Source organism: Niallia sp. FSL W8-0177 (assembly GCF_038006285.1).
Lineage (GTDB): Bacteria > Bacillota > Bacilli > Bacillales > Cytobacillaceae > Niallia > Niallia circulans_A.
The window spans coordinates 2,076,171-2,306,856 of record NZ_JBBOUX010000001.1; the positions used below are offsets into that span (position 1 = coordinate 2,076,171).

General features: G+C 34.7%; 242 protein-coding genes, 1 other RNA gene, 2 pseudogenes, 1 riboswitch and 2 other annotated features (2 of these 248 only partly in view). Of the genes and pseudogenes, 53 read left to right on the forward strand and 192 right to left on the reverse strand.

The window, feature by feature from the left end:
* The 7 genes from NST77_RS10225 to NST77_RS10255 form a co-directional block, all read right to left on the reverse strand.
* Nucleotides 1–674 carry the 5' portion of a class I SAM-dependent methyltransferase gene (locus NST77_RS10225; protein ID WP_123257817.1) on the reverse strand. It extends 103 nt beyond the left edge of the window, so only the first 674 of its 777 coding nucleotides appear in the window; its start codon is at nt 672–674; its stop codon lies beyond the left edge, outside the window.
* Between the two features lie 169 nt (nt 675–843).
* Complete coding sequence (locus tag NST77_RS10230; RefSeq protein ID WP_047940439.1) at nt 844–1,278, reverse strand: BrxA/BrxB family bacilliredoxin; 435 nt, start codon at nt 1,276–1,278, stop codon at nt 844–846.
* 97 nt (nt 1,279–1,375) lie between these two features.
* Nucleotides 1,376–2,497 carry a conserved virulence factor C family protein gene (locus NST77_RS10235; protein WP_123257818.1) on the reverse strand — a complete coding sequence of 374 codons (1,122 nt, stop codon included), beginning with the start codon at nt 2,495–2,497 and terminating at the stop codon, nt 1,376–1,378.
* A gap of 67 nt (nt 2,498–2,564) precedes the next feature.
* Nucleotides 2,565–4,451, reverse strand: coding sequence for an ABC-F family ATP-binding cassette domain-containing protein (locus tag NST77_RS10240; protein WP_341122946.1), 1,887 nt, complete (start codon nt 4,449–4,451; stop codon nt 2,565–2,567).
* Nucleotides 4,432–5,079, reverse strand: a complete 648-nt coding sequence (locus NST77_RS10245; RefSeq protein WP_445668916.1) for an HD domain-containing protein — start codon at nt 5,077–5,079, stop codon at nt 4,432–4,434. Before NST77_RS10245 ends, NST77_RS10240 begins: the two co-directional genes overlap by 20 nt.
* 155 nt (nt 5,080–5,234) lie before the next feature.
* The gene (locus NST77_RS10250; RefSeq protein ID WP_095331986.1) at nt 5,235–6,095 is read right to left on the reverse strand and encodes an amidohydrolase family protein; all 861 of its coding nucleotides are present in this window, start codon (nt 6,093–6,095) and stop codon (nt 5,235–5,237) included.
* Nucleotides 6,082–9,183 (reverse strand): GNAT family N-acetyltransferase, encoded by a 3,102-nt coding sequence (locus NST77_RS10255; protein WP_163186217.1) that lies wholly within the window; start codon nt 9,181–9,183, stop codon nt 6,082–6,084. The genes NST77_RS10250 and NST77_RS10255 overlap by 14 nt, the downstream gene beginning before the upstream one ends.
* Nucleotides 9,184–9,496: 313 nt before the next feature.
* Between NST77_RS10255 and NST77_RS10260 the strand changes: the two genes are divergently transcribed.
* Entirely contained in the window at nt 9,497–10,093 is a 597-nt protein-coding gene (locus NST77_RS10260; RefSeq protein WP_095331982.1) for a MerR family transcriptional regulator, read from the forward strand.
* An 88-nt stretch (nt 10,094–10,181) separates the two neighbouring features.
* Here the strand turns inward: NST77_RS10260 and NST77_RS10265 are convergent, their stop codons facing one another.
* The 3 genes from NST77_RS10265 to NST77_RS10275 are packed head-to-tail and all read right to left on the reverse strand — an operon-like array spanning nt 10,182 to nt 12,916.
* Nucleotides 10,182–10,661 carry a glutathione peroxidase gene (locus tag NST77_RS10265; protein WP_163186214.1) on the reverse strand — a complete coding sequence of 160 codons (480 nt, stop codon included), beginning with the start codon at nt 10,659–10,661 and terminating at the stop codon, nt 10,182–10,184.
* 12 nt (nt 10,662–10,673) lie between these two features.
* Nucleotides 10,674–11,210 carry a hypothetical protein gene (locus tag NST77_RS10270; RefSeq protein ID WP_095331978.1) on the reverse strand — a complete coding sequence of 179 codons (537 nt, stop codon included), beginning with the start codon at nt 11,208–11,210 and terminating at the stop codon, nt 10,674–10,676.
* A 35-nt stretch (nt 11,211–11,245) separates the two neighbouring features.
* Entirely contained in the window at nt 11,246–12,916 is a 1,671-nt protein-coding gene (locus NST77_RS10275; RefSeq protein ID WP_163186211.1) for a formate--tetrahydrofolate ligase, read from the reverse strand.
* 359 nt (nt 12,917–13,275) lie between these two features.
* Between NST77_RS10275 and metA the strand changes: the two genes are divergently transcribed.
* The gene (gene metA / locus NST77_RS10280) at nt 13,276–14,184 is read left to right on the forward strand and encodes a homoserine O-acetyltransferase MetA (protein WP_163186208.1); all 909 of its coding nucleotides are present in this window, start codon (nt 13,276–13,278) and stop codon (nt 14,182–14,184) included.
* A 377-nt stretch (nt 14,185–14,561) separates the two neighbouring features.
* Here the strand turns inward: metA and NST77_RS10285 are convergent, their stop codons facing one another.
* Complete coding sequence (locus NST77_RS10285; RefSeq protein WP_095331971.1) at nt 14,562–15,266, reverse strand: AIM24 family protein; 705 nt, start codon at nt 15,264–15,266, stop codon at nt 14,562–14,564.
* Between the two features lie 213 nt (nt 15,267–15,479).
* Here NST77_RS10285 and NST77_RS10290 point away from each other — a divergent pair, with 213 nt between their 5' ends.
* Complete coding sequence (locus tag NST77_RS10290) at nt 15,480–15,692, forward strand: DUF3892 domain-containing protein (protein ID WP_095331969.1); 213 nt, start codon at nt 15,480–15,482, stop codon at nt 15,690–15,692.
* Between the two features lie 88 nt (nt 15,693–15,780).
* On the opposite strand, the gene mntR is transcribed toward NST77_RS10290, so the two are convergent.
* Entirely contained in the window at nt 15,781–16,206 is a 426-nt protein-coding gene (gene mntR, locus NST77_RS10295) for a transcriptional regulator MntR (protein WP_095331968.1), read from the reverse strand.
* A 305-nt stretch (nt 16,207–16,511) separates the two neighbouring features.
* Nucleotides 16,512–18,662: a type IA DNA topoisomerase gene (locus NST77_RS10300; protein WP_095331967.1), complete on the reverse strand. Its 2,151-nt coding sequence runs from the start codon at nt 18,660–18,662 to the stop codon at nt 16,512–16,514.
* A 278-nt stretch (nt 18,663–18,940) separates the two neighbouring features.
* On the opposite strand from NST77_RS10300, the gene NST77_RS10305 reads away from it, so the two are divergent.
* From NST77_RS10305 to NST77_RS10325, 5 genes are all read left to right on the forward strand, one after another.
* Nucleotides 18,941–19,129: a transposase gene (locus tag NST77_RS10305; protein WP_095331965.1), complete on the forward strand. Its 189-nt coding sequence runs from the start codon at nt 18,941–18,943 to the stop codon at nt 19,127–19,129.
* A gap of 208 nt (nt 19,130–19,337) precedes the next feature.
* Entirely contained in the window at nt 19,338–19,517 is a 180-nt protein-coding gene (locus NST77_RS10310) for a hypothetical protein (protein WP_341122948.1), read from the forward strand.
* Complete coding sequence (locus NST77_RS10315; RefSeq protein ID WP_341122949.1) at nt 19,471–19,806, forward strand: hypothetical protein; 336 nt, start codon at nt 19,471–19,473, stop codon at nt 19,804–19,806. Before NST77_RS10310 ends, NST77_RS10315 begins: the two co-directional genes overlap by 47 nt.
* 14 nt (nt 19,807–19,820) lie before the next feature.
* Nucleotides 19,821–20,174 (forward strand): hypothetical protein, encoded by a 354-nt coding sequence (locus NST77_RS10320; RefSeq protein ID WP_341122950.1) that lies wholly within the window; start codon nt 19,821–19,823, stop codon nt 20,172–20,174.
* Between the two features lie 151 nt (nt 20,175–20,325).
* A complete protein-coding gene (locus NST77_RS10325) occupies nt 20,326–21,648 on the forward strand; it encodes an IS1380 family transposase (protein WP_095331960.1) in 1,323 nt (440 codons plus the stop codon).
* A gap of 356 nt (nt 21,649–22,004) precedes the next feature.
* On the opposite strand, the gene NST77_RS10330 is transcribed toward NST77_RS10325, so the two are convergent.
* From NST77_RS10330 to NST77_RS10340, 3 genes are all read right to left on the reverse strand, one after another.
* Complete coding sequence (locus NST77_RS10330; protein ID WP_341122951.1) at nt 22,005–22,991, reverse strand: aromatic acid exporter family protein; 987 nt, start codon at nt 22,989–22,991, stop codon at nt 22,005–22,007.
* Nucleotides 22,992–22,993: 2 nt separating this feature from the next.
* Nucleotides 22,994–23,293: a hypothetical protein gene (locus NST77_RS10335; protein WP_095331959.1), complete on the reverse strand. Its 300-nt coding sequence runs from the start codon at nt 23,291–23,293 to the stop codon at nt 22,994–22,996.
* A gap of 296 nt (nt 23,294–23,589) precedes the next feature.
* Nucleotides 23,590–23,877 carry a hypothetical protein gene (locus NST77_RS10340; RefSeq protein WP_163186205.1) on the reverse strand — a complete coding sequence of 96 codons (288 nt, stop codon included), beginning with the start codon at nt 23,875–23,877 and terminating at the stop codon, nt 23,590–23,592.
* Between the two features lie 415 nt (nt 23,878–24,292).
* Between NST77_RS10340 and cspD the strand changes: the two genes are divergently transcribed.
* Complete coding sequence (cspD, locus tag NST77_RS10345) at nt 24,293–24,493, forward strand: cold-shock protein CspD (RefSeq protein WP_009332654.1); 201 nt, start codon at nt 24,293–24,295, stop codon at nt 24,491–24,493.
* An 85-nt stretch (nt 24,494–24,578) separates the two neighbouring features.
* Here the strand turns inward: cspD and NST77_RS10350 are convergent, their stop codons facing one another.
* Both NST77_RS10350 and NST77_RS10355 read right to left on the reverse strand, forming a co-directional pair.
* On the reverse strand, nt 24,579–24,764 hold the full coding sequence (locus NST77_RS10350; RefSeq protein WP_095331941.1) for a zinc-finger domain-containing protein: 186 nt from the start codon (nt 24,762–24,764) through the stop codon (nt 24,579–24,581).
* 31 nt (nt 24,765–24,795) lie between these two features.
* Nucleotides 24,796–25,455 (reverse strand): reverse transcriptase-like protein, encoded by a 660-nt coding sequence (locus NST77_RS10355; RefSeq protein ID WP_095331940.1) that lies wholly within the window; start codon nt 25,453–25,455, stop codon nt 24,796–24,798.
* Between the two features lie 475 nt (nt 25,456–25,930).
* Here NST77_RS10355 and NST77_RS10360 point away from each other — a divergent pair, with 475 nt between their 5' ends.
* Nucleotides 25,931–26,320, forward strand: coding sequence for a reverse transcriptase-like protein (locus tag NST77_RS10360; RefSeq protein ID WP_095331938.1), 390 nt, complete (start codon nt 25,931–25,933; stop codon nt 26,318–26,320).
* Between the two features lie 434 nt (nt 26,321–26,754).
* Here the strand turns inward: NST77_RS10360 and NST77_RS10365 are convergent, their stop codons facing one another.
* Nucleotides 26,755–27,024: a DUF6123 family protein gene (locus NST77_RS10365; RefSeq protein WP_047940419.1), complete on the reverse strand. Its 270-nt coding sequence runs from the start codon at nt 27,022–27,024 to the stop codon at nt 26,755–26,757.
* A gap of 182 nt (nt 27,025–27,206) precedes the next feature.
* Nucleotides 27,207–27,683: a divergent PAP2 family protein gene (locus NST77_RS10370; protein ID WP_095331937.1), complete on the reverse strand. Its 477-nt coding sequence runs from the start codon at nt 27,681–27,683 to the stop codon at nt 27,207–27,209.
* A 108-nt stretch (nt 27,684–27,791) separates the two neighbouring features.
* On the opposite strand from NST77_RS10370, the gene sspL reads away from it, so the two are divergent.
* Complete coding sequence (gene sspL, locus NST77_RS10375; protein ID WP_047940691.1) at nt 27,792–27,926, forward strand: small, acid-soluble spore protein L; 135 nt, start codon at nt 27,792–27,794, stop codon at nt 27,924–27,926.
* Between the two features lie 226 nt (nt 27,927–28,152).
* On the opposite strand, the gene NST77_RS10380 is transcribed toward sspL, so the two are convergent.
* The gene (locus NST77_RS10380) at nt 28,153–29,025 is read right to left on the reverse strand and encodes a 5'-3' exonuclease (RefSeq protein ID WP_095331956.1); all 873 of its coding nucleotides are present in this window, start codon (nt 29,023–29,025) and stop codon (nt 28,153–28,155) included.
* A gap of 221 nt (nt 29,026–29,246) precedes the next feature.
* Between NST77_RS10380 and NST77_RS10385 the strand changes: the two genes are divergently transcribed.
* Genes NST77_RS10385 through NST77_RS10395 form a run of 3 tightly spaced genes read left to right on the forward strand, consistent with a single transcriptional unit; the run spans nt 29,247 to nt 31,202 of the window.
* Nucleotides 29,247–29,618 (forward strand): GntR family transcriptional regulator, encoded by a 372-nt coding sequence (locus NST77_RS10385; protein WP_047940416.1) that lies wholly within the window; start codon nt 29,247–29,249, stop codon nt 29,616–29,618.
* A complete protein-coding gene (locus NST77_RS10390) occupies nt 29,611–30,486 on the forward strand; it encodes an ATP-binding cassette domain-containing protein (protein WP_095331935.1) in 876 nt (291 codons plus the stop codon). The genes NST77_RS10385 and NST77_RS10390 overlap by 8 nt, the downstream gene beginning before the upstream one ends.
* Nucleotides 30,483–31,202, forward strand: coding sequence for a hypothetical protein (locus NST77_RS10395; protein WP_095331934.1), 720 nt, complete (start codon nt 30,483–30,485; stop codon nt 31,200–31,202). Before NST77_RS10390 ends, NST77_RS10395 begins: the two co-directional genes overlap by 4 nt.
* Nucleotides 31,203–31,378: 176 nt before the next feature.
* Here NST77_RS10395 and NST77_RS10400 read toward each other — a convergent pair whose 3' ends face one another.
* Both NST77_RS10400 and NST77_RS10405 read right to left on the reverse strand, forming a co-directional pair.
* On the reverse strand, nt 31,379–32,248 hold the full coding sequence (locus NST77_RS10400; protein ID WP_123259134.1) for a sulfurtransferase: 870 nt from the start codon (nt 32,246–32,248) through the stop codon (nt 31,379–31,381).
* A 34-nt stretch (nt 32,249–32,282) separates the two neighbouring features.
* A complete protein-coding gene (locus tag NST77_RS10405) occupies nt 32,283–35,870 on the reverse strand; it encodes a dynamin family protein (RefSeq protein WP_171509689.1) in 3,588 nt (1,195 codons plus the stop codon).
* Nucleotides 35,871–36,504: 634 nt separating this feature from the next.
* Here NST77_RS10405 and NST77_RS10410 point away from each other — a divergent pair.
* On the forward strand, nt 36,505–36,957 hold the full coding sequence (locus NST77_RS10410) for a chemotaxis protein CheX (protein WP_095331928.1): 453 nt from the start codon (nt 36,505–36,507) through the stop codon (nt 36,955–36,957).
* Between the two features lie 440 nt (nt 36,958–37,397).
* Here the strand turns inward: NST77_RS10410 and NST77_RS10415 are convergent, their stop codons facing one another.
* From NST77_RS10415 to NST77_RS10465, 11 genes are all read right to left on the reverse strand, one after another.
* A complete protein-coding gene (locus tag NST77_RS10415) occupies nt 37,398–38,900 on the reverse strand; it encodes a carboxypeptidase M32 (protein WP_341160801.1) in 1,503 nt (500 codons plus the stop codon).
* Between the two features lie 288 nt (nt 38,901–39,188).
* Nucleotides 39,189–41,102, reverse strand: a complete 1,914-nt coding sequence (locus NST77_RS10420; RefSeq protein ID WP_095331924.1) for an ATP-dependent DNA helicase — start codon at nt 41,100–41,102, stop codon at nt 39,189–39,191.
* Between the two features lie 219 nt (nt 41,103–41,321).
* Nucleotides 41,322–41,492: a hypothetical protein gene (locus NST77_RS10425; RefSeq protein ID WP_163186195.1), complete on the reverse strand. Its 171-nt coding sequence runs from the start codon at nt 41,490–41,492 to the stop codon at nt 41,322–41,324.
* Nucleotides 41,493–41,595: 103 nt separating this feature from the next.
* Nucleotides 41,596–42,729 carry a THUMP domain-containing class I SAM-dependent RNA methyltransferase gene (locus tag NST77_RS10430; RefSeq protein WP_123257832.1) on the reverse strand — a complete coding sequence of 378 codons (1,134 nt, stop codon included), beginning with the start codon at nt 42,727–42,729 and terminating at the stop codon, nt 41,596–41,598.
* A 209-nt stretch (nt 42,730–42,938) separates the two neighbouring features.
* Nucleotides 42,939–43,318, reverse strand: an RNA gene (gene rnpB / locus NST77_RS10435) — RNase P RNA component class B.
* A gap of 108 nt (nt 43,319–43,426) precedes the next feature.
* A complete protein-coding gene (gene gpsB, locus NST77_RS10440; protein WP_047940407.1) occupies nt 43,427–43,729 on the reverse strand; it encodes a cell division regulator GpsB in 303 nt (100 codons plus the stop codon).
* A gap of 75 nt (nt 43,730–43,804) precedes the next feature.
* Nucleotides 43,805–44,362 (reverse strand): DUF1273 domain-containing protein, encoded by a 558-nt coding sequence (locus NST77_RS10445; protein WP_204259857.1) that lies wholly within the window; start codon nt 44,360–44,362, stop codon nt 43,805–43,807.
* A gap of 411 nt (nt 44,363–44,773) precedes the next feature.
* Entirely contained in the window at nt 44,774–45,127 is a 354-nt protein-coding gene (locus tag NST77_RS10450) for a CotD family spore coat protein (RefSeq protein ID WP_095331918.1), read from the reverse strand.
* 387 nt (nt 45,128–45,514) lie between these two features.
* The gene (locus NST77_RS10455) at nt 45,515–46,768 is read right to left on the reverse strand and encodes a ribonuclease H-like domain-containing protein (protein WP_445668908.1); all 1,254 of its coding nucleotides are present in this window, start codon (nt 46,766–46,768) and stop codon (nt 45,515–45,517) included.
* Nucleotides 46,769–46,778: 10 nt separating this feature from the next.
* Complete coding sequence (locus tag NST77_RS10460; protein WP_095331914.1) at nt 46,779–49,061, reverse strand: DEAD/DEAH box helicase; 2,283 nt, start codon at nt 49,059–49,061, stop codon at nt 46,779–46,781.
* A 79-nt stretch (nt 49,062–49,140) separates the two neighbouring features.
* Nucleotides 49,141–49,929 (reverse strand): alpha/beta fold hydrolase, encoded by a 789-nt coding sequence (locus NST77_RS10465; protein WP_095331912.1) that lies wholly within the window; start codon nt 49,927–49,929, stop codon nt 49,141–49,143.
* A gap of 234 nt (nt 49,930–50,163) precedes the next feature.
* Between NST77_RS10465 and NST77_RS10470 the strand changes: the two genes are divergently transcribed.
* The gene (locus NST77_RS10470) at nt 50,164–50,646 is read left to right on the forward strand and encodes an Hsp20/alpha crystallin family protein (RefSeq protein WP_123257836.1); all 483 of its coding nucleotides are present in this window, start codon (nt 50,164–50,166) and stop codon (nt 50,644–50,646) included.
* A gap of 142 nt (nt 50,647–50,788) precedes the next feature.
* Nucleotides 50,789–50,941: a YpzG family protein gene (locus tag NST77_RS10475; protein ID WP_082138221.1), complete on the forward strand. Its 153-nt coding sequence runs from the start codon at nt 50,789–50,791 to the stop codon at nt 50,939–50,941.
* 68 nt (nt 50,942–51,009) lie between these two features.
* On the opposite strand, the gene NST77_RS10480 is transcribed toward NST77_RS10475, so the two are convergent.
* The 4 genes from NST77_RS10480 to NST77_RS10495 form a co-directional block, all read right to left on the reverse strand.
* Nucleotides 51,010–51,522, reverse strand: coding sequence for a YppG family protein (locus NST77_RS10480; protein ID WP_235850305.1), 513 nt, complete (start codon nt 51,520–51,522; stop codon nt 51,010–51,012).
* Nucleotides 51,523–51,697: 175 nt separating this feature from the next.
* Nucleotides 51,698–52,069 (reverse strand): YppE family protein, encoded by a 372-nt coding sequence (locus NST77_RS10485; protein WP_095331908.1) that lies wholly within the window; start codon nt 52,067–52,069, stop codon nt 51,698–51,700.
* 52 nt (nt 52,070–52,121) lie between these two features.
* Entirely contained in the window at nt 52,122–52,376 is a 255-nt protein-coding gene (locus tag NST77_RS10490; RefSeq protein WP_341122953.1) for a hypothetical protein, read from the reverse strand.
* Nucleotides 52,377–52,521: 145 nt separating this feature from the next.
* Entirely contained in the window at nt 52,522–53,496 is a 975-nt protein-coding gene (locus NST77_RS10495) for a DUF2515 family protein (protein ID WP_235850304.1), read from the reverse strand.
* Nucleotides 53,497–53,585: 89 nt separating this feature from the next.
* On the opposite strand from NST77_RS10495, the gene recU reads away from it, so the two are divergent.
* Both recU and NST77_RS10505 read left to right on the forward strand, forming a co-directional pair.
* On the forward strand, nt 53,586–54,191 hold the full coding sequence (recU, locus tag NST77_RS10500; RefSeq protein WP_123257837.1) for a Holliday junction resolvase RecU: 606 nt from the start codon (nt 53,586–53,588) through the stop codon (nt 54,189–54,191).
* A 36-nt stretch (nt 54,192–54,227) separates the two neighbouring features.
* Nucleotides 54,228–56,921, forward strand: coding sequence for a PBP1A family penicillin-binding protein (locus NST77_RS10505; protein ID WP_163186189.1), 2,694 nt, complete (start codon nt 54,228–54,230; stop codon nt 56,919–56,921).
* 174 nt (nt 56,922–57,095) lie between these two features.
* Here the strand turns inward: NST77_RS10505 and NST77_RS10510 are convergent, their stop codons facing one another.
* The 18 genes from NST77_RS10510 to NST77_RS10595 all read right to left on the reverse strand — a co-directional run bounded on the left by NST77_RS10510 (nt 57,096) and on the right by NST77_RS10595 (nt 73,994).
* Nucleotides 57,096–57,611, reverse strand: a complete 516-nt coding sequence (locus tag NST77_RS10510) for a YpoC family protein (RefSeq protein WP_341122954.1) — start codon at nt 57,609–57,611, stop codon at nt 57,096–57,098.
* Entirely contained in the window at nt 57,611–58,267 is a 657-nt protein-coding gene (gene nth / locus NST77_RS10515; protein ID WP_095331898.1) for an endonuclease III, read from the reverse strand. The genes NST77_RS10510 and nth overlap by 1 nt, the downstream gene beginning before the upstream one ends.
* Before the next feature lie 287 nt (nt 58,268–58,554).
* Nucleotides 58,555–59,265: a DnaD domain-containing protein gene (locus NST77_RS10520; protein ID WP_341122955.1), complete on the reverse strand. Its 711-nt coding sequence runs from the start codon at nt 59,263–59,265 to the stop codon at nt 58,555–58,557.
* Between the two features lie 195 nt (nt 59,266–59,460).
* On the reverse strand, nt 59,461–60,753 hold the full coding sequence (asnS, locus tag NST77_RS10525; protein WP_163186249.1) for an asparagine--tRNA ligase: 1,293 nt from the start codon (nt 60,751–60,753) through the stop codon (nt 59,461–59,463).
* Nucleotides 60,754–61,096: 343 nt separating this feature from the next.
* The gene (locus NST77_RS10530; RefSeq protein ID WP_341122956.1) at nt 61,097–62,296 is read right to left on the reverse strand and encodes a pyridoxal phosphate-dependent aminotransferase; all 1,200 of its coding nucleotides are present in this window, start codon (nt 62,294–62,296) and stop codon (nt 61,097–61,099) included.
* A 22-nt stretch (nt 62,297–62,318) separates the two neighbouring features.
* A complete protein-coding gene (locus NST77_RS10535; RefSeq protein ID WP_095331890.1) occupies nt 62,319–62,792 on the reverse strand; it encodes a cell wall elongation regulator TseB-like domain-containing protein in 474 nt (157 codons plus the stop codon).
* A gap of 21 nt (nt 62,793–62,813) precedes the next feature.
* Nucleotides 62,814–62,960, reverse strand: coding sequence for a hypothetical protein (locus tag NST77_RS10540; RefSeq protein WP_204259856.1), 147 nt, complete (start codon nt 62,958–62,960; stop codon nt 62,814–62,816).
* Nucleotides 62,961–62,989: 29 nt separating this feature from the next.
* Nucleotides 62,990–65,770 (reverse strand): ATP-dependent DNA helicase DinG, encoded by a 2,781-nt coding sequence (gene dinG / locus NST77_RS10545; RefSeq protein ID WP_341122957.1) that lies wholly within the window; start codon nt 65,768–65,770, stop codon nt 62,990–62,992.
* 242 nt (nt 65,771–66,012) lie between these two features.
* Nucleotides 66,013–66,396, reverse strand: coding sequence for an aspartate 1-decarboxylase (gene panD / locus NST77_RS10550; protein WP_123257841.1), 384 nt, complete (start codon nt 66,394–66,396; stop codon nt 66,013–66,015).
* A 28-nt stretch (nt 66,397–66,424) separates the two neighbouring features.
* Nucleotides 66,425–67,285 carry a pantoate--beta-alanine ligase gene (gene panC / locus NST77_RS10555; protein ID WP_341122958.1) on the reverse strand — a complete coding sequence of 287 codons (861 nt, stop codon included), beginning with the start codon at nt 67,283–67,285 and terminating at the stop codon, nt 66,425–66,427.
* Entirely contained in the window at nt 67,282–68,121 is an 840-nt protein-coding gene (gene panB / locus NST77_RS10560; protein ID WP_341122959.1) for a 3-methyl-2-oxobutanoate hydroxymethyltransferase, read from the reverse strand. Before panB ends, panC begins: the two co-directional genes overlap by 4 nt.
* Before the next feature lie 238 nt (nt 68,122–68,359).
* The gene (locus NST77_RS10565) at nt 68,360–69,343 is read right to left on the reverse strand and encodes a biotin--[acetyl-CoA-carboxylase] ligase (protein WP_095331880.1); all 984 of its coding nucleotides are present in this window, start codon (nt 69,341–69,343) and stop codon (nt 68,360–68,362) included.
* Nucleotides 69,328–70,533, reverse strand: a complete 1,206-nt coding sequence (locus tag NST77_RS10570; protein WP_123259284.1) for a CCA tRNA nucleotidyltransferase — start codon at nt 70,531–70,533, stop codon at nt 69,328–69,330. The genes NST77_RS10565 and NST77_RS10570 overlap by 16 nt, the downstream gene beginning before the upstream one ends.
* Nucleotides 70,517–71,671, reverse strand: a complete 1,155-nt coding sequence (gene bshA / locus NST77_RS10575; RefSeq protein WP_095331876.1) for an N-acetyl-alpha-D-glucosaminyl L-malate synthase BshA — start codon at nt 71,669–71,671, stop codon at nt 70,517–70,519. Before bshA ends, NST77_RS10570 begins: the two co-directional genes overlap by 17 nt.
* Nucleotides 71,668–72,381 (reverse strand): bacillithiol biosynthesis deacetylase BshB1, encoded by a 714-nt coding sequence (gene bshB1, locus NST77_RS10580; RefSeq protein ID WP_095331950.1) that lies wholly within the window; start codon nt 72,379–72,381, stop codon nt 71,668–71,670. Before bshB1 ends, bshA begins: the two co-directional genes overlap by 4 nt.
* Nucleotides 72,371–72,817 (reverse strand): methylglyoxal synthase, encoded by a 447-nt coding sequence (mgsA, locus tag NST77_RS10585; RefSeq protein ID WP_095331874.1) that lies wholly within the window; start codon nt 72,815–72,817, stop codon nt 72,371–72,373. Before mgsA ends, bshB1 begins: the two co-directional genes overlap by 11 nt.
* Before the next feature lie 13 nt (nt 72,818–72,830).
* Nucleotides 72,831–73,631 carry a 4-hydroxy-tetrahydrodipicolinate reductase gene (gene dapB, locus NST77_RS10590; RefSeq protein WP_123257843.1) on the reverse strand — a complete coding sequence of 267 codons (801 nt, stop codon included), beginning with the start codon at nt 73,629–73,631 and terminating at the stop codon, nt 72,831–72,833.
* Nucleotides 73,632–73,661: 30 nt separating this feature from the next.
* Nucleotides 73,662–73,994 (reverse strand): nucleotide pyrophosphohydrolase, encoded by a 333-nt coding sequence (locus NST77_RS10595; RefSeq protein WP_095331870.1) that lies wholly within the window; start codon nt 73,992–73,994, stop codon nt 73,662–73,664.
* A gap of 232 nt (nt 73,995–74,226) precedes the next feature.
* On the opposite strand from NST77_RS10595, the gene NST77_RS10600 reads away from it, so the two are divergent.
* On the forward strand, nt 74,227–75,105 hold the full coding sequence (locus NST77_RS10600) for a YitT family protein (RefSeq protein ID WP_095331868.1): 879 nt from the start codon (nt 74,227–74,229) through the stop codon (nt 75,103–75,105).
* An 81-nt stretch (nt 75,106–75,186) separates the two neighbouring features.
* Here the strand turns inward: NST77_RS10600 and NST77_RS10605 are convergent, their stop codons facing one another.
* The 27 genes from NST77_RS10605 to NST77_RS10735 form a co-directional block, all read right to left on the reverse strand.
* Nucleotides 75,187–76,221 carry a serine hydrolase domain-containing protein gene (locus tag NST77_RS10605; protein WP_341122960.1) on the reverse strand — a complete coding sequence of 345 codons (1,035 nt, stop codon included), beginning with the start codon at nt 76,219–76,221 and terminating at the stop codon, nt 75,187–75,189.
* A gap of 128 nt (nt 76,222–76,349) precedes the next feature.
* Nucleotides 76,350–77,534, reverse strand: a complete 1,185-nt coding sequence (locus NST77_RS10610) for an MFS transporter (protein ID WP_341123744.1) — start codon at nt 77,532–77,534, stop codon at nt 76,350–76,352.
* A 311-nt stretch (nt 77,535–77,845) separates the two neighbouring features.
* Nucleotides 77,846–78,520 (reverse strand): zinc metallopeptidase, encoded by a 675-nt coding sequence (locus NST77_RS10615; protein ID WP_095259094.1) that lies wholly within the window; start codon nt 78,518–78,520, stop codon nt 77,846–77,848.
* A 60-nt stretch (nt 78,521–78,580) separates the two neighbouring features.
* A complete protein-coding gene (gene ypjB / locus NST77_RS10620) occupies nt 78,581–79,393 on the reverse strand; it encodes a sporulation protein YpjB (RefSeq protein ID WP_095331862.1) in 813 nt (270 codons plus the stop codon).
* Nucleotides 79,394–79,466: 73 nt separating this feature from the next.
* A complete protein-coding gene (locus tag NST77_RS10625; protein ID WP_163186179.1) occupies nt 79,467–80,060 on the reverse strand; it encodes a DUF1405 domain-containing protein in 594 nt (197 codons plus the stop codon).
* 125 nt (nt 80,061–80,185) lie between these two features.
* Nucleotides 80,186–80,731 (reverse strand): ReoY family proteolytic degradation factor, encoded by a 546-nt coding sequence (locus NST77_RS10630; RefSeq protein WP_047940375.1) that lies wholly within the window; start codon nt 80,729–80,731, stop codon nt 80,186–80,188.
* A complete protein-coding gene (locus tag NST77_RS10635) occupies nt 80,728–80,862 on the reverse strand; it encodes a hypothetical protein (protein ID WP_341122961.1) in 135 nt (44 codons plus the stop codon). The genes NST77_RS10630 and NST77_RS10635 overlap by 4 nt, the downstream gene beginning before the upstream one ends.
* 5 nt (nt 80,863–80,867) lie before the next feature.
* Nucleotides 80,868–82,130 carry a tetratricopeptide repeat protein gene (locus tag NST77_RS10640; RefSeq protein WP_095331858.1) on the reverse strand — a complete coding sequence of 421 codons (1,263 nt, stop codon included), beginning with the start codon at nt 82,128–82,130 and terminating at the stop codon, nt 80,868–80,870.
* A gap of 24 nt (nt 82,131–82,154) precedes the next feature.
* A complete protein-coding gene (locus NST77_RS10645) occupies nt 82,155–82,964 on the reverse strand; it encodes a hypothetical protein (RefSeq protein WP_341122962.1) in 810 nt (269 codons plus the stop codon).
* A gap of 225 nt (nt 82,965–83,189) precedes the next feature.
* The gene (aroA, locus tag NST77_RS10650; protein WP_095331854.1) at nt 83,190–84,485 is read right to left on the reverse strand and encodes a 3-phosphoshikimate 1-carboxyvinyltransferase; all 1,296 of its coding nucleotides are present in this window, start codon (nt 84,483–84,485) and stop codon (nt 83,190–83,192) included.
* 15 nt (nt 84,486–84,500) lie between these two features.
* Nucleotides 84,501–85,604 (reverse strand): prephenate dehydrogenase, encoded by a 1,104-nt coding sequence (locus tag NST77_RS10655; protein ID WP_095331852.1) that lies wholly within the window; start codon nt 85,602–85,604, stop codon nt 84,501–84,503.
* Between the two features lie 27 nt (nt 85,605–85,631).
* A complete protein-coding gene (gene hisC, locus NST77_RS10660) occupies nt 85,632–86,735 on the reverse strand; it encodes a histidinol-phosphate transaminase (protein WP_095331850.1) in 1,104 nt (367 codons plus the stop codon).
* 16 nt (nt 86,736–86,751) lie between these two features.
* Nucleotides 86,752–87,117, reverse strand: a complete 366-nt coding sequence (gene aroH, locus NST77_RS10665; protein ID WP_095331848.1) for a chorismate mutase — start codon at nt 87,115–87,117, stop codon at nt 86,752–86,754.
* On the reverse strand, nt 87,118–88,200 hold the full coding sequence (aroB, locus tag NST77_RS10670) for a 3-dehydroquinate synthase (protein WP_341122963.1): 1,083 nt from the start codon (nt 88,198–88,200) through the stop codon (nt 87,118–87,120).
* The gene (gene aroC, locus NST77_RS10675) at nt 88,200–89,372 is read right to left on the reverse strand and encodes a chorismate synthase (RefSeq protein ID WP_095331844.1); all 1,173 of its coding nucleotides are present in this window, start codon (nt 89,370–89,372) and stop codon (nt 88,200–88,202) included. Before aroC ends, aroB begins: the two co-directional genes overlap by 1 nt.
* 194 nt (nt 89,373–89,566) lie before the next feature.
* On the reverse strand, nt 89,567–90,340 hold the full coding sequence (locus NST77_RS10680) for a CheR family methyltransferase (protein WP_095331842.1): 774 nt from the start codon (nt 90,338–90,340) through the stop codon (nt 89,567–89,569).
* Between the two features lie 509 nt (nt 90,341–90,849).
* On the reverse strand, nt 90,850–91,296 hold the full coding sequence (gene ndk, locus NST77_RS10685; RefSeq protein ID WP_095331840.1) for a nucleoside-diphosphate kinase: 447 nt from the start codon (nt 91,294–91,296) through the stop codon (nt 90,850–90,852).
* Between the two features lie 135 nt (nt 91,297–91,431).
* The gene (gene hepT, locus NST77_RS10690) at nt 91,432–92,394 is read right to left on the reverse strand and encodes a heptaprenyl diphosphate synthase component II (RefSeq protein ID WP_123257847.1); all 963 of its coding nucleotides are present in this window, start codon (nt 92,392–92,394) and stop codon (nt 91,432–91,434) included.
* A gap of 200 nt (nt 92,395–92,594) precedes the next feature.
* Nucleotides 92,595–93,296: a demethylmenaquinone methyltransferase gene (locus NST77_RS10695; RefSeq protein WP_095331837.1), complete on the reverse strand. Its 702-nt coding sequence runs from the start codon at nt 93,294–93,296 to the stop codon at nt 92,595–92,597.
* A 6-nt stretch (nt 93,297–93,302) separates the two neighbouring features.
* On the reverse strand, nt 93,303–94,115 hold the full coding sequence (locus NST77_RS10700; protein ID WP_341122964.1) for a heptaprenyl diphosphate synthase component 1: 813 nt from the start codon (nt 94,113–94,115) through the stop codon (nt 93,303–93,305).
* 334 nt (nt 94,116–94,449) lie between these two features.
* Nucleotides 94,450–94,722, reverse strand: coding sequence for an HU family DNA-binding protein (locus NST77_RS10705; RefSeq protein WP_016203034.1), 273 nt, complete (start codon nt 94,720–94,722; stop codon nt 94,450–94,452).
* Between the two features lie 445 nt (nt 94,723–95,167).
* Nucleotides 95,168–96,646: a stage IV sporulation protein A gene (spoIVA, locus tag NST77_RS10710; protein ID WP_095331833.1), complete on the reverse strand. Its 1,479-nt coding sequence runs from the start codon at nt 96,644–96,646 to the stop codon at nt 95,168–95,170.
* Between the two features lie 656 nt (nt 96,647–97,302).
* Complete coding sequence (locus NST77_RS10715; protein ID WP_095331831.1) at nt 97,303–98,352, reverse strand: NAD(P)H-dependent glycerol-3-phosphate dehydrogenase; 1,050 nt, start codon at nt 98,350–98,352, stop codon at nt 97,303–97,305.
* A 14-nt stretch (nt 98,353–98,366) separates the two neighbouring features.
* Nucleotides 98,367–99,677 carry a ribosome biogenesis GTPase Der gene (gene der, locus NST77_RS10720; RefSeq protein WP_341122965.1) on the reverse strand — a complete coding sequence of 437 codons (1,311 nt, stop codon included), beginning with the start codon at nt 99,675–99,677 and terminating at the stop codon, nt 98,367–98,369.
* A 395-nt stretch (nt 99,678–100,072) separates the two neighbouring features.
* Entirely contained in the window at nt 100,073–100,258 is a 186-nt protein-coding gene (locus tag NST77_RS10725; RefSeq protein ID WP_095331827.1) for a capping complex subunit for YIEGIA, read from the reverse strand.
* On the reverse strand, nt 100,255–101,145 hold the full coding sequence (locus tag NST77_RS10730) for a YIEGIA family protein (RefSeq protein WP_095331825.1): 891 nt from the start codon (nt 101,143–101,145) through the stop codon (nt 100,255–100,257). Before NST77_RS10730 ends, NST77_RS10725 begins: the two co-directional genes overlap by 4 nt.
* Nucleotides 101,142–101,750 carry a YphA family membrane protein gene (locus tag NST77_RS10735; protein ID WP_095331823.1) on the reverse strand — a complete coding sequence of 203 codons (609 nt, stop codon included), beginning with the start codon at nt 101,748–101,750 and terminating at the stop codon, nt 101,142–101,144. The genes NST77_RS10730 and NST77_RS10735 overlap by 4 nt, the downstream gene beginning before the upstream one ends.
* 214 nt (nt 101,751–101,964) lie before the next feature.
* Here NST77_RS10735 and NST77_RS10740 point away from each other — a divergent pair, with 214 nt between their 5' ends.
* Nucleotides 101,965–102,102: a YpzI family protein gene (locus NST77_RS10740; protein WP_095331821.1), complete on the forward strand. Its 138-nt coding sequence runs from the start codon at nt 101,965–101,967 to the stop codon at nt 102,100–102,102.
* Nucleotides 102,103–102,148: 46 nt separating this feature from the next.
* On the opposite strand, the gene rpsA is transcribed toward NST77_RS10740, so the two are convergent.
* The 11 genes from rpsA to NST77_RS10795 form a co-directional block, all read right to left on the reverse strand.
* Complete coding sequence (gene rpsA / locus NST77_RS10745; protein WP_095331819.1) at nt 102,149–103,288, reverse strand: 30S ribosomal protein S1; 1,140 nt, start codon at nt 103,286–103,288, stop codon at nt 102,149–102,151.
* 190 nt (nt 103,289–103,478) lie between these two features.
* Nucleotides 103,479–104,156 (reverse strand): (d)CMP kinase, encoded by a 678-nt coding sequence (gene cmk, locus NST77_RS10750; protein ID WP_095331817.1) that lies wholly within the window; start codon nt 104,154–104,156, stop codon nt 103,479–103,481.
* Nucleotides 104,157–104,413: 257 nt separating this feature from the next.
* Nucleotides 104,414–104,587 carry a DUF5359 family protein gene (locus tag NST77_RS10755; RefSeq protein WP_163186170.1) on the reverse strand — a complete coding sequence of 58 codons (174 nt, stop codon included), beginning with the start codon at nt 104,585–104,587 and terminating at the stop codon, nt 104,414–104,416.
* A 98-nt stretch (nt 104,588–104,685) separates the two neighbouring features.
* Nucleotides 104,686–105,357, reverse strand: coding sequence for a flagellar brake protein (locus NST77_RS10760; protein WP_095331815.1), 672 nt, complete (start codon nt 105,355–105,357; stop codon nt 104,686–104,688).
* Between the two features lie 298 nt (nt 105,358–105,655).
* A complete protein-coding gene (gene ypeB, locus NST77_RS10765; protein WP_123257850.1) occupies nt 105,656–107,002 on the reverse strand; it encodes a germination protein YpeB in 1,347 nt (448 codons plus the stop codon).
* Nucleotides 107,003–107,014: 12 nt separating this feature from the next.
* Nucleotides 107,015–107,956: a spore cortex-lytic enzyme gene (gene sleB / locus NST77_RS10770; RefSeq protein WP_235850306.1), complete on the reverse strand. Its 942-nt coding sequence runs from the start codon at nt 107,954–107,956 to the stop codon at nt 107,015–107,017.
* Between the two features lie 246 nt (nt 107,957–108,202).
* Nucleotides 108,203–108,871 carry a glutamic-type intramembrane protease PrsW gene (gene prsW, locus NST77_RS10775; RefSeq protein WP_095331809.1) on the reverse strand — a complete coding sequence of 223 codons (669 nt, stop codon included), beginning with the start codon at nt 108,869–108,871 and terminating at the stop codon, nt 108,203–108,205.
* A 39-nt stretch (nt 108,872–108,910) separates the two neighbouring features.
* Entirely contained in the window at nt 108,911–109,888 is a 978-nt protein-coding gene (locus tag NST77_RS10780) for a YpdA family putative bacillithiol disulfide reductase (RefSeq protein WP_341122966.1), read from the reverse strand.
* A gap of 195 nt (nt 109,889–110,083) precedes the next feature.
* Entirely contained in the window at nt 110,084–111,361 is a 1,278-nt protein-coding gene (locus NST77_RS10785) for a Glu/Leu/Phe/Val family dehydrogenase (protein WP_095331805.1), read from the reverse strand.
* 589 nt (nt 111,362–111,950) lie between these two features.
* Nucleotides 111,951–112,532 (reverse strand): adaptor protein MecA, encoded by a 582-nt coding sequence (locus NST77_RS10790; RefSeq protein WP_095331803.1) that lies wholly within the window; start codon nt 112,530–112,532, stop codon nt 111,951–111,953.
* Between the two features lie 154 nt (nt 112,533–112,686).
* Nucleotides 112,687–113,475: a metallophosphoesterase gene (locus tag NST77_RS10795; RefSeq protein WP_341122967.1), complete on the reverse strand. Its 789-nt coding sequence runs from the start codon at nt 113,473–113,475 to the stop codon at nt 112,687–112,689.
* A gap of 282 nt (nt 113,476–113,757) precedes the next feature.
* Between NST77_RS10795 and NST77_RS10800 the strand changes: the two genes are divergently transcribed.
* Genes NST77_RS10800 through NST77_RS10810 form a run of 3 tightly spaced genes read left to right on the forward strand, consistent with a single transcriptional unit; the run spans nt 113,758 to nt 114,863 of the window.
* A complete protein-coding gene (locus NST77_RS10800) occupies nt 113,758–113,979 on the forward strand; it encodes a spore coat associated protein CotJA (RefSeq protein ID WP_095331799.1) in 222 nt (73 codons plus the stop codon).
* A gap of 7 nt (nt 113,980–113,986) precedes the next feature.
* Complete coding sequence (locus tag NST77_RS10805) at nt 113,987–114,247, forward strand: spore coat protein CotJB (RefSeq protein ID WP_047940343.1); 261 nt, start codon at nt 113,987–113,989, stop codon at nt 114,245–114,247.
* 46 nt (nt 114,248–114,293) lie between these two features.
* Nucleotides 114,294–114,863, forward strand: coding sequence for a manganese catalase family protein (locus NST77_RS10810; protein ID WP_095331797.1), 570 nt, complete (start codon nt 114,294–114,296; stop codon nt 114,861–114,863).
* Nucleotides 114,864–115,249: 386 nt separating this feature from the next.
* On the opposite strand, the gene NST77_RS10815 is transcribed toward NST77_RS10810, so the two are convergent.
* From NST77_RS10815 to NST77_RS10835, 5 genes are all read right to left on the reverse strand, one after another.
* Nucleotides 115,250–115,708, reverse strand: a complete 459-nt coding sequence (locus NST77_RS10815) for a DUF2663 family protein (RefSeq protein WP_123257853.1) — start codon at nt 115,706–115,708, stop codon at nt 115,250–115,252.
* Between the two features lie 120 nt (nt 115,709–115,828).
* On the reverse strand, nt 115,829–116,587 hold the full coding sequence (locus tag NST77_RS10820) for a LysM peptidoglycan-binding domain-containing protein (RefSeq protein WP_164463643.1): 759 nt from the start codon (nt 116,585–116,587) through the stop codon (nt 115,829–115,831).
* A gap of 80 nt (nt 116,588–116,667) precedes the next feature.
* Complete coding sequence (locus NST77_RS10825; protein ID WP_163186162.1) at nt 116,668–117,252, reverse strand: CPBP family intramembrane glutamic endopeptidase; 585 nt, start codon at nt 117,250–117,252, stop codon at nt 116,668–116,670.
* 9 nt (nt 117,253–117,261) lie between these two features.
* Nucleotides 117,262–118,755, reverse strand: a complete 1,494-nt coding sequence (locus NST77_RS10830; RefSeq protein WP_341122968.1) for a RecQ family ATP-dependent DNA helicase — start codon at nt 118,753–118,755, stop codon at nt 117,262–117,264.
* A complete protein-coding gene (locus tag NST77_RS10835) occupies nt 118,752–119,789 on the reverse strand; it encodes a helix-turn-helix domain-containing protein (RefSeq protein ID WP_204259855.1) in 1,038 nt (345 codons plus the stop codon). Before NST77_RS10835 ends, NST77_RS10830 begins: the two co-directional genes overlap by 4 nt.
* 329 nt (nt 119,790–120,118) lie before the next feature.
* On the opposite strand from NST77_RS10835, the gene NST77_RS10840 reads away from it, so the two are divergent.
* Nucleotides 120,119–120,367: a ferredoxin gene (locus NST77_RS10840; RefSeq protein WP_047940337.1), complete on the forward strand. Its 249-nt coding sequence runs from the start codon at nt 120,119–120,121 to the stop codon at nt 120,365–120,367.
* Between the two features lie 117 nt (nt 120,368–120,484).
* Here the strand turns inward: NST77_RS10840 and NST77_RS10845 are convergent, their stop codons facing one another.
* Both NST77_RS10845 and NST77_RS10850 read right to left on the reverse strand, forming a co-directional pair.
* Nucleotides 120,485–121,066: an ECF transporter S component gene (locus NST77_RS10845; protein ID WP_047940335.1), complete on the reverse strand. Its 582-nt coding sequence runs from the start codon at nt 121,064–121,066 to the stop codon at nt 120,485–120,487.
* A 169-nt stretch (nt 121,067–121,235) separates the two neighbouring features.
* Nucleotides 121,236–121,370, reverse strand: a riboswitch (FMN riboswitch).
* 264 nt (nt 121,371–121,634) lie between these two features.
* Complete coding sequence (locus NST77_RS10850; protein WP_163186156.1) at nt 121,635–122,390, reverse strand: peptidoglycan DD-metalloendopeptidase family protein; 756 nt, start codon at nt 122,388–122,390, stop codon at nt 121,635–121,637.
* 753 nt (nt 122,391–123,143) lie between these two features.
* On the opposite strand from NST77_RS10850, the gene NST77_RS10855 reads away from it, so the two are divergent.
* Nucleotides 123,144–123,302, forward strand: coding sequence for a hypothetical protein (locus NST77_RS10855; RefSeq protein ID WP_249878322.1), 159 nt, complete (start codon nt 123,144–123,146; stop codon nt 123,300–123,302).
* A 351-nt stretch (nt 123,303–123,653) separates the two neighbouring features.
* On the opposite strand, the gene NST77_RS10860 is transcribed toward NST77_RS10855, so the two are convergent.
* The 11 genes from NST77_RS10860 to NST77_RS10910 all read right to left on the reverse strand — a co-directional run bounded on the left by NST77_RS10860 (nt 123,654) and on the right by NST77_RS10910 (nt 134,414).
* Complete coding sequence (locus NST77_RS10860; protein WP_095331783.1) at nt 123,654–124,838, reverse strand: GerMN domain-containing protein; 1,185 nt, start codon at nt 124,836–124,838, stop codon at nt 123,654–123,656.
* Nucleotides 124,816–125,361 (reverse strand): RNA polymerase sigma factor SigX, encoded by a 546-nt coding sequence (gene sigX / locus NST77_RS10865; protein WP_095331781.1) that lies wholly within the window; start codon nt 125,359–125,361, stop codon nt 124,816–124,818. The genes NST77_RS10860 and sigX overlap by 23 nt, the downstream gene beginning before the upstream one ends.
* Before the next feature lie 275 nt (nt 125,362–125,636).
* Complete coding sequence (locus NST77_RS10870) at nt 125,637–127,409, reverse strand: ATP-binding protein (RefSeq protein WP_095331779.1); 1,773 nt, start codon at nt 127,407–127,409, stop codon at nt 125,637–125,639.
* Entirely contained in the window at nt 127,406–128,122 is a 717-nt protein-coding gene (locus NST77_RS10875; RefSeq protein WP_095331777.1) for a response regulator transcription factor, read from the reverse strand. Before NST77_RS10875 ends, NST77_RS10870 begins: the two co-directional genes overlap by 4 nt.
* 338 nt (nt 128,123–128,460) lie before the next feature.
* The gene (gene rluB, locus NST77_RS10880) at nt 128,461–129,189 is read right to left on the reverse strand and encodes a 23S rRNA pseudouridine(2605) synthase RluB (protein ID WP_095259115.1); all 729 of its coding nucleotides are present in this window, start codon (nt 129,187–129,189) and stop codon (nt 128,461–128,463) included.
* A gap of 336 nt (nt 129,190–129,525) precedes the next feature.
* Entirely contained in the window at nt 129,526–130,059 is a 534-nt protein-coding gene (locus NST77_RS10885) for a spore maturation protein (RefSeq protein WP_095259116.1), read from the reverse strand.
* A 6-nt stretch (nt 130,060–130,065) separates the two neighbouring features.
* A complete protein-coding gene (locus NST77_RS10890) occupies nt 130,066–130,653 on the reverse strand; it encodes a nucleoside recognition domain-containing protein (RefSeq protein ID WP_095331775.1) in 588 nt (195 codons plus the stop codon).
* The gene (locus tag NST77_RS10895; RefSeq protein ID WP_341122969.1) at nt 130,646–131,797 is read right to left on the reverse strand and encodes a D-alanyl-D-alanine carboxypeptidase family protein; all 1,152 of its coding nucleotides are present in this window, start codon (nt 131,795–131,797) and stop codon (nt 130,646–130,648) included. The genes NST77_RS10890 and NST77_RS10895 overlap by 8 nt, the downstream gene beginning before the upstream one ends.
* 170 nt (nt 131,798–131,967) lie before the next feature.
* A complete protein-coding gene (locus NST77_RS10900; protein ID WP_095331771.1) occupies nt 131,968–132,861 on the reverse strand; it encodes a superoxide dismutase in 894 nt (297 codons plus the stop codon).
* Nucleotides 132,862–133,075: 214 nt separating this feature from the next.
* Entirely contained in the window at nt 133,076–133,657 is a 582-nt protein-coding gene (scpB, locus tag NST77_RS10905) for an SMC-Scp complex subunit ScpB (RefSeq protein WP_095331769.1), read from the reverse strand.
* Nucleotides 133,658–133,661: 4 nt separating this feature from the next.
* Entirely contained in the window at nt 133,662–134,414 is a 753-nt protein-coding gene (locus NST77_RS10910; RefSeq protein WP_123259272.1) for a segregation/condensation protein A, read from the reverse strand.
* 210 nt (nt 134,415–134,624) lie between these two features.
* Between NST77_RS10910 and NST77_RS10915 the strand changes: the two genes are divergently transcribed.
* Entirely contained in the window at nt 134,625–135,152 is a 528-nt protein-coding gene (locus tag NST77_RS10915; protein WP_095331765.1) for a DUF309 domain-containing protein, read from the forward strand.
* Nucleotides 135,153–135,230: 78 nt separating this feature from the next.
* Here NST77_RS10915 and NST77_RS10920 read toward each other — a convergent pair whose 3' ends face one another.
* The gene (locus NST77_RS10920) at nt 135,231–135,596 is read right to left on the reverse strand and encodes a GNAT family N-acetyltransferase (protein ID WP_095331763.1); all 366 of its coding nucleotides are present in this window, start codon (nt 135,594–135,596) and stop codon (nt 135,231–135,233) included.
* Between the two features lie 846 nt (nt 135,597–136,442).
* Between NST77_RS10920 and NST77_RS10925 the strand changes: the two genes are divergently transcribed.
* Nucleotides 136,443–137,309 (forward strand): DUF1002 domain-containing protein, encoded by an 867-nt coding sequence (locus NST77_RS10925; protein ID WP_095331761.1) that lies wholly within the window; start codon nt 136,443–136,445, stop codon nt 137,307–137,309.
* A 164-nt stretch (nt 137,310–137,473) separates the two neighbouring features.
* Here the strand turns inward: NST77_RS10925 and NST77_RS10930 are convergent, their stop codons facing one another.
* From NST77_RS10930 to NST77_RS10975, 10 genes are all read right to left on the reverse strand, one after another.
* Nucleotides 137,474–138,832, reverse strand: a complete 1,359-nt coding sequence (locus tag NST77_RS10930) for an IS1182 family transposase (protein WP_341122970.1) — start codon at nt 138,830–138,832, stop codon at nt 137,474–137,476.
* A 51-nt stretch (nt 138,833–138,883) separates the two neighbouring features.
* Nucleotides 138,884–140,209, reverse strand: coding sequence for a diaminopimelate decarboxylase (gene lysA, locus NST77_RS10935; RefSeq protein ID WP_341122971.1), 1,326 nt, complete (start codon nt 140,207–140,209; stop codon nt 138,884–138,886).
* Nucleotides 140,210–140,513: 304 nt separating this feature from the next.
* Nucleotides 140,514–141,989: a spore germination protein gene (locus NST77_RS10940; RefSeq protein WP_163186148.1), complete on the reverse strand. Its 1,476-nt coding sequence runs from the start codon at nt 141,987–141,989 to the stop codon at nt 140,514–140,516.
* Entirely contained in the window at nt 141,940–142,551 is a 612-nt protein-coding gene (locus NST77_RS10945; RefSeq protein ID WP_341122972.1) for a stage V sporulation protein AE, read from the reverse strand. Before NST77_RS10945 ends, NST77_RS10940 begins: the two co-directional genes overlap by 50 nt.
* A gap of 37 nt (nt 142,552–142,588) precedes the next feature.
* Nucleotides 142,589–143,008: a stage V sporulation protein AB gene (locus tag NST77_RS10950; RefSeq protein WP_163186142.1), complete on the reverse strand. Its 420-nt coding sequence runs from the start codon at nt 143,006–143,008 to the stop codon at nt 142,589–142,591.
* Nucleotides 142,998–143,618: a stage V sporulation protein AA gene (locus NST77_RS10955; protein ID WP_095331945.1), complete on the reverse strand. Its 621-nt coding sequence runs from the start codon at nt 143,616–143,618 to the stop codon at nt 142,998–143,000. Before NST77_RS10955 ends, NST77_RS10950 begins: the two co-directional genes overlap by 11 nt.
* Before the next feature lie 152 nt (nt 143,619–143,770).
* Complete coding sequence (sigF, locus tag NST77_RS10960) at nt 143,771–144,529, reverse strand: RNA polymerase sporulation sigma factor SigF (protein ID WP_095331755.1); 759 nt, start codon at nt 144,527–144,529, stop codon at nt 143,771–143,773.
* Between the two features lie 12 nt (nt 144,530–144,541).
* The gene (gene spoIIAB / locus NST77_RS10965) at nt 144,542–144,982 is read right to left on the reverse strand and encodes an anti-sigma F factor (protein WP_047940317.1); all 441 of its coding nucleotides are present in this window, start codon (nt 144,980–144,982) and stop codon (nt 144,542–144,544) included.
* A gap of 1 nt (nt 144,983) precedes the next feature.
* Nucleotides 144,984–145,334, reverse strand: coding sequence for an anti-sigma F factor antagonist (gene spoIIAA / locus NST77_RS10970; RefSeq protein ID WP_047940316.1), 351 nt, complete (start codon nt 145,332–145,334; stop codon nt 144,984–144,986).
* A gap of 132 nt (nt 145,335–145,466) precedes the next feature.
* Nucleotides 145,467–146,630 carry a D-alanyl-D-alanine carboxypeptidase family protein gene (locus NST77_RS10975; protein ID WP_095331753.1) on the reverse strand — a complete coding sequence of 388 codons (1,164 nt, stop codon included), beginning with the start codon at nt 146,628–146,630 and terminating at the stop codon, nt 145,467–145,469.
* A 193-nt stretch (nt 146,631–146,823) separates the two neighbouring features.
* Here NST77_RS10975 and map point away from each other — a divergent pair, with 193 nt between their 5' ends.
* The 3 genes from map (at nt 146,824) to NST77_RS10990 (ending at nt 149,520) form a co-directional block, all read left to right on the forward strand.
* A complete protein-coding gene (gene map, locus NST77_RS10980) occupies nt 146,824–147,570 on the forward strand; it encodes a type I methionyl aminopeptidase (RefSeq protein WP_095331751.1) in 747 nt (248 codons plus the stop codon).
* Between the two features lie 130 nt (nt 147,571–147,700).
* Complete coding sequence (locus NST77_RS10985) at nt 147,701–148,228, forward strand: RNA polymerase sigma factor (RefSeq protein WP_095331749.1); 528 nt, start codon at nt 147,701–147,703, stop codon at nt 148,226–148,228.
* Nucleotides 148,225–149,520 carry a DUF4179 domain-containing protein gene (locus NST77_RS10990; protein ID WP_123259269.1) on the forward strand — a complete coding sequence of 432 codons (1,296 nt, stop codon included), beginning with the start codon at nt 148,225–148,227 and terminating at the stop codon, nt 149,518–149,520. The genes NST77_RS10985 and NST77_RS10990 overlap by 4 nt, the downstream gene beginning before the upstream one ends.
* A 63-nt stretch (nt 149,521–149,583) precedes the next feature.
* Here the strand turns inward: NST77_RS10990 and NST77_RS10995 are convergent, their stop codons facing one another.
* From NST77_RS10995 to spoIIM, 13 genes and pseudogenes are all read right to left on the reverse strand, one after another.
* Nucleotides 149,584–150,894 carry a pyrimidine-nucleoside phosphorylase gene (locus tag NST77_RS10995; RefSeq protein ID WP_095331745.1) on the reverse strand — a complete coding sequence of 437 codons (1,311 nt, stop codon included), beginning with the start codon at nt 150,892–150,894 and terminating at the stop codon, nt 149,584–149,586.
* Between the two features lie 165 nt (nt 150,895–151,059).
* Complete coding sequence (locus tag NST77_RS11000; RefSeq protein WP_095331743.1) at nt 151,060–151,881, reverse strand: purine-nucleoside phosphorylase; 822 nt, start codon at nt 151,879–151,881, stop codon at nt 151,060–151,062.
* 12 nt (nt 151,882–151,893) lie between these two features.
* Nucleotides 151,894–153,078, reverse strand: coding sequence for a phosphopentomutase (gene deoB / locus NST77_RS11005; RefSeq protein ID WP_095331741.1), 1,185 nt, complete (start codon nt 153,076–153,078; stop codon nt 151,894–151,896).
* A 1,207-nt stretch (nt 153,079–154,285) separates the two neighbouring features.
* Nucleotides 154,286–154,583 (reverse strand): annotated as a pseudogene (locus NST77_RS11010) (recombinase family protein); the annotation flags it as partial.
* Between the two features lie 611 nt (nt 154,584–155,194).
* Nucleotides 155,195–155,632, reverse strand: coding sequence for an SMI1/KNR4 family protein (locus NST77_RS11015; RefSeq protein WP_163186139.1), 438 nt, complete (start codon nt 155,630–155,632; stop codon nt 155,195–155,197).
* A gap of 5 nt (nt 155,633–155,637) precedes the next feature.
* On the reverse strand, nt 155,638–157,383 hold the full coding sequence (locus NST77_RS11020; RefSeq protein WP_286167719.1) for a hypothetical protein: 1,746 nt from the start codon (nt 157,381–157,383) through the stop codon (nt 155,638–155,640).
* On the reverse strand, nt 157,380–157,688 hold the full coding sequence (locus NST77_RS11025; protein WP_123257768.1) for a hypothetical protein: 309 nt from the start codon (nt 157,686–157,688) through the stop codon (nt 157,380–157,382). The genes NST77_RS11020 and NST77_RS11025 overlap by 4 nt, the downstream gene beginning before the upstream one ends.
* Nucleotides 157,689–157,713: 25 nt before the next feature.
* The gene (locus tag NST77_RS11030; protein ID WP_095334370.1) at nt 157,714–157,923 is read right to left on the reverse strand and encodes a hypothetical protein; all 210 of its coding nucleotides are present in this window, start codon (nt 157,921–157,923) and stop codon (nt 157,714–157,716) included.
* On the reverse strand, nt 157,923–158,618 hold the full coding sequence (locus NST77_RS11035; protein ID WP_095334371.1) for a DUF4176 domain-containing protein: 696 nt from the start codon (nt 158,616–158,618) through the stop codon (nt 157,923–157,925). Before NST77_RS11035 ends, NST77_RS11030 begins: the two co-directional genes overlap by 1 nt.
* A gap of 634 nt (nt 158,619–159,252) precedes the next feature.
* The gene (gene xerD, locus NST77_RS11040; RefSeq protein WP_095334178.1) at nt 159,253–160,146 is read right to left on the reverse strand and encodes a site-specific tyrosine recombinase XerD; all 894 of its coding nucleotides are present in this window, start codon (nt 160,144–160,146) and stop codon (nt 159,253–159,255) included.
* A 4-nt stretch (nt 160,147–160,150) separates the two neighbouring features.
* Nucleotides 160,151–160,381 (reverse strand): YqzK family protein, encoded by a 231-nt coding sequence (locus tag NST77_RS11045; protein ID WP_047940308.1) that lies wholly within the window; start codon nt 160,379–160,381, stop codon nt 160,151–160,153.
* A gap of 233 nt (nt 160,382–160,614) precedes the next feature.
* The gene (fur, locus tag NST77_RS11050; RefSeq protein WP_095334167.1) at nt 160,615–161,079 is read right to left on the reverse strand and encodes a ferric iron uptake transcriptional regulator; all 465 of its coding nucleotides are present in this window, start codon (nt 161,077–161,079) and stop codon (nt 160,615–160,617) included.
* A 144-nt stretch (nt 161,080–161,223) separates the two neighbouring features.
* Entirely contained in the window at nt 161,224–161,892 is a 669-nt protein-coding gene (gene spoIIM / locus NST77_RS11055) for a stage II sporulation protein M (protein WP_095334169.1), read from the reverse strand.
* 153 nt (nt 161,893–162,045) lie between these two features.
* Between spoIIM and NST77_RS11060 the strand changes: the two genes are divergently transcribed.
* Complete coding sequence (locus NST77_RS11060; protein ID WP_163187756.1) at nt 162,046–162,603, forward strand: GNAT family N-acetyltransferase; 558 nt, start codon at nt 162,046–162,048, stop codon at nt 162,601–162,603.
* Nucleotides 162,604–162,639: 36 nt separating this feature from the next.
* On the opposite strand, the gene NST77_RS11065 is transcribed toward NST77_RS11060, so the two are convergent.
* Both NST77_RS11065 and NST77_RS11070 read right to left on the reverse strand, forming a co-directional pair.
* Nucleotides 162,640–163,809: an endonuclease Q family protein gene (locus tag NST77_RS11065; protein WP_123257867.1), complete on the reverse strand. Its 1,170-nt coding sequence runs from the start codon at nt 163,807–163,809 to the stop codon at nt 162,640–162,642.
* Nucleotides 163,810–163,811: 2 nt separating this feature from the next.
* The gene (locus tag NST77_RS11070) at nt 163,812–164,360 is read right to left on the reverse strand and encodes an NUDIX domain-containing protein (protein WP_123257868.1); all 549 of its coding nucleotides are present in this window, start codon (nt 164,358–164,360) and stop codon (nt 163,812–163,814) included.
* A gap of 90 nt (nt 164,361–164,450) precedes the next feature.
* Between NST77_RS11070 and mciZ the strand changes: the two genes are divergently transcribed.
* Nucleotides 164,451–164,591 carry a Z-ring formation inhibitor MciZ gene (mciZ, locus tag NST77_RS11075; RefSeq protein WP_047940302.1) on the forward strand — a complete coding sequence of 47 codons (141 nt, stop codon included), beginning with the start codon at nt 164,451–164,453 and terminating at the stop codon, nt 164,589–164,591.
* A 71-nt stretch (nt 164,592–164,662) separates the two neighbouring features.
* Entirely contained in the window at nt 164,663–165,574 is a 912-nt protein-coding gene (locus tag NST77_RS11080) for an aldo/keto reductase (RefSeq protein WP_123257869.1), read from the forward strand.
* Between the two features lie 432 nt (nt 165,575–166,006).
* On the opposite strand, the gene NST77_RS11085 is transcribed toward NST77_RS11080, so the two are convergent.
* A complete protein-coding gene (locus NST77_RS11085; RefSeq protein ID WP_204259912.1) occupies nt 166,007–166,165 on the reverse strand; it encodes a hypothetical protein in 159 nt (52 codons plus the stop codon).
* 138 nt (nt 166,166–166,303) lie between these two features.
* Between NST77_RS11085 and NST77_RS11090 the strand changes: the two genes are divergently transcribed.
* Together NST77_RS11090 and NST77_RS11095 are read left to right on the forward strand one after the other, a co-directional pair.
* Complete coding sequence (locus NST77_RS11090; RefSeq protein WP_095334180.1) at nt 166,304–166,540, forward strand: DUF3977 family protein; 237 nt, start codon at nt 166,304–166,306, stop codon at nt 166,538–166,540.
* Between the two features lie 139 nt (nt 166,541–166,679).
* Entirely contained in the window at nt 166,680–167,198 is a 519-nt protein-coding gene (locus tag NST77_RS11095; RefSeq protein ID WP_341123745.1) for an isochorismatase family protein, read from the forward strand.
* A gap of 82 nt (nt 167,199–167,280) precedes the next feature.
* Here NST77_RS11095 and pdxR read toward each other — a convergent pair whose 3' ends face one another.
* Entirely contained in the window at nt 167,281–168,684 is a 1,404-nt protein-coding gene (pdxR, locus tag NST77_RS11100) for a MocR-like pyridoxine biosynthesis transcription factor PdxR (protein ID WP_123259259.1), read from the reverse strand.
* A 107-nt stretch (nt 168,685–168,791) separates the two neighbouring features.
* Here pdxR and NST77_RS11105 point away from each other — a divergent pair, with 107 nt between their 5' ends.
* Nucleotides 168,792–169,232, forward strand: coding sequence for a GNAT family N-acetyltransferase (locus NST77_RS11105; protein WP_123259258.1), 441 nt, complete (start codon nt 168,792–168,794; stop codon nt 169,230–169,232).
* Nucleotides 169,233–169,373: 141 nt separating this feature from the next.
* A complete protein-coding gene (gene fosM / locus NST77_RS11110; protein WP_095334186.1) occupies nt 169,374–169,799 on the forward strand; it encodes a FosM family fosfomycin resistance protein in 426 nt (141 codons plus the stop codon).
* Between the two features lie 139 nt (nt 169,800–169,938).
* On the opposite strand, the gene NST77_RS11115 is transcribed toward fosM, so the two are convergent.
* Nucleotides 169,939–170,916, reverse strand: a complete 978-nt coding sequence (locus tag NST77_RS11115; protein ID WP_163187760.1) for an HD domain-containing protein — start codon at nt 170,914–170,916, stop codon at nt 169,939–169,941.
* Nucleotides 170,917–171,072: 156 nt separating this feature from the next.
* On the opposite strand from NST77_RS11115, the gene NST77_RS11120 reads away from it, so the two are divergent.
* The gene (locus NST77_RS11120; RefSeq protein WP_235850363.1) at nt 171,073–171,381 is read left to right on the forward strand and encodes a hypothetical protein; all 309 of its coding nucleotides are present in this window, start codon (nt 171,073–171,075) and stop codon (nt 171,379–171,381) included.
* A 209-nt stretch (nt 171,382–171,590) separates the two neighbouring features.
* Here the strand turns inward: NST77_RS11120 and NST77_RS11125 are convergent, their stop codons facing one another.
* The 3 genes from NST77_RS11125 to NST77_RS11135 all read right to left on the reverse strand — a co-directional run bounded on the left by NST77_RS11125 (nt 171,591) and on the right by NST77_RS11135 (nt 175,678).
* Entirely contained in the window at nt 171,591–172,136 is a 546-nt protein-coding gene (locus tag NST77_RS11125) for a DUF402 domain-containing protein (protein ID WP_095334191.1), read from the reverse strand.
* 1,100 nt (nt 172,137–173,236) lie between these two features.
* Nucleotides 173,237–174,499: a group II intron reverse transcriptase/maturase gene (gene ltrA / locus NST77_RS11130; RefSeq protein WP_341122973.1), complete on the reverse strand. Its 1,263-nt coding sequence runs from the start codon at nt 174,497–174,499 to the stop codon at nt 173,237–173,239.
* Nucleotides 174,500–175,120: 621 nt separating this feature from the next.
* Nucleotides 175,121–175,678, reverse strand: a complete 558-nt coding sequence (locus tag NST77_RS11135; RefSeq protein WP_095334194.1) for a CPBP family intramembrane glutamic endopeptidase — start codon at nt 175,676–175,678, stop codon at nt 175,121–175,123.
* Between the two features lie 508 nt (nt 175,679–176,186).
* Between NST77_RS11135 and NST77_RS11140 the strand changes: the two genes are divergently transcribed.
* Nucleotides 176,187–176,759 (forward strand): hypothetical protein, encoded by a 573-nt coding sequence (locus NST77_RS11140; RefSeq protein WP_095334196.1) that lies wholly within the window; start codon nt 176,187–176,189, stop codon nt 176,757–176,759.
* A gap of 51 nt (nt 176,760–176,810) precedes the next feature.
* Nucleotides 176,811–177,074 (forward strand): hypothetical protein, encoded by a 264-nt coding sequence (locus NST77_RS11145; protein ID WP_123259138.1) that lies wholly within the window; start codon nt 176,811–176,813, stop codon nt 177,072–177,074.
* A 527-nt stretch (nt 177,075–177,601) separates the two neighbouring features.
* Here the strand turns inward: NST77_RS11145 and NST77_RS11150 are convergent.
* The 18 genes from NST77_RS11150 to NST77_RS11235 all read right to left on the reverse strand — a co-directional run bounded on the left by NST77_RS11150 (nt 177,602) and on the right by NST77_RS11235 (nt 194,101).
* A complete protein-coding gene (locus tag NST77_RS11150) occupies nt 177,602–177,835 on the reverse strand; it encodes a hypothetical protein (protein WP_249878285.1) in 234 nt (77 codons plus the stop codon).
* 550 nt (nt 177,836–178,385) lie between these two features.
* Nucleotides 178,386–179,750 carry an MFS transporter gene (locus NST77_RS11155; RefSeq protein WP_275068786.1) on the reverse strand — a complete coding sequence of 455 codons (1,365 nt, stop codon included), beginning with the start codon at nt 179,748–179,750 and terminating at the stop codon, nt 178,386–178,388.
* Between the two features lie 110 nt (nt 179,751–179,860).
* On the reverse strand, nt 179,861–180,616 hold the full coding sequence (gene kduD / locus NST77_RS11160; RefSeq protein ID WP_123257876.1) for a 2-dehydro-3-deoxy-D-gluconate 5-dehydrogenase KduD: 756 nt from the start codon (nt 180,614–180,616) through the stop codon (nt 179,861–179,863).
* 13 nt (nt 180,617–180,629) lie between these two features.
* Nucleotides 180,630–181,640, reverse strand: a complete 1,011-nt coding sequence (locus NST77_RS11165; protein ID WP_123257877.1) for a zinc-dependent alcohol dehydrogenase — start codon at nt 181,638–181,640, stop codon at nt 180,630–180,632.
* 228 nt (nt 181,641–181,868) lie between these two features.
* Nucleotides 181,869–183,122: an enolase C-terminal domain-like protein gene (locus NST77_RS11170; protein WP_095334200.1), complete on the reverse strand. Its 1,254-nt coding sequence runs from the start codon at nt 183,120–183,122 to the stop codon at nt 181,869–181,871.
* A 101-nt stretch (nt 183,123–183,223) separates the two neighbouring features.
* Entirely contained in the window at nt 183,224–183,928 is a 705-nt protein-coding gene (locus tag NST77_RS11175; RefSeq protein WP_095334201.1) for a FadR/GntR family transcriptional regulator, read from the reverse strand.
* A gap of 380 nt (nt 183,929–184,308) precedes the next feature.
* A complete protein-coding gene (locus NST77_RS11180) occupies nt 184,309–184,782 on the reverse strand; it encodes a hypothetical protein (RefSeq protein WP_123257878.1) in 474 nt (157 codons plus the stop codon).
* 144 nt (nt 184,783–184,926) lie between these two features.
* On the reverse strand, nt 184,927–185,634 hold the full coding sequence (locus NST77_RS11185) for an alpha/beta hydrolase family protein (RefSeq protein ID WP_249928296.1): 708 nt from the start codon (nt 185,632–185,634) through the stop codon (nt 184,927–184,929).
* A gap of 28 nt (nt 185,635–185,662) precedes the next feature.
* Nucleotides 185,663–186,205 (reverse strand): DUF4269 domain-containing protein, encoded by a 543-nt coding sequence (locus NST77_RS11190; RefSeq protein WP_123257879.1) that lies wholly within the window; start codon nt 186,203–186,205, stop codon nt 185,663–185,665.
* Nucleotides 186,206–186,207: 2 nt separating this feature from the next.
* Nucleotides 186,208–187,062: a DUF2785 domain-containing protein gene (locus NST77_RS11195; protein ID WP_123257880.1), complete on the reverse strand. Its 855-nt coding sequence runs from the start codon at nt 187,060–187,062 to the stop codon at nt 186,208–186,210.
* Nucleotides 187,063–187,104: 42 nt separating this feature from the next.
* Entirely contained in the window at nt 187,105–187,506 is a 402-nt protein-coding gene (locus NST77_RS11200; protein WP_123257881.1) for a GNAT family N-acetyltransferase, read from the reverse strand.
* A 229-nt stretch (nt 187,507–187,735) separates the two neighbouring features.
* The gene (locus NST77_RS11205; protein ID WP_095258907.1) at nt 187,736–188,146 is read right to left on the reverse strand and encodes an NUDIX hydrolase; all 411 of its coding nucleotides are present in this window, start codon (nt 188,144–188,146) and stop codon (nt 187,736–187,738) included.
* Nucleotides 188,147–188,236: 90 nt separating this feature from the next.
* Nucleotides 188,237–188,950, reverse strand: a complete 714-nt coding sequence (locus tag NST77_RS11210) for a DUF4367 domain-containing protein (RefSeq protein WP_341122974.1) — start codon at nt 188,948–188,950, stop codon at nt 188,237–188,239.
* The gene (locus tag NST77_RS11215; protein ID WP_095334227.1) at nt 188,934–189,461 is read right to left on the reverse strand and encodes an RNA polymerase sigma factor; all 528 of its coding nucleotides are present in this window, start codon (nt 189,459–189,461) and stop codon (nt 188,934–188,936) included. Before NST77_RS11215 ends, NST77_RS11210 begins: the two co-directional genes overlap by 17 nt.
* 130 nt (nt 189,462–189,591) lie before the next feature.
* On the reverse strand, nt 189,592–190,353 hold the full coding sequence (locus NST77_RS11220; RefSeq protein ID WP_095334204.1) for a GNAT family N-acetyltransferase: 762 nt from the start codon (nt 190,351–190,353) through the stop codon (nt 189,592–189,594).
* 127 nt (nt 190,354–190,480) lie between these two features.
* Complete coding sequence (locus NST77_RS11225) at nt 190,481–192,880, reverse strand: Ig-like domain-containing protein (RefSeq protein WP_341122975.1); 2,400 nt, start codon at nt 192,878–192,880, stop codon at nt 190,481–190,483.
* 308 nt (nt 192,881–193,188) lie between these two features.
* Nucleotides 193,189–193,518: an HIT domain-containing protein gene (locus NST77_RS11230; protein WP_095334228.1), complete on the reverse strand. Its 330-nt coding sequence runs from the start codon at nt 193,516–193,518 to the stop codon at nt 193,189–193,191.
* 85 nt (nt 193,519–193,603) lie between these two features.
* Nucleotides 193,604–194,101 carry a short-chain dehydrogenase gene (locus NST77_RS11235; RefSeq protein ID WP_341122976.1) on the reverse strand — a complete coding sequence of 166 codons (498 nt, stop codon included), beginning with the start codon at nt 194,099–194,101 and terminating at the stop codon, nt 193,604–193,606.
* A gap of 185 nt (nt 194,102–194,286) precedes the next feature.
* Between NST77_RS11235 and NST77_RS11240 the strand changes: the two genes are divergently transcribed.
* The 3 genes from NST77_RS11240 to NST77_RS11250 all read left to right on the forward strand — a co-directional run bounded on the left by NST77_RS11240 (nt 194,287) and on the right by NST77_RS11250 (nt 195,959).
* Entirely contained in the window at nt 194,287–195,174 is an 888-nt protein-coding gene (locus NST77_RS11240) for a ribokinase (protein WP_095334209.1), read from the forward strand.
* A gap of 141 nt (nt 195,175–195,315) precedes the next feature.
* Nucleotides 195,316–195,522: a helix-turn-helix transcriptional regulator gene (locus tag NST77_RS11245; RefSeq protein ID WP_047941067.1), complete on the forward strand. Its 207-nt coding sequence runs from the start codon at nt 195,316–195,318 to the stop codon at nt 195,520–195,522.
* Entirely contained in the window at nt 195,519–195,959 is a 441-nt protein-coding gene (locus NST77_RS11250; RefSeq protein WP_095334210.1) for a hypothetical protein, read from the forward strand. The genes NST77_RS11245 and NST77_RS11250 overlap by 4 nt, the downstream gene beginning before the upstream one ends.
* Nucleotides 195,960–196,495: 536 nt before the next feature.
* Here the strand turns inward: NST77_RS11250 and NST77_RS11255 are convergent.
* Together NST77_RS11255 and NST77_RS11260 are read right to left on the reverse strand one after the other, a co-directional pair.
* Nucleotides 196,496–196,882 (reverse strand): short-chain dehydrogenase, encoded by a 387-nt coding sequence (locus tag NST77_RS11255; protein WP_413230972.1) that lies wholly within the window; start codon nt 196,880–196,882, stop codon nt 196,496–196,498.
* A 9-nt stretch (nt 196,883–196,891) separates the two neighbouring features.
* On the reverse strand, nt 196,892–197,404 hold the full coding sequence (locus tag NST77_RS11260) for a DUF402 domain-containing protein (protein ID WP_235850364.1): 513 nt from the start codon (nt 197,402–197,404) through the stop codon (nt 196,892–196,894).
* A 193-nt stretch (nt 197,405–197,597) separates the two neighbouring features.
* Between NST77_RS11260 and NST77_RS11265 the strand changes: the two genes are divergently transcribed.
* Nucleotides 197,598–197,912 carry a hypothetical protein gene (locus NST77_RS11265; RefSeq protein ID WP_095334215.1) on the forward strand — a complete coding sequence of 105 codons (315 nt, stop codon included), beginning with the start codon at nt 197,598–197,600 and terminating at the stop codon, nt 197,910–197,912.
* 40 nt (nt 197,913–197,952) lie between these two features.
* Here the strand turns inward: NST77_RS11265 and NST77_RS11270 are convergent, their stop codons facing one another.
* Nucleotides 197,953–198,201, reverse strand: a complete 249-nt coding sequence (locus NST77_RS11270) for a YqkE family protein (protein ID WP_095334217.1) — start codon at nt 198,199–198,201, stop codon at nt 197,953–197,955.
* Between the two features lie 25 nt (nt 198,202–198,226).
* Nucleotides 198,227–198,676 (reverse strand): OsmC family protein, encoded by a 450-nt coding sequence (locus NST77_RS11275; RefSeq protein ID WP_095334218.1) that lies wholly within the window; start codon nt 198,674–198,676, stop codon nt 198,227–198,229.
* A 124-nt stretch (nt 198,677–198,800) separates the two neighbouring features.
* On the opposite strand from NST77_RS11275, the gene NST77_RS11280 reads away from it, so the two are divergent.
* On the forward strand, nt 198,801–198,932 hold the full coding sequence (locus NST77_RS11280; RefSeq protein ID WP_268877143.1) for a hypothetical protein: 132 nt from the start codon (nt 198,801–198,803) through the stop codon (nt 198,930–198,932).
* Between the two features lie 224 nt (nt 198,933–199,156).
* Complete coding sequence (locus NST77_RS11285) at nt 199,157–200,065, forward strand: alpha/beta hydrolase (protein ID WP_095334219.1); 909 nt, start codon at nt 199,157–199,159, stop codon at nt 200,063–200,065.
* A 96-nt stretch (nt 200,066–200,161) separates the two neighbouring features.
* Here NST77_RS11285 and NST77_RS11290 read toward each other — a convergent pair whose 3' ends face one another.
* Together NST77_RS11290 and NST77_RS11295 are read right to left on the reverse strand one after the other, a co-directional pair.
* Nucleotides 200,162–201,310: an MFS transporter gene (locus tag NST77_RS11290; RefSeq protein WP_341123746.1), complete on the reverse strand. Its 1,149-nt coding sequence runs from the start codon at nt 201,308–201,310 to the stop codon at nt 200,162–200,164.
* A gap of 101 nt (nt 201,311–201,411) precedes the next feature.
* Nucleotides 201,412–201,717, reverse strand: coding sequence for an ArsR/SmtB family transcription factor (locus NST77_RS11295; protein ID WP_095334221.1), 306 nt, complete (start codon nt 201,715–201,717; stop codon nt 201,412–201,414).
* Between the two features lie 304 nt (nt 201,718–202,021).
* Nucleotides 202,022–202,277 (forward strand) — a binding site (T-box leader).
* Between the two features lie 66 nt (nt 202,278–202,343).
* Here NST77_RS11295 and NST77_RS11300 point away from each other — a divergent pair.
* Complete coding sequence (locus NST77_RS11300; RefSeq protein ID WP_171510329.1) at nt 202,344–203,564, forward strand: MFS transporter; 1,221 nt, start codon at nt 202,344–202,346, stop codon at nt 203,562–203,564.
* A 366-nt stretch (nt 203,565–203,930) separates the two neighbouring features.
* On the opposite strand, the gene NST77_RS11305 is transcribed toward NST77_RS11300, so the two are convergent.
* The 9 genes and pseudogenes from NST77_RS11305 to NST77_RS11345 form a co-directional block, all read right to left on the reverse strand.
* Nucleotides 203,931–204,428, reverse strand: a complete 498-nt coding sequence (locus NST77_RS11305; protein ID WP_095334224.1) for a DUF3278 domain-containing protein — start codon at nt 204,426–204,428, stop codon at nt 203,931–203,933.
* Nucleotides 204,418–204,621: a helix-turn-helix transcriptional regulator gene (locus NST77_RS11310; protein ID WP_163188100.1), complete on the reverse strand. Its 204-nt coding sequence runs from the start codon at nt 204,619–204,621 to the stop codon at nt 204,418–204,420. The genes NST77_RS11305 and NST77_RS11310 overlap by 11 nt, the downstream gene beginning before the upstream one ends.
* 763 nt (nt 204,622–205,384) lie before the next feature.
* The gene (locus NST77_RS11315; RefSeq protein WP_341122977.1) at nt 205,385–206,068 is read right to left on the reverse strand and encodes an ABC transporter permease; all 684 of its coding nucleotides are present in this window, start codon (nt 206,066–206,068) and stop codon (nt 205,385–205,387) included.
* Between the two features lie 21 nt (nt 206,069–206,089).
* Nucleotides 206,090–206,767, reverse strand: a complete 678-nt coding sequence (locus NST77_RS11320; protein ID WP_095332920.1) for a VOC family protein — start codon at nt 206,765–206,767, stop codon at nt 206,090–206,092.
* A 99-nt stretch (nt 206,768–206,866) separates the two neighbouring features.
* A pseudogene (locus NST77_RS11325) lies at nt 206,867–207,328 on the reverse strand (Type 1 glutamine amidotransferase-like domain-containing protein); the annotation flags it as partial.
* Between the two features lie 286 nt (nt 207,329–207,614).
* The gene (locus NST77_RS11330; RefSeq protein WP_341122978.1) at nt 207,615–209,327 is read right to left on the reverse strand and encodes a methyl-accepting chemotaxis protein; all 1,713 of its coding nucleotides are present in this window, start codon (nt 209,325–209,327) and stop codon (nt 207,615–207,617) included.
* 205 nt (nt 209,328–209,532) lie between these two features.
* Nucleotides 209,533–210,045, reverse strand: coding sequence for a peptide-methionine (S)-S-oxide reductase MsrA (gene msrA / locus NST77_RS11335; protein WP_163188098.1), 513 nt, complete (start codon nt 210,043–210,045; stop codon nt 209,533–209,535).
* Nucleotides 210,046–210,301: 256 nt separating this feature from the next.
* Entirely contained in the window at nt 210,302–211,480 is a 1,179-nt protein-coding gene (locus NST77_RS11340) for an MFS transporter (protein WP_341122979.1), read from the reverse strand.
* A gap of 32 nt (nt 211,481–211,512) precedes the next feature.
* The gene (locus NST77_RS11345) at nt 211,513–211,974 is read right to left on the reverse strand and encodes a MarR family transcriptional regulator (RefSeq protein ID WP_123257890.1); all 462 of its coding nucleotides are present in this window, start codon (nt 211,972–211,974) and stop codon (nt 211,513–211,515) included.
* A 777-nt stretch (nt 211,975–212,751) separates the two neighbouring features.
* On the opposite strand from NST77_RS11345, the gene NST77_RS11350 reads away from it, so the two are divergent.
* The gene (locus tag NST77_RS11350) at nt 212,752–212,946 is read left to right on the forward strand and encodes a YqzH family protein (RefSeq protein ID WP_095332911.1); all 195 of its coding nucleotides are present in this window, start codon (nt 212,752–212,754) and stop codon (nt 212,944–212,946) included.
* Nucleotides 212,947–212,952: 6 nt separating this feature from the next.
* Here NST77_RS11350 and NST77_RS11355 read toward each other — a convergent pair whose 3' ends face one another.
* Nucleotides 212,953–213,747 carry an SDR family NAD(P)-dependent oxidoreductase gene (locus NST77_RS11355; protein WP_371000274.1) on the reverse strand — a complete coding sequence of 265 codons (795 nt, stop codon included), beginning with the start codon at nt 213,745–213,747 and terminating at the stop codon, nt 212,953–212,955.
* 267 nt (nt 213,748–214,014) lie between these two features.
* The gene (locus NST77_RS11360) at nt 214,015–214,179 is read right to left on the reverse strand and encodes a hypothetical protein (protein ID WP_341122980.1); all 165 of its coding nucleotides are present in this window, start codon (nt 214,177–214,179) and stop codon (nt 214,015–214,017) included.
* A gap of 403 nt (nt 214,180–214,582) precedes the next feature.
* Nucleotides 214,583–214,806, forward strand: a binding site (T-box leader).
* A gap of 54 nt (nt 214,807–214,860) precedes the next feature.
* Here NST77_RS11360 and proC point away from each other — a divergent pair.
* Nucleotides 214,861–215,697, forward strand: a complete 837-nt coding sequence (gene proC / locus NST77_RS11365; protein WP_163188613.1) for a pyrroline-5-carboxylate reductase — start codon at nt 214,861–214,863, stop codon at nt 215,695–215,697.
* A 53-nt stretch (nt 215,698–215,750) separates the two neighbouring features.
* On the opposite strand, the gene rnz is transcribed toward proC, so the two are convergent.
* Nucleotides 215,751–216,665, reverse strand: coding sequence for a ribonuclease Z (gene rnz, locus NST77_RS11370; protein WP_123257893.1), 915 nt, complete (start codon nt 216,663–216,665; stop codon nt 215,751–215,753).
* Between the two features lie 417 nt (nt 216,666–217,082).
* Between rnz and zwf the strand changes: the two genes are divergently transcribed.
* Together zwf and NST77_RS11380 are read left to right on the forward strand one after the other, a co-directional pair.
* The gene (gene zwf / locus NST77_RS11375; RefSeq protein WP_047941354.1) at nt 217,083–218,555 is read left to right on the forward strand and encodes a glucose-6-phosphate dehydrogenase; all 1,473 of its coding nucleotides are present in this window, start codon (nt 217,083–217,085) and stop codon (nt 218,553–218,555) included.
* Between the two features lie 95 nt (nt 218,556–218,650).
* Entirely contained in the window at nt 218,651–219,763 is a 1,113-nt protein-coding gene (locus NST77_RS11380) for a metallophosphoesterase (protein WP_095332900.1), read from the forward strand.
* Here the strand turns inward: NST77_RS11380 and NST77_RS11385 are convergent.
* The 5 genes from NST77_RS11385 to NST77_RS11405 all read right to left on the reverse strand — a co-directional run bounded on the left by NST77_RS11385 (nt 219,736) and on the right by NST77_RS11405 (nt 225,044).
* Nucleotides 219,736–220,062 carry a hypothetical protein gene (locus tag NST77_RS11385; protein ID WP_341122981.1) on the reverse strand — a complete coding sequence of 109 codons (327 nt, stop codon included), beginning with the start codon at nt 220,060–220,062 and terminating at the stop codon, nt 219,736–219,738. The two genes, NST77_RS11380 and NST77_RS11385, sit on opposite strands and share 28 nt — an antisense overlap.
* Nucleotides 220,063–220,401: 339 nt before the next feature.
* On the reverse strand, nt 220,402–221,814 hold the full coding sequence (gene gndA, locus NST77_RS11390) for an NADP-dependent phosphogluconate dehydrogenase (RefSeq protein ID WP_047941097.1): 1,413 nt from the start codon (nt 221,812–221,814) through the stop codon (nt 220,402–220,404).
* Between the two features lie 141 nt (nt 221,815–221,955).
* A complete protein-coding gene (locus NST77_RS11395) occupies nt 221,956–223,221 on the reverse strand; it encodes a DNA polymerase IV (protein WP_163186085.1) in 1,266 nt (421 codons plus the stop codon).
* 73 nt (nt 223,222–223,294) lie between these two features.
* Nucleotides 223,295–223,762 (reverse strand): chemotaxis protein CheW, encoded by a 468-nt coding sequence (locus tag NST77_RS11400; RefSeq protein ID WP_047941099.1) that lies wholly within the window; start codon nt 223,760–223,762, stop codon nt 223,295–223,297.
* 160 nt (nt 223,763–223,922) lie between these two features.
* Nucleotides 223,923–225,044 carry a tripeptidase T gene (locus tag NST77_RS11405; protein WP_123257895.1) on the reverse strand — a complete coding sequence of 374 codons (1,122 nt, stop codon included), beginning with the start codon at nt 225,042–225,044 and terminating at the stop codon, nt 223,923–223,925.
* Between the two features lie 194 nt (nt 225,045–225,238).
* Between NST77_RS11405 and prli42 the strand changes: the two genes are divergently transcribed.
* On the forward strand, nt 225,239–225,352 hold the full coding sequence (gene prli42, locus NST77_RS11410) for a stressosome-associated protein Prli42 (protein ID WP_235973367.1): 114 nt from the start codon (nt 225,239–225,241) through the stop codon (nt 225,350–225,352).
* A 42-nt stretch (nt 225,353–225,394) separates the two neighbouring features.
* Here prli42 and NST77_RS11415 read toward each other — a convergent pair whose 3' ends face one another.
* The 7 genes from NST77_RS11415 to NST77_RS11445 form a co-directional block, all read right to left on the reverse strand.
* On the reverse strand, nt 225,395–225,901 hold the full coding sequence (locus NST77_RS11415) for a L,D-transpeptidase (RefSeq protein WP_095332889.1): 507 nt from the start codon (nt 225,899–225,901) through the stop codon (nt 225,395–225,397).
* A 127-nt stretch (nt 225,902–226,028) separates the two neighbouring features.
* Nucleotides 226,029–226,751, reverse strand: coding sequence for an amino acid ABC transporter ATP-binding protein (locus NST77_RS11420; RefSeq protein WP_163186073.1), 723 nt, complete (start codon nt 226,749–226,751; stop codon nt 226,029–226,031).
* The gene (locus NST77_RS11425; RefSeq protein WP_095332885.1) at nt 226,744–227,403 is read right to left on the reverse strand and encodes an amino acid ABC transporter permease; all 660 of its coding nucleotides are present in this window, start codon (nt 227,401–227,403) and stop codon (nt 226,744–226,746) included. Before NST77_RS11425 ends, NST77_RS11420 begins: the two co-directional genes overlap by 8 nt.
* Nucleotides 227,404–227,522: 119 nt before the next feature.
* A complete protein-coding gene (locus tag NST77_RS11430; protein ID WP_163186070.1) occupies nt 227,523–228,308 on the reverse strand; it encodes a transporter substrate-binding domain-containing protein in 786 nt (261 codons plus the stop codon).
* A gap of 362 nt (nt 228,309–228,670) precedes the next feature.
* Nucleotides 228,671–229,111, reverse strand: a complete 441-nt coding sequence (locus tag NST77_RS11435; protein ID WP_095332881.1) for a BrxA/BrxB family bacilliredoxin — start codon at nt 229,109–229,111, stop codon at nt 228,671–228,673.
* A gap of 102 nt (nt 229,112–229,213) precedes the next feature.
* A complete protein-coding gene (locus tag NST77_RS11440; RefSeq protein ID WP_163186067.1) occupies nt 229,214–230,467 on the reverse strand; it encodes a dihydrolipoamide acetyltransferase family protein in 1,254 nt (417 codons plus the stop codon).
* A gap of 25 nt (nt 230,468–230,492) precedes the next feature.
* On the reverse strand, nt 230,493–230,686 hold the final stretch of the coding sequence (locus NST77_RS11445; protein WP_047941108.1) for an alpha-ketoacid dehydrogenase subunit beta. It continues 790 nt past the right edge of the window; the window shows 194 of its 984 coding nt (coding positions 791–984); the start codon falls outside the window, past its right edge; it ends in the stop codon at nt 230,493–230,495.

The window sequence follows — 230,686 nt, forward strand, 5'->3', positions numbered from 1 at the left end:
CAAACGACTCTTTCTTTCGCCACTCGCTTTGCTTGATTGATTAATTCTACAGACACTTCTTCATAATGTGCTAGTTGTTTTAACGGGTTGATTCCAGCAGATGAAATAGTTTCCTCAAACATAGGATCAAAATATACGCAATCAATACTATTGTCTTCTTTTCGAGCAAGTGCTTCTAATGCGTTAATATGCTTGACTGTAACTCTTCGCATTGCTTCATCGATAGCAGGATTACTTGTCTCCCATTCTTTCAAACCTGTCTTAACAAGAAATGCTATCACTTGATTCGCTTCTAATCCTTCTACGTTTCCACTACTGCCCACCACATAACTTGCAACAATGCTATCAGAAGCAAGACCTAAAGTACAATCTAAAAAACTTTTTCCCTTTGCTAAATTTGTCGCAACAATAAAAGGATCATTTTCCTTATTCATCAGCCTTTTTATTCGAAAGACTGCTGAATTCGGATGAAAAAAGAAAGGCTCCTCTGTATTTAATGAACAGAATTCAAATCTATTTTTTCCAATTATCAGAATATCTGATTGATATTGCTCTTTTAAGTGTTGAATAGATACTTTTTCTCTCCTGACATATCTGCAGTTGAAGTCTTTGGCAATTCTATCTGCGAGAATTTGCATATCCTTATTTGTCCTACCGGCAGTTGTTACAATCATATTTTTTCTCCTACTTCTATGTAATACTATATTCAATGCGAATCATGTTAAAATTAGGTCTTCATTATAAAATAGATAATTTTAAATTATCTATCGACGAATATAAATCCTATACAAAAAGAAAGTCCATGAGAAAAAGGTAACCCTTTATTCTCATGAACCAAATTTTTTAGCAATATTGTTCAAAAGCTGATACAAGATTTTCCATAATTGCTTCCATTGAATTTCCTTCAATATCGTAGCGATGAATAAAATGAACAACTTTATTATCTTTAATTAATGCCATGGACGGAGAAGAAGGCTCAATATCCCCGAAGAATTCGCGCATTTTTGCTGTTGCCTCTTTATCTTGGCCAGCGAATACTGTTACTAGTTGATCTGGCTTTTTTTCAGATGCAAGCACTGCCTGCGTTGCCGCTGGTCTTGCTAAACCTGCAGCACATCCACAAACAGAATTAACAACTACTAACGATGTACCTTTGTTTGTTTCAATAAATTGCTCCACTGCGTCTTCTGTCAGTAATTCTTCAAAGCCTGCTTGGGTTAATTCTGCTCTCATCGGTTTTACTACTTGTTTCATATACTCATCATATGCCATTGACATAAGTAATCCCTCCATTATATACGTATATTCTATTCCTAAATATACATTAGAAATGTTTTTCGTACAATCTTTAGCATTAGGAAAATATAGTTACAGCTTATTTTCGCGCTTCGGTCATTTGTTTCCAAACAGAACCTTTTGCTTCTTCCCCTAGTTCAATTCGTTCAATAGCTAGTTTTATTTGTAAGCTCACTTCAAATTCTGGATCGTCCTCATGAGCCTTAAGCGCAGCCAATGCTCGCTCATCTCCAACTTCATACAAGAACATAGCGGCTCTCCATCGAACAATCTTGCTTTTATCATCTAATGCATGGATCATTTCTTCCATTGCTTCGGGAAACCCTAAATCGGATAAGCAATCTCCTGCAGTGCGCCGCACCGTTACCGTTTTATCCTTTAGTGCCTTATATAAGGAAGGAAGAACAGCTGTATCTTCAATCATTCCAAGATAGACAGTCGCAAGTCTGCGAATAGATGGTTTTTCATCATCTAGTGCTTTCGTTAGCACAGGGATATCATCTACTGTAGGATCTTCGCTTTGTTCTAGCTTTTGATATCTAACTTTCCAATCTTGATTCTCTAAATCTGCAAATGACAGCTTTGTTCGCACTCGTACCTGTTTATCATTTGCTTCTGTTTGCGGATTTTTTGCATGCTCAATAATCGCATTAATTCGCTCTTGTGGGTATGCAGCAACAAGTTCTTCCACCATTACATGCCCAATTTCCTCAAATTCACCGTAGCGCACACCGAAATCTTTCCATTTACGTGTCATTACTACATTATCTTCAGGTGTACGAACTTCCGATACAGCTTGAATAAAGGTGTCAGGTAAACCGAATCTTCTTTCTTCATTGCCATCCGATAATTTAATTTGCATAGGAATACCTTTATACATTTGAACTTGAACATTTATCTCCCCATAATGCTCATTTATCTCTTTTGACACCTCTGTAGCCTCGTCCTCCCCAAAGACATTCCGCACTTTTGAAAGTAATTCTTTCCAATCATAGCGGGCATTTCTTTCAACCGCTAGGAAATCAGCTACATGGTAAACCCCTTTAATCCCTTCAATGGAAAGGATATTTTGAATTAATTCAGGTGCTTCCGCTGAATTATCAAGCTTATAATTATTACTTTTTCCCATTGGCAGCTCTTGATCTAAATTAATTTTCATCGTATTAGGACTTGGTGTTGGTTCTATAGAAATAATTCTCATATTCCATCCCCCTCTTTTTCAACATTTATCTTATCATGCTTGATGCTATATCGAAAATAAACAGCTTTTATGACTTATCAGCGATTTCAGATAAATAGCTCCAGCGTTCAATTAGGTGTTCTAATTGGTTATTTAATTGTTCTTGCTCGCTCATTAAGTCAGCTGCTTTTTCGAAGTCACTGCCTGTCTCGGCTAATTCTGTTTCTATAGTAGCTAATCTTACTTCGACTTTTTCGATATCCTCATCAATGGTTGCCCATTCCCTTTGTTCATTATAGCTTAGTCTTACTTTTTTCTCCTTTGGTTCCTTTTTAGGAAGTGGTATTTCTGTTTTCTCTTTTATTTGTTGTTCTTCTTTTCTCTCCACCTCTAAATATTCACTGTAATTGCCATAATAGGTGTCGATAATACCATTTCCTTTTAAAATCAACAGCTGTTCAGCAACCTTATCAAGAAAATAGCGATCATGGGATACGGTAATAACCACGCCGTTAAAATCTTCTAAATAATCTTCCAGAACCATTAATGTTTGTGTATCTAAATCATTTGTCGGCTCATCTAATAAGAGTACATTTGGTTCTCCCATTAGTATTTTCAACAAATAAAGTCTTCTTCTTTCCCCACCAGATAGCTTTCCAATAATCGTTCCATGGGTATGAAGAGGGAATAAGAATCTTTCCAGCATTTGGGCAGCTGTAATGACTTTTCCATCAGAGGCTTCTATTACTTCAGCCGTTTCTTTTAGATATTCAATCATTCTTTTAGATGTATCCATATCTTCATTTTCTTGCGTATAGTAAGCCACTTTTACTGTTTGCCCAATGATTCTTTCGCCAGAATCGAGGGATGCCTTGCCTGCTAAAATATTTAAGAAGGTCGATTTACCAGTCCCATTTTTTCCTATTATTCCAATTCTATCCCCTGGTTTTACAAGCAAATTATAATTATTTAAGATTATTTTATCATGGAAACACTTGTTTGCCTCCACCAATTCAAAGACTTGCTTGCCTAATCGACTTCCTTTCAAGGAGATATCTAATTTATCTTTAGCTTTAACATTAGCTAATTTATCGTCTAATGCGTCAAAGCGCTGAATTCTGGCTTTTTGTTTAGTAGAACGCGCTTTTGCCCCTCTTCTAATCCATTCTAATTCTCTTCTAAATAAATTCTTTTGCTTATCAAGAGTAGCTGCTTCATTTTCTTCCCTGATAGCTTTCGCCTGTAAAAAGTCACCGTAATTGCCTTTATAGCTATACAAATTGCCCCCATCTAATTCAAACATTCTGTTTGTGACACGGTCTAAGAAATAGCGGTCATGTGTTACTAATAAAAGTGCTCCTGTGTATCTGCTTAAATAATCTTCCAGCCATTTAACTGCCTCAAAATCAAGATGATTTGTCGGTTCATCTAAAATAAGCAAATCTGGTTCTTGAATCAGAACTTGTGCTAAAGCAACCCGTTTTTTTTGCCCACCTGACAATTCGCCAATCTTCTTATTAAAATTAGTAATTCCTAACTTCATTAACACCGTCTTTGCATTTGTATGAACTTCCCAGCCATTTAAAGCATCCATTCTTTTTTGTAAATCAAATAATTTTTCATGAAGCTTATTGTCCTCTGGATCATGGTTGATTTCCATTAACATTGCTTCATAATCTTTAACTAATGCTAATACCGGTGCATCACCAGCATATACTTGGTTTAATACGGTAAGATTTGGATTTAATTCTGGGCTTTGGGCAGAATAGGCGATACGAAAATCCTTCGGTGCTATGATATCTCCTTCGTCTGGAATATCTATTCCAGCAACTATTTTTAATAAGGATGATTTCCCAGTTCCATTGATGCCGATTAAACCTACCCGTTCTTTTTCACTTATTGAAAAAGAGATGTTTTCAAATAACTTTTTCTCTCCATATGTCTTTGTTACATTTTCAATTGAAATACTCTTCATTTTGTACATTCCATTCTTTATAAAATTCTTTTAGAAAGCTTTCCATAAATTGATGCCTTTCCACTGCCATTTTTTTAGCACTTTCTGTATGTAAAAGGTCTTTAATTTTCAATAGTTTTTCATAGAAATGGTGAATAGAAGAGGAGTTGTTTTTTCGATATTCTTCTTCTGTCATCTTTTCCCTTACTGCAATATGTGGATCATAAATAGGACTTCCTATACTTCCTCCATAAGCAAATGTACGAGCAATGCCAAGTGCTCCAATCGCATCTAATCGATCAGCATCTTGGACTATTTTTGCCTCCAGACTTTTGGGAGTTATCCCATTTCCTCCTTTAAAGCCAACTGTTTCGATGATAGCTTTAATCTGTTCCTTCTCTTGATTCTCAATTGGAATCTGCATTAGTATATTTGCTAATCTTCGTTGCCCTTCGCTTTTGGATTTATTTAATTTTTCATCTGAAATGTCATGCAATAACGCAGACAGTTCTATGTTATGAGAATACTCAATTCCTTCTTTTTCTGATAGTAATAAGGCTATTTTACGTACTCTATCTACATGATACCAATCGTGACCACTAGCATCATTCTCCATCTCTTGCTTTATTATATTTTCTACTTTCGTAATAAGCTTCATTTATTCTCACATCCAGCAATCTATTATGTCCATATTGTATCATGAAAAGTAGTTTTTCGAATATGAAAGAACAATCAATATAAATATGAAAGCCGGAGTAGAAAATAAAACTATTCTACACCGGCTTTCGTTTCATTATTCATTTCCTATTTCTTACTTAAAAAGGGCTTTATTTTTGGAAATACCTTCAATGCTGTTCGATAAAATACGTCTTCATGGTAAGTTTCTGGAATGAGCTTTTTTATAAACTCTATATATGGTTCAAATGGGGCTAGCGGCCAATCTGTCCCAAAAAGCAATTTATCATATGATTGGGCAAAAACTAATGCATGGCGTAAATGATCGAGAAAAATCCCTTCATGTGCTTCTTCCAGTTCTTTTTTTGTTCCAACGATTAAACCAGATAAATCGGCATATACATTCGAATTTTTATAAATAATTTCCGCACCAGTCAATGTCCAAGGATCACCGAAATGTGCCATCATAAAATTCACATTACGATGTTTCACAGCCACTTCATCAATTGCTAGAGGATGACTATATTTTAAGTATCCTCTTTCAGAGTATGTATCTCCAGTATGGAACACAACTGGTAATTGATACTTTTCTGCTAGTCGATAAACAGGTTCATATACCTCATCATAGGCATAAAAAGGGTAGTAGCCTAAATAAATTTTTATTCCCACAACATGTGGCTTTTGAATCTCCTGCTCTAATCGTTCTTGTGCCGATAAATCCATATCATATGGATTTATCCCAGCACAGCAGACGACATTGTCTGGAACCAATAAGTCCAAATCTAATCCCATTGGGGTCTGGGCCTTATAATCAGGAAAGCCCATCTCTGGCGTTTCTGTAACCCCCATCCCAATCGCAAGGACAATATCAGCCTTCCTCATCTCTTCTTTCAAACCTTTATAACTATAATCTACAAAGGAAAGATCTCGAGCTGTCTCTTTAAACGATCCAATATTTGAGTAGTGTATATGGGCATCAATTATTTTCATCTACGTATTCCCTTTCTGAAAATGCTATTTGCCTTACCTTATTAACTAAAGAAGACTGTAATTCCCCCTCGGTAAACAGAAGATAGGTTGGTTCTGTAAATAAGCGGTTCTCTGTTCTTCTGCACTTAGCATAGGAAATCAACTGTATCACATCTTTATTACTATAGAAATCTATACCTTTTGATTTACCACTTGCAATATAATAACACTTTTCTTGCTCTAGCGATAAATAGGAATGACCCTTTATATTAACTTCTTGCTCTTCTGAAGCAACCATATATTGTTTTGTACTAACCTTGTTATCCTGAATATGGAGTACAGCTTTTTCCTCCTCATTGCAAGTGATAAATAGGTTTGTATGCCATTCTTCTTCTGCCATACGTCTGCCTGCATCATCAATTATTTCTACAAATGTAATGAGCAAAGGAATGCCTGGCATTGTAAGGAAATATTGTTCATACTTTAACCCATTCCATTTCTCATGATGCCTTATCGTTGTTACCAGCTTCACACCAGTCCATTCGTTATGATGGATATCTTTTAAACTAGTAAATGCACAAGCTGTCTCTTCCTTTAAGACAGAAAATACATTTAAATCTGGCGGACCATTTTTAATGCCCCCACACCACGGATTCCACCAACTTTTTGCGATAGGTTTAGGAAATGCATGATCCAACCATTCTTTCCCATTTACTACTAAAGAATAGACGCCTGGATAGTAATCAGGAGAAGCTTTAAAAGATATTATTCCATTCGAAACATGGTATATGGTAACTCCTTCTTCTATTATCACTTCTGTTGTCATGTTCTTACTACTTGGTACAAAAAGTAAATCTTCGGTATCTATTATTTTTGTCGGCAAAGAAATGGTTGTTTTCACTGTGTTTAGCCCTAATTGAAGATCCCTTTGAGGCTGAATTTGGTAGATTTCTGATGCTTCCGTATCAATTCTCTGTGAATCTCCTTGTCTTTCATTCATTGTTATGGTCATTTCACCTTGTATTGCTTGATTACTATAATTCTTTATTCGTACTTTTAAGTCATTATCTCTATCTATAATAAGATTTTCCTCATTAAATTCAACTTTAAATCCTGAGATAACAGTACTTGCGTGCTCTTTCTGTAGCCCTTCTGCTGCTAACTCCCATTGCTGCCAATTACGATAGGCACCGATATTCACTCTAATAGGCGAAAAAGCAACGGATTCATTTTTTCCGAGCATGCGTGTGGATTCTATATGCACCTTCCAATTATCCATTTTAACGCGGGCTTCTTTAGCCCATGCAACACCGAATGGGCTAGAATTTGGAGAAGAAAAATACCAATTCCCCGTTATATCCTTAGAATTTAATTCAAAAGGTTGTACGAGGTTCCATTCATTAAAGGAAACAACTTCCCCATTTAAAGGGAAATAGAGATTCTGCCATATGTCAAAAAAAGTTTCCTGTACACTTATTTCTTTTTCTTCCAAACTATTATTAGCAATGGTTATCCAACGTTTAATCAACCCTTCGGCAAAGAGCTGATTTGTTAACATAATATCTAGATATGGAAAAGCATTAGACTTAAAGAATAGTTCCAGTTTAATACTGTTTCCAGTTTTTTCTATACGAACTTCATATGGCTTTTGTTTAGACAGCTCATTAGAATAAGGCTTTCCAATAGACGGTGCAAACAGAGCAAAGTCTGTATGAGCAATTTCTGTCGTAAGATCCATTTTGCTTACGGTAAGTTGATGTGGACCGTTATAAACCTGCCAACTCTTTTCTTGTTCTACTACAAACTGTTCGCCAATCCCTTTTAAGGCAAGCGCAATTTCCTTTTCAAACGTTAAAATCCCCTGCTCATTCTCCACAATTTCTCCGATGATTTTTTCTTTAAAACTACCACAACTCTTCACTTGAACCGGAATGCGAATCCACTTTTTCGCTTTTTTAGCCAGATCGAAAGAATACTTATCCCCTTCAAAATGTAAGCGGTCATTTTTAGGAATGGTGAAATATCCATAAATATCTTTTTCTAAATTATTTCTAATCTCTAAATCTAAGTATGTGTTCATTCCTTTCGCTAAAATGTCCTCTATTTCCTTTCCCTCAATCGAAATAGGTGCTTGTGGGAAAACCCCCAGTTGTAAGCCTGTTTCTAGTCCATTGATTCTAACTGCAACCTTTAATGCCGGAAAGGTTTTTCCATTTACAGGTTCTTCTCCTTTTTCAATCACAAAAGAAGAAGAAATCGTTATTTCTTGATTACCCTTTATCTCTTGTGATCTTTGAAAACTGCATTGAATTCTGTCCTGATTATCTGCCAATACTTCTAAAGAAATTGGGCTTGCTGTTTTATTTTTTATCTTTAAATAGACCTTATGCTCTATTTCTTCTATGCATTTATGATTATCCATTGTTAATTCAATCTGAAAATCCTTAGTTTCCAAAGAGCAGATTCCTCTACTTGTTTTTTCAAATTTTACAACAATCGTCTCTGTTTCTTTTTGCCACACATATTCATAATGTGTAAAGCCTCTTTCAAACACCCCATCTGGCTTTATTTCAAGATTTCTTTTTAAATCTGCATACCAATCCATGTTTTTTAAATAACTATTTATTACTGCGTCATTTCGAACTGTTGGGATAAAATTCATTAGATGTGTATATTGGTCGTTATCCTCCCAAAAGAAACCGCAGCGTTTATATAATGGAACTGCCTTAAGATTACCTGCCCAAGTATATAAATCCAGTCTTGGCCATTTTAATTCTGTCGCTGCATTGAGTGCATGGAGCAAAAGCAGCTTACCAATTTTCTTGCCATGATAATCTGGACGAACATTTAATAAAGGAACATACAAGGCTCCTGTATCTTCTTTATAAACAGAAAAACCACAGTACCCTACTACTTCTTCTCCTATAACAGCTAAGAAGGTATCGATATTATCTGAGCTTTGCTGTTGATCGCGTACTTGTTCTTCTGTTTTTCCTGTTCCTCCCCATGAATCTCTACTTTTTGTCCACATGTCGGCCACTTTACCAGCAAGATCATCATGATAGCTTACTATTTTAATTTCCTCTAAACCCTTGATTGTCTTTTCCACTAAGAACCCTCTTTCCTCTTATTTTTCATTTTTGTTTGTATTGATATATTTTTATTTGTATTCATCCTAGCTCCTCCTTTCTTCATTGCAGGAATGTTTTTCCAGCATTCCTATTCTATCGTATTATTATTAAGAATTTTTGTAAAGATACCATAATAATAATTTTTCTAATAATTATGTATATCCAACAAAACTAGACAAAGCTCGTCAAAGGATTTTTTTTTCTTTTCACGAAAATTATAAAGACAAGGGTTTTAAACGTCCTTCTTGCCATTGGTCTGTTTCGATTATTTTATAATGAGGGGTGTATAGAATGTTAAGCGTACAAAAAAAAGAACTTACGATTAAGGAAGAAAACAGCAAATTATTAAGTGTGAAGGAAGCTGCGGAATATATTAATGAAGGTCCTGGTGTTGTTCGAAATTGGTTAAGAGAATTGAAAACACTCATACCAGTCATTATTGGCGAAAATGGCTACCGATATTTCGATCAAAAAAGCTTAGATATTTTAGTAAAAGTTAAACAAATGCGTAATGAAAAACAAATGTCTTTAAGACAAATTGAAGATGAGCTGACAAGGCCTTTACCTGCCTCTATCCCCATTGCCACTGAAGCTACGGAAAAAATTCTTCAGGATTTACAAACAATCAAAGAAGAATTAGAACTCCAAAAAAATTTCAATCAAGTATTAGTACAGCAACTAAAAAAGCAGCAAGAGCATATCGAATTTCAGCAAGAACATATTGCCAGTCAAGAAAGAAAAATAACTTTATTAGAAAATCCAATTGTTCTAAAAGAAAAAGAGGAACAATACTATGCTAAATCTAGAAAGAAGAAGCTGGCCGATCTAAATGAGCGGGAAACGAAGGAGAAAAAAAGTGGATTTATCCGCCTCTTTTCTTATCGTTAATCGTTCCTTATCATAAAAAATAAGGATCTTCAGCCTTTAGTGACAGGGTGTTCGTTCACTAAAAGCAGAAGATCCCTATTTTTTTCTGTTATCGGATAAGCTTTTCAATATCTGCTTTTATCTCGCTAGGACTTGTACTTGGTGCATAGCGGTCCACGACATTTCCATTGCGATCAATAAGAAACTTCGTAAAATTCCACTTGATTGCTTTCACACCTAATGCACCTGGTGCTTCTTTTGTTAAATATTGATAAAGAGGATCTGCTTCTTTACCATTCACATCAATTTTAGCAAACATCGGAAAAGTCACACCGTAATTCACTTCACAAAATGATTTTATTTCTTCATTTGTTCCCGGGTCTTGACTCATAAATTGATTACTTGGAAAACCCAGAACCACAAACCCCTCCTCTTTATACATTTGATACAATTCTTGCAGCTCTTTAAATTGAGGAGTAAAACCACATTTACTTGCAGTATTCACAATTAATAGGATATTCCCTTTAAAAGTGCTTAATGCCTGCATTTTTCCATCCATCGTTTTTACTTTAAAATCGTAAATGCTCATTTTACACTCTCCTTATACAGTTAATAATGAATCAATCGATTGAAGTGCAGTTAAAGTTTTTTCCATAAATTCCATCATCGTAATCATATCATCTATCTGTTCTTCTGTGATTAAACGATTAAAATCAATCGTAATATGATTCAGAATCGTTTGCTCCGCCTCAAGTGGCTGATAGCTGATTTCTTGCCTAATCTTCAAATCTTTTCCCCATATCTCTTCCACTAATTGCTGTATCAAGGGATAAAGAGTTTTGTCTTGTTTATGTCGTAAAAAAAGATGAATATATACGGTTGCACCAATCCACTTTTCTTTTTTTACACTCGCTAAAAGTTCAGCCGATAAATTTTGTAAATCAGCGGATAATTCAAACATTAGCTTAGCATTTTGTTGATTTTTCAATCGAAAAGTAATGGTATAATTTCTTGATAGCTTACTACTATTAAATACATCATTTCGATCTAAGACAATAATATCCCCATCTAAATCTTTATCATATATCAAGCCTTCCATTACTGTTCTCATATTTTCAAACGCTGTGGGATCAAACATCCTTTGTTCTCCTTTTTCCTTAATACATCCGGATATTAAAACAATCCAACTGCTTTACCGTCTTCATCAACATCCATGTTTAAAGCAGCAGGAGTTTTCGGTAAACCTGGCATTGTCATGACTTCACCAGTGAGTGCTACAAGGAAGCCCGCCCCAATAGATGGCTTAAATTCACGGATTGTAATTGAAAATCCTTCTGGTCTGCCAATCAATGATGGATCATCGGATAAAGAATATTGTGTCTTCGCCATACAAATAGGAAGATGCCCCCAACCAAATTTTTCAAAGTCGGCAATCTGTTTCTTTGCTTTTGAAGAATATTCTACCCTATTCGCTCCATAAATTTTTGTGGCAATCGCAAGCACTTTCTCTTCTATTGTAGTATTAAGCGAATATAAATGTCGAAAACTTTGTTCTTTCTTTTCGAGAATCGCTAAAATCTTTTGAGCAAGTTCTATACCGCCATCTCCACCTTTTTCCCAAACCTCTGTTAAAGCAACAGGAATTTGTGCTTGTTCACAAAGCTCTTTCAACAAACTAATTTCTAATTCAGTATCTGTTACGAATTTATTAATAGCAACAACAAATGGTAAACCGAATTCTTTAATACTTTCTACATGCTTTTGTAAATTAGCAAAACCCGCTCGCAGCGCTTCTATATTTTCAACACCTAGCTCTTTCTTCTCGACTCCTCCATGCATTTTTAAGGCACGAATTGTCGCAACTATCACGACGATTTCAGGATCTATCTCTTTATTCCTAGCCTTAATATTTAAAAATTTCTCTGCTCCTAAATCCGCACCAAACCCAGCTTCAGTGACAACATAGTCTCCTAATTTGACAGCAGCAGTAGTTGCAATGACACTATTGCAGCCATGGGCAATATTGGCAAACGGACCGCCATGAATAATCGCTGGAGAATGCTCGATTGTTTGAACCAAGTTTGGTTTAATTGCGTCTTTTAAAAGTAATGTAAGCGCACCTTCTACCTTCAAATCTCCCACAGTTACAGGTTCTCTGTCTAAATTATACGCAACGACCATTCGAGCCAGTCGAACTTTTAAATCATTAATATCTGCGGCCAGACATAAAACAGCCATAATTTCAGAAGCAACCGTAATGTCAAAGCCATCTTCTCTCGGAACTCCTTGTAATGGCCCTCCTAAACCAATCACTACTTTTCTCAGCGCACGATCGTTTAGATCAACTGCTCTTTTCCAAACTATACGGCGCTGATCAATACGACATTCATTGCCTTGATGTATATGATTATCTACTAAAGCTGCCAACGCATTATTGGCTGTTGTAATAGCATGAAGATCTCCAGTAAAATGCAGATTAATATCCTCCATAGGCAATACTTGCGCTTTTCCTCCGCCTGCAGCCCCTCCTTTGATCCCCATTGTAGGACCTAAAGAAGGTTCTCTCATTGCTATGACGGTTTTTCTCTGTAATTTATTCAACGCATCTCCTAATCCGACTGTAACAGTTGATTTGCCTTCTCCAGCAGGAGTTGGATTAATAGCCGTCACAAGGATAAGTTTACCTGATTTATTATTTTTCAACTTATTTAAGGTTGATGCTGTTATTTTCGCTTTATATTTTCCATATAATTCAAGATCATCATCTGATAAACCTAGCTTTTCGGCAATATGTATTATTGGTTTCATTACAGCTTGTTGAGCAATTTCGATGTCAGATTTCATTTTCGTCTATACCTCCATGATTATCCTCTGGTAATTTCAGTCTTCCTTTAACATTGTACATTAAAAGAGACGTGATACATACACGTTTCGACAAAATCATTATCTTACAAACATACTTAAAAATAATCCATAAATCCCTTTTAACATTCCTTCCTTTCACAAGATTATATAATATCTTTCAAAAATTCAAAACATTATGATTGCGACATATTCCAATCAAATTTATAATAAGCTATGATATTGATGGGAGAAAGTAATAACTAATTTATCGTTTAAATGCGATTGATATGAAAAAACGGCAGTGACACCACAGACAATACAGAAAAGACGATTATAACTATAGGAGGAGACATACCTTTATGCCTATAAGAATTCCTCAGCTCTTGCCAGCACGAGAAATACTTGAAGATGAAAATATATTTGTAATGGAAGAAGGGCGTGCAAGAACCCAGGATATTCGACCATTAAACATATTAATATTAAACTTAATGCCTCAAAAAGAAAAAACGGAGGTACAAATATTGCGTTTGCTTGGGAATACTCCTTTGCAGGTCAATATCTCCTTTTTGAGAACAGCATCGTATGAGTCAAAGAATACAAGTTCCTATCATTTAGAACAGTTTTATCGCGATTTTGAAGCAATAAAAACAAATAAATACGATGGAATGATTATTACAGGAGCGCCTGTGGAATTAATGAGTTTTGAAGAAGTTGATTATTGGGATGAATTAACCAAGATAATGGAATGGTCGAAAACAAATGTAACGTCTACTCTGCATATTTGCTGGGGAGCTCAGGCAGCTTTATTTCACCATTTTGGCATTAATAAGTATGAGTTGGAACAAAAGTGTTATGGAATTTACTCCCACCATGTCTTAAATCCGTCAGATAAATTAATGCGTGGTTTTGATGACAGCTATTTAGCTCCCCATTCAAGACATACTAATGTATCAATTGAAGAAATCAAAGCACATCCAAAACTTGAGCTGTTGTCTGCTTCTGATGAAGCTGGCGCCTTTATTATTAGTGGAAATAAAGGCAAACAAATCATGGTTACTGGTCACTTAGAGTATGATTCTAGCACACTTGCTGAAGAATATAAACGAGACAAAGAAAAAGGTTTAAATATTCACCTACCCCTCGGTTATTTTCCCGAGAATGATCCTAGTAAAAAGCCATTAAATAGTTGGCGGTCCCACGCTCATTTACTATTTTCCAACTGGCTGAATTATTATGTGTATCAAGAAACACCTTATGAGTGGAAATGACACACACCAAGTAAAAATAGCTGGCACATAAGATTCCAACTTAAAATAAGAGGTTGGGATAAAAGTATTTCAATTTAATATAACCCGAACAATTATACATTCATACTAAAAAGGATTCGTATAATTGTTTGGGATTTTTATTTATTGAAGAAAAAAGGTTTGTGGTAATCACCCGCAGCCTGAATACACTTCGCTTTCCATGGGGCGAGCGCCAAGCCTCCTCGTTCAGGCTTGCCGAGGAGGCTTAGGTTGCTCCCCGCGGAAAGGGAGTGTCTGTAACGCAATGGAACGAATTGGATTCACCACTAAATTAGAGATTGTTCGTCTTTATCCATTATTTATTTTGCTTTGTCCCACCCTTTTTAATGAGAGTTTATTTAACTGTTATTGCTTCCACTATTCGAAAAATATACTTCTTCGTATGGCTGAATAACGACGAAGCCCTCTCCCGAAAATTTCATTTGAATGGATTCTCCGCTGCCTCTTCCAAAAAATGATTTAAGAGTAATGTCTGTTACAAATTCTGGTTGTAGACTTCCCGACCAAGCAACTGTCGCATTAGGATCTGTGAATACAGGGTTATTTGGAGTAACTCTTAATGTTAATGGTTCGTAATGTGACGTAATCGCAACGATGCCACTTCCTGACAGGTTGATATTAAATAAGCCGCCAGAAAGCATCCCGGCAATTCTTTTCATTAACTTAATATCCCATTTGATAGACGGCTCAAATGCTAGTAAATCATTGCCATTTACAAAGATAGAATCACCATTTAAACGGAGAATGGAAATTTTCTTTCCTTGGTCAGCTAAGTAAAGTTTACCCGTTCCTTCTGCTTTCATTAAAGAAGCACCTTCACCAGTTAACGCTTTTTTAAACATTTTACCTATTCCGTGTTCCAAAATACCTTCGCGAGTAAACCGAATATTTCCTCGATAAGAAACCATACTTCCTGCTTTCGCCCAAATTTTATTTGTTAAATTAATTTCAAGCATCCTTTCTGTTTCTAGTTCGAAAATTCCTTCATTTTTATCTTGCTGCTCTGTCTTAGCTAAAAACTCCTCTAAGTCATATCTCCCCATTTTCTCACCTCTTCTAAAATTGTTAATTTAAGGATATCATTTAGCTAGTTGCATGAAAATAAAAATATAGGGTAATGTTAAATATATTTTCTTCTATAATCTATCACTGCATCCGGCAATTCATGATAATTTCAAATGGGTTTGTATATACTATTTTATATACATTAATTGGCAAGAAAAAATCGTATGTGATTACAAAGAAAGGAGCTAATTATGGAAAAAATTGTTGCAGTAGAACGAAATTATATGGGAGACATTATTAGTTTTAAAACATCTAATGGTAGAGTAATTTCCTATCGAAAAGCTTTGCTTGATATCGAAACTGGGATAATTGACGGAGTAGAAATTATGGAAAATGAAAGAGAGCAAGAAGATTTACCCTACTCGATAATAGATAACTTTGACAATTATCCACCTATTTTTTAACCGTTTTCCAATAGACAATAAGGGCAATTCTCTGTAGGCGTTTATTCTGCTTTATTAAAGCACACACCTAGAGAAAATTGCCCTTTCTTTATTCGATTGAATCGTTTTTTTGCTGAATTATTTTTAACTCTTCTACATGTTTTGGATTCTCTTCAAAAAATTGCACTAAATCACCAATACGATCAATAGAGTCCCAGCTTAGATGATGTTCTATTCCTTCTACATCATCATATATATTTTCTTCTTTCACCCCAATAATTCTTAATAATTGCTCTAAAAGTTCATGTCTATACACTAATCGCTTGCCGATTTTCTTTCCTTTTGGGGTCAAAACCAAGCCTCTATATTTTTCATAAACCAGATACTCATCCTTATCCAATTTCTGAACCATTTTTGTTACAGAGGAGGGATGGACAGATAGGCCTTCGGCAATATCTGATACTCGTGCATATCCTTTATCTTCTATTAGGTTGTAAATGCGCTCAATGTAGTCTTCCATACTAGGTGTCGGCAATTCAACCCCTCCTTTACCAGGATTACTCCTTTTTTCTATTCTATTCCATCATGCTTGTCTACGTTATATGTATGTAAATACTTGTTTAAACAAAAAATTCACCTCTTTACAGAGGGAATAAACGTTTTAGAATAAGCTAGTTAAAATAGTGTGGCATAAAAGTATTTCTTAAGCATTTTACTATAAAAAAAATAAGGAAACAAGATTCTTTCTAACATAAGCTTCTTAAAAAACTCGTTCCCTCAAGTAAATTCCATGTGCTTTTATCTTTCTATTTTAGCACTGATACAAATTTGTAGCAAAATCTATTCGGGAAATTCCATTTTCCAACTAAAATACTCGTTATCCTGATTCTTCTCATATTTCATGATAGCATCAAATTTATTTCCTTTTTTGCTAATTAATCCTTTAACTGGCGCTTTCCCATTCTTGAGTAGTGCTTTAACCATCGTTTTCGTCGGCTTCTTCTTCATGGTCCCAAGAAATTTATCATTTTTCCAAATGACATATTTACAGCCATTTTTCCAGTTACTGCAGCCAAACCCCTTTTTTCCTTCTATAACAGCATGACCACAAAGGGGGCATTTCCCCAATACTTCTGTTTTGCCCTTGGTATATGTAACTTCTTGGATAATGATATCTTCTTCCTTCTTTATTGTTTCCACCGCGTTTGTTGTGAAGCTGCTAATTATTTGCAAAAATTGTTGTTTACTAAATTGTCCTTTTTCAATATCATAAAGTGTTTTTTCAAGTCTTCCTGTGAAATCTAAGTTAAACAAATCTTTAATTGGAAAGATTTCGACCATTCTTCTTCCTAACTCCGTACAAACTAAGCTTTTATTTTTTGCTTCTATATAACCAATATCTTTTAGTTTTTTTATTGTTTCAGCACGAGTAGCTGGCGTCCCAATGCTAAATCCGCTTAAAATGGATAATACATCTTCCTCTGTATCCGCATCAAAATTTTTCCCGCAAGTTTCCATCAGCCGAAGCAGTGTCTTTTCCGTATGTTCCTTTGGCGGCTGTGTAGTATGGATGCTAGTGGATGCTTTTTGTGTTAAAACCTCTTCTTGCAAATTTACTAACGGAAGCATAACATCTTTCGATTGTATATTTTCAATTTTTTTCCAGCCCTCTACTAATTGAACTTTTCCTTTTGTTACGAATCTTCCTTTTAATTCCACTTGATTCACGCTTGTGATGATTCTCGTCTCTTCTACCTCAGCAACAGGCATAAATTGCATTAATAACCGATTTTTTATTGCTACATATACTTGTTCTTCCTCTTGGCTTAATTTTTTGGGGAGAACATAAGTAGGAATAATTGCGCTATGACTTTCCACCTTTTTATTATCAAAAATTCGTTTGGATGGCACAAATTTCACTTCATTTTTAAACGGTAAATCTGCGGCGAGGAGATTTACCACTTTTTCTGTTTTCGCAATAAGACTTTCTTCTAGGGCAATACTCGCAGTTCTTGGGTACGTGATATATTTCTTTTCATAGAGACTTTGCGCAACTTTTAATACTTTATCAGCTGTCCATCCCTTATATTTGCTAGTTATATAGCCTTGAAGATTAGAAAGATTAAACAAAAAAGGCGGATATTCCTTTTTCTTTTGTACCTTCTTATCTATTACAACTGCTGTTTTGCCTTTAATCTGTTCTTCTATTTCTTTCAAATATAGTTCTTCTTTAAACTTTTCTTCTTTGTTTTCTAGATAAGTACCTGTATAACTACTTCCATTTTCCGTTAAAAACGTTGCTTGCAGTTTATAATAATTTTCTGGAACGAAATTTTCGATTTCTTTATCACGATCATAAATGATTTTAAGCGTTGGCAATAAAACTCTTCCAATATTCAATGCCTTCCCTTTGCCTTTTTGATATTTCAAGGTTGCCACAGAGGTTAAATTAATACCAATTAACCAATCGGCCCATTGTCTGCTAACTCCGGCAGCTTGAAGAGGTCTCAGCTCTTTATTAGAACGAAGATTATTTAATCCATTCAATACTTCATTCGGTGTCCATTCATTCAGCAATAGTCGGTAAACTTCTTTTTCCGTTTTTAAATTATAAATAATACTATCTCCAATTAGCTGTCCTTCTCGATCATAGTCACAGGCAGATATGATTGAATCTACATCTTGTCTTTTCATTAACCTATGAATAATTTTCAGTTGTTTTTCTGCTCCACGGTCGGGCTTGTCTCTATCTTTCGGATCAGACTTTACTTTATATTGAAATTTCGGAGGAATAAATGGAAAATTTTCTAACTTCCATGTAGACATTTTTTCATCATAGTCTTTCGCATCATTTAACTGCAATAAATGGCCAAAAGCCCATGTAACAATATAGCCATTTCCTTCAAAATAGCCATCTTGTCTGTTTTTTATTTTTAAAGCATCTGCAATGTTTTTCGATACAGATGGTTTTTCTGCCAATATTAATTTCATCTATATCACCTTTTTTCATAACTTACGTTCCTTGTTATTTTATACAAAATAATATTATAATCGCAAAAAAGATAATTGTATAGAAAGGGGAAAAGCAGTAGAAATGCAACTAGAGGATAATAGAACCTACATTATTCATACGAAAGAACAAAAAAGCGAGAAACTCTTATCACTCTAAGAAACTCTCCCTTTTTTATTTTCACTTTTCAAGTGAAATGAACCCTCATTTTTGATATGCTTTAATCACGATAAAAAAGCAAAAAATGGAGGGGTTCTATATGAAAAGTGTACTAGAAACGAACTTAAGTTTCAATAAAAGAGTAAAGGTTAATTTTGAAGGCGGTGACCTTACGTCCGATTCAGGGTTACTTTTATACAAAGAGTTTGATGAAAAGCTCGGTATTACGGAAATGATTAACATTAGGGAATATCCAAAACCTGCGGGTCAAAATAGAGTAGTTTCATGAAGATGTAGTCAAATTTGAAAAAGACGTAATCATCCAAGGGAGAAGTCAGTCGATTTCCCGGGCACGAAGACAATTGATATGAACTTTTACTGAATTTCCTGAAGAAACAAAAATAAAAAAATTTCTTAATATGGTAGTATTTCCCTATATACAACTTGCATCTAATGTCGATATTAAATTTATACAAAAAAAATTTAGGAGGAATAGTATGAAAAAGATTCTCGGAATTATTGCAGTTGCAGTATTATCATTTTCGTTTGTATTTTCAGTAACTCCTACTAAAACCTTAGCAGGACCGGCAACTCCCCTAACAAACTTGCAAATAATTGGTATTACATCAGATGGCAATGACTTCCTGTGGGAAGATATTGAATTTAATCAAACTTAGTGCAAGTATTCCTTTAAAAGGAGAATATGTTTATCTAGCAATTTATGTTGAGGGTACTGAACGTCAAGGTTGGTTGAGAATTAACAGTGGTGGAACAGATATTACTGCTCAGACAATTAAAGCCTTGCCAGATGAACCACTAGTAGGATCAGATAATATTGTGTATGGATGGATTAAGTATTATGAAATACCAAAGAACTTGTTAAGCTCAGGTGCAATAAATATTTCTGCCCTAAATTACTATGATAACACTACATTCTATGATAATATCAGCTTTTTAATCGAATAAGGTAAGGTGATTATATGAAAATTAATGACAAAGCATCCTTTCATGCATATACACAGTTATCTTTAGTTTCAAGGTTCAAAAAACACATGGAAACAGTAAACAAGTATGGTAATAATACTGTAGAAGAAATGAAGAATAGAATGGGTTTTTCTACTTTTAATGAAGCTATTAAAGATAATAAAATAATAAATAAAGATTTAGCTCGTGACACTTCAAGCTTTCATAAGGGTATTCTTGAAGATAGGCTCAAACATTCTGGAAATACATTTTATTCAGGACAGGTGTCAGAAATAGTAAATAAAGCATTTAAACTTGGATTAGTCGGAAACAATGAATATTTAATTTCTAAATATAAAGAGAGTATATAAATACAACCTACATTATTCATACAAAAAAGCGAGAAACTCTTATCACTCTAAGAGACTCTCGCTTTTTTATTTTCACTTTTTTAGTGAAAAGAACCCTCAATTTTGATATGTTTTAATCACCACAAAAAAAACGAAAAATGAGGGGTTCCATATGAAAAGTGTACAAGAAACGAGCTTACATTTCAATAAAAGAGTAAAGATTAATTTTGATGGCGGCGATCTCTCGTCCGATTCAGGATTGCTTTTATACAAAGAATTTGATGAGAAACTGGACATTACGAAAATGATTAAAGAAAAAATCAACATTTCAGATTCTTCCTCTCATCACACTCATTCTAATCATGATGTCATCATGCAAAAAGTGTATCAACATCTCGCAGGCTATCATACAGACAATGCAGCCGATGACCTTCAAGTCGAACCAACGATGCTTCGCGTTTTTTCTAAAGAACGATTGGCCTCCCAACCTACCATCTCACGATTAAACTCAAAAGTAGACGAAGAAACCGTTAATCAATTTCAACAGACTATCCAATGCTTATTTGATCGTGTACAGCTGGTGAAGCCAAGTGACGGCTATATCTTCGATATAGATTCTGCTAATTTCGAGACAACAGGAAATCAAGAAAATACCGCTTATAATGCACATTATCGGACGATGGGCTTTCATCCTTTGTTCTTATTTGATGGGCTTACGGGTGACTGTATCAAGGCTGTCCTCCGAAGTGGAAATGTGTATACGTCAAATGGCGTGGTTGAATTTTTGGAACCTGTTCTGATTCACTTTAAGGAACTGTATCCCCACTGTCCCATCATCATTCGCGGAGATAGTGGGTTTGCATCTCCAGGGTTATATGAATTGTGTGAAAAATATGACGTGCATTTTGTGATTCGCCTAAAAGCGAATGCCAAATTAAATGGGTTTGCCCAAGAACTAGAAGCACAGATTACAAAAAACCTTGAAATCACATCGAAACCTTGTGTCTTTTATCAAGAAATGAACTATAAAGCTGCATCATGGCATACTGAACGAAGAGTCATCATTAAGCTAGAAAAGCCAACTGATGAACTCTTATTTACCTATACATTTATTGTGACAAGTCTTTCTGCCAACGCCAAAAACATAGTAAAGACCTATCAAAATCGAGGAACGATGGAGAACTTTATCAAGGAAGGTAAAAATGGTTTTGCGTTTGATTGGTTGAGTAGCCATTCTCAAAAAACAAATGCCATGCGTCTCCAAATGTCCGTGTTAGCTTATAATTTCCATAATTGGTTCCGAAGAATTTGTTTGCCAAACAAAGTGCGAAATCAAACGATGGAAACGTTACGCAGTCAACTCATTAAAATCGCGGGTAAAGTTATACGATCTTCTCGTTATATCACGTTCAAATTATGTAGTAGTTGCTTATACAAAGATGCATTCTGGCAAACGTTACGAAATATCCAACGATTACAAGTCAAAATAGAATAAGTCCTGCAGATATAAACAATTTTTGTGAAACGCGTTCTAACAAGGGAGAAGTCTGTCCAATTCCAGCTCATGAGGTTTCTGATTTTATGAATTTATCCATTTCCGAAGGAAATTGTGGTAAAAACAAAAAGCGAAACCACAAAGTGAACTTGGTTTTCAGGATCCTAGTCAGTTTGTGGTTTATTATTAGCAGCCAATCTATTCCATGAATAATTTGGGATAGAAGTGTTTCAATAATTTATAGAGATTACTATATTTATGCTATTAATTTACCAATACAAAAGGGAAGTTTGCCTATCCATAATAAATAGACGGAGAACATAGCAAATGAAATTCTCCGTCTTTCCTTAAGATAACTAATATGCCACCTTCAAGGATTTTTTAATTTGTAAATACTGTTCTAATTCTTTTAAAACAAAAAAAACATGCGCCTGTTCTTCAAATGAATCCCAGTCAGCAGGCAGTTTATCATGCTTGATCAGCTCTTCTACTCTTTGGAGTTTACTTAAAAATAATACGGCCGTATTTCCTGAATGGACACATAAACTAAGTTCTTCCAGAAAGTCTGCCACCAGCTCTCGTTGATTATCTAATGTCTCTACAGATAAAATTCGATCAAAAAGCCTTGATATAATCTCTAATTGCTTTTCTCGGATTGTGAAGTAATGATAATAATAATTCTCTTTTCGAGTAAAATGATTTTCTACATCACGATAGGCGACTGATTTTGCACATTGTACAATATCTGATGCACGCTTTAATTTTGAAGCATACTCTTCTGTGATTTCATTTGTCCGCAAGTAAACAACCATATCCATCAATAATGCTTTAAAATAGGACTCAATATCCTTTTGATGTACTTTCATTTCCTTATCTAGACTAGGCATATAGCTATTAACAAGTAATGCTGCTCCAATTCCAATTACGATCAATGCCCATTCATTAAGAACAACGTCCCAAGTCATATGGTTGGTGGAATATATATGGAGGATAATAACAGTACTTGTTACAACCCCTTCATTTACCTTAAGTAAGACAGTGGTTGGGATAAATAATAGCAATAATAAACCAATGATATACGGTTCATACGCCATCCCCTCAAAGAAAATATAGGAAAATGGAATGGCAAGCATACATGCGATAAAACGTGAAAATGCACTATGCAAAGACTTTTTCTTCGAGTTTTGAACACAAAGTATGGTTATAATCGCTGAAGATACATAGAAATCTAAGTAAAAAAACTGGGCGATAGTTATTCCTATACTTACCGCAACTGCTGTTTTAAAGGTTCGATAACCAATTTTATATTTTTTCAGATTTCGCAAAGCTCTATGCATTTGCATCATCAATCACAACCAGTAACTAATAAATCATCCTGTAAAGAAGCTAACCTCGTATTTATTGCAATTTTATCACCAGGTTTTACTAAAAGTTCCACCACAGATCCACTAAAAGGAACACTGACATCTTTTATTTCTCCTGCTAATGTTCTAATAGTCAAAATTGGTTCCCACTCATAGAAATAAGCTTTTTCCTTCATTAGAATCTCACTAACAGTGCCTTCAAACGGACTAAGGATCATCTGGTCTTCTCTGGAAATTTCATAATACGGACTTTGACTGCTCTTTACAATCGTTTCAATCATTTTAATAAATCTTCCCTTTTATTTATTTTTTTACTTTACTTGTTTTGGGTTTATTTCATTGATAAATAAACTTAGTAATATAATAGTAATCATGTTAATAAAAACACATTTCCCCCTATAATTCAATGATTTCATGGATAATTTCTGCTTTTTTTCATAGGAAATTTTTGCATAAAAAACTTCTTTCAAATGTCTGTCAGGATTGAATCCCGCAGATATAACAATGAAAGCGCGAACAGGTTGTTTTTAAAATTATTTCTATTTGTTTTATGAAAAAAAACTAGCTGTTAGCTAGTTTACATAAAATACTTCTTTATTTTGCTGTCTGTTTGGATATACCAATTTTCTTTTTCAATAATGTTTGATACCGTTAAAATAAGAGATGGGATTTTTTCTACATTGAATACGATTAAGCCAATTTTTTTTACCATAATGACAAAGGACTCGCCATGTGAAAAACTAGGCAGCACACTCCCTAATTGAAGAATACTTTTTACTATCGCTTCCTTACTGTCTTCCTCTAGAACAATATTTGGGGTAAATCGCAAAATCCAATTTTCCTTTTCCATTGAAAATCGATACATTAAGCCACCCTCTTATTCTATTTCCTAAAAAAAACAAAACTGCTATTTCATCATATGTGGAAAATCATTATTTATGTAACCTAATAGTATGGGTAAAAACCTCTTTCAGATCCCTCCTTTTTTCCCATCCAAGTATTTATATTTTCATCCATTTATTTTGAATCACACCAAATTTAATCATCCTATGTATTCGTTTTCTTTTTATTCAGCTAATAAGAAAACCCTTCCAAAAATTTAATTAAGTTTTCCGAAAAAACGCTTAGAAACCTTGACTACATATGGGTAATCGTGTATATTATAGACATCATTTAACAAAATTCAGAATAATTATTTTCTATTATTATTTTGTTCTATGAAAATATTTATTTTATAGGCACAATTCATGTGTCTTGAAAGGCTTAGGAGGAAATTTATTATGCAAAACGGTAAAGTAAAATGGTTCAATAACGAAAAAGGTTTTGGCTTCATCGAAGTTGAAGGCGGAGATGACGTATTCGTACATTTCACTGCTATTCAAGGCGAAGGTTTTAAATCATTAGAAGAAGGACAAGAAGTTTCTTTCGAAATCGTTGAAGGAAACCGTGGACCTCAAGCTGCTAATGTTGTTAAACTATAATTAATAATAGTATTCAGGGGATTTTGCAAGGAATTTTCTTCTTGCAAAATTCCCTTTTATTTTTCGCTTATGGAAAATGATCCCATCATTTTGAACTCGATAGTTTTTCCCCATATTCCTTTAGCTTATTTCCCACCGTACATTGCGAAATACAAAAGCGGTGAGCTCCCCTTTTACCATACTCTACTTTGTTTTGTCGGTATAGAAAACAATCTTTACAATAATCTTGCATTAATTCATCTGCTTCTTTCATCCATTTTTTTCTTTGCAAGCTTCACCCCTCCTTTCTTCTTACTGGCCGATTAGAGCAATTGCATTTTACTATAGATACGTTTCCCTTCTAACGCTTGAGTTGCCAGTTTATCTGCTTCCTTATTGTCGTTTCTGCTAATTGAAGTATAAACCATGCTCAAACGTAAAGTTTTGATTTTCGCCTCTATCCGATCGAGCCAATTATTTAAATCTTCTTCATAGCATGGCCACTCGCCTTCTAATTGTTTCAATACTACTTGGGAATCCCCTTTCACTTCACAAGTAACACCCTTGACTTCCAATTCTTCTAAGAGATTTAATGCATGACAAAGAGCAGCATATTCAGCTTCATTATTGGAGAGGATATCATGAAATAATTCATTTGCCCTAACTCTAAATTTCTTCTTTCCTTGATGAAAGAAAAGTACGACACCGATTCCCGCCGTTTTTGTTTCCTTATGGTAACCTCCATCAAAATATATCGTAAAGTCATGAGGCTCTTCTTCTATTTCTTCATTTAGTTTCCGTAATTCTTTTAATGTCCAGCTTGTGCCTTTTTCATCATAAAAAAGAATATCTGCTACATCATTACGTTTTTCCAACTCATCCCCTGCTTCGAGAGCCAGACTTGATTGGATCCAATCTGATGTAAAATAGATAAAATCTTTCTTTTTCTTCATTTGAAATTTATATTCTAATTTGTATTTCACAACGGAACAACCTTTCTACATATAGAATGACGTCAATAAGAGCGGGATTATTCTTACTGTCCGTTAAGGAAAAAACTAATTCTCTCCACTAAAAGATATAAAAATCCACTAATCCTTATGTTTTATAAAGATTGAAGATGGAGCCCAAAATCCTTTGGGCTCCTTCCTTCAGCTGTAGGATCTCTCACTTTCTCCCATCTACCGTAATTAATCGGACTTCTCAGTATTTCACTTTTTACTGTAACTATTGCAAAAGCAACGGACTTTTAGAAACCAATCTTTTCATTTATAATATTATACATCTTATTTCTTATTTTGTTTTTCTTTTCCACCTTGATGGAAACTTCCCACTCATCATAAGTCGATAGAAGTTTAATGATATATATACAATTTATACAATTAGTATGAAAATAAAATAGTCACAGATCGTACATAATCATTGCTTAATCATATCAAAATTTTTGGAGGTAGCAAAATGATTGAAGTTTATATAGATGGTGCTAGCGCTGGAAATCCTGGTCCAAGTGGTGCTGGTATCTTCATAAAAGGTCATGGTTCTGCAGAAAAATATTCATTTCCTCTTGGTTCAATGAGTAATCATGAAGCGGAATATCATGCATTGATAAAAGCCTTAGAAATCTGTATCCATAATAAATATCTTTCCGTAAGTTTTCGTACTGACTCAGACCTCGTAAGTCGCGCAGTGGAAAAGGAATTTGCGAAAAACAAAAAATTCGCTCCGCTGTTGGAGCAAGCATTAAAGCTTATCAGTCAATTAGAGTTATTCTTTATTAAATGGATTCCAAGTAATGAGAATAAAACAGCAGACGAATTAGCAAGAATTGCCATTAGAAAAAATAAATGAGGAAGTTTTCACCCATTCTGTTTAAGCCTTCCCATCAAAAGTAATAAAATATACATAGCATTCAAACTGGATTTTTTTAGAAAATAGTGATTTCAATCAATGGGAAAGTGGCTGGAGCAAGTCGCAGCTTGGTAAAAACCATTAATAATACTAGTAAGTAGTGCTGCTATCATACAACTGGTTATTTATGATTTCCCTGAAGTTAGTCAAGTAATAATCTAGATGACTGCAAATGATTAATGAAACAGCATTTAGACTATTAAGGTGCAAAATAACAGCTGTATAGCACGAAGGATACTTCTAAAATACTTAAAAAGAGCAAAAACCCTTGCGATTATAGGGATTTTCTAATAGCGTACCCATATAATCGCCCGGGTTTATCTGATGACGTCAAATATCAACTCTTCTGGATGAGAAAATAATATCCCCTTTTTCTAGAGGGGAAATAAGTGATTTCTTTTTATAAAGCCGATTACTTCTTTTTTTGTTTTCAATTCGTTGTCGTTAAACATCTCGAGTAAGGAAACGAAAAAACTGCCATCAAATTTTTTTTGTATTTTTAAAGTACATTCAATTGCAGTTATGACAAGTTCATCTGTAGCATTTGTATATGCTTTACCAAAATAAATAAAACCTATCACATCTTCACCAAAGGAAAAGCCTTTACTTTCTAAAAAGAGCAAAAATTCCTCTACCGTTTTCAAACTTAACGTACATTCCCCTCTATCCTTTTACCTATATGTTACTTTATATCACGACAATTTTCTAGCTTTTTCAACATTTTTCCGTCTCTTACCAAGCTTTTGTCACCTATTTTTCATATTCAATTTATACAATGAAAAAGGCTAGAGATCATAAGAACTTTATTTCTCTAGCCTTTTGTTTATCACCGCAGTAATGAACGTTTCTTTTTTGTAAATACATGGCCAAGAAAACCAACTAGTACACCTAATAAAGCTCCTCCTAACACCTCTTGAGGCTGGTGGCCAAGCATTTCTTTCAGTTTTTTTGGTGACTGCTCCTTAAAGGCGATATTTTTGTCTTTATTAATTTTACCGACTAACTCTCCTAAATCATTCACTTTTAAGGTTAATTCACCAGTCTGTCTTCTAATCCCTTGTGCATCATACATAACAATTAAACCAAAAATTAAAGACATAGCAAAGTCAATGGTTGGTAAACCACGCTTTAATGCTATAAATGTTGTAAGGGAAGATACGCCTGCCGAATGAGAGCTTGGCATTCCGCCTGTTTGAAAAAACAAGCCTTTATCCCACTTCTTTGTTTTAAAAAATTGTATAGGTATCTTTAAAAACTGTGCCAATCCAATACTAATTAAAGCAACATAAATGCCCTTGTTCATCTTCATCACCTCTTTCAAATAGTCTCTTTCTTTATGGATGATATTATTCTTGGTTGTTCATACTATGAATGATTTTTATTTCCACAACTAGTTGATGAGGTGAATACAATGAGTAAAAACCATGGAAACAGAGGAAAAACAGCTGGAGGAGTAAATCCACAAGGGTACGGTCAAGACGCCGATATAACTCCATCTCCAAAAAGTAAATTGGAAAATGCAGCGAAAAAGAAAAATACAAAATAATGATAGTCCAGTAATTCTCTATGAGGATGAGGCTGTATTAAAGCCTCATCCAGCTTCTCTTATTCTTTTCCCCCTTCTTACAAATAGACATAGAATAAAGGAACAGAAAAAGAGAATCTGTAAAAATGTAAATGTCTAGTTTCCCTTTAAAAAACCAAACGAATAAAAAAAGATTATACGAAACATTCCATTAACATTCCGCCTAATCTTTTGGGTTAATCTCTTATTAAAATAAAGTAAGTGCTTCTTTCTTTTCTACATAATGATGAAATCTTTTAAACTCTAGCTCTTCGAATTTTTTTACTGCAGTTACTGGATTGATATTTAAGTAACTTTCTTCTAGCAAACAGCTTACTGGTACGTCACATTTAATTTCTGCTAATTGCCTGCTTAAATGAAGCATTTCAAGATCCGCTTCAATCTTTGTTCGTTGTCCCTTTGTAAGAAGTGATAAATTAGCTAGAATTCCTTCGATATTTTCATGAACTTGCAGCAGCTTCAATGCTGTTTTTTCGCCAATTCCTTTAACTCCGGGGTAATTGTCGCTTGTATCGCCCATTAAGCCTTTTAAATCAATCATTTGTTTTGGTGTTATTCCTTTTTCTTCTTGAAAACTAGAAGGTGTATAAAGCATATAATTACCATAGCCTTTCTTTAATAGAGCTACGGAGATATGGTCATCTAATAATTGCAGGATATCCTGATCACCTGTAAGAATGGTGACATTAGCTTCCCCTTTCATTTGCTTTGCGATCGTTCCTATACAATCATCTGCTTCAAATCCTGCTACGCCTATATTCGGTACATTAAAACTTTCGACAACTTCCTTAACTAAATCAAATTGTGGAATTAGTTCAACTGGGGCTTCTGAACGATTCGCTTTATACGACGGATACATTTCTGTGCGAAATGTTGTACTTCCCATATCCCAGCAAACCGCCACATGAGAGGGATTAAAATGTTCAATCGCTGTGAAAAAGTGTTTTACAAAACCATGAACCGCATTGGTTGGAATTCCTTTTGTATTGACCATAAATTGACCTGTCACTGCTGTGGCAAAAAAGGCACGAAATAATAGCGCCATTCCATCTACTAACATTAGGTTTGCCTGTTTCTCCTTGTTCAAAATGCATCTCTCCTTTATCCATTAGTTCATTATAACAGAATCTCCAAAACTTGTGGCTGGTAGCTTTTTCTTTTTCTATTACTCACTAAAAAAAAATAAATATCCGCATATGTATATTGACAATGTTTATTTATTGTTTTATAGTTGATTACACAACTAACCAACCAATCAACAATACAAGGAAGGGGCCGATCGTGAAAGCTGTTTTTGATGACTCAAAACCTATTTTTCAGCAAATTTCAGATATGATTGCAAATGAAATCGTCGAAGGTGAGTTGTTAGAAGGTGACCAAATTCCTTCCACCACCGAAATTTCCAAATTTTATCAAGTAAATCGTGCAACGGTGCAAAAAGGACTCGCTGCATTAGTGGAAGCTGGATATGTATATAAGCAACGTGGAGTTGGAATGTTTGTTTCTAAAGATGCTAAGCAAAAGTTGCTTGAAAAGCGCAAAGAAGAATTCTACAACGATTATTTAAAACCAATGTTTGAGGAAGCAAAGCGTCTTGAATTAAAAAAAGAAGAATTACTAAAAATAATTAAGGAGGATTATAAGCATGATTAAACTCGAAAATGTCTCTTTTTCATATGGAAATACGCCTGCTCTGCGGAATGTAAGTATTGAGGAAATAGAACCAATCATTATGGGGCTCTGGGGTCGAAATGGTTCTGGTAAAACAACGTTTATGAAACTTTTAGCAGGTATGGAGAATATTGATGCTGGTACAATCAATGTAAGTGGGATTATACCATATAATAATACAGAAACAATGAACAATATCACTTATATACAAGAAAATCATCCATTCTCGATTCTTTGGAATGTCGAAGATGCCTTACATTACGGTGCATTATTTAACAAAAACTGGGATGCTGATTTAGCCGAACATCTGGTTTCCCTATTTGAACTACCACGAAAAAAGAAAATCAAGAATTTTTCTAAAGGAATGCAAACGATGTTACAAATCATCCTTGGTTTAGCTAGTAAATCACCTGTAACGATTATGGACGAACCAACAAATGGACTGGATGCTCATATGAGAAAACAGTTCTATAACGCACTTTTAAGCACGTATGAAGAAGATCCACGTTTAATCATTTTATCGACACATCATATTGATGAAATAGAAGCATTGTGTGAAAAAATTGCTATTATTAACGAGCAGACAATCGTACGATATGAGGAAACAGAAGAATTAAAAAGTCGCGGGGTTCATTTATCTGGATTAGCTTCAGCAATTGAGCCTTTAATAGAAGGATATCCCATTTTAGAGAAAAGAAAACTCGGAAAACAAATGACTGTGATGATGGACGACATCTATTCGGATAACTGGATATCTAAAGCAAAAGATGCAGGTGTTACTGCAGAAAAAGCTAAATTACAGGATTATCTTGTTAACTATACAACCAGAAAAGAGGGACAAAAAATATGAATACTTTTAGAGGACCATTCCGATTAATAATGCGAGAAATGAGCATGACATTCTATATCAACGTTTGTATTACTTTTGTTCTGTTTGTTTTTTATAATATTTTAGGATATATAGGTGTAGCAGAATCTGGTTCCTTTATTTTGTTCGGTCCCTTATTTGTCGTTTTCCTTTTATACCCATTTATTAATTTTACTAGTTATCAATATATCCTTTCATTAGGCGGGACAAGAAAACAGTTTGTATTAGCTTTCTATCTTTCCGCAGCCATTTATAGTGTTTTGAGTGGAGTAATCCTTAATTTATTCTATCTTTTCACTACACTATTAACAAGCGGCAATTATCTTTTTCACTTTGCAAAATTCATCCACACCACAAACTGGCTTATTTATTTTTGGATAGATTTTTCTTGGATTTTCTTTCTATTTAGTTTGGGAATGCTAGCAAAAACGGTTTGGTTTAATTATGGAACGGCGTTTTTACTCGCTGCATCCACGTTACTGCTAATACTCGGAACGATTGCTGTTATATTTGGTGATATGAGCATCTTCATAACCACATTTTTTGAACATCATTTAAAATTTGTTGCCATTTTATTTGGATTATCAATTGTTTTTCTTTTATTGTCTTATTCCTTAATGAAAAATGCGCCTTTAGAAAAAGGAGGACGGTTGAATTTCAAACAATATAAACGAAATAATGTAGTCATTCATAGGTAAACAAACACTAGATAAATAATAGAATATGAATATTGAGGGCAGCATCTATGAGTCTAACGAGGCATTCGGATCCGCCACAAGGAAATAAAGCCAAACAATCACTTAAAAGTTTGATTGTTTGGCCCTATTTTTGTTCATTTCCCATAATAAAAGTTAGTCTCATTCTTTATATTTTTTCAAAGAGAATTCTCCTCTTTTTCATCTTTCAAGTCAATTGGCAAACAGGTTTCAACTTCATTTTCTTCATAAGAAATCCAATCACTAAAACTGCCTGGATAAAGCTTGACCTTATCAAGTCCAGCCATTTTTAAGGAAATAAAATTAGGAGTAGCAGTTATGCCAGAACCACAATAGACAATATATTCTTTATTTGCATCTAGAGAAGAGAATCTACTCTTTTGCTCCCTTTCTGCTAAAAAGAAGCCGTTTTCTATCCCTTCTGTCCATACAAAGTTTATTGCTCCTGGAATATGTCCCTTTTTCTTATCAATTGGCTCTATTTCTCCTGTATACCTTTTATGCTCCCTAGAATCAATCAATATCTTATCTTGGTCTTTTGTTTTTACTAATTCTGAAACCTCCTCATAAGTGGCAATCATATGCGACTGAATCAGAGGAGAGAAATTACTCTTTGAAAAAGCAGGGACTTCTTGTGAAGTAGGATAATCCTTCTTTAGCCATTCCTTATAGCCGCCATCTAAAATGTATGTTTTCGAATGACCTATATAGTTCATTAACCACCATAGTCTCCCGGAAGATGCCCCATCCCCATTATCATAGGCAATGACTATTGTATCCTTTGCAACACCTATGTTTTCTAACTTATGAACAAATTCTTCTATATTTGGCAATGGATGCCGTCCCCCATGGTTGCTTATTGGAGCGGAAAGATCTTTTTCCAGGTGAAAATAAACACTATTTGGGATATGACCTTTTTTATACCACTCGATACCGGCATCAGGATTCTTTAAATCACAGCGACAATCAATTACCCTAATCGTATCTTGATCTATGTTTTTATTTAACCAATCAACACTTTTTACAATTTCCATCGTTATCCCTCCACGACTGTTCTCTTTTCTAATTCGTTTGTTGCGCAAACTCTGTTTGTACTGATTCTTTAATAATCCACTCTAGTTTTTCAATATTTTCATGTTCAGTTAATAATGCCGTTTTGCCATCATAATATTCGGCTACTTGTTCTTTCAGATTAACAAGAAGTATATCGATATGTTGTGCAAACAATTCTTTATAAAAAGCAAAAAAGGAGTTAGTTTGTTCCTTTATATATTTGTTACCATGCTCATCCACCAATTGTTCCATTTCTACTCCCATATTCTTTCGTTCATTCTTTTCAAAAAAACTCTTCGGATTTTTGTAATATTTGATGCCAATTTTATTAAGAATAGTATCTAATTCTTTAAAAGGGGCATGAAATATTATATTAGAATCTAACTCTCTTTCTATTTCTTCTTGTAAACGAATTTCTTTATTGATAGACTGAATCAAATGCCGAACTTCCTCATAACCCTCTATTTTTTGTTTATAAAAGAGTTGATCTAGTCTCACGTTTACTGCTCGTAACTCTTGTTCAAATTCAAAATTCAACTGAATGAGAAACGAAGTAGTCGCAAGTGATATTTCCCTTTTCTTATTGTCTCCTCGTAAGATTGATGGATGATAAGCTTCCTTCATTATCTCATGCAGTCGAAACATCACTCTTTGCTTTATATAAAACAATTGCTCCTCTACTTCCATTTTGAATTTTTCCAGAGCATGCTGGAAATCTTTACTTTCTATTTGAGATAGAATGGTCCATTTTTCCTCCTTCAATCTCGATAACTCTTGTTCTGCTACTTCTTTTTTTGCAAAAGTTGATTCCACCAATTTCTTTAATAAATCTATTGTTTCCACGTAATCTTTTTGAGCAGATTGAAGCATCATAGACAGCCACTCATGTTCGATAAAGTCATACATTTGTTCTTCTGCTTTTTGCATCCACTTCCCGTAAACATCATGCTTATAATAAAGACTAGAAACAGGAAGAATTCTTGGCGAACGTATCCCATATAACTGCAATTGCTCTTGCAGATATTCCTCTACTGCTGCTTGCTCTTCTTGATCCTTTGCTAAATCAATTGCATTAATGACAAAGAATATTTTATCCTTTTCAAAGGCATCCTTTAATCGTCCAAGCTGCATTAAAAACGCACGGTCTGCTTTGGAAAATGCGTGATTATAGTAGCTGACATAAAAAATACAATCTGCCTTTTTCATAAATTCAAAGCTTAATTCCGTATGTCTGCTGTTAATGGAGTCTCCTCCTGGAGTATCAACAAGTGTTATTCCTTTTCTCGTAATCTGACAATCAAAATAAACATCAATGGATGCCACGAAACAAGAGGTCTCTTCTATTGCCACATAATTTGAAAGCTCTTCTAATTCAATATTGGTCTCACTGCCTAAATAATGGCGATGGTCAGAATACCCTTTCAGGAAAGCTTGAAGATAGCGAAATTCATTAGCATATCTCTCCATTGGATTTGCCGCGAGCGTGTTTATTATCTTTTGTGCAGCTTCTAAAGAATTGGCCTCTTCCTTCACTAGCTGTAAATAGTCATTTATTTCTCTAAGCATTTCTGACTCTGACTTCCATTTTACAATAACTGTTTTATGTGGATGCTCTTCATCAATTGGTAATATTCTGTTTATGGTAGCAGTTGTTGGGTTTGGTGATACCGGCAAAATGGGATAATCAAGTAATGCATTGGCAAATGAAGATTTTCCAGCACTAAAAGCTCCAAATAAGCATATAGTATATGTTCGATTTTCAATAATGGCAGCTTTATGGAATAAATTCTTCGCTATATGCGCAAATCCCTTTACTTGTTGAAGCCTGCTGCTTAAAAAGCGCAACTGTTTTAATAATAAATCTGTATCCATTTCCTTCCTTTCGTTTTGTTTTTGAACTTCAGCAGGTTTTAGATTCTTTTGTACGTTTTTTGTTTTGGAAGAGGATAGTGACCGATAAGTTATCTCTTCCTCGCTTGTATCAAGTAAACTTCGCAAAATGCTCTCGTCTACGTTTTGTGCTTCACAAAGATGTTCCAGCTCTTCTTTCCACACTTGCCATTTAGTCTCTACTTCTTCTTTTTTCACCTTACAGTTTACAAATGCTTGCCATTTCTTTTGTTCTTTTAGAAGGTTTTCTTTTTCAATCTGTAATTGTTGCTTTCGTTCTTCTTTCCACCTATTAAATAGTTGGGTGATTTCCTTCCTGAAAGACTGCTTCAAATCATTTTCAACTGTTTCACAATAGACTAGAACATAATTTTCGGAAAGCTGTGCGTTTTTATTTACTAACGCTTTTAATGTCTGGATACTTAAAATAGATGTCAGTCCTTTAATTAGCGAAAAAAACTCTGCCTTCCCCTGTTTCTCAAAAAACTGAGATAATGGTGTTATTAATTGAATTTGAACAAGCTTTTCCAATTCTGTGTAAAAAGTTAAAAGTCTATCTTCTCTTTCCTTTTGCGTTTTGCTTTTACTACCAAATAGGCCAATTTTAAAATTTTTCTGTTCTGATTCTAGATATGATTTAGCCAGTTCCCGAAGATTATATGGCATGATATAGGCATTCTTAATAATTGAATGCCACTCATTTTCTAATGACATTACTGTTTTATTTTCAGTTTCATCCATTGTTTGAATGGCTTTTTTGGTTGACTCTAAGCTTGCTTCTAAAGAATGATACTCTTCTTCTGTTAATTCTGATAACTGATCTTCGAAAGGAGCGATTATTTCAGCATTCTTTGTTTCTATAAAGGAAATATGATCTTTATATAGCTTTTGAAAAGATTCTTCCAAGGAGTAGGGCAGTATTAACTCTTGTTCTTCCATTTTTCTTATAATATAGGTCTTTAATTCTGCCAATCCTTGATAGAAATAATTGGTTTCGATTAAGGTTGTAAAGAATATTTTCTCTGGCTTTATCCCATAGGATAAAAAAGAATCATATACACTTTGCTTAAAATCTGCAAACGAAATTTCTACTTCTCGATGTTTATCCATCTGATTAACAATTAACACAAATTTCTTACCTGAATCCACAAGCTCTTTTGTAAAGTCAAAGTTGATTTCCGACTGAACATGATTATAATCAACTACATAAAAAATAATATCTGCAAGATGGATACTAGATTCTGTTGCTAATTGATGAGCTTGATCTGTACTATCTATTCCTGGGGTATCCATTAAAATAGCATTCTTTATTAGCAGCTCCGTATCTAATCGAACCTCTAATTCCTTTATATCCTCCACTCTTTCTGTTGCCTGTAGAACTGTTTTGATATCAAGCACTTCTTTATAGACATCTGCTTGATTAGAATGATATAAAACTTTCAGCTGGTTGCCACCCTTTTTTACTCGGATAATATTAGCTGTTGTTGGAATAGGACTTGTTGGTAAAACTGTTGTACCAACTAGGTTGTTAATCATGCTTGATTTCCCGGCAGAATAATGACCACAAAAAGTTGCAATAAATTCTTGTCTTGTCGCTTTTTTAATAAGCTCTTGCAATCTTTGCGCAGTTTGTTGATCATCATATGCCAAAAAATATTGGTAATATGCTGCCCATTTATGTAATGTGTCTATATTCGTTGAAAGCATGATATACTCCTTTTCATCTATGTATTTCTTTTATTTTAACTATTTTCCACATAACAATAAAGTAAAATAAACTGAAAATTGAAAGCGAAGACAAAATAACTTGGTTCATTTTCCTTGTAATTTAAGTACTGACTAATGTGTGTGACGGTAAGATAAGAAATACCCTTATAACTTTTTCCCTCACTATAATTTACATAATAAAATAAAAAACTGTTTTTCCTTTACAGCACTATGTACCTACCTGTAGGAGTGCTGTAAAGGAAAAACAGTATAATCCTTTTTATATGTTATTTCCTTTATTTCGTTGCATTTGTAGTATTATGTAAAACATATTTCATAATAAATAAATAACTGATAATCGTTACACCAATAGGAAAAGCTATCATTCGTTACACCCCTATCATTTTACCTGAGAATAATTCTCTATCTCAATTAAATAATATCATTATTGAAAATCATTTTCAATAAGAAAAAAGTTATCCAATTTTTAGTATTTTTTCTTATAAAGTCTGTTAAACCAACAAAAATAGGAAATATGTACCACGAAAAATAACCTATTTTCATAAAAAAATATAAACAAAATAGGTCTAATTTATGATAAGATATTTTTATCAGACGGATGGGGGAATAGTTAGTGACATTAACAAAAAGTACTACTGAAATTTTAAACGCAACTATAGAAGCTGTAAAAGGTGTTATTCCCTGCGAACTACAAATTGAGAAGCCAAGTTTAACTGTATCACCATTTATTTTACAATCTTTAGGGGTTTTAATAGGATTAACAGGTGATTTCCGTGGTCGAATTATTATTGACGGAAACGAACAGGTTTTTGGTAAGATTGGCGAATCCATGTATGGGATGTTCTTGGAAGGGCCAATGCTAGAATCATTCTCTGGGGAATTAGGTAATATGCTTGCTGGAAATTTATCTACCTTTGTATCTCAAAGTGGAATTGAAATAGATATTACACCACCTACTGTTTTAGCAGGTCAAACGAAGCTTTCTGGGTTTGATAAGGCTCTAACCCTGCCGATTTCGCTTCAAAATATTGGGCAATTAAACATTGTGCTAATTTTAGAGATTTAAAGTATTGTTTTGACAATCTTTTAGCTTGCCACATTTTTTTGTCTCATAACTTGTTTGTTATTTTCCACATGATGATAGATAACTCTTATTGCATATTATCATAGAACAAACACGAAAAAAGCAGAAGTAAATATTTCTTCTGCTTTTTTCACAATTTACTTACTATCTGTATGGCTTTGTACTTCTATTTTTATTAGATTCTCCGCTTTATGCCCACAGCATTTGCATATTGTCTTTTCTTTATAGATGGTCAGGCAGTAGCTACAATAATAATTCACCATATATATCACACTCACTTCTTCATAAACATATATTAGTATATTTATCAATTGTGGAATATGTGCCGAAACGAGAGAAGTTTACCCGCTTAGCTTATATTCTGGTTTATTGAGAGCTACCTTATAAAAATCCCTCCATATCGCGATCGGAGGATAGATCTATTAAAGTTCAAGCTGATAAACATCACTATATTTTTTGTATAAATAATCAATTAAATATTGGGCGTTTAATCCTTCCCCTGTTACATCCTTTAATATTTCGAGCGGTTTTTTCATTTTCCCAAAACGATGAATTTTTTCATTCAGCCACTCTTTAATAGGAAGCAAGTTACCCTGCTCTAATAACGCATCGAAATCAGGTATATCTTTCACCATTACCTGCTTTAGTTGGGCAGCATACATATAGCCTAGAGCATAGGATGGGAAATATCCAAAGCTTCCCCCTGCCCAATGTACATCTTGGAGAACACCCTCTCCATCATTTTCAGGAACTACCCCCAAATAAGTTTTGTACTTTTCATTCCATATAGCCGGCAAATCCTTCACTTCGAAATCACCATCAAATAAGCCCTTCTCCATTTCATAACGGATCATAATATGTAGTGGATATGTTAGTTCATCTGCTTCGATTCTAATCAATGAAGGCTTTGATTCATTAATTGCTCGATAAAAGTCTTCCACAGTCACTTCATCAAATTGACCATTAGCAAATGATTTCAAAGCTTCATAATTATGCTTCCAGAAAGCAAGATTTCTTCCCACAAAATTTTCATAAAATAGTGATTGGGATTCATGAATACCCATTGAGGTACCAGTGCATAATGGTGTTCCGATTAGCTCTTTCGAAATATTTTGTTCATACAGTGCATGACCTGCTTCATGGATCGTTCCAAAAACTGCCACTCTAAAGTCAGATTCATCGTATTTAGTTGTAATTCGAACATCTCCAGGATTGATTCCAGTCGCAAATGGATGCACCGTTTTATCTAGACGTCCAGCATCAAAATCGTAACCTACTTGTTTTAATATATCAAGACTAAACGCCTCTTGATTTTCTGCTGGAAATGGCTGATATAAAAAGTCAGTAGTCGGGCTATTCTTTGAAGCAGCAATTTTATGTACTAACGGGATAATTTTATCTTTTACATTTGAAAATACTTCATCTAAAATCGCAACCGTCATGCCTGGCTCATACATATCTAATAAAACATCATATTTATTTTCTTTATGTCCCCAATATTCAATGAATCGTTTATTCATCTCTACTAATTTTTCAAGATAAGGCTGAAACAAGGAAAAATCCGCTTTTTCTTTCGCTTCTTCCCATACACTTTCCGCTTTTGATTGGAGCATCACATATTCTTTATGTTCGTCTGCAGGAATTTTTTTATTGCGATCAAATTCCTTTTTCATTTGTTCCACTGTCTTTCTTGTAATTGGTGATAATTGATCTTGGATACTTTCCTCAGACAGGACAGTAAGATAGGCCTCTAGCTCTTCAGAAGTTGATAATTCAAATAATTCAGAAGATAGGACACCAATTACTTCTGTTCGTTGGTCTACTCCCTTTTTTGGAGCACCTGTACGTAAATCCCAGTAAATTAGAGCAAGTGCTTCATTGTATGCCCCTATCTTTTTCACATAATTTAAAAATTGTTCTTCCATTTCTTTTTGATTAATAGACAATATACTCTCCTCTTTTCTTATCTATATAATTTTATCTTAACATATTGTTTTGCGTTGAGATATAGGTATTCCAAGCAAATATACAACCAAACAATTAGAGGAATGTACTTAGAAACTTTGTATAACCTAAAAAAGGGTTGTGGGTATCACGCACAGAATCGGACAACCCTATAAGAGAATAACCATACAAAAAAACTCATAAGATAATTCATGCATTGTTCGATAACAACTTAGAATTTCTTATGAGTCATTTTATTATTTAACCAATTACATTGCTGTTACTGGTAATGCTTCGATTACAGCATTCTTTACTAGGTCTGCTACATTGGTATCCATACATAAATGAATGGTACCTTTATCTTCATGTGTACGGATTAAACGACCAACACCTTGACGCAGTCTTAATACCATATATGGTAAATCGACTTCTAGAAAAGGATTTTCCACATTTTCCCGTTTGCTTTTATAAACCGGATCATTTGGAGGGAATGGCAAAGAATAGATAAATACGTTTTCTAATGATCGCCCTGGTACATCTAGTCCTTCCCATAGGTTTACTGCACAAAGGATTGATTGTTCCTCATTTTGAAATTTTGAAACAAGGGTACTAATTTCTCTTTCCCCTTCAAAATATATCGGCAAAGAAAATTCCTGTGGCAGATTGTCCTTAAATCTAGCTAAATCTTCTTTACTATTGAAAAGAACAAGCGATCGACCATCTGCTTTTATTAACTCTTCATAACAATATGCTTGTTTTTCTTTGTCTTCATTCTGATTGAATGACTTAATATATACAGCCATATTCTCTTCATAATCAAACGGAGAATCAACAGAAAACGATAAATAATCAGCTGCGCCAATACTTTTGGCCATATATTCAAAGGATTTATTCTCAGATAATGTTGCCGAAGAGAAGACAATCGGTTTTTGTTGACTAAATACTTCTTCTTGCATAATATCTTGTACAAGTCTTGGCATAATAACAAGTGTTCTTTCCCCGTTATTTTCCTCAAACCAGGTTATTCCGTTCATTTCCTTTAAAAATAACCCTAACGAATGAGAAATCTGCTCTAAATATTCTTCTACAACTTTTAAATCGTACTCATTGATAACATACATTTCACTTTCAAAGACAAGCTCTTCCTCTAGCTCAGAAATATAGCCTGCTAATTTTTTACCGGCTTGGATTACTCGATCCGTTTTTTTGATTTCCTGTTTATCTGAACCCTCTGTTTTATAGGAAGCATCTGTTAGTTCTCTAAAAAACTGTTCATTTTGATAAATAGTTTCTTCAATAATATTTAAGGTTTTCTCACGTACATCGTTTGCCATTAAACGCGTTAAGAGATTTTCTAAGTTTTGCTCTGTCAATCGGTATGTTAATGCACTTTGGGCAGCATATTCTAATAAATGTCCTTCATCAAAAACAACACAAGCACTATCAGGTAATAAAGGAAGCTGTCCTTCCCTTTTTCTAGCTTCTTTTGTCCAAATATGCTCCATATAAAAGTCATGAGAACAAATGATTAAATCCTTAGCATTACGATAGTAATCTCGATGTAATGTCTGCCCACAGCGATGTCTTTTATCACAAGTAAAACAATCTTGCATGGAATCCCATGCTACCCCTTCCCATTCCTTATCATTCAAATCTGGATAGTCTTTTCTGTCTCCATAGGGTGAAAAAGATTGTAATGAACCTGTTCCGTGCACAAAATCTGGAAGGCTGTCATAAATCGTATTATACGTATCTTCGAATGTAATTTTTTGATCCAGTTTAGTTAAGCATAAATATTGATTTCGTGATTTAGCTAAACGAACATCAATATTTAATCCAAGCGCCTCCTCTAACTTTGCAATATCGCCTTCTTTTTTAACTAGCTGTTCAATTAACGTCTCATCTGAACAAGCAATAATGGCAGGCTTGTTTACATAACGGGCATAACAAATGCTATATAATAAATAGACAAAGGTCTTTCCAGTTCCTACTCCAGCCTCTGCAAAAATTGTTTTCCTTTCCTTAAACGCTTTTTCTAATTGATAAGCCATATATACTTGCTCATCACGTAGTTCATAACCTGCTTCTGGAAGAATGTCATAAAAGACATCGCCAATCCATTCTCCCAGCTTCTCGTAAAATGATTCAGTTTTTGATACTTCAAATGGCATGCTATTTTGCATGTAAACCCCTCCGACCTACGAATTATGCTGCTTGTCTTTAATCTTTATCTATTTAATAAGCAAAGAATAATTTGCTTAATTTTTTCATGACGAACCTTAATCATAGTCAATTTGACTGCAATATTCAAGTGAAAAGAGGGTTGCCTTCAAAAGAATCAGGCACCCTCTCTTACATCATTTCATTATTATTTGTTTTGGATTATAACAGTTTGCTTTCTCTTACCCTCTATCCCTTGATAAGGAATAAGTCATGGCCTGCTGAACCATTTGTTGTGCTGTAGATAATTGCTGTAAAACAGCTTGATCGGCAATACCTTCTTCTTCTATTAAATTCACTGATGAATTTAAAGCACCGATTATTTTTGTATAATCTATATTACTATCTTTCATAAAACTTCCCTCCAGAAAATTACGTATAGAATAAATATATACTGTTACTCAAAAAATATACTTATTTATCAGATGTAACTTCCTAAAAAGCAGACTTTATGTATTAGTCTCTTTTTCGCTTGCCCCAGTATTGATAATAATCTGTTCGAATGAATCCATTGAATAGTTTGCGTTTTTTCGTCGCTTTCCTGCCATAATGTGTTTCAAACTCTTCATCACTTGTAAGCATATAAATAGACCATGTTTCAAGTGGTGCAAATGCTTGGCCCATTTCCTGATACATTTTTTGAACAGACGGTTTATCGCCTAACCGTTCTCCATATGGCGGATTACCCACAATAACACCATTCTCTTTCATTGTGGTAAAATCTCTTACTTGCATTTGCTTAAATGTAATAAGGTCTCCCAATCCTGCTTCAAAAGCATTTTCTTGCGCTATTTGAATCATCCGATGATCGATATCTGTGCCAATGATTTCCAGTGGTTGATCATAGTTTGCAATTTCTTCTGCTTCTTGACGTACCTCTTCCCAGACTTCACTTGGCATCCAATCCCATGTTTCCGAGATAAAATCACGATTAAAGCCAGGTGCAATATTTTGCCCAATTAAAGCTGCTTCAATTGGAATGGTACCAGATCCACAAAAAGGATCTACAAAAGGTCGATCCGCAGTCCAATTGGTTAATAAAATTAAGGCAGCAGCAAGTGTCTCTTTTAAAGGTGCTTCCCCTTGCCCTGCACGATATCCCCTTTTATGGAGTCCTTGTCCTGAAGTATCAATCGTTAATGTAACGATATCCTTTAAAATAGCAACTTCAATCTTAAATAACGCGCCGTTTTCCTCTAGCCAACCTGTTTTCTTATAATGAGTGCTTATCCGATTAACAATCGCCTTTTTAACAATTGCTTGACAGTCCGATACACTAAAAAGCTTTGATTTCACAGATTTACCTGAAACAGGGAATTGTGCATTTACCGGAAGATATTCTTCCCATCTTATTGCTTTCGTTTTTTCAAAAAGCTCATCAAAGGTTGTGGCTTTAAATTCAGCAACTTTAATCTTTACACGATCAGCAGTACGAAGCCACATATTACTTTTTGCAATTGCCTTTTCGTCGCCTTTAAATAAAACTTTACCATTATCAACCGTACATTCATAGCCTAGCTCTCTTACCTCTTTTGCAACTATTGCTTCAAGTCCCATTGCTGCAGTAGCAATTAAGTCAAAATTTCTCATAACGACTCCTTTATCATCCTTTTAGCTGTATTTTCTTATGTATCATTATTACTCTTTCTATAGCTTCAAATTAGTATGTATATTCCATATAAAAAGGATGACCAGATTATATGAATGACATACTGATTAGAAAAAATTCTCCCAGCATATCAGACACAAATCTACGTGTCACCCTTTGTCATGTTATTATCATCATAATCAATATCACGCTCTATAAGCCATGTTCTGTTCCTTTGTACTCATGCGACTTTTTATCTCGTACTAAGGCGGTAATCATCTATCTACAGAAATTAATTTCTGTCCTTCTCTTCCGTTCATTTCCTCAGAGAAAGTTCCCCTACCATAATTTGGGTTTCTCGCTCGTGGGGTTTACCTCGTTCCACCCTTGTCATTTCTGACAAAGCTACGTCACTGTGGCACTTTAAAAGTATTCATACCATATCCGAAGACTTAGGTATTTTCCCTGCCGTCAGCATTAATATGCTGCCCTAGCTTATTTTTTGACTAGGCACGAACACTACAAGCATCTCAGCTTGTGCGAGCATGGACTTTCCTCTACAAACAATGTTTGCAGCGATTACCAAAGCGTTTTATTGATACAATAGCTATTATAGTTGTTTTACCTATTTAATGCAATGGTTATTATAGGAATTTATAATCTTTCCAACTACAATAATGCACAGTCTATTAAATAACATTAATCATATAGCTTACTTCCAAATACATGCTTTTCTAAATTAGATAATCTTTTTAAGATATCGAAGTTTGTAGTTCCAGCTGTCGTTGGAGCAGGCTGTCTACGACTAGCTTCCTCTGCTAGCTTCTTCAAACGTAAATTCTCTTGTTGCAGTTCTTCAATTTCTTGGTGAAGGGTTTCATAATCTTTAATAATTAAATCCAAAAACTTATCAACTTCTTCTGGTTTATAGCCTCTTACACCTGTTTTAAATTCTTTTTCTAAAATATCTTTTGCTGTTAGTTTCATTTTATCTGATAGCATTTATCGCTCACCTCAGTCGATTACCATTTATCTCAATTATTTTTTCAAAGAAACGCCATTTTGTCAATAAATCTATTAATACTCGTCCTGAAACCTTATTTCTTCAACAATATCTTGGAGATCTGAAAATTGAATTTTACGAATTTCATACGTGTTTTGCTCTTGATACTTTAGTGCTAGCTCATATAAGTACTTAGGACTGCCAGGTTTCTCTTCATCATAAAAAAGCAGTAATGCATCACTTTTTTTTAGTAAAAAAATATTCTTATCTTTTAATTGCTGGGGACTCTCATAGGGCTTCTTCGAAACAGAATCAACAAAATCAGCTTGCATGATTATTTCTTCATACCATTCTTGATTAGCCTCTTTCCAATTCTGTTCCTGTTCAAGGAAAGGCGTAATCACCCCTAGTTTTAAGTCTGGGTATTCTTCCATCTGCAAATCATATACTACTTCTGCAGCCCATAGCTCTGTTCCAAGCTGGCCACTAATTAATACCCACTCAAGTCCTTCTTCCAGCATTGCTAGCAAGTTCTTTCTAATTGCTATCTTTATGTATTCGGCTGCTAATTCGTCTCGCTTAAATATTCCAATTTCGAAAGGCTTATAGCCAGAAATGACGGCTATTTTCATAATAATATAAGGAACTCCTTCACAATTACCGTAGTTACTTTAAAATATATCATAAATATATTAACCCATAAAGAATTTATACTTTTTTAGCCAAAGATTGCTTTTCCCAGCCAGTCTAACATTACAGATTCATTATATGATAAGTATTTGATAAAATGAATGAAAATAATCCACCTAATATATTTCCACTCATTTCCAGATGAAAAAAAGAAATGCTACACTACTTCTTCCTCGTATTCTCATTAATCTATAGCTTAAGGCTAATTTGTTCTGTTTTATAGCAAAAAACTCCGTATAATAATGAAAAAAACAGACCCGAAATGACAAAAGAGGACCAGAATGAAAACATTCCGATCCCTTTTTGTCTACAATCATCTACAAGGAACTGAAAAAGCCTCTTGCGTTTTTTCCTTATCGTTTTCTGAATGGAAATCCACCAGGCATTCCAGACATACCAGCTTGACCTGGGAAGAATTGACCAGTAGCTGTAAATGGAGTTCCTCCCATTTGAGGAAAAGCAGGTGCTGTAGGCGCAGTTGGGAATGGAGCTGGAGCAGGACCCATATTAGCTTGAGTATTAGTTACTACTGTCTCACTAGATTGAGTGTGCGGGAAGAAATGTTGGTGCTCGTAGTTCACATGATTTACAGTAGTAGTATGGGTTGGGTGAATATGTGGCACAATATTATTTGTAAAAGTGTTATTCACACAACACTTTGTCGGATGAACTACTGCAGGTAAAATATTATTAGGTTTACAATGCATAAGAAAATCTCCTCTCAAATAAATTAGTTATCTTACAGTAACAACTTATGTTGAAAGGGATAATCTTGTACTAATACAAACACCTATTTTGTTATGTTTTTTAAAGCTTTGTTTATCAATGCAAAAAATTGTATAAAAGGAAGGTATAAAAGCTGTCTTTTAGAGTTGAAAATAAAATCATGGTTAAACAAACTAGCACAAAAAATAAACACATAACTACTTTATACAATTCGTTCACTCCATTGTGTTTCAATTAGACTATTTATCATTCTATGAAATTACTTCTTTTTCCCTATCTTCATTCAGGAAAATAGTATTTTCCAATACTAATTTTAATAGGGAAAGAGAGTACATCCAACTAGGTTATTAATGGAATTATTGAATTCATTAAATCGTATGCAGTTTTCTAATTAGACGTTCGTACCTTTTTTGGAGTTCCTGCTCCATCTTCGGTAAAGTTTCTTGTTCATAAAGTAGATTTTGCGCTTTTTTTGTGAGTTGCAATGCTTTTTGCGGATTTTTCTCTTTATGTTCAGCGAATTTTGCTAGTTCGATAAGTGATTGAATTACAATAATTTGATTCGTCTCCCATGTATATGTTTCCGTAATTTTTTGCCACAAGCTAAGAGCATCTTCAAACTTCTTCTCTCTTTTATATTCCTTAGCCAATAAAAAAGCTGCTTCTAAAAGCACTTCTTTATCCTGGTCCTTGATACTCTCTAGGTTTTGCTTGGCAACGTCCGTTTGCCCGATAATTGCGTACCATTTCCCTACCTCTAAAGTCTCTCTTGCACTGATTTCTTGATCTTTTCTTAGCAATTGACTGCTTAGATGGGTGTACAAGGTGATTAAAGAAAGAATATCTATTTCATTATGCTTTAAGATGCCAAGCATGCCTTCAGGATTTTTTCGTTCTACAAAATCAAAATAAATCATCGGAGCAAAAAACCCAGGAATGTCATCCTTCCGTTTTACTCCAAGAATTTCTTCTTCCACGATAGATAATTTTGTTCTTTCTAAACGATGCTTCCACATACGGCGGGAAGCGTGGTACAAATCAAAGTGACCAAATTCAGGAAGCTTTGGTACATGCTCCTTAATTAGCGTATGCCTTGTTTTTACTTGCGGCCAATCAAAGGCCTTGCCATTATAGGTTACGAGCGTTGTATAGTCTACATTTTCTAAAAAACTATTAAATAAAGGCACTTCTGCTCCAGGATGTGGCAATACATGCTGTTTTAAAACGATCTCCTCTTGTTGTAGCTGAGCGTAACCAAGGATAAAAATAGTATTGCCTGCACCGCCTCCAAGTCCTGTTGTTTCTGTATCAAAAAAGAATAAATCCTTAGGCTGATGTCCTTTTGCAGAAAGGGGATGATCATAGCTTGCCTTATTCCATTCATCGACCACCCCACAAAAATCTCGAAACGTATAATTCCCGTGTTTATAATCAAGAGGATAGCGCACTTCCCGAATTAAGCAATATTCACTATCTAACCAATAAGGCGAGACATTTTCCTGTTCCCACACCTTCATGAATGGGATTGTCCCTTTTTTTGCTTCGGGATTTTTCACAGGAAGGGTTTGCTCTTCTTTTTTTAGATGCGTCTTCATTCTGTTCAATTTATTTTTAATAGACATTTTAATCCCCTTATATGGAAATCTCACTATTCTCTAAAAGCGAGAGAATTTTCATTACATCTCTTTTACTGTTATGTGCATGGCTCTCTGTCCCTATGCAGGAAGGACAGCCGTATTCACAGGAACAATTTCCCACCATTTTTTTTGCTTCTTTTAATACTGCAGGCATTTCTTCATATATCTTCTTACTTAAACCAATCCCGCCAGGATATTGGTCATAGAAGAATATTGTTGCTTTTTCATTATGTTCTGCTTTAACTTGTGGGACTACATGCAAATCTTGTGGATCTGCCATGACAAGTAATGGGGCAATATGCTTTAACGCATGAGCAGCCCCTAATAGCCCCTGTTCTGTTTGCTCTTGTTCCCATTCTAGATCACTTGGTTGGAAAGAGATCCATGCTGCATTTGTATGGAGCTCCTCTTCTGGCAGAGTAATCGGGCCAGATCCAATATTTTCGTGGGTTTCAAATTTTATTTTTTTAAAAATGGTGCTCATTGCAACAATGCTGACATCACCAAATCCAGTTTCTGCTTTTTGATAGTTACTTTTATTGTCTTCTTCTAACACTTTTAAAGATACCGCTAAATTTGCATCTGTATAATAATCGACACTTACCTCGCGGACATAGGCTTTCTTTTCTTCCCAATCAAGCTTTTCTACTTGATATTGAATTCCTTGATGCATATAAATTGCTTCTTCATGCAATAACGTCATCGCTGAAAAGCGATCGCTTTCTCCAATTACTCTGCTTTTACTTACATCCGAGATATCAATAATAACAATATTTTCTTGAGAAGCGGAACGGAGACTAATATTATGAGCTGGAAAAGAATCATTCATCCAATACCATTTATCCCCATTTTGAAAGAGAATGCGCTCATCTGTTAAAAATTCAAGAATTTCGGTAATTTCACAATTACCAAAGGTATCCCCTTCTTTAAAGGGTAGTTCATATGCTGCACATTTCATATGATCTATGAGAATAATAAGATTATCAGGATTTATTCTCGCCGTTTCTGGATTTCTGCTAAAAAAATAATCTGGATTTGCCACCATATACTGATCAAGAGGACTTGAGCTAGCGACCATAATGACAAGAGATTCGTCATGTCTGCGACCTGCTCTTCCTGCTTGCTGCCACGAACTTGCAATTGTACCCGGGTATCCAGTCATGACACAAGCTTGAAGTTGTCCAATGTCTACTCCTAGCTCTAACGCATTTGTACTGACCACTCCATAAATATTGCCTTGACGTAATCCCTGTTCAATTTCTCTTCTTTCTGTTGGCAAATAGCCACCTCGATAGCCGCGAATAGACTTAGGTCCAAGTTGAAATTTGACAAGTTCCTGTAAATACGTAAGTAATATCTCTACTCGTACACGGCTTTTGGCAAAAATAATTGTTTGAATTTTATTTTTTAGCAACTCACCTGCTAATTGGCGTACTTCTAAAGTAGCACTTCTCCTTATATTCAAAGGGATATTCACAATAGGAGGATTATAAAAAACAAAATGTTTCTTTCCACTTGGAGCACCATTATTATTTATTAATTGAACCCGCTGTTCTGTTAAATTTTCCGCTAATTCTTTTGGATTTGCAATCGTAGCAGATGTACATATAAAGATAGGATTGCTGCCATAAAATGCACAAATCCGTTTTAACCTACGGATAACATTGGCTACATGACTCCCAAATACACCTCTGTATATATGCAGCTCATCGATAATGACGTACTTAAGATTTTCAAATAGAGATACCCATTTTGTATGATGGGGCAAAATGGCAGAATGAAGCATATCTGGATTGGTAATAACAATATGGCCAGCTTTTCGAACTTTTTGCCGAATAGAAGCTGGTGTATCTCCATCATATGTATAACTGTTTATTTGTAGTTCTGCACTTTCAATTAATTCATTCAATTCACTTTTCTGATCCTGTGCAAGTGCCTTTGTAGGAAACATATATAATGCTCGGGCGTTTTTGTCCTCTGCAATCGACTGGATGACCGGCAGATTGTAGCAAAGCGTTTTACCTGATGCTGTTGGGGTAACAGCAACGATACTTTTTCCTTCCCGAATTGCTTGATACGATGAATGTTGATGTGTATATAACCGGGTGACCCCGCGCTTTTGCAAAGCATCTTTTAAATTAGGAATTAAATCATCTGGAAGAGGAACGGTAACCGCCTCTTTCGCTTCTATTGTATGCCAAAAAGAAATTCTCTCTTTATATTCATCTTTTGTTTTTAAATCCCTTATAATTTCTTGAAGATTTTTACGTACTTTCATTTTGTTTCACCTCTACTATATCTATTTTACCGAATAGACGTTCGATTTAAAAGAGATTTTAACAAGAAAAAAGCAACCATTATTTACTATTTGACGAAATAAAGGAATAAATGGCGTTTGCCAACTTCTGTGGGGCTTCCTGCATACTCATATGCCCTGTTTCTAATTGAACTTCTGACACTTTCGGATTTGAAGCAGAAGTAACGCGATCTAAGGAAACCACTTTATCTTTCGTCCCCTTTATAAGTAAAACAGGAACATTTGCCTGTTCAATTACACCATTTCTATCTGGTCTTTTTCTCATTGCTGCTTGTGTCTCCATCGCCGCAATTCCATCGGTTTGATAGCCAATTTTTTTCGCTTTTTCTATTTCATTAGGTAAATCCCTTAGTGATTCATCTGCGAATAAATTAGGAATTAGCCCATTGACAAACTCTTTTATTCCAAGATCTTGGATTTTACGAATAGCCTTTAATCGTCCTTCTTTCCCTTCTTCTGTATCAGGATAAGCAGTGGAGTGTACTAAGCCAAATCCTTTTAAATGCTCGGCAAAAAGTTCAGCAAATGCCAATGTTACATAGCCGCCGAGCGAATGGCCAAACATATATACTTTGTCTATCTCTAATTTTTCCAATAGTTTATTTATATCCTTGGCTAAATCTTCTATCTCAAATGATTCGCCCCTATAGGTAGAGCTGCCATGTCCTCTTAGATCTACTGCTATCACATGGAAATTTTCTGAAAGGAGTGGAATAATATACTCCCAATAATCAACACTGCCGCAAAAACCATGAATTAATATAACGGTTTCTCCTTTTCCTTCTTCTATATAGGATAGTTGTTCATTGTCAACTACAATATGATTCATCTATAAAAACTTCCTTTCTTTCTTTTTCCTTTAATATATCACTTTTTTCAATATGGATGAACGAAAAACCCACCTGAGCATATTGTATTTCAAAATATGAGAATCCAAACACCAATTTAAGCTATTGGGCATAGGATAGGAAAAAAAGGTATATCCCTTTCAGTTATCTTAAAAGTAATTAAAAAATGTTTGAATCTTTCATTCATGTTTTAAGTGTAAGGAGTGAATTTAATTATGTCATCCAATTTCCCAATCGACCCAAACAAAAAAGAAAAAACACCGCAACCATTTAATGGATTCATGCGTTCCATGAATCAGTTTTTTCAGGAAAAGCCAGTGAAAAACTTCCTGCAGCAAATGGATGAATTTTTTAGTAACCCATTTCCAAATATGGCTTTTCCATTAAGTGTAAATGAAACAGAAGGTGCCACGATTATTAAAGCAGAACTGCCCGGAGTTAATAAAGAGCAAATTCAATTGGACATCTATGATCATTATTTAACTATCAGCATTAATCATCAGGAAATTCTAACAGAGGAAAATTCGCAGACTAAAACATTTCATACAAGTAAAACGTATAAACGAAACAGCAGAAGCATTGCGTTTCCTCATCCAATTGATGAAAGAAAAGTAACAGCATCGTATCAAAATGGATTGCTTACAATTAAAGTCCCTAAACAAAAAGGGAAAAAAATTATGATTGAGGATAGAAACTAATTCAGAAAGAGTAAATTCTCCTTTCTCTGCACATATTAATAGTGGGTGTTAAAAGAAAATCCTCTCCTTCTATACGCTAGAAGGAGAGATATCTTTTCTATCCCTTCTACTTCTTTCTAATCTTACTTCCTGAGGTGATATGATGAGTTATAGAGATCAGTTAGATTCTCATTCTGCGCTTTTTCATCACAATTGGACGAGACCTAAACGTTCTAAATCCCAAGTAAATGGGCATACGCAAATGTCTCAGAATAATATCATTCTAAGAAGTAATGCAAAAGCACACCGCTGGTAAGTAGAGAAAAAGAAATGGAGGCTGTCACATGACAGCCTCCGCTTATTACTTCGTATTAGTATGGTATGTTACACCTTAAAGATTCCACCGACTCCTTTTACCAAGCCTGTTACTTGGTTCATTGCATTCATCATCATTCCTGCAGTATCCATCATTTTATTAAAATCTAAAGAACCATCTTGTGATTTAAAAGAATTCATGATGCTTTTCATATTTCCTTGTTTTTTTGGAATAAAGGACTGCTTTGGATATGGATTCATAAAGCCTTGATTTTGATTCATATAATTGGTTGTATATTGATTCTGTTCGCTGTTCTCCATATAATGAAGTGGATTTTGGAATATATCTTGTGTATTGTTTTTATAAGCATTTTGCGGGTGGTAATAACTTGATTGGTTATTTTGATAATTCGGCTGCATCGGTGGTATGTTATAGAAATTTTGCCCGTTCATGCCTGCTCCATTCCATTGACCTTGATTTAAATATGGATGATACTGTCTGTTATCAAAAGACACAGGATGCGTATAAGCGGTATGATAAGATGGTATGTTCCAGCTTTGTTGATTAGATGCTTTATGCATGAAATTCTATCCTCCCACGTTAAAGATATCCTTATCTACTATATGATAATACCGCCTATACTGTGCATTGATGTACAACTAATTTGACCTCTTTTGTTATCCCAAAAGGAACTGAACTTTATATTTATCAAAAAAGCAAAAAAAAAGAGAAATTTCATCTCCCTTTTACTAATCCTTATTTCGATTCACTTTTTAACGCATCCAGTAATGTTTGCAATATATATTTTACCGATTTAGCTGAATCAAGAAAGCGTTTTTTACTTGTTTGCGTAAAAAATGCTTGGATGGAAATAATTTCGATATGATCAGCCGCTGTATTTATTTGTATTGTATTCAAATAATCAGGCTTGGATTTCCGCACCCACTCTGTCGCCATTTCTTTCCATTTATCATTAAGCACTTTAATCTGATTGGCAAATGGTCGGACAACCTCATAAAAATCCTCATTTACCCCTGATTCCTTCACTTTGTAAAACGTATCTACTGCATACTCTACTGCTTCTAGAAGCTTAGCTGTATGTTCCATCAACTGATGATTTTCCGTCAATTTTGCCACTCCATTTTTTTGCTATTATCGTTAATGGTTTTATTTTAACGATTTACTTTGCTAAGTTCAAGTAAAGAGGCATTCGTTGTCGTTGGCTATCTGTTCGAATATTTAATTTACTGCCTGCTATTTTTTTCTCCATTGCAGCGATTCCTCTTTCTATATCAGTTAAAGAAGTAATATGCTCTTTCACAAGTTGCATGTTTTGCTTACCGGAATTTAAAAGCACTTCATCCAATGTATCTAGCTCCTCTTGAATTTCCTCTAACATATTCAATAACTTTTCTTTTGTATAAGCATTTTCCACGCAAATCCCCCCAAGCTATTTTGATATATACTCATTTCTTTTTTTTTAGCAACTATCCTGCATCGTTGACAAAACTAGAAGAGATTCGGCAAAGAAAGTACATATTCTTATTACTCGTTTATATTTCGACAAGATTAAGCAAAAATTAGTTAAACCATTTGTTTTCCTGACGAATAAGTGCATGTAACTGCCGCTGTTTTCTCAGATACCAATCTGTTATATGAAAAGGTTCTTTCTGTTCACTAAGGTTTCGCCACTTTTTCTTAATATGCTTTTTGAACCAATCCCCCCTTAGTATATGTTGATGCCTTACCACTGGATAAGCAGCTCGCAAAATGGGTGTTGTATTGGCTAAATTAGGATATATATATTTTTCATAATCTCTCCTCGAACCTGTATGTTCATTTTTCCTTGCAAAATCATAGAACTCTTGATATAAATTAGGTTTAAATAAAAGACTTGCTAATGTATTGCCAAGCTTAATCCGTGCGCTTAGTGATGTGAAGTTAGAAACGCTTGCCCCATAAAGTGTTCCTTGTGTAGTTGGAAAGAGGACTGCATTAAAATGAAACAAATCTTGAAAAAGATATGGAAGATAATGAAAAACATGATGTTTTATTCTTTTGTTTTCCATGACAGGCTGATGAATAACATTTTGTTCATTGATGATTAAGCTATTCATTAATCTTTTCTTGTCTTTTTTCTTCCAATAATGATTCCATTCTTCTACCATAAAAGAGGACACTTGAAAAAATTTTAATAAATGAAACATTGGCAAGTTATTTTTCGTCGAATATTCATAGAGTAATAATTGGGGGTATGCATCTTGAAAAATCAGCCAATTTGCTTTCTCGTAAGTTAAGTATATTTGCTGTCTTTTTTCTTGACTAACTACTTGTGGGAGCCAAGTTCCATTCAAATCGCACATATTCCAGCCTGCATTTCGGGAAACCTGACTCGCGAGAAACGCCCATTGTATTTCTTTATGTTTGTTATAATAGTGGAGATATGCTTTCGTTCTTGAAATATTGTCAAAGTTGCGCATATCGGTAATTAGTCTTATTCTATTAATAAGTTTTTCTTCTTCCAAGGAAGAAAAATATGATTTTTTACCTATCAAATTGTTCACCTCTTATGAACGCTTTATGGTATTATTGTTTGTTGATTGCACTAAGTTATACTTTGAAAGAATCTTTGTGAGGTGGAAATATGAAGATTCATTATCCAAATGGGAAAAGGTACACTCCCTTGAAAAATGTACATACCAAGTCGCAAAAAAAGGTAAGTTATAGTAATCGGGGAATGACACTAGAGGATGATTTGAACGAAACCAACAAATACTATTTAGAATTTGGTAAGGCTGTCATACATAAAAAGCCAACGCCTGTTCAAATTGTTCAAGTCGATTACCCTAAAAGAAGTGCTGCAGTAATAAAAGAAGCCTATTTTAAACAAGCTTCCACTACAGACTATAACGGTGTTTATCGAGGTAAATATATTGACTTTGAAGCGAAAGAAACGAAGCATACCACTTCCTTCCCGCTGAATAACTTCCATGAACACCAAATCAGGCATATGCGCTTGGTATGTGAGCAACAAGGAATTTGCTTTGTCATTATCTCTTTTTCTGAAACGAATGAAATATTCTATTTAGATGCAGAAAAACTATTTATATTTTGGGAAAGAATGATAAATGGCGGAAGAAAATCGATTACAAAACAAGAATTAGCAAGCAATGGTCATTCCATCAGCCTAGGTTATCGACCTCGAATTGACTATATAAAAGTAATCGATACTATTTATGGATTCAACTAATTCCTTTTGTTTTTAGAAAGAAAGGTAGGAATAATTATGACAGATAAATATCAAACGCGAGAGGAGCGCCGTAAACAACTTGAAGCCTCTAAGAAAAAAGCTCCTAAAAAAGGAAAGAAAAAAAGCGGTATGAATTTGTTTAAGCGCGTTCTGCTTATTTTATTAACAATCGGTATTATCGGCATTATTGCCGGTGGAGTGGCCTTTGCTATTATGGTAAAAGACGCACCTGAATTAAATCCAGAGACATTAAAAGATCCTATTTCTTCTACTATCTATGATAAAAATAATGAAGAAATAGCCAAAGTAGGTGCCGTTAACCGGGACTATGTAAACTATGAAGATATACCTGATTTAGTAAAAGATGCGTTTATCGCAACCGAAGATTCGCGATTTTTTAAGCATCATGGAATTGACCCTATTCGCTTAGGCGGAGCAGTTATTGCGAACTTCCGAGACGGGTTTGGTTCTGAAGGTGCAAGTACGATCACACAGCAAGTAGTGAAAAACTTCTTCTTTAACCAGCCACAAAAAACATTGAGCCGAAAAGCGCAAGAAGCATGGCTAGCTCTTGAATTAGAGCGCAAGTACTCCAAAGAAGAAATATTTGAGATGTATGTCAATAAAATCTTTATGTCTGAAAATATGAGCGGGGTGAAAACCGCAGCAAAGGTATATTTTGACAAACCTTTAGACGAATTAACGTTGCCTGAAGCAGCTCTTCTCGCAGGAATGCCACAGGCGCCAAATGCGTATAATCCGTTTAATAATCCCGAAAGAGCAGAGAAAAGACGGAATATCGTCTTATCTTTAATGCACCAGCATGGTTATATTTCTAAAGCAGAAATGGAAAAAGCACAAAAGACTTCTGTTGAAGATACATTAGTGAAAAAAGAAAAACGTAAATCAAATGACCTGCCATTTGATCCATTTATAAAACAAGTTATTGCCGAAATTGAGAAAAAATATCCAGATGTTAATGTATTTACAGATGGGTTAGAAATTTATACAACAATGGATAAGAAAGCTCAGGAATATGTAGATAAATTAATGTATGAGGGAGAAATCGTTCCTTTCCCTGACAAAGATTTCCAAGCTGGAATTACATTGTTAGATACAAAAACAGGCGGTATTTTAGCACTTGGCGGAGATCGTGATCCTGAAGTAAAGCTAGGCACAAACTATGCAACAGATATGAAGCGCCAGCCAGGATCAACAGCTAAGCCAATCCTAGATTATGGTCCAGCAATTGAACATTTAAAATGGGGTACTTATCAAACAATCGTAGATGAACGCAGTACCTATTCAGACGGAACACCGATTAACAACTGGGATAATAAGTATAAAGGCTCTATGACTATGCGAAAAGCGTTAGAAATGTCAAGAAACATCCCTGCTCTTAAAGCATTCCAAGCTGTTGGTGCTGAAAATGCTAAAGAATTTGCCGTGAATCTTGGTATCCCGCTTGAGGAAGCATATGAATCATATGCAATTGGATCATTTGAAGCTAGCACATTAGAAATTGCTGGAGCTTATAGCGCCTTTGGAAATGAAGGAGTATATAATGCCCCTCATGCTGTACGATCCTTTAAATTAAAAGATGGTACAAAAATAAATATGGAACCTAAATCAAAAGTAGTAATGCAGGATTATACTGCCTTCTTAATATCTGATATGTTAAAAGGGGTCCTTACAAGCAGCGATGGAACGGGAACACTTGCAAATATCCCTGGATTGCCTGTTGCTGGTAAAACCGGAACAACTAACTATACAGAAGAAGAACGAAATAAATGGGGAATAACGAATCAAAACAGTGTACCAGACGCCTGGTTCGCTGGTTATACAACGAATTTCACCATGGCTGTATGGACCGGATACACTGAGCGAAAAAATCCACTCACGCCTGGTGCTAATCAGAAAGTTGCCCAACAAATTTTCAAAGCTGTCATGGGGCATATTTCCGAAGATGTAGAAACACCAGATTTCAAGAAACCAGATAGTGTGGAAACCGTTAAAATTGAGAAAGGCACCTATCCAGCCCGGTTAGCAAGTTCCTATACGCCAAGTAGTCAAATACAGACCGAGTATGCGGTAAAAGGAAATATTCTTAATGAAGTTTCACAGAAATATAATAAGCCAGACGCACCAAATGGAGTAAAAGCTAGTTATAATGAAAACAGTGATGAAATTGACTTATCTTGGAATTACGGCAAGAAAGATGGCATCAAATTTGATGTCAGCGTCAGTGTAGATGGTGGAGCTAGTGAGCAATTGACTGTTACTTCTGACACAAGTTTAAAAATTGCTAAACCTACTCCTGGCAGCACCTATAATTTCGCCGTAAAAGTAATTAAAGGTGATCAAGAAAGTGATCCTGCGTCTGCAAGTATTACTGTCCCGGAAAAGATTGAGGAACAGCCGCCACAGGACCCAAATGAAACGATAGATGACGAAGAAAAGCCAGACGATTCAAATGGCGAAGATTCTGATGACAATCAAGATGATGGCGACAATGGCGATTCAGACAATGGAGATGAAAATCAAAACAATCAAGATAATAACAATGGGAACAACGGTGGGAATGGAAATAATGGTGAAAACAACAATGGCAACAACAATAATGGGAACAATAATGGACCAAATAATCATCCTAACCCTAATGATACTAACCCAAACCCAAACCAGAACCAAAACCGTAATAGAGAACAAAATCAAAATGATTCTCAATAAAACGAACTTCCAACAGTGGGGGCTTTCCTCCCCCTGTTGAATGGTTAGTTAAATTAACCTAACCTCTTTATTAATGAATAAATAAACCCAAGCAATTATACGAAGTTATCATCTCTGTATAATTGGTTGGGTTTATTTTTGTTGGAACATTTATGTTCTGGCTTCTTTTATTATTTAATTGCTTCTTTTTAATTTAACTAATTTAATCGCAAACTGTTTTTCTAATTCTTTATATAACTCATCCAGTTGTTTAAAGGAATGATAGCCATTTAATCTTTTTAAAATAAACTGAAGTCGATCTTCTAAATTGAAAGGTTTTACTTCTAAACTAGGATCTACCAAACCATTTTTAAATGTGACTGGCTTTTCATTAACCCAATATAAACATTCTAAGAAGTATTCTGCTCCAATCGTTAGTCCTTGTTGAAGTCTATTAGAATCTCTTTCTTTCACAAATAATTGTATTTCCTGTTTAAGCTGTCTCCACTTATCAAACACCAATTTTACACACTCAGGAAAGTTTTCTTTATTCCAAGGCTGATAAACTACCTTATTATGATAGTAATTAGCCTCATGTAAAAAAGCTGGCATTAGTTCAAAACTATCCGAAGCAATAAAAGGAAATTGTTTTATAACGGGGAACGGTCCATATATAAGCTCAAGTGGTGCATCTAATTGATTGTTAGCCATCAGACAACACCCTTTGTCTTCATTCTCTTTTTCCCTTCTCTACACAATGCTAGTAGTGGACAAACCTCGCATTGCGGGTTTTGAGCTTTACAATGATATCTTCCAAAAAAGATCATACGATGATGCGTTACAGACCATTCCTCTTTGGGAACTTTTTTCATAAGTGTTTTCTCTACTTCTAAAACGGAGTCTTTCCAACGACAGATACCTAATCGCTTACTAACTCTTTCCACGTGGGTATCAACAGCTATAGCGGGAATATTATAAGCGACAGAAACAACAACATTAGCCGTTTTCCTTCCCACACCTGGTAAGTTAATCAGTTCATCCCGGTCCATTGGTATCTCACCATTATATTTTTCTAAAACCATTTGGCATAGCTTTTGAATATTTTTGGCTTTATTTCGATATAAACCGATTGAACGAATATCATTCTGTAATTCTTCCAAGGGAACACTCAAATAGTCTTCTGGTGTTTTATATTTTTGAAATAAATTTTTTGTTACCTTATTAACAAGGGCATCGGTACACTGGGCAGATAATGATACGGCAATCACTAATTCAAACGGATTAGAATGAACTAATTCACAATGCGCTTCAGGAAACATTTCTCCCATCGTATCAAGACAATATCTAATTTCATCTTTTTTTAACATGTGATCCTCCGAAATGAATATACTATACTTACTCGCAATAAAAAAAAGTCATTCTACGAATAGCTAGACTAACATCTACATAAGAAGTCTTTCTTTCTATTTGTAGATGTTTTTATGAAAGTCTAAACGTTATTCTCTTGACAATCCTAGCTTTCTATGTCACCTTTTACTGCGAGGTTTGCTGCTTTTTATCCTATATTAGGAAGAACCATTAGTTCTCAGAAGGAAAGTTAAAAGGATCGGTCCCATTTACTTTCTCCTATACATTCTTCCTCTCCATCAAAAGATTATTGATCCAACCAATTATAAAAAGGCACTGTCTTTTTGTTAGAAGATTCTTCCGATTGTTCTGCTTTATAGCCAACAGATTGATGCTGTCTAAACTTTTTCCCATGGCTCTTTGCTTGCTCGATTGTCTTAATTCCATTCTTTTTCCATTCAAACAAGATTCGGTCAATATAACGAAAATTTAATTTACCTGAAATCACAGCTTCCCTAAGCGCTGCTTTTATAATTACTATTTCATGCTGATCGTCGTCTACCCACATATTTAATGTTTCAATTTCAAAAGGAGACAATGGTCTTCCAAATTCTCTTTCAAAACAAGTATATAAATCTGATTCTTCTTTTTCTATTAAAGCTTCTTCTTCTTTTTTATTATTAAGGAGAAATTGCTCAATTAATTTATTCCAAAGAGGCTCCAAGGAATATCTCTCAAATCGGATTCCGGTATCACTATTTCCATCTAATATGTCGATAAAGCCTTTGCGGATAAGTTGACTTAATAATTCATGACATTCATTAATATCTATTGTCATTTGTGCAGCTATTTCTGCAGGGGTCGGAAAATCCTTCCCTCGTTCTAAGTAATAATGTACTTGCAGTAAAAGAACTAATTCTTTTTCATTTATTTTTAAATGTTTGTAATGTGTTAGAAGTGTGGAAGGAATATTTACATTCCCTTCTTGCAGCCATTTTAAAAAAATTGTTTTATTCATAAGGACACCTCTAATTAAGTATATCATGTTGGCAATAAGCATGTAATAATGAAAATCACCCAAACCTAGCAATAGTTAACAAAAAGAAGAAGGGAGAAAACGAGGAATGTTATCAAAGATGAAAACCTCACATTATCTATTCTCTGTGAGGTCCTCCACCTAAACTTTCCGTATTTTCTACCCTACTATTGTTAATTAAGGATATAGACGATTTAATAATCTTGGGAATGGGATGGTTTCACGAACATGTTCCACTCCTGTAATCCAAGCAACTGTTCTTTCTAATCCGAGACCAAAACCAGAATGAGGTACTGAACCGTATTCTCTTAGTTCTAGATACCATTTGTATGTTTCCGGATCTAATTGATGCTCTTTTACTCGTTTATTTAATAGTTCCATATCATGGATACGCTCTGAACCACCAATAATTTCACCATAGCCTTCTGGAGCAATTAAATCTGCGCAAAGGACGACATCTTCTCTTTCATGGTCTGGCTGCATATAGAAAGGTTTAATTTTAGTTGGATAATGGGTGATAAACACAGGCTTATCAAAACTTTCCGCAATAGCTGTTTCATGTGGAGATCCAAAGTCATCTCCCCATTCAATATCATCAAAGCCTTTTTCATGTAAGAATGTGATTGCATCGTCATAGCTTATTCTTGGGAAAGGAGCAGTGATTTTTTCTAATTTAGAAACATCTCTTCCTAGCGTATTAAGCTCAAGCTGACAATTTTTCAACACAGATTGAACAACATATGATACGTATTGTTCTTGAACTTCTAAATTCTCATCAAACTCTACAAATGCCATTTCAGGCTCAATCATCCAAAACTCGATTAAATGACGGCGTGTTTTAGATTTTTCGGCACGGAATGTAGGGCCAAATGAAAATACCTTTCCTAACGCCATTGCTGCTGCTTCCATATAAAGTTGTCCACTTTGTGAAAGATAAGCATCTTCTTCAAAATACTTAGTTGCAAATAATTCTGTTGTACCCTCAGGAGCACTTCCTGTTAGAATGGGTGGATCTACTTTTACAAATCCATTTTCATTAAAAAATTCATACGTTGCACGAATTATTTCATTTCTAACTTTCATTACGGCATGCTGACGCTTGGAACGTAACCATAAATGACGATTATCCATCAAGAATTCTGTTCCATGTTCTTTTGGCGTTATCGGATAATCTGTTGAAGTATGAATCAATTCAATATTTGTTACTAATAACTCATACCCAAACGGGGAACGTTCATCCTTTTGAACAGTACCAGTAACATATACAGATGATTCTTGTGTAATTGATTTAGCTGTTTGGAAAACTTCTTCCGCTACGTCACTTTTAACAATAACTCCTTGTACAAATCCTGATCCGTCGCGAAGCTGTAAAAAGGCAATTTTTCCGCTAGATCGCTTGTTGGCAATCCACGCGCCTACTTTAACCTCTTTATCAACATATTTTGGTAACTCGGCAATAGTTGCTTTAATCACGATTAACTCCTCCAAAAACAAAAAAATATATGTACTTAAATAGATACTACGGCTTGCCCTATATAAAGTTGGGTATTAAAAACCGATTGTCTACTATTAGTAGCAGATTTAATAGAAATTATTCTACTCGATAAAAAATATTCTACCAAAACATTATACCTTTACATCTGTAGACAATCAACACTATCGATCACCTTCTAGTATAATATTGGCGTGTACAAAGACTTTTCTTTTATTCAATCCTACTCCGATCAATTTCTCTTCCAAAATAAATAATAGAAAAAGAGAAAATGCCCTAAAAGATATAGTATCTTTGTGGGCATACTCTACTAATAAAACTTTACTGGTTAACGACCATCTTTTTTTCGACAAATTGCTCCATTCGCGTTACGGCAGCTTCTAATTTTTCAAGTGACGTTGCATATGATAGTCGGATGTAACTATCTGCTCCAAATCCTGAACCTGGAACAACTGCTACTAATGCCTCTTCTAATAAAGCTGTTGAAAACTCATCTACAGACTTAAATCCAGTTAATTCTACTGCCTTTTGCACATTAGGGAAAAGATAAAATGCCCCTTTTGGTTTTAAACATGAAAATCCAGGAATATTATTTAATTTTTCATGAATAATATCTAAGCGCTTATTAAATGCTTGACGCATTTCTTCGGCTGATTCTTGCGGGCCTGCATAAGCTTCTATCGTTGCATACTGAGATGGTGTCGTCGGGTTAGAAGTACTGTGGCTTGCTAGATTTGTCATCGCTGTAATAATTTCTTTAGAACCCGCTGCATAGCCAATTCTCCAGCCTGTCATAGAGTGAGATTTGGAAACCCCATTGATAATAATAGTGGCTTCCTTCAGTTCAGGGGATAGAGAAGCAATTGATACATGCTTGCTATCTCCATAAACTAATTTTTCATAAATTTCATCAGAGATAATTAAAATTTTATGTTCTAAACAAATCTCCCCAATTGCTTTTAACTCTTCTTCTGTATAGATCATTCCAGTTGGATTACTTGGCGAATTGATAATGATTGCTTTCGTTTTTGAAGTTATAGCCTCTTTTAATTGTTCTGGGGTAATCTTAAATTCATTCGATTCGTAACCTTCAATAAAAACAGGCTCTCCTTCTGCCAGTTTCACTTGTTCTGGATAACTAACCCAATAAGGAGTAGGAATAATAACTTCGTCCCCTTTGTCCAAAATTACTTGGAACAAAGTGTATAATCCATGTTTTGCTCCATTTGTGACGATAATCTGATTTGTTTCATAATCTAGTTTTTGGTCTCGCTTTAACTTTGCCGCAATTTCCTTTTTTAGTACTTGTAAGCCTGATGCAGGAGTGTATTTAGTATGTCCTTCATTCATGCTTCTAACCGCAGCGTCAATAATATTTTGAGGAGTGTTAAAATCAGGCTCTCCAGCGCCTAAACCGATCACATCATGACCATCTGCTTTTAAACTAGCTGCTTTTGCAGTAATGGCCAAAGTTGTTGATGGAGTTAATGCATTCACTCTTTGTGCTAATTGAATTTTCATTGTTATTTACCACTCCTATTGGTTAATAATTTTCAATTGTTAAAAGAATTTCTCCTGTTTCAAAATCAATCCAATGATAGTTTATGGAATCTTTATCTGTATGAGAATAGATCTCCCATACAGGTATACCATCATACATTCCCAAACACACATGATTGACTTTTTCTGGTGTCTGCTTCGATAATAATATATTAAGCGCTTCTTGTTTGGTCAGCCCATCTTTTTTCAATTTTTCGGTAACTTTATGGGATTTTTCATTAATCCAAACAATAATATCCTTATTATCATCGTTTTTACCTTCTAAAATATAATAGGCTTCCTTGCCATTATATAATTGAAAGCTGTCGACCTCTTTCAAATCGGCTTCTTTCTTAGCAATATTTTCTGCAACTTCTCTTGCAGATTTAACAGGCTTCATCGCTTGAACATATGTATTAATACTTACAGCTAGTCCAATAAGAACAACAACAACAATTATCCAAATCCATTTCTTCATTTTACATCACTCTTTAATACATTATTTTATACATAGGTTATTATAACAGGATTTATAAACAGAAAGAAATAATAATAATAATAATCGGTAGTTTTTTGCTAGAAATGACCAGCCAGCATCCACTTCCTCTTCTATTTTTCTAGAAGATGATGTGCATGCAAGCTGCATTGATTAGAGAACAAAATAGTTATCTACTTCTACTTCAGCCACTTTTCAATAAATTTGACCATTTCGGTATTATTTAGCTGCTTAATTGGCACAGCAGGAATAGATTTTAAAAAGGTTTCTCCATAAGAAGTGGAAACAATTCGGCGATCAAATACAATAATAAATCCTTTATCTTCTTCTGTACGAATTAATCTTCCGAATCCTTGTTTAAATCGCAAAACTGCTTCTGGAAGACTATTTTCTAAAAAGGGATTTCCGCCCTCATTCTTAATACGTTCATTTTTCGCTTCTGTTAATGGATCTTCCGGTGAAGAAAACGGAAGTCTAACAATAATTAAGCAGGTCAAGTCTTCTCCTGGAATATCAATTCCTTCCCAAAAACTATTCGTTCCCAATAATATCGCCTTATCGTATCGTTGAAAATTACGTGTTAATCTCATTCGACTTCCATTGGTAATTCCTTGGGCCAAAATAGCATATTCTTCTAGACAGCCACTTTCTTTCATATAATCATATGTCTTTTTCAGCATCTCATTTGCTGTGAAAAGAATAAGCATTCTCCCTTTCGTAGCTTGCGCGATGTTAATGATTTGTTTGCCAATAGTAGATACATACTCATTTAATGAGACTGTATTTACTTCGGGTACATCTGTTGGGATAAGCAGTTGTACTTGTTTCTCATAGTTAAATGGTGAATCTATTTGAACTTCTAATTGGTTTTTCCCTAGCCCTAAAACTTTCACATAATAATCAAATGAATTATTTACAGTTATAGTTGCGGAGGTAAAAACAATGCTTTGTTTCTGATTAAAAAAACGATTCTGTAAAGGTTCTGCAACAGAAGATGGCTGTGTATACAAAACAGCATTATTAAGAAAATTTTTCTTATCTGTTTCCAACCAGGCTATATTGTCTCCTTCGCGCAAAAACATTTCTCGCAAATGATTAATATATATTTGCCAATCATTTAATGTCGATTCAATTCGTTCAACTACAAGCATTTGCGAAGAGCTAAATTTCCTATTTTGCTCTTTTAATCGAAGCACTTTTTCTCTAAGCGCGTTTCTTCCATCCTTCCAGAGAAAAACCATTCTCTCTGCAACACTTTTGACTGCATTCCAATCTCCTGTATCTGTTTTCTTTATACGATAGCTACCTTTTCCTTCTTTACTTGATTGATTTGTTTTTTTCACATAACGTAGAACAGCACGAAACAGTTCATCTAATTCTTCATGTAGCGATAAAATAAATTGATTGAATTCTATTTTATCCGTTAGAGATAAATCACCTAGCATATGTTCTAAATGATACATTAGCTGCTTTTGATCTGTCGTCCCAATCGCATTGATACTTAATCGTACGGCTACATATGAAAAGCGGAAACCAAAATGCTTAGTAGCTGTTTTTTCAAAATGGTGGCCCTCATCGATAATGGCATAATGATAAGATGGTAGCAAATGTTGATCGGTTGTTAAATCTTTTACAAGCAAAGCATGATTCGTAATAATCATATTAGCCTTTTGCGCAGCATTCCGGGTTCTCCGATAAAAATCCTTCTGGGCCCATTCTTTTGAAATTGGTAATGAAAAATTCCCATCATTTTTAATTTTTTCCCAATAATTTATTCCACCGCTTGTTAAATTTAATTCATCTTTATCACCCGTTTCCGTTTCGGTTAACCATATTAAAATCTGCATTTTTGTTAAAATAATATCATAGTTATCCTCTTGCTCCTTTAAGGATACTTCAAATTTATCTAAACTAATATAGTGATTTCTGCCTTTTAAAAGCGTATAAGTAATTGGAAACGGAAGAATTCTTTTAAGCAAAGGCAAGTCTTTATGAAATAGTTGTTCCTGTAACTGAGTGGTAAATGTACTAATAATAACTTGCTCTTTGTTCTCTATCGAAAAATAAGCAGCTGGCACTAAATAACCAAGAGACTTTCCAACACCGGTACCCGCTTCAATAAGTCCATGCTGATTACTTGTTAGTGCTTGATGAACGGCATTCATCATTTCGATCTGCCCTTCTCTTTTTTGATAAAAAGATAGAGTATCTTTCATCCGTTTTTCTACAGTATGAACATCAAAAGAATCGGTATAATCTTTACTTTGGTTACTAATCAAATTACTAGGTAATTTTTTTAGCGTTAATCCACGATATACCTCCCAGCTTTCAGGAATATACTCAACTTTTGATTGTTTCTCTTGCAGCAATGATTGTAAATAAATATCTAAATCGCTTTTTAGCGATGAGCTTAAAAATTCTAATTGCTTTGTCGTAACTTGAGGCAGTTCGTTCAGTTTTGCTAGTAATAAAAGCAATAATTCTGCTGTCACATAAGCATCACTATCTGCCTGATGCGGTCTAGTATGGACAATTCCTTCCTGTGCGGCAAGGTCTGTTAATTTATAACTATCTGCTGTAGGGTATAAAATCCTTGCCAGTTCAACTGTATCAAGGATAGGGCCATAAAATTGTCTACACCCTGCCTGCTCTAACTCCTCATTTAAAAAAGATAAATCAAATAAAACATTATGTGCAACAAAATAAGCATCTTCTAATAAATGAACAATTTTGTCTGCTATTTCTTCGAAAATTGGCGCTGATTCCACCATTTCATCTGTGATCCCAGTTAATTCTTCAATAAACGGTGTTATTGGCTGAAGAGGATTAAGTAAGGAAGAGTACTCCTCTACAATGTTCCCATTCTCTATAACTACCGCTGCAAACTGTATGATTCGATCCCCTTTTCTCGGAGAATTACCGTTTGTCTCCAAATCAACTACTACAAATTTGTTACTCATTACGTCCACCTCAAACTTTCAGTCAATCAAACGGTATCATAAAAATGAAAAAAGGGAAAGATGTTCCTACTTTATGTAATGATTCTTTTATTGTGCTTTTTTCGTTTATTTTACACTTTAGAGAAAAATAAACGAAAAAAGGTTGGAACACAAATATTCCAACCAAATAGAAACCTGAACAATATACATACATGTTAAGAAATATTTATATAATTATTTTGGCTTTTAAGAATTTTCAGTTGTTATAATACTGTTTTCTCTGGTTCTTGCTGAAGAATAGTTGTAATGCGATTATTTTCATCCATAATCGCTACTTTAGGCTGGTGCTGGGTGAGCTCTTCATTTGAAACATAACAATAAGATATAATAATAACAATATCTCCTACTTGAACTAATCTTGCGGCTGCGCCGTTTAAACAAATCGTCCCAGTTCCTCTTTCTCCAGGAATAATATATGTTTCTAATCTTGCGCCATTATTGTTATTTACAATTTGAACTTTTTCATTCGCTACCATTCCAACCGCATCTAAAATATCCTCATCAATTGTAATACTGCCAACATAATTTAAGTTTGCTTCTGTTACAGTAGCTCGATGGATTTTTCCGTTCATCATTATCCGAAACATAAGGATAACCCTCCATTTTTGTCAATGTTTACCTAGATGCATGGTCTAATTCAAAGATTATATTATCTATTAACCTTGCTTTACTAAAGTGGACAGCAATCGCTATAACCATCTTCCCATTTAGCTCCTTTAATGTCTCTAATTGGGGATAGGATAATATCTCAAAGTAGTCAACCTTGCCGCTTGACTCTTTTTCAACGAAAGTGATAATAGATTTTTTTAATGCTTCTATATCTGCCGTTCCTTTTATTAACTCACTTCTAGCTATACTAAGAGATTTATATAAAATGCCTGCCTCTCGTCTTTCTATTGGCGTAAGGCGAACATTTCTAGAACTCTTTGCTAAGCCATCTTCTTCTCTGACCGTATTCACTGCAACTAGATTAATAGGAAAATGAAAATCTTCTATTAATCCATCTACCACTGCGACTTGCTGTGCATCCTTTTTACCAAAATAAACATTCGTCGGCTGAACTAAATGAAATAATTTCGTTAATACAGTTGCGACTCCATCAAAATGACCAGGTCTTGACTTACCACATAAACAGTTCGTACGTCTTTCCACTTTTACAGTCACAGACATTTGCCCTGGATACATTTCTTCCACCGAGGGATGAAATAAATAATCTACTCCTTCTTCCATTGCCACTTGTTTATCATGTTCAAAATCTTTTGGATAGGAAGCAAGATCTTCATTTGGTCCAAATTGCAGTGGATTAACAAATACACTCATAATCACAATTTCATTTTGTTCTCTTGCAGCTTTAATCAGTGCTCGATGACCTTCATGTAGATACCCCATTGTCGGCACAAAGCCAATGGTTACTTTATTTTTTTGTAACGAAGTAGTTATATCCTGTAATTGTTTTGGATTTGTGACGATATTCATTGGGTGTTTCCTCCATATAAGCTTTTTATTTCTTCCGCTTTCATCTGAAAGCTATGCTTCATTTCTGGAAAAGCCCCCATTTTCACTTCAGAAATATATTGATCGATTGCAAGAGAAATAGCTTCATTGACATTTGCATATTGTTTTACAAATTTTGCAACTCGATCCACACCATATGTGATCAAATCGTGATAAACAAGAACTTGCCCATCTGTTTCACTTCCAGCTCCGATACCGATTGTAGGAATATCCAATCTCTTACTCACCTCTTTAGCAACTTGCATCGGCACACACTCCAATACTATCGCAAAAGCTCCTGCAGCTTGGCATTTTAATGCACTATCCATAAGCCGTTTCGCTTCATCCGAACTTTTTCCTTGTACTTTATAGCCACCTAATACACCTACTGACTGAGGGGTTAAACCTAAGTGCGCCATCACTGGAATACCAGCATTTGTTAAACAGTTGATTTGTTCAATTACATCGTCTGCACCTTCTATTTTCACTGCATTTGCGCCTGTTTCTTGGATCAAGCGTGCCGCATTTAATAAAGTATCGCGACGAGATAAATGATAGCTCATAAACGGCATATCAATGACGATAAACGTATTTTCAGCACCGCGTTTAACCGCTTTTCCATGATGAATCATGTCATCCATTGTTACTGGTACAGTTGAATCATATCCAAGTACAACCATTCCCAAGGAATCCCCTACCAATATTAAATCTGTTCCTGCTTGTTCAACTAATTTAGCAGAAGGGTAATCATAGGCGGTGATCATCGTAATCTTTTCACACTTCTGCTTCATTTTGATAAAATCAGTTGTTGCTTTCACTAAGTTTTCCTCCTTTTAAATAGGAAGAGGGAATGGCTTTACACGAAAAAAAAACCTTCTACAAAGCATAGAAGGATTGTTTTATATGTCTATTTTCATCCCTCTGTCCTTGTCCAATTGTGGATCTAGGCAGATTAAATTATGGTTTATGCACATTCAAACATACTGGTGCAGTTCATTAAGATACTGCCCGACAAAAGCATTATAACAATATTTCTCTATCCTGACTATGGGCAAATTACGTTTCCAACAAAATATCCGCAGAGTAAATCGAATGCATAGCCCCTTGCTCATCTTCAAGTAGCAAAACACCATCTTCTGTAATACCCTTTGCAAGTCCCGCTATGCTTCCATTCAGCGTATTAGCTGTCACTTTTTGTCCTAGGCTCACCGAATAGCTTTCCCACAGAAGCTTGATTGGATAAAAACCTTTCTCTAAATAAAGCTGATATAATTTTTCTAGCTGCAACATGATTCCTTGGATAAGTTCTGCCCGATCCCAGCTCTTTTGTGTTTCCAGATAAATAGAAGTGGCACTTGATTGGAGATCTTTCTCAAAGTCTTCAAGCTGCTGATTCACATTAATTCCTATTCCGATGATCAACGAATGAACTCTATCACTATCTGCTTGCATTTCTGTTAAGATGCCTGTTAGTTTTTTCCCATGCAATAAAAGATCATTTGGCCATTTAATATCTGCTTGTACCCCAGTTACTTCTTGAATTCCTTGGACGACTGCAACAGCTGTCAGCAATGTCAGCTGCGGCGCTCTCATTATCGGTATGTTCGGTTTTAAAATAAGACTCATCCATATTCCCTTATATTTAGGTGATTGCCATTTTCTTTCTAACCGTCCTCTGCCACCTAATTGCTCTTCTGCTATCACTAAGGTTCCCTCTTCTGCTCCTTCTAGCGCAAGTTTCTGAGCGATAGTTTGAGTAGAATCAACCGAATCTTCAAAATGGATATTTCTACCCATGTACATCGTATTTAAACCAAAGAATATTTTATCTGGTACAATTTTTTCTGGTGAACTGATAATTCGATAGCCCTTTTTTCGGACAGCTTCTAATATAAAGCCATCTTTTCGCAATGACTCAATATGTTTCCAAATGGCTGTTCGCGAACACCCTAAAAGTTCTGCTAGTGATTCACCAGATAAGTATTGATCAGGATTATTAGTAAAGGCTTCAATTAAACCTTTTCTTATATCTGATGACATCGTTTCAGCCACTCCTTTATTAATTGCTTGTCATTAGAAAGTTTTTCTTCCACGACATTCCTTTCCACTAAGGAGAGAACATCTTTTATCCATGGACCGGGTCTTTTTTCTGTCCAACTTAATAGATCGTTTCCGCCGATTTTTAGTTCTTCCATTGATTTAATCGGCAACTTCTCATACTTTTCTTCTAAATGAACAATATCTATGTTTACCTCGCAATTTTTTAACAATTGATACATTTTTTCCGCACTAACCGCAACAGATAATGTTGCAAAATACAGCGCCTGATTAGACCAATTAGTCATCTGCTCTCTTTGCAGCATCCAATATATTATCTTTTGAATAGTCTTTATTTGCTTGACTGATAATTTCCACGCACGTAAAAACAATTCTATTTGCTGCTTTTCCTTCATTCCAAGACATAAAATTAAAACAGCCCATTTTTCTAGCAATCCAAGCTTGGTCAGTGGTAATTTCGCGAACATAGAAACCCCTTTTTCTTCTGATGATAGCATCGGTAAGAATTGATATATTTTAGTTTCTACCATAATTTTTAAAGCTTCTAAACACCATGAACCTTGTAAAAGTTTTTCAAATTCAGCTGTTATTCTCTCTACCGCTATTTTTGAAAGAAGCTGTTGATTGTTTCTAATGCCATTTAGCGTGTCTTTCTCTAAGTGGAAGCCTAAAGTACTCACAAACCGAATTCCTCTCATTATTCTTAACGCGTCTTCTTGAAAACGTTCGTTCGGATTGCCAACTGTTTTAATTTCTTTTTTTTCTAAGGATTCTTTTCCATTAAAATAATCGATGACACGACCGTTTTTATCCATCGCCATTGCATTAATAGTGAAATCACGGCGTTTAAGATCTTCTTTTAACTCCCGTACAAAATGTACTTGCTCTGGTCTGCGGTAATCTCTATATGCGGATTCTGTTCGAAATGTTGTTATTTCATATGTATGTTGATCCCATATTACCATCACAGTCCCATGGGCAATCCCTACATCAATAGTGTGAGGAAAGATCGATTTAATTTCTTCCGGTGTTGCGGAAGTAGCAATATCGATATCATGAATTTGCTTATTTAATAAATGGTCTCGAACTGCTCCTCCTACAAAATATGCTTCATAACCTGCTTTCTCGATTTTATTAATAATCGGGAGAGCTTCTTCAAACGGATTTATCATTCATTTCACCAGTTTCTAAAATAGATTTATAAATCTCTATATATTGGTCAACGATGATATCGGCCCGGAAATAATCTCGTACTCTCGAAATAGAATGCTGCGAAAATTGGGCATGCTTCTTTTCATCCGTTAACAGCTTTATCGAATGTTTAGCAATATCTTCTATATCCCCAAGTTCACAAATATACCCTGTCTCATTTGGAACAATTACCTCAGGAATACCGCCGACATTTGTTCCTATGACGGGAACCCCGCATGCCATAGCTTCTAATGCCACCAAACCGAAGCTTTCTTTTTCCGAAAGAAGCAGCATGAGATCACTTAAAGAATAGAGCTCCTCCAAATTCTCTTGTTTGCCAAGAAATAATACCTTTTGTCTTAATTGAAGCTCATCCACTAATTTGGTCACCTTCGACATTTCAGGTCCATCACCAACAAGCAATAGTTTTGCGGGAATCTGATTTGCGATTTGATGGAATGCTTGTACAACATCTGTAACTCTTTTTACTCCTCTAAAATTAGAGACATGAATAACAACTTTTTCTGTATCGGAAATCGCCAGTTCTTTTTTCAAATGACTTGCATCGACTTTCCGATAAATTCGCTCATCAATAAAATTATAAACAGGGAGTATTTCTTTGTTTGGCTCAATTACTTCATAAGTTTGGGCGATTAATGAATTAGAAACTGCTGTTACGAGATCTGATTTTTCAATTCCAAAACGTATTCCCGCTGCAAGTGATGGATCATATCCTAGTACTGTTATATCGGTGCCATGAAGTGTTGTAACTATTTTGACATCCCTGTTGCTCATCTGTTTTGCTAATATAGCACAAACAGCGTGTGGGATTGCATAGTGAACATGCAACAAGTCTAACTCTTCTCGATTAATGACTTCCGCCATTTTGCTGCTTAATGCTAAATCATATGGCGGGTATTGAAAAACAGCATATTGATTTACTTCCACTTGATGGTAATAAATATTCGGATACATTTTATTTAAACGAAAAGGAATACTGGAAGAAATAAAGTGAATTTCATGTCCTCTCTCAGCCAGCATCTTTCCTAATTCTGTTGCAATAACCCCTGATCCGCCAACTGTCGGATAACAGGTAATGCCGATTTTTAATTTTTTCATTTGTCTCCACCTAATAAATCTTGATTTAATAATATTGGCTTAGATTTAATAAATCCTTCTGCGTAAATCACACCAACTTCTTTGCCAAAAAGTTTTTCTCTTGCTTCTATTGTGTCAATATAGCCATTTGTTAACGGAGTTTCCACACTGTTTTCACCTTTAACAAATTGACTTTGATAACAATTAAGACTAGCTTGCTTTTGCTCCATATAATCACTAATATCAATAACAAAATCAGGTTTATGAAAACCGTTTATCATGTAATAGTATTGATTCTGTACTTTATGGGCTGATGTATTTCCAACCTGATAGTTTTTTATCCCTGCTGAAAAGACTGCTTCATTCACAATTTTGGTGCAATTGCCATGATCCGGATGTCTATCTTCCCAATAAGGAGAAAACACAATCTTTGGTTTGTATGTACGAATCACTTCCACTACTTTTTTTATAGCTTTTTCTTCTAGATATAAACCTCGATCAGGAATCTGCAATGTCATTCTTTCAGCAATTCCCAGCACTTCTCCTGCTTTTTCCGCTTCTTGTTTACGTCTTTTTACTGTGCCATTTGAAGAAAGATTACTTTCTGTTAAATCACAGATAATAATCTTTTTCCCCTGTGCAGCATATTTTGCGATGGTTGCACCCATGCCGATTTCTACGTCATCGGCATGAGCACCAAAAGCGAGTATATCAACTTCATCAGTTTTCATTGAGTTTTTCTGTGAATTTTTTTGCCACTGGTTCTGTCTTTCCATGAACTATCTTTCTCCAATCTATGTCACCTTGCTCGAGTCCTCGAATTAATACTTCTCCAGTTCCCATATTTGTTGCCAGCGGAACAGAATAAACATCACATAAACGGATTAATGCTGTAACATCAGGTTCATGAGGCTGTGCAGTTAGAGGATCTCTAAAGAAAAAAACCATATCCATATCATTATTAGCAATATACGAGCCTATTTCTTGATCACCGCCGAGTGGTCCTGAATGAAAACGATGTACATCTAATCCTGTTGCTTCTTGAATTCTACCACCTGTTGTTCCAGTTGCGTATAAAGTATGCTTTGCAAATATATTTTTATAAGCAACAACAAAAGCAACCATGTCATTTTTCTTTTTATCATGAGCAATTAAAGCAATGTTCATCCTAATTCCACTCCTACTCCATAATATTTTCTAAACCGTATATCAATACATTTAGCTTTAATACCTCTTCTACTGCAAATTTAACACCTGACATAAAGGAAGCCCGATTATAAGAATCATGTCTAATGGTTAATGATTCTCCATCTGATCCGAACATAACCTGTTGATGGGCAATTAAGCCTGGTAGACGTGTAGAGTGTATTCTCATTCCATCGAAATCTGCGCCTCTTGCGCCTGGTATGGTCTCTTTTTCGTCTGGGTGTCCTTGTTTTTTGCTTTCTCTTACTTCTGCAATAAGCTCAGCTGTTTTCACAGCAGTTCCAGATGGTGCATCCAGTTTTTGATCATGATGCATTTCCATAATTTCCACATCGGCAAAATAGCGTGCAGCCATTTTAGAGAATTTCATCATTAACACAGCACCCAAAGCAAAATTTGGCGCAATGATACAGCCGCGATCCATTTCTTCACATAATTTTTCTAATTCGGCTAAGTTTTCTTTCGTAAACCCGGTTGTTCCTACTACTGGTCTAACACCATAGCTTAAAGCTGTTTTAGCATGATGCATGCCGAACTCAGGCGTTGTTAAATCAATAAGCACATCCGGTTTTTCTGTTTGTAGACATTTTTCTATATCCGTATATATTGGTACATCATAAGAAGCAAAGCCTTCTATCTCTTTTAAGCTTTTCCCCTCATTCTTATGATCTAAAACTGCAACAAGTTCAAAATTCTCTGTTCTTCCCATTAAATAAACTGCTTCTGTTCCCATTCTGCCTCTAGGTCCTGCGATTACGATTTTTACTTTATTCAATGTCCTAACTCCTTAATATGTATTTTGTCTTTATTGATCTTTCCTTGTCCAACGATCTTTATCCCGTGTGTTAAATTTATGCATAACACGATTATGTGCTTCTTCTAAATCGATATTAAGTGAATTGGCTAAACAAGTTAACACAAACAACATATCCCCAATTTCATCCGTAATTTCTTTCTCTGTTTCCGTTTCTTTTTTTGGTTTCTCCCCATAGTAATGGTTTACTTCTCTAGCCAGCTCTCCTAACTCTTCTGTCAGTCGGGCAAGCATGGCCAGCGGACTGAAATACCCTTCTTTAAATTGTCCGATGTATTCATCTACTTCTCTTTGTATATCTTTTACCGTTTTATCCTGATTCAATATAAGCACCTCAAGTCAATAAGTAATCTTATCCAATTCCATGTTAGCTAATCTAAACCATTTTTACAAACATTTTTGACGATATTAATATAAGTGTCTAAAAATGCATGCTCTTCTTTTCCTAACATTAACTAATTGCTTGCTTATCTGCTAGATTGCCCATCTGCATGTGATTCGATATAATGGATACGCTAATAATAGTGCATTTTGTACTAAGAAAGAAGGCGAGTCGATGTTTAAAAGTATTAAAGTTAAAAATATCTTGTTCATCCTTTTAGGATCTGCGATATTTTCCTTCGGTATTGTTCATTTCAATATGCAGAACAATTTAGCAGAAGGTGGTTTTACCGGTATTACGCTTTTATTATATGCTGAATGGAATTTGGATCCTTCCATCACAAATTTACTACTTAATATCCCTTTGTTTTTCATCGGGTGGAAGTTATTAGGGAAAAACGTCTTTATTTACACGATTATTGGAACGGTTGCAGTCTCTATTTTCCTCTGGTTTTTCCAGCTTCCAGAGATCGAGTTACATATTCCCCTCACTGAAGATTTGACTCTAGCTGCTTTATTCGCAGGAACATTTATTGGTGTCGGCTTAGGTATTATTTTCCGCTATGGAGGGACAACTGGCGGAGTAGATATTATAGCTAGATTAGGGTTTAAGTATTTCGGATGGAGTATGGGAAAAACCATGTTCTTCTTTGACTTTTGTGTCATTACGCTTTCGTTAATCACGTATCTATCATATAGAGAAGCGATGTATACATTGGTTGCTGTTTTTGTCGGGGCAAGAGTAATCGACTTTATTCAAGAAGGGGCATATGCAGCTAGAGGAGCAATGATCATTTCTGACGACAATGAAAAAATCGCCAATAAGATAATGAGTGAAATGGATCGTGGTGTTACTGTCTTAAAAGGACATGGTTCCTTTACTAAACAAGATCGGGAAGTACTTTATTGTGTTGTCGCAAAAACAGAAATTGTTCGTTTAAAAAGCATCATTACAAGTATAGATCCCCATGCGTTTGTATCGGTTAGTATCGTTCATGATGTAATGGGCGAAGGTTTCACTTTAGATGAATATAAACAACCTCTCGATAAATAAACTAAAAAATTGTATTCACTTTGCAATTAATATTAAATTACTTGCAACGATGAATACAATTTTTTTGCTCTTACTATTGACTTAATAATCATTGCCAAAAATAGAATGATAGATCTCTCCTATTATCCCTTTCATTTGATGTACACCTAAATCAGTATTTGTCATAATTATCGCCCCTTTTTTTAATAATGGGTAAGCTACAAGCATGCTCTGAAATCCAATCCCCCATCCTAATGCAGAAATTTCCACTTCTTTATTAGAGCTATCTAAAAACACGCTCAGTCCGATCCAATTTATGTTCCCTTGCGGACTGATTATCTCCTTAGCATTTTGCCTCGATAATCCTAATTGACTTCTACCTTCCAAAGCATTCATTAATTCCAATACTAAAATCGCTAAATCAGCAGGAGTAGTCCAAATATCACAGGCTGCTGGATAAGGATAAAAGGGGTAGTTTCCGTAGATAATTTGTCCTTTATTATCATGACCAGAAGAAATATTTTCAACACCTCTTATATCAATACAGCTCTGATTCATATGTAAAGGCTGAAGGAGAAATTCTTTTAATACTATGTGAAAAGATTTCTGCAAAGTATCTTCAATCAGTTGTTGAATAATGCAAAAGCCAGCGTCCGAGTAATGAAATGCACTCATTGGTTCACAACTGATCTGTATTTTCTGCCGATTGAATACGGAAGTTCCTTCTAATATGTCTATCATAGGAGGAACTTCCTCGTTTTCTTTCCATTCCCTAAAACTACCTTCTGGGTCAATAATCCCTGATTGATGACTCAAAAGATCTCTTAAAGTTACTTTTTTGCCTTTTATCCATTTATTTGCTGTTAAACGCCAAGAGCTAAGTTTAACATTAACATCTTCATCTAAATCAAGCAGTCCAGTTTCTACTAGCTTTAAAACCAACATAGCTGTCACAAATTTACTTATAGAAGCAGAATGGAAGCGTGTCTGTTCATTAACAATATCCGTTTTACCTGCTTCCTTCACACCATACTGTTTGATACAATTAAGATTTGCATCTTGTATTACCGCTATGCTTAAACCAGCTATTTTATAATTTTTCATTCGCTCTTCTACATTTAGATTTGTTAGTGCCATCCTAACTCCTCCTGTTTTCTTTTAGAGCAATCATAGCACAAAACGAACGTATGGTCTATTTTAATTATAATTAGCTCAAGAACGAAGCTTATTACGGCGCCTATAAGTGATGTCATACTAACTATTATCTATTTTAAAGTAGAATGTATTTCACTAACTCGCTTATCCGTCGGCAGTATATATGTCAATATTCCTAAAAGCGGCAGCAGGCTACAAATAATCATAATTGCTTGCAAACTAAATGTGTCTCCAATAACACCAAAGATTACTCCACCTAGTGCCCCCATTCCAAATGCTAACCCTACAATTAAGCCTGACACAAGGCCAATCATACCTGGAAGCAGTTCTTGTGCATAAACAACGGTCACACTGAAACTAGACTGCAAAATAAAGCCAATAATAAATAATAAAGGCCCTATTAGCCAAAACGGCATATGTGGGAGCAGTAAAGCAAACGGTGCAGATCCGATTAAAGAAAAGAGAAGAATCGTTCTTTTCCCAAAGCGGTCTGCCAATGGTCCTCCAAGAAAAGTCCCAATTACACCAGCAAGTAAAAACACAAAAACAAATATTTGCGCATTTTCAATACTTAAGCTAAACTTCTCAATTAAATAAAAGTGAAGGAAATTACTAATTCCCGCTCCATACCAAGAACGTGCAAATACAAGGAAAATTAATAAACATATTGCCAGAATAATTTCTTTATTAACAACAAATTCCCGCTTTCCTTGTTGTTTCTTTTGTGGATTTCTAATATACAATTCTCTCTTATACCAAGTTGATACTTGAAATAATACAATCATGCCAATTGTAGCTAGAAGAGTAAACCAAATGGTTCCGAATTGACCTGTTCGTACAAAAATAAAAGCAGTAAATACAGGTGCTAATGATTGACCTGCATTTCCGCCCACTTGATAAATTGATTGGGCAAGCCCGCGTTTCGCTCCAGCTGCCATATAAGAAACACGAGATCCTTCTGGATGGAAGATAGCGGAACCAAATCCAATAAATAAAACGGATAATAAGACCAAGTAAAAATTTGGAGCGAGAGAAAGGCCTAGCATTCCGATTAAGCTTGAGAACATTGCAATCGGCAATAAATATGGTGCTGGCCTTTTATCTGCCAAAACACCAAACACAGGTTGTAGAATAGAGGATGTAATGTTTAAAGCAAAGGCAATCCAACCAATTTGGGTATAATTTAATTCCATTGACTTTTGGATAACAGGAAATAAGGCAGGCACAACCGATTGCATACAATCATTCAAAAAATGTCCAAGACTTATCGCAAATAAAATCCGATAAATGGTCATCTCCTGCCGCTTTTTCCCTTGTACATATTCAGCAGTTTGCAAAAAAACCCTTCTTTCTTTTTGTTTTCTTTTATGTAAATGGCATTGTTTATTATACACCTAGCATTTTTTAAAATCTATAATTTTCTAAAAAATCAAAATTCAAATAAGTTGATTCATCAATATATTTCGTTCCCATAAGAAGTTCCGTGTAATACCACAAATCTTCTTTTTTGATGAAAAAAACCCAATCAATGATACAAAAGACTTTCGTATCATTGATTGGGTTTAGTTTCGACTGAATAAATTAAAGCCCAGCTTATTTTTAATTTCTATTCATCTCTTAACATTCCTGTATAAATCAACAGCAAACGAACTAGTTCGAGAACAGCAACTGCTGCCGCTGCCACATATGTTAATGCTGCTGCATTCAACACTTTTTTCGTTTCTCTTTCCTCATCGTTTCTTATAATCCCTAATGACACAACTTGATCCATCGCACGGTTCGATGCGTTAAATTCCACTGGAAGTGTAACAAATTGGAACAGTACGCCGGCAGCCATTAAGATGATTCCTAATAACATCATTCCAGGAAGTTGTGCGAACATCCCTATTAAGATAAAGATCCATGATGCATTGCTTCCAAAGTTAGCAACTGGAACTAATGTAGAACGAAAACGTAAGAAAGAGTATTCTTGCTGATCTTGGATAGCGTGACCAACTTCATGTGCTGCAATAGCTGCTGCTGCTACTGAATGACCATGATAGTTATCAGTCGATAAACGGACAACTTTAGAACGGGGATCATAATGGTCAGATAATACCCCTCTTGTTTCCTCGACAGATACATCATAAAGCCCATTAGAATCTAATATTCTTCTCGCTACCTCTCTACCGGACATATGGGAGGAAGAAGCTACTTTGGAATATTTTTTGTATGCACTCTTCACCTTCATTTGTGCCCAAATAGGGATGAGAATAATTAGAATAAAATATATAAAAATCATGTTTTTCCCCCTATTATTTCTAGTAGTATATTTTTATTGTAAGCAGGAAAAACACCAAAGTCAAATATTATCCCTTTTTTGTTTTGTTTTTCTTTTTTCCGCTTTATCTCCGAGATATTTCCGCCAGCCAACGTAGGATAAAGTAAGAATAATAATACTTCCCGTCGAAATAATTACCCACCATAAAGAGGGATCTGCCTCATCCTCATAGAGTTGATTAAAAACATCCTGCAATTCACTTTCTAATTGGGTTACTTCCTCTAAATCTCCTTGTTGATTAAAAACTTGTAACCGATACGTATTCATAAACTCTACAAGGGAGTTTAATTCTTGAAATTGTGCAGCGGAAACATCCAGCTTAAGACTCGGATAAATAATTTGATATAACGATAGAAAAGAATCTAACTTTTCATCAAATTTTTCTTTATCATCTAAAAGGATAGCATCCTTCATCTCTCGATAGGTTGACATAACAGGTTCTTCCATCTGAGTCCATAAAGGTTGTTCACCTGATGAAACAGCATCAACCGCCAATCGAAATTTTGTTACCGAATTTATCCGTTCGTCATTTTTAATCGATTGATTAGTGATTGCCTCTACCGCTTCATCATGTGTACCAGTTAAAATCCTCCGTTCATCTACTGTAAACGGACTTCCATTTACACTAACTGAGCTAAACTGGTTTGAAAAATAATCAAGAATTTTTTTGGCATCCTCATAACGTTCTGATCGTACAAGCTGTAATACCTCATCTGAAAGCGTATCTAGTTCATCCAATTCCTTTGCAGGCGTTTTTTGGTCTGCATATACAGAAAAAGAAATAGGCAAAAGTAAAATCAATATCATTAACAACATAACCAATTTAGCCTTCATTCTTGTCCCTCCTCTATCTACTATTAAAAATGTATGATGAGTTGGACAAGGTTAGACTAAAAAAAATGCAATTCTATTGAATCCTCCATTGTAATTCCTCGCTCTTTTTATAGGCATAATAGGCAATCAATAGACTTAAAACACTGAGCCAGAAAGTAAAGTAGCCGATATTTGCCATATATTGATCTAATACGCTATATTTAGGCATCATTTTAAACACATAATCTATCACATCATTATGTAATGTCCAAATCGCTACGAGAATAATATGCCCCCATTTAAAACGATAAAAAGGAATATATAATAATCCTTGAATGGCCATAGCCCCATGTGAAATTATGAGCATCCATGAATCAATGCCGATTGTTCCTGTTTCAAAATAAACAAGGAAGTTCATAACTACTGCCCATATACCGTATTTAAATAATGTTACTAATGCCAGCGCTTCAATTAGTGGCCAGTTTTTTCTCCATAAAAACGCAATTAATACTAACACAAAAAAAAGGCTTGCCGTCGGACTATCAGGTACAAACAATAAAAATTTCGCAGGTGTTTCTGCTAACTGATATCTATACCAATAATAGCCATACACAGTTCCGAAGAGGTTAATAGCGAGTAATAGTCCAATAAAAGATCGATTACTTAATATCATGTAAATGCTTCTCACACTTTTTCTCCTTTTACTATCTTTATCCTCCTATTTTACCATAGTTTATAAAGCATCGGAAAATCTATCGATATTAAAATAATCCCGCAAAGTCTATTATCGGCTTTACGGGACTACATGCTTTTTCATTTATTTTGAAAGAACTTCAATTGATTTGTTAAGGTAATGAACATCTCTTTATCACCATTATCTAGCGCCTCATCAATTAACTGGAGAAGTTTTTCTTTTTGGAATTTTTCTATACTCTTCACTAAAAATTGTTCTGCAATCATTTTATCTTTTTCGGTAATTTGCAGTTTTTTCGGCATAAATGGATTTTCTACTAACACAGCTGCATATTGATGAACTTGATTCGATGCATAAAAATTAAGCTGAATATAAATATCTTCATCACGATTAAGGCGAATATCATGAAAAGACTTTTCTGCATCTGTAGTCATCACATTTTCTTTATAAAATCTAAAAGGTACTTCATCAACACAATGCGTGGACATAATTAAACCTCTTGGACATTTCTCTGCATTTTCAACAAAATGGACTTTTTCCATCAATTGATCATGACTCATTAAATAATTTAAAATCCATACACATTCCCGTCTCTTCAATTGATAGTGATTCAAAAACCAACGAATGAAGTCTTTTTTCTCGTTGACAGATACAGGGGTTTTCATTTTGTAATTCCCTCCTCTGCTTGCAACAAATTTTTTACTATCCAACCTGTTTTACCTGCGTCTAAGGAAATGACAATTCTCTTTGCACTCGATAAGCCTTTTACAACGTCAATTAAAACTTGTTCATCCAAAAACCTTATTCGTTATCCATAAGGCGTTGTAATATTTCAATATACTCTTCATTACTTGGATCTGTTTGTAAAAGCATATTAAAAATTTCGGCAGCATCCTTTCTTTTTCCTTCTTCTAAAAGAAAATATCCATAATCATATAGAAAATCTGGAAGTTCTTTAAAGAAAGTATATGCTAATTGATATTTGTTTAATGCCTCTGAATATTTTTCTATTCCATGAAATGCTTTAGCAGCATCCCAATGTAATTGAGGTTCTTCTATTTCTTGGTTATCCATCATCTCAATTAGCTCAAGAACATCATCAAATCGATCTTGTGTTAAAAATAATTTATTCAATAAAAGAACTGCTTCTGTAAATTCAGGATCTATTGCAAGCGCTTCTCTAAAATGTTCCTCGGCTTTTTGTTCGTCACCACGTTTTAAAGCTAATTTACCACCATATAAGTATAAATCTTTATTAAACTCATCTTGCTTTATTCCCTCGATAACTGTATTATACGCTTCATTCAGCATTTCCTCCTGCTCATAGCTGCGAGCTAAATAAAGATATAAGGAATGATAAGAGGGATCCAATCCTTTTACCTCTTCAAACCGATTTATAGCAATTGTATATAATCCCGCTTGCGATGCAGTCAAAGCGAGATTAAAGAGCGTATTGATCTCGACTTTTTCCTCGAGTGCTTTTTCATAATAAGGAATAGCATCCTCAAATGCACCCCCAGCACTTAGATTATCTGCAATTCTCCCATTTATATTTACGCCAGCGATATTTTCCTCTTTGGGTAATACCTTTTGGTAGGACTTAATAGCCTCGGTAATTTTTCCTTGTTCTGCATATAATTCACCTAACGCAAAATCGATAATTACCTCATCTGGTAAGATTTTTTGCGCTTCTTTTAGTTTTTGTTCGCTAACCTCATATAACCCATCCATTTGATAGAGATCAGCAAGCAAAAGCAATGCTTGAGGAAATGAAGGATCATTTGGGTTTAATTGTTCTAAATAAGAAATCGCGGCTTCTTCATTGCCTAATTCCATTTCTACTTCCGCGACAAGAACAAGTAATTCTCCTTCTTCTGGGTAACCTTCCAGTAAAACTAAGAATAAATCTTTTGCTTCCTCCAAAAAGCCTAACTGAAATAATTCTTCCCCCAGCACAAATCTTTCTTCATTATTCCCTGATTTTAATACATCCTGATAATATTTTAACGCTTTGTCTTGTTGACCGTCCTCTAATAAAGATATAATTTCATTAACTCTTTCCATATAATAATCCTCTCTAATCCCCTTCTATACTGTCAGGAAGGAAGGTACTTTTACTTCCAGTAATTCACCAAAACCAGGGCGGTAAAACACTTTATCCCCTGCTCGAATACATTTACCTTTGTGTATGGTCATTTGTATTCTATCATAATGATAATGAAACAAATCATTTTCTTCAATATTTATAATTGCATCATCCATAGCAAATAAATTATATGTTACTTCTCCACCTTGATATATATTACCTTTAAATGGATATATCCCCATTTTCACTAAATCCGGATAAGCTATCGCTATTCCTTCTTTTATCTCATGGGGAATAGAGGGTATTTTAACATCTCTCATTAAGCTTGACCACATATTTTGTGCTATTTTCTTTTCTTGTTGATCTTTTGTTAAAAAAATGGGAACCAATGGAGCGTTATAGGGGAATAGGGCTTCTTTTATCCATCCCCAAGGTACTCGGTATAACGCTTTTACATCTTCTACCTCAATAAATATAACAGGGATTTTTTCTCTTTTGCATCCTCGTATAAAACTTGGTGTTAGCAGTTTTAAAGGAATTTTCACGCCAGCAACAAAATCAATCGCACAGTTTAACAAAGGAGTCTTCATTTTTTTCACTTGTAACGGCAATTCCCTTTCTCTGTTAACCTCTAAATAAAACAGCAAGGTTGTACACCCTTTTTTAATTAAATTTTCTTCAATGTATTGTTTTTGTTGAGTATAGGAAAGAATTCTCGTGACATGATTATCAAGCATAACTGTGGTGGGAGCCATCATATAAGGAGAACCATCCATTCGCATATATTGATAGGAGTTAAAGGTATCTCTCATCAATTCCACCCTGTTATCCTCAATTAGAATGGAGGTCTTTTTTACTCTTTGCCTCTTTAATAAATGTATATTTTCGATGATATATCGCATCTTAAATCACCGCCTAGTCTTTTTAAGACAAGCTATGATTTAAGATTTGCAAATATTCCTCCAGCAAGAATTTAATCTTATTTACCGCCAGAAAAAAATCGCCGATAAACATACTATGTTCATCGACGGGCTCTGTTATTTTCTATTCGATAATTCATTGAGATGCTCGAAAAACGAAGGATAAGATACTGAAATTGCCTTAGCATTTTCAAGGGTAAGTTCGCCTTCACAAATCTGCGCAGCAATCGCCAGCATCATTCCGATACGGTGATCTCCATGGGAATCCACTTTCGTTCCGATAAGCTTCTTCCCTCCCCGGATAATCATACCATCCTCTGTCGCTTGTATATCCGCACCTAATTTCTTTAACTCGGTTACTACTGTATCAATTCTATTCGTTTCCTTCACCTTAAGCTCATGCGCATCCTTTATAACCGTTACCCCTTCAGCCTGGGTAGCTAATAAAGCAATAATCGGAATTTCATCAATTAACTTCGGAATAATTTCTCCCTCAATCGTTGTTCCCTTTAAATCACTTGTAGACACAGTAATCGTTCCTGTAGGTTCAAATACATCGGTATCATTTTTATGAATCTCCATGCATGCTCCCATGTTATGAAGAACCTCTAAAATACCAGTCCTAGTAGGATTAAGACCGACATTATTTAATGAAATTTTGCTGTTAGGAACGATGCAACCAGCTACAAGGAAGAAGGCTGCAGAAGAAATATCTCCTGGCACATGAATGTTGGTTCCAGAAAGCTTTTGAGCACCTTCTACAAAGATCTCCTTGTCTTTTCTGCTAATTTCGCCTCCAAATCGCTGAATCATTCTTTCGGTATGATCTCTAGTAGGTACAGGCTCTATTATTTTTGTAACTCCATCTGCATTCAGACCTGCAAATAAAATCGCTGATTTAACTTGAGCACTTGCTACTGGTAATCGATAGGTAATACTCTGTAAATTACCGCCTCGAACGGATAAAGGAGTATATTTTCCGTCTTCCCTGCCATCAATTTTCGCCCCCATTTCTCTTAGAGGAGCAACAACTCTTGTCATTGGCCGTTTCCCAATGGATGAATCACCAATTAGCGTACTATGAAATGGTAAACCGGATAATATTCCTGTTAGCAAGCGGATAGTCGTCCCTGAGTTCCCAACATCCAATATATCTTTTGGCTCTTGTAATGCTTCCATTCCTTTTCCGTGTATTACCACTTCTTTTTCATTTTGTTCTATTAGAACACCTAGCTTCCGGAAACAAGCGATCGTACTTAAGCAGTCATCGCCTAATAAAAAATTTGTAACCGTTGTTGTCCCATTTGCTATCGATCCAAACATAATCGAGCGGTGAGAAATCGATTTGTCACCTGGGACTGCAATTTCTCCTTTTAAACCTCGATTTTTTGTTTTAAGTGTGATTAAGTCCAATAGCTTCACATCCTTTTATCCAATCGTAGTATCATAATTAGAATAGGTAGCAATACACTTCTGTGCTCTTATTCTATCTTCTTCGGTTTGAAAACTAATTGCCAGAATTCCGAATATCTCTTCTCTGGTTTCCATTATTCTAATATTCGTTATACTTATTTTTTCTTGAGCTAAATAACCTGTAATCTCAGATATAACCCCTGGATAATCCGGTACATCTACAAATAAATCATAAAAAGCTGGGATTGCCCCTTTTTGATCTTGGGGCAAACCATCTCTTACTTTTTTTGCTCGGGAAAAATAGTCATATAATTCTTCGGCCCGTTCATTTTCAATGAGAGTAAGGACTCTGTCCATTTCTTTTTTCCATTCATTCATTAACTCAATTAACACGTTTTTATTATGTATTAATATATCGCGCCACATTGAGGGGCTGCTAGAGGCGATTCTCGTAATGTCTCTAAATCCTCCGGCTGCTAACCTAGTTACTAGCTTATGCTTTTCACTAATCTGATCTGCTTGATGCACCAGTGATGCAGCAACTATATGCGGCATATGACTGATAGCCCCAGCTAACAAATCATGCTCTTCAGGAGAAATAACAAGAAATTTCGCATTTGTGCCTTGTAACCATTTTAATAAACACTGAACATGCTGATCCTTGATTTTTTCATGGGGAGTTAATAAATAAAAAGCATTTTCAAAAAGAAGTACTTTTGATGCGGAAACACCACTTTTATGGGAGCCAGCCATTGGATGTCCCCCAATAAAAGTAACGTTTTTATCTAATAGTACTTGTGACTTTTCTGTAATAACAGACTTAGTGCTTCCAACATCTGTGATGATAACATTTTCTTTCAATTCTATTTTAGAAAGTATTTCGATGATTTTTTCTGTTTCTTTAACTGGTGTAGAAAGAATAATCAAATCAGCAGTTTTTGCACCTTCTTCTATCGTTGTTGAAAGATTATCAATAACCCCCATCATACTGGCTAATTTCAAATTATCCTCGGAAATATCAAAACCTGTAATGATGCTTTCTGGGTGTTCTTTTTTTATACATAAAGCTAACGATCCACCTATAAGTCCTAAACCTATTATGAAGACGCGACCGTTCATTCTATCACCGCCTTCTATTCCCAATTGTTATTGCGCCACTTTCTTTTCAGCAAGAAACTGTTTCATTGCTTCAATCAAACCATCGTTTTCTTCTTTTGAGCCTATTGTAATTCGAACAGAGGTTGGATAATTCAATGGAACACCTGAACGGACGATATACCCTTTACTCATTAAGTATTGAAATACTTCATCCCCATCTATTTTGAAATCAACTAGCACAAAATTTGTTTGTGATGGGAAGTAGGATAAATTATTTTCCTCACAGAAACGATATAACTGTTCAAGACCTTCTCTATTTTTCTCTCGACAAGACTCCACAAATTCTTGATCCTTTAAGGCCTCTTCTGTTGCGATTTGCCCTAATGTATTAACATTAAATGGTTCTCTAACCGGGTCTAATGTGTTTAATAAGCTAGCATTGGCAACACCATATCCTACACGGAAGCTCGCAAGACCGTATATCTTTGAAAATGTTCGTAAAACGATTAAATTATTAAACTGTCGTGTGAGCGAAATAGCTTCATAATAGTCTTCTGCCACTACATACTCGTAATACGCTTCATCAAGTACTACAAGCACATCCTCTGGAACTTTTTCTAGAAAAGCAAGTAAGTCCTGCTCAGGGATATATGTACCGGTTGGATTATTTGGGCTGCATAGCCAGACAACACTAGTATTATCATCAATAGCTTTAAGCATTGCAGGCAGGTCATGTTCTGCTTTTTCTGTTAGAGGAACTTCTCGAACCTCTGCTCCATCAACGACTGCATTGTGCTTATATTGTCCAAATGTATGACTAGCCATTACCGTATTTAACCCTGGTCTTAATAAGGCTCTAGATATCATTAAGATAATTTCATCAGAACCATTTCCTAATACTAACTCTTCTGGTTTAACCTTTAAAAAATCAGCTAACGCATAGCGAAGGTTTGTTGCATATCCATCGGGATACAATGCATAAGAGCCATCGACTTTTTTTAAAGCCTCTAATACTTTTGGAGAACTTCCAAATGGGTTCTCATTAGACGCAAGCTTAACAATATGTTCAAGTTTAAATTGTTTTTTCACTTCATCTATCGTTCTACCAGGCTGGTAAGCTTTCAACCCTAAAAGCTGCTGTTTCCATTTCATATTTTTCACCTCAAGTTTATTGTTTTGTTAAATCAGGTCTTAATTGAATTGCTTTTTCTAAATAAGTATGCTGTATTTCCTCTTGCGGCAGCTCCGTGTTCCAATGCATCATAATCCGAATACACTTTTCTAATGAATGAGGAACTGCTATTTCTTTCATACACATAACTGGTACATATGTCCAATCTTCTTGCATACGAATAATTTTAGCTGGGAAAGCAGCATTTATATCATCTGTTACTGACAAAAATACGGATGCCACATCACATGCTTTTATATTATTTGCGTTTATCATCTCTTTAAAAAGTCTTTCTGTTGCAGATAAAATTTCTGCTTCGATATTGTGTTCAACCGTTATTGCTCCTCTAACGCCTCTAATCATCTACTTCCCACCTTTAAATAAACCTAATTCTTCTCTAATTACCGCTTCGTTCACTTCTACTAGCACAGGAGATCCTATTTCTTGTAAAAGGACAAAACGAATCGTCCCATTTATAGATTTCTTATCCTGTCTCATTCGATCAATTAAACGTTCTATTTCTAAATCATTGTGAATATCACAAGTATAACCTAACTGTTTAAGCCACTTTATATACTCCTCTAGTGAAAATGCTATGTCATATTTTCGCTTACTTAATCTTATCGCAAATATCATTCCAATCACGACAGCTTCTCCATGAGTAAATTTTCCATACCCCATCTCTGCCTCAATTGCATGACCTAATGTATGCCCAAAATTCAAAAAGGCACGTACACTTGTTTCCTTTTCATCTTCTTCAACAATCGCTTGTTTAACAAGAATACCTTTCTCAAGAATTTCAGACCAATAAGCAATTTTTACTTGTGATAAATCACTTATCTTGCTACGTAGTTCATGATAAAAGCTTATATCGCTAATTAATGCATGTTTGATTACCTCACCAAATCCTGAGCGAAGTTCTTGAAGCGGCAGTGTAGATAGAAACGTTGTATCATAAAAGACAGCTTCTGGCTGATTAAAAACACCAATCATGTTTTTACCTAAAGGATGGTTAATAGCTACTTTTCCGCCAACTGCACTATCATGAGCTAAAATAGTGGTTGGTATTTGAATAAAAGGAATTCCTCTCATAAAGGAAGCAGCTACATAGCCTGCTAAATCCCCAACGGCTCCGCCCCCTAATGCTAACACTAGCGATTTACGGTCAAGGTGCTGTTCTAGCATATAGGTCAAACAAGCATAAAAAACATCAAATGTTTTTGCCTTTTCTCCTGCTGGCACTGTATAGCTAACGACAGGAAAGGAGGAAAGTTTCTTTTCAACCGTTTTCAGGTGCAACTTTTCAACTGACTCATCGGTAATAATTAAAACTTTTGTTACATCAACAAATTCCTTTTGCAGAAATGCTGAAAGCTCATCAATAACACGTTCTCCGATCCATACATCATATTGTTTCGACGTTGTTTGAATGGAAACAGTCTGCATTAGAATTCCCTCGCGTGTCTATTGTGCTCAGCAATATTAGCTACAAGTCCTTCAAATCGATCAGCATAAAATTGATCAACAATAGCTGCAGCAAGCTCCCAAGCAACTGCATGCTCTGCTACTACAGATGCCGCTGGAACTGCGCAGCTATCACTGCGTTCAATGCTAGCTGTAAATTCTTCTTTTGTATCGATATCCACGCTTTTTAATGGTTTATATAGGGTCGGAATTGGCTTCATTACCCCTCTTACAACAATTGGCATACCGTTTGTCATTCCACCCTCTAAGCCACCTAGACGGTTTGTTCTGCGAGAATAGCCATTTTCTTGATCCCATATAATCTCATCATGAACTTCACTCCCTGGCTTTCTAGCAGCTTCAAAGCCTATTCCAATCTCTACTCCTTTAAATGCATTTATACTCATGATTGCGGCAGCAAGCTTTGCATCTAATTTACGGTCATAGTGCACATAGCTTCCCACACCAATCGGCATACCTTCCACTATTACTTCTACTACACCGCCAATGGAATCACCATTTGCTTTCGCTTCATCGATGGCATTCATCATTTTTAAGCCTGCTTCTTCATCTAAACAGCGAACAGGAGAATTTTCCGTAATTTCCCTAAGTTTTTCAATCGACTCATAATTAGTTATATTTGATTTTATACCACCAATTTCAACGACATGTGAGGCAACTTTAATCCCTAGTAAATCAAGGAGCTTTTTCGCCACTGCCCCTGCCGCTACACGAACTGTCGTTTCACGGGCAGAAGATCTCTCTAACACATTTCTCATATCGCGGTGACCATATTTAATAGCGCCATTTAAATCTGCATGCCCTGGGCGTGGACGACTTATTTTTCGTTTTATTTCGTTTGCTTCCGCTTCATCAATTGGGTCCTGTCCCATAACTTTAGTCCAATGCTTCCAATCGTTGTTTTCTACAATCAATGAAACCGGTGAACCTAGCGTATAACCATGTCTAATACCGCCGCCAATTTCAACGGTATCTGTTTCTATTTGCATTCTTCTTCCTCTGCCATGCCCTTTTTGTCTTCTAGCTAACTCCTTATTTATATCTTCAGCTAATAAAGGCATTCCAGCAGGAAGTCCTTCGATAATTGTGATTAATTTGGGACCATGTGACTCCCCAGATGTTAAATATCTCATAATGAATCCTTTCTCCCTTCAACGCTTTAAAGTGATTATGTTCCAATATAACATACCAATCCTGTTATGAATAGTGAAAATCTAAAAATCTTCGCAAAATATTACAACGCGATAATCCTTTTCATAAGAAAAATAGCAATCATGTAAACAATGGCAAAACAACGATAAATTTGCAGTGTTGTTTTGCCATTAACTTATATTTTCCGATAAAAAAAAGTATCTGCTGTCTCAAATCCATATTTAGCAGGTGTAAAAATTTGCTCTGTACTCCCTACAAAGAAAATTCCACCAGGTTTTAAAGCTTGAGAAAATTTATGGTAAAGTAAATCTTTTGCATCCTCTGTAAAATAGATAAGAACATTTCTACACACAATTAAATCAAATGGTCCGCCAAACGAATCCGATAATAAGTTTTGCTTCTTAAATGTTACATTTCTTTTAACTTCCTCTTTTATTTTGAACATTGCACCATCTTTTTCAAAATATTTATCTTTTTGAGCGGATGGTACTTCGTTTAATGCTCGCTCTAAATAAATGCCCTTTTTTGCCCTGTCTAAGGCGTTAATATCAATATCCGTCGCAAGAATTTGAAAGTCTCTCAACTTCATTTCATTGGAAAGAAGCATAGATAAAGTATAAGGCTCCTCTCCTGTTGAGCAGGCGGCACTCCAAACCTTTAATTGTGCTTTTGATTGTAGAAGAGAGGGTAAGATTTTTTTCTCCAGTACTTCCCAGCGTTTATAATTCCGGTAAAACTCAGAAACATTAATTGTCATTCGATCTAAAAGCTCGTCCAATAAATGTTTATCCTTATGTATCGCTTTAAAATAATCTTCAAAAGAAGTAAAACCCCTTTTTTCATAAAGAGATGTCAACCTTCTTTTCATTTGTGCCTCTTTGTACAAAGACAAATCTATTCCTGATAATTTGTAAAAATTCTTTATAAAATCTTGAAAATCCTTCTCCATTTAAAATTCCTCACAAGTATAATAAAATCAACTACTTTTTAAGTATATACGATTTTCCCACAAAACGGCCAAATTTTATTCCGATAATTCATATAATTACTAGAAAAGCAGAAGCGACTGGTTATGGGCGTACAAACTGGAGGGCGCTGACTGAGATAAAGGAAACACGGGGAAGCAGTGAAACGATGTTGACTTATCGTAGGGAAGCGACCGAAGTTTGCTAGAAGATAGGCGCTGAAGCTTGACATTGAAAAGCGGAGGGCACTCGGTAGGGGCGTGTGGGATGGAGCGACCGTTCCTGAGATATAGGATACACGATGAACGTTAGTGAATCGATGTTGCCTTATCCTAGGGAACGGTCGAGAAGCCCATCAGCCCCTAGTGCCCGGAGCTAGACATCAAAAGCGGAAGCGGCTGGATATCATCGCCCATACTCCAAGGTAGCCGGTCTCTTAGTTTAATCATTCAAAAAAATAGCTGCCCTGCATAGGACAGCTAAGTAAGCTATATTAGTAAATCCAACTATCTAATAGTTTCTTATACTCTACTATTTCTTCTTCTTTAAAGAAAAGAGCAATTTCTCTTTGAGCACTTTCTATCCCGTCAGACCCATGGATAATATTTTTATGTTTTACTACTCCAAAATCACCACGAACCGTACCAGGCAAAGCTTCCAAAGGATCCGTTTTTCCCATCATCAGTCTTGCCTTGGCAATAACTTCCTCTCCTTGCCAAACCATTGCAAAAACAGGACCTGAAGTAATAAAATCTACTAATTGTGTAAAAAACGGCTTGCCTTTGTGTTCTGCATAATGTTGTTCCGCTAAATTTTCCGTAATATGAATAAGCTTTGCTCCAACAAGTTGAAAACCTTTTTCTTCAAAACGGGTTACTATTTTCCCTATTAAATTTCTTTGTACCCCATCTGGCTTTACCATTAGAAATGTTCTTTCCATAAGCTCACTCCTACCATATGTATTAGACTAGTAAACATGGTCATTCATGAAAAACTTACCACAAAAACCCAATTTATGCAAAAGAAATTTAAAAACGCTTTCATCAAAAACATGTACAAAAGGTATGCTTATTCCTTAAAATTTGCGCTTCCCTAAATATTTAGCGATATTATTAAGTGCAGATTTTGCTTTTCCATTTGGCAAATCATGGATAGTTTGCAAAGCCTTTTTTAAATACAAATCACTAACCTGCAAGGAACGATCGATAGCATCTGTATTTTTGATCATGGAGATAATTTCCATTAACTCTTTCTTAGGCATTGCCTCATGAACAGTTATTACTTTATCGCGCACTTTTTCTTGTTCCATCGCGAATAAAACAGGCAAAGTAATATTTCCTTGAAGTAAATCTCCACCAGCAGGCTTTCCTAATTCTTCTTCCGTACCTACAAAATCGAGAACATCATCTATGATTTGATAAGACATTCCAACATAATAACCAAATCGATATAACTTTTGTTGATAATCTTCCTCAACATCAGAAACAATAGCCCCTACTAACGAGCTTGCCGATATTAATAATGCCGTTTTCCGTTTAATTCGTCGAAAATAATCCCTTATATTTTGATCAAATCGGTATTTATCTTTTATTTGCTGAATTTCACCGATACATACTTCCACTATCGTATTAGCAAGGACTTTGTGAGCAGCTGGCTTATCTATCTCACTCATAATTTCTATTGACCTAGCAAAAATATAATCCCCTGTATACATGGCTACTTTATTATCCCATTTTGCTTTAATCGTCGGTTGGCCTCTCCTTAAATCGGAGTCGTCTATAACATCATCATGAACTAAGGATGCCATATGAATTAATTCTAATGAAATAGCTGCCTTTTTTATAACCTGAATATCATAGTTACCAAACTGTCCAGCAAGCAATACGAATATCGGACGTATTCTTTTGCCACCTGCTTGCAATAAATGTAACGATGATTCTCTTAAAATGGAAGAGTTCGCCTGTACCGTTTCTTCCAAAGCTTTCTCAATCTTATCTATATCCGAATTCAAAAATGAGTACATCATTTTTAATTTCACTAACTACTCACCCAACTTGTATCGATATTTTAAAATAATTATCCAGCATAAAAATGCTTATATATAAATTTAATCCTATTTATGAAAAAAAGAGGTCTAAATACAAGGACAAGAATACAGGATTAAAATGTAGTCCTCCCATCTTGATCCAAATATTGCTTATTGGATTTTGATTTAGACTCTCCTCTATGATTGCACGATTATTTATATCCTATATGAACCGCAGCAACACCACCAAAATAAGGCTTATATGTCACTTTCTTTAGTCCAGCTTCTTGAAACATCAGAGCAAGTTCTTTCATACCCGGAAAGTCACGTGCCGATTCTTGAAGCCATGAATATTCCTTATAGCTTTTCGCAAACAATTTCCCGAAAACCGGCATGATATATCGAAAATAAAAGTAGTATCCCTGTCTAAAGATCGGCATTGTCGGCTGGGATGTTTCTAAACAAACTACCAATCCACCTGGCTTTACCACTCTTCGCATCTCTTTTAAAACAGTTAAATAATCTGGAACATTTCGTAAACCAAAGCCGATTGTCACAAAATCAAACTGATTATCATCAAATGGCAATTCCATAGCATTCCCGTGAATAAGCTCAATATTCTCATATCCCATTGTCTTTTGTTTACCGATACTCAACATATTTTCACTAAAATCAAGTCCAACTACTTTGCCGTTTGGTCCAACTTGCTCTGCTAGGCTAATTGTCCAATCAGCTGTTCCGCAGCATACATCTAAACATGCTGCTCCTTTAGGCACATTCATTCTCTTCATCGTGTCTTTTCGCCATAGTTTATGTTGCTGAAAGCTGATGACTGAATTCATTTTATCGTAATTACTATAAATTTTTTCAAATACATTATGTACCTTTTCTTCTTTAGATTGCTGCTCTTGCATTTTTAATTACCCTTCCTCTACGTACAATTGTTGTTTGTTTATTGCATTTAATAACTGATAGGTATTTTCTCTAAACACTGCTTGTAATTCAGGAAGATTTTCTAGCATCTCTTCTAGTCGTGAACTTGTCTCTTTTAGATATTTATCTAATACGGTAGCTTTATCACTTATAGATAATAAATGGTTTTTATTCTCATACTTATAAAATGTTTCGACGACAATTGATCTTTGTGTGCTGTCATATAATTCTTTTTCTTTGCGTATTCGATAAAGAAACAAGTATTCCTCTATAAGTGAGTTCCATCGATCTAATTGATAAAAGTCCACAAGCTTTTTAATTAATGCTCCCTCAATATTTTTCAGACTTTCTATTACCTGCTCTATTGTTTTATCATTCTGTTGATAAAAGAATATTTTATTCTCATTTACCTCTTTAATTCCTTCTGCTAGGATTTTAAGCATTTTAAAGTCTTCGATTTCCGCTAATATTTTATAATATTGCCCACTATATAAATCCCCTGCTAATACTGTTAACTGTCGATTTCTTTCGTTCCCTTTATGCATCTTTTCATTTGTAACAAGCTCATGGGTATCAAGGGCAATTTGTATAAGTGTAATAGTTGCTGCATATGTAATTATTTCTTGCTTTTTTATATTTGCCTCTAAAAGGACAGATATAATTAGTAATATCTTATGTTCATCTATAACTGGATTTGGTATATGTTTTTGCAAATAATGATTCGAAGTTCGCTCAATCACTCTTTTTTTTACACTTTCTATTAATTCCTGCATAACCATAACATCACCCTTGTTCCCCATTTATTCCTGGTTTTCTATAATTTTGTTTCTCGCATCTACTTTTAATTAAGACAAGTGAAACCATCTCTCGAAAGATTGTCTATCTATCTTAGAACTACAAATTAACAAAGTAAACTTTTTTAAAAAGCCACTTTCCATTTCTATCACATATTCTAATTATTATATCACAAGAAAAAGTAAAGGGATACAATTGGCACTTAGGAAAGGGTCTGCTTTATCTTTTCCGAATTAAATGAACATAATTCAGCTTTGTTTCTTTGCACCATTAAAAAAATAACAGAAAAAAACCGCGATAATTTTCGCGGTTTTAGTGAAATACTATCATTGTATGTAATTATTTCACTGCGTCTTTAAGTGCTTTACCTGGTTTAAAAGCAGGAACTTTACTTGCTGCGATTTCAATTTCTTCACCAGTTTGTGGGTTACGACCTTTACGAGCCGCACGCTCACGTACTTCAAAGTTACCGAAACCGATAAGTTGTACTTTATCACCATCTTTTAAAGCATTCAAAATTGTATCGAAAACAGCGTCAACTGCTTTAGTAGCGTCCTTTTTTGATAGTTCACTTGCTTCAGCAACTGCATTGATTAATTCTGTCTTGTTCATGCCTTTCACCTCCTCCCGAGTGTTTCAAATAAAAGCTAAAAATTAGTTTCATATCTTTATTTGTAAACAAATTAACGGAATTATATACGTCCTACTGAATTTTTTCTTAATTGAGACCAATTGGTTTCTACTAAAAAGAAATTCCAGTATGAAAAGCCTTAAGCTTTTAATAAAGATTAAGAAACCTTTTATAACGCTAATTCCTTTAAAAGATTATCATAATCATTTCTGCATATCAAGAAATTTTATATATTGATAGCAATATTTTCTTATTTTGAAATAAAAGCGTAACATTAAAACCATATTTTTACCAATTTCATCCATAATTTGAGCAGAAATGGAACTATTCTCCCGTTGTTTCAACAAAGTTATAAACGGGTATATATCTAATAAAAGAAATGCCTTTTTATTTATTCATCAAAAAAAGAACTCTAAAATAGAGTCCTTACAAAATAATTGCTATGAGTCCACCAGAGCCTTCGTTAATAATTCTTTCTAATGTCTCTTTCAGTTTATAACGTGCATTTTCTGGCATTAATGACAATTTTGCTTGTATGCCTTCTCGGACGATGGAACTTAAACTTCTTCCAAAAATATCCGAATTCCAGATAGATAATGGATCATCCTCAAAATCTTGCATTAAGTATCTTACTAATTCCTCACTTTGCTTTTCAGATCCAATGATTGGGGCAAATTCACTTTCCACATCCACTTTAATCATATGGATGGATGGTGCAACGGCTTTTAATCTAACCCCAAATCTCGAGCCTTGACGAATGATTTCCGGTTCATCTAAACTCATATCCACTAATGAGGGGGCAGCAATGCCATACCCAGTTTGTTTCACCATTTTTAAAGCATCTGAGATTTGATCATATTCCGTTTTAGCATGTGCAAAATCTTGCATTAATTCTAGTAGGTGGTCTTTTCCTCTAATTTCCACACCTACAATTTCTTTAAGGATATCATCATATAATTCATCTGGTGCAAACAAATCAATTTCTGCGATACCTTGCCCCATTTCTATACCTGCAAGACCAGCATTTTCAATGAATTCATATTCACTAAATTGCGAAACGACTCTATCCACATCTCTTAATCTCTTAATGTCTTTAACTGTTTCTTTTACTGCTTCTTGATAATTATCTCTTAACCAATGATTTTCTCTTAATACCATTACCCAGCTTGGTAAGTTTACATTTACCTCTAAAACTGGAAACTCGAATAATGCTTCTCGCATAACATTTAATACATCTGTTTCACGCATACTTTCTACACTCATGGCAATAACTGGAATATCATATTTTTCGGAAAGCTCTTGTTTTAGAGCATCAGTATTAGGATGATAAGGCTGAGCACTATTAATAATCATAATAAATGGTTTACCAACCTCTTTTAACTCTTCAATTACTCTATTCTCAGCTTCTAGATAGTTACTTCTTGGAATATCACCAATCGTACCATCTGTTGTAATAACAACTCCAATTGTACTGTGTTCTTGAATAACCTTTCTTGTTCCTATTTCAGCAGCTTCATGAAATGGAATAGGCTCTTCATACCATGGTGTATTGATCATTCTAGGACCGTTTTCATCCTCATAACCTTGTGCACCCGGCACAGTATACCCGACACAATCTACAAGCCTAATATTCACTTCTAATCCTTCATCTACTTTAATAGAGGCCGCTTGATTTGGAACGAACTTTGGCTCTGTTGTCATAATTGTTTTTCCTGCTGCACTTTGTGGAAGCTCATCTTTAGTCCGAGCTCTATCACCTTCATTGTCCATGTTTGGGATAACAACCAATTCCATGAATTTTTTTATAAAAGTTGATTTTCCGGTACGCACTGCTCCTACTACACCTAAGTAAATATCACCGCCCGTTCTTTCGGCAATATCTTTAAAAATATTTACCTTTTCCAAGTGATCCCCTCCTGAACTTTTCCTAGTACATGGGATAGAATTATCCATTTAATACTATTAGACAATATATATTTATGATGTTGTCCTATCTCTTTATGCCTTATTTTTTATTTTCCTCCCCTTTTTTTTGCTAGTTTTTATTTTAAAGTAATAAGACCTTTGTTTATGAACGTAAAAATGATGCCCATCTATACGTTTTCTTTTTATGAAACTAGCATGAATTCATTTATAAGCTATATTAATCCCATTTGTTCTGTGTATGAATAAATAAAACCTTCTCTTCAATATATACAAGAAGAGAAGGGATATGACACTTTTTGTTTGGAATCACCTATAAAAGACTAGAAAAACTAATCTGATTATCAGCCAGTCTATTAAACTTGCCAAACTGTTACAAAGACATATATCGTTCAAACAATATAGGATAATGTAAAGCGTCGAAAAACAAAAAAAATCAAAGTAAGAAGTAGGGGAAACTTCTCACTTTGATTTCCATTGACTATTTGACCCAAACCCTGTTCATTCCACTAGGTTGCTTCAAGGCATTTTATGTTATTACATCCATTTTCGAACCATTAAAACGCCTAAATTTCCATAAAAAGATTTCGTTCATTCTCCTTTCATAAGAAAGGATTTACAAAGTACACATCTTTTCCTTATTCTATGTACTGAGAAGCAAGAATGTTTATTAAATCTTCCATTTCGTTCGTTTTTCCTCTGGCCATTAAGCTTTCGACTGCTGCTTTTGCATCTTGGCCATTGAATAAAATTTCGAATAATGCATTTGTGATAGGCATCGTAACATCGTATTTTTCGGAAAGCTGATGGGCTGCTTTCGTTGTTCGGATTCCTTCTACAACCATTCCCATTTGCTCCAGTACTTCTTCTAGTGCATGACCTTTTCCAAGCATATTACCTGCTCGCCAGTTTCTTGAATGAACACTTGTACAAGTAACAATTAAATCTCCAATCCCAGTCAAACCAGCAAAAGTAAGTGGATTTGCGCCCATTCTTGTTCCAAGTCTTGCCATTTCAGCAAGTCCTCTTGTAATTAATGCGGCCTTTGCATTATCACCAAAACCTAATCCATCTGCAATCCCTGCACACACTGCAATAATATTTTTCAACGCCCCGCCAATTTCTACTCCGATAAGGTCCGGATTTGTGTATACTCGAAAATTATGATTGATAAATAAATCTTGTACCAGTTCAGCTTCCTTCATATTTTTAGAAGATACTGTAACAGTCGTCGGATGACGCAAGCTTACTTCTTCCGCATGACTAGGTCCAGAGAGCACAACAATACTCTTTCGGATGCTTTCAGGTATCTCTTCCTCCATTATTTCAGAAATTCTAAGTAATGTACCAGGTTCAATTCCTTTGCTTACATGAACGAACGTTTTCGGTTCTTTAATATACGGGAGTAATTGAGGAATTACCTCACGCATCGCTTTTGTTGGTACAGCTAAAACAATGATATCCACATCATGAACACTCTCTTCTAACGAAGTAGTGCCTTTTACTTCATTGGGTAAGGTAATTCCAGGCAAATATTTACTATTTTGATGTAAATTATTTATCTCTGCAATATTTTTCTCATCTTTTCCCCAAATATGAATAGTATGACCATTGTCGCCAAGTACTAATGATAGTGCTGTCCCCCAGCTTCCAGCACCAATCATCGCTACGGATTTTTTATCTTTCATCCTTTACACCTCTTTTATTTTCTTTCTCTTGCAAATATTTTAATCGGTGTTCCTTCAAAACCAAAGGCATCTCTAATCCGATTTTCTAAAAATCGCTCATAAGAAAAGTGAAGCAATTCTGGATCATTTACAAAAACAACAAAAGTAGGCGGTCCAACTGCAACTTGGGTAGTATAGTATATTTTTAATCTTTTTCCTTTATCTGTTGGAGTTGGATTCATCGCAACCGCATCCATTATAACATCATTTAACACACTTGTTTCCACTCGGCGTGTATGATTTTCACTGGCAACTTTAATCATCGGAATTAAAGTATGAATACGTTTCTTTGTTTTCGCAGATAAGAATAAAATTGGTGCATAGTCTAAGAATAAGAAATGCTCCCTTATATTTTGTTCAAAGGTTTTCATTGTTTTTTCATCTTTTTCTACTGCATCCCATTTATTTACAACAATAATAACTGCTCTTCCTGCCTCATGAGCATAACCAGCAATTTTTTTATCTTGTTCAATAATGCCTTCTTCCCCATCAATAACTACTAAGACAACATCTGATCTTTCGATTGCTCGTAATGCTCTAAGGACACTATATTTTTCTGTAGACTCATATACTTTTCCTTTTTTTCTCATTCCAGCTGTATCGATAATCACGAATTCTTCACCATTAACCGTTACTTGGGAATCAATTGCATCACGCGTTGTTCCTGCAACATTACTTACGATTACGCGGTCTTCGCCTAACATTGCATTCACTAATGAAGATTTCCCAACATTAGGTCTTCCTATAAGCGAAAATTTAATAACATCATCATCGTAATCCTTTGTATCACGCTTAGGAAAATGCTTTGCAGCTTCATCCAATAAATCTCCAAGTCCTAGACCATGTGAACCAGAGATCGGAAACGGTTCTCCAAATCCTAATGAATAAAAATCATAAATTTGTTCTCTCATATCTGGGTTATCTACTTTGTTTACAGCTAGCACAACAGGCTTTTTCGCTTTATACAAAATCTTCGCCACTTCTTCATCTGCGGAAGTAACACCTTCACGACCATTTGTTATAAAAATAATAACATCTGCTTCCTCAATTGCAATTTCTGCCTGCATACGTATTTGGTCTAAAAATGGTTCATCCCCAATATCAATACCTCCTGTATCAATAAGGTTAAAATCATGATTTAACCATTCTGCCGAGCTATAGATACGATCTCTCGTTACTCCTGGTATATCTTCTACAATAGAAATCCGTTCTCCTACTATCCGATTAAAGATAGTAGATTTCCCAACATTCGGTCGTCCAACTATTGCAATAACTGGTTTCGCCATCGCTATCATCCCTTCATATACATAATCATTCTATCCATGCAGCATGATTCCTTAGCAGTATAAACCTAAGGTAATCACGATGTTAAAGAACATTTCTTAGATTATTTATTTCTTTTATGAACGTAAGCACTAAAGCTTTTTTGTACTTTCCGTTTTTATAGCTTCGTTTTGAGTATGTCATAAACACTAATTCAAAAAATTCTCCTTCAAAACAAAACCAATAATCGATTTGCTCAAGTAATACCCTTTAACAAAAAATAGTAAAATAGGGGTTAACCCTTAAACTGAGAGGTAGACCCCTAACTAAAATAGTTTATCAAAGAGATGATAACCTAGCAACATAAAACTATATTTCTTTTGCATAACCTTACTTTTTTCTAGCTCTCTTATGATAATTAATGTTTTACAATAATAAAAACTTCCTCGCTGATTTTATGGGCAATCCCATCTAATATCGCTTCTAAATTAGTCGCAACTGTTTCTAATTCCTTTGTATCTTGGCAATAAAATACACCGGTTCCTGGAGCAACTTTATTTGGATTAGTTGTTATGGAGGCTAAAATGTATTTCTCTAAAGTCATTCTAACTCATCCTCCCTTTCTTCACGCTTACTTGGCATGCGAATCGCATTTTCTAGAGTTGGAACTGCACCAATGATACGAATGGCTTTTTTTTCATTATGTATTTGAGGTAACACAAATACAGCAACTCTTCCATCTTCTAGGTCTCTCTTAGCTAGAGGTACTAACGCAGGTGTTCCGGAGTCACGGTATACACCCAGAGCCGTTGTAACATCATATAAAATTGCTTGTCTTTGTCCTAAATTTGCAATGGTAGTTCTCGCATTAAAATTCTTTGGTGTGAGAATAAATCCCATTCCATATTTCAACACTTCTTTCTGTCGCTCCGGTAACCCAATATTCATTATATAAATGGTATCAATATGTAAACCAGCCCCTTTAAATGTCGGTTGAACATATTCTATATCTACTATATCCTTTAATTGACCACCAGACATTAGTTTCTTCGCTATGACAACCGAGATGATTGCTGCAAGTATTCCTGTCCATATGTTGAAAACAATATAACCAAACGTGCTGACTAAGCCAGCAAACATTACTAAATAATTTCTACTTTCAAAAGCAATCGCGATTCCTTCGATATATGTTTTTCCTCTTGGTACCATTTCAAAACTATCTAGTTCTGTTAACGTATTTCTCTCCATATTTCTAACTTCACGAAATTGAGAGGCGGCAACAGTAAGGAAAGTTACTGCTGTAAAATCTTTGTTTAATATGGATGGTATTGCTACGGATCCTAAACCTGCTGCAATAAAACCTAACGCTATATGAATGATTTTCCCATGTAAATAAGTCGGATATTGTCTATAATCAGTGCGCAGCATAAACATCCTTAACAAGGTTCCAACAATTACTCCAAATAGAATTGGATAAACGAAATTACTCATAAGTTTTTTTGTCTCTCCTTTTCAAGCAAAAATACATAATTTTCCCATCTAACAAGTGTTATTTTTAGGTAATAAAGAGAAATCAATCCTAGCAAACCAAGTGTTAAAAAATCGAAAAAGGCCATTGAACCAATGGAATAATCCATCTGATAGCTTCTTAAAAGGAAGCTTAAAACTATCTCCCCATTAATACTTCCAATCAGCAAAACAAGTATTTGGCAAGATATATTTTTGTGCACCAAGATAAGGAATGTAAATAATATACTTGTTTTCAGCCATACACCCGGAATGAATACCCAAAAAGGATCAATGATGGCCATTAACTCATATGTAACATAAGCTAACATCATAAAAAAAGACGAAACAATCGTATAAATGCAGTTCTTCCATCGCAAAGTACCTGTATAAAAAAACGACATTATTAACACAACTAGGAGCAAAATGGAGCAACTTTTTCCTTGCCATTCCCACTGGTAAGGACTTAAAATAATTGCTGTTAATATATAAATAGAATATTTTGTTCGCTTTGGATTATTTTTGTCCATAAAAAACGTTGTTATTATCCAGATACACCATGTACAGAATAAAAAGATTGATCCTTCCATATCCTCACTCTCCTCTATTTTTCCATTATGTCTCGGAACTATGTAATTTAAACGAAAAAGATAGAAGAGTGCATAGGGACTATTCGGTAATTTTTTTAGGAATTTTTTTCATTAAGTATTTTCTGCATACGGAAGAATAATAAAAAGAACTTCTACGAAAGAAAGAAGGAGACATCCATTTTATAATGGAAATGAAAAACAGGAGGCATTGTAAATGGGTAAAGATAGACAGGAAAAAAAATTAAAAAATAGTAACAGAGTAGAATCTGATCGCGATCAAGCACTTCATTATAATGGTTCCACTCGCTTACAAAGTCCAGAAGAAGGAAGATTACTAAACGATAATAAGTAAAAAGACAAAGAGGTAGCCAAAATGGCCACCTCTTGATTATATAACATTAATTTTTTAACTTTTTCAATTGCTCACCAATCATATCTCCTAATTGGAAACCTTTTGATTCTTCAGGAAGTTCATATACTTCTTCTTCGTCTATTTCTTTTTCTGTTAATTCTTTAATACTTAAAGAAAGGCGTTGTTCTTCTTCATTCACATCTAAAACTTTTACTTGGACTTCTTGTCCTTCTTTTAATACTTCGTGAGGTGTTCCAATATGCTTATGGGCAATTTGAGATATATGAACAAGACCTTCAACCCCTGGGAATACTTCAACAAAAGCCCCATAGGAAACAATACGTTTTACAGTTCCATCTAGAACACTACCTTTTTCAGCACGCGCTGCAATGTCTGCCCACGGTCCTGGTTGTGTTTCTTTAATAGATAAAGAGATACGATCATTATTACGATCAACACTTAATACTTTCACCTTTACTTCTTGCCCTTCTTGAACTACATCTGTCGGACTAGAAATATGATCATGAGATAATTGAGAAATATGAACTAATCCATCAATTCCGCCTAAATCAACAAAAGCACCAAAATCTGTAATTCTTTGCACGGTACCTGTAAGTGTTTCGCCAACTTCAATTGAGTCAAGGAGGTTTTGTTTTTGTTTATTTTTCTCTTCCTCAACAACTGCACGGTGGGATAATATAAGGCGACTCTTGTCTTTTTCCAATTCTACAATTTTAAAAGAAATGATCTTCCCTTTGTAATCAGAAAAATCTTCTACATAATGAGCTTCTACTAAGGAAGCAGGAACAAAGCCTCTGACACCAAGATCAACCACAAGTCCGCCTTTTACGACGTCTTTTACTTCTGCTTCGAACACTTCGCCAGAATTAAACTTCTCTTCAAGCTGATCCCATGCTTTTTCCGCATCCACTTTTCTTTTTGACAAAACCAGAGCATCTTCTTCCACTTTAATTACTTCTAACTCAAGTTTGTCTCCTTCAGCTACTACATCACTCGCTTTTTCAATGTGAAGGCTAGATAATTCACTTATTGGTATAATCCCATCGAGTTTACTGTCGCTGATTGCAACAATCACCTGTTTCTCTTCCACTTTCGTAATCTGACCACTTACTACGTCTCCGACAGTATAATTATTTACAACTACATCATTTAATTCCTCAGACATATGTACTCCTCCTTCGACTCTATAGCGCCTAAACATTCTCGAAAGAATGTTTAGGCAACCGAAAATAAATTAATCATGCATACGATTTATAAGAAACCTTCTCTTTAAAGTTCTTACAAACTTCTTTTTTTGTCAAGTAAGAAACACTAGACTAGTTTGAAAGATTAAGTGATTTTTGCTTTCGTTTTCATTAATTACTTATTTTTTCTCTAGTTAGCTCCATAATTTTTTCGACTACCTCATTTATGGATAAAGAAGTTGTGTCCAATTCAATCGCATCGTCCGCCTTCTTCAATGGAGCAATTTCACGTTCTGAGTCTAATTTATCTCTTGCAGCAATTTCTCGTTTTAACTGTTCTAAGTCTGAATGATAACCTTTTGATACATTCTCTTTATGTCTTCTAATTGCTCTTTCATCAACAGAAGCTAAAAGGAAGACCTTTACTTCAGCGGTCGGAATCACATGGGTACCAATATCTCTACCATCCATTACCACCCCGCCGTTTACAGCAAACATTTGTTGTCTTCTTACCATTTCTTCCCTTACGAGCTTATGTTTAGAAACAATGGAAACAGAGTTTGTTACTTCACTTGAACGAATTTCCTTTGTGACATCATTGTTATCTAAAAAAATTAGTTGACCATGTTCACCTGGGAAAAGCTCAATAACTGTTTCATTTAACATATTTATTAAACTTTTTTCATCTTCTAAATTTAAATGATGATTAATTGCTTTAAAGGTCAATGCTCTATACATAGCACCTGTGTCAATATAAATGTATCCTAATTGTTCCGCAACAATCTTTGCAACAGTACTTTTTCCTGCTGCTGCAGGTCCATCAATTGCAATGCTAATTTTCTTTTCCATAAATCCTCCTGAACTACTGGCTCAAATATACCAATTAACTTATTAAAAAATTCTCCTATTCTATTTCTCCTCTAAAAGGAATGGGAAATCATAGCTAGTCCCATTAACAAAAGAGAAACAACATTAATAATACGGAGAGAAAGCTTTGCTTTTACGGCTTCACTTTCTTTTATTTTAACATATTCTTTCGATTTTTTATCATTAAATCCTCTCTTTTATCTATCTCTTTGGATAGGACAATTTATGAATAATCATCCTTATCTACCGAAGGTCTCAAGAAAGGAGACAAAATTCGAATCCATGACACCTTCATATTGAGTGATTGTTCTTATTTCCGGTATAAAATCCCAAGTATGAAGCATTTGCCCAATAATAAAAAAGACAATTTGAAGGGCGATAATCTTTAATAAAATTCTTTCAACCGTTTTCACTCCATGCAACTCCTTTTTCTACTGCTCTTATAAACAAAGCTAGACTCATGTAATATTTAGATTATAGGAATAGTATCGGAGTAAATGCATGCCTTTATTCAAATTTCAAGCCCTTTCTTTTTCAGTGATAGTTGACGGTCAAAGCTGAATCTTAGCATGGATTGTCGATCAACGGGATCGACGTCCAAAAATTCGATAGCCATTTTATAGTTCTGTTCGTTGTATTCGAAGATTTTTTTTATTTTCGCAGATAAATGTAGATAATTATACTCACCATTTTGTAAAGGTAAGACTACTGAAACTTTAATTTTACTATTTTGCTGAAGTTTTATATGTTTCGGAACTATTACCGCAGCTCCGCCTGCACTAAAATCCAGAGAAACAGTTGTAAATGGTTCTAAATTGTTCTCTTTCTCGAAAGGATGGATAGCCATATCAACACTTGTTTCAATCCTTACAAATTGTCTTCGCTGAATCTTAATCATTTGATCATCAGGAGGTAGCGAAAGGATTAGCAGGGGAACATTATTCTCTTTTTTCCTACCGATAACTTCTGAATGAAATAAATAAGCATTACCTTCGTTTGTTACAAAGTTAATCCTTAACTGAGCTCCATTCATGAGAAAAACAAGCTTGTTTGTTTCAAGGTGAATTGGATATTCAATACTGATTGATTTCTCCTCGACTCCTAAAATACGACTTTTATACTGTTCTACTTTTGTTTCGCCATGAATCGGTTCAATGACTAATGTGTCTCCTATTGAAATCACTTTATCTCACACTTTCCTTCCTATTTATATAAACGTTTTAATGCTACTGATCTTATTTTTTCTATATAAATTATGTAGTTCGTTTAGAAAATCTTAAGTAGACCTAAAGACCTAACGTTCAAATCCGGTTATTTATACCAAAATACCTACTTTTATGTATCATTATTGCATGAATGTTTTATATTTGGCAATACCGTCCATTCCATCATTAACAACACAGTAATTCTAATTCTATGTACCTATAATTAAAAAACTGTCAACAGACTTTTATTAAAGTTTGTTGACAGCTCTTTTCTAATTACACAACTTCTTCATATACAGGTTCAGCATTTTTTAACTTCTCTACCTTCTCTTCCACTCCATTATCAGCATTTATATAAATTCGATAAGTGTCTTCACCTAATGTCCCGATAAATTCATAACATAATACTTCTTCATTCATGTCATTTAAGATGATTGCCAATCCATCATCCATTATTTTTACTTGTTTATTAATTTTTTTTCGTGCATCTTGTTTGGAAATAACCGGATCTTTTATTTCTCTTTCTTTATTTGCCTTTAAATAATCCTCTGCTGCAAAACCAATGATATTTCCATTATCCAATGCAACCTTCATTTTGACACTATCTGGATAAATCTTCACTCCATCTATTTCAGTGACAAAATTAAACACACCAATATTTTCATACTGCATACTTTCAAATAACGCTAGATTTTTAAATTTATGTTCTTTTAAAAATTCAACTGCTTGATTACTTGCTTCATTTAGACTTATTTTATCTTTCTTAACTTCTCGAGAAACAATTGACCATATTGGATATCCGCCTTTTTTCGTGATATCCATGCTAGCTTCTACATTTGTTCCCTTTTCTTTAAGAGAAACACTATAAAAACCATAGTTTGATCCTTTACCATTTCCTGTAACTTTTACATCAACAGGATTTTTAAAATCTGCAAATTCTTTTGCGATTTCTTTTGCTTCTTTTTCTGTTATTGTCTTGCCTTTTAAATTTTTAAAGTTTTCATCTTTCTTTTCCATATTTACATTTGTCACACCAAAGCTTGTTTCCTGATAACCTTCTACTTTATCTTCTACCGTTTTTAACCCATCTATAATGGTGTTATCCAATTGTTTATCGGTAGCTAATGCCATTTCAACATCCATCCAGCGAAGATTATTTTCTAGTACCAAATGCTGCACGTTTCGTAATTCATCTTGAATGTCTGCTGCATCTTTATACAGCTTTGTTAACGTTTTGGATTCCTCATCCGATAACGGTTCTTTATTTAAATCTCTGACTGCTGTCCGATAACTAAAATCTCCGATATTCGCTAAAAACTCTTCTGTTTTATTAAATGGTAATAATGTCAATGGTAATTGACCTACATCTGAATGGGCTTCTGAAGTAATTCGCCATACTTCTGCCAATGCAGGAGACAGAGATTCTTGTGAATTCATTGCTAAAGTTGTCCCGATTTGATCATGAAGTAGGTCTACTTGATAAGTTAAATCATGAAAAGCTCTCTGGTAGTTATTCTCTGCGTTTAATAATACAGCATTTTTCTCTTTATGTTCTTGATAGCCCCAAAAGGCCACCCCTGCGACACCGAGTGTTAATACTCCTATTAATATTCCTCTTAACATTGTCTCACCCCACTATTTACAGAATATATGCTTACCTATTTGTTTAATTTGTGGTCGACCCCAGATCCATCCACTTGTTGCTGTATCTGGATTAAAGTAATACAGAGCATTTCCAGTAGGATCCCACCCATTTATTGCATCTAGAACTGCCTCTTTTGCTTGTTCATTTGGCGTTAACCAAATCTGTCCGTCTGCAACTGCTGTAAAGGCACGCGGCTCAAAGATTACGCCTGATACGGTATTTGGAAATGTTGAACTATTAACTCTGTTTAAAATTACTGATGCTACAGCTACCTGTCCTACATATGGCTCTCCTCTTGCTTCACCATATACAGCATTTGCCATTAATTGAATATCATTTTGTGAAAAACCATTTGGAACATTAGCTGCAGTTGGTTTTTTCCCCGTTGTATTTTCTCCGCCATTTGTATTAGTAGTATTTTGGGGAGCATTGTCGTTATTAGTTGCCCCTTGATTACTGCTTTTATTAGTCGTATTGTTGTTTCCAGCTGCATTTTTTTGTTTTGATGCTTGATCGTTATTATTTGTTTTCTTTTGTGCTGTATCATTTTGCTTTTTTGCTTTGCTTTTGTTCGAAGAAGGCATTTTTTGCTTTTCTAAATCTACTCCTCCATAATGAGAGAACTTTTTCCCGCGATTTATCTGTTCCTTGACAAATTGCTCATTGTATTTTGTTGCACTTGCTAACTTATTTTTCGTTTTCGTACCGGCTAATCCATCAATCGGCAAACCGTATTCATATTGAAAGTTCCTTAGTGCCCAATAAGTTTGCCAACCAAATACTCCATCAATCTTCCCATTATAATATCCTACATATTGAAGTCTTGATTGCAATTCAATAACATCATCTCCTACCGCTCCATGCTGAATAACCTGATTGGAAAAAGCATGTACTTTTTGTTCAGCGAAAGGAAATACTAGTAGTCCTGACATAACAAAAAGGCTGATTGATATTTTTGTGAGTAAAAACTTTTTATTCATGCTTATTACCCCCATAACTAATTACTATTAACATTAACTGTATTTTTTGTAACAATTGGTTTTTTATACAAAAAAAAAGAAGAGTGAATGACATCACTCTTCTTTCTTACATGCTAGATGTTATAAATGCTTATTCCAAAGAGGATTTTAACCATTCCTCTTTCTTCATGGTAAATATATCCTTTACGTTATTCTTATTTATGTTCCCGTCATTTTTCGAATAGGTTCGCTACTTAGTTCTCTAGCACTTTTCACCTTTCTAAGGCCTAACCACCATAAATAAAACATAAAAGGGGTGATGAAGATAAGCCAATTTTTCTCTAAAGAGACAATATAATCATATATAGCGTGAAGCAGAAAAGGAACAAGCAAGGAATAGACAAGCCATTTCCCTCTAGGAACAATAAATTTACCTTTTCCAAAATAATAACCCATAATAACCCCGAAAAGGGCATGACTAGATACAGGAAGCAAGGCTCTTCCGATTGCATACTCTAGTCCATTTGCCACTAAATACAAAATATTCTCCATCGTAGCAAATCCTAAGGACACGGCAACCCCATAGACTATACCATCGTAAGGCTCATCGAAATCAGCATGCTTCACCGCTGTATAAAAAACAATAAACCATTTAAAAAATTCTTCCAATAAGCTTGTGGTAAGCAAGGAACTCCAAATTCCCTCTGGAATGACATTCTCAGCTTGAATAACATATTGGATAAACATTATAGGAAACACAAGAAGTGCCCCTGTAATAAAAGACCGCATAACAAGTGATATTGGCTCAGAACCGTATTGGTCTTTTAAATAAAAATAGCTTAATAACGCTAAACCTGGTGCAAGTCCGGCTGAAAAAATCGCCAACATTTTATTTCCCCTTTTCCCCTATAGAAGAGTTGCACGGTCTCATTTATTTTTTTCTTGGATAGCCTTTGCGATTTGCGTACCATGAAATCTACCATTTTCAATAAAGATTTCATTCGCATTATTTCCAGCAGCAATTACCCCAGCAATAAATATTCCTTCCACATTTGTTTCCATAGTTTCCGAATCAAATACAGGTCTTCCTGTTTCTTTCTCAATTTCAATGCCCATTTTTTTCAAAAATGCATGATCAGGATGATAGCCGGTCATTGCAAAAACAAAGTCATTTTTTATTTCATGAAGCTTTCCATTTACTTCATACAGAAGAGATCCCTCTTTTATTTCGACAACATTTGCATGGAATTCCATTTTAATAATTCCTTTGCGGACTAAAGACTCGAATTCTGGTAAAATCCACGGTTTGATACTAGTGGAATATTCGCTCCCTCTATATAAAACTGTTACTCTTGCACCAGCTTTTACTAGCTCGATCGCAGCATCCACACTTGAATTTTTCCCGCCAATTACTGCGACATCATGATTAAAATAAGGGTGTGCCTCTTTAAAATAATGCATTACTTTATCCATGTCTTCGCCTGGAACATTCATATAATTGGGATGATCATAATAACCAGTAGCAACAATAACATAAGGAGCGATATACTCCTCTTTTTTCGTTTTTACAATAAACTCCTGTCCGTCTGTTCCGTCTGTTCTCTGAACGTCTAATACTTCTTCATATGCATGGATACGAAGATCTTTTCTTTTAACCACTTCGCGATAATAGACTAATGCTTGATTCCGATTTGGTTTATATTGTTCTGTTAAAAAGGCGACATCCCCAATCTCCAGCTTTTCACTTGTACTGAAAAAAGTTTGATGAGTAGGATAACCATGTATGGCATTTACAACATTTCCTTTTTCAATGATTAACGGATTTATATTTATTTCCTTTAAAGCGATCCCTGCTGCTAAACCACAGGGACCAGCACCAATGATAATTGCTTCTTCTCGTTTCAACATAGTCACTCCTAACATTTTACAAAAAGGTTAGCCCCTTCTAAAAAAATCCTTGCTTTACTATCATGCATTCTTTTTTAGCTATTAGATGATTCATAATCGAAAAGGCGTCCCTCAAAAAAGGTCCAATATAAAAAATCCCCTACCTATAAGGATAGGAGATTTTTGTAAAATCAGCAATAGATTTAATCAAATTTATATCCAACCACGGAATCTAGATGCTTCCGCCATTTTTCTAACCCCCACCATATATGCTGCCAGCCTCATATCAACTCGACGTATTTTGGCAGTATCATAAATGTTTTTAAAGGACTTACTCATTACTTTTTCCAGTCTTTCTTCCACTTCTTCCTCTGTCCAATAATACCCTTGATTATTTTGGACCCATTCAAAATAAGAAACAGTTACTCCGCCAGCTGAAGCTAATACATCTGGAACTAATAAAATTCCTCTTTCTGTTAAAATACGAGTAGCTTCTAATGTAGTTGGTCCGTTCGCCGCTTCTACAACAATACTTGCTTTAATATTATCTGCATTATGTTCTGTGATTTGATTTTCTATCGCAGCAGGTACTAAAATATCGCAATCCAACTCCAATAATTCTTTATTTGAGATGGTATTATTAAATAAGTTTGTAACAGTGCCAAAACTATCTCGTCTATCTAGTAAATAGTCAATATCTAATCCTTCAGGATCATGTAAAGCACCGTATGCATCCGAAATACCAATTACCTTCGCTCCAGCATCATGCATAAATTTAGCCAAAAAGCTACCCGCATTCCCAAATCCCTGTACGACGACACGCGCTCCTTCTATCTCTATCCCTCTTCTTTTTGCAGCTTCTCGTATACAGATAGTAACACCTTTAGCCGTTGCAGTTTCTCTTCCTTGTGAACCACCTAATACAAGTGGTTTTCCTGTGATAAATCCAGGGGAGTTAAATTCATCAATTCGGCTATACTCGTCCATCATCCATGCCATAATCTGTGAATTAGTAAAAACATCTGGAGCTGGAATATCTTTAGTTGGTCCAACAATTTGGCTGATTGCTCGTACATAGCCCCTGCTTAATCTTTCTAATTCACGAAAAGACATATCACGTGGATCACAGATAATGCCTCCTTTTCCGCCACCATATGGAAGATCAACGATTCCACATTTTAGACTCATCCAAATAGAAAGTGCTTTCACTTCTGTTTCCGTAACATTAGGATGAAAACGAATTCCTCCTTTTGTTGGTCCCACGGCATCATTGTGTTGAGCGCGGTAGCCTGTGAAGATTTTTACAGTCCCATCATCCATCCGCACTGGAATTTTGACTGTCATCATTCGAATCGGCTCTTTTAATAATTCATAAACTTCATCTGAATATCCAAGTTTATTTAAAGCTTTATGAATTACTGTTTGTGTTGATTTCAAAACATCGTGTTGCTCTTCTACATGATTCTTCTCATTAGATTTGTTGGCTACCATTAATAAATCCTCCTAAAAAACTACTTGTAGTTATCCACTGCAGTTCTTCTTTATAAGAATAATTATTTAGCTTCAATAGAATGCAAAACATAAATACAATTTTATTTGCTAATTCTAAGCACAGTATACACTTTTACTTACATTATGCAAGATCATTTATTTACTTATTTAGATTTATACGAATCCCTTCCTTTCAGAAGGCTTTCATTCCATAATATATTCTTTTTTTACTGTGATAAACTGTTTTTTCCCCATTGCTAGTATCAGTATATTCAATTAAACGATTCTTTGTCCTACCTCACCCTCATTTAATTATCATTAATTCCTTTTTCTTCTACACTTTCCCATACAGCTTTTCCTGAGGCTAAACAAAAATCTAGTGGTGAAATACTATTATGTATCTTCCCCATTCCATTTTAACACTTTCAACAAGTTTTACCAATCATCAACTAAGAAATTTTTATGTACAAAATCCCCTTTAAACACACAAAAAAAGATAGATAATTCCAAACTCCGTCGAAGTTCCTATATCCCCGTTATCTGAGATTAACTTCAAAAATTGGAATTGTTCTACCTTGAAAATGGCTGATTAAAAAAAATGTACTAATGTTTCAATGGCATTATCCTTTTTGATGACATTCCCATATTCTTCAATAACATATATACTTTTTAAACTCGCTTCTCCAAATTCACTTAGAATAGCGATAATTTGTTCTTCCTTAAATGAAGAAATATCGACAAAACATAAATAATACCTTTCATTTAAATTATATAAAGAACCACCCTTAAAATTATTTTGCTCTAACTGTTTTACCGCATCAATTACATATTCTATATCAGTAAACTCATATAATATATCCACTGTTTCTTCTACCGTCACTTGCATCTCTAAAAAGCCCTCTGATAATAATTCTTCCGTATCCAATTCATTTTCACTTATTGTTAAGATCATTACCATTCCTTGTGCTTTCATGGAAAATATCTCAACTGCTACCGATCCGTGTATCTCCATATCAAATATGTCATTTGCTTCTTCTAACATTTCATGAAAAAAATACTGCCACTTTATCGAGTCTTTCCATATATCTTCCTTGGTCAATCCACGTTCATACAAATCATCTGTGGTCAGATGGATTTTAATTCTGTTGCTATTTAATCTCTCCAAACGCATGACTACGCCTCCTGCCTGCTCCTTGAAAAAACTCTTAGTTCAGTTTATGAAAGAAAGCAGGAATCGGTGAGTAATATTACAAAGTGGAGGATGATATATAAAAGCCAAGCATTCAAAAAGAAATGTTGGCCAAATCATCATCCATGTTGGAAATTTATTTATCCATTTGTTTATGTTGAATTTTGATAATATGTGTTTCTGGATGTGCGCCGAGCCTTAATGGAATGCTTGTCGTGCCATATCCATTACTGACAAATATAGTTGTATTTCCAATTACTTTCGTTCCTCCTAATTCGTATGGACCAAATCCCAAAATTCGAATTTGGCCACCATGGGTATCGCCACTTAACACTAAGGAAATCTGCTCATTCTCTTCCATCTTTTCCACTATTTTCGGATTGTGACTGACTAATATTTTAAAATCACTATCCTCCACTTCCTCTAACGCTTTTTCTAAATCATCATATTCTAATGAATAATCTTCGATACCGACTAAGGACCAGCTTTCCCCATCTGCAGATTGAAAAGTTATTGCTTTATTATTCAATAAAATAATACCTTCATCTATTAATAAAGTCTCCAAAACATCTCGGTCTATCTCATAGTCATTATTTCCCCAGACAAAATAAACAGGCCCGATTTTTTTTAACTTCCGCAAATTGTCACGTGTCTTCTCCAACTGTACTCCCTTCTCTAAAAGATCTCCACCTATTATCACTATCTCAGCTACATTCACCGCCTCGTTAATAACAGAATCATCAATTGATCTTCTATGAATATCTGAAATAAAGAAAAGAGTGATTTCGCGGAAGGAAGCAGGGAAATTAGGAAAATAAAACATTTCATATTTAACATGGTTCTCATTTGCCATTTTTCTCATATGTAAAATTAAAGCAATCCCTACCAAAACAAGCAAAACAAATCCAACAAGTACATATATCATAAAGTCCCCCTAACTTTCTCCATCTGAATAAGGATAATGTTTATATTTTAATACATCTCTTACATGAAATACCATTTTCAAGAAAATTTTTCTATATTCACTTCCCATCTATACAGCTCCGAATGATAAGTTATTTACTCAAGAATTACAGCTTCTCTTTTTCCTTCCCTTCATCTATTCATACTTAAACCAAAACCAATTTACTGCTTTATTAAAAGCAAGCATGTAACTAAATCTTTCAACATAAGATGTAAAGTAAATTAAAAAAAAGGAGGGAATTCTATGTCTTCATTTTATAGAGAATATCACCCTTATATCAGTCCATTTGATCCTTGCCCCCCCATAAAAACAAAGGTTTTTTCCACACCGCCTAATTTATTTTTAGGTTTTCAGCCACCACATCTGCCCCAATTTAGTCCTATGGAAGCATTAAAAGCAGGAACCTTATGGAAGGCATTTTATGACCCATACTTCAGCCCATATGAAAAAACGAAAAGGGAGTGAAAAGTCAATGAAGCAGTTGCCACCAGAATATTATCAATTATTAGAACAGCTTCAAGCTGTAGACTTTGTATTAGTTGAACTTACTTTATATTTAGATACTCATCATTATGATCAAGATGCCATAAATCAATTTAACCATTATGTAAAAGAAAGAGAAAAATTCAAAAAAATATATGAAAATAATTTTGGCCCTTTATTACAATTTGGAAATAGCCCATCTGGTTCCCCATGGGATTGGGATGCTGCTCCTTGGCCTTGGCAAGTATAAAAAATATGTTTCTAAATAATTTTGCGATAAAGGAGAATGAAACCATATGTGGATATACGAAAAAAAATTACAATATCCTGTTAAAGTAAGTACTTGTAATCCTATGCTTGCTAGATTTTTGATTGAGCAATATGGCGGGGCAGACGGAGAACTAGCAGCAGCATTAAGATACTTAAATCAGCGGTACTCCATACCTGATCGGGTTATTGGGTTATTAACAGATATAGGAACAGAAGAATTTGCTCATTTAGAAATGATTGCGACTATGATCTATAAACTGACAAAAGATGCCACTCCAGATCAGCTAAAAGCTGCTGGACTTGGTGACCATTATGTCAATCATGACCACGCCTTATTCTACCATGATGCTGCTGGAAATCCTTGGACAGCAACGTACATACAAGCTAAAGGAGATCCCATCGCAGATCTGTATGAAGATATAGCAGCTGAAGAAAAGGCGAGAGCTACTTATCAATGGATTATTAATATGAGTGATGACACAGATTTAAATGATAGCCTTCGTTTTCTAAGACAAAGAGAAATCGTCCACTCGCAACGATTTAGAGAAGCAGTAGAAATTATTAAAGAAGATCGTGCCCAACGGAAGATATTTTAGTGTTTTCTTTATATAAATACAGTGCAGGGTCACAAGTTTTCCATTCAGAGAGAAATGCTTAGATATACCAACAATATTTCGTATGACTGTTTCAACTTTTTATTCATATAGTCATTATAAGCAGACTGAATACACTTCGCTTTCCAAGAGACGAGCGCCAATTTTCCTCTGCGTTCCTGCGGGGACTTTCTCGCAAGCTCCCATAAGAGTCTACGTGTATTTTAGTCTGCTCCGTTTTTCCTAATAATTATTTTTTGTGCTGGAACTGAGTATTATCTATTTAATTATATTTCCGCTTTTTTCAACTTAACTACTTATAGATATAAGATATAAAGCAGATATTTAAACAAGTAAGAGGATATGTAATCTTCCCACCTAACTAATTGTCACTTCGCTTGATGGAATAAATTAATGTCATATGATTCTTTGATTGTATTATAAATTTCATGCCGAACATTCCAAGTCTCACTATTTCCGAATAAATCTTTGCTTTTATCAATAAATTCACAGCGTAAGTCATGGTATTCTTTTTCTGCTTTGTCTCTTTTTTGTCTCATGACATTCATATACCCAAATGCTCCAATCAACAGAAATAAGAGATATAAATTTGCACTCTCTTCTACATATACAGAAAACATGACTGCAAATGAATGAGAATATGGGATAGCTATATGTTTATACAACCAAATAAAATAACAAAATGACGCAAAAATAGTAAACCACATAATAAACAAATGCCGATTTTTTAATTTATCATATTTTTTCTTTTTCTCAATGATTTTTAGGAGAACCTTTTTCGTCGTTCCATCCAAATCATATCTTTCAGGGAAGATTGATCGTTCCAAAGTCACTTCCTCCTTTAAATAGCACATCAAGTCTGATTTACCAAGCGTTGTATGTATAAACAATAATTCCAACACCTTTACTTAACTATATGTGGAGGAAGGACAAGTTAGAATAAGTTATTATGGTTCCATGATAATTTTTAGCGTTTGCCCTAATTGCACTTGATCTGTTGTCATATTATTGGCTGCTTTGATTTTCCCCATACCATCTCCATTGGGATAATATTTTAAAGCTATTCGATATAAATTTTCACCCTTTGCAACCGTATGGTACACAATTTTTTCATTAGGATTTGTTTGACTTGATTCCTCTTCTTTTTGCTTCGGCTCATTTTCTACCTTTTTCTCTGAACGTTGCTTTTCTTCTTTTTGTTCTTTTTGTTCTTTTTGTTCTTTTTGCTCTTTTTGTTTCTCTGCTTCTTTTTTCTTTTCTTTTTCTTTTACATTTTCATCAGCTTTTTCTTTGAATTTATCTGCAGGAATTTCTTCTTTTTTCACTGTTGAATTACTTTCAATTACAAGTTCGTCTTGATTATTGTCACTATCGTCAGGTGTTGTTTTATTATTAGGTGAGTACCCTTTTTGAATATTTACATTTTCAAATACTCCTGAAGTATTCTCTGTTGATAAAAGATTGGAAATATCTTTACCATTTAATATTAATAATAAAGCTACTGGTAGTAAAATAAATAAAAATGCTAACAAGCTAATAATTGGTATCTTTATTTTTTTCTTCTTATTTTTGTGAACAGTACTTCTTGATGGGAGGGAAGATTCTTCTCTTTCCTCTGTAACTGGTACTTCTTCATCACTTGTCACTTTCTTTAATCTTTGTTTCTGTAATTCTGCCTGAACTCTATATGGATCCTCTTTTTTCATAAACATCCCATCCTTACAATTCCCCATAAAATCCCCAACTAAAAGGAGCGGTTATTCCATAGACATTTCCCTTGATATACTCAACTCTTTTGAAATAATTTAAATCGAATAATACAACCGAGTAGGAAATCAATAAGAAAATGCATAATCACTGTCACCCAGAGATTTTCTGTTACTTCAAATAAGATACCGATAACAAAACTTACCAATATGACATTCATAAATAAAAAAGGATTAAATAAATAGCGGTAATGCATCATAGCAAAAAGGAGACAACTTAGCAGCAGTCCTAAATTCGTCTGGATTACTCCTCTAAATAGTATTTCTTCACTAAATGCTACCATTAATGCTATGAATGCAATATGAAAAGGATTCCTATTTTGAAAGACTCGCTTATTCACGCCACCATCATCGTGGTAATGTTTAGAAAATCGTATCATCAAGAATATATCTATTCCTGTTATTGCTAATCCTGCTATTAAACCAATGATAAAATCTGTCTGTTCATACTTAAATACTGTTGTTAACGGAGGTTTCGATTGAAAAATAAAAGTATACAGTATGAAAGCGACAATAAGGAGAATAAATTGTGTTATAAACACATTTTTTATTAAGTCTCGGTCTGACAATTGATTAATTAGGGCCGTATATTTTGCTTTATTCATTTATATATCCTACTTTTTTATATTTAAAATAAATGCCAGCTGACTCTTCCAATCCACTAGTACCTCGTCATCCTCCATGCTTTTTTTATGATAGAAATTGGATAACTCTATTCCACATCTATCACAGCAATTTTCATTTTCTTTGCTTTCGTACTTTTCTCCGAAATACTCTAATATATACCTTCTCCGGCAAGATATAGAGTGTAGCCATTCCATTAGGTCTTGCACTTTACGTCTTTTTTCATTTACCCGATTTTCTCTAAAATCATTATATAATTTTAGAGAATGCAATAGCTCGGAGACCGTTTTATTATTCGGTTCAATATAAGACTCCAACACGCGCCATTGGGTCTCGGTAAATAGCATTTCTAATTGATATCCCTCTTTTTTCTGCCATGCTTCAAATGAAGGGAAATTTTTTAAGCGTGCTTTCCACTGATTGATTTGTAATTCATCTGCCAATTCCGATTCAATTAACTGATAAGCAATCCACTCATCGCCTGGAGTATACAGGATGATGGAAACACTCGGATTGCCATCTCTACCAGCTCTGCCTATTTCCTGAAGGTAGGATTCTAATTGTGTTGGCAGATGATAGTGAATAATAAAACGAATATCTTCCTTATTAATCCCCATCCCAAAGGCGCTTGTTGCACAAATAACATCTAATTGTCCTGCTAGGAATTGCTGTTGAACAAGAATACGATCTTCTTGTGTCATCCCGCCATGGTATGCCATTATTCGTTTGGAAGATTTCTCTTTTAAAAAAGCTACTGTTTGTTCAGCTAGCTTTTTGCTAGAGAAATACACAATTCCTTGCCCATCAAGCCTTTTAATATATTCTAAAAGCTTGTCCACTTTTTCTTGAACGTGTGAGACTTCTTCTATATTTATAGCAATATTTGCTCGATCGACAGAATAAATGATTTCTTCTACCATTTCTAGATGTAAGGACTTTATAATATCCTCACGAACTGCTTCCGTTGCTGTTGCGGTTAGAGCTAAAGTTAAGGGATTATTTAATTTTTGTCGAATCTCCCCTAATTTTTGATAATCTGGTCGAAAATCGTATCCCCACTGGGAAATACAATGGGCTTCATCAATAACGAATAGACTAATTTCCATTTTTTGCAGCTGGTCAATGATATGTGGAAATGAAATCATTTCTGGGGATATAAAGATATACTTATATTGCTTAATTTGGCGTAATACTTTATTCTTTTCTGTCGGGTTCAAAAAGGAATTTAAAGCAACGACTCTTTTTTCCCCTTTCATTTTCATTTGCTCCACTTGATCCTGCATGAGTGACAAGAGAGGAGAAATAATAATTACCGTTCCCTCCAAAAGCTTGCCAGCTAATTGATAACACAAAGACTTTCCTGTCCCTGTTGGCAGCATCGCTAATGTGTGCCTCTTGTTAAGAATGGATTCTATCGTTTCTTTTTGCCCACCTCGAAAAGCACTTAACTGATAGTACTTTTTTAAGATTGCTTCTAAATTCATGAAAAATCACCGTATCCTGCCATCACTGCACGTATTTCAAAGTAGGAAACATCTGCTAATTGCTGCTTAATTACCTTTAAAGATTTAGAAGGCGATTGTTCCATACATGCTTTGATTTTTGTTATATTCTCACTGCTCACTAAATTAGCCATAGGAAAGTTAGGCACATTCAACAGTATTTCAATAATATGATCTTCAATTGTACTTTGTTTTAAATTTCTCACGCGAACAATTTGCTCGATACTTAACCCCTTTTGAATTAAATTAAATGTTTTAGCCGTTGACTCCGTAAGTGTAAATGGTTTCTTACCTTCCTTAATCATTTGACTTAACAGTGGAAACTCCCCCTTATCAGATAGAATTTTTTCTATCATGTAATGAAGAATAGCAAGGAAAGATAACTGATAATAGTAAGGATCTAGTTCCAATTCTATTGCTGCTTGCTCTGAAGTTAGACCTATTCTATCACTTCCGGTTAGTCGGATAATAAGAAGTAAAGGATCTAATTCACTCTCTTCCAGACAGTTAACTATTTCTTGGTAGAGATAGTGATTCATTTTACTTCTATCTATAGACGACATAGTATATAAAGTATCCTTCAACCATAGTTGTGTTGCAGGATTTCTTTGTATCGGCATATAGTGATTACTTTTTTTCGATAAGTGAGAAGTAACTTGTACAAATAAAGAAAGTCTTTGCCAATATGGCCCAGTTACTGAATGATATCTCCAGCCTTTCAAATATCTAGGAAATGGATTTTCCTTCAGTAATACTTCTAATTCTAGCTTTCTATCATTTTTAACAAAATAATGATTTTCTCCTGTTTTTTCCAGCCATTCTTCCTTATGTAAAGTATAGATTATTTGATCCAGTTGCTCTCTTGTTAATAAAGGGAATGACTGAAATAGGGAGGTCAGCTGAAAAATATGGATATCTTGGATGGTTTGGGATGACTTTTTTCCATTTAATATATGAAGAATAGAGTAAATAGTTCTTTCTCCATTCATTTTATATAGACACTTTAAAATGAGCATTTTAAAAAAGGACATATTTTCATCTTCCTTCAGTTTGACAAATTTTGTTGAAATTTGTTTGTAACATTTCTTATATTTTACCATGAATTTTATTTTATAGTGTAATTTGATAACACATCCTTCACATATTTTTCAATGAAAAGGACTTTAAATACATTGGGAAGCGTTTGAATTTTTGACTATTTTAAGAAAGGTAGTTCTTATTTTCTACTTTTTATCTTTCTTTTATATTGAAAAGTTAAAGATTCAGTCTTACAATAAGATAATAGTAAGGAGTATGCTAGTCATGTATATACTCCGTATGAATAACACTGGAGGTTTTTTTACTCATGGCAAAATATACAATTGTTGATAAAGACACATGTATTGCATGTGGAGCTTGCGGAGCAGCGGCACCTGATATTTATGACTACGATGACGAAGGGATTGCTTTCGTTATGTTAGATGATAATCAAGGAACAGTGGAAGTACCTGAAGTATTATTAGATGATATGTTAGATGCTTTTGAAGGTTGTCCGACAGATTCGATTAAAGTGAGCGACGAATCCTTTGATGGAGATCCTCTTAAATTCGAATAGTGCTCTTTATCATACACAGAACAGAAAGGGATAATAATTCCTTTCTGTTCTTTTATATTTAACGGTTCGAGCCATAAAAAAAAACAGTTCAGATAGACACTGAACTGTTTTTCTTGATTAAACATTTCTGGAAGGGATTTGTTTATTAATCCATACACCCATTTTTGAAAATACTAATGCAAAAATGATAGAAATGATTACTCCTTTTAACAAATTGAATGGAATAATCGCTGAAAGAACCGTTTGTTTTAATAAAGTTGTATCAGTCGGTATTTTCATTAATGTATTATAGAATGGCAACATAATAAAGTAATTAAACAAACTTAATAATCCTGTCATTATGATAATACTAAGGGCTAAGCCGATAGCCATTCCTTTTTTGGATTTAATTGCATTATACATAAAATAAGTCGGTAAGATGAAAGAAATTCCAGCGATAAAATTCGCGAAATGACCAACAGGAATTCCAGTATCACTTCCGGTTATTAAATAATCTAATATATTTTTAATCAACTCAACTAATATTCCAGCCCCTGGACCTAAAATAAGTGCAGCAACTAAAGCTGGAATATCGCTAAAATCAACTTTTAAATAACTTGGAAAAGGTGGGATCGGAAATTTGAGCATCATTAGCACATATGCTAAACTACTCATCATCCCAATTAAAACATACTTTCTTACATTCATTTTTTTCTTCATTTTCTTCTCTCCTTCTAATTAGGATCCATCTACCTAAGAAGAAAGATTCAGCAATTTATTAGGAATGCACCAAATAAAAAACCCTCAAGCTCTAGAGACTTGAGGGAGTAATTAAAGGTACGCAAACTTAATAAACGTTCTTAATAGATAATTTGAACGATTGCAGAACCTCCATCTTCTCCCATCCAGACTTTACTGTCGGTTTTGGAATTTCACCAAATCAACCTACCGTAGTAGGGTCACGGACTTTGAGTACAAACTCATCACCGTCGGTCGGGAATTTCACCCTGCCCCGAAGATAGACCAATATTAATTTGTTTTATTACATAAGTTATTATACCCTAAAGAATAAATATTTGTGAAGAAGTTTGCTTATAAATTCAAACTTTGTTCATAAATTCACAAATATTGTCATTTAAACTCAAAAAGAATTCACAAAATACTATTATATTTATTCATTACTAGAACATAGTATCTTGTGAACTCTTTTCGTGGTTCATCACTCAGAAAAGCTCACTTTTTTACCTTTCTTTATATAGTTTTTATGTATAATCCTCACTTGTGTCTTCTAAAATAAAAGATACTTACTACTTTTCAAATAAATACTTGCTTTTTTGTAGGGTATCGTCGATAATTCCGAGTTATCTTCTTCTATATTAATTTCCATTTCCTTTATACTTCTCCTTATGTATTCTTTTTCTAACTTCTTTTCTTCCTCGTGAACTAAGTTCGCATGTGGTCTGTGGGGAAGGTTTTCGGATCGCTCTGTTATGGCTGCCTCACTCTCTTCTTCCACAGCTATTTTCACTGTCTGTCCTACCTCTACTTCTCCTAAAACTAAAAATGGATTAATAGCGTTTTCCTTTGCAATAGTCCACTCTTTATTATGTATTTCAAAATGCAAATGAACGCCAGAAGACTGTCCTGTATTGCCCATTTCACCGATTACTTCTCCTTTTTTTACCAATTGCTTTTCCTTTGCGAATCGTTTATTCAAATGAGCATAGACCGTTTCAAGGTCATTTTTATGTTTAACAAAAATAACATTTCCATAAGATTGGGAATAATAAGATCTGGTTACAATTCCTTCATCAACTGCATAAACGTCTTCTCCCAAATTTCCTGCAATATCTATTCCTTTATGTGCACCATTTCTAGTATTAAAGGTATCCGTAATAATTCCTTCACTGGGCCAAGTCCACGTTTTTGTTCGTTCCGCTAAGGAGAAAGACTGTGCTTGAGAATGCTTCCCTCCTAAAAATAATAAACTGATGAACAAAAGCATAATAGCAGCTATAAGAATCCTCCTAATATAGTCTCCCATTTGGTATCCTCCTATTCTGTCCGTGCCCGACATTCTATTTATGATCGTGTTCTGTTGAATACTATCTATTCGCTTTTGGTTGATAAAATATCATACCAATCGTTATAAAGAATTCCACAAGAAGAGAAGATTTCTTTACAAGAGCGCTTAACTCACTATCCTATTCGCTTATCAGCATTCTATGTATGTTTTAATCGCCTGCAAAGATATATAGAATACTCTCCACACAAGTTTCCTATCTGTCCCTCTCCAATCTTCTCTTTCAACTTATGAGTACATGTTAAAGGTTAGAACTATAGAATACATAGAGAAAAATGCATATCTTTCTTATGTATGTGCCAATAGCTGATTTTAATTGGAAAGAGACAAGATATATTGTCTACATTCTTTCTGATTTTATTCTAGGGTAATTAAAACATCCTAAAAAATGGATAGCGAGTCTAAGGCGAAACGTAAAAAAACATAACCATTAGCAGACCTCATATTGGATTTTTTATATTTTCTTTCTTATGTATGGCTGATTATGGATATTCATACTAAGTACACTAAAGTTCACTTCTTATATAATTCTTATTTTCAAACAAGTTTTTTGTAAATTTATGTTAAAATAAAATAGAATGTTAAAGAATTGTTCTTAATCTTTTGGAGATTTAGGTTATACAAATATTCTCTTAATACTAATAGGAAAAAGCTATTAAAGGAGTGTACAGTTTGAAAAAAAATATTAAAAGGAGAAGTGGAAACTTAACATTTGTGAGTGTAATCGCTGGAGGAGTAGCGGGATGGGTAGTCCATACTGGATTAAGTATTATTAGCACTACTGATATGACCCATTTATATGGAATATCTATTTTTTTAGGAGTTATTGTTGGTCTATTGTGGGATATAACTGATAAGTTAAATAATGATTAAGCATCTCTATTTATATATCATTTATCTGAAAATTTATTCATTATATAGGTTTTTAGTAGTTCGAAATAACGAAGTGGATCGGCGCTCGTCCTATGGAAAGCGAAATGTATTCAGTCTGCAGATGATGACCACACACTTTCTTTCTTAAATGAAATAAAACTCCAGAACAATTATTCGAATTTTTAGGATATACATATAATTGTTCGGAGTTTTATTTTGTTGAAATACTTATGTCAAACCCTATCTTAATATGTTTTTTCTCTATATAAAGTGCTAAAGCACGTAAATGAACGATTGTAATATTATCTTTTATATAACTTTACTAGTACTAATAAAAAAGATTCTCTTTTATTATTGCTCAATATCAACTTTATTGGCGGCAACCGGAACATCTAATTCTTTCGTTAGCTCAAATCCACCTACTTCTTTAACATTGGTATTCTCAAACTTTACTGTAGAATATTTAAAATCTTTCGCTGTTAATAAAATGGACTCAATAGCATGTAATGTTTTTTGGTCTTCTTCCATTTTACTTTCATTAGATAAATGAACAACTAGTTCTCCCTTATTCTCGTCTTTTGAAACCTTATCAATATCAATAGTATCAGGGATAGAAGCTGCCAAACCATGTGTCTCCATATTATCTTCCATGGCATCAAAAGCATTTTCAATCGTATCATATGGCTTTTCCCAAGGCACATATAATGGTTGATCATCTGATTCATCATTCTCTAAAAGAAAATATGCTCTATTCTCTAATGGTTTATAATCAATACTTGTTTCTTCGCGATTTCCTAGTACTGCTCCTAGTTTACCGTCTGTATAAAACTCCATTTTCTTGGCGCCAATGGTTTGTAACTGCTGCTGAACCATTGTATTAAAAAAGTCTTCAGAATGTGAACCAAAATTTGCAAAATCCTGTTTCACATTTACTTCGATGTAATCATCTCTTAAATCATATGCAAACAGCTCTGGACTAATCGGAAAATTGCTGCTTAACTGTTTGTTAACGCCTATTACTTTCTTCACGTTTTCAACATACAAATCAAATCTAGACAGCTGATTTGGATTTTCTACTAAAATGCTGACAGGAACAATAACTTGGACATTTTTATCTGGTATTGGATACGTTAATAATTCTTGCTTTCCTACCTCATTCTCGTAAATAGCCGATGGGATGAGTGAAGTAGTTCGTCTTTCTTCTTGTTCGTCTGCCATGTCATAATTTTCACTTTCAGCGGTCTCAGCTGTATCATAGCTTTTATTTTTCATTTCAGCAGAATTATCAGCCATCTTGCTTTCACCCTTAAAGGAGTCCTCTCTATTACTATCAAAGAAGCTTTGACTAATAATGAACAGGAGCATAACCGTACATACAGTGGCCAGAACAGGCATTAATCTGCGCGATTTTCGTTCTCTCTTCCTTTTCATTTGAATCGTATGATAGATGAATTCTGGACTTCTTTCATCTTTTATATACGGCATTTGTTTAAGCACCAGTTTAATTTTGTCATCATTCCACTTTTGTTTCGGCATAAGAATCCTCCTCTCCATCGTACTCTTCTAAAATGCTCCGCAGTGCTTTGAGGGCACGGTGCTGGGTTGTTTTGACTTTGCTTTCTGTCCATCCTAGTGCTTTGGCTGTTTCAGCAATAGATAATTCTTGAATATACCGAAACACAATAACCATCCGTTGGTCTACTGTACAATATTGCAAGGCATGATAAACACCTTTTACTTCTTCTGATTGCAAGGTGATTTCTTCTGGTAAAAATCCATCTGCTTTTACTTGCTGTTTCGACCAGTCGAACTTATCCATGATACGGTCTTTCCAATTTTTTTGTTTGCGAAAGTGGTCTATTGCGACATTCCTTGCAATACTAAATAACCAGGTTTTTTCAGAGCTTTTCCCCTCAAAGCGATGATAAGATTTAAGTACACGAATATAGACCTCTTGCATTAAATCTTCGGCCGTTTCTTTATGGTTCACCATATAAAATAAAAATTGAAAAACGTCATGATGATACTTATTATAGATTTCATCAAAAACGGAGTTCATCTCATTCCCTCCCCCGTTCACTATATTAGTCGTAAATATAACTTATTTAGTTTCACTCGTTATATGTAATTATTCTAATTTCTATTATTCCATTAGTCTGTAAACACAAGAAAAGATGCCCAGAAAAATTTGACCTCACAAGTTATATCTGTATGTAACAATTTCATACATACAAAATGGAAAATACCTTGCAGGGCCAAATACTTTTTTAGACACCCCATACGTTCTATTATGTTAAATTGTTTCTTGTGAATCAAGAAGAATCGGCACATTCTCTAATTTTCTTCTTTATTTCGAGGTAAAAAGATAAAAAATGTCGTTCCTCGCCCATATTTGCTATAAACAGATATATCTCCGCCATGGGAATCAATAATATTTTTGACAATAGCTAATCCCAAGCCTGTCCCAGCATTACCTCTCGTTCTAGCTTTATCTGCTTTATAAAAGCGCTCAAAGACATATGGTAAATCTTCCTCTGGAATTCCAGAACCGGTATCCTCTACTTCTAGATACACTCCATAATCATCCGATCTGCCTCTTAAAAAGACTGTTCCACCACTTGGGGTATGACGCATACTGTTATCCATAATATTGGTTAGAACTTGTTCGATACGATCTGGATCAAGTTCGTATTCCCCCATATCCTCCGATATAGAGACAGTAAAGGTAATTTCTTTTTCTTTAGCGATAGCATTAAACTTTCTCGCTACGCGATTAATAAAAGGATATAAATCAATTGCTTCCTTCCTTAATTCAAGATAACCTGTTTCCATTCTGGCTAAATCTAAAAATTCATTGACTAAACGACCCATTCGTAATGATTCATCATAAATAATACGAGCCATCTCTCTCTTTTCTTCTTCTGACTCAGCAATATTATCCACAATCGCTTCACTGTATCCTTGTAACATACTTATTGGCGTTCTTAATTCGTGAGAAATATTAGCAATAAAATCAATCCGAAGCTTGTCTAATTTACGTTCCTCTGTCATGTCGCGAATGACGACAATTGCTCCTCTAATATCCTTCTTATCATATAAAGGGCTGACAATCATTACCCAGTTTCTTCCTTGTAAAGTGATTTCATCTATTTGTTCATTACCCGTATGAACAGCAAGCTGGAACAACTTACGTAGTTCTTCTGGGATTTGCGCATGCATATCACTTAATTCGCCTTTTTCATAATACCAATGCTGCAAAAATTTCTCAGCTGGAGGATTCGTAAGTAATAAACTACCATTTCGATTAAGGGTTAGCACTCCATCTGCCATTCCACTTAGAATATTATCTAACTGCTCTTTTTCTTGACTTAAGGCATTCATATTAAAGTTTAATCTTTTCGCCATTTCATTAAATGCGATGGAAAGTTCGCCAATTTCATCCTGTGCCATGATGGGAACCTTTGTTGCAAAATTACCTTGGGCAACTTCAAATGCAGCCTCTCTCATCTTTCTTAACGGAGCAGTAATTCTTGTTAGAAGGAAAAAAGCAAAAATCGTTGTTAAAATAATCGCAATAACAGCTGCTAACACAATAAATTTGGCGGTGGATTGTTTAGATTCATTCATCGATTGTAAGGACTGATAAATAAAAACAGCTCCATCCTCTCCATTTACATGGAGAGGGGATCCGACAATCGCTACTTGTTCAGGTTTATTGTCTTTATTTGTTAATTCTGTCCTTACAACAGCTGTCTTATTGCTTGTCATCACCTTATTTAAGTCTTCATTTCCCTGAATGAAAGAATAAGAAAGTTCTTGCAAGCCATTCTCTGGGTAATAATAAACTTGATCTGGAGAGGAAACGATGATGGCCCCTGTCGAATGATCAAGGAGTTCTCCAACAATTTCTAATCCTATTTGATTATTATGCTCTTTCATTATTTCCGATATTTTTGTCGCAGTATTTGTTAATTCTGTTTCCGTCTGCTCTGTATAATACTGCTCAAAATACTCAAGAAGCATGATTGTTAGAATCGTTAATACAACGGAAACCAATAATAAAAAAGTAATCCAAAGCTTAAATACTACGCTCCGCCAAAACTTCATCCATTGTTAACCTCAAACTTATATCCTACTCCCCAAACTGTCACAATCATGCTTGCTGCTTCTTCTGATACACGGTTTAACTTTTCTCTTAATCGTTTAACATGTGTATCGACTGTTCTTAAATCACCAAAGAATTCGTAATGCCATACTTCTTTTAAGAGTAATTCTCTATCGAATACTTTATCTGGTGACTTAGCTAAGAAATATAGCAGTTCATATTCTTTTGGAGTTAAACTTACTTCTTTTCCACTAGCCAATACGCGATGTGCATCATGATCAATAGTTAATGCCGGAAAGATGATGACATCTTTTGAAGAACTATCACTTTGCTCAAAAGTCGTTTTAGTAGAGCGACGTAATATAGCTTTTACTCGAAGAACAACTTCTCTTGGACTAAATGGCTTTACGATATAATCGTCTGTTCCAACTTCAAATCCTTGAACTCTATTTACTTCTTCTCCCTTGGCTGTAAGCATAATTACTGGAGTAGTCTTCTTTTCTCTTAGCTCCTTGCATACCTCCATACCATCTTTACCAGGCATCATTAGATCGAGTAAGATAACATCATAATCTGTGTTTAATGCCTTAGAAAGAGCACTCATTCCGTCTTCCGCTTCTTCTACAATAAACTCTTCTCTTTCTAAGTACATCTTTAGAAGACGTCTAATTCTTTCTTCGTCATCTACCACTAGGATTTTTATTTCTTTCTCCATCGTTCATACCCTCCTAACAAAAATACACGAAACGATTGTTTTTTTTGCTGTTTCGTTAGCTGCATGTATAAATAAGTGCCATGTTTATTTGTAATAGCAATTTATATTGTCGTCTATTATTTATACTGCATTTTTCCAGTTACATAGTAATTTATATAAATGATTTATCTAATCTTCCACAATTATTATAGCATTATTATCATGTAGATATTGTTATCATCCATTGCAATATGTGAAACTTTTATGAACATTTTTGGGTTATTTCTGCCGTATTAAGTAGGTAAGCATTTTTATGCAATGCAAGGACATAGACGCTGAAGAGTACAAAAATTTATTGGTTATCCTTTTTTCTTTTGCGCTTCTGCTCTTAGTAATTTCACTTCATGTGCAGTTAATTCACGAGCATCTCCAGGCTGTAAGCCATTTAAATTTAAGAATGAATATCTTTCTCTTTTTAATTTCATTACAGGTGTTCCTATCGCCTCAAACATTCTTCTCACTTGGCGGTTTCTTCCTTCATGAATCTTCAGTTCGACAATACTTGTTCCTTTTTTCTTATCGACAGAGAGAATTTTTGCCTTGGCAGGGGCTGTTTTTCCATCCTCAAGCATAATCCCTCTTTCCAGTTGCTTTACTTTCTCCCGAGCAGGGATGCCTTTGACTTTTGCAACATATACCTTCTCAATTTCTCCTTTTGGATGCATCATAAGGTTTGCAAATTCCCCGTCATTTGTTAAAAGAATGATACCTGAAGTATCATAATCTAAGCGTCCTATAGGATAAATTCTTGCTTCAATTTCAGAAAAATAATCCGTTACTACTTTTCTTCCTTTATCATCATTGACACTAGAAATTACCCCTCTTGGTTTATAGAGGATAAAATAAACTGGTTCTTCCCTCTCAACAGGAATTCCACTTACCTCAATTTTATCGTTAGAGCCTACTTTCACACCTAGTTCTTTAACTGTTTTTCCATTAACTTTTACTTTTCCTTCAAGAATTAATTCCTCTGCTTTTCTTCTTGATGCAATTCCAGCGTGTGCAATTACTTTTTGTAGTCTTTCCATCTAAATCACCTCATCCAATTTCTCAACAGTAAAAAATGATTGATCGTTTTTACAAAACATCTTCTAAGCGTTTATTTTTAATCCTATTATTAAAATAGACTAATTTCAAAACCTTGATCGTTCTTTTTTTGCCATTCCTATGAATTATGACATAAATTGACGAAATTTCAAAGAAATCTTTAAATGAGGGATTTGTTCATTAAATTAAATTTTTTATCGTGTGATGTTTTTTCTCATTAACCTTAACAATCTTTTAGAAAGAATCTGCCAAACAAAAAACAAAAATGCCTTAGGAATAGTTCCAAAACAACAAACTTTCCCTAAGACATTTTATAATTATTTACCAAACATTAAAGTTACAACTACAATAGCAGCGATAAATCCAATGAGATCCGCTAGTAATCCAACTTTCAAGGCATCCCCCATTTTCTTTATCCCTACTGCCCCAAAGTAAACGGTCAATACATAAAGAGTGGTATCGGTGCTTCCTTGTATAACAGAGGCAAGCCTGCCGATAAAGGAATCTGGACCATATGTTGCGATTAAATCACTTGTCATTCCCAACGCTGCATTTCCTGATATTGGTCTAATAATTGCTAATGGTGCTACTTCAGAGGGAACACCGATAAAGTCTAATACAGGCTTAAGAAAACTCATAAAAAACTCTAATGCTCCAGATGCTCGAAAAATGGATATAGAAACAAGCATTCCGACTAAATAGGGAATGATGGAGAACGCAATCTGAATTCCTTCTTTTCCACCTTCAACAAAGCTTTCGTATGTTGGAACCTTTTTAAATGTTCCATACAGTAAAATAAACCCGATGAGGGAAGGAATCATCCACAATGAAATTAAAGATACTATCTCCATCATACATCACCCTTTTCTCATTCTCTTATGGTAAAAATAGCGATCAATCAAAATCCCACCTATACAGGAGAAAATGGTTGCGATAATGGTTGGTCCTACTATATCGGTTGGAGAATCAGAATGGTAATTCATTCTGATTGCAATAACCGTTGTCGGAATTAAAGTAATACATGATGTATTTAAGGCAAGAAAAGTAATCATACTGTTACTTGCTGAATTCTTGCCCCCATTCAATCTTTTCAATTCTTCCATTGCTTTAATTCCTAGCGGTGTTGCAGCATTACCTAGCCCAAATATATTAGCAATCATATTCGATAATATATACCCCATCGCTGGGTGGTTTTTTGGAACCTCAGGAAAAAGCTTTGCTACTATTGGTCTAAATAGATTTGTAAGTTTTTGAAGTAACCCAGCCTGTTCTGCTATTTTCATCATCCCCAGCCAGAAAACTAAAACACTTATAAGACCAATACATATTGTTACCGCTTCTTTTGCTCCAGAAAAAATCGCTTTATTTACTTCATCCATCGTTCCATTAACTGCTGCAAAAACAATTCCTATAATAGCTAGTGCTGCCCAAATATAATTAACCATCCTGGCCAACCCCAGTCATTGCTGTAAACATATTCTTAAAATAATCTAGAAAGCTTTTTGATTCTTTTGCCTTAATATGTTTAAAATGAATAGGAACGCTATCTACAAGCTTACTATCTAAATATATTTTTGCTTCTCCTACTATTTCAGGTACTTCTTCCTGATTTTTTTTCCAATTTTTCTTGACCTTTGATAAGCTATACTCAACCTTAAATAAATCTTCTTCTTTCTCTGTCACTGGGTATTCTAAATCAGACTTTATATAAACTTTATTTTTATAAAATTTATCTTTAACTGTTTTTATTTTCCCTTCCTCAAGAACTTGCACTTTTTTATATGTTTTAAACGCGGTTTCAAACATATTAATATGATCATCCCAGTCATCCGGATCATTTAACGTTACTGCTATATATTCTACTCCATCCTTTTCCGCTGTACTGACCAATGTTCTTTTTGCTCTCTTTGTATACCCTGTTTTTCCTCCTGTTGAATGTTCATATAGACTTGTTAAAAGTTTGTTTTTGTTCCTCCAGATCCGATCCCACTCATTATTTGTACTTTCCGAACGATAGCTTTTTGTCCCAGCAATTTTTTTATATGTATCATTATTCATTGCATAACGGGTAAGCAGTGCCATATCGTAAGCTGTAGAATAATGGTCTTCATGATCATCAAGTCCATGAGGATTAGCAAAATGAGTGTTCTTCATGCCGATTTCTTCTGCTTTTTGATTCATTAAATAGACGAAGCCATCTAGACTTCCACCAACAGTTTCAGCAATAGCAACTGCGGCATCGTTTCCTGAGCGAAGCATCAATCCATATACAAGATCTTCGAGCTTAATTTTTTCCCCTTCCTGTAAGTAAATAGATGATCCTTCCGTTCTAATTGCATTACTACTAACAGTCACTGTCTCCTCTAATTTTCCAGACTCCACCGCGAGCAGCGCGGTCATTATTTTTGTAATACTAGCAATCCTTCTTTTTGTATGTGCGTCCTTTTCAAAAATAACTCGTCCAGAGTCTTGTTCCATTAATATCGCACTTTGTGCACTTACATACATTTGTGCACTGCTTTTTTGGGGAATGGCGAGAAACAGAATGGAGGTAATGATTGTAAGAATAATAAGTTTACGTAATTTCATTTAACACAACCTCGTCTCCTTTAATGGTTTGTACAAGTTTATGAAAAAAAAGACAAGCATATGACTAATAAATAGAGCTTCCTCACAAATAAAATATGCAATCCTATAACGGACTGCATATTTTATAGCATATATTTCTGATATTATTAAATTATGCTTATAACTTCCCTTTAATAGGGGCGCCATTTCAATTCACTTGCTTTTAAAAATCGATTTTCAACATCTTTCCAATTAACAATGTTCCACCAATTATCTACATAATCGCCTCTATTATTTTTATACTGCAAATAGTATGCATGTTCCCAAACATCAAGTACTAATAATGGAATGGTGTCCCACTGGGTTAACAGCATATGTCGTTCAGATTGAAGAACTTCTAGGCGCCTTGCTCGTGGAGACCATACTAAAAGCGCCCATCCAACACCTTCCACCGCTTTTGCTGCTTCCGAAAAGTGATTTTTAAAAGCCTTAAAACTACCAAAATAACTCCTAATTTCCTCCAGTAACGCTCCTTTAGGCTTGCCTCCACCTTTTGGACTCATATTATTCCAAAAAATTGTATGGAGATAATGTCCTGAACCATGAAATGCTAGCTCCCTAGACCAATGTTTCACAAGAGCAAAATCATTGTTTTTTCTTGCCTCTTTTAGTTTCTCTTCTGCCTTATTCAGTCCTGTCACATAGGATTGATGATGCTTTTGATGATGAAGTTCCATAATCTCCTTTGAAATATAAGGTTCAAGGGCATCATAAGCATATGCTAACTGCGGCAACTGATGCTCTCCAGCTGCAATAGTCGGCTCCTTTATAAATATTGTTCCAAGCTGCTGTCTTTGGGCAAAATAGCTTTCCATTTGTTCATGAAGCTCTTCTGCTTCATGCTGAATCCTAATTAATTCCTCTGTTTCGATTGGTTTTCTTTGCACACCTTCCATTAACTGCGTAAATTTATCGAGCCTTTTCCAAATGCTCTCTTCCTTTTGAACTTCTTCCGATTCTAATAACTGCTTTAATTCCTGATTCCAAATCAACACATTTCTAACATATTCATTATAACTACTCATCTATGTGCCAACTCCATTTCCTCCATTATCGTTCTTATAAAAGGTATGATAAAAGGATGAGCATCATGTCTTTAAAATTGCGTCCTCACTGATCTTGATGAATGAGTTCTTATTAAATACGTGAAGATTTGGACATAGATATTCCAGCTAAAGATTAACCTTATTTTAAAAATAATAAAAAAAGTATCTAAGCCATTGCCTAGATACTCCTTTTTTATTCTTCTATTTGCTGAAACGATTCAAAAAACAAATCAGCCTCTTCTTGATTAAACTCTTCTTCCTTTTCTGTCAATGGAGGTAATTCCCCAATATTCTTTAATCCGAAGTGGTCTAGGAATTCTTTTGTTGTTCCATATAGGATTGCTCTTCCCGCTCCCTCTGCTCTACCCACTTCTTTAATGAGCGCTTTTGCTGAAAGCGTATGAAGTGGGCGTTCTGTTTTTACCCCTCTAATTTCCTCAATTTCTGCTCGTGTAATTGGCTGCTTGTATGCAATGATTGCCAATGTCTCAAGGGCAGCCTGTGATAAGGTAGATGCATGTGGAGATTCCACTAACTTTTTTAGATAATCCGAATGCTGTTTCTTGGTAGCAAATTGATACGTACCAGCGATTTCTATAATAGAAATTCCTCTTGTTTTATCCTTGCGATAATTTTTGATTAGCTCATCTATTAATTGTTCTACTTCTAATTGCTCCATATCTAGAACATGCATTAATTGCTTGACCGTTAATCCTTCATCTCCCGCGGCAAATAGGAGACTCTCAACGATTGCTTTCCAATCATTCACTTTCAATCTGTTATTCAACTTCCTTTCCCATTACAAAAATATCTGCAAAGTTTCCTTCTTGTTCTACAAATATTTGTCGACGCTTTAAAAGTTCTAAAATTGCCAAAAAAGTCACGACAATATGTGATTTTGTTGCGACTGGAAAAAGTTCTGCAAAAGATGTTCTCTCTCTCCGAGTTCTTAAGAATCCAACAATTTCTTCCATTCGACTCTCTATTGGAATTTCTTGCCGCGTGATTTTTGTTGCTAACGGTGACTGTAACTTTTTACGTTTTAGCAATTTTTGAAAGGCAGCAAGCATATCATATAAAGAAACATCTAACTCTTGTTTGATGCTTTCTTCATTACTTACGTTAAAATCTGATAAATCACTTGGAGGTCTTGTAAAAATAAGCCCTCTTTCTAATTCCATCTCTTTAAGATCATCTGCCGCCTCTTTAAATTTACGATATTCTACTAACCTCTCAATTAGCTCTTCTCGCGAATCTTCTTCTGGCTCATACATTAAATCATCATCTAGTAACTCTTCTTCATGCTTTGGTAAAAGCATTTTACTCTTAATCGCTAAAAGAGTTGCTGCCATCACCAAAAATTCACTCGCTACGTCTAATTGTAACACTTGCATGGCATGAACATAATCTAAATACTGTTCGGTAATTTCTGCGACGTTAATATCATAAATATCAATTTCCAATTTATTGATTAGATGAAGAAGCAAATCTAATGGTCCTTCAAAACTATCAATTTTCACATTATATTGCATTATTCTCACCAAAATCCTAATAGAATCCCTTTAACTTAATAATGATAGTATTAATATAAACGAAACACAATAGTTATCCAACAGAAAAATCACCATTTCCCTAATTTTAAGTCTTATCGTTACATTTTTTATCATTTATCGATATAATAACAGACATATAATGGATCCGTTAACCCCATTTTAATTTCAGTAAAAAATAAGGAGATAATAATGTATCCGAATGAATATATAGAGTTTCTCGTACATTTTCATTGTGATCAAGATTATTTTGAGTGTCATGAAATTTTAGAGGAATATTGGAAAAAAGTCGATCCTGGCAATAAAGATTCTATTTGGGTAGGATTTATTCTCCTGGCAGTATCTGCCTATCATCATCGACGAAAAAATTTTAAAGGAGCAGAAAAAACGCTCATAAAAAGCAAACAGCTATTAGAAAAAAAGCAGGATATAATTAAGAAATTAGGTCTTGATAACTCAAAATTACTTCTGTTATTAAAGATACAAGAAGAGCATATTAAACAGCATCATGCCTTCTGTACCTATCATTTGCCAATTAAAGACCACAACTTAGAAATGAACTGTATCGATTCAGCACATATTAAGGGACTGAAATGGAAAACTAGAGAGCCGGTTCCTTTTGAAATCATTCATCGTCATATAAGCCGAGATAGAAGTATGGTTATAAAGGAACGAGAAAACGCACTGCTTCAAAGAAAACAAAAGGATAAGCACTTTTAATAGTGCCGCCCTTATCACAAAAGAGGTGTTTTCTTAAAGAACCAATTCAATGGATTCTTCTTAGAAAACACCTCTTTTTTATTTATCTACTTGAACACCATCGTTACACTTAGATAAAAAATTGACAATTAATTCATTTGATTTTAATGTACGGTTCGGATAAAGACCTTTAACAGCTTGAACCATAGCTTTTCCAACACCTTGATGTCGATGAGATGGATTCACAGTTATATGCTGGATGGTAATGGAAGATTCATCTTCAAAGATAACGCCTATTAAGCCAATAATATCTTCCTCATCCTTCCATAAAAATAATTGCCAATTTTCTTCCGACTCATATTGTTTAATTGTTTGTTGTAATACTTTTAAATCTTTTTCTGCAGGCATAAATGAAAGCAATCCCATTGCAATCTTTTCAAATGCCTTTTTATATCGAATAATCATTAATATCCCTCATTATTTTTAAAACATATTCACTAACAGTTTTCCCATCAAAAATAAGATTCAATCAATCTCCTGATGTTAAATTAAAAATTTTTCATCTTTATGAAACTGAAACGAATTTTTATCATCCTCTTCCTTTTGTAAGAATCATTTAGGACCGCCCCAAAAATATGATAAATGTTATTGGTTCTATCATACATAAATTAGCGATATTCTTCAATGAAAATCTTTTAAGCATAAGGATTCATTCCTACCTATGCCAAATTACCCTTATAGAGATAATACTATTTATCCAGGCCTTTCATCCGTATACATCCGTTGAAGAGAATTTTTAAGGACTTCTAAAATTTCTGGTTGTCCCTCCTCGTCTTCGTTGCTAATAATTTATCCGCTAAACTTTTTTAAATTTATTTCCAATATCATTCCCTTTACTTCCTTCACTTCTTATTATTCTTGCCCGTTGATCGCTTTGTTGTTTACCCCCGAACAAGTCAACTCTGAATTCTACACATAAAGATTTTGAGAAAATAGCTATCTAGCTTCTTAAAAGAAAATCATTTTACTTTCCAAACTAAATCAAAATATTTACCACTTTAAATTTATTTAATACTATATAAAATATGCATCCTATGCAAAAAAGCTACAGAAAAACTTTATTTTTTCAGGAGTTATAGTGAATAATAAAGGGAAAGAAGACAATATAACTAGAAGAGGAAACTTATTATGATTGAGTTACGTCTATTAGTTGTAGTTATTTTATCTCACGCAAATTTATGCTATTTTAACCAAATATGGATAGCACAACTTTTCACCTAGTTCAGCAGAAGGAAAACAGGAGGTTAACGAATGAAAAAAAATAAATGGTTATGGATGGTTCTAGCTTTCTTACTATTAATACCGATTCCAGCTTATGCTGATGTAGCAGTTGGTGACATGATTGTTACCCTTGGCGAAAACTTAACACCGGAACAAAAACAGCTTTTATTAACAGAAATGAAAGCACCTGAAGATGCAGAAATTATTACTGTTTCTAATAAAGAAGAGCACCAATATTTAGGGAAGTACATTTCAAAATCGTTAATTGGTACTAGAGCGATTTCTTCTTCGGCCATTACAATCGGGGACAAAGGTACTGGAATTCAGGTTACTACCAAAAATATCAATTGGGTTACGGACGAAATGTACATTAATGCCTTGATTACTGCTGGCGTAAAGGATGCAAAAATTTATATTACTGCCCCTATTGAAGTTTCTGGTACAGCTGCATTAACAGGAATTATTAAAGCATACGAAGTTTCAACAGATACTGTTATCCCAGAAGACGTAAAGCAAGCTGCCAATGAAGAGATGGTGGAGACAGCTAATTTAGGGGAAGATATCGGACAAGAGGAAGCTACTGCTTTAATGGCTAAAGTGAAGGAGCAAATAGCAGAGCAAAAACCTAAAACAGTTGAAGAAGTACAAACAATTATTCAAGATTCTGCTAAAGAATTAAATATCAGTTTAACGGATGAACAGCTTCAAAGTCTTATTTCTTTCTTTAATAAATTAAAAGAACTTAATATTGACTGGAATCAAGTTGGAAATCAACTGAGTGAAGCAAAGGATAAATTAACTGGCTATTTAGAAAGCGAAGAAGGAAAAGGGTTTTTAGCAAAGATTAAAGAAGTCTTTACAAGTATTGTTGAAGCAATCAAATCTTTCTTCTCTTAACTATTATTTACTCAAGTAAAAAAGGGAGTCTTAGCGACTCCCTTTCAGATTGAAGACAAAAGGCATTTGGGAAAGAAAGCTTTCCCAAATGCCTTTTTGATTTTTGAATTTCTTATTAGAATCTATCTTAAAAATATGTGTAAATTACCTATTATTCATATTTTTCATGCCATTTTTGGACTTCCCCAAGTCCAATTGGCTAATTTCTTAAGATTTATTGCAGCAAAAGTTAGCATCGCCTGCATGGACAATTTTTTAAGCCCCCGTAGGGTTGTCCATCGCATACCATGCTTTTCTTTTGCATCTGCAAAGACCCGTTCAATGGATTCTTTTCGACGTGCATATATTTCTTTTACTTCTTGCTTATGACGAAGGTGTTCGGCCTCTTCTAAATAGCCTTCCCAGATATGGCGTTGGATTAACTTTTGATGATTTTGACTCTGAGTACACTGTTCTAGTAAAGGACACTTTGAACATTTCAAGGGATTGGATTTGTACTGCCGATATCCTTCCTTCGTGGTTGTTGTGTATGATAATATCTCTCCTTGCGGACAGATATAGCAATTATAGTGCTCATCATAAACGTATTCATGTTTACGGATGAATCCTTCCTTTGTTTTTGGTCGAGTATAAGGAAGAGCAGGAGTGATGCCATTCTCTAAAAGAAAATTACAAATCGCAGGAGTCTTATAGGCCGCATCAGCAGCAACAGCTAAAGGTTTCTTTACTTTATCCATTAGTTTCTCTACTAATGGTTGAAGTATATGACTATCATGAATGTTTCCAGGCGTTACAAGGGATCCTAACACAAACCCATTTCGGTCAGTAGCAGCATGAAAAGAATAAGCAAACTGTTTTGTTCTTTCATCTTTTACGTAGTACCCACTTTCAGGGTCAGTAGTACTTTCCTTAATTTCCTTTATCTCTTCCTTTTCAAACTTTTCAGGTGGAAAAGGTTTCTTTCCGTTATCCATACGGTCTTGATTTAATTCAGCCTGAAGTTTCGCTTCATAAGCTCGAGTTTCTTTTCTCACTGTTTTCTTTTCAAATTTACGTTTATTAGCACTAGCTTTAACATGAGTTGAATCAATAAATACATGATCTGCGCTCAATAAACCTTTATCTGTAATCTCTTTTAGAATCCGATAAAAGATTTGTTCAAATAAATCCGTTTCTTTAAAACGACGCTCATAATTCTTACCAAAGGTAGAGAAATGAGGAACTTCTGTATAAAAACCGAATCCCAAGAACCAGCGATATGCCACGTTTGTTTCAATTTCTTTAATGGTTTGCCTCATAGAACGAATACCAAATACATATTGAATAAATGTCATTTTAATCAATACAACAGGATCAATACTCGGACGACCTAGTGTTGAATAGAGTTTTTCAACCAATGGATAAATGAAGGAGAAATCAATAGCAGATTCAATTTTACGCACCAAATGATCTTGTGGTACTAATTGGTCAATTGCGATTACTTCTAACTGATCTCTTTCAGAATTATTGTTTCTTGTCATCATTATCCATCACCTCTTAAAATCTCTTATTAAATATTTTAAATTAAAAAAGCTTTATTTTTTTAATGAAGCTGTTTCTTTTAATGGCAAGTCTAAGCGTAATAAATCTTCAAATGATTCTCTCTTCACTACCAATCTTGCTTCTCCATTTTCCACGAACACAACAGGTGGTCTTGGGATTCGATTATAATTGTTTGCCATCGAATATCCGTAAGCTCCTGTACAGAATACAGCAAGTACATCATGATCGCCTGCTTTAGGTAAAGGAAGGTCCCAAATAAGCATATCTCCTGATTCACAGCATTTCCCTGCAATAGAAACTGTTTCATCTGGGGCTTGCAGAGGTTTATTTGCCAGCACTGCTTCATATTTGGCCTGATATAAAGCAGGACGAATATTATCGCTCATTCCTCCATCAATTGCTAAATATTTTCTAACATTCGGTACTTCTTTTCGTGAACCGATTTTATATAAAGTCGTTCCTGCATCCCCTACAAGAGATCTGCCTGGCTCAATCCAAATTTCCGGCATTTGCATTTCTAAGTTGTTAACTTGTTCCTTTACTTCCTTGATAATTACATCTACATACTCAGCTGGCTGAATAGGCTGGTCTTCCTCGGTATAACGAATACCAAATCCACCACCTAAATTTAATACTCTTGATTCAAAATGATGATTGGCCTTCCATTCTGATAACTGTGCCATTATTTTTTGGGCAGCGAGAACAAAACCTGTTGTATCAAAAATCTGAGACCCAATATGACAATGAAGGCCTAGTACCTCTATATACGGCGATTTAATCGCTTCTAACAATGCTTTTTCTGCTTGTCCATTTTGTAAATCAAACCCAAATTTAGAATCTTCCTGACCAGTTAAAATATAATCATGAGTATGCGCCTCAATTCCAGGAGTCACTCTGAGTAAGATCGACATTTTCCTATTTTTTTCTTCACATAGTTGAGTAAGCATCTCAAGCTCATAAAAATTATCGACAACGATGCAGCCAATCTGTTTGTCAATTGCCATTATAAGTTCTTCTTTACTTTTATTATTCCCATGAAAATGGATTCTTTCTACAGGGAAATCTGCAGCGATTGCTGTGTATAACTCACCACCGGAAACCACATCTAATGATAAGCCTTCTTCGTTTGCTAGTTGAACCATTGCTATAGTAGAAAAAGCTTTACTTGCATAAGCTACTTGAGCTTTTACTCCAAGTTGATCAAAAGTCTGCTTAAAGCCTTTCGCCCTTTCTCTAATTAATTCAACATCATATACATAAACAGGTGTTCCAAATTTTTCGACTAATTCCAGCGTATCGACTCCACCTATTTCAAGATGACCTGCATCGTTCACTTTCGAAGTTCCGTAATAGTGCATAGATTCCCCTCTATTCTTCTATAAAATTATATCCCCTATTAAAAACAGACAGTCTACTTAAAGAAGAACTTGTCTGTTTGTGAAACATATAAATATCATCATTATTAACATTAGTCTCACCGTGATAAACTTGAGAAAGAAGCGCTAATGAAAGTTTCACTTTATTAATAATTCTGTTTAATTATCCAAATGTACCATAAATTCAGCCAATTCTCAAGTAGCTGTTTAGCTAATTTAACAAAGGAGCGGACAGATTATTTCCTGTATTAAAAAGAAGTAATCGGTCCGCATAAATATACTTTCACTATCTCTTAACTCGATCCCGTGGATGCAAATGACTTGGTCTAATTTTATTTCCTGGAACTGCACGGCGAATGAGAATTTGGGACAAAGCTATTGGATGAAAAGGAATAAATGGCCATAAATATGGAACATTTAATGTGGTTGTTCGAATTAAAAATAGAAGGTACAGGGTCATTCCAATAACAAAGCCAGGTGTATGAAAAATGGCTACAACGATTAACAAGGCGAGTCGAACAATTTTGTTAGCAATCCCAAGTTCATAACTAGGTGTAGCAAAGTTACCTATTGCAGCAACTGATACATACAGAATAACTTCTGGAACAAATAGTCCAACATCAATCGCAATTTGCCCAATAAGAACAGCTGCTATCAATCCCATCGCGGTTGACAATGGTGTTGGAGTATGAATGGCAGCAATCCTTAAAAATTCAAGCCCGAGGTCTGCAATGAAAATTTGTACAACAATTGGAATGTTTGTTGTTTCATTTGGCCCGATAAAAGCAAGCCTTTCTGGCAGCAGGGATGGCTCCAGCACAGCTAAAAACCAAAATGGCAGGAAAAAGATAGAGGCAATAATCCCTAAGAAGCGAATCCATCTCACAAAGGTTCCAACCATTGGCGATTGTCTATATTCCTCTGCATGCTGCAAATGATGAAAAAAAGTTGCTGGTGTTATAATGACACTTGGAGATGTATCGACATAAATAATGACATGACCTTCTAATAAATGGGTCGCAGCTACATCTGCTCGTTCCGTATATCTTACGAGAGGGTAGGGATTATAGCCTTGCTTTAATAAAAACTCTTCAATCGTTTTATCAGCCATTGTTAGTCCATCTGTTTTTAAGCTTTTCATTTCCTTTTTTACAATTTCAATTAAATCAGGATCTGCCACTCCATCAATATACCCTACGGCAATATCGGTTTTAGAACGCTCTCCCACTCTCATAATCTCAAAGCGCAATCGTTCATCTCTAATCCTTCTTCTAGTGATAGCAGTGTTAACGATAATATTCTCAACAAATCCATCGCGTGAACCTCTGACTACCTTTTCTGTATCTGGTTCTTCTGGCATCCTTCCTGGATAGCTTCGCACATCAATAATAAGACCATGATCGTATCCTTCTATAACAACTGCTACTAATCCAGACAGAACTTGGTCTACTAATTCATCCATTTTTTCAATAACTTGTACACTTTGGTGGACCAATTGATTCTGTATGATTTCAAATGTATCTCTTGCTTGCGATTTACGATCCGTATCATTTAAAAATAGTAGCTGCTCCAATAATTCGGCAATCAACGCACTATCACATAGTCCATTTACATAATATAAATTGACTTTTTTTCGCATTACTTTAAATTTTCGAACACCCAGATCGAAGCTAGTTCCAAGCCCAACCCGATCCTTCATATACTTTTCGATTTTATCTAGTTCCTCGTATATCTGGATCTTCTTTTCTGTCTTGCTGCTCATAAAGACCACTTCTTTCTAAAATATATTCTACTGCTTTCCGTGTTATCGGGGCACCTTTTTCATAAGAGTCTTTTTTCCCCATCTTCCCAATGTCTCCAATGCCAACAACAAGCGGAAGATTTAATTCATCTAGAATATACACAGTATCTCCATTCACTCTTCCTAACTCCATTTCTGGAATTCCATATTTGTCAACTCCATATGGCGTCAATTCACCATCTTGGTCGATGGCAACATCAATTTTTGTCCATTCCTCTCGTCTTGTTCTGCTTGCCACGGCAAGTACTCCCAAGACTTCTAAATCAGGATGAGTAGCTATGTATTTTAGTGCACTCTCGCCATTTCCTTCTCCCACAAAGCCACTATCATCAAACATAACTAGTACTGGATCATTTTTCGCTTGCTTAATAAAAGTTAATATTTCTTCTCCACTATGATTGCTTGGATTTCCAAAGGAGGTAGAGATACATCTTCCCCCAACGTCCTTCGCAACCATTTCAACAGCTCTTCTGGCATATTCATCTCCATCTGTTATTAAGATTACTTTTCTCCTATTTTCCATTTCCCATACTTCCTTTCTTTCTCCATTACATTCAGCCTCAAGGAATAAAATATATCCAATGAAATAAGGAGCCAAAGATCTTACCAAATACAAGAGCCATCATTAATACTAATAATTTGTCAGCAATTCCAATTCGCTTTGCTAAAAGGGGGAATACATCCAGCACTTCTGTTAATGCTGCTGCTATCATTCCAATATAAATTCCTCCTGCAATGCCTATTATGATAAGTAGAAATGATGGTAAGGAAAAACTAGGTTCTCTCAAGAAAGCAAGTGTCCCAGAAACAGCTCCTAAAACAGCAGCCCATTCATATGCATAAATCTTATTAAAGGTTTTGGTTAGCTGTGTCAGCCTTGGGATAATACCAAATACGGTTAAAAAGGCTACGTAACCAGCCCCAACGGTTATTCCCCACGCTAACCCGACAAAAATCACAAATAAGATATTAATGATCATCTGACTTTTTTATGCTTTCTTTATTTTCATGCATAATCATGTACTGATCTAAGGACTGCTGATAATTGAATACTTCCACTTCTAATGGACTAGGCTCTTCATTAAGGCGTTTCTTAAACACATGGTTGAAAAAAATAACCATTCCTAAACCTAATCCTACGGAATAAGGAATCTGAAAAATTAATGGTTTTTCGACTTCCTTCCCTGTAATCATTTTATAAACTCTCTGATGGACAGATTGCATGCTTACATCTTCATGAAAGTTCATAATCGTTAATCCAGAACCAATAAAAAGTAATAGCCAAACTAGGATAAATAACGGAAGTGTTACTTTCCTCTTCTTAAAAACAACCTCAATGATCGTTTGAGCTGGTCCTATTAATTGGATTTCTACTTCTTTATCGATTTTTTTAATTTCGCGAATAACTAACGTACTATCAATAATGATAATATTCTTATCTTGTTCTGTAATATGGTATAGACATACATCCTTTAGTGTAGACAGCAATTCATCTGTTGCAATGATTTGTGCAAGATCTTTCAGAAATATCCGTTCATTTGACTTTTTTTGAATGCGATGTCTCATTCTGATATATATTGTCTCTGCCATTTTTTCACGTCCTAACACGTTGTTTTCACCATGACTGTAGTATTCGATTATCATGATAAAAATATGAAAGACTGTTAAATGGTAATTTTTTCACTTTATATATAAAAATAAAATAGCCGCCAATCCACGATGCGGACTGACGGCTATTATCTTTAAAGATCCATTTGCTCTTTCATTTGTATTAATATTTTTTTCTCCAACCTAGAAACTTGAACTTGAGAAATCCCAAGCCTCGTCGCTACTTCGGATTGAGTCTGATCTTTATAATATCGTAAATAAACAATCAGACGCTCTCGTTCATCAAGCTCCCTAATAGCTTCCTGTAAAGCAATCTTATCAAACCATTTCCCTTCATTTCCATCATCAATTTGATCCAGTAATGTAATGGGATCCCCATCATTTTCATAAACAGTCTCATGAATCGAGGATGGCGTTCGTGCAGCTTCTTGTGCGAGAACGATATCTTCTGGAGGTATCTCTAAAAACTCGGAAAGTTCCCCGACTGTTGGTGTTCTGCCATATTGCTTCGATAACTCGTCCTTCGCCTTTCGAATTTTATTACTTAATTCTTTTAACGATCTACTAACCTTTACCGTCCCATCATCACGGATAAATCGTTGAATTTCTCCAATAATCATTGGTACTGCATAGGTAGAAAATTTTACATCATAGCTTAAATCAAATTTATCAACTGATTTTAATAGCCCGATACATCCTATTTGAAATAAATCATCAGGATCATATCCCCTATTTAAAAATCTTTGTACGACTGACCAAACAAGACGCATATTTTTCTGAACGATAGTATCTCTTGCTGATTGATCTCCATCTTGGCTTCGCTTTATTAAGTCCTTGACTTCATGGTCTTTTAGATACGTTTCCTTCTTGTCTTTCTTTACCTCCACATCCATAGACGATTCTCCTTAATTGCTTAGCATTTTGCTTTTCATTAAATGCTTACGCAGACGAATCTCTGTTCCGCTATCTGGACTTGACTGAATTTCGATTTCATCCATAAAATTTTCCATGATGGTAAATCCCATACCAGATCGTTCAAGTTCTGGTTTTGTCGTAAATAATGGCTGTCTTGCTTCCTCTACATCGAAAATTCCTTTCCCTTCATCTCTGATGGTTAAATCAATGTATGAATCTTCTAATATAACAGAAATATAAACAATTCCATTCGGATCATTTTCATAACCGTGGATAATGCAGTTAGTCACAGCTTCTGAAACAACTGTTTTAATTTCCGTTAATTCATCCATTGTTGGATCTAACTGTGTAATAAATGCAGCAACCGTTACACGTGCAAATGACTCATTCTGGCTAAGTGCGCTAAATTGAATATGCATTTCGTTTCTCATTTTAAGCTACCCCCAATCGTTGTAGGGCAAATTCTTCATTTGTTTCCAGCTTCATAATTTTAAACATACCAGACATATCAAATAAACGCTGAACACTTGGAGAGATAGCACAAATGACCATTTCTCCTCCAAGCTGTTTAATTTGCTTATATCTTCCCAATATAACCCCTAAGCCAGAACTATCCATAAATGTTAAATGTTCAAGATTTAACACGATATGACGAATACTATAGCTCTCTATTGCAGTTGTTGCTTTTGTCCGTAATTCTTCTGCATAGTGATGATCCAATTCCCCAGATAGGCGTATACAAAGTACATTGTTTTTTATTTCCAACTCAATATTAAGACTCACTAGAATAGCCTCCTTATTTGGTTTAAAGAAACTATTCTAGGTTTTCATGCAATTTCCTTCTCCACAGACAAAACTAGTGTTCTTTCGCTAAAAACAGAAGGAAAATAAATGAATTCGACAAAAGAAATAAAACTATTCTGTTTTTGTAAACATTCCGGCAGATCGTTTAAATAATGTCCACCATTTTGCCGATTTCACTTCTTTTTGTGCTACCAATGGACTTGTCACAAGGGTTTTCCCGTCTTGTTTATAGGTGATTTTTCCAATCTCCTGTCCTTTTTCAATTGGAGCCTTTAATTTTTTATGCATCGTAATTTCTTTCTGTAATTTATCGATTTGCTCCCCTTTTTTCGTTAAGATAGAAATTGGTTCGCTCGTAACGGCTGTTACTTCTTTCTCTGATCCTTTGCTTACTTTTACTTTGCCAATCGCTTCTTCTCGTTTATGCAAAGGATGTGTTTCATATTGACTAAATGCATAATCCAGCATTTTTGTTACTTGAGCGTTTCTTTCTTTCGAGGTTGGCGCACCGAAAACAACTGCAATTACACGCATTCCATTTTTCATAGCAGTTGCGGTCAAACAATATTTTGCTTCAGCCGTAAACCCTGTTTTTAATCCGTCCACGCCTGGATAAAACTTAACAAGACGGTTTGTATTAACTAGCCAAAACTTCTTCTCGGTATCTTCTCTTAAATAATCTTCATATGTGCCAGTAAATTTCGTAATATCCTCATATTTCAGCAACTCTTTTGCCATTAATGCCATATCTTTTGCAGAACTGTAATGATCTGTTACTGGAAGTCCTGTAACATTTTGAAACTTAGTGCTTTCTAAGCCTAATTCTTTTGCTTTTTCATTCATTAATTGAACAAACTCTTCTTCAGATCCTGCTAATCTTTCCGCAACTGCTACAGCTGCATCATTTCCAGATCCAATGGCAATTCCTTTTAACATTTGCTCGGTTGTCATCTCTTCCCCAGGTTCAAGGAAAATTTGTGAGCCTCCCATAGATGCCGCATGCTCACTTGTACGTATTTTCTCATCTAACTTTAATTTTCCTTGATCAATTGCTTCCATGATCAGAAGCATCGTCATTATTTTTGTCATACTGGCAGGAGGAAGTTTTTCCTCGCTGTTTTTTTCATACATAATAGTTCCTGTATCTCGATCAATTAAAATGGCTGATTTTACATTTTCAACTAATTCTTGCTTTTTCTCAGCAGCTAAAGTGCCCGGTGCCAAAATTGATGTCATAAAACAGGTAATGATTAACAATGATATGATGCGTTTCATCTATTGACCCTCCATTCTATATAGCATCCATTTTTTCCAAAAAAAACAAGTTTATACAGTCAATGAAGAATATTCATGAAATAATTTGAATTGCACTAAAGGAAGGATAGAATGTTTCATGCATTTTATAGGTATCGTTAGGCTAGTTTACTGATCTAGGTTATAATGAATGGAGTTCAAAGGAGGTTAACAATTGATTCATTTAAAGACACCTGAGCAAATTGAAAAAATGAGAAAAGCAGGAGAAATTCTTGCTGATTGTCATAAAGAAATTAAAAAGTTAATCAAACCGGGTATTACTACGGAAGAAATCGATGTATTTGCGGAAAACTTTATTTTACAAAGAGGAGCCACTCCAGAACAAAAGGGCTATCAAGGTTATCCATTTGCAACTTGTGCATCTATTAATGACGTAATCTGTCATGGTTTTCCTTCCAAAAATCCCTTGAAAGACGGAGATATTGTTACGGTAGATATGGTAGTAAACTTAGATGGATGGCTTGCTGATTCCGCCTGGTCATATCCGGTTGGGAATATCTCCGAAGAGGCAAAAAACTTATTAAAAACAACTGAAGAGGCATTATACATAGGAATAGAACAAGCAGTCGTCGGAAACAAAGTAGGCGATATCTCCCATGCCATTCAAATGTTCGCAGAAGCAAAAGGTTATGGGGTAGTGCGAGATTTTGTAGGACATGCAATTGGCAGAGAAATGCATGAACTCCCACAAATCCCTCACTATGGCCCTCCACATGTTGGCACACCTCTTAAAGAGGGAATGGTTATTACAATTGAACCAATGTTAAATATCGGTATGTATCATGCCAAGGTTGATTTGGATGGATGGACAGCACGAACTGTTGATGGCAGCCTTTCTGCGCAATATGAACATACCTTAGCCATTACAGCTAATGGACCAGTAATCTTAACAAAACAATAAGACAAACACCCAATGGCAGATTGCAAGCCATTGGGTGTCTTTTTGTTATCCTGAAAATATTCATATATTAAATCCAAAAAAAATGAACTTTTTAAACGCTACAATACTCTTATAAGCGAGAGGTGAAGACATGAATGATGAACAACTTGTACAGAAGGCAAAAAAGCGGAATAAAAAAGCCTTGCTTCAATTAGTGATGCAGCAAAAAGACGATTATTATCGTCTAGCGTATTCCTATATGGGGAATTCTCATGATGCGATGGATGCAATGGAAGAAATGATCGTCATCTTATATGAGAAAATTGCTCAGCTCGAAAAAATTGAATCTTTCTATAGCTGGAGTAAAACTATCTTAGTGAATATTTGTAAGGGGAAATTAAAAAAGGAACGTAGAGAAATAGTTATGGATGACTTAGAGCAGCACAATCTTTTACATACAACCGATCCATATAAATATTCAGTAGAAACACTAGACATTATACAATTATTAACAAAATTAACCCCAGTCCAAGCGGAAGCAATCAAGCTAAAGTACTTTCACGATTTCGATAATGAGACGATTGCCAGCATCATGAAAGTATCTACCGGCACCGTAAAATCTAGAATACACAATGGCTTAAAACGATTAAAGAAGATGTATGGAGGGGAAGACAAGTGAAATCTTTAGAGGATAAACTACTAGAGGAAAAAAAGAAAATCGCAGAAATAACAGCTCCGCCAGAATTAGAACAGCGACTAAGCAAAGCACTTTTTGATAAAAAAACAAACTCTCCTAACCTAAAGAGATGGTACCCCTTATCTGCTGCTGCAATTATTCTCTTAATTTTTATGACGTATCAATCAAGTGCATTGGCTTATTACGGCAAAAAACTGTTAGGATTTGATACCATTATGAATCAATCCTTAAAAGATTTAAATGAAAATGGATTCGGACAAAATATTGAGAAGTCTTATCTATTAGAAAATGGTACTGTATTAACAATCAATGGACTTATGTCCGATGAAAATAGATTGGTTGTTTATATTACATTAGAAAATGATAAAGGCTTGCCAGATGATCTAGATCATATTTTTTCTCCAAGGAACATTACTGGTTTTTTTACAAATGCAAAAATGAATAGCTCTGTTTTTGAAAAAAATGATGACAAAACAAAAATCACGGGAATATTAAATTTTGATCCCATTAATGCTTTTTCGAAAAAGCTCCAGCTGCACTATGTTTACTGGAAAGATGATGAAACAATGGAAGGTACAACTGATATCTCCTTTCCCTATAATCATAAGGAAGCATTACAAACAAAAATGAAGCAATCTATTAATAAAAAATGGAATGTAGATAAAGGTACTATTCATTTTAAAAGAATCACAGCTACTCCTACTCAAACGGTTATAGAAGGCTCGTTTCATGTCGATAATTATGACCGACTCAATTATGGTTTTAATGGAGTAGAGCTAGTCGCAAATGGTAAGCCTCTCTCCCAAGAAGGCTATACTACTTCTTCATCCATTAACAAAAACAATACATTTTCGATTGAATATGATGGCCTTCCAGAAGATATCCATTCACTCGAAATTCACATGAAAGACTTTATCGGTTATAAATCGATAAATAAATCCATTGCGCTTACAGAGAAAGAAGAAAATAGAGTAATACCATTAGAGAATGATGAATTAACCATAAAGAACATCCAGTTAAATGATATGCTATCAATAAGTATCTCCACGAGTGATTCTGTTTTATTCGATAAAGTAAGTATTATTAACGAAGAGCAAAAAAGAATTCCTTTAAAAACAACAACCAATCACCAGTTGATCACTAACAAGGATGGAACAATTAATAATGAGCGATCATTGCTATTTGACACAAAATCTCGGCCGCTGGAACTGCATATTGGCGGATTGCATTATGTGAAAAAGTACAATAAAACTTTAGCTATTCCTCTTCAATAAAGAAAGCAAAAGACTCACAAATGATCAGCAATTACGCTAGCTTCAAACGTGAGTCTTTTCTTCTTATTCTGTAATTATTTCATAAATTAGTGTAGGGGCTTTTACTTCATTGGGTGAAAGCTTTATATTTTCAACCAATTTTTTTATTACATCGTCTACTTCTTCAGTATTGCTATAAATTGTAACGAGTGATTCGCCAGCCTCCACTTTATCTCCTATTTTCTTGCGTAAAACTAAGCCTACCGCCAGATCAATTTCTGACTCTTTTGTTGCTCGGCCAGCTCCTAATAACATAGCAGCAGTCCCAATGCTGTCCGCTGTTATTTCTGCGACATAGCCTGATTCTCTTGCTGGAAGCTCCGTTATAAATTTAGCTTTAGGTAATAAATCTGTTTGATCCACAACAGAAGCATCACCACCTTGGGAACTTAAGAAAATTTTAAACGTTTCGAGCGCTTTGCCATTATCTATTACCTCTTGCAGCATTTCTCTCGCTCTATCCGTTGATTCTGCCTTTCCAGCTAAATAGACCATATGACTTCCTAAGGTTAAACATAGTTCCGTCAAATCTTCTGGTCCATGCCCCTTTAATGTATCAATTGCCTCTTTTACTTCTAGTGCATTTCCGATTGCATATCCTAAAGGCTGACTCATATCAGAAATAACCGCCATTGTTTTCCTGCCCACATTATTCCCTATTTGCACCATTGCTTCAGCAAGCTCTCTGGATGCATCCAATGTTTTCATAAATGCTCCAGCACCTGTTTTCACATCTAAGCAAATAGCATCCGCACCTGCTGCAATTTTCTTACTCATGATACTGCTGGCAATCAATGGAATACTGTTAACAGTCGCGGTTACATCTCGTAAAGCATATAATTTCTTATCAGCAGGAGTGAGGTTCCCACTTTGTCCAATAACCGCTAATTTATTCTTATTTACTAGATCAATAAACGCTTCTTTTTCTATTTCCACATGGAAACCTTTTACTGATTCTAATTTATCGATGGTTCCACCAGTATGACCGAGTCCTCTTCCACTCATTTTCGCCACTGGAACACCTACTGATGCCACTAATGGTCCCAATACTAATGTGGTAGTATCGCCAACTCCCCCAGTTGAATGTTTATCCACTTTAATTCCTTCAATGGCAGATAAATCAATGACATCTCCTGAATGAACCATTGCCATTGTTAATTCAGCACGTTCAGCTGCTGTCATATCTTGAAAAAACACAGCCATACTAAATGCACTCATTTGATAATCAGGAATCGTTCCATCTGTATAGCCTTTAATAATAAAAGAGATTTCTTCTTTGGATAATTCTAAACCGTTCCTTTTCTTCTCAATTAAATCGACCATTCTGAATGCCATAATTTGAATTCTCCTTCATATGTATGGAATTATTTTCTTTAAATTTGCAAAAATTCAAGTCAAATTACTGCTTTTTTTAATTTTTTGATTTATGTAAACGGTGTAAAAATATAGCTGTCTAAAGAGTTACCGGTAAATCAGTAACTCTTTAGGATGAAAACTTCATTATGCACCTATATGTTTAATTAGCTCTTTCACATATTGCAGGAAGTTTGCTTTTACCTTTTCTGTTGTTTCAATTACTTCTTCATGATTCAGTGGTTGATCTAGAATACCTGCAGCCATATTAGAAATACAAGAAATCCCTAATACTTTCAGACCTGCATGACGAGCGACTATTACTTCTGGAACAGTCGACATCCCCACTGCATCGCCGCCTAATACGCGAAGCATTCTTACTTCTGCTGGCGTTTCATATGATGGACCTGTGTTTCCCACATAGACACCCTCCTGAATACTCAGTCCAATACTGCTTGCGACCTTGCGTGCTGTTTCACGCAGACTTTTGCAATATGCTTCTGACATATCAGGGAATCTCACCCCTAACTTACTGTCATTTGGTCCGATTAATGGATTGGTGCCCATATTATTAATATGATCAGAGATTAGCATTAAATCACCAGGTGCAAAGTTTTCATTCACCCCGCCTGCAGCATTAGTTACAATTAATTTTTCTACTCCTAATTCCTTCATAACGCGAACAGGGAAAGTTACTTTATCAAATGTATACCCTTCATAAAAGTGGAAACGACCTTGCATTGCTACCACTTCGATCCCCTTAATTGTACCGAATACAAGTTGTCCAGCGTGACCTTCTACTGTTGATACCGGAAATTCTGGGATTTCTTCATAAGGTATTTTTACTGGATTTTCGATTTCTTCTGCAAGAACTCCTAAGCCAGAGCCAAGAATTAAACCAATTTTAGGTGTTTTTGCATACTTTTGTTTTAAAAAATCAGCTGATTGCTTAATCATCGTATAATTCATTTTTTATTCCCCTTATATTAAGTCATTTAAGAAGCTTGTGCCATGCTTTGGCATCTTCACGCTGAAATTATCTGCTACCGTTGCTCCAATATCAGCAAACGTTTTACGTAGAGGCAGTTCTTTCGGTTCCTTTAAAGATTTGCTATATACTAATAACGGCACATACTCTCTTGTATGATCTGTCCCATGATGGATAGGATCATTTCCATGATCTGCGGTAATGATTAACAAATCATCTTCCTTCAGTAATTCCAATACTTCTGGCAGTCTAGCATCATACTCCTCTAATGCCTTTCCATAGCCAATTGGGTCTCTTCTATGTCCAAATAAAGCATCAAAATCTACTAAATTTAAGAAGCTTAGACCTGTAAAATCCATTTTTAATGTATCTACTAGTTTGTCCATCCCATCCATGTTAGAGACCGTTCTCAATGATTTGGTCACACCTTCTCCATCATAAATATCAGAGATTTTCCCAATAGCAATACTCTCAATTTGATTGTCTTTCAATTCATTCATTACTGTCCGATCAAATGGCTTTAGGGCATAGTCATGACGATTTGCAGTACGTTTAAAGTTGCCTGGTTCGCCAATAAATGGTCTAGCAATAATGCGACCAACCATATATTTCTCATCGAGTGTCAATTCTCTTGCTAATTCACAAATACGATACAATTCATCTAAAGGAACAATGTCTTCATGTGCAGCAATTTGCAGTACAGAATCTGCTGAGGTGTAGACGATTAAAGCACCGGTCTTCATATGTTCTTCACCTAGCTCATCTAGAATTTCCGTTCCACTAGCTGGTTTATTTCCAATAATCTTGCGTCCAGATTTTTTTTCGATTTCATTTAATAGTTCATCTGGGAATCCTTCCGGGAATACGCGGAATGGTGTTGCAATGTTTAGACCCATTATCTCCCAGTGTCCAGTCATGGTATCTTTTCCGTTTGATGCTTCTTGCATTTTTGTATAATAAGCAAGTGGATTATCAGCACGCTCAACACCAGCAATTTCCTCAATATTACTAAGACCTAATTTCGCCATGTTCGGCATATGAAGACCATTCATTCTTTGAGCAATATGCCCTAATGTATGTGCTCCTTCATCATTAAATTTTTTCGCATCAGGTGCCTCGCCAATTCCTACAGAATCCATTACAATTAAGAAAACGCGATTATATTTATATGTTGACATCTTTTTCCTCCTTTTACCATATGATTTAACCTATTTTGTCCTACTATATGTATCTTTATTAACCATAAAAATTATAGCATAATCGTCAGAAGTCTGACATCTTTTTCAAGATTGTTATCTTCATTTTAGAAAAATAAAAATTGTTTTCCATTTTCTTATTCATTATACCTTTTTTCAGATGAAAAGAAAAAAGAACACTGTTCGAAGTTGACTAACCTAAATAAATGAGCCCCATAAAACACCTTTGAACGGTACACTTAAACAAAGTTCTAACTCAAAGATGTTTTATCACTGCACCATATTGCTAGGTCAGTCTAATTGTTTATATCTCTATGGTTTTATATAATTTATTCCTGTGTTAGAGGTGGAAGAGTTACAACTAACTCGCCTTTAGGGGGTAAACAGAAAGGAGGTCCTCACCAAATTTTTAAAATTCTCTTCTTCTACTTCCATTTTACCAAGCAGAATACGTCTGCTAAATGTGGAATTTCTTTATCTGGATATATTTCTATAAACTCATCTGACTTTGTAATCGATAAAATCACTATTCTCTAATTCTGTTCCAAGTTTACTTGGCACGATGAAGGCAGGAGTTGACTCTAAAAGGTTAGCTCCTATCCATCCTTCAAATTCATAATGTAAATATTTTATCTGTTCTGATATCCCCTCTCTTCTGTTGCAATTTCTTCTTCTATTCCCTAAATGGTATATTCCCCCTGGCCACCTGATACTTTTGGTTCTAAAAAATATAAATCATTCATTCCTTCCTACCACAATCTTACCTTTTCACTGGCAGATTAAATATTTACCATTTTAAAACCAATAGCGAATATTTTACGATCGTCTATAGTAAAAATACAACTATAAGTTAATTTTCTTAACCAATGAAGTAGTACCATCATGGAGTATTGATTTTATATTTGGATTTTGTGAGAAGTACGATAAATAGGCGACATGACATTTTATATGGCAGGGGTAGTTGTCGAGAACGACAAAGCTCGTGGCGATAAACAATGCGTAACGTAAAGTGTGTTGTTTTAAGCTATGAATTTCAGTAAAAAGTAATATCCAATAACGTCCAAAGTTAATATTTCTAAAAAAACAAAAACACCTGATTCCTAATAAGAATCAAGTGCTTATAGTTAATTCTGTAACATACTTCTGAATATTACTGAACTGGTCCCATAAATTCAGTAATAATAAGAATATGTTCCTTTAGTTTGACTATATCCGACCTCCATAATCGGCTTGTGTTCAGTACTACCACATAATCAACTTGGACAGACGAAAGGTGAGCCAACATTTCCTGTAAGCCCACCCTGTCAATTTCTAATGCTTCTTCATTCAGTTTTGCACCACTAATTCCTTCCTCTCTAAAAATATGGATCAAGTTCCAGCCTTGTTCTTTACAATACCCTTTAATTTCATCTTCTTGATATTTCAAGCTGTATCCATCTTTTGCTTGCCCTTGTGTCGAGACACGTATTATACCCAACAACGTTCAACTTCTCACCCTCCCGTTACATAAATTTTAATTTTCGTAACGCTTTTTAGCGAATAGCGAGTATTATACGACCGTCTCTTTTAAAAATACAACCCAATTTTTGTCTGCCCTGTTGCTAAACTAGTAACCTTCTTACGTAACCTACCTTTTATCGCCACGAGCTTTGTCAATCTCGTTAGTTTGTCAACCATTCCATATCATAACTATTCCTGCCATGTAAAATGTCATCTCGCCTATTTATCGTACTACTCTCGCAAAGCAAGTATTAAAACAGAATGCCTTGATGGTACTACCTTCATGAGTTATGAATTTCATGTAGACATTTTAATTTGTCCAAAGTTACATTTCTAACAAAAAGCACTTGTTGCCATAAGTAGACAATCAAATGCTCTATTCAATGTTTTACTTCCTATATAATTTAGTTGTGCAACGTAAGATTTCCATAAAAAAATCTATAAAGAGTCTTAAAAACATCTACATCATTTTCGTTTAATACTGCTTTTATTTCATTACCTTTAAAACAACTTTTCAAGCGTAACAGTCCATACGTGAGTAGTATGTGTGGACTATTTTACGCTTACTTTTATATTTTATTGCTGAGAACCCGAAGTATTAATCAACCATATCCCTAAAGTACTCTGCATCCTCATCAACCTTTCTTATAAATTCCTCCAATGAACCAGCAATTTGGGTTTCAAAAAAATATACAGGAGTTTGTTGTGGAGTATTTAAATCAAGAGTTAAATATACACCCTCGTTTACTTCATAAAACACTAATTTATCATCGTCCTCATATATTCCTTCTAAATCTGGATCAAACTCGTAAATACCTTCTCTCAAAGTAATATCAGCTATAGTATCTGGATCCATAATTCTATTTATTGCGTTCCCATCGCTTCCTTTTATAAAGCCATACCCAACTTCTAAGTAAAAATCTCTAAGTTCATTAGGTAACTCAAACCCAAGTCTTTCTTCCGCATCTAACAGTTCGTTTTCTTGTAGTCTAATAAATTTATGCTTATCATTTTTCACAAAATCAAATGTAGCCATTAAAACTACCTCCTTGGAAATAACTTATTTGATGGCGAACCCTTACCATGAATCCCTGCCTGGTGTTCATCAGGAAATTTAGCGGGATGTATATTCCACCATTCGTGAGGACCGCCAATATTATTTTCTATAATATGATGAGCATCATATGGTTGACCTATATCCCTTGCTAATCTACCTTTTTTATCATAAATTTCCTCAGTATATCTTGGCCAAGTTTGTCCCGTGTTTTCTTCCCATTCTTTAATCAATTTATTTTTCACACTATTGAATTTATTCCTGTGTTTTAAAGTTTCCAATGGTGTCATTTTTTCATATTTATTTTCTCTTAAAGTACCCTTTAATCTTTCTATTTGTGATTTATGAAGTTTCAATCCAGTTTTTGACTCAACATCTCTAATATAATCTTTAGCTAAATCGTAATCAATTTTTACCGTACCCTTAGTAGTCCCCTTCCCTTCCACTTTCCTCAAAGAAGCCGGAACGATTGAATCCATCCGATTTTCTATCGTGGCTCTGCTCCACACATTGACAGGAGCCTGATTCGCTGTGCTTAGTTGGAAGGACGGATTGGGCATGAAGTTTTGTCTAAAGAAGTGGGTGACTTCTTGGACATATTGTTTTCCACTATTTTTTATGCCATTAGGCCATAGGCTGTTCTCTTTCTTCCTTCCATCGATCCGTTGGAGCGATTCTGTTGTTTTTTGTGAAATGGCTGAACGGATTCCGTTGGTTTTATTTTTACTTTTTTCTCCTTTTAACAGCTTAAGGTATTTTGCTTGGCCGACATATGGGAGGAAGGAAGTGGCTGCACTTCCCGATACATACATGATCCCTTCTTTTTCAGCGGTGTCTGTTATAGACTGCGCCATCGATTCAAGGACGATTGCGGGATCGTGTATAATCGCATCGAGCGTTTCTGTAGCACTCTCTATCCTTTTCGTAGAAGCTTTTTTTAGAAAATCCGGCTCTATAGAATCTGGAATGATTCCTGATGCGGCTACGATTCCAGCATCGATCACAAGCGTAATAAGGCCTTTGGCTATCTCATAAATCGCTACCGCGAGCCCCTTTACAAAATCCCAAGCTCCCTCTGCTGTTACAGAAATCACATCGCTTACCTTTTCAGAGAAAGTTGTATAGCGATCCTTGACCTGAGAGGCCTTGTTTGCATATTCATCATCTGTATTTTCATACTTTTTTACTTTTGATTCATAGAGATCCCACAGCTCTTCCATTTTATTTTTTAACCTGGATTGAACAGATTCCATATCATTTCGAATGCTTTCCAGCTGCTGTTTATTATATCTGCTTCGCTCTCTTTCTTCCAGATCTGTATCGTCAAACAGACTAAATAGAAGGCTGGGGGACCGATACGTTTCCTGAATGGCACGGCTAAGTCTATAGGTTACTCCCCATTCAATTTGGGTGAGATTCCCCCAAATATCGTTCCGATCGACTCTCATCATGCTGTTTCTGGAAATAGGGGTAATATAGGCCGTTGTATCAGCCACATAGTTTTCAAACAATGTTAATAAATCCTCTATTTGCGTCTGGTAGCTTTGGATATTTTTCTTGGATTCCTGCATAAGATCTTCCCAGGCTTCCAGACTCTTTCCCGCGTTCCTCTCTGTATAGCCTGCTATCGTATGGAGAGAAGTCTGCATCTGAAGAAGGGCCCGCTTATATGTATGAAGCTGTTCAATGATCTGATCCAGAATCCCATAGTTAATTTTTAAGTCCCTTTTCATGACTGGCCGCTCCGAATGTCCTTGCCGATTTCTTCGTCTGCCTTTGTCATTTCTTCCAATATGCTTTTACCGGCTGTATAGACAGCATGCATATTTTTTACTAACTCTTTATTTACATCATTATTCATATGATCCAGAATAGCATCTACTTTATCGATGAAATCAGAATGAAAGTTTTTCAGCTGATTTCTTGTGCCTGTACGAAAGGTGTCTGTGTAACTACTAAACTCATCGATACTGGATTGCAGGGTTTGTAAAGTTGCCTGTAACTCACGGATATCCATCTTTATCTGTGCGGTTCCCAATGGTAAACTCCTCTCTCCTATTTTCTCATCTAAAAGGAACGGATTCAATAGCGACAATCAGTCGATTCAGTTCTCTAATCATTTCTTCTATTTTTTCCCGCATCTCTTCTTCCACTGAGGCATTTTCTAAGTCCATTTGCTCAAAATTTTTCTGTATGCCCTCTTTGGCATCTTCCAAAAAAGAGATCATATTTGATACTAAGCTAGAGGAAAAGCTTGACGTATAGTTTGCCATTATCTTTCACCAGCTCTTTCCATTTCCACTTGTAACGATTGCATGTCCTGTGCGGAAAACTCAATTGATGTCATCTTTTTTTCTACAACTAGCTCTTCTTTCATAAGCAGTTCAAATGCTTCTTCCATCTCATCTTTAAAACCCATATGTAGGACATTTGTAATCAAAGGCTCTGTGAAATAAAGGATAGCATCTTTCTTCATTTCTCCTACAGGATAAACCACACCGCCGTACGGAAAAAACGTTTGATAGCCTGTTGGGACGGTATAACGTTTAGTGATGACAATTTTGGCTGCTGAAGAAGTTTGCTGTTCTGGCAGAAAGTAAAGTGGATTCAGTTCCACAACTGACCCTAATGGCAGCACTTCTCTCATTATTTCTATGCAGGAAGTAACGAAGGGGAAGAAAAGATGGTCCTGTAAACGATAATGGGACTGTCTAAACTGAATCACATGCTCCTTATCCTCTTTTCTATAATAAATGGCCTCCTGGTTGGTGCTCTTTATATCATAGGAACGGAGCCCTTGCTTATAAGCAAAATAGAGTTCCCGAAAGACGAGCTCGTCCTCCAGATATAAGTCAGCAAACGCATGGATTGCCGTACGATATTTATCCTTTGATTCATCGGATAAAGAATCCATGAGCTGAGCTATTTTTTTCATTGCCAACGCCTTTAACTGTTTTCTATCATTCAAATGGCTCCCTCCCTGCCATGTAAATATTTTACATACATATATTATAAATGAGGGAATGGAAAATGATAAGGTGAAAAATAGCTAAATACCAAAGACCTACTTATATTCCTTTATTTTCCTAAATAACTCTTCATTCAAATGCTATCTACTAATAATTTTACTGACAAACGCTAGTTTTGCTTTTTCCTACTAAATTTTCTAAAATTAGATTCTATCCTCCTTAGTATATTTTTTGAAATCCTGCAATCCTTGAGCCTTATAAGGATGAAATGGATTTAATATTTTATTGCTTTTATAAATGTGAAAGTTAAATAACGAAAAAAGGAGTTTTCTTAATGAGGATTTATTGAAAGAATACTTAGAATTGAGGACTTTTAGAAAGATACAAATACTTAGAGAATTCTTATCCGAATAAACAAAATATATGGAAATGGAGCCGAGTAAAAAAAACTATATTTGAATGAAGCTGATGAAGAAGAGTACATTTAAATACAACAAAAATAGCCCCAAGACTTCAATTTATCCAAGGAGCTATCCGTAAACTATACTTTTCCTGCTACTGTTTTATAAGTTGCTGACAGTGTCTTTTTCTCCTTACTATTTACCCTTTTAAATAAAAACTCTCTCCCGCCCACTAGGCACGAGGATGAAATTGACTATATACATCTTTCAATCTAGTTTTTGTTACATGGGTGTATATTTGAGTTGTCGAGATATCAGCATGACCGAGCATTTCCTGCACCGCTCTTAAATCAGCACCATTTTCTAATAAATGAGTTGCAAACGAATGTCTTAATGTGTGCGGTGTTATTTCTTTTTCAATATGGGCTTCCTTCCCTAAACGCTTTAAAATTTTCCAAAAGCCTTGTCTTGTTAATCGATTGCCATGGTGATTTAAGAACAAGGAATGCTCCGTGGATTTCTTTTGGTTTAAAAATGTTGGTCTCCCTTGATGCAAATAATCCTCCAATGCCCTCGTAGCTGCTCCGCCAATAGGGATGATTCTTTCTTTGTTCCCTTTTCCTATACAGCGGATAAACCCCATTGTAAGATGAACATCATCCATATTTAAATTGATCAACTCACTCACACGGATTCCTGTTGCATAGAGAAGCTCAAGCATCGCTTTATCTCTGAGTCCATAATGGTCATTTTTATGAGGAAAATCAAGCAGTGCTTCTACTTCCTCCATAGAAAGAACTTTTGGCAATGTTCTTTCTGCCTGCGGTGTTTCAATATGTACAGTTGGATCCTCTTCAAGCACACGATCGCGGAATAAAAATTGATGAAATGCACGAATAGATGCTATATGTCGTGCGATTGTTTTAGAGGACTTTCCTTGGTCCTTTAAAAAACCTAAAAAGCGAATAATGTGGGAACGCTGTATTTCTTTGAGATTACATTGTTCTACATTTTTCATATATTTTATATAGCTTTTCAAGTCTCTTTCATATGATACAAGTGTATTACTCGCTAAACCCTTTTCCACTAATAAATAATGTATAAAATCTTTTAATTGATCTTCCATAGGACTATTCCCCATTTAAGTAAAACAGGAATATTCGATCCCTCCATGAATATTTTTCTGTTTCCAGACTATTATCTGCATTCACCTTGATGGCAGAACCTGATGGCTCATCATAGCGATGTAGTTGTTGATATTCTTGATTAAACCAAACGATTGCATAATAAAAAAGAATCGTACATCCTGTAAATAGGAGAAATACTTTTAGTGTATTTATAATTGCTTTTGTCCATCTCATCCAAAATCCCTCCATAACTTCTATAATACAAGCTATGCCAGATTGGACATTTAATATACCTAATGGACCTATTATTCTTATTATAATAGAAATAAATATTATTTAAAGCGTTATGCGTTGAATAATTTACTTCCACTTTTTCATTTGGTATCTTATGTAAATGCGATAAAGGTAACATTCCTATTTTCGATTAGTAATTAACAAAAATAAAAAACCTTCTCTACTGAAAAGGTTTATTCTGCGGATGAAACATCCTCGCTTTTTTCCGTGCAACGATGACAAATACCATGAAATGTTAGACGATGATCTTTAATTTTAAAATTCCAGTCACGCTCTACTAATTTCTCTACATCTCCTAGTAAATCTTCTTGAATTTCATCCACTGCTCCACATTCAATACATACTAAATGGTGATGAAAGTGGGCTGCACCTTCTTGTCTCAAATCATACCTAGAAACACCGTCACCAAAATTTATTTTATCAACAATCTTCAATTCCGTTAGTAGTTCAAGTGTGCGATATACGGTTGCCAATCCAATTTCAGGAGATTTCTCTTTAACGAGTAAGTATACATCTTCTGCACTGAGATGGTCTTCTTCATTTTCTAATAATACTCGAACTGTTGCTTCCCTTTGGGGAGTTAATTTATAGCTCGAAGAATGCAACAGCTTTTTTATTCTATCTATTCTACTTTCCATTCCGAAAGTCCCTCCCTAGCCACTGTCCATCTCATTATAACAGAAGTAGGAAAAGAATCCTAATAAAAATTATTATAAATAACAATTAATAATAATTATTAATTTATAATGACTATCATTGATAATAAATCAACAAGCTTCCCACTATCCAAAAGGGATAGTAATAATAATAGATTGTACCATATTAATGACAGCTTTCATTAATAATGGCGAAATATATGCCTCTACTGCAGCAGCAATGCCGATTACTATAAAGGCCATTATTAGAAGAATAGTATATCTAGCAAACAGCGGCAGCATTGGTTCTCCCTTTTTCTTCATAAATTGCTGGCGAATCATTTTAAAAGAGAATGCTACTGATAGTGTAGCAGAAATTATAAAAATTGGAATAACAATTAGATTTTGTGGCAGAACCGACACAAATGATAGTAAAAATCCATGCCATCCCATTTGATTTACTAAAAAGCCAACCGTGAAACCAACTACCATCCCTTTAATAAATAGTAGAATTAAAATAATAGGCAATCCAATGATCGAAATACCTAACAGCCAAATAAAACCTATATACTTACTATTATGCGAAAAGCTTTGAAAAAACAAATCTTTACTGTCCGCTACCTGTCCATTTGAAACCTGTCCAAAAAACTGTGTTAAATAATAATAGAGATCTTCCTTTTGGGAGAGAGACAAACTATTCACTACAATTGCACCAAAAATAACCCCCATTAAAAACAATACAATGATAAATAAATAAATTGAGGAATGTTCGCGTATATGATTCACTAGGATATTCTGATATTTTTTCTTTTTCATTGCCTTTCCTCCCGCCAATTCTGTTAGTTAATGTTTATGCAAAAAAAAAGGGCATATGACTATAAATCTATTATTAATAGAAATGAAAAAATAATAAGATTATTATATTATTGATTATAGAGATAGATAGATTAACAAATGGAGGTGAGTGTTTTGAAACCAATATTAATCGATTTACCAGAAACGATCGAAACAGACAGGCTAGTCATACGCCCCTGTATGCCAGGAGATGGCAAAGATGTATATGAAAGCATTCAGCGGTCTAAAGAAGACTTTAAACCTTGGATGAGTTTTGCCAATCAGGAGCAAACACTAGAGGAAGTGGAAGCAGGCGTACGAGAATCATATGCCAAATATATTTTAAGAGAAGCTATTCGATTACATATTTATTTAAAAGCAACAAATGAATTTATTGGATCAACCGGTCTACATTCGATCGATTGGAAAGTCCGCGTGTTTGAAATAGGCTATTGGTGTGATTCAGCTCATACAGGAAAAGGCTATATTACCGAGAGTACAAAAGCATTAATACAGTTCGCACAAAGTACACTTGAGGCTAATCGTATTGAGATACGAGTAGATTCCACCAACATGAAAAGCCGTGCTATCCCAGAAAAACTTGGCTTCTCATTAGATGGGATTTTGAAAAATGAAACACTAAGTGCCGATACAGCAGAATTAAGAGATATTTGTCTTTATTCTTTGGCATAATGCAGAAAATCCCACAATTGTGATGTGGGATTTTTGCTATAACTTATCTACTCTAACCTTGCCGTATTTGCCGCCCCCGCCAACTTGCAAGTCTACCATTCCCGTTCTCGCTGCAACAATATAATCTGCCACTTTCTTTGGCACAACCTCCACTAGCTTTTCATAGGGGGCTTCATGAATGATTTGCATTTCAGTTGAAAAATAATCTAGCAATTTTTGCAGCGTTTTTTTTCCTAATCCAGGTATATATTCTAACGGAATTTGATGAATATACGGAGGTCTACTAGGTGCACTGGCTGCATCTTTTAAATCGCTAATTCTTGCTGCCACCCCTTTTACCCATTTATGACTTCCGCATTCTGTGCAGATCCCTGTCGCTTCCGAAAATGGAGCATAGCATTTCATGCAAACTGTTTCGTGATATTTACCTAATTTCGGATCTAATCCATAATTGGCAATAATTTTTCTACCTTCTTCTTGATGAAGAACTTTTGCAAATTCAGCAAAAGAAGCGTCCTCCATTTCCATGACCTGATATTCCCGAGCCATTTTTTCTAAAGAATGGGCATCAGAATTGGTTATAAATGAAAAAGAATGTAATTCTCTGATTTGGTCTGCCATCTCGGTATCAGAACTCAAACCAAGCTCAATCCCATCAATCATTTTCTCGTCTAAAACTTCTTTAAAGGAACGATTAACTCCGCTGCCATATAAACTTTTAAACGGTGTGAAGACATGGGCAGGAACGAATAATCCATTTAATTCCTTTACTTTATACTGTAATTCCTTTCCACTGATATAAAGGCGCTGCGAGCTTAATGTTACATTTTTCATATGGTGAGAAATCCAATTAGAAAATTCCTTCATTTTAGCCAATGTCGGTAGATAGCATAGCACATGAATAGGACCCTTACAGAAAGAATCATATATTTCGAGCTCTGAGCCAAGAATAATCGTAATCCCTTCCATTCTTACCCCACCATCGGCTAATTCCAGCATCTTCCCTTGTGCTATTAACTCCTCCATTTCCGATATTACTTCAGGAGAATGGCAATCAATGATCCCAATCATATCAAGACCTTTTTGCTTACTGGCATATTCTATGATTGCCGTTAAAGTTAAGTTTCTTGATGCTGTTATTTTTACCGGTTTCCGGCTCTTTGTTCTACCAATATGGATATGTAAATCAGTGTAATACGAATTCATTTTTACTCCTTTAAATTTGCAATTTGTAAATATTGTACCCCAAAAATCGTTTTAGCATCAAAAATACGCTTTTCTTTGATAAATTCCAATGCCTCATCTAGTGTAATTTCTAATACATTCACAAACTCATCTTCATCAAGTCCGGCTGCATTTTCTTTTTGCTTTAATCCTTTTGCCACATATACATGAATAATTTCATCAGCAAATCCTGGGGAAGTATAGAATGAGCTTACCAATTCCAGAGATTCACATTCATATCCCGTCTCTTCTTCTAACTCTCTTCTAGCACAAAGAGCTGGTTCTTCGTCTTTTTCTAATTTCCCAGCAGGAATCTCCACAATTACTTTTTCAAGCGGCTTTCGATATTGTTCTACCATAACTAGTTTATTATCATCCGTTATCGCTATTACAGCAACCGCGCCTGGATGCTTTACAAGTTCGCGCGTGGACGTTTTCCCATTCGGCAATTCGACCTCATCCACTTGAACTTGAATGATTCTCCCGCTATAAATATGCTCTGTTTTTAATGTTTTTTCTTCCAATGTACTCATTTGACACACTCCTGTTCTATTAAGCCAAAGCTCTGACATATAGATTATTATACTTCATTTCTGTTCAATGGAAAGGATTGGGGGAAGCTTTTGAAAGTATATATCCAGGAAAAAGGAATTATTTTATCAGGAAAGGCTTGGGAAATCCGCTATATTCTTAAAAAATACCAAACGGAATTTACTTATGTAAAAGATTGGATAAACGCAAATGCTGACAGCTCTCAAAAATAAGCCATATTCTTTGTGAATAAACAGCATCTTTCGTACAATAAGAGATATCTTTAGTGGAGAGGTGTTCAATTTTGCAAAAGTCTCAATTAGGCAATTCTAACTTATTTGTTTCCAAATTAGGTCTAGGCTGTATGAGTCTCGGTACCGAAGAAAAAACTGCTTTCCCAATTTTAGAAGCAGCACTTGAAGAAGGAATTAATTATTTTGACACAGCGGATCTATATGATCAAGGGAAAAATGAGCAATTGCTCGGTCAGTTTTTCAAGAATAATCGCGAAGATGTCATTCTTGCTACAAAGGTAGGCAATAAGTGGGAAGAAGGAAAAGAAGGCTGGGTTTGGGATGCAAGTAAAGCCTATATTAAAGAACAAGTAAAACAAAGCCTAAAGCGCCTTGGCACAGATTATATTGATTTATATCAGCTGCATGGAGGCACGATGGCAGATCCGATAGAGGAAACGATTGAGGCATTTGAAGAATTAAAAGAAGAAGGATTTATTCATTATTATGGCATTTCCTCCATTCGTCCTAATGTCATTCGCGAATATGTGAAACGTTCTTCGATTGTTTCTGTGATGATGCAATACAGCATTTTGGACAGACGTCCTGAGGAAGAAGCACTGCCATTACTTGCCGAAAACAATATTAGTGTTGTCACTCGCGGACCGGTTGCAAAAGGTCTATTAAGCCCTAAATATCGTGAAAAACTATCGGAGAAAGGCTATTTAGATTATTCTGGTGAAGAACTAACAGAAGTGTTACATACACTGGAACAAAAATTCTTAGATAATCGTACACTTACAGAGGCTGCCGTGCAATATAATTTAGCTCAGCCCGCTGTTGCTAGCATCATTGCTGGAGCAAGCTCAGCAGAACAGCTTCGCGCTAACGCAAAAGCAGTTAACAGTGCCCCTCTATCTGCGGATGAAATAGCATTCATTAAAAAGATTTCCAAAGCATCTGTTTATGAAGCACATCGTTAATAGGATAAGTGTTTTTTACGGAGCTTGTTCCCCGAATGGTTCATAGAATTTTTCTATGAACCATTTTTTATGATGGATGAATGCCAATTTTACTTATTGTTTTTGTAGGCGGGCGGAGCTCATCTTGGTTTTGAACGCTAGTTTTGAGCACTGTCTTTTGAAAAGTGGTTTTCATCTTGCTTATGAACACTTTTTTTTGGGCTCTATCTATTGAAAAGTGGTTTTCATCTTGGTTTTGAACGCTAGTTTTGGGCTCTGTCTCTTGAATAATGGTTTTCATCTTGCTTATGAACACCTTTTTCGAGCTCTGTCTCTTGAATAATGGTTTTCATCTTGCTTATGAACACCCTTTTCGAGCTCTGTCTCTTGAATAATGGTTTTCATCTTGCTTATGAACACCTTTTTCGAGCTCTGTCTTTTGAAAAGTGGTTTTCATCTCGAATATGAACACCTTTTTCGAGCTCTGTCTTTTGAATAGTGGTTTTCATCTCGAATATGAACACCTTTTTCGAGCTCTGTCTCTTGAATAGTGGTTTTCATCTTGCTTATGAACACCTTTTCGAGCTCTGTCTCTTGAATAATGGTTTTCATCTTGCTTATGACACCCTTTTTTGGGCTCTGTCTCTTGAAAAGCGGTTTTCATCTTGGTTTTGAACGATTATTTTAACACCAATATATTATTCTTATCGAAATAACACCTTAACTAAATAGGAGAAACGGGGATTCAGTTTGAAATACATAGAATTTGGTATAGGCAACAAATGGCTTATACGAACAGAAACAGAATTAGAAGATGGAACAGAGTTTGAGGAAAAAGGAATAAAGAGACCTATTAAATTTCAATCACTATATACTAGAATTTGGATTGGAAAAACAGTGCTTATTATCGACTCAAAAGAAGGATTTAAGCAAGCTACTAAAAATGGAAAATCCTTCAAATTAATACTTGGAATAAAAAGCCTCTAAAAGTTTATTTAATCTCCAAAAGGAAAACCTCTCCACAATCGCGAATATAATATCGTAGTTAAAAAGCTACTACTATTCTTTACTTAAAGGGGTTTTTCGATTGAATCAAGCATTATTAATTATTGATGTTCAATAAGAGCTGGTTGAAGGAAATGCAGAAGCAAAAGGAGTCTATAACAAACAAGGTTTATTAGAAACAATCAATTTAGTAATAAAGAAAGCTATTGAATCAGGGATAGAGATCATTTTTGTAAGAGATAAAGATGTTGCAGGAGGAAAAGGACCTGGATTTGACATTCACTCCGATATAAATGTCCCTCGCGAAGTTAAAATCTTTGATAAATATGCAACCAACGCGTTCTATGGAACAGGTTTATTAGAGTATCTACAGGAAAAAGAAATGCGCCATCTTGTTATTATGGGGTGCGAAACTCCTTATTGTATTGATACAGCGGTCCGAACAGCAACGGTTAATCATATGGATGTCACCCTAGTTGGGGATGGACATTCCACAACCGATTCTTCTATCCTTTCTGCCGAGACCATTATAAAGCATCACAATACAATATTACATGGCCATTATAATGTCGATCATTTTTCCATAGTTCGCAATGCTGCCGAGGATTTATTTACGCCTACTCATGATACATATCGATAATTTTCTCGCAAGAATAATCTAAAATTCCTAAACAAAAGTCATCTTAAAAATGGCTTTTGTTTAGCTAATTTCATTAATCACTCTAGATCTCCCAAGCACTTCTCAGTAAACCAATACCCTCATCCATTTCTGCGTCTGTTAATCCGCCATACCCTAAAATTACTTTTGGATTACCTGTATAGCGTTTCTCAAAGTAATACATGGAAAGCGGATATACCTTAACTCCACAGGCCAATGCCTTTTCTATTAATTGTGTTTCTGTCCACTCAGTATAAACTTCTAAAACAATATGAAGACCAGCATTTTCTCCAATCACTTTTACAAATCCACCTAAATAATGTTGAATCGTTTGCAGTAATACTTGGCGCTTCTTTCGATATAATGTTCTCATTTTATTTAAATGACTATTCCAATGGCCCTCTTTAATAAAACGATACAAAGTGTCTTGATGCATGCGAGAAACAGTCTGTTTATACACGGTAAAATGCTTCCTATATGTAGAATATAAAGATTTTGGGAGGACAGCAAAGCTTATGCGCAGGGATGGAATTAAGGATTTTGAGAAGGTTCCTAGATAAATAATCCGATTGTTCTTATCTAGTCCTTGAAGTGCCGGAATCGGCTTTCCCTTATAGCGATACTCCCCATCATAATCATCTTCTATAATATAACCGCCTTTTTTTTCTGCCCATTTAAGCAATTCTAATCGACGTGTAATAGGCATAATCATTCCATATGGAAATTGATGAGAAGGAGTTACATAAGCAATATTTGCTTTACTCTTATTCAACTGTGAAACATTCATGCCATTGTCATCAACCGAAATTGGTAAAACGTTAATCCCCATATCTTGTAAAACAACTCTAATTCGATGATAGCCTGGATTTTCAAGAGCGTATGTTTTATCCCTTCCGATCAATAAACCAATTAACCCAATTAGCATTTGCGTACCTGCACCTAGAATAATGTGGTCAGGATGACAGTTTACGCCTCTTGTCGCATATAAGTGTTTAGCAATCTCCTCTCTTAAATTAAATTCCCCTTGTGGATCTCCGTTCGAAAACCAGAAGTTTTGGTCTTCATATATCGATTGCATAGAAAGCTTTCTCCAAGTATTATAAGGAAAATAGCTACTATCGACATTTCCTGAATTAAAGTCTATTTTCACAGGATTTGCCTGTTCTACCTTTTGCTTTTCCTTATTCTCTTCAGTATCGAGCCGGCTACGAAATTCTTCATCAATAGTTAATACAAACAATCCGCTTCGTGGAATACTTTCCACATATCCTTCTGCACAAAGTTGGTCATAGGCCGATTGGACTGTGTTTAAACTAATTTGCAAATGTTCCGCCAGCTTTCTTTTCGATGGCAATTTTTCATTCGGTGAAATATGGTTATTCATAATTTCTTGTTTAATAAAATCCGCTAACTGCATATAAAGGGGCTTACCACTATCCTTCTGTAAAATTGGTGTTAATTCTAGCATTAGTATCCACTCCTTCCCTTCAGCTGATACCTTTAAAAAGGACAATTCTGGTACTTTAGATTATACCAGATTGCCATTACATTAGAGATAGAAAGGGAGGAATGGATATGTTAAATGACCAATTACTTATTAAAGAATTAACTTCTGAAGCAGAATGGGAAAAAGCTTTTCCTGTTATGAAACAATTGAGAAAGCAATTAAATTTGGATACTTATCTTACATTAGTGTCAGAGTCTGTTCAAAAAGAAGACTACCGTTTGATTGCACTTTATAATCAGAATGAAATTGTCGCCCTTTGTGGGTTTATGCCTATGATAACCTTGTATAACGGCAAATTCATCTGGGTATGCGAATTAATTACAGACAGCAAGCATCGGTCGAAAGGATATGGAAAGGTATTATTAAACTATGTTCATGAGTGGGCTGTCGCTAATGACTATCCTATCGTGTCTTTATCCTCTGGTTTACAGCGAATCGATGCCCATCGCTTTTATGAAGAAAAAATGGAATATGATAAAGTAAGCTATGTTTATCTGAAAAAAATCTAATGGAAAGTAAAAGAGACATTTGCTACTTAAGGAAATGTCTCTTTTATCATTAAATAACTAGTATCCTTTTAATATACTGTATTACTATTAAAAAAGGAGTTACCTTAACTCTAAAGAATGATAATAACAGGAGGGATTACAATGATAAAAGGACTTAATCACTTTTTATTTTCTGTTTCCAATTTAGAAAAATCTATTCTTTTTTACCAACAGGTATTTGATGCAAAATTGTTAGTAAAAGGTCGTTCTACCGCTTATTTTGATTTAGGTGGAATATGGTTAGCCTTAAATGAAGAGAAAGATATTCCAAGAAACGAGATTCACCATTCTTATACACATATTGCCTTTTCGATAGAGGAAGCTGACTATGATAAAACATTAAAAAAATTAGAGCATCTTAATGTTCGCCTTCTCGATGGCAGAGAAAGAGATGAAAAAGATAAAAAATCCATTTATTTTACTGATCCAGATGGCCATAAATTCGAATTTCATACTGGAACATTAAGTGACCGCATCCATTACTATAAAACCGAAAAACAACATATGACTTTTTTTGAAAGGGATTAACCATTAAATTTAAGAATCATGCAGTAAGTCAGAGGCAATAGTTATCTATTAATCTATTAGAACGATATATGGATTTACTTTGCATGCTTAAAAGTTAGTACAGAAGGGATTGAAACGAGTAACCAATAAAACAACTCCCTTACGCTTCTATCACTTTTACATAAGCACCTTTCCTCGCTTTTTGCAAAGCTGCATGATTCATCCCTTGAATTTTTTGCGAAAGGCTTGAAGCACTTAGTAGTTTATTTCGGCAGAAAATTAATGGGTCAATAAGTCGAACCTTATTCTTTAAATGGATATCAAAATCCTCTTCATCTTCGACTACTTTCACACTGGGATGGAGCTTATTCCATAGCATTTGGAGCTCCACATTCTTTGCTGTACTTATTTTATGGATTAACTCCTTATCCTCGCCTAGAAAATCAGAAAATTGTAGGATGCTATGAGCTAATGCTGCTTTTAAAACTTTTGTTAACTGGTCATATCCATAAATATTTAACGGATGCATGAAAAAATCGATGACCTCTTTGTAATAGGTTTCAACAAACCATTCTGCCGAATCGACATGTTGTAAACACATTTTCCCTTCAACTATTACAATATTTTCTAAAAACCCTTCTACTTCCTTTAACGATATTTTTCCATATGTATACATATCTCGTAATGTATAGTCCACACGATCGGCACATAATTTTGGTGCAGGTTGCTCCAAAATGGTCCATTTAGAATCGTCTCCGATTATTTTCTCATAGTCATAATGAAATTTTTCTAAGATTATCGGTATTTCAGAATCCTTTATCACAGAAAGAAATATTTCCTCATGATAATTCTCATTCTGTTTATCTAAGACAAAGTCAATAATATGGGAAAAGGCAGTATGAGACACATCATGCAATAAACCAGCAATTTGTTCCTCTATCGAACCTCCAAGCTTTCGGATTAAAAGCATAACCCCAATTGAATGCTCATAGCGCGTGACATTCCAGTTTTCATTTACTAAATAACTTGCTCCGCCTTGATGAATTCCTTTTAATCGCTGGATTGGCTTACTTTCTATTAATTCTATTAAAACTTTTTCTATCTCAAAATTCCCGTACAGTTTATCAGATATTAGCAAAATTATTCTCCCTCTTATTAAATGTAAAAATACAACTTTTTTTAAAAAATTACATACACTTCCAATAATTGTATAGTAAAGTATACATATAAAGTTTTATCCTGTCATGTTTTCAAAAAATGAATTTATGAAAAGCAATTTGAAAGGAGTATGAATGTGCATCAGAATATCAGAGAAAAACAAAGCAATAAAAGCAGCTTTTTAGGTGTACTATCGATTCTTTTTCCAATTGTCCTTGGACTATTGATTGTTAATTTTTTTACAGACATCATTCCGTTGGAGAAGATTCAAGGATTACCTGTGCTTATGCCGCTTTTTGTGTGTCCTATTGGAGCAGTCATCGGCTTTTTAGGGTATAAACGGAGTAGAGATACCCTATCATTAGTAGGTATAATTGCCAATGTAGTATTGTTTTTGTTCCCTGTTTTTTACCACATACTAGGCACGCTTATAATGGGAAATTAATATAAATTTACGAAAACCACTTGAAGTTTAGTGGTTTTTATTTGCTTTTTTGTTCAGCCTCACCCACTAACCTTTCTTTTCATATTGAAATTAGATAACGGAGAGAAATATTAGTAAACTTATAAAAAGACAAAACACTTTCAAATTAAAAAAGTATAAATTGGAACTATCTTGTTTAATAAATTAATTGGTATAAGGATGCTTTCTAATTATTTTAACAGCCTCTCCATTTGTTTTTTCTGTACTTTAGCTAATGCTAATAAGGTGAATTGATCAAGCTTTAATTGTTCTATAATGCCGTTCGCTTCTTCCCATGCTAGGTTATACTGTTGTTTCGTGATTGAATTTTCTTTATATGCATTTTCCAGCTCCTCTTCATCCAGTAAATAAATTTCGTTAGATGGAAGCATTACAATATCTAAAAACAAATCATCCATCCAAGGAACATTTTTCTCTATTCCAATTTCCAGACAAATATCAATATACCACTGCACAATATCACCATTTGCATTAAACATAGTAGTGACAGAATGATGTTTATATAAGGGAAACTGATGAAGCCACATATAGCCATCATCAAGGATACACACAGCTTTCTGATCATACCTTTTTGTTACTGATTCCACTACCTTTATTGAATGAAAGAGCGCCAAATATCCTGTAAACTCTTCTGTCTTCATAAACGTTTGAGCATATTGCTTTTCTACTATCCGTTTCCAGTTTTTATGGTTACCAAATTTTCTTTTTACCTGCATATACACCCATCCTATTCAACATGATATCTGAAACCAATCTGTCTCTTTCGGAAAATCATCTCTACTTAACGTAGTCTAGGCTTTTTTTGTCCTTTACATAGGGTACATTTTAGACTATGGAAGATTGTACTTATGTACATTGCCATAGAATTCTTGTGGACTTCCCGTTGTTTTTTCACTTGTAACCTTACATAATTAAAACAAGAAATATGGTCAAGGCATTTTAGCCAAAAAATATACTGATACGAAACCTAACTGTAATTTATTATCTCTATAAACATCATAAAGTAAAACTATTAGAAGAAATACTAGATAATGCGGCTCTTGATATATTTATTAATATGATTTTAGAATTTTAATTTCTCGTGATTAATTCTTAAGAAAATTAAATCATTCAACCAGAATATTACACTACTAGAGATGATCATATAGTAAAAATTTTGGTCTAAGTAAAATTTGGGATTTAGATCGGTAGCAATCGGAAAGAAAATCAAATTAACTATAAAACCTACTATAAAAAATAATACAAAATTTTTAATATAGGAATTATTTAGGGACTTTCTAAAGAAAAACTGAATTGGCGCTCCTATTACTAGATAGATTAAACTAAAAATAGTAAAAAATAACATGAATGAAGCTAAATCAAAAGAGTCGAAAAAGGAAAATGGAACCGAGTTAATAAAGTAAAACAAAAAAAAAGCAAGAAAAAAAGCTGAAGAAACAGAACAAATTAATAGCCTGATAAAAAAGTTGTTTGTTAATTTCATGATAAACATAGCACCCTCCTAATTCCAATATTAGTAAACTTTACCAATATATAGTATATATATATATATATATGTGTGTATATTATTATAATTAATTATAATATTACTACTATATATAAATAGGTTTGTGATGAAAATTTTTAAAAATAACGGGAGGAAAAAAATGTATAAAAAAAGATTATTTTCACTTCAATTATAGCCTTAGGATTTACTATGTCTCTCTTGATTATTAGCGCAGACGCAGATATAACTGTTAGAAATCGAGTAGGAGGGAGTGATTAACTCCCGACCTCTCACACCACCGTACGTACGGTTCCGTATACGGCGGTTCAATTAAGATAAATGACGCAAGAATTTATAACGAGTTTGTAGACTTTTAAACCCTTGATTATTCCAATAGGAAATATCGAGGGTTTTATCTAATATAGGACTGTTCGAGACGCGCCAATAGCCCTTTCGGCTATTTCCCCATTCATAAGCCTTCCCTTTTGGGACACCTAAATGTATAAGGTTGCGAATCCTTGTCTTTGGTTTCTTCCAGTCTTTCCATTGGCACATGCGAAGTCTTCTTCGTATCCAACCATCTAATTTTATAAACTGTGATTTAGTATCCGCTAATGCAAAATATCCACACCAACCCATTAGATATTGGTTTAATTTCTCCATCCGATATCTCATAGAATAGGGCATCTTTCTCGAAGTGATTTCTCGTATTTTCTTCTTCATTCGTTTTAAGCTTTCTTTTGCGATACGAATCTTTGGTTCTTTAGAAGACGTGAAGCTAAAACCTAGAAACTTCCGTTTCCATGGTCGGTCTACTGCTGACTTCTTCTCATTCACTTTTAATCGAAGTTTCTTTTCGATAAATCGTTGAATGCTTGCCCTTGTTCGTTCTCCTGCCCGCTTCGATTTTACGTAAACATTACAGTCATCTGCGTAACGAACGAATTTATGCCCTCGACTTTCTAGCTCTTTATCTAGTTCATCCAGAACTATGTTAGAGAGTAATGGACTTAATGGTCCGCCTTGTGGCGTTCCTTCTTCTGTACTTGAAATAACTCCATCCATCATAACGCCCGCCTGTAAATATTTGCGGATTAGCTTTAATAGTGGTTTGTCCTTGATTCTTTTCGCAAGTGTACTCATGAGTCTATCATGGTTGACCTTATCAAAGAACTTCTCTAAATCCATATCTACAACCCATCTATATCCTTCTTTGATATATCCCTTTGCTTCCCTTACCGCATCATGGGCGCTTCGGTTTGGTCGAAAGCCATAGCTATGTTCGGAGAACATCGGGTCATATATCTTCGATAATACTTGGGCAATGGCTTGTTGAATCAAACGATCTCTCACGGTTGGAATACCTAGTAGCCGAAAACCTCCACCAGTTTTCGGGATTTCGACTCTTCGGACAGGCATTGGCTCATAAGTACCCTTGAAAATAGCCTCTCTGATAGAATGCCAGTTTTCGACTAGGTGCTGTCGTAGGATTTGTACGGGCATCCTATCTACTCCATGACTTCCTTTATTCTGTTCTACTCGTTTTAATGCTTGAAGCATATTTTCCCGTGACAGGATTTGATTTAAAAGCATCGTTATTCTTCCTTCCGTGAATAGCTTATCTTCTTATGCCAGTGGTCACTCCACCCTCCAAGAGATCCCCCACGGAATTCACCGTTTCCTTCCTCAAGTGAGGTACTATGTTTTCTGTGTTCCTCATGACCTACTGAAAGCCAAGGGCTATTCTCTCCTAATTGTTCCGTCCTTCCAAATCGTTCTAGACCGATTTGTACTATGACATCGGCTGACTTCTGATGGTTCAGCTACTTATCGCTAAGTAGGTTAGGAAGTGTACTTCCCGTATCCATCAGACCTCCCCGGGTAAGAGTGCAATCTTTCCTTCCATCTATCTGCTTCATTTACTTTGTATCACCTTCGGCAGAAAGGACTTTGTTTTGTTTGGCAAACTCATCCAATGATACCTAGCCTTCTATGAAGTTCGTGTCCCTCAGACCGGAAGTTTGCCGCCCGCTTCCTTCAGATTCCGCGTCACCACGGACACCCTTGCGTTAGGCTAACTACTACTTCTGCCTTCGCAGTTCGGGACTTTCACCCTAAAGATTGCACCCATGCCGGGCACACCAAATAGGTGAACTTAGAGTTAAGCCCTAAAGAGAACGAATACTATAAAATATAAAATGACAATCGCGCCCGTTAGTAGAACAGTGATACTAACAAATTATATAAAGAGTGAACAATAATTACTGACCAAAGTGAGTTACTCTTTTTATATATAAATCCCAATATAATACCTAAAACAAAGGTCGTTGTTATGCCATTTAAAAGATATGAAAACTCGAATAGGTCTTTATAAAACCAAATCGGGAAATGAATTGATACAAAGAGCAAAGCTGTAATTGTGTTTGCTATCCAGAATTTATAAGAATCCATTAATTTTCTTAGTAAAAAACCTCTAAACACAATTTCTTCAGTAATTCCCACCAACAGAACTATATTAAGCCACTCATGCAACCCCATTTGAAAATCAATATTACTTTTTAAAACGATAAAATTTAAAATTACAAAATAAGATATGAAAACTAAAGACACCCAACATACCCATTTTAACCCCTTTTTAAAATTGTAACGTAAGCCTAAATAGGATAACGGATTATGTTTCTCCATAACTTTAACCAAAAATATAACAGGAGTGACCCAAATGGCTATTTTGATAACTGCTGATGTTATAGCCCTTGGTATGGACTCCATCATGTCTAAGTATTGGACTAACCATAATTCTCTCACACACCAAAGAACAAAAAAGATAATGAAAAATACCCAAATATAATTTTTATTTGTTTTTACTAAAATTTGTGACTCCCCCTTTTTTTATACAACAATCTGGCCCGATTGCGGAACAAAGAACTACTATACAAAATAGATATTTTTATCAAACTTTATTTTAAATAATCGAACTTTGTTTTAAATGATCAATCTTTTTATAAACCTACAAAAAGAAACATTCTTTATTAATTAATAATAATACCAGTACATACGATAAAAAGAATCTATTTAATTATCAATTTAGGAAGGATAGGTACACTTCTTTCCTCCTTTTTTTTATTTAGATTGCGACATAGTATATTTTTATTCTTATATCATAATAAGTTAAATTTAATATCAAATGAACATAATCAAAATTTTCTGTATACTCAGAAAAATAGGTGTGTTATCCTTAAAATGGAATCAAAATACCAAAAATCATGTGGGAGGTAATATAGTGAAAATAATAAAATCCGGAATATTAGCAGTTTTGTTACTTCTATTCACTAATACTGGTATAGGAAATGCAGAAGAGTACCAGGGTGGTGGTTTTTCTGAGAATGAGATAATTAAAGAAGGATCAAATGAAATTATTAGTGATTTAGAAGTTGAAGATAGACCTAACAATCTGAGTAGCCCTGATGCTGCAATTTCTTTAGGACCACCTAGTTGTAATAGAACTCATTCACATAATGTTGCGACTGTAACAATGCAAGTTAAAAATCTCACAGGTAGTTATAGATCTTTAATGTGGGGGTTTCATTTAACTTCTTCAGCTAGATCATTTTTGGGTCCAATTGTAGTAGTTAAAATGCCCTCTGCAGCAGTAAACGGTAAAGCTATAAACACACCATATGAACCTCATTCCGAAGGAGCATCATATAATTTTCATGGAAGCATGAAAAATTATCAAATTAAGGGTCAAAGTTATCCACTCAAAAAAGGTGATATAGTTAATCTTTCTTGGCATATAACGGGTACAAATCCGGAAAGATATGGTTATCGATATTTAACTTGCAAAATGCCCTAAAGAATAAACCGAAACATAAGAAATAAAGAAATGAGGTTGTAAATGATGGAGATAGAATGGAAAAAAGAAAGTATTATTTTTGAAACTTTAAGAGAATCAGAGGTATGGGCTGATTCTATAGCAAACGAAATACATGGTAGAACAATAAATGGGTATATTACACCAGATTATAAAATAGCATATGCTCTTTCATTTTTCCTAGCTTCTAATCCTGATTATGTTGTTCATACAGAAAAAAGTTTCAATATTCGTCCAGGATTAAAGGTAGAGGATTCATTTATTTATAAAGTTTGGGTAACATTTAATAGTAAATAAATCATATATGAGTATGATTTACACATACTGAAAACTTCCACATGTCAGCAAAAAATTTAGATTTTCTTTCACTCATTTATTTTTGACGCTATATTTTTCAATGTTGTTTACTTCATTGAAAATACATTTTCAAAAACTTCTTAGATAATTAAATAGTACATTACTACTTATATCCTACATAATGACATGGATTTGTATTATCTTATGTTGAGAAGAAACTCACAAATGGATTTATTTTCTCTGTTTTCGAGTTTCTTCTCTTTAAAGCATCTAAATTTCCTCGTTCGTAATATCTTTTGGTTTCTATTTTAGTTTTTCTGCTAATAGTTAGTGTTCTTCTTTGCAAACGATATTTAGTTATACAAAACTTAGAAAAAACAATGAAAAGTTAAGTAATAAATTTTTGCAAATTTTGTTGCTCCGCAAGTACTTCTCACTGTGATATAAATCTATGGGTGGAGGGTAGAAATATAATGAGATTTATCAACCTCATTGTATTAAAAAAATTATAGAATTCATGCTATCTTCTATGTTTGCATTTCATATGTGTCTTCGTTACAAGTTAAGCAGATTCCATTATCAGCAGGTTTCATCCCTTTAAAGGTCATCCTTGCAGAGAGTTCAATAGCCGAGATTTTAGATTGGCAAGGAATGTAATTAACTATACATCCTCCAATTTGACAATAGGAAGTTTGAACAATCCATCCTAATTCCTCATCGTATAAAACATCAAAGACATATTGTTTTGATTCAATTATCAACTGAATTTGATTCTCTATTCTTACTATTATGAACAACATCCCCTTCTTGAAACATCCCATTTTGAGCCTCAATAACTAACTGTGCTTTCTTCATCATTCTCTCCCCTAAAAAACTCTTTCTGTAAATTTATCAATATTATAATTATTTTCTCCCACTAGTTAATATAAAAAGAACCTCTCTTTCATAGAGAAGGCCCTTATAAATTATGAGTAATTCAATTCGGACAACACTTTCATATTGTATCTAACTTTTATATTCTATAAGAGTTTTGTAAATTCCTTCTCCCATAACATACCTCATTTGTTTTATAAGACACGCTTATTTTTTAGTGTAAAGGAGAAATAACTTCTTAGAATTTTTTGTTCAGTGAAATTTGCATTGACAACTGTTACTATCCCTGATATTTTTTCATTCCTTACTTATTTGTTATTAATTAGAAAAACTATCCCAATATATATAATAATCGAATAGAATCCAATAAGTTTTAATTATTCTAATCCCACTATATTGATAACCCTTTCAAAAATAGGGTTATTTTGCATTAAGTTCCTATTTAGCAGAATTGCTTAATTCAACACGTTTTATTTCTCCAACAATAAATAAGTAACTAATCATAGCAACTATTGCATTAATTCCAACAAAAACCAACGCACCATTATAGGAACCTGTTGCAGCAATGATGTAACCTATAATGATAGGTGTTGTGATCCCTGAAATATTTCCAAAAGTATTAAATAAGCCTCCACTTATCCCTCCAATTTCTTTTGGAGAACAGTCAGCCATTACAGCCCAGCCTAATTGTCCAAATCCTTTACCAAAGAAAGCTAAGGCCATAATCCCTACAACTAGCCATTCTGCATCAGTATAATTACAAATAATCATACTTGCTGAAAGAATCATACCAATAATTATAGGAGTTTTACGGGCAAAAGTAAGAGATTTACCTTTTCTTAATAAATAATCAGAGTAGACCCCTCCTAAAATTCCACCTAAAAAGCCACTAAGTCCAGGTAATGTCGCAACAAATCCTGCTTCAAGGATAGACATCCCACGTTCTTGAATCAAATAAACAGGAAACCAAGTCATGAAGAAGTAAGTAAGTGTTGAAATACAATACTGTCCAATATATACTCCTACTAACATACGACTTTTCAGTAACTGTTTAATATGTGACCAATTGATGCCACTGGCTTCTTTATTGGCTCCCTTCTCCATCATCTCTAGTATCCCGCCGCCCTGCTCTATATAGTTCAGTTCTGACTGATTAACATGCGGGTGATTTTTCGGATTATGGATTACTTTTAACCAAACTAAAGCAATCATTATACCTAATGCGCCCATAATAATAAAAACGTATTCCCAACCAAACGATTGTGTTATCCAGGACATAAATGGGTTAAAAATAATTATAGCAAGAAACGCTGAGGCACTAAAAATAGCTGATGCAGTTGCACGTTCATTATCAGGGAACCAAGATGCAGCTACTTGACTATTTCCAGGAAAAGAAGGTGCTTCAGTTAGCCCCACAATAAATCTTAGAATAAATAGCATTACTATGGCAGTACTAGCATTAAAAAATCCAACAAACCCTTGTAATAAAGTAAAGGTTGACCAAAGAAATAGACTCCAAAAAAGAACTTTTTTTGTTCCAAACTTATCTAAAATCCAACCTCCTGGAATTTGACCAAGAGCATAAGCCCAACTAAATGCAGAGAAAATATACCCCATTGTTATAGCACTAATCCCTAAATCACTTTGTAAAGGTGAGGCAGCTATTGAAATTGTTGCCCGATCTGCATAGTTAATAGTGGTGACTAAAAAACACATAGATACAATCATCCAGCGAATATTCGTTTTTTTCATTGCTGGTGCTGGAATAAAATCTTTTATAGAATTATTTCTTTCTAAACTCATACTAGTCTCCCCCTTTTTCCCCTTTATGGTAATCATTCTTTATGACAATAAAGTCATAACCACTTTAGACTAGTTAAACAAGACATGATGAAATTTTAAAGCTATTTTAATTAACGGCCCAACCATCCGCCATCAACTGCAAGCAGATGACCATGCACATAATCGGCTGCATCAGATGCTAGAAATACAGCGGGACCTTTGAAGTCTTCTGGGTTCCCCCATCGACCAGCAGGTATTCTTTCTGTGATTTGTCTACTGCGTACAGGATCATTGATTAAAGCAGTATTCATTTCTGTAGCAATATAACCTGGAACAATGGCATTCACATTTACACCTTGTGATGACCACTCATTTGCAAGAGCCTTTGTAAGTTGACCCACTGCCCCTTTAGCAGAAGCATAGGCTGGAACAAACAGACCACCTTGAAACGAAGCAAGAGAAGCGATATTAATAATTTTCCCACTGTTTTTTTCAACCATATGTCTTCCTGCTTGTTGGCAAAGAATCCAAACTGCCTTTAAATTCACATTTAATACGTCGTCCCAATCCTGTTCAGAGAAATCTACTGCAGGTGAACGTCTTTGAATCCCAGCATTATTTACAAGGATATCAACTGAGCCCATAGTCTCAATGGCTCTTGGAATTGCTTGCTTTACTTCATTCAGATTCATGAGATCACATTGTATAATTTTACAACGAACACCTAATGCTTTTATTTTCTCTTCAGTGGATGTATCATCACTTCGTTGTAAAAGCACAATATCTGCACCAGCTTCTGCCAGTCCAATAGCAATCCCTTGACCAATTCCCCGAGTAGCTCCTGAAACAACTGCTACTTTTCCCGATAAATCAAACGCTTGCGTCATCTTCACCAACTCCTTATGGTTTAAATAAAATTTTTAATGATTCATCTGGTTTTTCCATTAAATCAAAACCTAGTTTTATGTCCTCTAATGGAAGGACATGAGAAACTAATGGATTAAGATCTATATTACGCTGGCCAAGTAACTCAATAGCTTTTGTAAAGTCATCTGAACTATAGCACCTTGTTGTCTTAAGTGAGATTTCTCTAAAATGCATACTTGCAAGATTAATAGTAGGGGGTTTTTTATAAACACTAACAACTGTGATTTCCCCTTGATACTTGATACAATCAATCATTTGATTAGCTGTAATTTGATTTCCAGCTACTTCAAATACCACATCTGCTCCTACACCATTTGTTGAATCTTTAACTATTTGAACAATATCCATGGTTTTTGCATCTATGCCCTCATAGCCCATATCTCTGGCAATCTTTAGACGCATCGTACTTACATCAGAAATGAATATCTTTCCTGCTCCTGCCCGTTCCGCAATAAGAGCAATAAGCAAACCAATGGGTCCGGCACCCAGAATTGCTATCGTGTCTCCGACTTTCATATTTGAACGTCTAACAGTATGTATCGCAACAGCCAAAGGCTCGAGCATAGCTGCTTCTTTCTCTGTAACTCCATCTGGTAGTACTCTTAGTCTGTTAATCGGAATAGTAGTATACTCAGCAAAGCCACCATCTTGATCAATCCCTATATATCGCAATTTTTCGCAAACATGCATTTGGCCATTAGTACAAGCTGCACATTTTCCGCAGCTTAAAAGTGGCTCAACGGTTACTTTATCCCCTTTTTTTATCTGTTCATTTTCCACAACTTCCTTCACTACACCGCTAAACTCATGTCCTAATATTAGTGGTGCTTTTGCTCTTGGATGTAATCCATGATAAATCATCATATCCGTTCCACATATTCCCGCATAAGATACCCTGATTAAGGCCTCTCCCTCCTTAGGAGTCGGTATCTCTCTTTCTATCATTTCTACTTGCATAGAGTTTACATAAGCTCCTACTTTCATTAGAAATCACTCCTTTTCATCTATAAATATCCATTATTAAACCGATACTATTTCTATGATACCAAGAGCCTCATACTTACCAACCCTCCTAAAATAGTTTCATTACGACAATAAGATATCCACCTTTGCCCCGTCTTATGTCATATAACCATTTTCTCATTTTTATCGTGACTACAAATCTAGCAAAGCTTTACACTGTTGAATCATACTTAAATAAAGAAAATCATATTATGGTCTTACAGCAGTTCCATCTGGTATACGTGCTAAAGTCCAAGACGGTATTCCACCTGCAACGGGAAATTTCTTTGCTTTTTCTTCGTCAATGTCTATTCCTAATCCAGGTTTTTCATTTACATAAGCAAAGCCATTTTCTTCTTGTGGGCACCCCGGAAAAACTTCTTCCAGCGCATTATTGAATGGAGTCCATTCTTGAATGCCCAAGTTAGGTGTACTTAAATCTAAATGTAGATTAGCTGCTACTCCTACAGGTGAAATATCACCTGGTCCATGCCAAGCAGTACGTACCCCGTATAGTTCACTAAAAGTGGCTAGTTTCTTAGCTGGTGTAATACCGCCAATCGAACTAACATGGCATCTAATAAAATCGATTTGCTGATTAGCAATTAAACTTTTCCACTCATTCACATTCGTGAATAATTCTCCCATTGCTATTGGGGTAGACGTCTGTTGTCTAATCATTTTCAACCATTCAATATTCTCAGGTGCAACGGGATCCTCTAGGAAAAAGAGATGATAAGGTTCCAATTTTTTTGCTAATCTTACAGCTTCAATTGCTGGAAGTCTTTCGTGAATATCATGGATAAATTCCATATTGTATCCAATCTTAGAGCGCAGATGATCAAATAGTTTTTCTATACTTTTCGAGTATGCTTCTGGATCAAAATAACATCCTGCTAATGATGTTTTAGGTGATCGTTTTGGAACTATTTTGTTAGATTTCTCATAAACAGTGGCTATTAACCTTGTATCAGTGGTTCCACTTCCACCATACATGCCCATCTGACAACGAGCATACTGATAACCCTCTTCCATAAGGGCTATGATGTTTTCCTCCACTGCCACTTCATCTGGACCGTCCGCATGCCGATAGAGAGGAATTCCATCCCGGCACTTACCTCCTAATAATTGATAGACTGGTAAGTTTGCCAGTTTGCCTTTAATATCCCAAAGAGCCATATCGACCCCAGAAAGTGCATTATTCATAATTGGGCCGTTCCTCCAGTATCCGCTTACATTTGCAGACTGCCAAATATCCTCAATTCTTCTTGGATCTTTCCCGATTAGAAATGGTTTAAGATAATCCTCAACAGCTGATTTTACGGCAAATATTCGTTGAGTAAAGGTTGCACATCCTAGTCCATATAATTCTGGTTCGTTTGTTTCAACCTTTACAACAACTAGATCGATTCCTCCAGGTGCAGTTAGTATTACTTTTACATCACGAATTTCTAAGTGGTTCATTTCATTACTCCTTCCTAATTTTTGAATTAAAATATCATCAACTCGTTAGTTGTCCTACAAGTTAGGCATGAAAAATAATTACCTCTATCAAAAGAGGTGAATTATTTTCTTGAACTCTTTATTTTTTTTATAATTTCAATATTACTTTCCATGGATTTACTAAGACTAGTTTTAGCAGATTCTGCATCTCTATTTTGAATAGCTCGAAAGATTTGCAAATGTGCTTCAATACTATCTAAAGTAATCCCAATCACTCTATTTAACTCTTCTAAATAATAATAATAGAAATCTCTAATTGAATGCATCACTCTATAAAAAACGATATTGTTTGACGCTTTAGCTATAGCTAAATGAAAATTAAAGTCTATTTCCGAATATTTCTTATAGTCATCTCTATATCGAAACATATCATTTAGAATCTCTTCAATATTATCAATATCTTCTTTTGTTGCATTCTGTACAGCTAATTCTAAACATTTGAATTCAATGGTTTGGCGAAATACCATCATGTCAAAAAATTCTTCTTCGCTAAGATGCATTACCGGAACAAAATCATTGATGCTTTTTCCATTAATATCATCTGATACGAAAGTTCCCTTTCCTTGATATGTAACAACAATTCCTAAATCCCTCAAACGCTGTATGGCGCTTCTAATACTCACTCTGCTTACATTAAACAATTTCTGTAATTGCGTTTCGGAAGGAATTTTACTTCCTGGTTGCCAAGTACCGTTAATAATATGTTCTTTTAATTGTTCATAAACTGAATTAACAATATTTTTTTTATCAATGGAATTAAGTCCCATTCTTTTTCCCTCTCTTGTCTCATGTCCTACAAGTTATGAAATTATATTATCATAGACCTTTAAAAATGTAAATGCTTTCATACGATATTACCTAATATTATATTCTTCATTAATTACTCCCTAAGTTTTTCCTAATATTTGAATATTAGTACTGTTTCGAATCCTGCTATAAAAAAGTTAACTAAAAGCGATGCTATCAATAAATACAAAAGCCATTTTTCATAATAAATATATGTAAAACCAACTTTGATATCAGTGAAAACACTACTCGATACACCGTCACGTTCTCTTTTCTGATATTCATAGACAATAAACCATACTTGCATTTTTAAAAGTTAACACTAAATTATTATTATTAAAAGATATTTGCTTTAAGTCTGTTAAAAAAATTTCAATTGATACTCTAAGGTTGAATACATCATCTTATTCACTTCAACTTGCAAATCAAAATAATTTAACTTTATATCAGCTAAGCTTTCAATCTTCATAATTAACTGAATAAATTTAAAGGATCCACCTCTATTTGCATTTAATGGTAGGTCTGCATATTCTTGATATCTTTCTTTTATTATATGGATATCCTCGTCTATGACTGTATTAAATCCTTTCTCCCATAATGACGCAGGAGGATTGTCGTCTAGTTCAAAGACAGGAAAAATATCTAGTATTTTCTCCTTTTCCATCATTAGATCACAAGGCAAGGTTTGTTTATTCGTTAAGAGAGGGAACATTCTTGGAGAAACATAAGGAGTTACTATTTTTTGACAATCGACTTCATCAGTCCATAGCATAGCTGTTTCCAATGTCCTTACTAAGGGGCTAATAAACACAATATCCTGAGTGGCTAAAGGCAAACGTTCCTTTAGCTTATTAGCTTGACCCCTCCCCTTTTTTGTGAGAGAAGGATTTCTTTTTTGTAAACTAGCAGGAAGTTAAGTGTATGTTCTCCCTCTTAATGTCGTATAAATATTAAGTCCATCCTATCCCCTCAGCCTTTTTTAAATTTCCTTTAACCAAGCAATAAGTTTCTCTACCATTTCCGGTGTAAATGCATGATTCACTTTTTTAAAAATTTCCCACTCCACATTGGTTCGTCCCTTCTCCTGGCTAAGATACTTATAGTAATTTTCTTGACCCTCGATTGGAATTATCGTATCACTATCTCCATGCATAAGAAGAACTGGTGATAGACTCCTCGTTGTGCTTATTGGATCGTATTTCTTTATTAGCTCCTCTTCTTCTTGAGACATCTCTTCTCTATCATCTCGTATTCGAAATAATTTTTCTGTAAGGAGGAAGGAACCCGATCCATTGATATTTGCTAAGCCTCTTATGTCAGGCTCTCTCGCAAAAATACCATTGGCTATAAATCCCCCCATTGAATTGCCTATTAATAGGATACTGTTTTTCTTTACACCTACTACGCTTAAAAACTCATTAAATTCATCAATAGTATGGAAAATAGTATCCCAAAAGTACTGCTGAGTAATGTTGTAACCAAAGTGATCTTCTATAGGAAATCTTTCATCGTGATATAGGATGTCAGGAATTAATACGCCATATCCTTCTTGAGCCACTTTTTCGGCCAACTCTATGTATCCCTTCGCTGTTCCACCCCAACCATGATATAAGATTACAATTTTGTCTTTATTATGAATATTTTTTGAATGATAAAACTTCCATTCACCGATTATTTTTCTTTTCACTGTTGTCCCTTCCTTTTTCTACTGATACTTAAATGAATCTCTTTTCTTTCCCATATTCAATCAGCGCCTGATAAGGATCACCTTTTAACCCTAGAACCTGACAAAAAGCTGGCTCTGTTTTATAACCTTGTTTCTTTCGTATAAGTACTTCTTCTTTTATGGATGGATTTATCCTTAAAACGGCGTGTTCAATTATCATATGGAGATACGCATATTGCTGCTTAACCGGGATAGGCTGACCAAACAATTCAAATTCAAAACCATCAAAATAGAAATTTACTTTGATTATTTCCACTTCTCTAATCATTAATCTTTTTAGACGAAAATGATTCATTTTTCCAAAATAATCGATGACAATCTGGCTAAAAATTTCAAATTCGTAGACTTCCATTATAATATCTAAGTCGGAAGACTCTATATCCACTCCAATTGGAATGGTTCCGCAAAGAATTGGCTTATAAGAATGTAAAATTTCATTTATTTTTAATTTCTTCAATGCTAAATATGCTTGCTGCTGTTTAGCACTACCTCCCTGTAAATAATCTGGCGTATCAAATAGTGTCCAGTCCATCGTTAATAAATCTCCTTTATAGCATGGAGTACGACTGACTGTAGAGAAGATAAGGAAGGTTTATCTATTATTGTCAGCGATAAACTTTTTAAGAAATTTTTGTAATTTGCTACCAAAAACCAATAATTTACTTCCTCTAATTCATTCTTATCTTTCTCTAACTCCTTCCTCCTATTTTTTATCCAAGATTCCAACACTGACTTCTCTAACCCGTTATCTGCCATTTGTACAATGGGAATAATCATGCGCCCTTCTTCATCATGAATATAAACACTTTCCGCCTGATAGATTTTACCCAAAATCGCCCTCACTATTTCCGGATAATTACTTTGCTTCATTTTTGTATTTTTGACAAGTTCATCGAAAGCATCAGCTACATGTGCCATACTATGGGCCCATCCTTTTTCTCTAACATATCCCCTTACATCTTTTTCAAGATTTACATAGCTAATCAACTTATCTTTCACTTCAAGAACCTTTGCCCTTGATAAGAAATTATCGCGATTATCTTGATAAAGTATAAGTGCTATTAATAAAGAGGTGAAAGAACGAGTGAAAACAGAATCTGTATTCTTTTCGCCAATTCCTTTAAATAAAAATTGATCCCTTATACAAATATCTAATATTTCAGTTAACAGATCGTTATCTAGTTTGGATTCCAATATAAACTGACAAAATGTTTGATAAATCAAGTTATCTCTTAACTCGCTATCAGGGGAGCCAATATGTTTAAGCATGGACAGGATGACTTTCTGTTTTGTTTTTTCATCCGATGCTATCTCTTTCATTTTTTTATTTGCTAAGAAGTACTTTAACTCTTGTTCCTTCATTGGAAATATATTTTCTATTAAATTCAAATTCTCCCTCCTATCAAAACTAGGGAAATATATGTCCCTTTTTCATCTGTTTACTTTATGCATGACAAACTGTGAGTTGCTTTTTTTGAACTCATTCTTGTTGTAAAAGGGAATTAAATCTTCCTCACAAAATAAACTGATAACATCAATATTGGATAATTCATCTACCATTTTAGCAATTAGCTTTGTGCCGATTCCTTTCCGATTAAAGGAGCTGGAAATAACGACATCCTCTATATACGCTCTAAAAATCCCATCCGTTATTGCTCTTGCAAACCCAATGAGCTTGTTCTTTTCCCATGCACCTACAGCAAATGTTTGGGATAACATTTTTTCTATATCCTTTTCCGTTCTTTCCTTCCACCATCCTGCATTTTTATATAGTTCTATCACCTCGCAAGCCTTTATTGGTTTCTCTCGCGATGTTCGTATTTCTATTTTCATGTCGTCTGCCTACTTATTTTTTATTTTATTTGTCAATTTTGTCAGCCAAGAACAATTTCCAAAATTCAAATTCATTCCATTCAACCTGTTATGATGCTTTTTTAGCATAAGCGTTTAAGATTAAAACTCGATTCGCTCCCCTTCAAAATTATACCATTAAACCTCAAAATATGATTAAATTTCCAAAACCAAAAAAGCAAAGTGACCTTCGATAAAAAGGTCACTTTTTCTAAGATGAATGCTTTCTAGCAAAATATTCTTGCACTTTTTTAGCTACGATATTAGGTTTTACATCCATAACGGTTAAATCATCTATGTCTACCCACATAGGCAAATAAGTGCCACGATCTCGATTAGAATTAGTAAACTCTTCACCTTGCCCTGATCCAATCGTTCCATGAATGATATCAGCTAGAAAAAAATACTGAGTTCCTTGCTTCTCTAATTCTACAAGGCATTCTTTTAGTTCGACAGTTACCCCTAACTCCTCGAATGCTTCCCGTTTAGCTGCTTGCTCAGGCGTTTCATCTGCTTCAATTCCTCCGCCAGGAAAAACAAAATAAACGGAATTATCTCTTACTCTTTTAATTAAGCAAACTTTGTTCCCTTGGCTAATAACAACAGAACCCCTATTTCTCAACGTATTAACTCTCCCTTATTTTTACCATTCGGATTTTCCTCGCTAGCAATAACAATTAATTTTCCAATCACAAATTTATCATTCTGTTCTTCAATAAAATTCTATCATTTCGGCAATTTTGATTAAATCTCTTACATCTTTTACACCCGAGATAGTATATTGGTATCTATCTGTTTTTAGTATTAATTTTGGCTTTTTCTCCATATCTACTAAAACAGCCTCTTGATTATTAATCGTGATCTCGTATTCTTTTTTCACCACACTATTTATTCCGTTTCCTCGCATATTATTAGGTTTTTTTTCTGTTCGGATAGAAAAATTTTGGCCATTCTTTAACGGATAATCAACATTAACTAGAATGGAACTCTTTTCTTTTCTCACGCTTAATTTTGGTTCACCGACAACTACAATGGAAGATAAATTATTAGTATTTAGGTTATATGGTAATGTCGCTTCCTCTGATAGATAAACAGTTGTTTTATTTTCGATTTTATTCTGCTCTTCAACTGTAAAAACTACTCTTTCGTCTTGATCCGCTTCCATATCGAAAGCTGCATTATTTGCTCCCCCTTTTTCAAATGGGAGTGATTCCATTTCCATATGAGTGAAAAGAAAGAGGATCACTGCTGCTCCTATAATTGCCACAAAAGGGAATGGTTGAAGTGCATTTTTCGTTTTCCGATTATTCTTCATCTGCTCTTTCAGCTTTAAATGCAAAGCATTCTTTCGTTCTTTATCCCAATATATATCAGCTTCTAAGTCCCTCAATTCCTCATCTAGTTGTTCCTTATATAATTTTTCCATTTAATTCTCCCTCCTTTTTTAATTCTTTCTCCAAAGCTTTCATTGCTCGAAATAAAGTTGACTTCACTTTAGCCTCTGACCATCCTAAAATCCCTGCTGTTTCTTCAATAGAGAACTCTTTTAGTTTTCTTAGAATAATGATTTCTCGATAAGTTGATTTCAAGGTACTTAACGCCTTGTAAATTTCTAATGATTGTTCTCTAATTTGCAACATCTCTTCTGGCAATGGATTCTTATCTTTATTGAATAGAAAAGCTTCTTTTAGCAGTATTACCGGCTTCTTTTTTCTAATCATATCGACGGTGAGGTTATGAGCAATCCGATACAGCCACGTTTTTTCACTTGCATCCCTTTTAAATGTATCCAAGTGGATAAAAGCTTTCAAAAAAGTATCGTTTGTTAAATCTTCTGCTTGCTGATAATCTTGAATCATGATGAAAATATATTTAAAAATAGCTTCTCCAAACTTTTCATACCATTCTAGGATGATTTTATCTTTCTCATTTTCCACCATTTCCCCTCCTTTATTAAAAATTCTATGTATAGACGGATAGAGTTCTAAAAAGTTTTACTTTTTTTAAATATTTTCAAAAATAAAAAGTGGATTCCTGCAAAGAGGTCCACTTTCGGTAATTCTCTGTTTATATAAATTCCTTTATTCTTTTCATCGCAGAATGAACTGTAAGCCGGTGATAAGCGACTAATTGATTCTTAAAAATCACTCCATAAACACCATATGGAGTTGGCGATAGCTTTAATAAATCTTCACGTGTTTGGAGATGGTGAATTTCTGCCTTTATTTGTAATTTACTAGCTGCTTCTATTACATTATCGATGGCTATATCGATATATGGGCATTGCGCTGTACGGAGAATGGTTAATTGATTGTTATGACGAGTCAGTCGTTCTTCCCAATCATTCGGAAAATATGGATTTGCTGCTTCATTTATTTTGTAGACTAATAACTCGAATCCATAGGGAGCATATTCTAGTTCAGTGAAATCATTTTTTAAGAAAACTTCCTTACTTGGCGTCCAAGAGGTTGTTGGATTTGTTACCACGATAACGCCATTCTTTTTATGATCTTTTGCATCTTGAATTACCTTTTCAATTAGCTGAGTTGCATAGCCTTTACCCGTTATATTTACCCATAGACAGTGGATGATGTAGTAATTTTCCCCATATACTACTCTGGAGGAATGTTCAATGGGTGTATATTCAATAAAACCGGCGAGCTTGTCATTCTCCATTAGTTGAATATATTTCAATCCTTGTCCAAATTGATCCATTAACCATGCTTTTTTTGCTTGATAGCCTGTTGACTTCTGTTTGCTTCTTAAACAATAGCAGCCATTTGCTTGTATATTTTCTGAGGTTAATTCAATCAGCTCTATTTTATTCAAAATGTTTCTCCACTCCCCATCTCAAAATGTTCACTCATTTCTGCCAAAACTTCGAATTTTAGAAACGATGGAAAAAACTATAATAATAGGATATCGTCTTTCCTTACACAAACGATATCCTATTATTTTATTTCACTTTTATTTTTGTTGCTTGACTCTTATTCTTTGCCTTATCTTGTGCATATATCAATAAGCTTGTATTTTTCTTTTGTTTTTTGATTGTCATTTTAAAGGAACCTTTTGCATCAGCTGTTGTTTTTTGCACGAATTTCTTTCCATTATAAATAGTAATAGTTGCATTCGCTTCTGCTTTTCCAGCAATAAGTGTCGTCTTCGATGTTACATTTGTCGTAATCTTTGGCATTGCTGGAGGAGTCTTGTCGATAACTTTTATTGCTTTGGATGTACTATTCCCAGCTGCGTCTATTATCTTAATTACTAATTTGGTTCCTGCCTTTTGTTTTGAAATCTTTATTTGGAAACGACCATCTTTTTGTACGGTACTTTTTCCTAGTTCCTTTTTACCTGCCAGTACAACAACTTTTGCATTTACTTCTCCTTTTCCTGATACAGTTGTCGACTTATCTGTAACTTCCTTAATTTGAGGTTCGTTTGGAGGTGTTTTATCGATATTTTTTATGGTTATAGACTTAACCTGTTTATTTCCTCCCAAATCTACAACAGTAAAGGTATATGTTCCATTCTTTTTCACCATATACTTTACGTTTTCATTATTCACTTTCTTCCCATCAGGTAGCTGGATATACCGAATTCTAAAATTATCCTTTGCGGTTATTTCGAGTTCTATATCTCGGTTTGTTGGTTTCTTAGTTTTTTGTGTAATAGTAATACTTGGCTTTATTGTATCTGTAACTTTTTGGCTAAATTCGCGTACAGAATCATAAAGATTCCTACTACCAGAACTTTTCGCGTATACTTTAAATTGAAAAGTTCCAGTACTTGCTGGATGCCATTCTAGCTTATTATTCCTACTATAACTTTGTACTTTTTTCCAACTATTTCCCTCTTTTATATAAAACTCATAAAGAGGATTGCTTCCTCCCGTAGTTCCTCCAATAAATGTATACATCTTGGGCGATTGTGAACTATCTTTTTCCAGAAACACCTCTGACACTGGTTCAACAATCGTCCCAAATGTTATGACAATATCACGATCCAAGCTTTTGCCTGCATAACCAGTAATAGCATTTTTATTTATCGTTAATTTATATTTTTTTCCCTTTGTTAATAATTCTGGGAGTATATGCAAATAATTATCATCAGACTCTATTTGAATAGGAATCTTCTTATCCCCCTCCATAAGAGTTATTCCATTTCTATCCTTCCATCTAATCCCCTGATTAAAAAAGAATAAAAGTTCAGAATCGATTTCCAGATTACTATTATCTTGTCTTAAACTTGCCCACTCGTCATTTTTAACATCATAAAACAATGAATCCGTTAATTCAAAGGAAGACGGCTCAGTGTTTTTCATATACTCTACATAATTATTTCCGTTCTCATCTTCATAGATAGCAATTAATCCATTTTGATAAAAGAGAGAATGAACAAAATAATCTTCTTTTAATGAATAGTAATAATCGGCAGATCCATAGCCATAAACATCTATTCCCCCAAAACTACTAGCTATATAAGTTCTGCTTCCAGAATCATCAAAGGCAATGTCATTAAAAGTTTCATATTCATTATTTTCCTCATCATAGGCCATTCTATATTCAAAATCGAAAGTCATATCCTCTTCTTGTACAGTTGATAAACGAAATACAACCCCATTCATATTGTACATATATTGTCCGTCTGGGCTTAAAACCATTTCCGAGCTTAAATGATAGTCTCCGTGATATGGGGAGTCATAATGGTTTATAATCTTGCCATTATCAATTAGATAGGCATAGGCATCTATTGGACTTGTTTCTGAGTCCAATGTATAAAGACGGTGTAACTTTTCATTGTAGGAAATACTAGATTCCATGTAAATGGATGTATTATCATCGCCAGCATTTTCTGCTACTTCTTTTTTCGTATTTAAGGAATAAACCTTAATAGTTTCCCATTGATTAGAACCAGGAGTTATATAAAGGTAGCCATTCTGATCTATCGCAATATCCCATGGATCTGTGGATATTGGAAAGGTATCTAATAAAGTAAAATTTCCGGCATCCACTTCTGCAATGGCTCCTTTTAAGCCCTTTTCCGTATAATACGAATGTTTCATTAAATGCTGAGTCACATAGACTTTATCTTTGTATACTTCCACTTTTTCTGCTGGGTATTTAAGATTTATCTTTTTTATTTCTCCCGTTAGATAATTTACTCTCTGCAAAAGAGGCTTACCTATTTCTACCATATAAATATATGGGCGATTTGGATCAATCACTGCATCATCTGCTTGGAAATTAATCGATATCGCATTTGATGCTGCCTTTATTTTGCTGTTAGAACCATAAGGAACAAATAATGATACCAGCAGTATAATAGCTATAAATAAACGCACTTTTTTTCGCAAAAAACTCTCCCCCTGTAAGTCTCTCTATAATCGTTGTTTAGTTTCATTAATTTTATACTTAATATAAAAGACAATTGACCTTCAAGCTTTCATTTATTTTTAAATCCTTTTTTGCTGATTTTAAACGACAATAATTCTCCTTTCTTCTTTTTTATCGGTAATCTTCTTCCGTATTTTTATCTTTTTCCCGTCCACAACATTTTATATAAATAGTCATCTAAAAAGGGAATGCCTTCAGCATCCGTTTCAGAAATATTCAGTATTTAAAATGAATAATGATATTTTACTATTTTTTTAGATTCGACCATTTACCTTAGCGGTTTGCCGTGAACAATATGCCAATGAAGATGTTTGGAGTCTTGATACTTGCCAAGATTGGTGATAACTCTGCATGCACCATATTCCTTGGTTACACTAGCAGCTACTTGCTTTACAACGCCCAAAAGCTCCAATAGTAAATGATTATCTCCCTCTTCTAATGTAATAAGAGAAGCGATGTGTTTTTTCGGAATTGCTACTATATGAACTGGATAAAAAGGTTTTGTATGATAATACGCTAACACATTTTCTGTTTCCATCACTTTTCTAACCTTTGTTTTTCCACTAAGAACTTCATCACAATAAAAATCTTCTGTCATCTTTTTTTCCTCCATTTCCTTTTTAAACATTGTCTATGGTCTCTTCTCCCATGGTTCCACTACGCCTACTATTTTTCTCTGCCAATTATTTTGTATCGCATCGATCACCCCAGCAGAAATCTTTATGTGTAAGCCATCTGGAAGCGCTATTCTCCACAATAAATCCTAATTGAATCTGATGATAGCTGCAATTAGGGGGAATCGTTAGTTCCTTCTTTATTTTGGACAAATCCGAACTGCTCCCAGTAATGTGAAACAAACGCCATTTCTGTCCGCTTTCGGAAAGTTCGTCCTTCACTATATTCAAAGCATTTTTTCCTATCGAATGAACCCATGCTACAACCAAATCAATTGGTCCATTCTGTTGTATAGTCCATTCTAATTTCTCCCTAAACGCAGTGTGATTTGTATAATCAACCAGTAAGGGGGTTATTTTCGTTTTATCGTCCAGGATATCTATTAAACTATTTATTGGGGCAGCTTTTCTGCCAACAATAGATAATCTGCAATCCTCTTGCTCAGCCAGCCATGCAGACACATCAAAAAGCATTCCTGTGCCTCCAATAATTAAGGCATGCTTCATATTTTGCTCCTCCTTATAAATAAGCCTTTAACCAATCAGTTTTCATGTCTTGCTTACTACCCAAAACGCTCCTAAAATTTCCTAATAATTCCTCTTATCTTATTACTTTAACAAACTTAACCCGTTTATTTAAAGTAAAATCAGTGATATTCTATAAATAAGTTAAAAACTATGGGGGGAAAGACTTGAAGATTTTGAATTTTGGTTCTTTAAATATTGATAAAGTATATTCGGTTCCTCACTTTGTTTCTGCTGGCGAAACTTTATCTTCTACGAATTATGATGAATTTCCAGGCGGAAAAGGATTAAATCAATCAATTGCACTTGCTAAAGCTGGAGCACAAGTATACCACGGAGGAAATATTGGAAAAGACGGCTTATTTTTAAAAGAAGTATTAGCGGAAGCAAATGTAAATGTTGATTGGATTGATGAGAATGGGAACACAACTGGCCACGCCATTATTCAAGTCTCTGCTAGTGGAGAAAACTGTATTCTTTTATTAGGCGGAGCAAATAAAGAAATAACGATCGATCATATTAACCAAGTTTTAGCGAATTTTTCCCAGAACGATTTACTGTTATTGCAAAATGAAATAAACGATTTAGCATACATAGTGGAAACTGCGCACAAAAGAGGATTAAAAATTGCCCTTAATCCATCACCTATCGATGAGACAATTACCACCCTAGATTTTTCAAAAATTGATTACTTAATATTAAATGAAATAGAAGCAAAAGCCATTACGAACGAACATACAAATGACAAGATTTTCCAAAAACTTTTATCCTTAAACAAGCAGCTAAAAATCGTCTTAACATTGGGCAAAGAAGGCGTAATTTATAAAGATAGTGTCGAAGAACATAGACAAGCCGCTTTTAAAGTAGATGCAGTTGATACAACCGCTGCTGGCGATACCTTTTTAGGATACTTTTTAAGTCAAATTTCCCAGCAGGAGGAAATAAAAAGTGCCTTGCAAATGGCTGCAAAAGCTGCTGCCATTGCTGTAACACGGAAAGGGGCCTCCTCTTCTATTCCAAGTTCGCAAGAAGTAATGGCGTTCACTAAAAAATAGATGATTAAAAAGAGAGAATTTAAGTAGTGATTCTCTCTTTTTTATGGATCAATAACCACCAAATGGAATATATATGTTGCATTAAGTAATATATATTGGTTATAATGTAATATATACATTCCATCAATAAGGAGGATTGCCTTGAAGAACCATATTAAAATTGCAAGAATTCAAGCAGATTTAACCCAGCAGCAATTAGCGGATAAGATTGGCGTTACTCGTCAAACAATCAGTCTTATTGAAAAAGGAAAATACAATCCTACTTTAAAACTTTGTCTTGAGCTCTGTTATTCCCTCAACAGAACATTAGATGAATTATTTTGGGTAGACAAGGAGGAAGAAAAATGAAAAAAATAAAAGATGAACGTCTAATTATGAAAAACTTACAAAATATTAAAGTAGCCTATATCATTCAAACGCTTGGAATTATTGGCATATTAGCTTATGACCTTATTACAAAGGGCTTAGCTGGAATGAGAGACAATCCGTTATGGTATGTATTTATTATTACTAGCATCATTTCAGCTTATCTATCAATGAATATAAGCGTCGATCATGAAAACAGCAAAAAGGACCCTAAAAAGGGGCTATCTCTTTCTATTACTATTGTCACTCTGCTTTCCGTGCTTATTGGAATTCTGATAATCCTCTCTGATAGAGAGCGTATCGTAAATGGTGTTCTTATTGGCGGAATAGTATTTATATGCGGGATCATACCTGTACTTTATACTTATTATTTACGGAATAAAAAAGGAAGAGATTTGGATGATGAGGATGAAGTTTAACTCTCTTACTGACATTTATTTTAGCCTGCTGGATTAATCTACCACTTTCGCTTATAATAATTGTAGTGTAATGCTAGAATCATAGTATTAATAAAAGTTAGAAAAAGGTGTAATATGAATAATTTTTTTAGCAGGCTAACCCTTTTTTTATATATTATTTTTTTCCTCCTAACTGGAATAGCTTTTTATTTTATCTATAAAGATTTTAATACCACTTTTCCCTTTTATTTTATCATTGGATATATCATATTCCTATTTTGTTTTATATTTTACTTACTATGGATGGCAGTATTCACGTGGAAGAAAAACTTTAGCTGGTCTTTATTGGCGAAGAAGGTATCGCAATGTATTTGCTTTTTTCTCTTATTCAGCTTAGTTAATTATCTATTTTCTTATTTTTTTCATCCGGATCAGAAGACTTTTGCATTTTCTTTTACCTGTCTAGGCTTAGCAATAGGTCTTACGTTTCTGGATATTCCTTATTTTCAAAGTAAAAGTAAAAAATAAAGCGACAAAAATACATGATTTACTATGGCTTAAATCCCATAGTGAATCATGTATTTTTCTGCTTCCTGCGCTGCTGTTATTTTTCGAGCTAGATCGATAAGCTCCCCTGATTTTTTATCCGCAACAATATCTAAAAATATTGGTAATGATTCAGGAGGTATAAGTGTTATTCCGTAATAGGCCAAACCATTAGCCGGTCGTTCATATGTATGGAAATATGTTTTCATCATTGCTAATGGTTTTATCAACTCTTGTATAAAATGATCATTTACAGGTATACAATCATAAAGATCAGGGGTGTAATGATTATATACATGCCGTTTATTGAAATTTTGAATGATCCCAAATTCGTGGGTAATAGCCAAGCTTTTCACCCTTTCAAATAAATTCCGCCAATTTAAGCTAAATAAGTACATAGCTCCATTTTATGAGCGAAAAAAATCTGCTGTTTCTCTAGAAACCTCTGTAAGAATACCATCTTTCCGCTTTAACAATTGTTGTAATGCTTTTTGAACAAACCCTTTTTCAAACGTTTCAATGGGCTGAGGTAATTCTTCTTGATCCAAAATATAATACATTTGATTAGGTTTAATGACAATATCAATAATTAAATCTTCATAGATAACCATATCATTTTGAAACCAATTTTTTCTCACAATATTGAAATACGCTCCTAAATATTTTCCAGTTGTATCTCGCCAAAAATATAAATTATATGGCTGATCCAACCAATAATAAGCAAACGTATAGGTCCCTTTCGGAATAACTAGTTTTTGTTTGCCTTTCCTCATTTCAAATGACTTTTCCACTTGATGCAAGAGGGTGATTTTCCTTTTATCCGATTGAAGAAGTTTGCATTGATATTCTTCTATAGTAGAATCATAGCGAATTTTCCGTTCGACTATGTTTTCTCTACCCTTTAATTGCAAGTTTACCACTCTACCATCTCCAAATTCGATTCAACTTAACTCTTTTTCCCCTATATTATAGGCAAAACAAACATTTATCCAGATCAAATCCACAGAATATTCAGCACAAAATATTCTTATCTTGATACATTCTCACTAAATGGCTTTGTAAACATGCTAAAATAAGAATCACAAATTAATTAAAAACGAAGGAGGAGAGAAAATGTATGTAAAAGTATATGAATATCATATACCAACCGATAAAATCAAAGAATATTTCTATATTCAAGAGAAAGCAAGCAACATCTATCGCAAGTATATCAATTCAACAACAACCTATTTACAAAGTAATGATGATCCGACAAAATGGCTGGAAATCACGACCTATCAGACTGAACAAGACTATGATGCCAATATTGCTTTAATCAATGAACAAACGGAAATTGTTGTGTTATTTCAAGAATTCCAAGCTTTGCTTCCCCTAGAAAATAGTCAAATAAAAGAAGAAAATTTCACCAAAACAACAGAAATAAAGTAATTATTAAAAAAAGGATACCTTTATCGATATCCTTTTCTTCTTACTTAAAATCCTTCCAATTCATTGCATTTTCATTTAACAGTTCTTCAAAACTTTTATTTTTTTCTCTTTGTCGACGTTCTTCTCTTTTTCTTTCTTCTTCTGCTTTTTGCTTGGCCTCTTCTTGTTGTTTTAGTTCTTGCTTTTTATTTTTCAGTTGATCTGCTAACTGTTCATTTAGAAGATCCCCTAATGTAACAGGCTTATCCTCCTGTTTTGTTTTTGGTACATGTCTCCGCTGCTTTGCCATCTGAATCCCCCTCCTTCTTTGGATTTTACAGTGCAAGTTCTATTGTTTCTTCTAATTCGACTTCTACATTCCCTTTAATTGCTCTTGTAATCATGCAGCTTGCTTCCGCCTTGTGCGCAAGTTTTGCCGCAAGCTTTATGTCTTTTTCAGCAGCGTCTTTTTTGAGCACAATCTTCGGGCGATGAATAATTTTCTGGTAAGTAAATACACCGTTTGTGACATCAACTACTGCTTCTGATTCTAATGTTAAACTTTCCTTCTCAAGTCTACTTCTTTCCATCATTGCAGCAAGGGTAATAATAAAGCAAGTTGCTGCTGCTCCGAGAAGCATTTCATCTGGATTAGTACCGACACCAGGTCCTTCCATTTCTTTTGGAATCGATATTTTTGTTTTTAAATTGCCACTTTCGATTGTCCCAATATCATTTCGATATCCTGGCCAATCAGCTTTTAAATAAAAATGATGTTCTGCCATAATTCACCCTTCTTTTTACTATGCTGTATGTATAATAACATATTTTTTTACTCAAGTTATATTAGAGAATTGGATACTAAGACGATTGCTAGTATCATCACTTCTACACAAGGAGGAAAGAATGATGACTCAGAAACGTGACAAAGGCTACAGTCAAGCTGGTAAGCCTAATGCAGATACTGTCAAACAAACAATTGCCGCAGAAGAATTAGAAAAGGCCATTCATCCAACAAACAGACAAAATTCTAAACAATAATCTATTCTTCACCACACCTTCTATGAAGGTGTGGCTTCTTCTCTCTCATCTGCCTTTATTTGTAACCATTTATTTCATTTCGCATAAAATTTTTTATCATACCATGCATCTGTATACGTCTAATTTTTAATAATTAAAGAAGTTGTCCATTTTGTTTCTTTCTAAAGAAATGATACACTCAAATTAGTTTCTGCTAAATTTTTCAACTTACTGGAGGAATCGGTTTGAGAAAGCTGTTTCGTTATTTATTTTCTGTGTTATTATTTATTACTTCCATTGGTTTATACTGTTCCAATCGATTAATGTATATGAAGAAAAAAGACAATGATTTTATTGTAAATAGAGAAAAAGAAGCTGGTAGATTAGACCCTGTTTCTTATGAAAATTTAACTAAACAAGAAATTACCATTCCATCTCCTTATGGTTATGATTTAAAAGCAATCCTAGTAGAGCCTTTTGATACGAAGAAATATATCATTATTTCCCATGGAGTCACGGAAAATAAAACGAGTTCGATTAAGTATATGAACCTATTTTTAGAAAGAGGCTTCAACGGTATTATTTATGATCATCGCAGACATGGAGAATCGGGCGGGAAAAATACAAGCTTTGGCTATTACGAAAAATTCGACTTAAAGCAAATTGTCGATTGGCTTAAACGAGAAAAAGGAAAAGATATACTCTTGGGGATACATGGGGAATCGATGGGTGCAGCAACAATGATTCTTTATGCTGGAGGAATCGAGGATGGAGCCGATTTCTATATTGCAGATTGTCCTTTTTCCGATTTCAAGGAGCTGTTAAATTATGTCATCAAACAGGAAATAAAACTGCCTGGAAAAGTCTTTATTCCTATCGCTAATTTATTCTTACGTGCCAGAGCTCGCTATTCGATTAAAGATATTTCCCCTATCTCTGTCATTGATAAAATAAAAAGTCCGATGTTATTTATCCATAGCAAGAAAGATGATTTTATCTTGCCAGAAATGACACAAAAACTTTTCGATAAAAAAAAGGGGCCGAAAAAATTATTTTTCGCTGTTAATGGTACACATGCTCAAAGCTATAATGAAAACAAAGAGGCTTATGAAAAAGCCGTCGATGACTTTTTAAAGGAATATGTGCAAAGTTAAAATTTAAGGCTTAACAACATTAATTCTACTAAATAATAATGTATTCAGATTAAGCCATCGAAACGATGGCTTTTCTTATAATTAATTCTTTATTTGTTATAAGATCGCCTTCTTGGAAAGCTCATCTTGCCTGTTTTTAAATAATCCACTGCTTTTATATAAGAGAATAGAGGTTAAATACATGATTACCGTAAAAAATGTTATTGCTGTAAAACCAAAAATTCGGCTAAAAAGAATCCCTCCAATAACTCCGCCAATGGTTGTCCCCGCATACATAGCAGCATTCGCTAAAGAGGAAACAGTCCCACGAGCTGAGTGTGTTAAGCTTTGCAAAATACTCATAAATACTGGAAAAAGAGTTCCGTTAATTAAGAATATGAAAAAGAAAAACAACTCCCCTATAAACAAATTGGGTACAAATGGAAGTGCTGAGTAAAACAAAATTAACATTACTAAGGCTGCGAGTAAAGATTTTGGTTCTCCTAACTTTTTCACCAATCCACTCCCAAAAAAAGAGCCAATAATATTGCCAAGTCCTAATACCATCATTGCTAAGCCAATTTCAGATACATTTAACGAAAAACAATTGGAAAACCAAGTACCAATATAAGAGAATACAGCAAAATTACCTACTTGGAATATAAAATAAGCTGTGAAATATTTTATGGAATTTTCCGTTTTAAATATACCTCGATATCGCTTGAAAACTGATTGTTTTTCACTATCCTTTATGGCTTTAATGGTAGGCATAAAATAGAAAACAACTACAATCAAAAAAATGGAGAAAAAAGAAATTATGTAAAAAGGGGTATGCCAGCTAAAGGTTGCCAATAAACTTCCAATCGGAATTCCTATTAATTGAGAAAAAGCCAAACCGCCAGTTGCATAGCCCATTATTTTTATAATGTCTTGCTGCCTAGACAAAATTGGGATCGAAGCCCAGACTTGCGGTGTTACAAAAGCAGCACTTATTCCTGCCAACAATCTAAATGAAATCATAGTCCAAAAGTTTGCTGCCAGTCCACACATAAAAGTGGATATAGAAAATCCAGCCAAACCAACAATCATTATTTTCTTGCGATTTGCTCCATCAGAGATTGGTCCTGCTATTAAAGCAAAAATGGCATATCCCAAAGCATAACTGCTTACCAACCATCCTGACCAACTTATCGGTATGTGATAAGCACTTTGTAAAGTTGGGATTAGTGGCGATATTAAAAAAGTATCAGTACCAATAACAAACATTATTAAGAAAAAAGTAATAGATATTTTCTTATTCAAAACTGTCACTCCATTGTTCTATAGTTTAATGATTATCGAACTATATTGCAAAAAAACACCCTAGATTACAATGAATCTAGGAAACCAGGTAAATACTTCTCAAACGTGTCCAAATTTAATTTAACATACTTATTTCGAGTTTCTTTACGAGTTGATGTTAGTCCCGCCTCTCTTAGAGTTTTAAAATGGTATGAAGCTGTTGATTTTGTAATATTAATTTTTTCACCTACCTCTCCACAACTTAATTCTGTTTTTTGATCTCTAAGAATCCGGATAATTTCTAGTCGGGATTCATCAGCCAAAGCCTTAAATATTTGTACTTTAATTTGATCTTTATTTTTTTGTTCGATAATCATAAAACTATCATACATTTTATTGAAAAATATAGCAAGTTTGGTAAACTTACTAGTATACTATTATCACAAAATATAGCCTTTATTTCATTAAGATTTCAATACATCATTGATACGCAGGAGTTATTAGAAGAACTCAATAGTCATATGGCTTTTTAACCACTTGCATAGCTTGCAGAAATTGAAGTACCCCCTGTTATCGTAAATACAATAGAGCTACCTTGCCCCTTCAAAAAAAGTAAATATACACATTCATATTAAAATTTCTTTACATCCCCGCGAAGGTTTGATATGGTAAATACCATTAAAATGCCACAAACAAATACATGCGATGAAGAGAAGAGTACAATCATGCAATTCTTCAAAGAGAGCTCCTGTTGGTGGAAAGGAGTAAGAATAATGGTTGGAAGCAAGCCTCTGAGCTGCACATCGGATCCATATGGGTGATGGTGTGACAGATGCTCCTGTTATCGAGCTAGGGTATATGTATGTTCTTCATACCGTACCTACAAAGGACAATATGGTAACATATTGTCAAACTGGGGTGGCACCACGGCGCGCAGCAACTCGTCCTCAAGACTAAATCTTGGGGGTGAGTTTTTTTATTATCCAATTTTGCATTTTAAGGAGGAAATAAATTGCGTATAAACAAGTTAGTGAAGTCGTGGAAATACCCTTCTATCTTATTATCAAGCATTGGTATTTCCAGTATTGGAGAATGGGTCTATTTTATAGCGCTAAATTTAATCGTTCTTGATAGGATGGGGGTACTTGCTGTTTCGGGGTTATATATACTTAGGGCTCTATCTGCATTTTTTACAAACTTTTGGTCCGGTAGTTTAATAGACCGATTGAATAAAAAACATTTGATGGTTTTGCTGAACATATTCCAAGCAGTGTTCATTGCCTTATTGCCTTCCCTATCATCTCTTTCTGCCATTTATACAATCGTTTTTTTTATTAATGTAGCTAGTTCCATGTATGAACAAACGTCAGTACCGTACATTACCAAGTTAATTCCTCCAGATCAAAGAAAAAGGTTTAATTCACTTCGAAGCTTAATTGATTCTGGAGCATTTGTGATAGGACCTGCCATTGCGGGAATGCTATTTATGATTGGTACACCTAATTTTGCCATCTATAGTAATGCAATAGCTCTTTTCATTTCAGCTCTTATCACACTTATTCTGCCAAATATTGAAAGAAATGATTTTATTGAAACAGAAGATAAAAAAATATCTTTAAAGATTTTAAGACAAGATTGGAGTTTAGTTGTAGATTTTAGCCGGAACCATCTCTATATTATCATTATTTATTTACTCTTTAGTACAATAATGGTTTTAGCAACTGCAGTAGATTCACTGGAAGCAGCGTTTTCAAGAGAAGTACTTCTATTGTCAGAGAGAGATTATGGATTTCTCGTGAGTATTGCTGGTGCGGGGATAATTGTTGGCGCACTAGTTAATATCATAATTGTTAAAAAGGTTGCTACCTCTTGGCTGATTGGACTTGGATCCTTGATGGTATCAGTCGGGTATATGATTTATGCATTTTCCGCTAATTTTTTGATAGCGGCAATTGGTTTTTTTGTTCTTTCCTTTTCGATGGCTTTTCTCAACACAGGATTTAACACATTTTATCAAAAGAATATTCCCGTACATGTAATGGGAAGGGTTGGCAGTGTGTACAGATGCATTGAAGCCTTTTTTATCATTATTTCGACCATACTTTTTGGGATAATGGCTGAAATGATTTCCATTAAGTCTGTTATCATATTAGGAAGCATCATAATGTTTGCAGTAACGATTATATTATTTATCTTTAATACACGGCCTTCGAAAGCTGCGTTTTATATGGAGGAATAATATTGAATACATATACTGGTTAGTGCTTTTCTTTATAATTAGATCTTGAATATAGCAAAAATACAAAAGTCCTTGAGAATGGGATTACTCTCAAGGACTTTTGCCAGCAAACTAAACTAATTTTTTATTAGGAATACGAGTAATTCTTTTTGTCTGCATTTCCAGCATTATTGTATTCAACATTAGTTAAGGACAGCCAAATGAAAGAAACATGAGATAATACAGCTAAAATAATAAATACAATCTTTTTCCATGTTTCTATGTCTCTCAATAATTAGTATTATCTTCGTTTTATTATACCCTTTTGGATCATAAGCTCCCTTTATAAGCAAGTATCTATGTTCAAGATCTTAAAGCCGAACTATATCAAAAGTGTTTCTGCAGCTTTGATTTAGAGAACAAATACATTGTCATACCAAATAACATTCCACCTAAAAGCCAGATTAATACGTTCCACCACTCAAGGTTTAATTCACCTGTTGACAAATACGGAAATACATATTCCATCAAAATTAACATACTTAAGCCCCATTGAATGCCAGCTAGGAATGACGATTTTTTCAATTGCTTTTTCTTTTCTTCGTACTCTTCTATAGAAGCACAATCCGTTTCATCAAGCTGCTTTTTTCTTATTTTTATAAGTGTCAAAATTGCATAAATCATATTAACAATGAAAAGCGAAGGAGTTGCAAATGAAAGTGTATGATGAATTGTGTCGATAATGAGACTAATAATCATTAATAGTGTAGTCAAATACCACAGCATAATTCCAGAAAAGGCTAATTCTTTATGGATTTCATAGAGCTGGTATTCATCTCGATCATCATAAACCCCTATAAAACGATTAAGTATCTTATTCCTCATTAGTATTATCCTCCCAAAATAGTGTATTAAGGTCTGTGTTAAGCTCCTTGGCTAAGGAAATACATAAAGACAAAGAGGGATTATATTTATCATTCTCAATTAAATTAATGGTCTGTCTTGCTACACCTACTTTCTTAGCGAGTTCAATTTGGGTTAAACTGCAATGTTTCCTATACTCTTTGACCCTGTTCAAGTTAGACATCCTTTCACGAAGACCTATAAGTACATTATATATGACATTTTGATAAAATGTCAATTATACATGACATTTTTTCATAGACTAGTTATCCCAACTAAAAAGAGAGTGGGACATAACAAAATAATTAATGGATAAAGACGAACAATCTCTAAATTAGTAGGGAAACCAATTCGTTCCATTACGCTACAGACACTCCCTTTCCGCGGGGAGCAACCTAAGCCTCCTCGGCTTCAAGCCTGTGGGGTCTTAGGCTTTGCTCTACTTCCCGCAGGAGTTGAGTGTCCTCCGCTCCATTTCACTCCGTTTTTAAAGATTATTTAGTTCCAGCATTTTTTTCAAAAGAAAATAAAACGGAGCAGACTGAATACACGGAGACTCCTATGGGAGCTGCGAGAAAGTCCAAGACCCCGCAGGAACGTAGTGACGAGGAGGCTTGGCGCTCGCCCCATGGAAAGCGCAGTGTATTCAGTCTGCGTGCGATTACCACAAAACTTCTTTCTTAAAATAAATAAAAAAACCAAACAATTATACGAATTTTTTTTAGTGTGTACGTATAATTGTTCGGAATCAAATTTAATTGAAATACTTATGTCCCAGTCTCTTTATTTCTTTTTATTTTACAAACTTGCTCCATTTTCTACACAATAAACAGCTTAAGAACCACATTAATAACTGGAACTTTTGAAAAAAGCAAGCCGCAATCAATTAATTTGTTATCAAGAGATTTAAAACTATAACTTTATCAAATTTAATCAAGTTATTCTCTCATTCCTTTCATTAGGTCTAATCTTGTTGCCCATAGTGCGGGAATTAAGACGGCTCCTAAACCAATCAAAGTTGATAATAAAAATAATCCCAACAGAAGTTTTGGTAATACTGCAAATGTATTGGCATCCAAGCCTTGAATGAAGCAATATGCCGATAAAGTAGATAATCCAATCGCTAATACACCAGCTGTTGTTGTTAGTAATGCGCCTTCCATTAGTAATAATGAAAGTAACCTCTTCTTAGTACTCCCCAATACTCGCAACATACTAAGTTCTTTCAGTCTTTCCTTAATACTGCTGGCAGTACTGTTCATTAACCCAATAACAGTAAATATAATCATCATGGCTACTGCCAAGTAAAGAAGGAATACTCGTTGAAGGAACTGCTGCTCCAACTCTGCCAACTCTTCAGCACGGCTATAGAGAATTGTATTGGAATATGCAGGATCCTGTAATAAGGATTGAATCAACTTAACTTTTTCTTTCTTATCTCCATGCAGAATGTTCATTTCTACCTGATAAAGTGTGTCAATCCCAAACATTGCTTTCATATTTTCTCTAGTTGTAAAAAAATGATAGTCAGCATCCCCAATATGCTCGGTATCAGTAATAATTCCTTCTACTACAAACTCTTTTTCATCTAACTCATTAAAATCCTCTGAATTTATCAACAAGGAAAAATTTTTATATTGATTCTAGCTAACTTCTAAATTCCCTTCTACATCAACCACAATTGTGTGATGTTGCGAGGTGATAATTTCCAGAGGGAATACAGCTGAAATTTTATTAGAGAAAAACCATTCTCTTCCTGGTTTATTAAGGATTAAGAAGATGCCTTTTGATTTATTTCCCATAAAGTTGATGGATGTTAGATCTAAAGGTTGATTATCCCGTTCATTAATTCCCACTTCCATCAATCTTTTCCCTGCGGCTGCTACATCACTGACCGTTACCCCTATCTCGCTGATGTTTATGACACTTTCACTAGAAAAAGGAGCCTCATCTTGTTCGGAAATAGAGTTCCTTGAAATAAACTCTACTATATTTCCAGAAGGATCATAAAAATAGAGAGAATGAGCCTGGAAATTGGAAAAATACACTTCATCTTCTCCCTCATCATTAACATTTAATGCAACCCTTTCTTTTACCCATGACTTTGCTTCTGCAAATTTATTAGCAAAAATGTTAAAAGCAAAGTGGTAATATGGATTACCCAATACATTTTCTGATGTAAATTTCAATTTGCTTGAACCCGCTTTAATGCAAAAGCTATGACTATCTTCCTTAATCAATGGAAATCCAAGAGTCTCTACATAAAAACTCTTCATTTCTTTGATATTATTCGTTTGCAGAGTTAGCAGTTTTACTTCCATTATCTATATCCCCACTTTCGTTAATATTTCTAATACTCCGTTAATTCTAATATATATCATCCTTAGTAGTCTAAAGTATTGCTTACACTTCAATAAAAATTAGAGAGTCTCCTCTAATTTCTTAATATTTGAGTGGGAAATTAAATACACCTCACCTAAAATGTCCACTTTATCTTCCTTTACTCGTACAGCACAATCTTTATTCGATGCATAAATGTCAATTTCCTCTGATAAAGGAGATAGTTCTTTTTGAACCAATGCAAGGTTATTTTCTAGGTCAAAATGAGACAGAATCGAAAAATTGCCAAGACTAATTCCATCATATACAGTGCTTATTTCCACTTCATAGCCAAAATGTTTTGAGCATAACCATTTTGCGGACATATTGATTGCACCAGCGCTTGCCCCCATTACAACAGCCTTGCTTTTTCGAATCAAATCAAACAGTTCATATTCCTGCAAAAAACTATTTAGGTTAAGTGTATCTCCACCCAACAAGAATATAACGGAAGCATTTTCGATTAGAGCATGTGCATCTTTTTTCGGAATACTATAATTAATTTTACATTATATTTTGAGGACATAGCCAAAAGGATAAAGATTTTTAAATACGCTATTACTATACGATATTCCTTTGAACACATAAGAAAGGGTTGTGCTACAACCTCTAGATCAAGTTCTAAATCTATCATTCTTTCATTTCTTTTGAATAAAAAAACCGAACTATTATACGAAATTCCCACTAACATTTCCGTATAATAGTTCGGGTTTATATTTGCTTACATACCTATTCGAATACTAAATGAAAAGAACTGCTATACATTTTTAAGCAATTCTCTATGAAATTTTATATTTTAAATTGCTTTATCTTATCTTGTAAATCGGAAGCTAATTGTGCTAATGATGTAGAAGAAGCTGCTATTTCTTGCATGGATGCAACCTGTTCTTCGGTTGCAGCAGATACATTTTCTGTACTTGCTGCTGCTTCACTTGCCATCGAATTCACTTCCAAAATCGAACCATTGATTGTATTCGTATGTTCTTTTAATTGATCAAGCGATTGACTTACTTCCTCTACTAATATAACTAGTTCTTGTACAGAATGTTCGATTCTATGGAATGATTCTCCTGCATCTTGGACAATTGTTATTCCTGCATCTACATCATTTGCAGCAGTTGTCATCGATAAGGAAGTATTCTTAGAATCAATTTGAATTTGGCTGATGAGACCAGTAATTTGCTCAGCCGATCCAGCAGTTTGTTCCGCTAATTTCCTTACCTCATCCGCTACTACGGCAAAACCTTTTCCTTGTTCTCCAGCTCTTGCCGCTTCAATGGCTGCATTTAATGCTAATAGATTGGTTTGGGAAGAAATGTCCGATATTACCATGGTAATATCTCCTATTTGATTTATTCTATTTTCTAATGTAGCTATTGATTCAGCAAGCGTCACCACATTATTATTAATGGATTTCATTTGTGTCGTAACTTCTGAAATACGTTTTGCACCCTCAAGCGATACATCCGCTGTTTGCTCTGCTGTTTCTGCCACTTTTTTTGCACGCACTGTTATATGTCCAGTCGCTTCATTTACATTACGGATACCAACTGAGCTTGATTCCATCAATCCCATTTGTGTTTCAGACCCTTCTGCAAGCTGCTGGATTGTTTCAGAAATATGTTCACTTGCTTTGCTGCTTTCTTCTGAACTGGAACTCAATTGCTCCGATGATGAAGCGAGATGATGGGACGTTTCCGATAACATTTCAATAAGCCCCCTCATACCATCCGCCATCCTATTATAGCTATCGGATAGAGAACCTACTTCATCCTTTGCCTTATAACTTGATCTTGCAGAGAAATCTCCTTGTCCTCCTCTTTCCATTAAAATCTGTAGACGTTTAATTGGGCTAACAATCATTGCGGAAATATAGAGACCTAATAATACAGCAAGTACAACAGCAACAAATATAACTCCCCAAGAAATATATATCATTTTCATATAATACTTGTTATTTTCATTTGATATCTGTTCTGCATTTTCCTCATTTGCTGTTTGGAGTTCATCCAATTGGCTATTAATAATATTTCTCTTCGATTCAAGATTTTTCGTATAAAGATTATAGGCTGAGTCATTTAAATTATTGTTTGCTAATGATATCACTTCATCTTGAAGACTTCTAAAGCCTGTATAGGCATCTTTAAAAATTTTATATTCATCCGCTTCTTTTTTGGAAAGCGAAATAGCATCTAACTTTTTGACATATTTATCCGATTCTTCCGAATTCTTTTTAATAGTCTCTAATAACTCTTCATTTCTCTTTTTATCCTTTGTTATCATTAGCTCTATAACTAAGCTATCGGTAGTGCGGCGATAGTTTTGGATCTTTGCTATGTAAGTATTAGGTAATAGATTTTCTTCATACATTTCTTTGGAACTTTTCGCCATCTCTTTTATTCCATACATTCCAAATAATCCGATCAGCACCAGTCCAATAGTACTAAACATAATGATAATCAATATTTTTTTAGAAATATTGATATTTTGTAAAAATTTCATTAAAACTACCTCTTTTCATTGATCTAATCCTTATATCATATCGACAAGTATCGACAATACTTTAGCCTAAAAAATAAAAATATTTATTGCTGTTTAAGAAAATCAGATAAAATATAGGAAGATAGACTCAAAGAAAACACAAAAAGCGAATTTTGCTACAATCTATCATTACAGACAGTTTGTTTAGCAAAATTCGCTTCTTTTTTTACCAGTGTTCTTTAATAAACACATCTCTTCCTGACTTTTCTCTATCCTCTTTATAATGCTGCTTATTCTTCTTATGATAATCTTGATGATAGTCCTCTGCTGGATAGAAGATAGCTGCTGGTTCAATTAATGTAACAATGGGCTTGCTAAATTTCCCGCTTGCCGCCATAGCTTGTTTTGATTTCTCTGCAAGTTCTTTTTGCTTATCATTATGATAAAAAATAGCTGTTCGATACTGTGGCCCACGATCATGAAATTGGCCATCTGGATCTGTCGGATCAATTTGCTGCCAATATAACTCTAATAAACGTTCATATGGAAAGACTTCAGGATCATATGTGATTTCCACTACTTCAAAATGTCCTGTCGTTCCAGTTTTCACCTGTTCATAAGTTGGATTTGCCACATGTCCCCCGCTATAACCTGAAACAATACCACCAATACCTGGCTGTTCTTCAAACGGGGATACCATGCACCAAAAACATCCACCTGCAAAAGTTGCTTTTTCCATTTTATCTCATCTCCCTATAGGTTCGACCTTATCATTTATTTTATCAAAAATTAGTGATAATCCTTTTATTAGATAAAAATTAGTATATAATACTTTGAACAAAGATACTATTTTTTAAACTTAAGAAAGAGATACTACTATCGTCATACTACATCTAACAATGCTTCATTTAACCTCTTCCTTTATTATTTAAAGACCCATTCACTTCAGAAAAAACGCTAATCAAACTTAAAATGGACTGTTTATAGTGTTTAGGCTATCTTTGTTTCCAAGTCTTTTTTAAACTTGAATATTGAAATAAAGAAAAAAGAAGTAGTAACACACCTAAAAAGATAAAGATGTAAGAGCTTGGTAGTATGAGACTTAATCCAATAAACATGCCTCCGACTGCCATACCAGAATAACGAATGAAATTAAACAAACCTAAAGCAGCACCACGGTTTTCATTATATTCATTACTGATAACTGTTGAAAATAAGGGAGAAGCAAACCCTACTGTTATCCCATACATAAATAATAGAATACTTAACCCTATGATTGATTTCGTATGAAGTAAACCAAAAATTATAATGAGCAGAGGCATCAAAAAAAGAACAATCGTAAACAGTTTTCTCCACGATATTCTTATCTGCACTTTTTTGAAGAGCATACTCCCTAAAATCATACTTACTGTTAAAGGTAAATATAATAACCCGATATTTTGCAAGGATATATGATAATGGTCGTTGAGTAGTATCGGTAAAAATACGATAATAGCGAAGTAAATGAAAAAGATAAAAAAACTTACTGTTATCGTTATAAAACCTACTTGGTTGGAAAAGATAGCCCGATAGGTTTGAATAAAGTTTGGTGATATTCTCTGACTATATACTTTTTCACCACTATCAGGAAGTGTATATATAATAAACAGCAGCAAGACGATCGCAACAATAAAAAGAAATAGGAAAATCCCTGGATAACCAAAATGTTCTCCTAATATTCCTCCTAATATTGGGGCAACAGCGGGAGCAAGGGTGAGCAATATTTGATACGTACCCATGGCACTCCCTCTTTTCTCCCCTTCAAATAAGTGTGAAATCATATTTATTGCCACTAAAGGGACAATCCCTGCACCGATTGCTTGAACAATCCGAAAAATCATAAAGAGTATAAAATTGGTTACAAACGAACAGGCAATCGTTGAAATAGCAATGAAAATAAAACTAAGCATTAATAAACGTTTTTGATTTTTCGTATCTATCATAGTCCCTAAAATAATTTGAATCAGTGCTATGATAAAAATAAAACTACTAACAGTAAAATTCACCCAGCTGATAGAAACATTAAAGGAATCTCGAATAAGCGGAATCACCGGTGTATAAATATTTTGATTTAAAGAAACGAAAAAACTACTAATACTCAACAAATATAAAGATAACATTTTCGTTTGAGACATTTTTCGAGACATACATATTCTCCTTTTTAGACTTATTGAGACTTTATACTTTCCGTTATAGCATTTAAAAAGCGAATAATGATCTCTAATTCAGCTGGTTTAAATTCATTCAAAATACGCAAATAACGTTCCCTTGCCTGTTTATGTAGTTGTGCATGGATAAGAGCAAGCATTTCTCCTGATTTTGTTAGTAAGTAGTAAATTTCTTTTTTGTTATCTTCATCTTGTACCTTTTCTAAGATATGATGCTCTAATAATTTCCTGACAGCTTTTGTAATCGCTGGTTTAGATACATTTAAACTTTCAGATAATGTAGTATTATTTGCTCTTCCACTTTCTTTAATAGTTGCCACGATGTGTAATTGAGTCAGTGTCCAATCCGATATAATTGATTCTTCTTGGCTTATTTTCATCTGTTTTCTTATTTTATCAACAGCTTCTCTTTCCTTGATGAATTGTTCTAAAGCCTCTAGTGCTTCTGTGTTTTTGTCCATTTAAATCACCTCATCTTTTTTTGTTAACCAGTTAATTATTTGTAGTTTATATTAAGATTTTATCATAGTCAATATAAAATACATATTTCACAAAAAATAATTAACTGGTTAATATTTTTCTAGATTTACTGAAAACTCCATCGTGAACTGCTAGCTTATTTTGTGATACACCAGATTCTAATCGTTTTTCTTCTAATACTTATCCCAAAGAGTTGATTCATTTGTATTTTCCTTAAATCACACGCCAATCTTCTAAAACATAAAAATAGACACTTTGTTTTAAAGTGCCTCAGTTTGTAGACAAAAAGATATTTGTGAAGTAGAATTGCATTTTTATGCGTTGCTTGGAGTGGAGGGGGTGAGACTCCTGTGGGATTAGCGAGACAGTCTGAGACCCTGCAGGCTGAAAGCCGAAGCGGCTCAGCGCGAGCCCCACGGAAAGCGAACCCCCGGAGTGGAAAGTAACCCCCTGATTCAAAGAGGTTAATAAATATTCTTTAGTTAAACTTCTATTTCCAAAAATACAGGAGTTTGTCTACAGTCTGAGACACTTTGTTTTAAAGTGCCTATCTATTCCGTATTTAATTTTCACAATGGAAGGATTTTTCCTTTTCTAGATTATTTCAACATATCAAGATTCGTCCATAAGTAGTAAAATAGTAGTTATATTACTTTTTCCTTGAAAGGTATTAGTACATTCAGTGTTTATACGGATAATCTGATTTTTTCACTTTTTATTATTAAAAGAAAAACTACTCATTAATAAGGAAAGATAAGATGAATACATTACTCATAAAAAAAATGATTCAAAAATCACTTAATCAATATCATTTGGAACCCGATTCACTCTCTCTTCATGATTATGAACGCTTAGCAGTCCATATTATCGCTTTAAAAAAACAACATCCTGTCCATGACCTTTATGATCTAGTTCAAGATGTTGTTTATAGTTATATTACGAATTCACTTTAGCTCATTCTATTTTTTATTTAAAATCCCGCCAACAAGCTTGTCTGCAATTCCCGGAAATAGATTATAAAGAACACTTCCCCAGTTCATCCACACAGGTAAATTTAACTCACGTTTTGGATGTAGCATTAATTTTATTATTTTATCAGCCACTGTATCAGCTGAAAGCATAAATTTCTGCACATTTTTTACATAATTCCCCGTTTTGTCGGCTATATGAAAAAAATTTGTCTCGATTGGTCCTGGATTTACAGCAGAGATTTTTATATTTGAATTAGCCACTTCCATTCGAAGACTATTTGTAAATCCTAGAACAGCGTGTTTTGTCGCTGCATAGGCACTTGATTTAGCAGTAGCTAGTTTTCCTGCTTGGGAGGCGACATTAATGATATGGCCTTCATTATTTTTTAGCATCGAAGGTAATACCTCTTTGGTACAAGCAATAAGCCCCATTACATTTACTTGAAACAATCGATTAATGTCTTCCATTTTTGCTTCATGAACCATATCGAAGATACCAAATCCAGCATTATTAATTAATATATCAATAAATTCAACTTCTTGATATATCTTTGCAAAGACTTTCTTTACTTGCTCCAAATTGCTTACATCTAAAGTAAAATAAAGAGCTTGTCCGGGAAACTGATTATTTATTTTCTTGCAAATAGCAGCGAGCTTATCTTCTGAACGAGCCAGAAGGATAGGACGAGCCCCCAAATGAGCAGCTTTTATAGCAATTTTCTCTCCTATGCCAGACGAAGCACCTGTAATTACTATGTTCTTTCCGTTTAATTCCTTCATTATCCACCTCAAAAAGCACATGCATCATGTAAAAATGCCTTATTCTTATTTCCTAAATAATCATCAATAGATTGATATATTATATCGATTAAATCCAACTTTTCTCTTTCTTGGCCTTGATGTTTCCCTTCTCATTTTCACATAGAAAATTTAAAATAACAACTGAGCGCTTCACTCATCTTTTTTAAACAAACAAAATAACGTCTCCTATTTTTAGGAATTCCTTTCATCTCCAATGCACCTGAATAAACAAGGTAGCGAATCCAATATTCAAGAAAATCGGGATCCGTATAAAGATACTTTTCCTCTATCTCTCCATATAAGCTGACTAGTCCTGATATAATCTGTTTTTTCCTTATTCCCTTGAAGATTAACAGCTAATCTACCTGCAATATATTGGGATGCGACAAGATGAATAGCTTTTTTATGTTTCACGGTCTTTTCTTCTGTTGTTTGTTATCGCTTTGTTGATGCACGTAACTATTTCGTTTAAACTTTCTTCATCCAAAAATAATCCAAGACCTTGCACTGCTTCACTATTTTCATGTTCAAAGCTTTGAAACTCTTGTCTATTTTTAATATTATAAAGAGGAGAATGCTTAGTTTTTTTTAGTCATCTAATGTAATGTATGTGTGTGACTCTAATTTGTAACAATAGATGAGATTATCATCTATCAAGAAATATAGATAAGAACCATTTATTCTATTCTCCATTGCGAATCCTTTTTTTGTAAAATTCTAAATTTAATTATACAATCAACGGACTAATTTTCCCACTATTCTATTTTTCTATTGACAGACAAGCCTTTTTTCTTGCATAATCAAATAAATTTATCATAGGAATGCGATGATTAAGATTAGTAAATGACAATGGCTTGCTAGAGAGTGAAGTTCTATGGCTGCAAAACTTCATCAAGATTCATTTCATTGAACCTACTTAGGAGTTGTTAGGCAAACCTAAACGTAAACCGTCGTTACCGGAAAAGAGTTGTATAATCACACACGTGTGCTGATTATAGTTAAACTAAGGTGGTACCGCGGAAAAAACCTTTCGTCCTTTCATTATGACGAGAGGTTTTCTTATTTCCATACAACGTTTTTATAGGAGGAATAAAAATGAAAAAAATTGCTATCATTGGTGCTGGTTCTATGAGCGAAGCGTTAATTTCGGGGATTGTTTCTAGTAAGTTGCAGGAGAGTACAGAAATTACCGTCACAAACCGCGGTAATACAGAAAGACTCATTGAATTACAGAATCGCTATGGTGTTAAATACTCTTTCGATTTAGAAAGATTAGTTGGAGAAGCTGATGCCATTATTCTCGCGATGAAACCGAAAGATGTAAAAGAAGCTACTGTACAATGGAAAAATTATATCACAAAAGAAACGCTGCTCATTTCCGTGCTTGCTGGCGTAAATATGGACAGTCTGCAACGGCTAATCGGACTGGAAGTTCCCATTGCACGTGCTATGCCCAATACTTCTGCAACAGTTGGAAAATCAGCAACAGGTATTGCCTTCAACTCCTTTGTAGAAGAAGCACAAAAAACATTCGTCCTGGACATGTTTGAAACAGTTGGATTAGTTACATTTGTTCAAGAAGAACAATTAGATGCCATAACCGGTCTTTCTGGAAGCGGTCCAGCTTATATCTATTATTTAGTGGAAGCGATGGAAAAAGGAGCTGTAAAAATCGGACTAAATCGGGAAGTAGCTAATGAGTTGATTGTACAAACAATCCTTGGTGCAGCGGAAATGATCGCATCGTCCTCCAAGAGTGCACTTGAGCTTCGCAAGAATGTAACTAGTCCTGGTGGCACAACAGAAGCAGGCATTAACATTCTTGAGCAATATGATGTACAGAAGGCCTTCATTTCGTGTATGGAAGAGGCAACAGCCCAATCCAAAAGGATGGGAAAAGCACTTACAGAAGAACTAAAACTGTCCAAATAACATTATTTAAATATAGAAAGGATGTTGCCGCTTTTTTGACAACATCCTTTTACTTATATCTCGTATTCTGAAAAATCTTCTGCTATATATGTATTGGGAAAGATAGTTCTTGCTTCCTGCAATAATTGTTCTGTTAATGCATAATCATATCTGGCACTAATATGTGTAAGAATGAGACAGTCTACATTTGCCTTTTTAGCTGTTTTGGCAGCTTGTGCCGTTGTAGAATGATAATATTCCGTTGCGATGGAACTTTCTTTTTCGGAGAAGGTTGCTTCATGAACCAATATTTTAGCCTCTTTCGCCAAAATCTCAGCAGAAGCACAGGTTCTTGTATCTCCTAAAATAGTGATAATTCTCCCTTTAATATTCGGGCCAAGAAAGGTTTGGCTACCTACAACCGTACCGTCATCAAGGACGAGGTCTTCCCCCTCTTTAATTTTTTTATAAATAGGGCCAGGCATTATTCCATATTGCTTTAATTTATCTGTATCTAATTTTCCAGGTCGGTCCTTTTCTATAATCCGATAGCCATAACTTGTAACACCATGCTCAAGTATTTTTGCTTCCACGATAAAATCTTGTTCTTCCAAAATAATGCCTTCATCGATTTCTACAATATTTAGCGCATACTTTAAAAAAGTTTTGCTGACAGCAAGGCTAACTTGTACATACTCCTTAATTCCTTTCGGCCCATATATCGTTAGTGGTGTCTCTCCCCCTTGGAAAGACCGACTGGCGAGAAAACCTGGTAAACCATATAGATGGTCTCCATGCAAATGGGTAATAAAAATTTTATCAATTCTTCTTGGTTTAATATTGGTATGTAAAATTTGATGCTGCGTTGCTTCGCCACAATCAAACAGCCAAATACTTCCCTTCTCTTCTAAAAGCTTTAAAGCAATCGCTGTAACATTTCTTGCTTTTGCTGGAATACCTGCCCCAGTTCCTAAAAATTGCAACTTCATAATAAGCTTACTAATCCCCTTTCGTTTTCTTTCTTGTCATGAATCCTTTGTATAAATAAAAGCGTATCATTAAATACTAAAATAGAATAGATGTATTAAGTATACTTTACAGCTGCCTGTTTATCCAAATACGTAAATCTTTTAACTAGTAACTTTTGCTAATATATTGTAATATCATGTTGGATGAATGAAAAATTTCTGCTGTAAATACAAATAGTAAAAATATTTGCAAAAATTACAAACAAATTTGTTGCTATCTCCTTAAGAAAAAGATAAAATTTTATAACTGTATAGGTACATGTATTATTTAAGTGAAAATGCACCTATGTAAAACAGCAATTTAATAATTTTCATACATATATAAATGAAATGAGGTACTAGAAAGTGAATGAAAAACAAACATCAAATGCACTTATTATGATCTTCGGGGCAACAGGAGATTTAGCGAATAGAAAACTTTTCCCCTCTCTTTATCGATTGTATAAAAAAGGTAAATTAGCAAATTTTGCGGTTGTAGGTGTCGGGAGAAGAACATTAACACAAGAACAGTTTAAACAAAATGTTGTTAATTCTGTTTCTGAAGCAATTGCAAGTTCTAAAAATGATGATCTTGAGACATTCGCTTCTTATTTCTGCTATCATTCACATGATGTTACAGATTCAAGTTCTTATGTTGAGCTTAAAAACATAGCTGATGAATTAGATGTAAAACATAGCTTAAATGGTAATCGTGTATTCTACTTAGCAATGGCACCTGAATTCTTTGGTCCTATCGCCATTCATTTAAAGCAGGATGGACTAACAGAAGTAAAAGGGTACAAACGTCTAATTATCGAAAAACCATTTGGTCATGATTTAGAATCGGCCAAAGAACTGAATGAACAAATTCGTACTGCTTTTTCTGAAGATGAAGTTTACCGAATTGACCACTATTTAGGAAAAGCGATGGTTCAAAATATCGAAACAATCCGTTTTTCCAATGCAATTTTTGAAAATCTATGGAATAACCGCTATATCAGTAACATTCAGATTACTTCAAGTGAAGTATTAGGCGTGGAAGAACGTGGAAGATATTATGAAACAAGCGGGGCACTTCGCGATATGGTTCAAAACCATATGCTGCAAATGGTTGCACTACTTGCAATGGAACCGCCAATTAAACTTACACCAGATGAGATTCGCTCAGAAAAAGTGAAAGTTTTCCGTGCCATGCGTTCTGTTGAAGTAGATGAAGTTGATAAATACTTTGTAAGAGGACAATATGGAAAAGGACTTGTGGAAGATGTTGAGGTACCGAGCTACCGCGAAGAACAAATGGTAGACCCTAACTCCAACACAGAAACTTTTGTCGCTGGAAAAGTAATGATTGATAACTTCCGTTGGGCTGGTGTACCATTCTATATCCGTACTGGTAAAAGATTAGAAAGTAAATCAACAAAAATAGTGGTACAATTTAAAGATATTCCAATGAATTTATATAATCGTCCAAATCAAGAAATCACTCCAAATCTTCTTGTTATTCACATTCAGCCAGAAGAAGGAATTACTTTACATTTAAACGCCAAAAAAGCAGGACAAAATATGGAAGCAACACCAATCAAGCTAAGCTATGCTAATACTGGTATTGCAGGAATCAATACGCCAGAAGCATATGAAAAGCTAATTGACGATAGCTTGCATGGAGACGCTACTAACTTTACTCATTGGGATGAAGTGGCATTATCTTGGAGCTATGTCGATAAAATTTCCCAAGCTTGGGAACAAACACCTGCTACTCAATTCCCTAATTATGCTTCTGGTACAATGGGACCAAAAGAAGCTGATGAATTATTAGAAAAAGATGGTTTCTTCTGGTGGCCAGTTAATCAATTTGAAGTAGATGTTTGCTAACTCACACTTCAAGTGACTCTCTAAAAAAACGTGAATCTTATTGTATTCACGTTTTTTCTTTCCCTAAATTATGATTTCAGTCTAAGGAGTTTCTCATGAAAAAAATCAAATTAATCCTATCTGTCATTCTCGTATTCCTTTTATATAATCTACTCGTCTTCTACTTAGGATGGAATGGTTATGTATGGCTTGATTCCTTAAATCTATTAACCTATCCATCCATTTATATTGGAGCAGTTATTCTTTTCTCTTATTCATATATTGTCAGCCATTTCCTTAAGTCCATTACCATATTTAAAGTACTTGGTGCGTACTGGCTTGCTATTTTTGAATATGGTATCATACTGTTTCCATTAGCTAATTTAGGATGGCTTTTATTAAACCTATCTATTCCGTCAGAAGATGCAACAAAAATAGTAGGAAGTGCTGCCGCGGTAATTCTTCTGTTTTTACTTATTTACGGAACATTTAACGCTTATTCTCCTGTTATTAGAACCTATAAACTCACAGTAGACAAAAAACAAGCGAAAAGAGACTCTCTGAGGATCGCTATGGCTTCTGATATGCACTTTGGTACTTTATCTGGGAAAAGTCATCTAAACCGCCTTGTAACGAAAATAAACGGTTTAGAGCCAGATTTAATCTTGCTGCCCGGGGATATCATTGATGACGATCCCATTCCTTTTTTGAAAAAGGATATGGGAGAACAATTAAAACAATTACAAGCTCCTTTAGGTATTTTTGGGGTATTAGGTAATCATGAATATTACGGCAAAATGATTCCAACTTTTCTAGAAGAAATGAACCGAATTGGTATTCGCATCTTAATGGACGAAAAAGTAACTATCGATGAAACCATTCGATTAATTGGTCGTAAAGATAAAACGGACCAAGAAAGACTTTCCATTCCTAGCCTTCTTGAAAGTGAAAGTAACCATTTACCAATTCTGATGATGGATCACCAGCCAGATGAACTGGAAGCAGCAATGAATGATGGAATTGATATCATTCTATCTGGACATACCCATCGCGGGCAAATGGCACCAAACCATCTAATTACCAAACGAGTTTTTGAGTTGGACTGGGGCTATAAGAAAAAGAAGCAGCTTCATGCAATAGTTTCCTCTGGATTTGGATTTTGGGGACCGCCCATTAGAATTGGCAGCAGATCGGAAATTGTTTATATTGATATAACTTTTAAAGAGTAGGTTGTTTTTAATACATTTATTTTTGTGAAAAAGTAATTTGCTAGATTAATGTGCTGCTTGTTATAGCAGCATATTTTTTTGTCTTCTCGTTGTAATTTGTTTGTAGATTTTTGTAGTTGTTTAAACTCTTTGGATACGTAAAATTTATGTATGAAGGTCACTTTACTGCCTTTTTCTTTTTTGGTTGGTTCTAAAATGGCTGATGAACGCCTTTTTTCTACTTTTCTCTCTTCATTGTGGTTTTCATTCATCTTATGAACACCTCTTTTCCTCTGCTCTCTCTTCATTGTGGTTTTCATTCACCTTATGAACACCTCTTTTCCTCTGCTCTCTCTTCATTGTGGTTTTCATTCACCTTATGAACACCTCTTTTCTTCCTCCTTTTCTTATTTTTGGCTTTCATTCACCTTGTGAACACCTCTTTTCCTCTGCTCTCTCTTCATTGTGGTTTTCATTCACCTTATGAACACCTCTTTTCTTCCTCCTTCTCTTATTTTTGGCTTTCATCCATCTTGTGAACACCTCTTTTCCTCTGCTCTCTCTTATTTTTGGTGTTCATCCATCTCATGAACACCACCTTCTCCTTCAAAAAAAAGCACACTACATATAAAATCGTAGTGTGCTTTTTATCGCCATTCTTATTTTTCCATCCAGTTTGTATGGAAGATTCCTTCTTTGTCAAGACGCTCATATGTGTGAGCACCGAAGTAGTCACGTTGCGCTTGTAGTAAATTTGCTGGTAAAGTTGCTGTACGGTAGCTATCAAAGTATGATAATGCTGCTGCAAAGCTTGGTACAGGAATACCGTTTAAGACAGCTCCAGAAATTACTTCACGTAATGCTGATTGGTAGTTTTCAGTAATTTCACTGAAGTATGGATCCAATAGAAGGTTCTTCAATTCTGGATCACGATCATATGCATCTTTAATTTTTTGTAAGAATTGAGCGCGAATAATACAACCACCGCGGAAAATCATTGCGATTTCGCCATAGTTTAAGTTCCAATCGTATTCTTCTGACGCTTCTCTCATTTGCGCAAAACCTTGGGCATAAGAAACAATTTTGCTTAAGTATAGAGCTTTACGAACTGATTCGATAAATGCTGCTTTATCACCTGTGAAAGGTTTAATTTCTGGGCCAGAAAGTACTTTGCTTGCTTTTACACGTTCGTCCTTCATTGCAGAAATGAAACGAGCAAATACGGATTCTGTAATCATTGGAAGTGGTACACCTAAGTCTAGAGCACTTTGGCTTGTCCATTTACCAGTTCCTTTTTGACCAGCAGTATCTAAGATTAGATCTACTAAAGGTTTACCAGTCTCTTCGTCAACTTTAGTAAAGATATCTGCAGTGATTTCAATTAGGTAGCTGTCTAGCTCCCCTTTATTCCACTCTGCAAATACTTCATGAAGTTCTTGCGCTTCTAAGCCTAAAACATGCTTCATGATGAAGTATGCTTCACAGATTAATTGCATATCTCCATATTCGATTCCGTTATGCACCATTTTTACATAGTGGCCGGCACCGTCTGGACCGATATAAGTTGTACAAGGCTCATCGTTAACTTTTGCAGAAATATCTCGGAAAATCGGAGCAACTAATTCATATGCTTCTTTTTGGCCACCAGGCATAATAGAAGGTCCTTTTAATGCTCCTTCTTCACCGCCAGAAACACCTGTACCGATGAAGTGAATACCAAGTTCACTAAGCTCTTTATTACGTCTTTGTGTATCTTTAAAGAATGTGTTACCGCCATCGATGACAATATCGCCTTTATCTAATAAAGGTTTTAATTGCTCGATTGTTGCGTCTGTAGCTGGACCAGCTTTAACCATTAACATGATTTTACGTGGAACTTCTAAAGATTGTACAAATTCTTCTAATGTATATGTTCCAACAATATTCTTGCCTTCTGATTCTTTAAGCATTTCTTCTGTTTTTTCTTTTGAACGGTTGAAAACGGAAACAGTATAGCCTCTGCTTTCGATATTCATAGCAAGGTTTTTACCCATAACCGCTAAACCGATTACACCAAATTGCTGTTTTGTCATTTTTCCTAACGTCCCTTCTAAACTATGTATCCTTATAGTAGAATTCACTTAACTTTAGCAAGATTTTTTAAGTTATGCAACTAAAATGCAACTACTTTTCTTGATTATTTAAAAAAATTTTTTTTGTCACAAATAACTTAACTAAAATTTCTTTCCTTGCAAAAAATCTTTATTAAAACTAGTTTTGGTACCAATGTCTTCTTCTTTTTTCGAAATATTATTTCTTTCTGATGCTGGTTCAATAATAGAAGCGCCATATTTTTCTTTCAGCCTATCTATTGCTGTCCATAATGGTTCTTTCGCTGCTTCTTTTTCAAAGGAAAAGAGATCAAGTTGTTTTACTACAATATTATTGTCGATTAAATCTCCTGCTGTTATACCTAATAAACGAACAGGATTTCCATCCCATGCTGTCGTAAAAATCTCTTTGCTCTGCTGAAATATCTCTTCCTCTGATTTAATTGGATTTGCTAATTTTTTGCTCTTGGAATAGTTTTTTCTGTTCCCATAGCGAATGGTTACAGATAGATGATTAGCATGTACATGTTTTCTTTTCATTCTTGTAGCCACTTTATTCGCTAAAGATGCCAATACTTGGAATAAATCCTGCTGATTCTTTATATCGCGCGGCAATGTTGTTGAATTGCCAATACTTTTAAATTCATTGGCAGCTTCTGGATCAACTGGTCGATTATCTTCTCCATTGGCTTTCTCCTTTAAACGAATTCCATTGATGCCAAGTGTTGCTTTTAAAAGAATAGACTGCGCCATTGCTAAATCTTTTATAGTTTCTATGCCAATTGCTCTTAGTTTTTCCCCTGTTTTTTTTCCTATACCATGCATTTCTTCTACTTGCATCGGCCAAAGTATTTTAGGAATATCGCGTTTTCTTAAAATCGTGATTCCCATTGGTTTTTTTAAATCAGAAGCTGTTTTGGCAAGAAATTTATTAGGGGCAATCCCGATACTGCATGGTAAGTCTAACCGTTCAAAAATTCGTTTCTGAATCGTTCTTGCAATATATATCGGTGTTCCTAACTCATGGCAATGCGTAATATCTACATATCCCTCATCAATGGAAACAGGCTCAACAATATCGGAAAATTCGTGAAGAATTTGAAACATCGCAAGAGATGCCGTTCGATAACGATCAAAATTTGGAGGCAAAACAATTAAATCCGGACATTTTTTCTTCGCTTCCCATAAAGGCATGGTTGTTTTTACACCAAATTTTCTTGCTTCATAGCTGCAAGTGACAATAATACCTCTGCGCTCTTTTTCATTTCCTGCAATTGCCAATGGCTTCCCCTTTAACTGTGGATCATAAGCCATTTCAACAGATGCATAAAAACTATTCATATCTACGTGTAAAATAACTCGTCCTTTTTTTGGATAAAATTCTTTCATTTTGCTTTCACCAATTCTTTAAGATCATTTATAGTCACTTCTATTCCTCTGCTTTTAGCGCAAACCTTACTGCTTACGCAGGCTGATTTTTCATATAGTCTTTAATTTCTTTTACACCTTCAAGTGTTTCTAGTAAAATAGTTGGATCAAGCATTAATACCAAACGATTTTCTAAATTAAGAACACCTGTTATATATTCTGTTTTCTGATAAGCGGAAATGCCCACTTCTTTTATTACTTCGTCTTTTATATCAAGAATTTCTTTTGCATCATTTACAATCATTGCAAACGAAATATCTTCTGTTCGTGCAACAATTAATTTATTATTTTCATTTTCCTCTGTTTTTTGATTATATAAAACCATCTGTAAATCAATAACAGGGATAAGCTCGTCTCTTACTTTTCTTATTCCTCTGACAAAGGATGGCAATTGAGGAACAGGGGTAATCTGCTCTTCCTTTTCAATTGATATGACATAAGAAACATCTACGGAATATTCTCCGTTTGCCACTTTAAATATAACAACCTTCTTTTCTTCCATTTATATTCCCCCCAAAGATTCTATTTTACAGTAGTATTTACCTATACAATATTTTCCTCTGTTTTCTAGATAAATGCAAGTAAAAATAGAAACATTTGTTTGATTTATACTAAAAAGAGTGCTTCCCTAAAAAGGAAACACCCACAACTCCATCATATAATTATTGACCTGTTACTTCATCTATTATAGCAAGTACCATTTCAGCTAATTTATTTAATTCTTCGATTGGCATTTTTTCATTAGTTGTATGAATCTCTTCATAACCTACCGCTAAGTTAACCGTTGGGATACCAAAACCACAGATAACGTTGGCATCACTTCCGCCACCGCTTTGTTGTAGTTCGCAGCTTCTGCCGATTTTCGCTGCCGCTTTTTTCGCTACTTCTACAACATGGTCACCTTCTCCAAATTTAAAGCCTGGATACATAACATCCACTTCGACAATTGCCTGTCCACCCATTTCACTAGCTGCCGATTCAAATGCTTCCTTCATTTTCGCTACTTGTGCAAGCATTTTATCTTCTACTAATGAACGTGCTTCTGCAAGGATATCTACATGGTCGCAAACGATATTTGTTTGTTTACCACCAGCAAAACTGCCAATATTAGCTGTTGTTTCTTTATCGATACGACCTAAAGGCATTTTTGCGATCGCTTTTGACGCAATAGTAATAGCAGAAACTCCTTTTTCGGGTGCTACGCCAGCATGAGCCGTTTTTCCTAGAATCGTTGCTTTAACTTTTGCTTGTGTCGGTGCTGCCACAACGATATTTCCTACTTTCCCATCACTATCTAGTGCATACCCATATTTTGCTTGGATTAATTTTGGATCAAGTGCTTTTGCACCTAATAATCCAGATTCTTCTCCAACTGTAATGATAAATTGGATCGTTCCATGAGGAATATTATTTTCTTTGATTACTGTAAGTATTTCAAGCATAACAGATAGACCAGTTTTATCATCTGCGCCGAGTATTGTTGTGCCATCTGTTACTATGTATCCATCTTTAATGGATGGTTTTACGCCAACGCCTGGTACTACTGTATCCATATGTGAGGTAAAGTAAATAGGATCCACGTTCTCTTTCGTTGCAGGAAGCGTACAAATTAAATTTCCTGCACCATGACCAGTAATAGCTGTAGTATCATCTTCTATCACTTCTAAGCCTAATTCTTCAAATTTCTTTTTTAGTACGATACTGATTTCTTTTTCATATTTTGTTTCCGAATCAATTTGTACCAGTTCTAAAAACTGATTTAATAAACGTTCTTGATTGATCATTTTTCGTTCCTCCAAAAATTAGTGACATTATTAGTATACGCCTATAAAAAAAGAACATCAAATAAAAATAACAAGAGAGGAATCTCATTTTTTCTTATAAATACCGAAAAATTCCCACAAGCAAATATTCCATCTATTTATAGTTGTACCATTCTGTTATTCTTAGTAAAATAGACAATAAGAATGGTTAAGACATGGAGGATACTATGAAGAAAAAGAAAAATAGATTACAAAAGATTGTTGTATATTTAATGATCTTTGTTATGCTTGCATCTACCCTGTTGATTGGAATTGGAATGTTATTTTAATTTAAAATTAAGAAAGCGAAGAAGGATAAAACTTCTTCGCTTTTATTCAATCGCCCCATATTCCTTCGCTAGCTCTGGAAAACTTTTATCTGAATTGGTAATCAACACTTTTGTTCCTAAAGGAATGAAATCATAAATGGATTCCACTGCCTCATTTTGCATGCGTACACAGCCTTGTGACACGTATTTCCCGATACTTCCTGGATTATTTGTGCCATGAATCCCATACATTCTTCCATCTGTATTATTTGCATCAAAACCAATCCATCGTGTCCCTAATGGATTTTCCTCATCTCCTCCCATAATATCTTTTTTTCGATAATAGGGATTTGTGGCTTTAACTGTTATCGTAAATAAACCCTCTGGCGTTAAATCTTCTTTTTTTCCGGTCGAAACACTTATTGTTGTCTGCACTCGATTTTCGTCTATCAAGGTTAATTGATTCGTTTTTTTATTAATAATTAGAAAAGGATCTCCTGGTAATGGATTTATCCCCAACGGCCATACGGGGGAGATTGTTAAGAGAATAGACAAAACTAGTTTCAACATCCAATCACACTCTCTTTTTTTCCTTAGTTTGTGTGATTGTTGTATCTTTATGCGGAATAGAAAGTCCATTTTATCAAAAAGAAACAGGTTTCTTCATCTAATTGACAAAGAAACCTGTTTAACATTCTTATAGCATTTTCTCCAAAAACTCTTTGGCGCGGTCTGTTTTAGGGTTTGTAAAGAACTCAGCTGGAGGAGCATCTTCCACTACCACTCCACCATCTAAGAATAGAACTCTATTTGCCGCTTCTCTGGCAAAGCCCATTTCATGTGTCACAATAAGCATGGTAATTCCAGTGTTTGCGAGTGACTTCATTACCTCAAGCACTTCTTTAACCATTTCAGGATCCAAAGCTGACGTTGGTTCATCAAATAGGATTACATCTGGATTCATGGCAAGGGCACGTGCAATTGCCACTCTTTGCTTTTGTCCGCCTGATAAACGGCTAGGGTATACATGCGCTTTATCGGCAAGCCCCACTTTAGCAAGAAGCTCTTGACCCATTTTTTCCGCTTCACTCTTGCTTAGTCCCTTTACTTTGATTGGTGCATATGTCACATTTTGTAAAACCGTTTTATGCGGGAAAAGATGAAAATGTTGAAATACCATCCCAACGTTTTCTCTTATTCTTTTTATATTTGTATTTTTATCAGTAATATCCGTACCATCAATTATTACTTTTCCTTTTGTAGGTACTTCCAGTAAGTTAATACAGCGCAGAAAGGTAGACTTTCCTGAGCCAGAAGGACCAATAATCGTTACTACTTCGCCTTTTTCTACTTGCGTATTTATCCCTTTTAAAACTTGAAGAGAGCCATAAGATTTATGCAAATTTTCAACATTAATCACTTCTTCTCATTCTCCTTTCAACTGCTTTTGCCAATGTTGTCAGTATCATTACTAGAACGTAATAAATAAGGCCGGCAAGAATCATTGGCTCCAAGTATGCATATTTTTCGCCGCCCATTATATAAGCTCTACGCATAATATCTGTAACACCAATAACAGTAACAACAGCTGACTCTTTTGTTAAGGAAACAGCTTCATTGATTAATGCTGGAAAAATGTTCTTTAAAGCCTGAGGCAAAATTAAATCGAACATTGCTTGCCTAGGGGAAACACCTAACGCCATAGCAGCTTCTTTTTGGCCGCGATCTACTGCTAAAATTCCAGCTCGAATAATTTCTGAAATATAAGCAGCTGAATTTAAACCAAAGGAAAGAATTGCTGCAATAGCTGGCTCAATTTGGATACCAGTTAATTGTGGTACACCAAAATAGATAATCATTAATTGAAGAACAAGGGGCGTTCCTCTAAAAACTGATGTATAAATAGCAGCAATCCAGCTAAGCACTGGCAGCTTACTAAGTTTAAATATCGAAAGTATAATACCTAAAACAAAACCAATTATTCCTGCCACCACAACAATTTGCAATGTCACAGTGATTCCCTTTAACAAATATGGGAGAGAAGGAATAAATTGTTGGAAATCTAAGCCCATAACTATCTCAATCCTTTCTAAAAAAACGGGGGGATGTTTTTATCTATTATATAGCTTAAAAAACAAGAAAATGTTTAGGGCATATTCAGCCCTAAACTATCCCCCACATATACCTTTTCTTAGTTACCAAACCATTTTACAACTAACTTATCAATTTCGCCGCTATCTTTCATTTTCTTTAATTCAGCATTGAACTTTTCTGTTAGGTCACTGCCTTTAGGAAATGCAATAGCCGAACCAGCGTCTTCATTCGCTTCTTTCGCCGGGAAAGATGTTAATGTATCTTCTTTATTTAAATAACCTTTTGCAACAACATCCTCAATAATTGCTGCATCAAAACGACCTGCTTTAATTTCTTGAATTAATTGAGGAATACGGTCACGGTTCTCTACTGTAACTTTTACTGTTTTAGCGATTTCTTTTGCTGCATCTTCTTGAATCGATCCTAGTTGTACTCCAACCTTTTTCCCATCAAGATCTTGAACAGTTTTAATATTGCTATCTTTTGTTGTTACAACTAAGTCTTTTGCCGTGAAATAGACATCGCTGAAGTCAACATTTTCTGCTCTTTCCGGTGTTGGAGACATACCAGATAATACCAAATCCACTTTGCCAGATTGTAAGGCAGAAATTAACCCGCTAAAATCCATATCTTTCACTTGAATTTGGTAACCTAGCTTTTCGCTTAGTGCTTTGGCTAAATCAATATCAAAACCGATAATCTCATCACTTTTTGCAGTATCGATGTATTCAAATGGTGCATAATCTGCTGATGTTCCCATCACAAGTACTTTTTTATCAGCCGATCCATTTCCACTGTTTGAACCTTTTTCATCAGTAGAAGCGCCACATGCACTTAAAATGACTACTATAGACAACAGCATTAATGCTAATAATTTTTTCATCTTAAAATCCCCCTATACATACTTATGCTTTTATTCTCTATTAATATTAGTAGTTTGTTGCAAATTATTAGATAGTCTTTCAATTTATATTCATGCAACAATATGAATTTTAACACATGCTAATAATTATTCAATACAATTTATACAAATTCATCAAATGAAATACTATTCTGAAAAAATGTAATTTTCAAATAAATAATAAAGTTGGATAATTTCATGTCGCTAATTTTATCTAGTACACGTTTTTAATCTTTTTTCTTGCTGCAAAAAGCATTGCCAACTTCTATTTCCATAAAAAAACACCCTGAAAGCCAAATTTACTTTAACTTTCAAGGTGCAATATTATCATCAATAAAGCAAGCTTACTTTACTTCTGTGCAATATTCTTCGAATGCATTTTGTAGTTTTTCTACCACTTGCATAGGATCATGACCTTCAATTTCATGGCGTTCTACCATTTTAACAAGCTCACCATCTTTCATTAATGCAAAAGACGGAGAGGAAGGAGGAAAACCTGTAAAATATGAACGGGCTTGTTCTGTTGCTTCCTTATCTTGTCCTGCAAATACAGTTACTAATTGATCTGGCCTTTTTTTATAATGTAAAGAGTAACCTGCAGCTGGTCTTGCAATTCCACCTGCACATCCACATACAGAATTAACCATCACTAAAGTGGTACCTTTTTGGGATAATGCTTCATCTACAGCTTCTTTTGTTGTAAGTTCTTCGTAACCAGCCTCTACTATTTCTTGGCGTGCTTGACGGACAACATCATTCATGAATAAATTAAAATCAATATTCATCGTTTCGCTCCTTTTATGAAATATCTTCTTTTTACATTATTATAAAAAAAGTATTCATTTTCAATTTATTTGATTGCAAAACTTCTTTATTCATTACAGTCTTTAATATATTGGTGTTGTTTCCTCTGACGTTGTCTCTAATATTTCCTTGATTCTCTGAAGGAATCTTCCGCATATAAGACCATCTAATACACGGTGATCAAGAGACATGCATAAATTCACCATATCAGAGATCGCAATCATATTATCTTTAATAACTGGTCTCTTCACGATTGATTCCACTTGAAGAATCGCTGCTTGAGGATGATTGATAATTCCCATTGACTGAATGGAGCCAAATGATCCGGTATTATTAACAGTAAATGTGCCGCCTTGCATTTCATCAACTGTAAGCTTGCCTGATCTCGCTTTGTTTGCAAGTTCTGTAATCTCTCTGGCAATTCCTTTTATCGACTTTTCATCCGCATTTTTGATGACTGGGACAAACAGTGCATCTTCTGTCGCAACAGCAATGGAGATATTAATCTCTTTTTTCTGGATAATTTTATCGCCTGCCCAAGTCGAATTAATTTGCGGAAATTCTTTTAATGCACGCGCAACGGCTTTAACAAAGAAAGCAAAGAATGTTAAGTTATAGCCTTCTTCTTTTTTAAAGGAGTCTTTCACTTCATTTCTGTATTGAACCAGTTTGGTAACGTCCACTTCGATCATTGTCCAGGCATGAGGAATCTCGTGTTTACTCTTTACCATATTGTTAGCAATGGCTTTTCTTAATCCCGTAATTGGAAACTCCTTATCCCCTGCACTTGTTGGCACATTATGTACGATTGTTTCTCGTTGAGGAGCATGTTCAACTGTTCCATTAACAGAGCCTTTTTCTTCTGTTTTAACTTGGGGAATTCCTTCTTGGATTGCTTTTTGAACATCTTTTCTAGTAATTCTTCCCCCTGCACCTGTTCCAGTTAAAAGCGTTAAGTCAATTCCCGCTTCTTGAGAAAGGCGTAAAACAGCTGGTGAATATCTTGCCTTTTGACTTGTAGCAGCATCAGCTAGAGGTGCTTCAGTTTTTTCTTTCGATTCTGCTTTTACTTCTTTCTCTACCTGCGTATCGTCCCATTCTACTTCAATGGTACAAATTACTTCCCCTACTTCAAGTGTTTGCCCCTCTTCTGCAAGAAGTTCTTTAATGGTTCCCGAAAAAGAAGATGGAATTTCTGCATTTACTTTATCTGTCATTACTTCTGCAAGAGGATCGTATTTATTTACGACATCCCCTACAGCAACAATCCAATTACTAATTGTTCCTTCTGTTACACTTTCTCCTAGTTTAGGCATTGTTATCTTTTCAATCGGCATTCTTTTTCCCTCCTTGTTGTACGACTTAAAATTCTGCGAGCTTGCGCATTTCTGTTTCGACTTTTTCTGGTGTTACCAAGAAGAATTTTTCCATTGTTGGTGCATATGGCATTGCCGGAACATCTTCAGCCGCTAGACGCATAATTGGTGCATCTAAATCAAATAAGCAGTTTTCTGCAATAATTGCTGCAACTTCACTAATAACACTACCTTCTTTGT

What these genes read in the sequence shown, in the direction of transcription:
- NST77_RS10230 (WP_047940439.1), bottom strand. Translation starts at nt 1,278, where the DNA reads ATGTCAATGGCATATGATGAGTATATGAAACAAGTAGTAAAACCGATG.
- NST77_RS10235 (WP_123257818.1), bottom strand. Translation starts at nt 2,497, where the DNA reads ATGAGAATTATTTCTATAGAACCAACACCAAGTCCTAATACGATGAAA.
- NST77_RS10240 (WP_341122946.1), bottom strand. Translation starts at nt 4,451, where the DNA reads ATGAAGAGTATTTCAATTGAAAATGTAACAAAGACATATGGAGAGAAA.
- NST77_RS10250 (WP_095331986.1), bottom strand. Translation starts at nt 6,095, where the DNA reads ATGAAAATAATTGATGCCCATATACACTACTCAAATATTGGATCGTTT.
- NST77_RS10260 (WP_095331982.1), top strand. Translation starts at nt 9,497, where the DNA reads ATGTTAAGCGTACAAAAAAAAGAACTTACGATTAAGGAAGAAAACAGC.
- NST77_RS10265 (WP_163186214.1), bottom strand. Translation starts at nt 10,661, where the DNA reads ATGAGCATTTACGATTTTAAAGTAAAAACGATGGATGGAAAAATGCAG.
- NST77_RS10270 (WP_095331978.1), bottom strand. Translation starts at nt 11,210, where the DNA reads ATGTTTGATCCCACAGCGTTTGAAAATATGAGAACAGTAATGGAAGGC.
- NST77_RS10275 (WP_163186211.1), bottom strand. Translation starts at nt 12,916, where the DNA reads ATGAAATCTGACATCGAAATTGCTCAACAAGCTGTAATGAAACCAATA.
- metA (WP_163186208.1), top strand. Translation starts at nt 13,276, where the DNA reads ATGCCTATAAGAATTCCTCAGCTCTTGCCAGCACGAGAAATACTTGAA.
- NST77_RS10285 (WP_095331971.1), bottom strand. Translation starts at nt 15,266, where the DNA reads ATGGGGAGATATGACTTAGAGGAGTTTTTAGCTAAGACAGAGCAGCAA.
- NST77_RS10290 (WP_095331969.1), top strand. Translation starts at nt 15,480, where the DNA reads ATGGAAAAAATTGTTGCAGTAGAACGAAATTATATGGGAGACATTATT.
- NST77_RS10300 (WP_095331967.1), bottom strand. Translation starts at nt 18,662, where the DNA reads ATGAAATTAATATTGGCAGAAAAACCATCTGTATCGAAAAACATTGCA.
- NST77_RS10305 (WP_095331965.1), top strand. Translation starts at nt 18,941, where the DNA reads ATGAAAAGTGTACTAGAAACGAACTTAAGTTTCAATAAAAGAGTAAAG.
- NST77_RS10310 (WP_341122948.1), top strand. Translation starts at nt 19,338, where the DNA reads ATGAAAAAGATTCTCGGAATTATTGCAGTTGCAGTATTATCATTTTCG.
- NST77_RS10315 (WP_341122949.1), top strand. Translation starts at nt 19,471, where the DNA reads ATGGCAATGACTTCCTGTGGGAAGATATTGAATTTAATCAAACTTAGT.
- NST77_RS10320 (WP_341122950.1), top strand. Translation starts at nt 19,821, where the DNA reads ATGAAAATTAATGACAAAGCATCCTTTCATGCATATACACAGTTATCT.
- NST77_RS10325 (WP_095331960.1), top strand. Translation starts at nt 20,326, where the DNA reads ATGAAAAGTGTACAAGAAACGAGCTTACATTTCAATAAAAGAGTAAAG.
- NST77_RS10330 (WP_341122951.1), bottom strand. Translation starts at nt 22,991, where the DNA reads ATGCAAATGCATAGAGCTTTGCGAAATCTGAAAAAATATAAAATTGGT.
- NST77_RS10335 (WP_095331959.1), bottom strand. Translation starts at nt 23,293, where the DNA reads ATGATTGAAACGATTGTAAAGAGCAGTCAAAGTCCGTATTATGAAATT.
- NST77_RS10340 (WP_163186205.1), bottom strand. Translation starts at nt 23,877, where the DNA reads ATGTATCGATTTTCAATGGAAAAGGAAAATTGGATTTTGCGATTTACC.
- cspD (WP_009332654.1), top strand. Translation starts at nt 24,293, where the DNA reads ATGCAAAACGGTAAAGTAAAATGGTTCAATAACGAAAAAGGTTTTGGC.
- NST77_RS10360 (WP_095331938.1), top strand. Translation starts at nt 25,931, where the DNA reads ATGATTGAAGTTTATATAGATGGTGCTAGCGCTGGAAATCCTGGTCCA.
- NST77_RS10370 (WP_095331937.1), bottom strand. Translation starts at nt 27,683, where the DNA reads ATGAACAAGGGCATTTATGTTGCTTTAATTAGTATTGGATTGGCACAG.
- sspL (WP_047940691.1), top strand. Translation starts at nt 27,792, where the DNA reads ATGAGTAAAAACCATGGAAACAGAGGAAAAACAGCTGGAGGAGTAAAT.
- NST77_RS10380 (WP_095331956.1), bottom strand. Translation starts at nt 29,025, where the DNA reads ATGTTAGTAGATGGAATGGCGCTATTATTTCGTGCCTTTTTTGCCACA.
- NST77_RS10390 (WP_095331935.1), top strand. Translation starts at nt 29,611, where the DNA reads ATGATTAAACTCGAAAATGTCTCTTTTTCATATGGAAATACGCCTGCT.
- NST77_RS10395 (WP_095331934.1), top strand. Translation starts at nt 30,483, where the DNA reads ATGAATACTTTTAGAGGACCATTCCGATTAATAATGCGAGAAATGAGC.
- NST77_RS10405 (WP_171509689.1), bottom strand. Translation starts at nt 35,870, where the DNA reads ATGCTTTCAACGAATATAGACACATTACATAAATGGGCAGCATATTAC.
- NST77_RS10415 (WP_341160801.1), bottom strand. Translation starts at nt 38,900, where the DNA reads ATGGAAGAACAATTTTTAAATTATGTGAAAAAGATAGGGGCATACAAT.
- NST77_RS10420 (WP_095331924.1), bottom strand. Translation starts at nt 41,102, where the DNA reads ATGCAAAATAGCATGCCATTTGAAGTATCAAAAACTGAATCATTTTAC.
- NST77_RS10425 (WP_163186195.1), bottom strand. Translation starts at nt 41,492, where the DNA reads ATGAAAGATAGTAATATAGATTATACAAAAATAATCGGTGCTTTAAAT.
- NST77_RS10430 (WP_123257832.1), bottom strand. Translation starts at nt 42,729, where the DNA reads ATGAGAAATTTTGACTTAATTGCTACTGCAGCAATGGGACTTGAAGCA.
- gpsB (WP_047940407.1), bottom strand. Translation starts at nt 43,729, where the DNA reads ATGCTATCAGATAAAATGAAACTAACAGCAAAAGATATTTTAGAAAAA.
- NST77_RS10445 (WP_204259857.1), bottom strand. Translation starts at nt 44,362, where the DNA reads ATGAAAATAGCCGTCATTTCTGGCTATAAGCCTTTCGAAATTGGAATA.
- NST77_RS10450 (WP_095331918.1), bottom strand. Translation starts at nt 45,127, where the DNA reads ATGCATTGTAAACCTAATAATATTTTACCTGCAGTAGTTCATCCGACA.
- NST77_RS10455 (WP_445668908.1), bottom strand. Translation starts at nt 46,768, where the DNA reads ATGTCTATTAAAAATAAATTGAACAGAATGAAGACGCATCTAAAAAAA.
- NST77_RS10460 (WP_095331914.1), bottom strand. Translation starts at nt 49,061, where the DNA reads ATGAAAGTACGTAAAAATCTTCAAGAAATTATAAGGGATTTAAAAACA.
- NST77_RS10465 (WP_095331912.1), bottom strand. Translation starts at nt 49,929, where the DNA reads ATGAATCATATTGTAGTTGACAATGAACAACTATCCTATATAGAAGAA.
- NST77_RS10470 (WP_123257836.1), top strand. Translation starts at nt 50,164, where the DNA reads ATGTCATCCAATTTCCCAATCGACCCAAACAAAAAAGAAAAAACACCG.
- NST77_RS10475 (WP_082138221.1), top strand. Translation starts at nt 50,789, where the DNA reads ATGAGTTATAGAGATCAGTTAGATTCTCATTCTGCGCTTTTTCATCAC.
- NST77_RS10480 (WP_235850305.1), bottom strand. Translation starts at nt 51,522, where the DNA reads ATGCATAAAGCATCTAATCAACAAAGCTGGAACATACCATCTTATCAT.
- recU (WP_123257837.1), top strand. Translation starts at nt 53,586, where the DNA reads ATGAAGATTCATTATCCAAATGGGAAAAGGTACACTCCCTTGAAAAAT.
- NST77_RS10505 (WP_163186189.1), top strand. Translation starts at nt 54,228, where the DNA reads ATGACAGATAAATATCAAACGCGAGAGGAGCGCCGTAAACAACTTGAA.
- NST77_RS10510 (WP_341122954.1), bottom strand. Translation starts at nt 57,611, where the DNA reads ATGGCTAACAATCAATTAGATGCACCACTTGAGCTTATATATGGACCG.
- nth (WP_095331898.1), bottom strand. Translation starts at nt 58,267, where the DNA reads ATGTTAAAAAAAGATGAAATTAGATATTGTCTTGATACGATGGGAGAA.
- NST77_RS10520 (WP_341122955.1), bottom strand. Translation starts at nt 59,265, where the DNA reads ATGAATAAAACAATTTTTTTAAAATGGCTGCAAGAAGGGAATGTAAAT.
- NST77_RS10530 (WP_341122956.1), bottom strand. Translation starts at nt 62,296, where the DNA reads ATGAAAATTCAATTAGCACAAAGAGTGAATGCATTAACTCCATCAACA.
- NST77_RS10535 (WP_095331890.1), bottom strand. Translation starts at nt 62,792, where the DNA reads ATGAAGAAATGGATTTGGATAATTGTTGTTGTTGTTCTTATTGGACTA.
- NST77_RS10540 (WP_204259856.1), bottom strand. Translation starts at nt 62,960, where the DNA reads ATGCAGCTTGCATGCACATCATCTTCTAGAAAAATAGAAGAGGAAGTG.
- dinG (WP_341122957.1), bottom strand. Translation starts at nt 65,770, where the DNA reads ATGAGTAACAAATTTGTAGTAGTTGATTTGGAGACAAACGGTAATTCT.
- panD (WP_123257841.1), bottom strand. Translation starts at nt 66,396, where the DNA reads ATGTTTCGGATAATGATGAACGGAAAAATCCATCGAGCTACTGTAACA.
- panC (WP_341122958.1), bottom strand. Translation starts at nt 67,285, where the DNA reads ATGAATATCGTCACAAATCCAAAACAATTACAGGATATAACTACTTCG.
- NST77_RS10565 (WP_095331880.1), bottom strand. Translation starts at nt 69,343, where the DNA reads ATGTCATCAGATATAAGAAAAGGTTTAATTGAAGCCTTTACTAATAAT.
- NST77_RS10570 (WP_123259284.1), bottom strand. Translation starts at nt 70,533, where the DNA reads ATGATAAATCCGTTTGAAGAAGCTCTCCCGATTATTAATAAAATCGAG.
- bshA (WP_095331876.1), bottom strand. Translation starts at nt 71,671, where the DNA reads ATGAAAAAATTAAAAATCGGCATTACCTGTTATCCGACAGTTGGCGGA.
- bshB1 (WP_095331950.1), bottom strand. Translation starts at nt 72,381, where the DNA reads ATGAAAACTGATGAAGTTGATATACTCGCTTTTGGTGCTCATGCCGAT.
- mgsA (WP_095331874.1), bottom strand. Translation starts at nt 72,817, where the DNA reads ATGAACATTGCTTTAATTGCTCATGATAAAAAGAAAAATGACATGGTT.
- NST77_RS10600 (WP_095331868.1), top strand. Translation starts at nt 74,227, where the DNA reads ATGTTTAAAAGTATTAAAGTTAAAAATATCTTGTTCATCCTTTTAGGA.
- NST77_RS10605 (WP_341122960.1), bottom strand. Translation starts at nt 76,221, where the DNA reads ATGGCACTAACAAATCTAAATGTAGAAGAGCGAATGAAAAATTATAAA.
- NST77_RS10610 (WP_341123744.1), bottom strand. Translation starts at nt 77,534, where the DNA reads ATGACCATTTATCGGATTTTATTTGCGATAAGTCTTGGACATTTTTTG.
- NST77_RS10615 (WP_095259094.1), bottom strand. Translation starts at nt 78,520, where the DNA reads ATGATTTTTATATATTTTATTCTAATTATTCTCATCCCTATTTGGGCA.
- ypjB (WP_095331862.1), bottom strand. Translation starts at nt 79,393, where the DNA reads ATGAAGGCTAAATTGGTTATGTTGTTAATGATATTGATTTTACTTTTG.
- NST77_RS10630 (WP_047940375.1), bottom strand. Translation starts at nt 80,731, where the DNA reads ATGAAAACCCCTGTATCTGTCAACGAGAAAAAAGACTTCATTCGTTGG.
- NST77_RS10640 (WP_095331858.1), bottom strand. Translation starts at nt 82,130, where the DNA reads ATGGAAAGAGTTAATGAAATTATATCTTTATTAGAGGACGGTCAACAA.
- NST77_RS10645 (WP_341122962.1), bottom strand. Translation starts at nt 82,964, where the DNA reads ATGAGAGATACCTTTAACTCCTATCAATATATGCGAATGGATGGTTCT.
- NST77_RS10655 (WP_095331852.1), bottom strand. Translation starts at nt 85,604, where the DNA reads ATGAACGGTCGCGTCTTCATAATAGGTTTAGGACTTATAGGTGGATCG.
- hisC (WP_095331850.1), bottom strand. Translation starts at nt 86,735, where the DNA reads ATGAAATGGAAACAGCAGCTTTTAGGGTTGAAAGCTTACCAGCCTGGT.
- aroH (WP_095331848.1), bottom strand. Translation starts at nt 87,117, where the DNA reads ATGATTAGAGGCGTTAGAGGAGCAATAACGGTTGAACACAATATCGAA.
- aroB (WP_341122963.1), bottom strand. Translation starts at nt 88,200, where the DNA reads ATGCAGACTGTTTCCATTCAAACAACGTCGAAACAATATGATGTATGG.
- aroC (WP_095331844.1), bottom strand. Translation starts at nt 89,372, where the DNA reads ATGAGATATTTAACATCTGGGGAGTCACATGGTCCCAAATTAATCACA.
- NST77_RS10680 (WP_095331842.1), bottom strand. Translation starts at nt 90,340, where the DNA reads ATGGAGAAGGATTTTCAAGATTTTATAAAGAATTTTTACAAATTATCA.
- ndk (WP_095331840.1), bottom strand. Translation starts at nt 91,296, where the DNA reads ATGGAAAGAACATTTCTAATGGTAAAGCCAGATGGGGTACAAAGAAAT.
- NST77_RS10695 (WP_095331837.1), bottom strand. Translation starts at nt 93,296, where the DNA reads ATGCAAGAGCAGCAATCTAAAGAAGAAAAGGTACATAATGTATTTGAA.
- NST77_RS10700 (WP_341122964.1), bottom strand. Translation starts at nt 94,115, where the DNA reads ATGGGGAACAAGGGTGATGTTATGGTTATGCAGGAATTAATAGAAAGT.
- NST77_RS10705 (WP_016203034.1), bottom strand. Translation starts at nt 94,722, where the DNA reads ATGAACAAGACAGAATTAATCAATGCAGTTGCTGAAGCAAGTGAACTA.
- NST77_RS10715 (WP_095331831.1), bottom strand. Translation starts at nt 98,352, where the DNA reads ATGAAAGATAAAAAATCCGTAGCGATGATTGGTGCTGGAAGCTGGGGG.
- der (WP_341122965.1), bottom strand. Translation starts at nt 99,677, where the DNA reads ATGGCGAAACCAGTTATTGCAATAGTTGGACGACCGAATGTTGGGAAA.
- NST77_RS10725 (WP_095331827.1), bottom strand. Translation starts at nt 100,258, where the DNA reads ATGACTTTAGAGAAATACATTTTAGCCTCCATAACAACTAATCCAAAT.
- NST77_RS10730 (WP_095331825.1), bottom strand. Translation starts at nt 101,145, where the DNA reads ATGAGTAATTTCGTTTATCCAATTCTATTTGGAGTAATTGTTGGAACC.
- NST77_RS10735 (WP_095331823.1), bottom strand. Translation starts at nt 101,750, where the DNA reads ATGGAAGGATCAATCTTTTTATTCTGTACATGGTGTATCTGGATAATA.
- NST77_RS10740 (WP_095331821.1), top strand. Translation starts at nt 101,965, where the DNA reads ATGGGTAAAGATAGACAGGAAAAAAAATTAAAAAATAGTAACAGAGTA.
- rpsA (WP_095331819.1), bottom strand. Translation starts at nt 103,288, where the DNA reads ATGTCTGAGGAATTAAATGATGTAGTTGTAAATAATTATACTGTCGGA.
- cmk (WP_095331817.1), bottom strand. Translation starts at nt 104,156, where the DNA reads ATGGAAAAGAAAATTAGCATTGCAATTGATGGACCTGCAGCAGCAGGA.
- ypeB (WP_123257850.1), bottom strand. Translation starts at nt 107,002, where the DNA reads ATGTTAAGAGGAATATTAATAGGAGTATTAACACTCGGTGTCGCAGGG.
- sleB (WP_235850306.1), bottom strand. Translation starts at nt 107,956, where the DNA reads ATGTCAGGACTACTAGTATTTCCTTTCGCTGAACAAAAAGTACATGCT.
- prsW (WP_095331809.1), bottom strand. Translation starts at nt 108,871, where the DNA reads ATGTTGGCGATTTTTTCAGCCGGACTTGCACCAGGTTTAGCGTTATTA.
- NST77_RS10785 (WP_095331805.1), bottom strand. Translation starts at nt 111,361, where the DNA reads ATGGTAGCCAACAAATCTAATGAGAAGAATCATGTAGAAGAGCAACAC.
- NST77_RS10790 (WP_095331803.1), bottom strand. Translation starts at nt 112,532, where the DNA reads ATGCGTTTGGAGAGATTAAATAGCAACAGAATTAAAATCCATCTGACC.
- NST77_RS10795 (WP_341122967.1), bottom strand. Translation starts at nt 113,475, where the DNA reads ATGATATATGTACTTGTTGGATTTGTTTTGCTTGTTTTGGTAGGGATT.
- NST77_RS10800 (WP_095331799.1), top strand. Translation starts at nt 113,758, where the DNA reads ATGTCTTCATTTTATAGAGAATATCACCCTTATATCAGTCCATTTGAT.
- NST77_RS10805 (WP_047940343.1), top strand. Translation starts at nt 113,987, where the DNA reads ATGAAGCAGTTGCCACCAGAATATTATCAATTATTAGAACAGCTTCAA.
- NST77_RS10810 (WP_095331797.1), top strand. Translation starts at nt 114,294, where the DNA reads ATGTGGATATACGAAAAAAAATTACAATATCCTGTTAAAGTAAGTACT.
- NST77_RS10820 (WP_164463643.1), bottom strand. Translation starts at nt 116,587, where the DNA reads ATGAAAAAAGAGGATCCATATAGAGTTCAGGCAGAATTACAGAAACAA.
- NST77_RS10825 (WP_163186162.1), bottom strand. Translation starts at nt 117,252, where the DNA reads ATGAATAAAGCAAAATATACGGCCCTAATTAATCAATTGTCAGACCGA.
- NST77_RS10830 (WP_341122968.1), bottom strand. Translation starts at nt 118,755, where the DNA reads ATGAATTTAGAAGCAATCTTAAAAAAGTACTATCAGTTAAGTGCTTTT.
- NST77_RS10835 (WP_204259855.1), bottom strand. Translation starts at nt 119,789, where the DNA reads ATGCTCATTTTAAAGTGTCTATATAAAATGAATGGAGAAAGAACTATT.
- NST77_RS10840 (WP_047940337.1), top strand. Translation starts at nt 120,119, where the DNA reads ATGGCAAAATATACAATTGTTGATAAAGACACATGTATTGCATGTGGA.
- NST77_RS10845 (WP_047940335.1), bottom strand. Translation starts at nt 121,066, where the DNA reads ATGAAGAAAAAAATGAATGTAAGAAAGTATGTTTTAATTGGGATGATG.
- NST77_RS10850 (WP_163186156.1), bottom strand. Translation starts at nt 122,390, where the DNA reads ATGGGAGACTATATTAGGAGGATTCTTATAGCTGCTATTATGCTTTTG.
- NST77_RS10860 (WP_095331783.1), bottom strand. Translation starts at nt 124,838, where the DNA reads ATGCCGAAACAAAAGTGGAATGATGACAAAATTAAACTGGTGCTTAAA.
- sigX (WP_095331781.1), bottom strand. Translation starts at nt 125,361, where the DNA reads ATGAACTCCGTTTTTGATGAAATCTATAATAAGTATCATCATGACGTT.
- NST77_RS10870 (WP_095331779.1), bottom strand. Translation starts at nt 127,409, where the DNA reads ATGAAGTTTTGGCGGAGCGTAGTATTTAAGCTTTGGATTACTTTTTTA.
- NST77_RS10875 (WP_095331777.1), bottom strand. Translation starts at nt 128,122, where the DNA reads ATGGAGAAAGAAATAAAAATCCTAGTGGTAGATGACGAAGAAAGAATT.
- rluB (WP_095259115.1), bottom strand. Translation starts at nt 129,189, where the DNA reads ATGGAAAGACTACAAAAAGTAATTGCACACGCTGGAATTGCATCAAGA.
- NST77_RS10885 (WP_095259116.1), bottom strand. Translation starts at nt 130,059, where the DNA reads ATGGAGATAGTATCTTTAATTTCATTGTGGATGATTCCTTCCCTCATC.
- NST77_RS10890 (WP_095331775.1), bottom strand. Translation starts at nt 130,653, where the DNA reads ATGGTTAATTATATTTGGGCAGCACTAGCTATTATAGGAATTGTTTTT.
- NST77_RS10895 (WP_341122969.1), bottom strand. Translation starts at nt 131,797, where the DNA reads ATGAAATTACGTAAACTTATTATTCTTACAATCATTACCTCCATTCTG.
- NST77_RS10900 (WP_095331771.1), bottom strand. Translation starts at nt 132,861, where the DNA reads ATGAGTAGTTATAATGAATATGTTAGAAATGTGTTGATTTGGAATCAG.
- NST77_RS10910 (WP_123259272.1), bottom strand. Translation starts at nt 134,414, where the DNA reads ATGCAATATAATGTGAAAATTGATAGTTTTGAAGGACCATTAGATTTG.
- NST77_RS10915 (WP_095331765.1), top strand. Translation starts at nt 134,625, where the DNA reads ATGTATCCGAATGAATATATAGAGTTTCTCGTACATTTTCATTGTGAT.
- NST77_RS10920 (WP_095331763.1), bottom strand. Translation starts at nt 135,596, where the DNA reads ATGATTATTCGATATAAAAAGGCATTTGAAAAGATTGCAATGGGATTG.
- NST77_RS10925 (WP_095331761.1), top strand. Translation starts at nt 136,443, where the DNA reads ATGAAAAAAAATAAATGGTTATGGATGGTTCTAGCTTTCTTACTATTA.
- NST77_RS10930 (WP_341122970.1), bottom strand. Translation starts at nt 138,832, where the DNA reads ATGATGACAAGAAACAATAATTCTGAAAGAGATCAGTTAGAAGTAATC.
- lysA (WP_341122971.1), bottom strand. Translation starts at nt 140,209, where the DNA reads ATGCACTATTACGGAACTTCGAAAGTGAACGATGCAGGTCATCTTGAA.
- NST77_RS10940 (WP_163186148.1), bottom strand. Translation starts at nt 141,989, where the DNA reads ATGAGCAGCAAGACAGAAAAGAAGATCCAGATATACGAGGAACTAGAT.
- NST77_RS10945 (WP_341122972.1), bottom strand. Translation starts at nt 142,551, where the DNA reads ATGGAAAATAGGAGAAAAGTAATCTTAATAACAGATGGAGATGAATAT.
- NST77_RS10950 (WP_163186142.1), bottom strand. Translation starts at nt 143,008, where the DNA reads ATGATCATTAATATCTTATTTGTGATTTTTGTCGGGTTAGCGTGGGGA.
- NST77_RS10955 (WP_095331945.1), bottom strand. Translation starts at nt 143,618, where the DNA reads ATGGCAGAGACAATATATATCAGAATGAGACATCGCATTCAAAAAAAG.
- sigF (WP_095331755.1), bottom strand. Translation starts at nt 144,529, where the DNA reads ATGGATGTGGAGGTAAAGAAAGACAAGAAGGAAACGTATCTAAAAGAC.
- spoIIAB (WP_047940317.1), bottom strand. Translation starts at nt 144,982, where the DNA reads ATGAGAAACGAAATGCATATTCAATTTAGCGCACTTAGCCAGAATGAG.
- NST77_RS10975 (WP_095331753.1), bottom strand. Translation starts at nt 146,630, where the DNA reads ATGAAACGCATCATATCATTGTTAATCATTACCTGTTTTATGACATCA.
- NST77_RS10985 (WP_095331749.1), top strand. Translation starts at nt 147,701, where the DNA reads ATGAATGATGAACAACTTGTACAGAAGGCAAAAAAGCGGAATAAAAAA.
- NST77_RS10995 (WP_095331745.1), bottom strand. Translation starts at nt 150,894, where the DNA reads ATGGCATTCAGAATGGTCGATTTAATTGAGAAGAAAAGGAACGGTTTA.
- NST77_RS11000 (WP_095331743.1), bottom strand. Translation starts at nt 151,881, where the DNA reads ATGAATTATACGATGATTAAGCAATCAGCTGATTTTTTAAAACAAAAG.
- deoB (WP_095331741.1), bottom strand. Translation starts at nt 153,078, where the DNA reads ATGTCAACATATAAATATAATCGCGTTTTCTTAATTGTAATGGATTCT.
- NST77_RS11015 (WP_163186139.1), bottom strand. Translation starts at nt 155,632, where the DNA reads ATGGCTACATTTGATTTTGTGAAAAATGATAAGCATAAATTTATTAGA.
- NST77_RS11020 (WP_286167719.1), bottom strand. Translation starts at nt 157,383, where the DNA reads ATGAAAAGGGACTTAAAAATTAACTATGGGATTCTGGATCAGATCATT.
- NST77_RS11030 (WP_095334370.1), bottom strand. Translation starts at nt 157,923, where the DNA reads ATGGCAAACTATACGTCAAGCTTTTCCTCTAGCTTAGTATCAAATATG.
- xerD (WP_095334178.1), bottom strand. Translation starts at nt 160,146, where the DNA reads ATGGAAGATCAATTAAAAGATTTTATACATTATTTATTAGTGGAAAAG.
- NST77_RS11045 (WP_047940308.1), bottom strand. Translation starts at nt 160,381, where the DNA reads ATGAGATGGACAAAAGCAATTATAAATACACTAAAAGTATTTCTCCTA.
- fur (WP_095334167.1), bottom strand. Translation starts at nt 161,079, where the DNA reads ATGGAAAGTAGAATAGATAGAATAAAAAAGCTGTTGCATTCTTCGAGC.
- spoIIM (WP_095334169.1), bottom strand. Translation starts at nt 161,892, where the DNA reads ATGAAAAAGAAAAAATATCAGAATATCCTAGTGAATCATATACGCGAA.
- NST77_RS11065 (WP_123257867.1), bottom strand. Translation starts at nt 163,809, where the DNA reads ATGAATTCGTATTACACTGATTTACATATCCATATTGGTAGAACAAAG.
- NST77_RS11070 (WP_123257868.1), bottom strand. Translation starts at nt 164,360, where the DNA reads ATGAGTACATTGGAAGAAAAAACATTAAAAACAGAGCATATTTATAGC.
- NST77_RS11085 (WP_204259912.1), bottom strand. Translation starts at nt 166,165, where the DNA reads ATGAAAACCATTATTCAAGAGACAGAGCTCGAAAAGGTGTTCATAAGC.
- pdxR (WP_123259259.1), bottom strand. Translation starts at nt 168,684, where the DNA reads ATGCTAGAATTAACACCAATTTTACAGAAGGATAGTGGTAAGCCCCTT.
- NST77_RS11105 (WP_123259258.1), top strand. Translation starts at nt 168,792, where the DNA reads ATGTTAAATGACCAATTACTTATTAAAGAATTAACTTCTGAAGCAGAA.
- fosM (WP_095334186.1), top strand. Translation starts at nt 169,374, where the DNA reads ATGATAAAAGGACTTAATCACTTTTTATTTTCTGTTTCCAATTTAGAA.
- NST77_RS11125 (WP_095334191.1), bottom strand. Translation starts at nt 172,136, where the DNA reads ATGCAGGTAAAAAGAAAATTTGGTAACCATAAAAACTGGAAACGGATA.
- ltrA (WP_341122973.1), bottom strand. Translation starts at nt 174,499, where the DNA reads ATGCTTTTAAATCAAATCCTGTCACGGGAAAATATGCTTCAAGCATTA.
- NST77_RS11135 (WP_095334194.1), bottom strand. Translation starts at nt 175,678, where the DNA reads ATGATGGAGTCCATACCAAGGGCTATAACATCAGCAGTTATCAAAATA.
- NST77_RS11155 (WP_275068786.1), bottom strand. Translation starts at nt 179,750, where the DNA reads ATGAGTTTAGAAAGAAATAATTCTATAAAAGATTTTATTCCAGCACCA.
- kduD (WP_123257876.1), bottom strand. Translation starts at nt 180,616, where the DNA reads ATGACGCAAGCGTTTGATTTATCGGGAAAAGTAGCAGTTGTTTCAGGA.
- NST77_RS11165 (WP_123257877.1), bottom strand. Translation starts at nt 181,640, where the DNA reads ATGAAAGTAGGAGCTTATGTAAACTCTATGCAAGTAGAAATGATAGAA.
- NST77_RS11170 (WP_095334200.1), bottom strand. Translation starts at nt 183,122, where the DNA reads ATGAACCACTTAGAAATTCGTGATGTAAAAGTAATACTAACTGCACCT.
- NST77_RS11175 (WP_095334201.1), bottom strand. Translation starts at nt 183,928, where the DNA reads ATGGGACTTAATTCCATTGATAAAAAAAATATTGTTAATTCAGTTTAT.
- NST77_RS11190 (WP_123257879.1), bottom strand. Translation starts at nt 186,205, where the DNA reads ATGGACTGGACACTATTTGATACGCCAGATTATTTACAGGGAGGTAGT.
- NST77_RS11200 (WP_123257881.1), bottom strand. Translation starts at nt 187,506, where the DNA reads ATGAAAATAGAAATACGAACATCGCGAGAGAAACCAATAAAGGCTTGC.
- NST77_RS11210 (WP_341122974.1), bottom strand. Translation starts at nt 188,950, where the DNA reads ATGGAAAAATTATATAAGGAACAACTAGATGAGGAATTGAGGGACTTA.
- NST77_RS11230 (WP_095334228.1), bottom strand. Translation starts at nt 193,518, where the DNA reads ATGACAGAAGATTTTTATTGTGATGAAGTTCTTAGTGGAAAAACAAAG.
- NST77_RS11235 (WP_341122976.1), bottom strand. Translation starts at nt 194,101, where the DNA reads ATGAAGCATGCCTTAATTATTGGAGGCACAGGAATGCTTTTTGATGTG.
- NST77_RS11250 (WP_095334210.1), top strand. Translation starts at nt 195,519, where the DNA reads ATGAAAAAAATAAAAGATGAACGTCTAATTATGAAAAACTTACAAAAT.
- NST77_RS11255 (WP_413230972.1), bottom strand. Translation starts at nt 196,882, where the DNA reads ATGTACTTATTTAGCTTAAATTGGCGGAATTTATTTGAAAGGGTGAAA.
- NST77_RS11265 (WP_095334215.1), top strand. Translation starts at nt 197,598, where the DNA reads ATGTATGTAAAAGTATATGAATATCATATACCAACCGATAAAATCAAA.
- NST77_RS11270 (WP_095334217.1), bottom strand. Translation starts at nt 198,201, where the DNA reads ATGGCAAAGCAGCGGAGACATGTACCAAAAACAAAACAGGAGGATAAG.
- NST77_RS11275 (WP_095334218.1), bottom strand. Translation starts at nt 198,676, where the DNA reads ATGGCAGAACATCATTTTTATTTAAAAGCTGATTGGCCAGGATATCGA.
- NST77_RS11280 (WP_268877143.1), top strand. Translation starts at nt 198,801, where the DNA reads ATGACTCAGAAACGTGACAAAGGCTACAGTCAAGCTGGTAAGCCTAAT.
- NST77_RS11290 (WP_341123746.1), bottom strand. Translation starts at nt 201,310, where the DNA reads ATGTTTGTTATTGGTACTGATACTTTTTTAATATCGCCACTAATCCCA.
- NST77_RS11295 (WP_095334221.1), bottom strand. Translation starts at nt 201,717, where the DNA reads ATGTATGATAGTTTTATGATTATCGAACAAAAAAATAAAGATCAAATT.
- NST77_RS11305 (WP_095334224.1), bottom strand. Translation starts at nt 204,428, where the DNA reads ATGAGGAATAAGATACTTAATCGTTTTATAGGGGTTTATGATGATCGA.
- NST77_RS11320 (WP_095332920.1), bottom strand. Translation starts at nt 206,767, where the DNA reads ATGGAAGTAAAACTGCTAACTCTGCAAACGAATAATATCAAAGAAATG.
- NST77_RS11330 (WP_341122978.1), bottom strand. Translation starts at nt 209,327, where the DNA reads ATGAAATTTTTACAAAATATCAATATTTCTAAAAAAATATTGATTATC.
- msrA (WP_163188098.1), bottom strand. Translation starts at nt 210,045, where the DNA reads ATGGAAAAAGCAACTTTTGCAGGTGGATGTTTTTGGTGCATGGTATCC.
- NST77_RS11340 (WP_341122979.1), bottom strand. Translation starts at nt 211,480, where the DNA reads ATGTCTCAAACGAAAATGTTATCTTTATATTTGTTGAGTATTAGTAGT.
- NST77_RS11345 (WP_123257890.1), bottom strand. Translation starts at nt 211,974, where the DNA reads ATGGACAAAAACACAGAAGCACTAGAGGCTTTAGAACAATTCATCAAG.
- NST77_RS11350 (WP_095332911.1), top strand. Translation starts at nt 212,752, where the DNA reads ATGAATACATTACTCATAAAAAAAATGATTCAAAAATCACTTAATCAA.
- proC (WP_163188613.1), top strand. Translation starts at nt 214,861, where the DNA reads ATGAAAAAAATTGCTATCATTGGTGCTGGTTCTATGAGCGAAGCGTTA.
- rnz (WP_123257893.1), bottom strand. Translation starts at nt 216,665, where the DNA reads ATGAAGTTGCAATTTTTAGGAACTGGGGCAGGTATTCCAGCAAAAGCA.
- zwf (WP_047941354.1), top strand. Translation starts at nt 217,083, where the DNA reads ATGATCTTCGGGGCAACAGGAGATTTAGCGAATAGAAAACTTTTCCCC.
- NST77_RS11380 (WP_095332900.1), top strand. Translation starts at nt 218,651, where the DNA reads ATGAAAAAAATCAAATTAATCCTATCTGTCATTCTCGTATTCCTTTTA.
- NST77_RS11385 (WP_341122981.1), bottom strand. Translation starts at nt 220,062, where the DNA reads ATGAAAACCACAATGAAGAGAGAGCAGAGGAAAAGAGGTGTTCATAAG.
- gndA (WP_047941097.1), bottom strand. Translation starts at nt 221,814, where the DNA reads ATGACAAAACAGCAATTTGGTGTAATCGGTTTAGCGGTTATGGGTAAA.
- NST77_RS11395 (WP_163186085.1), bottom strand. Translation starts at nt 223,221, where the DNA reads ATGAAAGAATTTTATCCAAAAAAAGGACGAGTTATTTTACACGTAGAT.
- NST77_RS11400 (WP_047941099.1), bottom strand. Translation starts at nt 223,762, where the DNA reads ATGGAAGAAAAGAAGGTTGTTATATTTAAAGTGGCAAACGGAGAATAT.
- NST77_RS11405 (WP_123257895.1), bottom strand. Translation starts at nt 225,044, where the DNA reads ATGATCAATCAAGAACGTTTATTAAATCAGTTTTTAGAACTGGTACAA.
- prli42 (WP_235973367.1), top strand. Translation starts at nt 225,239, where the DNA reads ATGGAGGATACTATGAAGAAAAAGAAAAATAGATTACAAAAGATTGTT.
- NST77_RS11415 (WP_095332889.1), bottom strand. Translation starts at nt 225,901, where the DNA reads ATGTTGAAACTAGTTTTGTCTATTCTCTTAACAATCTCCCCCGTATGG.
- NST77_RS11425 (WP_095332885.1), bottom strand. Translation starts at nt 227,403, where the DNA reads ATGGGCTTAGATTTCCAACAATTTATTCCTTCTCTCCCATATTTGTTA.
- NST77_RS11430 (WP_163186070.1), bottom strand. Translation starts at nt 228,308, where the DNA reads ATGAAAAAATTATTAGCATTAATGCTGTTGTCTATAGTAGTCATTTTA.
- NST77_RS11435 (WP_095332881.1), bottom strand. Translation starts at nt 229,111, where the DNA reads ATGAATATTGATTTTAATTTATTCATGAATGATGTTGTCCGTCAAGCA.
- NST77_RS11440 (WP_163186067.1), bottom strand. Translation starts at nt 230,467, where the DNA reads ATGCCGATTGAAAAGATAACAATGCCTAAACTAGGAGAAAGTGTAACA.